This is a genomic window from Gordonia sp. YC-XJ4, assembly GCF_059511865.1.
Window position 1 is genome coordinate 3335995 of the sequence record NZ_CM183447.1, and the last position, 230686, is coordinate 3566680.

Below are 230686 nucleotides of genomic sequence, written 5' to 3' on the forward strand. Positions count from 1 at the left end.
AGGTCGGTGCCGACGTTACAACTGGTGACGAATTCCGTTCCCTCGGCGCGCATCTGGGCGATACGGCGGTCGATGTCGGACTTCTGCAGCTTGTATTCGGGGATGCCATAGCGCAGCAGTCCACCCAGCCGGTCGTCACGCTCGTAGACGGTGACGTCGTGGCCGGCGCGGGTCAGTTGCTGGGCGGCGGCGAGGCCGCCCGGTCCGGAACCGACCACGGCGACCGACTTGCCGGTCTTGAGGGCGGGCGGCTCGGGTCCGATGATGCCCTCGGCCCAGGACTCGTGGGCGATCGTCTTCTCGATCCGCTTGATGGTGACGCTGCCGCCGGTGGTGTTCTCCGAGATGGACAGGACACACGCCGCCTCGCACGGGGCCGGGCACACCATTCCGGTGAACTCGGGAAAGTTGTTGGTCGCGTGCAGGCGTTCGCTTGCCGCGTCCCATCGTCCGCGTCGGACGAGGTCGTTCCATTCCGGGATGAGGTTGCCCAGCGGGCAACCCGCGGTTCCGGAGTGGCAGAACGGGATACCGCAGTCCATGCATCGCCGGGCCTGATCGCTCACCTCGGAGAGCACTTTGATCGGGTTGTCGGCGTGCTCGTAGACATCGCCCCAGTCGCGGATGCGCTCGGCAACCGGCCGGTATCGGGCCTCTTTCTTCGGGACCTCCAGGAATCCGCGCGGATCAGCCACGTGCCGCCTCCATGATCGCTGAATCAACGTCGCGCCCTTCGGCTTCGGCCATCTGGGCCGCGTCGAGGACACGCTTGTAATCGGTGGGCATGACCTTGGTGAACGCGAGGCACCGTCGTGGCCAGTCGGCCAGCATCGACGCCCCGATCGCCGACCCGGTCAGCTCGGTGTGGATGGTGATGTGCTCATGGAGCCAGCGCAGGTCGTCGGGGTCGGGGCGCATCAGCTCGACCATCGCCATGTTGACCTTGGCGGGATCGAGGTCGTAGACGAAGGCCATCCCGCCGGACATGCCGGCCGCCATGTTGCGTCCGGTCGGCCCGAGGATCACCACCCGACCACCGGTCATGTATTCGCAGGCGTGGTCGCCGACGCCCTCGACCACGGCGGTGGCACCGGAGTTGCGCACGGAGAACCGCTCGCCGACGCGGCCGCGGAGATACACCTGCCCGGATGTCGCGCCGTAGAGAATGGTGTTGCCTGCGATGACCTGATCCTCGGCGATGAACCAGGCGTCGGGGTCCGGTGCCACCACGATCTTGCCGCCGCACAAGCCTTTTCCGACGTAGTCGTTGGTGTCGCCGCTGAGTTTGATCGTCACACCCGGCGGCAGGAATGCGCCCAGGGATTGACCGGCCGAGCCGGTCAGCTCGACGGTGATCGTGTCCTCGGCGAGTCCGGCGGCACCGTAGCGGCGGGTGACCTCGGCGCCGAGCAGCGTGCCCACCGTGCGATTCACGTTGCGCACCGGCAGTTCCAGGGTGACGGGGTGTGCGTCCTCGAGCGCTCCCTCGGCGAGCTGGATCAGCGTCTGGTCGAGCGCCTTGTCGAGTCCGTGGTCCTGGCCGCGCACCCGACGCGTTGGACCCTTGTCCTCGATCCGACGGAAGATCGGGCTGAGATCGAGGCCCTTGCTCTTCCAGTGCGCGACGGCGGCATCGGTGTGCAACCGCTGCGACTGGCCGACCGCCTCGTCGAGCGTCCGATAACCCAACTGTGCCAAATACTTCCGCACATCCTCGGCGATGAACCGGAAGAAGTTGACGATGTGCTCGGCCTGCCCGCTGAACCGCGCACGCAACTGCGGATTCTGGGTGGCCACACCCACCGGACAGGTGTCGAGGTGACACACACGCATCATGATGCAGCCGGTCACGATGAGCGGCGCGGTGGAGAATCCGTATTCTTCGGCACCGAGCAACGCCGCCATGATCACATCCCGACCATTACGCAGCGCGCCGTCACACTGGACGGTGATGCGATCGCGTAAACCGTTGAGCATCAACGTTTGTTGCGCGTCGGCCAGACCGATCTCCCACGGCGTGCCGGCGTGTTTGAGTGAGGTCAGCGGCGAGGCCCCGGTGCCGCCGTCGTGACCGGAGATGAGCACGACGTCGGCATGCGCCTTGGACACACCGGTGGCGACCGTGCCGACGCCGACTGCGCTGACCAGCTTCACGTGGATTCGGGCCTGCGAATTGGCGTTCTTGAGGTCGTGGATCAGCTGGGCGAGATCCTCGATCGAGTAGATGTCGTGATGCGGCGGCGGCGAGATGAGTGCCACGCCCGGGGTCGAGTGTCGGGTCTTGGCGATCCACGGGTACACCTTGTACGCCGGAAGCTGGCCGCCCTCACCGGGTTTGGCTCCCTGCGCCATCTTGATCTGGATGTCGGTGGCGTTGATCAGATAATCGCTGGTGACACCGAACCGGCCCGACGCCACCTGTTTGACCGCACTGCGCCGCTCCGGATCGTAGAGCCGGTCGACGTCCTCGCCGCCCTCCCCGGAGTTCGACCGGGCACCGATGCGGTTCATCGCGATCGCAATGGTCTCGTGCGCTTCGGCCGAGATCGAGCCGTAACTCATGGCGCCGGTGTTGAAACGCTTCATGATCTCCTCGGCCGGCTCGACCTCCTCGAGCGGGATCGGGTCGCGCGCACCGAGATCGAGTTCGAACAGACCGCGCAGCGTGCCGCCCTCGCGTTGGAGGCGGTCGACCTCGTCGGAGTACTTCTGGAACACGTCGTCGCGCCCGGTCTTGGTGGCGTGCTGCAGCAGGAAGATCGTCTCCGGGGTGAACACATGCAGTTCACCCTCGCGGCGGTACTGGTACTCGCCACCCACCTCGAGTCGGCGATAGACCTGCTCGGTCGGGTTCTCCGGGAACGCGCGATGGTGGCGCATCCGGACCTCCTCGGCGAGTTCGTCGAGGCCGACACCCTCGATGCGGGAGACGGTCCGGGTGAAGTACTCACTGACCACCTCCGAGGACAGGCCGACGGCCTCGAACGCCTGCGAGGCGGTGTAGGAGCTGATGGTGGAGATACCCATCTTGCTCATCACCTTCAGCACACCCTTGCCGAGTGCCTCGACGTAATTGCGGATGGCCTTGCTGGCGGCCACCCCGATCAGCTCGCCCTGCGCGATCAGATCTTCGATCGATTCCAGTGCGAGATACGGATTCACCGCGGCCGCACCGAATCCGATGAGCAGGGCGATGTGGTGGACCTCGCGGGCATCACCGGACTCGACGACCAGCGCGACCTTGGTGCGTTCTTTGGTGCGGACCAGGTGGTGATGCACCGCGGAGGTGGCCAGCAGCGACGGGATCGGTGCGTGTTCGCGGTCGGTGTGGCGGTCGGAGATCACCAGGGTGCGATGCCCCTCGGCAATTGCCTGGCTGGCGCGCAACCGCAGATCCTCCAGTGCCGCAGCCAATCCCGGCCCGCCGTCGGCGACCTCGTACAGCCCGTGGAGCACCTTGGCCGACAACCCGGGGTTGTCGCCGTCGTCGTCGATGTGGACGAGCTTGGCGAGATCGTGGTTGTCGATGACCGGCCAGTGCAACAAGATCTGTCGGCACGATGCCGCGGTGGGGCGCAACAGGTTCTGCTCGGGTCCCATGACCCGGGCCATCGAGGTGACGATCTCCTCACGGATGGCGTCCAGCGGCGGGTTGGTGACCTGTGCGAAGAGTTCGACGAAGTAGTCGTAGAGAAGGCGAGAACGCTTGGACAACACCGCAACCGGGGTGTCGGTGCCCATCGAGCCGAGCGGCTCGTAGCCGGAGGCCGCCATCGGGGTGAGCAGGACACGCAGATCCTCCTCGGTGTATCCGAACGAGACCTGTCGGCGTACGACGGTGTCGTGATTCGGCGTGTAGACCGGTCGCGGCGGCAACGTCGCGATGTCGAGAAGACCCGCGTGCAGCCATTCGTCGTAGGGCTCGGCGTTGATCAGGTCACCCTTGACCTCCTCGTCGGGGATGATCCGACCGGCGGCGGTGTCGACGAGGAACATCTTGCCCGGCTCGAGCCGACCCTTGGAGACGACGTCGTCGACCGGCACGTCGAGCACTCCGGCCTCGGAGGCGAGGATCACCCGCCCGTCGCGGGTCTGCCACCAGCGTCCCGGGCGCAGGCCATTGCGGTCGAGGACCGCACCGACGACGGTGCCATCGGTGAAGGTGACACATGCCGGCCCGTCCCACGCCTCCATGAGCGAGCCGTTGAACTGCAGGAACGCCCGCCGTTTGGGATCCATCGTGGGCACGTTCTCCCACGCCTCCGGCACCATCAACATCACCGCGTGGGCGACGCTGCGTCCACCGAGATGCAGCAGCTCGAGCACCTCGTCGAGCGACGCGGAGTCGGAGGCCTCCGGCGTGCAGATCGGGAACGCGCGCTTGAGGTCACCGGGAATCAGGTCGGTCTCCAGCAGGGCCTCCCGCGCGCGCATCCGGTTGCGGTTGCCGCGGACGGTGTTGATCTCGCCGTTGTGGGCGACGAATCGGAAGGGATGTGCGAGCGGCCAGGACGGGAAGGTGTTGGTCGAGAAACGCGAGTGGACGATGGCGATCGCGCTCGTGCACCGTTCGTCGCGCAGATCCGGGTAGTACAGCGGCAGTTGCATCGTGGTGAGCATGCCCTTGTAGACGATCGTGCGGCTCGACAGCGACGGGAAATAGAGTCCGGTGCCCTCGGCGTCGATCTCCGGGGTCACCCGCTCGGCCTGCTTGCGGAAGGGATAGATCGCCCGGTCGAGGTCGATGCCACCGATGCGTGTGACTCCTGGCCCGGGGTCGACGGTGACGAACAGCTGCACCATGTGCGGCATGCAATCGAGTGCGGTCTCGCCGATATCGGCGCCCTCGGCGTCGACCGGGAGCTCGCGCCAGCCGAGGATCGTGATGCCCTCGGCGGCCGCGAGGTCGGTCACCCGAGCGATCGCCGTCGAGCGCAGGTCGGGGTCCCTCGGCAGGAAGCAGGTGCCCGCCGCGTAGGTGTTGACTCCCGATGCGGTCGGCGCGGGAAGTTCGAAATCAACACTGGCGCGCAGCAATTCGTCGGGCAACTGGATCAGGATGCCTGCACCGTCACCGCTGTTGGCCTCGGCGCCGGCCGCGCCACGATGTTCCAGATTCTCCAGCGCCAGCAACCCGTCGGAGACGATCGAGTGTGAGCGTCGGCCGTGGATGTCGGTGACCATCGCCACACCACAGGAATCGACCTCGGCCTCGGGGTCGTACAGGCCCTGCTTGGCAGGGAGCGCCGAAAACAACATCAATACCTCCACCGGATTCGTGACGAATCGCATGCATGATGTCCTCTGGGACAGCGCTGGCCCGTGGAGCACGTCGGTCGCGGGTATGGGCTGCCGCAAACCGTGAAATCCCACTGTAACCGACCCACCAGCGGGGTGCCCGTGATGGCGAGGTGATCCGAGCCGGCTCGAACGCCGAATCCCGTCAGCTGGTGTGTGGGGTGTCTTTGGCGGAGTCGGGAGCGGGGTCGGCGTCGACGGGAGCGCTGTCGGCGGTGTCGGGAGCGCCGTCGGCGCCAGGCTGGGCGCTGTCGGCATCAGGCTGGGCGCCGTCGGAGGTGTCGGGAGCGCTGTCGGCATCAGGCTCGACGCTGTCGGCGTCGGGCTCGCCGTCGGCATCCGCGGGAGCGCTATCGGCGTCAGCCGGAGCGCTGTCAGCGTCAGCCTGAGCGCTGTCAGAGTCGGGCTGGGCGCTGTCGGCATCAGGCTGGGCGCTGTCGGAGGTGTCGGGAGCGCTGTCGGCATCAGGCTCGACGCTGTCGGCGTCGGGCTCGCCGTCGGCATCCGCGGGAGCGCTATCGGCGTCAGCCGGAGCGCTGTCAGCGTCAGCCTGAGCGCTGTCGGAGTCGGGCTGGGCGCTGTCGGCATCAGGCTGGGCGCTGTCGGAGGTGTCGGGAGCGCTGTCGGTGTCAGGCTCGGCGCTGTCGACGTCGGCGACAGGATCAGGGGACGTCCACGGGGATGGGGCTGGGGTGGCCGGTGCGACGGCGTCCTCGTCAAGTTCCGGGTCGACGGCGGCTTCCTCGTCGTGTTCGGCGATGCCCTTGTCGATGACCTCGGTCGCGGTGGTGTCGTCGCCTGCATCGGTCATCTCGCCGTCGGAGTCGAACGGCTCGTCCTCGTCGGGCTCCGACACGGGCTCGTCGTCGAGTTCGTCGTCCGGGTATCGGTCGTCGACGTAGCCGACGACGCCGAGGGCTTCGAGTTCCTCGGCACGGTCGGGGTAGTACATCTCCAGACCGCGCTCGCGGCCCTTGGTGGCGACGACGAAGTAGATCGCCGCGCACACGAACAGCAGGGCGGAGGTGAAGACGTTGATACGGATGCCGGCGATGAAGGTGTACGCGGTATCCGAGCGCAGGAGTTCGACGACGAATCGGCCGACGCAGTATCCGGCCACATACAGCGCGAAGAGTCGACCGTGGCCGATGCGGAATCGTCGGTCGAGCACCACGAGTGCGAGAACCACAAGCACGTTCCACACCAACTCGTACAAGAAGGTGGGGTGGACGATCTCGTACACCTGGCCGGTCGAGGTTCCGTTGATCAGATTGGGTCCGGTCTGGATGCCGTTGGTGCGCTCGTAGATCTCCAACCCCCACGGCACCGTTGTCGGCCGGCCGTAGAGTTCCTGGTTGAAATAGTTGCCGAGCCGCCCGATCGCTTGGGCGAGCAGGATCGCGGGCGCGATGGCATCGCCGAACGCGGGCAGCCGGATGCCGTGGCGGCGCGCACCGATCCAGGCGCCGAGGGCACCGAGGATCACCGCGCCCCAGATTCCGAGACCACCGTCCCAGATCTTGAAGACGTCGATCGGGGACTTGCCACCGCCGCCGAAGTAGATCGACCAGTCGGTGAGGACGTGGTAGATCCGGCCACCGATCAGACCGAAGGGCACTGCCCAGATGGCGATGTCGAGGACCTCGCCGGGCTGGCCGCCGCGTGCGATCCAGCGGCGATCCCCCCACCAGACCGCGACGATGATGCCGACGATGATGCACAGCGCGTACGCCCGCAGCGGGACCGGCCCGAGATGCCAGACCCCCTGCGGCGGACTGGGAATATAGGCGAGCAACGTCGTCGTCGGCGCGATCACGGTCACACCCTAACCGACCGTCGGAGGCACACGATCGCACCACCCGGTCGGTTCGTCCGATCGGACCTCACGCGCGCGGGTCACCTCGGCGGGTTCGGATGGGCGACGCCGTCGGCGAGTTCGCGAACCAGATCACGCAGCTGACCCTGACCGGCCTGCGCGGCGGTCACCAGGGCCGAACCCACGATGACACCGTCGGCATAGGAGGCGATCTCGGCGGCCTGCTCACCGCTGCGGACGCCGAGACCGACGCCGATCGGGATGTCGGAGTACTCGCGGATCCGGGCACAGAGCTCGGGAGCGGCGTTCGACACCGCTGTGCGAGCACCGGTCACTCCCATCGTGGAGGCCGCATAGACGAAACCGCGACACGCATCGATGGTGTAGGCCAGACGTTCCGGGGTCGACGACGGTGCGACCAGATAGATGCGGTCCAACCCGTGGGCGTCGGAGGCCTCGTGCCACGCATGCCCCTCCTCCGGGATGAGGTTGGGGGTGATCAGTCCGGCTCCCCCGGCCTCGGCGAGATCGGTGGAGAAACGCTCGACACCGTAGGCGAGGATGGGATTCCAGTAACTCATCACGACGGCCTGCCCACCGGCGTCGGTGATCGCGCGGACCGCAGTGAACACGTCGCGCACCCGCACCCCGTTGGTCAGTGCGAGATCGGCGGCTTCCTGGATCGTCGGCCCGTCCATCACCGGATCCGAATAGGGCACCCCGACCTCGATGATGTCGCACCCGGCCTCGACCATGGTGGTGAACGACTCCACCGAGCCGGCCACCGTCGGATAGCCCACGGGCAGATAGCCGATCAGCGCGGCGCGGCCCTGCTCGCGGCAGCGGGTGAAGACCGGTGAGAGCTTGGAGGCTCCGGCGTGTCGGACGGTCGGCGCAGTCATCGGCTCTCCCCCGGATCTGATTGGGCCGCTCCGGATTCGGACTGTGTCTCGGATTCCGATGGTGGCGGATCGAACAGATGGAACCATTCCGCGGCGGTGTCGACGTCCTTGTCACCGCGACCGGACAGGCTGACGACGATGATCGGTGCGCCCTGGGTACCGGCCTGCGCCCCGCGCGGTGAGGTGCGGGCGAGCTCGTGGCCGAGCTGCAACGCCCCGGCCACCGCATGCGCCGACTCGATCGCCGGGATGATCCCTTCCCGCCGGCTCAGCAACGCCAGTGCATTCATCGCCTCGGTGTCGGTGATCGGTCGGTACTCGGCCCGGCCGATGTCCTTGAGATAGGCATGCTCGGGACCGACCCCGGGGTAATCCAAACCCGCCGAGATGGAATGGGATTCGATGGTCTGGCCGTCCTCGTCCTGCAGGAGGTAGGAGAACGCACCCTGGAAGGCGCCCGGTGTACCACCGGTGAAGGTCGCCGCGTGCCGGCCGGTCTCGACGCCGTCACCGGCGGCCTCGTATCCGACGAGCCGTACGTCGGCGTCGTCGATGAACGGGTGGAACACACCGATCGCGTTCGAGCCGCCGCCGACGCAGGCCACCACCGCATCGGGCAGCCGCCCGGCGTGCGAGAGGATCTGCGCCCGGGCCTCGAGGCCGACGATGCGCTGCAGATCGCGTACCAGCATCGGGAACGGATGCGGCCCCGCTGCGGTACCGAAACAGTAATAGGTGTTGTGCGCGTTGGTGACCCAGTCGCGGAGCGCCTCGTTGATGGCGTCCTTGAGGGTCGCCGAGCCGGTCTCCACCGCGATCACCGTCGCACCGAGCAGACGCATCCGCGCCACGTTCAACGCCTGGCGTTCGGTGTCGACGCGACCCATGTAGACAATGCACTCCATCCCGAACAGGGCACAGCCGGTGGCGGTGGCGACCCCGTGCTGACCGGCACCGGTCTCGGCGATGATGCGCGACTTGCCCATCCGGCGGGCCAGCAACAACTGACCGAGCACGTTGTTGATCTTGTGGGAACCGGTGTGGTTCAGGTCTTCCCGCTTGAGGAAGACCCGCGCGCCGCCGGCATCGTCGGACAACCGCGTCGCCTCGTACAGCGGCGAGGGCCGACCGACGTAGTCACGTTGCAGCCGGTCGAGTTCGGCGAGGTAGTCGTCGTCGGTGCGCATCTTCTCGTAGGCGGTGGTCACCTCGTCGATGACCGCCATCAACGCCTCGGGAACGTGCCGCCCACCGTAGACACCGAAGTGTCCCCCGGCGTCGGGCTCGAGGGAGGTGCGGGTCGCCACTCCCTGACTGGCCGTGGGCAGGACGGTCGGGGCGGCGTCGGTGCCGCTGCTCTGATCGGTCGTCACAGGACACCTCACTGCATCACATACGCGTCCACGGCCTCGGCCGGAGCCGAAGACCGTGGTCAGCGAACGGGTTTCGGACAGGACGGGTGGGTGCCGGCGGTCACCAGCTCCGCCACCGCGGTACGGGGGTCGCCACTGGTGACCAGCCCCTCACCCACCAGGACCGCATCGGCGCCGGCGCCGGCGAACGCCAGCAGGTCGGCGGTGCCGCGCACACCCGACTCGGCGACCCGAATCACCTTGGTGGGCAGGCCCGGAGCGATCCGGGAGAAGTTGTCGCGATCGACCTCGAGGGTCTTGAGATTGCGGTTGTTGACGCCGACCACCGAGGCTCCCGCCTCCAACGCGCGATTGGCCTCTTCCTCGGTGTGCACCTCGACGAGAGCGGTCATGCCCAGACTCTCGGTGCGGTCGAGCAACGAGGCCAGCACGTTCTGTTCCAGGGCCGCGACGATCAGCAAGATCATGTCGGCACCATGTGCGCGCGCCTCATGGATCTGGTACGGCCCGACGATGAAATCCTTGCGCAGCACCGGGATGTTCACGGCCGCGCGGACGGCGTCGAGATCGGCGAGCGACCCGCGGAAGCGCCGCTCCTCGGTGAGCACACTGATGATCCGTGCACCACCGTCCTCGTAGGCACGCGCGAGTTCGGCGGGGTCGGCGATGGTGGCGAGCTCACCCTTCGACGGGCTGGCACGCTTGCACTCGGCGATCACCCCGATGCCGGGCTGCTGGAACGCAGCCATCACGTCCTTGGGGTCGGGCGCCTGGACCGAGGCCGCCTTGACGGCCGCGTAATCGACGACCGCTTCGCGCGCGGCGACGTCGGCCTTGACTCCCTCGATGATCGAATCGAGGACGTTCGGCGTGCTCACGACAGCTGGTTCCCTTTCGACGCTCCTTGCCCTCACCAGGGTAGACCGGGGTTCCCAACGGCCCGTGCGCGGGTCCGTCGAGACCCACGTCACGCCGAGCACCGCAGAGATCAGCGCTGTTCGGTCGGGTCGATCCCGGTGTCGAGGGCATCCCACATCATGCGTTCGTTCACGTGTGGCGGTTCCGTGCGCGCGGCGTCGCCGCCCGCGTCCGGGCCCTGCTGGCCGATGGGAGCCCCGGCCGGATCGGTCCCCGCATCGCCGGCCGCCTTGCGGCGCTCGTGCTCGGCGAAGATCTCACGTTCGAGTTCGTCACGGCGCGCGGCAGGCGTCCGATACTTGCTCGACATTCCCGCACCCGACGCCGACCGCAGCAACAGAACACCGGCCGCGACACAACACACCGTCCCCGCGAACACGATCACCGACACCCAGCCGTGGGTGGTCGTCAGCCGCACGATGTACCGATCGGACAGGTCGATCGCCCGTGCCGCGTACAGCGAATCGGAGCTGCTGGTCAGCAGAGACAGCGCGGGGAACGCGGCGAGTAATCCACCCGCTGCGACGAGGACCGCCACGATCCGCAATCCCCACCCGCGCAGCGAGAACGCCGCCAGGATCGCCGCGAGCAGCACCAACGCCAGCGGCGTCAGCCACGGACTCCAGTCGGCGCCCTTGACCTGCATGTATCGGTCCGGCGACATGCCGTCACCGGCGTAGACGGTCGCCCACGTCACGCGCGAGGCCGACCAGAATGCCAATGCACCCAACGCCATCAGGATCGCGGCGATCACCTTGATCCGCCGGGACCTGCGGGCCGGGTCGGCGGCGTCGGGTGTCGTCGGATCGGGGGCCTGCTCACTCACTTGTCGGCCCACCTTCGGCAGCGCCGCCGGAGACCCGACGCATCGTCGAGGCGGCGGCAACCGCGTTGAGCACCGCGGTCGCCTTGTTGCGGGCCTCGTTGTACTCGTAGTCGGGATCGCTGTCGGCCACGACCCCGCCGCCGGCCTGCACATAGGCGGTGCCGTCCTTGATCAACGCGGTGCGAATGGCGATCGCGGTGTCGGCGTTGCCGGCGAAGTCGAGATAGCCGACGATGCCGCCGTACAGGCCGCGCCGCGTCCGCTCGTGGGTGTCGATGAGCTCCATCGCCCGCACCTTGGGCGCGCCGGTGAGCGTCCCCGCCGGGAAGCACGCCGTCACCGCGTCCAGGGCGTGCTTGTCCGCACGCAACTCCCCCGACACCGTCGACACCAGGTGCATGACGTGGCTGTAGCGCTCGATGTGTCGGTAATCGCTCACCTTCACGGTGCCGGGACGGCACACCCGACCGAGATCATTACGTCCGAGATCGACGAGCATCAGATGTTCGGCGTTCTCCTTCTCGTCGGCGATGAGATCCTTCCCGAGCAGTTGATCCTCCTCCTCGGTCGCCCCACGCCACCGGGTACCGGCGATCGGATGGGTCGTCGCCCAGCCGTCCTGCACGGTCACCAGCGCCTCGGGGCTCGACCCGACGATCGTGAACGGATCGGACTCGATTCCCGGGATACGCAGCAGGTACATGTACGGGCTCGGATTGGACGCCCGCAGCACGCGATACACGTCGAGCGGGTCGGCGGCGGTGTCCATCTCGAACCGCATCGACGGCACCACCTGGAAGGCCTCGCCCGCCTCGATCTCGCCGACGAGGTCGCGCACGATCTCGTGGTACTCCTCGCGGCTGCGCTGCACCCGAAAGTCGGGAGCGGGCCGGTCGAAATGCGACACCGTCGACGGCGCCGGCGCGGCGAGGGCCTGGGTCATCCGGTCCAGCCGGGCCACGGCATCGGCGTAGGCCTGCTCGGCACGCTCATCGGAATCATCCCAATTGACGGCGTTGGCGATCAGGGTGATGGTGCCCTCGTGATGATCGACCGCGGCCAGATCGGTCGCCAGCAACATCATCAGATCCGGCAGGTGCAGGTCATCGGTGGTCGTCTCGGGGAGCCGTTCGAGCCGACGCACCATGTCATACGCCATGAATCCGACGAAGCCGCCGGTCAGCGGCGGCATGTCCGGCAACGGATCGGTGGCCAGCAGCCGTAGCGACTCGGCCAGCACCGTCAGCGGGTCACCGTCGACCGGCGCGCCGGACGGCACCGCCCCCCACCAACTGGCCTTGCCGTCGACAACGGTCAGCGCCGACGGTGCACCCGCGCCGATGAACGACCACCGCGACCAGCTCCGCCCGTTCTCGGCGGACTCGAGCAAGAAGGTGCCCGCGCGGTCGCCGGCGAGCTTGCGGTACGCCGACAGCGGTGTCTCCGAATCGGCGAGGACCTTGCGGGTCACCGGCACGACACGATGGTCGGCAGCCAGATCCAGGAACTCGGCCAGACTCGTCGTGGCCGAACCCGCCGCATGATCGTGGGTGGAGGTGCTCATCGCGGGTGTACTCATCCCAGGGGCTCGCCGCCCACGCCCCACTGGGTGCGCGGGATCTCGTTGATGGTGACCCATACCGAATCCGGGCTCTTGCCGGTGGCCCGCGCGTATGCCTCGGTCACCGCCGCGATGGTCTCGCGTTTCACCCGGTCGGAGAGCCCGGGAGTCTGCGAGATCTGGATCAATGGCATGACTGGTCGCCACCTTTCGTCAAATGAGTGTCCGCCCCGATTCTCCCAGGCACTACCCCGCGCCGGTCGCGTCGGGTTGGGCGAACGGCAACGACGGGGTGTCGAAGCAACTGTGATTGCCGGTGTGGCAGGCCGCCCCCACCTGATCGACGATCAACAGCACCGTGTCGCCATCGCAGTCGAGCCGGACGTCGTGCACGTACTGGGTGTGACCGCTGGTCTCACCCTTCACCCAATACTCCTGACGGGATCGCGAGAAGTAGGTCGCGCGCCGTGTGGCCAGGGTGCGTTCGAGCGCGGTGTCGTCCATCCACGCCACCATCAGCACCGTGCCCGTCTCGCGCTCCTGGGCGACCGCGCTGAACAGCCCGTCGGCATTGTGGGTGAGCCGACTCGCCAACTCGGGATCGAGAGCCATCGCCTCACACCTCCATCGGGGTGTCGGGTGCGTTCCGCACGGGAGTGTCGCGTGCGTTCCGCACCGGAGTGTCGCGTGCGTTCCGCACGGTGATCCCGGCGGCCGCCATCGACGCCTTGACCTCACCGATGGTGAGCTGGCCGAAGTGGAACACCGAGGCCGCGAGCACCGCATCGGCGCCCGCCGCGACCGCCGGCGCGAAATGCTCGACGGCCCCCGCGCCACCGCTGGCGATGACCGGTACCTCGACGGCCGCACGGACCGCGGTCAGCATGCGCAGATCGAAGCCCTGCTTGGTGCCGTCGGCGTCCATCGAGTTCAACAGGATCTCCCCGACGCCGAGTTCTTGTCCGCGCCTTGCCCATTCGACAGCGTCGATGCCGGTACCCCGGCGTCCGCCGTGCGTGGTGACCTCCCAACCGGACGGGGTGGGCTGCTCACCGTCGGGCACGGTACGCGCATCGACCGACAGCACGATGCACTGCGAACCGAAACGCCTGCTCATCTCCTCGAGCACCTCGGGCCGGGCGATCGCCGCGGTGTTGACGCTGACCTTGTCGGCGCCGGCCCGCAGCATCGTGTCGACGTCGGCGACGGTGCGGATGCCGCCACCGACGGTCAGTGGGATGAAGATCTGCTCGGCGGTGCGCCCGACGACCTCGATCATCGTGGCGCGCCCCGAACTCGACGCGGTGACGTCGAGAAACGTCAGCTCGTCGGCACCCTCCGCGTCGTAGCGGGCCGCGAGTTCCACCGGATCACCGGCATCACGCAGATTCGCGAAATTGACGCCCTTGACGACGCGTCCGTTGTCGACGTCGAGGCACGGGATCACACGCACGGCCAAAGTCATCGGTCGGTCTCCTCGGGTCGGGAGGCATCGGCGGACCACTCGTCACCGATCACCTCGTGCACAACGTCCATCAGCGCCGAATGAATCCCCGGTGACCCGGCGACCAACGACGGCGAGTCGACGGTCCACCGCTGTCCGGACAGATCGGTGGCCACGCCACCGGCAGCACGAACCAGGGCTGCGCCGGCGGCGTTGTCCCACGGGTGACGACCGAAGGCGATCGAGCCGCCGAACGTCCCCGACGCCGCATAGGCCATGTCGACACCGGTGCTACCGGTCATCCGCAGCCGGGCCACCCGCCCGGACAGCGCCCGAATCAGGTCGGCGCGGCGCGCACCGGGATACCGGCCGCCGTGCCCGACGTTGAACGGCCCGAAACCGATCGCGCACTGCGCCAACGACGTTGCGCCGGAAGGGGTCACCGGCTCACCGTTGCAGAGCAGTGGCGAGTCGAGGTGCCCGGCGAAACGTTGCCGCGACAACGGCAGCCACGTCAGACCCAACACGCTCTCGCCGTCGACGAGCAGCGCGAGCAGGATGCCCGTCAACGGCACACCGGCCGAATAGTTGTAGGTGCCGTCGACCGGATCGAGGACCCACACCACGCCCTTGTCGACGGGCGGACCGCCGAATTCCTCGCCATGCACCCCGATGCCGGTCAGCTCGGTCAGCTCGCCGACGATCCGGCGTTCGAGATCGAGATCGACCTGGGTGGCGAAGTCGGTGGCGCCCTTGCGCACCGCGCTCGGCGCTCCCAGACCGGCGATGAACTCGTCGCTGACCCCGTCGAGGACTCCCCCGGCCACCTCGAGCAGTCGGGACAGATCCAGGTCGGCGTCCGCGGTCACCGTCCGCCGACCGCCGTCAACGCCTCGGGCAGGGTGAACCGCCCGGCGTAGAGCGCCTTTCCGACGATCGCACCCTCCACGCCCTGCTCCACCAGACCGGCGATCGCGACGAGGTCATCGAGCGCCGACACCCCGCCGGAGGCGACGATCGGCGCGTCGGTGGCCGCGGCGACCTCGGCGAGCAGGTCGAGATTCGGTCCGCCCAGCGTGCCGTCCTTGGAGACGTCGGTGACGACGTAGCGGGCGCATCCGTCGCCGTTGAGGCGTTCGAGCACCTCCCACAGATCGCCGCCGTCGGTCACCCATCCGCGCCCGCGCAAACGGTACGACGAGCCTTCCCGGATGACGTCGAGTCCGACGGCGATCCGGTCGCCGAATCGCTCGATCGCCGTGGCGCACCACTGCGGATTCTCCAGCGCGGCGGTGCCCAGATTCACCCGCGTACAACCGGTGGCCAGTGCGGCATCGAGCGACTCGTCGTCGCGGATGCCGCCGGACAATTCGACCTTCACGTCGAGTTCGCCGACGACCTCGGCGAGCAGGTCACGATTGTTGCCGCGTCCGAAGGCCGCGTCGAGGTCGACGAGGTGAATCCACTCCGCGCCGTCCTTCTGCCAGGCGAGCGCGGCCTCCCGCGGTGAACCGTAGGAGGTTTCCGTACCGGCGGCGCCCTGGACCAGGCGCACCGCCTGACCATCGGCGACGTCGACGGCCGGAAGCAGTTCGAGGGTTGTTCCCATGGGGTTGCGCGGGTCCTTTCAGGAGGTCGGGGGGTTGCTGCGGTGCTGGGCGCGCAGCGCGCGTTCGGCTTTGCCGATCAAGCGTTTGGAGGTGATGCCGATCGCCGTGATCATCAGCACGATGCTGACCAGCGACGCGACCAGCCCGGCGATCGCATTCCATTTGGCCAACGCCAGCACCACCGGGATGCAGATCACCAGCACGATGACACCCGCGCCGAGGACGAACAGGACGAATCGACCGTAGGAGAAGCGGTACTGCGGATCGCCACCGGCACCCGAGTCGGTCATGAGAGGGCCCCGATCCAGTTGGCGAGCAGGTGCGCCCCGGCGTCACCGGATTTCTCCGGATGGAACTGGGTGGCGCTCAGTGGACCGTTCTCGACGGCGGCGAGGAATTTCCCACCGTAGTCGGCCCAGGTCAACCGGGGTGCGCGGAGCGCGGTGCCGTCGTTGTCCATCTCCCAGGACTGCGCGGCATAGGAGTGCACGAAGTAGAAGCGGGTGTCGGCGTCGAGCCCGGCGAACAGCACCGAATCTTCGGGGGCATCGACGGTGTTCCATCCCATGTGTGGCAGCACCGGCGCGGGCAGCCGGGTGATCGAACCGGGCCATTCACCACACCCGTCGGCTTCCTCCCCGAACTCGACACCGTGATCGAACAGGATCTGCATGCCCACGCAGATCCCGAGGACCGGACGGCCGCCGGCGAGGCGACGCCCGATGATCCGGTCACCCTTCACCGCACGCAGTCCCTCCATACAAGCCGCGAAGGCCCCGACGCCCGGCACGACCAAACCGGTCGCGTTCAGGGCGGTGTCGAAATCGGCCGAGACGGTGACCGCAGCGCCGGCCCGCTCCAGTGCCCGCTGCGCCGACCGCAGATTCCCCGACCCGTAATCGAGGACGACGACGTCGGGCCCGCTCATAGAGCACCCTTCGTCGAGGGCACCCCGGTCACCCGCGGATCGGCCTCGGTGGCCTCGCGCAACGCCCGGGCAACGGCTTTGAACTCCGCCTCGGTGATGTGGTGCTGATCGCGTCCGTAGAGCACCCGAACATGCAGTGCGATACGGGCATTCAGCGCGATCGACTCGAAGATGTGCCGATTGATGATCGTCGAGTACGGGACGCCCGGGTACCCGCCGATGACCGCGGCCAGCAGATGCTCCGGCTCGCCGGTGTGGACGCAGTACGGCCGGCCCGACACGTCGACGACGGCGTGTGCGAGGGTCTCGTCCATCGGGATGTAGCAGTCACCGAAGCGACGGATGCCCTTCTTGTCCCCGAGCGCCTGACCGAGCGCCTGACCGAGGACGATCGCGGTGTCCTCGATGGTGTGGTGGCCCTCGACCTCGACATCACCGGTCGCCTTGACCGTCAGATCGAAGCTGCCGTGCGCACCGAACGCGGTGAGCATGTGATCGAAGAACGCGATGCCGGTGGAGATGTCGGTGCGACCGGTGCCGTCGAGGTCGATCTCGACGGCGATCGACGACTCCTTGGTGGTGCGCTCGACCCTGCCGATGCGGGCCCCGGTTGTGCTCGACTCCTGTGTGGTGCTCACTCAGCCATTCTCCAGATCGGTTGCGGCCAGGCGTCTACTGACCTCGAGGAAGACGTCGTTCTCGGTACGCAGACCGACCGTCACCCGCAGGTATGCGGGAATCCCGACGTCACGGATGAGGACCCCGTCATCGAGGTAGCGCTGCCACGACGCCGGGGCGTCGGCGAACCGTCCGAACAGAATGAAGTTGGCGTCGGAGTCGATCACCTCGAAACCTGACGCGGCGAGCTCGGCGACGACGCGCTTGCGTTCGGCGATGATCGTGGCGACCCCCGCCAGGGTCTCCTCGCCGTGGCGCAGCGCCGCTCGCGCGGACGCCTGGGTCAGCACCGACAGGTGATAGGGCAACCGCACGAGTTGCAGGGCTTCGACGATCGCCGGCGACGCGGCCAGATACCCGAGCCGTCCGCCGGCGAAGGCGAACGCCTTGCTCATCGTGCGGCTCACGACGACCTTCGCCGGGAACTCGTCGATCAATTCGGCCGCACTGGGTTGCTCGGAGAACTCACCGTACGCCTCGTCGACGATGACGATGCCCGGCGCGGCATCGACGATGGCGCGCAACCCGGCATTCGGGATCGACGCACCCGTCGGGTTGTTGGGCGAGGTGAGGAACACGACGTCGGGGCGGCGCGCGGCGACCTCACCGATGGCGTAATCGACGTCGAGCGAGAAATCGGCGTTGCGTTTGGCCTCCAGCCACGTGGTGGTGGTGCCGTCGGAGATGATCGGATGCATCGAATAACTGGGCACGAACCCCAACGCGGTCCGCCCCGGCCCCCCGAAGGCCTGCAGCAGCTGCTGCAGGATCTCGTTGGAACCATTTGCCGCCCAAAGGTTCTCGACCGACAACCGCACGCCGGTGGCGCGGGTGAGATACTCCGCCAACTCGGTACGCAGCGCGACCGCATCCCGGTCGGGGTATCGATGCAACTCCGCCGCCGCAGCACGGACCGACTCGGCGACGTCGGCGATCAACGCCGCCGACGGCGGATGCGGGTTCTCATTGGTGTTGAGCACCACCGGAACCGTCAACTGCGGTGCACCGTAGGCACTCTTCCCACGAAGGTTGTCCCGCAACGGCAACTCGTCGACCGAGATCGACGCGCCGGGAACACTCGGCCCGCTCGCTGCACTCCCGGCGCCAGGCACACTCGGCCCGCTCGCTGCGCTCCCGGCGCCAGGCACACTCGGCCCGCTCGCTACGCCCTCCGCGGTCACCGCGCGTCCTCCATGAAGCGCCGGGTGATCGCATCCCCGTGTGCCGGAAGGTCTTCGGCCTGCGCCAGGGTGACGACCTTGTCTGCGACATCACGCAGTGCGGCCTCGTCGTAGTCGATGACGTGGACGCCCTTGAGGAAGGTCTGTACCGACAACCCCGACGCGAAGCGCGCCGAACCCGAGGTCGGCAGAACGTGATTGGAACCCGCACAGTAATCACCGAGGCTGACCGGCGCGTAGTTACCGACGAAGATCGCGCCGGCATTGTGCACGCGATCGGCCACCGCGGCCGCGTCGCGCGTCTGAATCTCGAGATGCTCGGCGGCGTAGGCGTCGACCACCGCCAGTCCCGCCTCGAGATCGTCGACGAGCACCACACCGGATTGCTTGCCCGCCAAGGCGGTTGCCACCCGTTCGCGGTGTTTGGTCTGTGCCACCTGGCCGTCGAGGGCCGCATCGACGGCATCGGCGAGGTCGACGCTGTCGGTGACGAGTACCGACGCGGCCAGGACATCGTGCTCGGCCTGGGAGATCAAGTCTGCGGCAACGAGTTCGGGCACCGCGGTGGCGTCCGCGAGAATCGCGATCTCGGTCGGCCCGGCCTCGGAGTCGATACCCACGACCCCGCGGCACAACCGCTTGGCCGCGGTCACGTAGATGTTGCCCGGCCCGGTGATGAGGTCCACCGGATCGAGGACGGCGCCGGGCGCATCGGCGGCATCGGCGTCGGTTCCGCCGTAGGTCAACAAGGCAATGCCCTGCGCTCCGCCGACCGCCCACACCTCGTCGACCCCGAGCAACGCGCACGCGGCCAGGATCGTCGGATGCGGCCATCCGCCGAAGTCCTTCTGCGGCGGCGAGGCCACCACCAGCGACCCCACGCCGGCCTCCTGCGCCGGAACGACGTTCATGATCACCGACGAGGGATACACGGCATTGCCGCCGGGCACGTACAGACCGACGCGTCGCACCGGAATCCACTTCTCACTGACCACACCACCGTCGACGACCTGCGTCCGCGAGGTCTGTCTGCGCTGATCGGCGTGCACCGCCCGCGCGCGGGTGATCGACTCGCGCAACGCGTCGGCGACCGCCGGATCCAACGCCGCAAGTGCGTCACCGATCACCGACGACGGCACCCGCACCGACGCGGGCCGTACACCGTCGAACCGTTCCCCGTAGTCCAGCGCCGCAGCCGTGCCGCGCTCGGCGACGGCATGAACCACCGGCCCCACCGTGTCGAGAACGGCGTTGACGTCGGTGCCCCCGCGGGGCAACGCACGACGCAGTTCAGCAAGCGTCGGGGTGCTACCGCGCAGGTCGGTTCGGGCGAGCATGGATCTCTCCTGGCATGACTGGAGGAAATGACCCATCCAGGATACGGGCACGAGGCGAGCGGATTTCACCTGCACCTCATGGGAGCGAGCAGCGCAAACCTTGCGGATGCAAGGACTCGGATTCATTACGCGCCTCTAACGAAATCGCACCATGGGTAACTCTGACCCCATCCGTCACGGATATGCTCACAGCGACCTCACAGATATGCGTCGGGAGCCACACGAACCGAACGGAGCACGTGGATGACAACTCGACGACCTGGTCTGAGACGACAAGCACCGAACGGCACCGAACCCCATGGCGCCGGACCCACCGCCTCCTCGTGGGCCCGCCGCATCGGGATGATCGCGGCGATGCTGCTGCTGGCCGCGACCGTCGGTGCGCAGGTGCCGGCTCGCGCGCAGGCGGCACACCTCGTCGCCGTCCACGACCTCTCCCCGACCGAGTCGGTGCTCGAGGTGTACTCGTCGGCGATGGGCAAGGTGATCACCAGTCAGGTCCTGCACCCGCCGGGTCGACCTGCGGGACCTGCCGTCTACATGCTGCCGGGACTCGGCGGCGGCGAGGACGGGATCTCCTGGATCAACAACGGTGGCGCCCGTGCCTTCTTCGCAGGCAAGACCGTGACGGCCGTCTTCCCGGTCGGAGGTCGCGCGTCGATGTTCACCGACTGGCAGCGCGACGATCCGATCCTGGGCCGCAACAAGTGGCGAACCTTCCTGACACGGGAACTCCCCCCGATCGTCAACCGCGCCTTCCACACCAACGGGGTCAACGCGATCACCGGGGTGTCGATGTCGGGAGGTCCGGCCCTGGCGATCGCCGAATCGGCTCCGGGCATGTATCGCGCGGTCGCGTCCTACAGCGGATGTCCCGGTACCACCGACCTGCTCGGTGTCGGCGCGGTAACCGCCGTGGTCACACGCGGCGGCGGCAACATGCTCAACATGTGGGGACCGCCGGGCGGACCGGACTGGGTGGCCAATGACCCGATCGTCAATGCGGGCAAGCTGCGTGGCACGGCGGTGTTCCTGTCGGCGGCCACCGGTATGCCCGGCCCGATCGACGGTGGCCCGGCCGAGACCCTCGGCGGACTCGCCGGCGGCGGTCAGATCGAGGCGTACACACGAGTGTGCACTGCAGCCATGTCGAATCGGTTGACCGCCTTGGGGATTGCGCACACATTCTCGGCACGCCCACTGGGATCGCACTCCTGGGGCGTGTTCGCCGCGGACCTGCGCGCCTCGTGGCCGGTGATCGGGCGCGCGATCGGGGCGTGAGCGCCGTGCTCGCCAGACCTCGTCGAAACATCTACCGATCCGCGGCATTCCTTGGGCGAGTGATTCCTGTGTTGTTCGGAATTCCGGAAGGAAATCACGACAATGCCATTCGGCAGCGGCGGGTGGGGTCGTCGATCTCGGCGATGCGGACCGAGAACCTCTTTACGAGATGTGATTACGTGGAGGGTCATGAACGTGACCCACATTTCGGGCCGACATTCATCTGACACATCTGCAGCGGTGGCCGCCGGCGCGCTGGCGGCACTGGTGTCCTTCGTCGGTTCCTGGATTCCGCAATTCTGGTACGACGAGATGGCCACGCTCGGCGCGGCGCGGCGCACGCCCGCACAATTGATGCGGCTCCTCGGCAATGTCGACGCTGTCCACGGCGCCTACTACTGGTTCATGGACGGGTGGTTGCGCCTCGTCCCGGACACCGAGTTGTGGACCCGTCTACCCGGGGTGGTGGCCATCGGACTCGCCGGCGCAGGCATCCATGTGCTCGCCCGGAGGCTGACGGGGCCGACCACGGCACTCGTCGCCGCGGTGTTCTTCGCATTCCTGCCGAGTACCGTTCAGACCGCGACGGAAGCCCGCCCGTATGCCTTCACCGTTGCCGCCGCGGTCTGGGCCACCCTCGCGTTGGTCACGCTGGTGCGCGCGATCCTCGACGGTCGGCGCTGGTGGCCCGCAGCACTGACCTATGGTGTGCTGCTGGTGACGAGCATGGCCTTCTCGATCCTGAGCGCCCCGCTGATGGCCGCTCACGCGCTCAGTGTGCTGATCTCGCGATCGACTCGTCGCGCGATCCCCATCGTGCTGGCGTGCATGGTTGCCGCGGTGATCGTCGTCTCCCCACTCGTGCTCGCGGTCGCCGACCAATCCGGCCAGGTCGCCTGGATCGGCGGTTACCACTACAACCCGGTGCTTCGCGTCAACGACATCGCTTTCCCCAACGCACCGCAATTGACGTTGTTGGCCCTCGTCGTGGGGGTGTGCACGCTCGTCGGTATCGTCCGTGCACGCGCGGACCGGGGTTCCGTTGCGACCCAGCCACCACCGCCCGGCCTGACGCTGCCGGTGATTGCGTGGCCGTGGCTGATCGTGCCACCGATTCTCTTGGGCCTGTATTCCCTGATCAGCCCGTCGTTCGTGACGCGGTACCTGTGGTTCGTCGCGCCCGCGGTGGCACTGCTACTCGCGGCGGGCGTGATTCGCCTCGCCGACAACCGAATCCGGGCCGGGGTGCCGATGGTGGCCGTCTGGACGGCAGCCTTCGTCGTTCTGGCCCTACCGACCGTCGTCTACCTGCACACACCGCTGACGAAGCCGTACGGCATCGACTATCGTTCGGCCACAAAGTATCTCGCCGAACACGTTGCGGCCGAGGACTGCCTCGTCGAGGGCGATGTCGCGCACGCCGACGGCACGTCCCGCTACATCGCCGAGGGCTATCCGCAGGGATTCGCGCGCGGGCGAGACATCATGCTCGACGACACTGCCGGGTCGTCCCTCGATCGCGGTGCACTCTGGGACCGGTCACTGCCCATGGACACGACCGGTCAGCGGGCGCGGGGTTGCCCGCGGGTGTGGGTGCTCACCGATCGGGAGAATGCGTCGGTTCCGTCGGATAGTCTGCGTGCGAACGGGTTTCGCGAGTCGGGCAGGTTCACCGGGAAGGACCTCCAGGTGATCGCATTCGTCCCGACCCGGTGACCCCGCGGTGTCAGGTGAATGCCTTCAGGTCGGGGTAATTGGAGATCTCCCAGCCGCCGTCGACGACGAGGCTGGTGCCGTTGATGTAGCTCGCCTGGTCGCCGGCCAGAAAGAGACAGGCGTCGGCGATCTCCTCGGGTGTGCCCGCCCGGTCCATCACGATCCGATTCAGATAGTCCGTGGCCACCGATTCGATACCGAGGAACGGTGCGGTCACCGGCGTATCGACGAGTCCCGGCAGGACGGCGTTGACGCGGATTCCGTCGGCTCCGAGTTCCAGCGCCGCGTTCTTGGTGAAACTCTCGACGCCCGCCTTGGCTGCCGCGTACGAGCTGCCTCCATATTGCGGTACATGGGCATTGAGCGACGACACATTGACGATGGCGCCGCCGCGGCCACCGTCGCGAATCGCTCGTGCAGCATGTCGAGTGACCAGATAGGTGCCCTTGAGCACGACATCGATCGTGGCGTCCCAGTCCGACGTCGGCCCGTCCACGATGGTGCCGATCCGCGCGATGCCGGCGACGTTGAATGCGACGTCGGGTTGGCCGAACCGCTCGACGGCGAGTGCGACAGCACCGGCGACGTCGTCCTCCTGTGCCACGTTGCCGGCCACCCCGACGACGGTGTCCCCGAGGCCCTTCGCCACCGACGCGACGCCGTCGGCGTTGAGATCCAGCAGAGCCACGGAGGCTCCCTCGTCGACAAGTTTTCGGCCGACCGCAGCGCCGATACCCGAAGCTCCGCCGGTGACCAGCGCGACCTTGTCCTCGAACCGCGACATGGTTGTCCTCCTCAGTCAGGTGTGTACACCACGGATGTGATGCTCCCCACACCGTAGGGAGCATCATGCGCGTTGGACATTCCCCGACAGGGGCAGCACAAATAGCACTTTCGTGGAATAGGAACACACTCGACGCATCAGAGCACCGTCGACGCAGTCACCACGGGTTCGGCCGGGGGCGCGCACACCGATCGGCGCGAGGGCTCCCGAGGCTCGTCGTTCGCCCCGATGGTCGAGGCGCTCGGCGCCCCAGTCGCCGGTTGGCTTCAGGTGATGATGTCGAGCCCGAGATCGAGCACGGTCACCGAGTGGGTGAGCGCTCCCACGGCGAGATAGTCGACGCCGGTGCGGGCGTATTCGGCAGCGACGTCGAGCGACAGGCCGCCGGAACTCTCCAGCTTGGTCTGCGGGGACCGAGAATTGCGGCGCTGCACCGCGATCTGGGTGGCCCAGGGCTCGAAGTTGTCCAGGAGTACCAGTTGCGGCGACAATTCGAGGACCTCGTCGAACTGTTCGAGCGAATCGACCTCGACCTCCACCGGCAGCTCCGGCGCGGCCGCGCGCACGGCCTCCAGCGCGGCGCGGACCGACCCGGCCGCGGCCACATGGTTGTCCTTGATCAGTGCGGCGTCACCCAGGCCCATCCGATGGTTGACACCGCCGCCGGCGCGGACGGCGTACTTCTGCAGAGACCGCATGCCGGGCAAGGTCTTCCGGGAATCCCTGATCTTGACGTCGGTACCGGCGACCGCGTCGACCCACGCCGCAGTCGCGGTAGCGATCCCCGACAGGTGACACAGCAGATTCAGACATGTGCGCTCGGCGGTGAGCAGAGACGCGGTCGGTGCATGTACCGCGAGGACCGTGTCGCCGGGTGCCACTCGCGTGCCGTCGGGCACAACCTCGGTCACCGTGTACGCCCCTACACCGACGACCTCGTCGAACACCGCCTGCGCCACCGGGATTCCGGCGACGACGCCGTGTTGGCGGGACACGATCGCGGCGTCGGTGCTCGCGTCCGGCGCCACGGTGGCCGCGGTGGTCACGTCGGGTCCGTAGCGCAGGTCCTCGTCGAGTGCGGTGCGGATGAGTGCGCGGATCTCGTCGGTGATCTCGAGTTCGTCTCGGCCCGTGGCCGTTTCCTGCCCGACGAACGTGGCACTCATCGCGTCACTCCCCCGAGCCCGGATTGCCGATCGCGATCATCCGCTCGACGCTGCGACGTGCACGCTCGGCGACGTCGTCGGCGACGAACACCTCGTCGCGGCCCTCCCGCAACGCACGCAGTAGCGCAGCCGGGGTGATCATCTTCATGTACGGGCACGAAGCGCGATCGTTGACGGCCTGGAAGTCGATGCCGGGGGCGGCCTTTCGCAGCTGGTGCAACATGCCGATCTCGGTGGCGACGAGGACCTGCTTGGCACCGGTGGCGCGGGCGGCGTCGATCATCCCGCCGGTGGAGAGGATCTTGACCCGGTCGTCGGGAACCGCACCCTCACCGGCGAGATACAACGCCGATGTGGCGCAACCACATTCGGGGTGGATGAACAGGTCGGCGTCGGGGTGGGCGTTGGCCTGCGCGGTCAGCTCGTCACCGTTGATCCCGGCGTGCACGTGGCATTCGCCGGCCCAGATGTGGATGTTGTCGCGGCCGGTCTCACGCTTGACGTGTGCCCCGAGGAACTGATCGGGCAGGAAGAGCACATCACGCTCGGGATCGATCGAGGCGACCACGTCGACGGCGTTCGACGAGGTGCAGCAGATGTCGGTGAGGCCTTTGACCTCGGCGGTGGTGTTCACGTAGGAGACCACGACGGCGTCGGGGAACTCTTCCTTCCAGGCGCGCAGGTCGTCGGCGGTGATCGAGTCGGCCAGCGAACAGCCGGCGCGGGCGTCGGGAATGAGCACACGCTTGTCGGGGCTCAGGATCTTCGCGGTCTCGGCCATGAAATGCACACCACAGAAGACGATCTCGTCGGAGTCGACCTCCGCGGCGATGCGCGACAGGGCCAGCGAGTCGCCGACGTGGTCGGCGACGTCCTGGATGGCCGGCAGCTCATAATTGTGGGCGAGCAGCGTGGCATTGCGGGCACGTGCGAGGCGTCGGATCTCCTCGGCCCACTCCGCGGTCGGTTCGACACCGGTGTATCCCCCGGGACCGTCCACCCACCGGGCGTCGACCAGTGCCGGCGTGGTGTCGCCGACGGCGATGCGGTCGCTGGTGATGCTCATCTGCCACTCCGTCCTTCATGCCGCTCGGGCATTGCTGCTCGCGGCACGGGCTGTGCTCCGAGACCGGTTTTCGACTACTGATCGAAAACCTGGTGATCATCGTAACACCGGCCCGTGCGCGGACATTCCGGCGCACACGAGTAGTTCCAAGCGCATTCCAAGTAGTCCACTACGCGTTTGCCGGAGACTCGTCGAACGTAGCGTCGGTACTGCGTCGCCGCACATCCCCTCACCTGCATGTTCACAGGAGGCCTGACCATCATGACCGCAAGCCTGACCCCCGCCGGAGAATCCCGGGCCCCGATCGTCCCCATCGCCGCACCGCGCCCGGTGATCCCGGTGCGGCGGGCATACTCCACACCCCTGCAGGCGGTTCGCCGCCGTCAGGAGGCCCTCGAACGTCTCGCCGCGCGTCGCATCGTCCCCCCGATGCCACAACCGGAGGCGCTGCGCCCTGTCCTCGTGCCCGAGCCGGCGGAAACACGCCAGTATCCCGCTGTCCCCCTGACGTGCCGCGAAGTCGAGGTGTTGCGTACCTGGCTGCTCGTGGACTCCAAGTCGGAGGCAGCGACGGATCTGAACATCTCGGTGGGCACCGTCAACACCCACCTGGCCAGGATTCGCAGCAAGTACGCCCAGGCCGGACGCACTGCACGCACCAAGGCATCGCTGGTGGCCCGCGCCATCCAGGACGGGCTGGTCGTGCTCGACGAGCTCTAAGGCGGCCGCCGGACGAGCACACAGCCGTCAGAGTTCACAGTCGTGAATTCACATGGGCGGCTTGAGGGTGGCGAACTCGTCGGTGACTCGAAGTTCGTTGTCCGCGAAGGCATACAACGCCGGTGGTCGTCCCCCGGACCGACCCGTCCGGCCCAACGTGCCGGTGGCGACGACGACACCCCGCCGACTGAGGATGCGCAGGAGATTGGTGGTGTCGACGCGGTAGCCGAGAGCGGCACCGTAGATCTCGGAGAGCTCCGACATCGGGAACCTGCTCGGCGCCAACGCGAAAGCGATGTTGGTGTAGGAGAGCTTCGCGGCCAACCGATGGCGGGCCTTGGTGATGACAGAGCCGTGGTCGAAGGCCAGTTCGGGCAACGCGTCGACACGGTGCCAGTCGGCGCGATCCGGTGAGGTGGTGCGCGCATCGCTGGGAACGAGTCCGAGGTAGGTCGACGCGATGGTGCGGATACCCGGCACACGATGCGGCGCGGAGAACACCGAAAGCTGCTCGAGGTGCGCGAGAGTGCCGATGTCGACCATGTCGGCGACGACCAGTCGCGCGCAGGTTTCCAGGGTGTCCTCGGCGCCGACCCGCCCGCCGGGGAGACACCAGGTCGATCCCTCGCCGCGGGTCAGGAGCACACAAAGTTCCGGCGCGGTGTCATCGATGTCGCGGACCTGGAACACCGCGGTCAGGACCTCGACACGCAAGGGCGAGACGGACGCCTCGTCGGACTCGGCGCGCGCGGGTGATGGCATGGGGTCGATTGTAGGGGTGAGTCGCAGTGACGACGGGCGCCGTCGACGTGGTGACGGGCGCCGTCGGCGTAGAGACGGGCGCTGTCGGCGTCGGGACGGGCGCCGTCGGCGACTACGCGGGCGGGGCGGGTTGCGCGGGAACCGGTTGCGGCTCCGGGGTTTCGGGCGCCACGTCGCCGACGCCGAGATCTCCGTGGCGATTCGCCAGGGCGAACACGAGGTAGACGACCGTGGCCGCGAGCGGCGCACAGATCGCCAATGCCCATGGACCACTGGGGGTTCCGCGGGTGGCGCCGTCGAGCCACAGTTGCGGGACGGCGCGGAAGAGGGCGCCCACCGCGACCGAGTCGGGGTCGGTGAAGCGACGCGCTGCGATCAGCGTCCCGGCCCATCCGGCGATGCCCGACCCGAGCACCGTGGTGAGGAAGACGGTCGCGTACCCGGGCAGCCCGCGCCAGCCCGGGGCCACCAGCCACCCGAGCACACCGCCCAGCGCGCCGTACCCGAGCATGACGAAGGCGAATGCCGAGACACCGGCGATGCTGTCAATCGGATACACCTGATGCGCGCCTTTCAGCGCGCTCATCGACGGGGTGATCACAGCCCACAGACCACCGGCGACCACCCCGAGCACTCCGATCACCACTGCACACGCCGCCAGCGTCGCCGGGGTGCGGTGCGCGAGGTGCCTGCGGGGTCCGGCGGACACCGGACCGGGCGCGGTCATCGGTGACCCAGGTCGGAGGAGTCGACGCGACCGTGCCGCGAGCACCGCGCATCCCATCCGTCCGGGCGGACCTGCACGATCATGCGCCGCCCGCACTGCCCGCAGAATCGGGGCGGCTCGAGGCCGAGCCGGGCCGCGGGCGGTATCGCGTCGGCCGACTCGATCTCCACCTCGATCCCGGTGTACACGCCGTACCGGCACGGCTGATCCAGCGGGCCCGGGATCGGCACCGCACCGGAGGTCAGGCTTGTTGTCATGGCACCACTCACGCTGGCGAGCCTAGTCACGTTCGTCCTCGGTGTGGATCAGATGCTGTCGTTGAGCGCCTTGATGGGCATCGACAGGTCCTGCAGGAGATCGAGGTCGTCCTCGGCAGGGCGACCCAACGTGGTCAGGTAGTTGCCGACGATGACGGCGTTGATGCCGCCGAGGATGCCCTGCTTGGCCCCGAGATCGCCGAGGGTGATCTCCCGGCCGCCGGCGAACCGCAGAATCGTGCGCGGCAGGGCCAACCGGAACGCGGCGACGGCCTTGAGCGCTTCGGCTGCGGGGAGCACGTCAAGATCGCCGAACGGGGTGCCCGGACGCGGATTCAGGAAGTTCAGCGGCACCTCGTCGGGCTCGAGCGAGGCGAGGTCGGCGGCGAACTCGGCGCGCTGCTCGAGGGACTCCCCCATGCCGAGGATGCCGCCGCAGCAGACCTCCATGCCCGCGTCGCGGACCATGCGCAGCGTGTCCCAACGCTCTTCCCAGGTGTGGGTGGTGACCACGTTCGGGAAGTGACTGCGGGCGGTCTCCAGGTTGTGGTTGTAGCGGTGGACGCCCATGTCCTTGAGCTGGTCGACCTGTTCCTGGGTGAGCATGCCCAGGCTGCAGGCGATCTGGATGTCGACCTCGTTGCGGATCGCCTCGATCCCGGCGGCCACCTGCGAGAGCAGGCGCTTGTCGGGGCCGCGGACCGCCGCGACGATGCAGAATTCGGTGGCACCGGTCTTGGCCGTCTGCTTGGCGGCCTCGACCAGCGACGGGATGTCGATCCAGGCGCTGCGCACCGGAGACGCGAAAAGGCCCGACTGCGAACAGAAGTGGCAGTCCTCGGGACACCCGCCGGTCTTGAGCGAGATGATGCCCTCGACCTCCACCTCGGGTCCGCACCACCGCATGCGGACGTCGTGGGCCAGTTGCAGCAGCTCGGTGAGCCGGTCGTCGCCGAGTCGGAGCACGGTGAGCACCTGATCGCGGGTCAGCGCTTCACCGCGTTCGAGGACCTGGGCGCGGGCGACGGCGAGGATGTCGTCGGTGTCGGTCCCGGCCGCGACGTCGGACTGTACGGGGGCCTGGGTCATGGGTGAACTCCTTGATGTGAGGGCACGGATGGTGGTGCGGGTACGGACTGAGGTGACGGCGCCGGCGTTGCAGGGGTGAGGCTCTCGATCCAGCCGGGGTCGAACCAGCCGGGTGCGGACTCGGTGAAGTCGGCCTGGCTACGGCCGCCGGCACCGGCGGGTAGCACCCCGACCACCGGCACCCGGGTCAGCCGGGGCAGATCCTCGCGATTGCAGCGCATCGCGAGATCGGGTGTGCGCGGCCACGATCCGAGAACGAGCCCGGCCGGCCGCAGCCCCGCTGACCTAATGGCCCGAACCGTCAGTTCGGTGTGATTGAGGGTGCCGAGTGCGGGGTCGACGACGACGAGCACGTCGGCGACGAGTGCGGCGGCCACGTCGAGGATCGTGTGTTCGGGAGCCAACCGGACCAGCACCCCGCCGGCCCCCTCGACCAGCGTCATCTGATGCGCCGCAACAAATCCGGCGATCTGACGGCCCATCGTGCCGGGGTCGGCCTGCGGCGCCCCGGCATGTCGGGCCGCGGTCTCGGGGGCGAGTGGGTCGGCGAACCGCACGCACTCGTGGGTCGGCAGCGCTCCGGCAAGGGCAGTGACGGTGGCGAGATCACCGGGCTCGTCGGGTTCGACGCCGGTCTGGGCGGGCTTGCACACCGCGACATCGACACCGCGGGCCGCCAGCGTCGCGGCGAGCGCTGCGGTGACGACGGTCTTACCCACGTCGGTCGAGGTGCCGGCAATCACCAGGCAACGATCCGCAAGGCCATGTGAACCCGTAAGACCCTGTGGGACAACCCGACCACCGGTCATCGAACACCCACTTCCCGGAGCGCGGCGAGGACGACGTCGGCGGCACGATCGACGTCGGCGGCGTCGAGGTCGGCGCGCATCGTCAGCCGCAGACGCGAGGTACCCGGTGGCACCGACGGCGGTCGGAAGCATCCGACGAACACCCCGCGGGCCCGGCAGGCGGCGGCGGCGGCGAGCGCGGGTTGCGGATCACCGACGATCACCGAGAGCACCGCGGAGGTCTGCGGGATTCCGTCCGGGTCGAGCGGCAGGGCCAGGCCGAGACGACCTGCGATGCGAAGGACGTTGTCGCGCAACCGTAGTGGCATGTCCGGGTCCGTCCGCAGCAATGCCAGGGCGGCCCGGGCGGCACCGACCGCCCCCGGATTGAGGCCGGTGTCGAAGATGAAGGTGCGGGCCCGGTCGATCAGGTGGCCGCGCAGCACCGTCGGTCCGAGCACCACTCCCCCTTGTGCGCCCAGCGATTTCGAGGCGACCGTGGTCACCACGAGATCCGGCGCACCGGAGAGGCCGGCCTCGGCGATGACGCCGCGCCCGCCCGGGCCGCGCACCCCGAGGCCGTGCGCCTCGTCGACCAGCAGCGCCGCGCCGTGCGCTCGTGCGGCGTCGTAGAGTTCGCGCACGGGAGCGGCGGCGCCGTCGACGCTGTAGATCGAGTCGGTGACGACGAGTGCGCGTTCCTCGTCCCGGGCTGCGAGCGCCGCGCGGACCGCGTCGTGATCGCCGCGATCGACGACCACCACACGCGCACGCGACAGCCGGCAGCCGTCGATCAGGGAGGCGTGGGTACCGGTGTCGCTGACGATCAGGTCGCCGCGCCCGACGAGCGCGGTGATCGCCCCGACGTTGGCGAGGTAGCCGGAGGAGAACACCAGAGCCGAAGGGAATCCCAGGAATTCGGCGATCTCGCCTTCGAGGTCGAGGTGCGCCCGGGTGGTGCCAGCGACCAGTCGCGAGGCGGTCGAGCCCGCACCCCACTCGTCGATCGCCGTGCGCGCCGCGGCAAGCACCACCGGATTCCGCGACATCCCCAGGTAGTCGTTCGAGGCGAGATCGAGCAGGCCCGCACCACCGTCGCGGACGACGGGGTCCCGATGCAGCCCGGCCTGCGCGGTGGCCCGCTGGGCCGCATGCAGCCAGTCAAGGGCGGGCCCGGTCGTGCCGATGATCGTGTCCGTGGTGGTCACGACGACACCACCTCTCGGGTTGCGGCGATACTGGCCCGCGCCGCCGATGCCATGCCGCGGGTGATCACGTCGACGTCGTCGTCGGAGCAGAGGAACGGCGGCATGGCATAGATCAGGGTGCGGAACGGTCGCAGCCATGCGCCGGCGTCGAGCGCGGCGGTGGTGGCGGCCGCCATGTCGACCGGTCGGTCGAGTTCGACGACACCGATCGCGCCGAGGACCCGGACGTCGCGCACACCGTCGAGGTGGCGCAGCGGGTCGAGTCCGCGGCGCAGCCCGTCCCGGATGCGGGTGACGTCGTCACGCCACGGGCGCGACGCCAGCAGCTCGGTCGAGGCGACGGCGACCGCGCACGCCAACGGATTGGCCATGAACGTCGGGCCGTGGGCGAGTCCGCCCGCCTCGCCGGAACTGATCACCTCGGCAACCTCCTCGGTGCACAGGGTCGCTGCGAGGGTCAGGTATCCCCCGGTCAACGCCTTGCCGACACACATGATGTCGGGGGCGACGCCGGCCTGATCGGCGGCGAACATCGATCCGGTACGACCGAAGCCGGTGGCGATCTCGTCGAAGATCAACAACACGCCCTGCTCGTCGCAGATGCGGCGCAGCGCGCGCAGATGCGCCGGGTCGTGGAACCGCATGCCCCCGGCACCCTGGACGATCGGTTCGACGATGATCGCCGCGAGTTCGTCACGATGGGCCGCGACGACGTCGGCGAGGTCGGCGTCATAGGAGTCGTCGGCGTCCTCCGGCGGCGCGGGCACGAAGATCTGGCGGGCCAGGACGTCGGTCCACATGCTGTGCATGCCGCCGTCGGGGTCGCACACGCTCATCGGGGTGAAGGTGTCGCCGTGGTAGCCGCCGCGCCAGGTGAGCAACCGGGTACGGCCCGGTTCGCCGCGACCGCGCCAGTACTGCAACGCCATCTTGACCGCGACCTCCACCGAGACCGAACCGGAATCGCAGAAGAACACCTTGCGCAGCGGCTCGGGGGTGAGGTCGACGAGCAGCTCGGCGAGTCGCGCCGCGGGCTCGTGGGTGAGTCCGCCGAACATGACGTGCGACATCGAGTCCAGCTGACGCCGCACTGCGGCGTCGAGGACCGGGTGACGATAACCGTGGATGGCCGCCCACCACGAGCTCATCCCGTCGACGACCGTGCGTCCGTCGGCCAGCTCCAGTCGCACGCCGGATGCGCCGGTGACGACGAGCGGCCGGGTCGACGGTGGGAACGCACCGTAGGGATGCCAGATGTGGTCCGCATCGATGCGGCTGATGCTCATCTGATCCACGGGGACGTTCCTTCCATGTGTCGATGCGGGCGACGTGTCGATCCGGGGCCGGCGGCCCACAGGTGCGGGAGGGGGCAGCCTCTCCGTAAGCCTCGCCTGGACACTGTACAGGGCCACCCTGGACGGTGTACAGGACCGCCTCGGCGGTGTCCGGCCTCGTGGCTCTACGCTGTCCGGGTGAGCAACAATCGCGCCGACATCCTCGCCGCCGCCCGCGACGTGCTCACCCGACACAGCCTCGCCGACCTGACCATGCGCCGGCTCGCAACCGAGGTCGGCGTCCGCCCCAACGCCCTGTACTGGCATTTCCCCAACAAGCAGACGCTGTTGGCGGCACTGGCCGACGACATCCTCACCGACATCGCCGAACCCGGTCCGGATCTGCGGTGGGACGAACGCCTCGAGGCGCTGGCGACCGGCATGCGCACGGCGCTGCTGGCCGTCCCCGACAGCGCCGAGGTCGTCTCGTCGAGCTGGGCCAGCGCATTATCCGGGCGGGCTGTCGCCGATGACGTGGCCGCTGCCGCCGCACTCGGTGGTCTCGACGAGCACGGGGCCCGCGCGGTCGCGACCGCGATCTGCCAGCTGGTGATCGGACTGACGATCGAGGAACAGACCCGAGCCCAGATGGAACGGCTCGGAGTCATCGAGCCGTCCGACCGGGACTTCGACGAGGAATTCACCGGCGCGCTCGCGGTGATCATCGACGGCGCCCGCAGTCGCGCCCACGTGGCCGGGCACCTGTAGAACCGTCGGCGCCGGTAGCGTCGAGGGTGCGCACACATGTCCTCCCCCGCACGAAAGTCCGACTCCCATCGTGGCCACCACCCAGGCAGTCCGCACCCGGCCCGGGTCGGCGACCCCTGCGGCGCAGTCCTACCGCACCGATCTCGACGGGTTACGGGGCATCGCGATCGCGCTGGTGGCGTGCTTTCACATCTGGTTCGGCCGGGTCTCCGGCGGGGTCGACGTCTTCCTGACACTCTCGGGCTTCTTCTTCATCGGTTCGCTCCTGCGGCACACCATCGCAAGTCAGTCCGGCGAGATCGGCCTTGCCGCGACGATCAACCCGTGGCCCCGTCTGCGCCGACTCCTCCGCCGCCTGCTGCCGGCTCTGCTGACCGTCCTGGGTGCGGTGCTGATCCTGACGGTGCTCCTGCTGCCGCCGACCCGATGGGCCAACATCGGTCGCGAGCTCACGGCAAGTGCCCTGTACTACCAGAACTGGTATCTGGCACTGAACTCGCAGGACTACCTCGCGGCGAGCTCGGCGAACAGTCCCCTGCAACACATCTGGTCGATGTCGGTGCAGGGGCAGTTCTTTCTCGCCACGCTCCTGGTCGCGCTGGGCTTCGCCGGGCTGGTCAAGCTCGCCGCGCGGGTGATCGCACCGATCGCCGCACCGCACAGCATCCGCGTGTGCGTGGGGGTGGCGTTGCTCGGCGCGTCGGCCATCTCGTTTTACTGGGCCGACATGCGCATGGGCGTGAACCAGCAGTGGAACTACTTCGACACCCTCTCCCGTCTGTGGGAGCCGCTGGCCGGAGGACTGCTCGCGGTCTGGTTGCCCCGATGGCGTATCCCGAGCGCGGTGCGCACCCTCGCCGGCGCGATCGCGCTCGGACTGATCATCACCTGTGGATGGTGGATCGACGGGGTGGACTCCTACCCCGGCCCGTGGGCGCTGGTTCCGGTCGGGTCCACCCTGATCCTCATCTGGGCGGGCGCGGCCACGCTCGAACAGCGCTCCGGTGCCCGACACGCACGTCCGGTGCATCCGCTGCCGATGATCAGCCGGCTGTTGGCCTCCTCAGTGCCGGTCTGGTTGGGGACCATCGCCTACGCGCTCTATCTGTGGCATTGGCCGCTGCTCATCTTCTTCCTCAACTGGCGCGGGAAAGAGCATGCGTCGTTCCTCGACGGCGCATGCCTGCTGGCGGTCTCGATCGGTCTGGCATGGCTGACCAAGCGTTACATCGAGGACCCGCTGCGCACAGGTACCGCACCCGGTGGCCGGGGCCGAGCAACACGGCGTCTGCCCTCCTACACCGCCGTGCTCACCTCGATCCTCCTCGTGCTCAGCATGTCGGGGGCGGTCGCGATCGGGATGTGGCAACGGCACGTCTCGACGCTGACCGTCGACACCGCCGACCTCGATCCGCGTGACTACCCCGGCGCCCGCGCATTGCTCGACGGTGCGCCGGTGCCGGCACTCGATCCGCAGCCGACGCCGCTCGCCGTCATCGAAGACTTTCCGGAGACCTCGACGGACGGCTACATGAGCAGCTTCGAGGACCCGTCGATCCACGTCGGGGTGTACGGCGACCCGAACGCGCAGCGGACCATCGCACTCGCGGGCGGTTCGCACGCCGAGATGTGGATCAGCGCGCTGCACCTGCTCGGCAAGAGACACCACTTCCGTGTCACCACCTACCTGAAGATGGGGTGCCCGCTCTCGACCGAGGAGCTGCCGTCGATGCAGAACGGCGTGCCGTACCCGCAGTGCCATGACTGGGTGCAGCGGGTGATCCCCCGGATTCTCGCCGATCGCCCCGATGCGGTGTTCACCACCTCGACCCGCCCGGATACCGCAGCTGCCGGCGACGTGTTGCCGGACACGTACGTGCCGGTGTTCGAACGATTCACCGATGCCGGCATCCCCGTTCTCGGTATGCGGGACACGCCGTGGCCACATGACGCGCGGGGCGCCATCGACACTCCCACCTGCCTCGCCGACGGCGGCAACGGTGAGTCCTGCGGAACCGATCGCGCCTCGGCTCTCGACGCCCGCGACCCGGCAGAGGCGCTCGCCGCCACCGACCCGCTGTTCCACGCCCTCGATCTGTCGGACGGGGTGTGCACTCCCGAACGTTGTCCCGCCATCGTGGGCAACATCATCGTGTACAAGGACTGGCACCACCTCAGCGCCACCTACGTGCGCAGTCTCACCGACGGGCTCGGCGTGCAGCTTCGACGAGCGCTGCCCTGGGCCGGCGGCGTGGGAGGGTGAGGCACCGGAGGTGAGTGAGTTGCTTCCGAGATGAATGCGCGCCGTATCGCGACTACTGTCGGTGCATGACCGACAGAAGGTGGGTATGACCGTACCGCCAACCGCCGATGACGCCCCCGGGACCGAGACCGCAGGTACCGAGACTGCTGCCACCGGGACCGGTACCGCCACCACCGCGGCCCCGCTGAGCAGCAGCACCCGACCGCACCCGACGGAGAGTCTCATCGCCGACGTCGCCCAGGCGGAGGCGATGGTCGAGCCGGAGCCCGCGCCGATTCCGGTGTGGCCCGGTCAGGCGTACCCGCTGGGCGCCACCTACGACGGAGTGGGAACCAACTTCTCCCTGTTCTCCGAGGTCGCCGAAGCAGTGGATCTGTGCCTGATCGATCGCGACGGCAGCGAACGCCGCATCCGCATCGAAGAGGTCGACGGATACTGCTGGCACTGCTACCTGCCCAATGTCGGTCCCGGCCAGTTCTACGGCTACCGCGTCCACGGACCGTACGATCCCGGACGCGGATTACGTTGCGACCCCAGCAAATTGCTTCTCGATCCCTACGGCAAGGCCTATCACGGTGAATTCGACGGTGATGCGTCGCTGTTCTCCTATCCGCTGCCCGACACCAACAACGCCGATGACGCCGGCACCGGGACCGACGAGAGCTCCGACGACGAGGACAGCCCTCTCGACGAAGCGGATACCGCCGAGTTCGAGGCTGCCGAGGTCACCGACACCGACACCGACACCGACACCGACACCACCGTCGATCCGACGACCGTCGACGAGTCCGACTCTGTGACAACGGGTGCCGTGGCAGTGACCAACGCAGCATCGACAAGTGCAGAATCGAGCGGCGCGGCAACCGAATCGACCGCCACCGACACGGGTGCACTCGGCTCCGCGGGGTCCGATGCAGCAGCGCCGGGTACCGAGCAGTCGGGTGGCGAAGGGCCTTCTGACACCGGTCCGCTGACCGCCGACGACACCACCGACGTCGTGCCGCAGGCACCGGAGCCGGTCACCGAAGCGCAACCGTCGCCGTCGATGCCGCAGCTGGATTCGTTGGGGCACACCATGTTGTCGGTGGTCATCAATCCGTACTTCGATTGGCAGAACGACCACTCGCCCCGGCTGCCGTACCACCAGACGGTGATCTACGAGGCCCACGTCAAGGGCATGACCGCGACGCATCCCGACGTCCCGGAGGCGTTGCGCGGCACGTACTCCGGACTGTGTCATCCGGTGATCATCGATCACCTGAAGTCCTTGGGTGTGACCGCCATCGAGCTGATGCCCGTCCATCAGTTCATGCAGGACTTCGTGCTGCTCGACAAGGGTTTGCGAAACTACTGGGGCTACAACACCTTCGGTTTTTTCGCGCCGCACGCCGACTATGCGTCGAATCACGACCAGCCCGGGAGCGCGGTCACCGAGTTCAAGGCCATGGTGCGCGCCTTCCACAAGGCGGGTATCGAGGTGATCCTCGATGTGGTCTACAACCACACCGCCGAGGGCAATCACCTCGGGCCGACCGTGGCTTTCCGCGGAATCGACAACGCCGCCTACTACCGTCTCGTGGACGACAATCCCGAGATGTACATGGATTACACCGGGACCGGCAACAGTCTCAACGGCCGCCATCCGCACACCCTGCAGCTGATCATGGATTCGCTGCGCTACTGGGTGCTCGAGATGCACGTCGACGGTTTCCGGTTCGATCTCGCCTCGACGCTGGCCCGCGAACTGCATGACGTGGACCGGCTCTCGGCGTTCTTCGATCTGGTCCAACAGGATCCGGTGGTCAGTCAGGTCAAGCTCATCGCCGAGCCGTGGGACGTCGGCGAAGGCGGGTATCAGGTCGGCAATTTCCCGCCGCTGTGGACCGAATGGAACGGAAAATACCGCGACACCGTGCGGGACTACTGGCGCGGCGAACCGTCCACCCTGGGCGAGTTCGCCTCCCGCCTCACCGGATCGTCGGATCTCTACGAGGCGACCGGCCGGCGCCCGCTCGCGAGCATCAACTTCGTCATCGCCCATGATGGTTTCACTCTGTGTGATCTCGTGTCCTACAACGAGAAACACAACATGGCCAACGGCGAGGACAACCGCGACGGCGAGAGCCACAACCGGTCCTGGAACTGCGGGGTCGAGGGTCCCACCGACGATCCGGAGATCAATGCGCTGCGTGCCCGGCAGCAACGCAACATCCTTGCCACACTGTTCCTCTCGCAGGGCACGCCGATGCTCGCGCACGGGGACGAGATCGGGCGCACACAGTCGGGCAACAACAACGTCTACTGCCAGGATTCCGAGTTGTCCTGGATGGACTGGTCGTTGGCGGAGAAGAACTCCGATCTCCTGGAATTCACCCGCAAGGCCATCGCGCTGCGCACCAAACACCCGGTGTTCCGCCGACGCCGATTCTTCGCGGGCAAGCCCATCCGATGGGGTCAGCAGTACCTCGACATCGCCTGGCTCACCCCCTCGGGCGAGGAGATGACCACCGCCGACTGGGACAGCGGGTTCGGCAAGAGTCTCGCGGTGTTCCTCAACGGCAACGGGATCGGCGAGAAGGACGAGCGCGGCGAGAAGATCGTCGACGACAGCTTCATCATCTGCTTCAACGCCCACTACGAGCCGATCGAGTTCACGCTGCCGGCCATCCTGGAGTCGGGATGGACCGGTGTCCTCGACACCGCCCAACCCACGGGTGACTCCGACATCGAGGACGCCAGAGGCGGCACCACATTCGCGGTTCAGGCCCGCTCACTACTCGTCCTGCGAAAGCAGCACTGACTCGATGGCCGGTACGCACCCGGGCTCGCACACCGGTGACGGTGCGCCGGTCGCCGCCGACGGCAAACGCCCGGAACCCATCGCCACCTACCGGGTTCAGTTGACCCCGGACTTCGGTTTCGTCGAGGTCATCAGCATCCTCGGGCATCTGGCGGACCTCGGTGTCAGCCACGTCTACCTCTCGCCGATCGGCACCGCGATGCCCGGCTCCACCCACGGCTACGACTGGGTACCCCCGCCACAGGTGTCGCCCGCCCTCGGTGGCCGCGAGGGTCTGGCCGCACTGCGCGCGGCGGCGCGCGCGGTCGGTCTGGGCATCCTCATCGACATCGTCCCCAACCACACCGGGGTGGCCGAGGTCCTGCGCAATCCCTGGTTCGCCGACCTCTTGCGGCACGGCCCCGGTTCACGGTACGCCGGGTACTTCGACGCCGATTTCTCCTCCGACAACGGCAGTGATGGGAAGCTGGCCCTGCCGGTCCTCGCCGCCGACGGTGACCTGGCTCCGCTGACCGTCGACCAGCACGGCATTCTCCGCTATTACGACCACGAATTCCCCACCGCACCGGGAAGTCTCGGCGGGACGGCAACCGATGTCCATGCGCGACAGCACTATCGACTCGTCCCGTGGAACTCCGGGGTCATCGGCTACCGCCGATTCTTCACGGTCAACGAACTCGCCGGACTGCGCCAGGAGGACGACGCCGTCTACGACGCCACCCACGCCTGGATTCGTGAGTTGCTCGACGCCGACCTGATCGACGGTGTCCGCGTCGATCACCCAGACGGGCTGTGGGACCCGATGTCCTATCTCGAGCGATTGCGCGGTGACATCGGTACCGATCGTCTGCTCTACATCGAGAAGATCCTCGCCGCCGACGAGGCCCTCGAGCCGACGTTGCCGGTGGAGGGAACCACCGGCTACGACCAGTTGCGGCTCATCGAGTCGGTGTTCACCGCCCCGTCGGGGATCGTCGAGCTCAGCGAGATCCACGAACACACCACCGGTGTGCCGGCCGACGCCCACTGGCTGCACGACACCGAACGGCAGCGCAAGCTGACCACGCTCGCGCAGATGTTCCCCGCCGAACACCGCAGGCTCGTGCGCGCACTGACCCATTCGGATCCGACCGCCGATTCGGCCGCCCTCACCGACGCGGTCGCCGAGATGATCGCCGATCTCGGTGTCTACCGGGCCGACTATCCGTCGCTGCGATCCCGTCTGCTCGGTGTGGCCGAGGAGATCGCACGCCGTCGACCGGATCTCGCCGACGCCGTCACGCTCATCGTGCGCGCCACCGCCACGCCCGGTGCCCCGACCTCCCGGCTGGCACAGACGTGCGGCGCGGTCACCGCCAAGAGCGTCGAGGACAGTTTGTTCTACCGCACGGCCCGTCTCGTGTCGGCGCAGGAGGTCGGCGGCGACCCGGCCAACCCGGCGCTGTCACTGCGTCATTTCCACGAACTGAACGTCGTCCGGGCGCAGGACTGGCCGCGCGCCATGACGGCCTCCTCGACCCACGACACCAAGCGCGGCGAGGATGTGCGGGCGCGCATCGCGCTGCTCGCGCAAGTCCCCGAGCGGTGGTCGCTGCTGGTCCGCCAGATCTGGGACACCGCTCCTCCACCTGATCATCTGACCGGATACTTCTTGCTGCAGAACGTGATCGGGGTGTGGCCGCTCGACGGGCAGGTCGACGACGAGTTGCGTGATCGCCTGCGCGCCTATGCGCGCAAAGCCGCCCGCGAAGCGGGTGTGCGGACCACGTGGACCGAGGTCGACGAGTCCTTCGAGGATGCGCTCGATGCCTGGATCGGCGCGCTCACCACCGAACCGGTGGCCGGGATGATCGATGACCTGGTCACTCGGATCGGTCCGGCATGGGAGCAGGAAGTGTTGGCACGCAAGGCCATCGCACTTCTCGGACCTGGTGTCGGCGACATCTACCAGGGCACTGAATGGTACGAGGACTCACTGGTCGATCCCGACAATCGTCGACCCGTGGACTTCCGCCGGTCGCTCGATCATCCCAAGACACGGCTGGTGGCCGCGGCCCTGCGGGTTCGCCGAGAACACCGCCCGGCGTTCGGCCCCGACGGCGACTATCGCCCGCTCCAGGTCGACGGACCGGCCGCCGACCACGCGATCGCCTTCGGCCGCGGTGTGCGCGGCGAGAGCGATCCGCGGGTGATCGTGGTGACCGCCCGCTTCACCCACAGCTTCGACGACGACCGCGCCGCGACAACGACGCTCGCCCTGCCGCCCGGCACCTGGATCGATTCCGGGTCACGGTCCGAGCACACCGGGTCGGTCGACCTCGCGGCCCTACGAGCCGCCGGTCCGGTGGCGATCCTGACCCGTTCGGGAATCTGACCGGACCCCGACGACCTCAGCCGCCGGGTGCCGGAGCGGGCGCAGGTGTGGGTACCGGGGTACTCGCCTGCCCCGCGGTCGGCGTGGACCCGCCACCGGCACCGGCCTCACCGGCATCGGACAGGCCGGCCTGCATGGCGTCGAGATCGGACACGAGCCACTTGCCGTCGACCTTGTCGAGCTTGAGCGAATACATGAACAGCGACGTACCACCTTGCGGCGCAAGAGTACTCGTACCGGTCACCTGTACCACGGCCATGGTTGAGGCGTGGTCGGTGCCGAAGTCGATCACCGACACCTTCTGGACATCGATCTTGGTGTTCTTGACGTTGATCGACTGGATCGCCTTGGTGGTGTCGCCGAGTTGGGATTCCAGGTGTTTGCGGTACTCGCCGGTGGTCAGTGGCCCGACGATGTCCTTCATGTTGGCCACCGTGTCGGCGTTCATGCTGCTGGTCAGCTTCTCGGCGAAGATCGCCGAGGCACTCTTGGCGTCGTCGAAGGCGTTGAGGCGCTGTTGATCGCGGTAGAAGAACCATCCGAGTACCGCCACCCCGACGATCGCGGCGACGACCACCAGGGCCACCAGCGATCGCCACAGGGCGCGGGCCGACAGCGTGATCGAGATCTGCTTCCCACCCCGTGCGGGTGTGGCCGCCGCGGATGAGTCCCGGGCGGATGTGCCTCGCGCGGAAGCACGTCCGCCGGCGGCGGCAGCCGATGCCGTGGGCTCGCCGGAACTCGCCGCATCCGCCCTGTCGGCATCCGCATCCTCCGGATCCGGGTGCCGCGACGATCCGGACCGCGCGCTCTTGGTACGCGGGACCGGCTTCTTGGTCAGCGACGCCTTCGTCGGCGCAGCATCGGAGGAGTCGGTTCCGTCGGTGACGGCTGAGTCCGGTTCGCCGGAATCCTCCACTGCGCCTGGCTCGTTCGTCGCCGCGCCCTCCCGATCGTCGTCGGCCGCCTCGTTGCGCACGTCGTCCTGCTCACCTGTCATCGCGTGTTTCCGTTCTCATTCGCCGCCCACTCGGTCCCCACCGATCCGACCCCACCCGACTCCCCTCGGCGAGGAGTCAGGTGTGGTGCGAGCCCCCGGAGGGCGGGCGTCACTTGTCCAGCGGAACCGTCCGCGCATTCGGGTCGTAGTTCGGCGGCGGTCCGGCGGTGTCGTCCCCCGGCGGACGGGGTGCGTTCGCCGAGCCACGGATCTGCTGGTTGGGATCCTCGGTGACACAGTACAGATTCGTCGGCACCGACAACTCGAGGATCTTGGTGGGGCGCACCGGGGTGACCGCGTAGTCGCAGTACGGACGCGGGTAGATCGAACCGAACGCCCACCAGGCGCCGTCGTGGAACATGGTGAGGGACTTGATCGACGCGTCCCTGATCGACGGCAGCAGATTGACCACCGCCGGTGCGCGCAGGGCACCCTGGCGGGTCACGTCAAGCAGCTGACCGAGCACATCGGTGATCGGATCCTGGATCTCGTTGATCGAGCCGGACAGGCTGGACAACTGCTGCGGGCCCTTGCCCAGCAACGTGCGCAGCTCACGGTCCGCGGCGACCGCCGCGTTGACCACCGAACTCAACGAGGACACCGTGCCCTGCAGATCGGGCTGGATCTGCGAGGTGGTCTGCAGGATGGTCCCCGTCTCGGAGATCAACTTGGTGGTCTGCGGCAACACGCGGTAGAGGTCGGCGAAGATCGTGCCGCCCGCGTCGAACAGCACGCGCAGATCGTTGGTGTCGCCCTTGGGATTGAGCGCGACGTCGAGGTTGTCGACGATCGACGCGAGCTTGGCCGGATCGATCTGGTCGATGACGCCGAGCGAGGTCTCGAGCAACTGCGGGAACGGCGTGGTCACCTTCGTCTGGTTCACGTTGATGGTGTCGCCGTCGCGCAGGTAGGGCCCCTCGGCGCTGGGCGGGGAGAAATCGACGTACTGTTCACCCGCGGCCGACAAGCCGAGTGCCGAGACCGTCGTGTTGCGGTTGATGTGCACGTCGTCGTCGACCGACACCACCACCTTCACCGACTGTGGTTGCACCTGAATGGATTTGACGTCGCCGATCGGGACGCCGCGCAGGGTCACCTGCGAGGTGTCCTGCAGGCCACCGGAGATCGGGAAATTGATCGTGAGCGTGTAGTGGCCCTGGAACGGTGCCCACCGCAGCGCGCCGAACGACAAGTAGGCCAGCCCGATGAGCATCACCCCGATCAGCGCCAGATTGCCCAGCACGATCGAGTGTTTGCGCAGCCACCCCATGAATCCACTCATCCGCAGCACCCCTGGGTCGCAGTCAGCCGGGCCAACAGTCGGGTCAGCGTCTGCTGCAACGACTCTCCCGCCGCACCGACATCGCCGAGCTCGGGAAGACGGCTGGCCGAATCGAACCCGGCGCCCGGGTTGAGGTAGTACACCTTCGCCGACAACGACGCCGCACTCGAACTGGTCGACTTGGCCCACTTGGGGGTCAACTCGGCGACATTGTCCGACAACGGTCCGAGGATCGTCGCGCCCTGCTTGAGTTCGTCGAGGAGGGTCGCGAGATGACCGGTGAGCTCGACGAAATTCTGTCCGTCGCTGCCGAGGAAATCGTTCGTGGCGGCGGTGACCTGATTGGTTTTGTCGAGCGTGGTCAGGATCGTCTGCATCTCGTCGTTGATGGTGTCGAAGGCGGGCGAGAGCTTGTTGATCGACGCCATGATCTGCGCGCGTCCCGCCGCGAGCTGCCCGGTCAGCACCTGTGTGTTGCGCATCGCGGCGTCGACCTCGGCGGAGTTCTGGTTGAGTTTGCGCAGGGCCGTGGTCAATCCGGCGATGGCACCGTTGAGTTGTTGCGGATTGTCCGGCGAGGTCGACACCGCGGCGCTGAGTTCGGTGATGATCTGCTGGGTGGAACCGAGTGAACCGCTGTCGACGAATCCACTCAGACTGACCAGGAGATCCTCGACGGTCGCCGCAGCCGACCGCGGGCCGGTCAGCGTCTGGCCGTTGGACATGTAGCCGGCGGCGGAATTCGACGGTGGGAGCAACGCGACGAACACGTCACCGAGCGGGGTCGCCTGCCGCAGTTCGGCGCCGGTGCCCTTGGGCACCTTGGCCGAGGTGCTGACATCCATGGTGACGATCGCCTTGTAGTTCTCGGCGCGGATACCGGTGACCTCGCCGACGTCCATGCCGTAGAGCTTCACCTTGGCCCGGGTCGGCAGATTCAGCGCATTGTCGAAACTCGCGTTCAACGTCATGGTGTCGCCGAGATTGCCCGGGGCGGGCAGCGGGATCTGCTCGACGGTCAGACCGGGTATCGCCGAACAACCGGTGACGGCCAACACGGTCGCGACGATCCCGGTCACCACCAGCTTGCGAGTCCAGGAATGAACCGGCGCCAGACGGCGTCTGGAGAATGATCGGCGAGAGACCGACGGACGAGAGAGGGATGCTGGGCTCATTTTGTCAGGGCCTCCAATGCCGAGAAGACCCCGAGATCGGGCCCGAAGCCCTGGAGCTGACCGGTCTCGCAACCGTTCTTGTGTAGATTGATCGCCTTGCAGAACTGGGACACCAGCTGGGTGTCGAGCAACGACTTGTCCAGCAGCACCTGGGCACGCCAGGCACCCTGTTCGGCGGAGATGGAATTGCTCAGGTTCTGGAAGAGCAGCGGCCCGAGGTCGATGGTCTCGACGACCTGACGTGAGTAGTCGCTCAGGTTCTCCGCGAGTGCGGCCAGTCGCCCGGTGGACGCGCCGATCGTGCCTGCGTTGTTGTGCAGGAACTCCGAGGTGTTGAGCAGTGTCTGATTCAGATCGCCCAGAGTCGCCACCAGACCCGGTGACTGACGTCCGAGCATCTCGCTGACCTGATTGATGGAGTTCGAGAAGTCCTTCATCTTCGGATAATTCGCGACAAGGGCGGCGGTGAGTTGCTGGACCGACTTGACGATGTCGACGATCGCGTCGCCGTTACCCGACACCACCTGCGAGGCGCTGCCGAGCTGATTGATCGCCTCCTGCAACCGTTGTCCGTTGTCGCTGGTGATGCCCGAGGTCACGTCCATCAGGTCGGCGACCGGCCCCTCCCCCGGCGCCTGGCCGGAGAGATTGCTGACGAGCTTGTCGACCGCGTCGAACAGGTCACCCACCGACACCGGACTCATGCCCTCGTTGCGCATCACCGCGCCGTCGGTCAGCTTGGGGCCCTTGGAGTATGCCGGGGTCAGCTCGATGTGCCGGGTGGTGACGATCGAGGTGTTGACGATGGCTGCGGTCGCGTCGACCGGAACGGGCACGTTCTTGTCGATGGTGAATTTCACCAGCACCCGGTTACCCTGCTCCTCGATCTTGGTGACCTGACCGACCGGCATACCCAGTACCGCAACGTCATTGGTGGTGTAGAGGCCCGCGGTGTTCGGGAAGAACGCGGTGACCTCGATGGCCTGACCGGTCGCGGTCTTCCAGCCGGCCGGGATCAGCGAACACCCCGAGAGCACACCGACGGCGAGCACGATCAGCCCCGCGAGGATCATCGACCGCCGCGTCACCTTCCGAGAAACCATGTGCGCGTTCAGCATCCGTCCACCACCCGTGCCGTGCAGAGCCAGTTGTCGGGGAAGATGCCCCACGGCAGGTAGCCGTTGGCGTACGGGCCGTCGCCGATGACGTTGTTGGTCAGGCGCGCGGTGACCGGCAGGACCTCGAGCATCTTGCGGAGGTTGTCGCGGTTCTTCTCCAGACCCTGGGTGATGGTGTTCAGGTTGGCCATGATCGGGGCGAACTGGTCGGCGTCCTCGGAGGCGACGAGTTGTGCCTGTTCGGTGATCTGTGCGACGCCGTCGAGCAACCGGGTCACCAGAGCCTCCCGGGCGACGATCTTGTTCGCCAGTTGTGCTCCCTGACCGACGATGATCGCCAGCTGCGCCGAATTGTCCTGCACGATGGCGGTCACCGACTTGGTGTCACTGATCAGCTGATTGATCTGATCGCGACGGTCGGTGATGATCTCCGACATCTGCGTCAGCGAATCGAGCGTCGGTTTGGTGACCGCGGGCGCCCCGGCGAGTTGCTGGTTCAACGTCCGGATGCTCTGGCCGAGGTCCTCGTCGTTGATGCCCTGCAGGATGGGCGTGCCCTTCTCGATGGTCTTCTGCAGATCGTAGGGAACCCGGGTCTCGGTGATCACGTTGTCGGCTGCCGGATCGGGTGAATTGCCCAGCGAGATATCGATGTAGCGCTGGCCGAGCAGGGTCGAGAGTTTGATCTCGGCCGAACCGTTGGCGGTGACGTCGACGTCCTTGTCCACCTTCATGGTGATGTGGATGTGGTTGCCCTGCAGTTCGGTCGAGCCGACCTCACCGACGTCGATGCCGGCCACCCGGACCTTGTCGCCCGGTCGCACGCCACCGGCCTGGGCGAAGTCCGCCGAATAGGTCTTCTTGCCGATGTCGGCCTTGCCGATTCCGGTGATAACCAGGACGAGCAGCACGATGACCACCGTGCCGGCCAACCCGTACCAGAGGAGTCGGTGGTCGTCGAAGCTCCGACGCATGCGGCTTCTCATCGGCACACCACCGAGTGGTTGGTGCCACCGATCTTGTTGATGATCCCCGGCGGGAACAACACATCACCGATCGCGATGTCGAGGTCGCAGGCATAGATGTTCAGGTAGGCCCCCTGGCCGAGCACGAGCGGGAAGTGTCCGAGGAAGATCGGCAGGTTCTTGGCCATCCCGTCGAGTTTGGAGCCGTTGCCGATCAGAATCCTGGTCGCCTGGTTGGCCGAGGTGGCCGCGTCGGCGAGATTGCCCCGGGATTTGGTGAGGACGTCGGCGAATCCCGCTGCGGTGTTGCCGATCTGGGTGACGGCGGTACCGAAGGCCGCCGAATTCGCGTTCAGGTTCTTGATGACGTCGGAAACACTGTCGACGAGAGTGCCGATCTGGTCGCCCTGCCGCGACAGGTCACGCAGCACCCCGCTGAGATTGTCGATGATCGCCCCGATCACCACGTCCCGGTTGGACATGTCGGAGGCGAACTTACCGACCTGGGCGACGGTGTTGGACAACGACACCGTGTCGCCCTGGAACGCCTGGACCAGACCGTTGGAGAGATTGTTGACCTGCTCGGGGGTCAAGGTGTCGAAGACCGGCTGGAATCCCGCGAGCAGTTTGGTCACGTCGAAGGAGTCCTCCGAGGGCTCCTTGAGCGTCGACCCGACCGAGAGTGGTTGCGGGGTCCCGTCGGCGAGGGACAGCGCGAGATACCGCTGGCCGATCAGGTTCTGGTACCGGATCGCGGCCTGCGTGGTGGTGTACATCGGCTGGTTGTCCTGCACCTCGAAGGTGACCTTGGCACGGCCGTCGACGAGATCGATCGAATCGACGCGACCCACCCGCACACCGGCCATCCGGACGTCGTCGCCCTTTGCCAGACCCGAGGCGTCGGTGAAGAACGTGCTGAAGTTGTTGGTACTGCCCGACACCGATCGTTCCAGCGTCGAATAGATGATGTAGGTCAGCAGCAACGCGACGACCGCGAACAGCGCGAACCCGATCAGCGGTTTGCGGATACTCGACTGCGCGGCGCTCATCGTCCCCCTCCCGAGGTGCCGGTTTGGGTCGAACCGGTTTGGGTCGAAGCAGTCTGGGTCGAGACCGACTGCACCAGCGGGCCGAGCATCAAGGTGTCGGCCGCATTGGGCGCACGATCGAGTGCGGCGGTCAGCGTCTGGTTGTCGGCGCCGGTGGTGACCATGCCCGCCGGCGACATCCGGCGCATCCCGTCGGACGGATAGATCATCAGCGGACCCGAACTCGTCGGTCCAATGCCGGTGCCCGGACCGACACACCCGGGACCGCGCAGCTGACCGTAGGGCCCGCCGTTGTACACGGGACAGTTCTGGCGGGTATAGCGCTGGAAGGCACTGAAACTCACGCCGATGTTGAGCTGCGCGTGCCCGTTGACACCGGTGAACACCGTGAGGACCTTGGCCGCGAGATTGTTCAGTGCACTCAGCGCCTGCGGCAACGCATTCGGCTCGTAGACCGCCGCACCGAGCAGGGTGTTGGTGTCGGCGACGATGCGCTTGCCGCCGTCACCGTTGGCTGCGAACAGTGCCTGCACCTCGTCGGTCAGGCCCTGCGCCGCCGAGAGCAACGCGGTCAGGTCGTCCCGCGACTGCGCAATGGTCATCGCCGGGATCACGCTGCGGCCCAACGTATCCAACAGCTGCGGCGCGGATCGCGACAGGCCCTGTACGGACTGGTTGAAGTTGTCGAATCCGGACGGCGCGCCCGGGGGGAACTGCGCGTTGATGGTGTCGAAATAGTTCTGCAGGACGCCGACGAACAGACCGAAAGTGGTCCCGCCGCCGCGCAGCGCGTCGGCGATGGTGCCGAGGACACCGGCGAGTTGCTCCGGTGGCACCGCCTGCAACAGCGTCCGCAGCTGGTTCTGCGCGTCCTGCAATTTGATCGTCTGTAGCGATCGGTCCGCGGGGATGGACGCTCCCGCCGAGAGATGGTCGGCAGACGGATGGTCCGGTTGCACCAGCTCGACCGCGTTCACACCGAAGAGGTTGGAGGGCACCGTGCGCGCGGTGACGTTGGCCGGGATGCCCTCGGACTGTGCCGGGGTGATGTCCATGTCGACCTGGCGCAGGTTCACCCCGGACTGGCCCGGCTCGTCGGTGAGAGCGACGTTCTTGACCGACCCGACGATGAGGCCGTTGTAGCGGACATCGGCACCCGAGGTCAGGCCGTCACCGACGTCGGTGAGTTTGGCGTTGACCGCGACGGTGGAGCTGAACACGCCCTCGTACCGCATGAACAGCAGCACGAACAGGATCACCAACACGATCAGGAATGCACTGCCGCGCAACACATATTGCACCAGCGAAGGGTTACGGCCGTCGGTGGCTATCAGCATGGCTGCCCCTCACCCCGAGATCTTGATGCCGGGCGATGTTCCCCAGAACACCAGCGTCATGACCAGATTCGCGAAGACGATGACGATGATCGCCAGCCGGATCGCGTGTCCGGCGGCCACCCCGACGCCTTCCGGGCCACCGGAGGCGAAATACCCGTAGTAGCACTGGATGAACGTGGTCAACAACACGAAGATGATGACCTTGATGAACGAGTACACCATGTCACTCGAGACCAGGAAGGCGTTGAAATAGGCGAGGTAGTTTCCCGGCCCCTGCCCACTCTGGACCTGGAACATGACTTGGCACGCAAGGTAATTCGCGGCCAACGAGACCGAGTACAGCGGTACGATCGCCAGCACCGCCGCCGACATCCGGGTGGTCACCAGATACGGCAGGGGCCGGATCGCGATGGATTCCAGCGCGTCGATCTCCTCACTGATCCGCATCGACCCGAGCTGTGCGGTGAAGCGGCAACCCGACTGCGCGGTGAACGCGGTCGCCGCCAGCAGCGGCGCGATCTCGCGGGTCGTCGCGAATGCCGACAGACCACCGGTCACCGGTGACATCCCGAGGAGGTTCAGTGCGGTGTAACCCTCGATACCGACCGTCGCGCCGCCCATGACGCCGAGGATCACCATAACGCCGACGGTGCCGCCGCCGACCACGATCGCGCCATTGCCCCACGCCACGTCGGCGAGCAGACGCCAGACCTCTTTGCGGTAGTGGGTGAACGCGATGGGCACCGAACCGATCGACCGCACCAGGAAGGTGATGAGGTGCCCCATGCGTGCCAGCGCGTCACGCGGCCCGCGGTAGACACCCTTGGCGGCCTCGACGGGCCGGAGTACGGGCGGGACGTACCGGGATGCGGCCATCTCACACCACCTTTGCCGGGACGACGATGGCGAACAACTGGGTGAGCACCACGTTGACGGTGAACAACAGCAGCACCGAATTGACCACGGCAGCGTTCACCGAGTTGGCGACGCCGGCGGACCCGCCCTTGGTGTTGAGTCCGCGGTCACAGGCCACGATCGCCACGATCGCGCCGAAGATGACCGATTTGATCAAGGCGAACAACAGGTCCGACACCGAGGCGAACGAGGCGAAGGTGCCCGTGTAGCTACCGGGGGTGCCGCCCTGGAAGTAGACGTTGAAGGCGTAACCGGTGATGAAGCCGACGAAACACACGAAACCGCAGAGCAGGAAGCTGACCACCATGGTCGCGAGCAGGCGCGGCGAGATCAGTCGCTGCACCGGATTCACACCCATCACGCGCATCGCATCGATCTCGTCGCGGATGGTCCGGGAGCCCAGGTCGGCGGCAATCGCCGAACCGACCGCACCGGCGAGCAACAGCGAGGTGACCAACGGGGCGCCCTGCCGGATGACGCCGAGTCCGGTGGCGGCACCGGAGAACGACGTCGCACCGATCTGCCCGGCGATGTTGGACACCTGGATCGAGACGATCACGCCGATCGGGATGGCAACCAGGAAGGTCGGGAACACCGAGGTGCTCGACATGAAGGCGCACTGGCGGATGAACTCACCGAACGGGAAGCGGCGCTTGAGGATGTCCTCGATGAGGACCTTGAACACCTCGACGAACATCGCGAGCTGACGACCGAAGGTCTCGAAACTCGCCACGATGTGTTCGCGAAACCACTTGCGCACTCCCCCGGGCTTGCGCGTCCCTGTTGCCTCGTCTTCCGAAGCCACTGCGTCAGTGCTGCTCAACACCCATCCCTGCGTCGTGCGTCATCCGTCGCGTGCCCCCCTGGCAGGCCTGGCCCGCAGTAATATACAGCACCGCCGAGCGGGCCGTATGCCGCGGGTCACACCCGGCGTGGCCTGCGGCCTCGCACCCCACGCAATACGGTGGGGTGTGTGGACGAGCCTCAGGATGGTCCCCCCGATGTGGAGGGCCACGCATGTGTGGGTGCCGACACAGTAACTTGGTCACGCGTCCAAGGTGAGGAGAAACACGGGAATCGTTCCAACAGAATCGACGCGACTCCCTTCCTACCGCCTCGCGGCCTGGCCGACCTCCAGGTTTGGGCGCCCGCGGCGACACGGATGCGCACCCGGGTCGTCACTCCGACCGGCACGCGTGATCTGCCGATGATCGGCACCGACGCACCCGGGTGGTACCGGGTCGATCCGGCCGTACTGACCACGGCGCTCGGCGAACTCGGACACACCGATCCCGAGCACCTGCGGTACGGACTCCTCATCGACGACGAGGAGCGCGCGCTGCCCGACCCGAGGTCGGTACGTCTGCCCGACGGTGTCCACGGCCTCTCCGCATTCCATGTGGTCGACCCGTCGATCTGGCACGACGCACGGTGGACCGGTCGCGACATCCGCGGTGCCGTGCTCTACGAGCTCCACATCGGCACCTTCACCCCCGAGGGGACCCTCGACTCGGCCATCGGGCACCTCGACGACCTGGTGGAGCTCGGCGTCGATGCGGTGGAGGTCATGCCGCTCAATGCCTTCAACGGTGAGTACAACTGGGGCTACGACGGCGTCGGCTGGTATGCGGTGCACGAACCGTACGGCGGCCCGGACGCCTTCGCCCGCTTCGTCGACGCCTGTCACGTCCGGGGGCTGGCCGTGGTCCTCGACGTGGTCTACAACCACCTCGGACCGTCGGGCAATTACCTCCCCGATTTCGGTCCGTACCTCGGTGCCGGTTCGACCGGCTGGGGTGCGTCGCTGAATCTCGACGGTCCGTCCTCCGACGAGGTGCGCACCTACATCCTGCAGAACGCGCTGCGCTGGTTCGCCGAGTTCCACGTCGACGCACTGCGGTTGGACGCGGTACACGCCCTCGTCGATCACCGCGCCTATCCGCTGCTCGAAGCCCTCGCGGTCGGTGCCGACGCACTGTCGGACTCGTTGGGCCGTCCCTGCTCTCTCATCGCCGAGTCCGACCTCAACGATCCGCGACTGATCCTGCCCAGAACGGTCAACGGCCATGGTCTGACCGCTCAATGGGACGACGACATCCATCACGCGATCCACACCGCCGTCTCCGGGGAACGACAGGGTTACTACGCGGATTTCGGCAGCCTCGAGGGTCTGTCAAAGGTGTTGCGCGCCGGCTTCTTCCACGACGGGACGTACTCCTCCTTCCGCGGCCGCCACCACGGCAGACCGATCCCGGAGACGGTCCCGACCACCGCGCTGGTGGCCTACACCTGCGACCACGATCAGATCGGTAACCGGGCGATCGGTGATCGGCCGAGCCACTACCTCGACCACGGCCGGCTCGCGATCAAGGCGGCGCTGGTGCTGTTGTCGCCGTTCACCCCGATGCTGTTCATGGGTGAGGAGTGGGCCGCCGGTACGCCGTTCGCGTTCTTCACCTCCCATCCCGAGCCCGAACTCGCCGAGGCCACCCGCAATGGCCGCAAGGCCGAATTCGCCGACCACGGTTGGGATACCGACGACATCCCCGACCCGCAGGATCCGGAGACGTTTCTGCGCTCCAAACTGGACTGGTCGGAACCCGACACGCCGGAACACTCCCGGGTTCGGGACTTCTACCGCGACCTGATCGCGCTGCGCAAGTCCACAGATGCCTTCTCCCGCAGCGATTTCGCATCCATCGACACCGACCACGACGACACCGACCACGACGACACCGGGGGATGGTTCGCGATGCACCGCGGCGATGACGCGTCCGATGCGCAGTGGTCGGTCGTCTGCGTGCTGGCCGACGAGCCGCTCACCGTGCCCATCGACCTCGAGCCGGTGTTGTGGTGGGAGCCGGTGGAATCGGTCGACGACGGGATATGCAGCCCCGGCCACAACGTGGTGATCGGCCGCCGCCGCTCATAACCGTCACCCGTGATCGGCCGAGATCTCGTAGCCGTCACGGTCAGGTCAGGTACTGATATGCACTGTCAGGTCAGATACTGATATGCCGGCGAATCCGGTTCGAGCCGTTCACAATTGAGTCGCGAGTGGTCCATCCGGTCCATCAGGCCGGCGAGTCCGTCGCGGTCCCCGAGCTCGATACCGACGAGTGCCGCGCCGGTCTCGCGATTGTTGCGCTTGACGTACTCGAACAGGGTGATGTCGTCGTCGGGTCCGAGGACCTCGTCGAGGAAACGCCGAAGCGCCCCCGGCTCCTGCGGGAAGTCGACGAGAAAGTAGTGCTTGAGCCCCTGGTGGACCAGCGAGCGTTCGATGATCTCGCCGTAGCGGGAGACATCGTTGTTGCCGCCGGAAACCAGGCACACCACGACGGCGTCGTCGGGCAGCTTCAGCTGCGAGAGGCCGGTCACCGCGAGTGCTCCGGCCGGTTCGGCGATGATGCCCTCGTTCTGATAGAGCTCGAGCATCGTCGTGCAGATCGCGCCCTCGTCGACGTGGGTGATGTGTGCCGATCCCGCGGGCAACGACACCGGCTCGTCGGGCAGTATCCGAACCGGAGTGTGCGCCGTGGTCTCTGCGCGGACCTCGTCGAGGACCGGGTGGGCGGTGACCGATGCGTCGAGATCGGCCATCGCGCGGTGCCCGAGCGCGCCGATGCGTTTGACGGCCGCACCGTCGACGAACGGGTCGATCCGATCGAGCGTCACCGGTCCGCCGGCGACCAGGGCGGCGGCCAGCGAGATGGCACCGGTCGGCTCGACCCCGACGATGACGGTCTCGCGCGAGACCGAACGGAAGTAGGTGGCCATCCCGGCCAGACAACCACCACCACCGACGGGTGCGACGACGACATCCGGTGCGCGGCCGAGTTGATCGACGACCTCCCGGGCGATCGTGCCCTGACCCGCGGCGGTCCGCGGATCGTCGAAGGCATGAATCCAGGCCGCACCGGTACGCAGGACGTCGGCCTGGGCGGCGGCCGCGGCCGCGTCGTAGGTGTCGCCGACCGCCAATAGCTCTACGTAATCGCCGCCGTGCCAACGAATCCGGTCGCGCTTCTGTTTCGGGGTGGTGGTCGGCACGTAGATACGGCCGGGCGTCTGCATGGTGCGGCAGGCGTAGGCCACCCCCTGGGCGTGGTTGCCCGCGCTCGCGGCAACCACCCCGCGCGACCGCTCCTGTGGGGACAGTTGCGCCATCACGTTGTAGGCACCGCGGATCTTGTAGGACCGGACGGTCTGTAGATCCTCGCGCTTGAGGTAGACCTGCGCGCCGACATCACGGCTGATCCGCGGGGCCGCCTCGAGCGGGGTGTGGGCGACCGCGGGCTCGATGCGTGCGGCGGCCGCGTCGATCGCCGCGGCCGACAAACCCGGCCCCGACTGCTGCAGCGACTCATTGACGTGCGGTGTGCTCACGGCACCCATGGTCTCACCGGCAGCGCTGTCCGGACCGCGCGGGGCGGACGCTCGACGGCCCGCCGGGCACCGGCTCGATGGCCCCGCCGGGCACCGGCCCCATGGCCCTGCCGGGCAATTGCCTGCGCCGGGCCGCAGCACGCGCCTAGACTCGGCGAGAACGCATCCACCACATGGTCGTCGGCGCGTATCGGCAGGACTCGAGACACCGGTTCCCGCCGCCCGATCACCGATCACCATGTCAGCGGAGGGAACTCCCGTGCCCCTGCTCGCCCGGACCCTGCTCACCCGCCCGCTCCGGCGCGGTTCTCGCCGACTACTCGCCGCAGCTTGTGGTGGCGTGCTGACCGCCGGAGTGCTCAGCGCCCTCGGTACCGCCCCGGCCCAGGCGGCGCCGGTGTGCGCCGGCGGCGGCGCGCCCGCCCGACTCGTCGGGGCCGTCCCCGGCGCGGCGCTGGAGGGCCTGACCGTCGATGCCGCCGGTCACGCGTATGCGACCGATCTGATCAGCGGACAGGTGTTCCGATTCGACCAGCCGGGCGCACCCGGCCGGGCGATCGCCCGCGTTCCCTCCGGTGGTGCCGGGGCGTTGGCCTGGGCGCCCGACGGCACGCTGCTCGTCGGTTACGGCGCCGATCCACGGGTGGTCCTCGGGGATACGGTCCGCCCGGGTGCGATCGCGCGCCTGGATACCCGGACGAACGTCCTGCGACCGTGGGTGGGCGGACTCTCCGCCGCCGACGGGATGGATGTGGCGGCCAACGGCACCGTCTATGCCACCAACGACTTCGGCAACCTCATCGGACGCGTCGCACCGAACGGTGCGGTCAATGCGCAGTGGGGTTCACTACCGAGTGCCAACGGCGCCGTCCTCGGTCGCGGCGACGGATGGCTGTACGTGTCGCGCACCTTCACCAATCCGGGCGTGAGCCGAATCTCGACGGCGAATCCGCGTGTCGTACAGAGTCTGCTCACCCTCGGTGGCGCGGACACCCTGGCAGCTCCCGACGGCCTGACCCTCGACTCGCGGGATCGTCCGGTGGTGCCGTTCAATGCCGGTGGGCAGATTGTCCGGATCACCGCACCCGGATCGTATTGTGTTCTGGCCCAAGGACTTCGACTGTCCAGCGTGCTGAGTTACGGCCGCGGGGACCGCGGCTTCTCGGCGGGCCGGCTCTACCGTGCCGGTTTCGACGGCCGGATCTATGAGATCCCCGGCGGGTTCGACGCCGGGGCGGTCGCCGCGTTCCCGGGTAGGTGACGGGCGACGAGCCACGTCGTCACCAGTGCGACACCGGAGAGCCAGGCGGTCAGTTCCGGGGTGAGAACCAGAAGCGAGATCAGTCCGACGACCCCGGCCACCGCGATCGCCTGAAGCTTGTGCACCGGCCACGCCACGCCCGCGACGTCGACGGTGCGCACCGCGCGAGCATGCTCACGAACGGGATTCATCTCGATCATCGCGGTCATCTGCGCACTCCTGCCGACGCGTCTTCGTACTGCCGTGATACCGAATATAGCACTACCATCACTCAAGGTTTCGGCGAGCCGAAACCAGGGTTTCGTGCGATGGTTCGGTACGCGGACGCACCGGTCTCAGCGGCTGCGCTGCAGCGTGTCGAGCAGTTCGTGATACGGACCGACCAGGTACGCGGTGTCCTCGGCGGCCAGCCGGTCGTCGCGTCGGGGATGCAGCACGGTCCCGGATCGCCGGATGATCGCGATGATGCGGGTCCGTGTGGGCAGGTCGGCGAGCAGCATGCCGTCGAGGACGCTGCCCCGCCGGACGAACAGGCCGCCGACCATGAATGAATACCGTCCGACCGAGAACGTGGAGATGACCTGCAGGCCGAGTGCCGCCCCGATGAACCAGGGCGCGGCGAGTTCGACGGTGGACCGCACGTTCTCGAACCCGAAGCGGTGCGCGACCGCCGCACCCAACGACTGGTCGTAGACGCGGAGCACCACCGGAACGCCGGCCCGTCCCCCCGACCGGGACCAGCGCCGTCCGAGCACCTCACGCAGGATGATGCCGGTCTCGATGTTCACCATGTCGTCGTGGGTGAGCACGGCCACCGCGTATGCGCGGTCGATACCGGCATCGGCGAGTGTGCGCCGCAGCGTCGCGTCCCCGATGATCACCGGGATGTCGAGTTCGGCCGCCACCTCGAGGAAGCGGTTGTCGTCGTTGCGTTCGACCACGACCACATCGTGTCCGAGCGCCCGCAGGTCGGTCGCCACCCGGATGCCGAAGGACCCCAACCCCACGACCAGGATGTGACCGGCCATGTCTCGGACGCGCCGACGTGCGGCGGACGCACCGATCCGGCGGGACAGCAACAGGTCGGCGACGAAGGCCATCAACACCGCGGTGGTGGTGACACCGGCGAACATCAGACCGATCGCGAACAATCGCAACCAGGTCGGCTGACCGACGAAGCTGAAATCGCCGTAACCGACCGTCGCGATGGTCTCGGTGGAGAAGTAGAGCGCATCGACCAGGCTCATCCCCGGCCGGTGATAGATGAAGCGCAGCAGGATGGTGGCAAAGGCCAACAGTGTCAACGACACACCCAGCGCGCGAAAGAGGTTCGGGTTGACGTCGTCGCGGAACGCACGGACGGCGACGAGCGCGCGCAGCGGGAGCGGACGGCGTGAGCGCGTGCGTCGCCGGTCCGGGGCGATCTCCACACCCTGCGCGGCGAGGTCGTCGACCGTGCCGATCATCGCGACCCAATCCCCCGGTTCGACCGGCAGATCGCGGCCCGGGCACGGCACGACCGACTCCGCACCCGATCCGGATCCGGCGCGCAGAACGGCCACCGGCGCGAGGTCGCCGTAGAGCTCGCGCAGCGTGCCGGCACTCGGGGCATGGGCCCCGGACACCACGAACTCGTTGCCCGCCACCGGGATCGAGTGCGTCGTACGTCCCAGACATGCCTCGACGACCGACGGGGCGGCGAGTTCGGCGACGTCGAGTACGGCGCCCGGCCCGTTGCCCGAGGCGACCGCGTCGCGCAGCACCGCATTGGACAGGTTGGCGACCACCCGCACGTGCGGATCGAGAGTGCGTGCCAGCAGGGCGATCTCGAGGTTCACCGCGTCATCCGACCCGGCGCACACCACTGCCGCGGCCTGCCCGACGTCGGCGTCGGCGAGGTCACCGGGTGCCGACAGCGTGATGATGCGCGCTCCGGCACTGGCGAGTTCCTCGGTGACCCGCAGCGTCAGCGCGTCGTCACCGTGCACGATGATGTGACCGGGCATTTCGCAGAGCGTACCCGTGGCACGCCCGGCACGCGTGCCGACACCGGGCGTCCCCGGGGCCGGCCCACGCAGCTCAGCCCAGGCAGCTCGGACCGAGCAACGCTTTGAGGTCACCCATGAGCGCCGAACTCGGGGTCACCCGCAACGATTCGGTCAGGCACAGCAGCGTCGAGCGGTCGTCGGAGACGAGGGTGACGTGAACGTCGGCGGTCCCGGGATGGCGGGTCAACACCTGCTTGAGTGCGGCGACCCGATCCGGCGTGCACAGTCGGCTCGGCAACGTCAGGGCGACCGGCTTGGTCGTGCCCGCCACGTCGAGGTCGGGGACGGCGAGGTCATTGGCGCTGATCATCATTTTGTCGTCGTCGCGCAGGGTCACGCGAGCCTTGATGAGCACGATGTTGTCCGGGGCGATGTCCATGCCGTACGCCAGGAACGAACGTGGGAAGAAGTAGACCTCCACGCCACCGACCATGTCCTCGAGGGTGATCGCGGCCCACGGTTCGCCCTTCTTGTTCACCCGGCGGGTGACCGTGGAGATGATGCCGCCGATCGTGATCTGCGCACCGTCGGACACATTGCCCTCGAGCAGTTGGGTGATCGAGGTGTCGGTCTGCGCGGCGATGGCGTGCTCGACGCCGGCCAACGGATGCCCGGATACGTAGAGCCCCAACATCTCTCGCTCCAGGGTGAGCTTGTGTTTGGTGTCCCACTCCTGGTCGGGGACGGGCACCGCGAACACCTCGGCGAGACTGTCGTCGGCCGACTCGTCGCCACCGCCGAACAGATCGAACTGCCCGATCGCCTCGGCCTTCTTGGTGCCGATCACCGATTCGACCGCCTCGGTGTGGATCAGGAACAGGCCCTTGCGCGGATGGCCGAGCGAGTCGAAGGCGCCGGCCTTGATCAGCGACTCGGTGACCTTCTTGTTGCAGGCGGTGACGTCGATCTTGTTGAGGTAGTCGGAGAAGTTCGCGAACTTCCCCTTCGACTCCCGGGCCTCGAGGATCGAGCCGACGACCCCGGACCCGACGTTGCGGATCGCGGCCAGACCGAAGCGGATGTCGGTGCCGACGGCGGCGAAGTTGCGCTGCGACTCGTTGACGTCGGGCGGCAACACGGTGATGCCGAGCTTGCGGCAATCGGCCAGGTAGATCGCGGCCTTGTCCTTGTCGTCACCGACCGAGGTGAGCAGACCGGCCATGTACTCGGCGGGATAGTTGGCCTTGAGGTAGGCGGTCCAGAAGGAGACCAGGCCGTAGCCCGCGGCGTGCGATTTGTTGAACGCATACCCGGCGAACGGCAACACCGTGTCCCAGAGGGCGGTGATCGCCGCCTGCGAGAACCCGTTGTTGCGCATGCCCTCGGCGAAGCCGTCGTAGGCCTCGTCGAGGATTTCCTTCTTCTTCTTGCCCATCGCGCGTCGCAGCAGGTCTGCTTGTCCGAGCGAGTAGCCGGCGACCTTCTGCGCGATCTGCATGATCTGCTCTTGGTAGACGATCAGGCCATAGGTCTCGGAGAGGATCTCCTTGAGCGGTTCCTCGAGTTCGGGGTGGATCGGCCGGATCTGCTGCAAACCGTTCTTGCGCTTGGCGTAGTCGGTGTGCGCGTTGACACCCATCGGGCCCGGGCGATACAGCGCGAGGACGGCGACGATGTCCTCGAAACCGGTGGGCTGCATCATCTTCAACAATTCGCGCATGGCCGCGCCGTCGAGCTGGAACACGCCGAGCGTGTCGCCACGGGCGAGGAGCTCGTAGGTCTTCGGGTCCTCGAGCGGCAGCGTGTCGAGGTCGAGGTCGATCCCGCGGTTGAGCTTGATGTTCTCCAGGGCGTCACCGATGACGGTGAGGTTGCGCAGTCCCAAGAAGTCCATCTTCAGCAGGCCGATCGCCTCGCACGAGGGATAGTCCCAGCCGGTGATGATCGCGCCGTCCTGGGCGCGCTTCCACACCGGGATGGCGTCGGTGAGCGGCTCCGAGGACATGATCACCGCGCAGGCGTGGACGCCGGCATTGCGGATCAGGCCCTCGAGGCCGAGGGCGGTGTCGTAGATCTTCTTGACGTCGGGGTCGGTCTCGATGAGCGTGCGCACCTCGGTGGCCTCGCCGAACCGCTCGTGCTCGGGGTTGGTGATCCCCCAGACCGGGATGTCCTTGGCCATGATGGGCGGCGGCAGGGCCTTGGTGATGCGGTCGGCGATCGCGAAGCCGGGCTGGCCGAACTGGACCCTGGCCGAGTCCTTGATCGCGGCCTTGGTTTTGATCGTGCCGAAGGTGATGACCTGGGCGACCTTGTCGCTGCCCCACCGTTCGGTGGCGTAGCGCACCATCTCACCGCGGCGGCGGTCGTCGAAGTCGATGTCGATATCGGGCATCGACACACGTTCGGGGTTGAGGAATCGCTCGAAGAGCAGTCCGTGCGGGATCGGGTCGATGTTGGTGATGCCCAGCGCCCACGCGACCAGCGAACCGGCCGCCGACCCGCGGCCCGGGCCGACGCGGATGCCGACCTCCTGCGCGTGCCGGATGAGATCGCCGACCACCAGGAAGTAGGCCGGGAATCCCATCTGGATGATGACGTCGAGTTCGTAGTTCGCACGCTCCTGGTACTCCGCGGGCACCTCGGAGTCGGGGAAGCGACGTTCCTTGAGGCCCTTGGCGACCTCCTTGCGCAGCCAGGTCTCCTGGGAATCACCCTCGGGCACCGGGAAGACCGGCATCCGGTCGCGGTGGGTGAAGACGTCGGCGTAGCTCTGCACCCGCTCGCCGATCTCCAGGGTGTTGTCGCAGGCACCGGGCACGACCGAATCCCACTGCGCCCGCATCTCCTCGGCCGACTTCAGGTAGTAGCCGTCACCGTCGAACTTGAAACGGGTGGGATCGGAGAGGGTCTTGCCGGTCTGCACGCACAGCAGCGCCTCGTGCGCGGCAGCGTGCTCCTTGGTGACGTAATGGCAGTCGTTGGTGACGATGGGTTTGATGCCGAGTTTGCGACCGATCTCGAGCAGTCCGTCGCGGACCCGGCGCTCGATCTCCAGGCCGTGTTCCATCAGCTCGAGGTAGAAGTTCTCCTTGCCGAAGATCTCCTGCCACTTCGCGGCCGCCTCGAGAGCTTCACGCTCGTGACCGAGCCGCAGCCGCGTCTGCACCTCGCCCGACGGGCAGCCGGTGGTGGCGATGATCCCCTCGGCGTGCGCGGCGATGATCTCGGCGTCCATCCGCGCCCACTTGCCCAGCTGTCCCTCGATCGACGCCAACGACGAGAGCTTGAACAGGTTGCGCAGACCCGTGGCGTTCTCGGCGACCATCGTCATGTGGGTATAGGCACCCGAGCCGGAGACGTCGTCGTCCTTCTGGTCGCGGGTACCCCACAGCACACGTTTGGTGTTGAAGCGCGACTCCGGGGCGATGTAGGCCTCGATGCCGATGATGGGCGTGATGTCGTTTTTCACAGCGGTGTTGTAGAACTCGCTGGCACCGAACATGTTGCCGTGGTCGGTCATACCGATCGCGGTCATCCCCAGGCGCTTGGCCTCGGCGAACAGCGGCGACACCTTGGCCGCGCCGTCGAGCATCGAGTACTCGGTGTGGTTGTGCAGGTGAACAAACGAGTCTGCCACGGACGCTTCTCACCTCTGGTGCGAGTCTTTGGGATAGGGCGTCACCAACTCTAGGCGCTGCGACCGACAGCCACGCCCGGGCGCGCCGCTGCGGGAAAGCTGTGGCAGGTGAGGCGCCGCACGCGGTGTGTCGTCGTCGGTGTGTCACGCCCGGCGTGTCGAATCGCCTCGCCGGTCCGGGCGACTCTCAGCCGTCGCGCAGCACGTCGAGCGCGTGCTGCAGATCCTTCGGATACGGGCTGGTGTATTCGACATGGCGACCGTCGGCGGGATGGGCGAACCCCAGCGACCGCGCGTGCAGCCACTGGCGGTCGAGACCCAGACGCGCGGCGAGCACCGGGTCGGCCCCATAGGTGAGATCACCACAACACGGATGGTGCAGGGCCGAGAAGTGCACCCGGATCTGATGGGTGCGGCCGGTCTCTAGATGGATGTCGAGCAGCGACGCCGCCGCGAACATCTCGAGGGTGTCGTAGTGGGTGATGCTCGGCTTGCCGCCCGCGGTGACCGCGAACTTCCAGTCGTTGCCGCGATGGCGGCCGATCGGGGCGTCGATGGTTCCCTCGGGCGGATCGAGGTGTCCCTGCACCAGCGCGTGATACCCCTTGTCGACCTCGCGGTCCCGGAAGGCGCGCTTGAGCAGCGAATACGCACGCTCGGACACCGCAACCACCATCAGTCCGGAGGTGCCGACGTCGAGCCGGGACACGATGCCCTGCCGCTCGGAGGCACCCGAGGTGGAGATCCGATAGCCCGCGGCGGCGAGCGCACCGACGACGGTCGGCCCGCTCCAACCGACCGAGGGATGTGCGGCGACCCCGACCGGTTTGTCGACGACGATGATGTCGGAGTCGTGATAGACGACCGAGAGGTCTTCCACCGGCGTGGGCTCGACCCGCAGCGGCTCGGTCGGCGCGGGCAGCAGCACATCGAGCCAACCGCCGGCGACCAGTTTGTGGGACTTGCCGACCGCGACGCCGTCGACGGTGACCTCGCCGTCGTCGGCGAGACGGCCCACGACCGTGCGCGACAGGCCCAGGAGCCGCGCCACCCCGGCATCGGCCCGCATCCCGTCGAGGCCGTCGGGAATGGGCATCGCCCGCGACTCACGCATCGGCGTTCCTCCCGGTCTCGGTGTCCGTGTTGGTCTCGGTGTTCTTGTTGGTCTCGGTGTTCTTGTTGGTCTCGGTGTTCTTGTTGGTCTCGGTGTCACTGCCGGCGCCGGTGTCCCGGTGATCGCCCTCCGCCGGCTGGTCGTCGGGGTCCGGGTCGTTGCGGGCCGCCCAGCCCGAGCGGGTGCCGTCGTGGTCGTATCCGAGCAGCGACAGGATCACCAGCAGCACCGCCCCGCACACGACCGCCGAGTCCGCGACGTTGAACACCGGCCACCAGCCCACCGACACGAAGTCGACGACATGCCCGCGCAGCGGGCCCGGCGCCCGGAAGATCCGGTCGATCAGATTGCCCAGTGCCCCACCGAGAACCAGGCCCAGTCCGAGAATCCACCAGCCCGATCGGAGGCGGCCGGCATAGCGGATGATGACCGCCACGACCGCCAGGGCGATCAACGTGAGAACCCAGGTGTAACCGGTCGCCATCGAGAACGCCGCGCCACTGTTGCGCACCAGACGCAGGGTCACCGTGTCGCCGATGATCCGCACCGGCTCGCCCGGTGTGATCAGGGCCACCACAAGGGTTTTGGTGATGACGTCGAGAGCGACGACGGTACCGGCGATGGCGGCCAGAACGGCGAGTACCTTCGCGCCGCGATGCGTGCGGGGGGCCGTCGTCGCGGTCGTCATCTGCTCGTCGGCACCCGAGGTGGTGCCGTTGGTCGCTGAGTCGTCCACCCGTCCATCATCCCTGACGCGTGCAATACGCTGACTGCCGTGTCCCCCACGCCCGCTTCGTCCAGGATCGCCGCACGCCCGATCCGGCGCAGGCGCCGCCTGTCACGCAGACCGGCCGCCGCGGTTTGGGTGACCATCCTCACCGGCGCGCTGGCGGTGAGCGCGTGTGGCTCCGGCACCGATACCGCAGCGTCGTCGCAACCACCGACCCCGTCCGGGCCGTGTGCCGCCGACCCCGGTACGGGCCTGACCCAGGCCACGCCGATCCCGATCCCGTCCGCGACCGTCACGCTCACCTCCCCCGGCGCGGCTCCCACCCGAGTCGCCACACCCGCACCCGACGTCGGTTCGGCACAGCAGGTGACGCTGTCGACCACCTCGAGCGAGGTCTCCACCACCGCGCAGACCACCCAGGAGGTCACCACCCCGCTGACCGCCCGGTTCGGCTGCACGGCGACCTCCGAACTGCACCTCGTCCTCGGAACACCGACCTCCACGCAGCCCGAACTGACCGACCAGCTCGCGAAGGCGAAGGGCAGCGTCGCCGGGATCGCCTTCGGGCCGGCGCTGAGCCCGATGTCGCTACGTCTGCGGCCGACCGACGCGTCGTCGGCGCCCGCACGTCGTGCGCTCGAACAGTCGCTGGTGCAGACCCTGCAGGATTCGATCGTGCTACCCACCGACCCGATCGGCGTCGGCGCGACGTGGCGTAGCGAACGCACCGTCGTCGGCGCCGCCACGGTGACGCAGACCATCGAGGCGCGGCTGAGCGCGTGGGACGGAGATCGCCTGACCATCTCCTTCACAGCCGAGGAGTCACCGATCAACTCGGTGTTCACCATCCCCGGCGGCAACACCACCCTGACGATCGCCCGGTATTCCTATTCCGGGTCCGGGGAGATCACCGTCGACCTGACCCGCGGATTGCCGGTCGGCGGGCATGCCGACTACAGCGGTGCGCGAGAACTGGTCGGCGCCGACCCCGACCAGCCGCTACTACAACGCATCGGGTTCAGCGTGAACTGGAGGTGACCTGTCGGGCCGCACACCTCCATCGCCCCGAGCCCCGAGCCCCGAGCTCATCGGAATCGCCGCCACCGCAGAAACGCCGCAGGGCCCCGACTCGAGGAGTCGGGGCCCTGCGCTCGTTGATCAAGTGCGCGATCAGCTCGACGGACGGGTACTCGACGACGTCGGGCACATCGGCGTGGTCACTCCATTGGTGGTGATCAGCGGGCAGACGAAGCTGCTGGCCAGCTTCCAGCGGCCACCGTCGTAGACGATCTGCGCGTCGATGTCCTGCGGCTGCTGGTCGGGCAGTTTGACCTGCACCCGAACACTCGCCCGGTTGGGTCCGTCGGTGGTCACCGGACCACGGATCTGGTAGGTGGCTCCAGGATTGTCGGTCTTGAGCTGTACCAGCTTGCCGAAGATCGCCGGGTCCTTCTGCGAGTTCTGCACCAGCTGCGTCTTCTGCGCATTCGGCACGTTCGGGTCGAGCGCGGTCTGCAGCATCTGGTTCAGGGTCGCCACCGACGGCGGATTGCTCGCATCGGTGACGTTCGTCCCGCCGCCGGCGGTCGAGGCGCTGCTGCTGGTGGTGGTCTGGGCGACGGTGGGGATGTCGTCGGCACTGTCGTCGCTGCTACACGCTGCAACGCTGACGGTCACCGCGGCCGTGATCATGACGGCACCCACGAACTTCGGAAACTTCAACGATCTCCCTCACTGTCTGTGCGACCCCGCCCTCACCGGCGCGGTCATCCTTACGACTTGTCGCGGTTGCTCCCACCCTGTCCGGATGGGTCAACGGTGACACCACTATGCCAAACCGTCGCACGGCACCGGCGTGCCGGACACCACGACCGCAACGGTTGACGCCGTCGACGGGTTCCCGCAACCTGTGATCCATGGCACCCACGCCGCACGCACGCATCGCCCTGATCACCACCGGCGGCACCGTCGCGGCCCGCACCGGAACCGACGGTGCGGTGCCGGTGCTCTCCGCGGGCGACCTGCTGGCCACCGCTGATGAGTCGGCCGCGCACGCGGCGCTCATCGGGGAAACGTTCGAACCACAGATCGTTCCCGTCGATCTGATGTCGGTGGACAGTTCGGCGATGACACCGACCGAACAGTTCCGCGTGGTCGCCGCGATCGCCGACGCTCTCGCCGACCCCGACATCGACGGGGTGGTGGTGACCCATGGCACCGACACGATGGAGGAGACCGCCTTCCTCGCCGACCTCGTCGCCGCCGATCCCCGTCCGGTGGTCTTCACCGGCGCCCAACGCCCGGCCGACGCACCGCACGCCGACGGCCCGGCCAACATCGCGTCGGCGTTGGCGCATGCCGCCGATCCGGACTCGCGCTCGCTCGGGGTGCAGATCGTCCTCGGCGGTCGGATCACCGCGGCGCGCGGGGCGTTCAAGGCCTCCACGGTCGATCTCGATGTCTTCGATTCCGTGCACGATTCGTTGCCACGACCATTGCTGACCGGTCCACTGCCGGGTGGCCGTCCGGTCCGCGTCGACGCCTACACCTTGTATCCGGGTGTCTCACCGGGACTCATCGCCGCATCGGTGTCGCAGAACGCCGCGGGCATCGTGCTCGCCGGGACCGGTTCGGGCAACACCCATCCCGACATCACCGCCGAGGTCAGCCTGGCGCGGCAGCGCGGGGTGGTCGTGGTCGTCACCACCCGGGTGCCCTACGGCCCGGTGGTTGCCACCTACGGCGGCGGGGGTGGCGCGGTGGATCTCGAGCGTGCCGGGGCGATCGTCTCGAGGTGGCTGCGCGCACCTCAGGCACGCGTGGCCCTGCAGGCACTGCTCACCACCGGCTGCGACGCCGACGAGGTCGCCGACTTCTTCTCCGCATCCGAGCCGCGGGACGACTGAGCGCCTGGGCGACTGGGCGATTGCGCGCCGGGAGCCCGTGCGCTCACCCGCTCGACCAGTCCAGACTGTCGATCGGGTCCGCACGGCGCAGATCGGGATCGTCGGCGGCGAAGGTACGCGCCGGACCGGGCCCGGTGGTCCTGGTTTCGAACCGCACGGTGACCACACCGTGCCCGGCACCCTGCACCCAACCGTGCCCGTGGTCGCGGTGGGTCACATCGTTGCCGGTCGCCCACTCGTTGCGCGGCGCTGCGTTCGCTGCACCGCCGCCCGCCCCCGTGCCGCCACCGTCCTCGATGCCGTCACCGCCGTCACTGTTCTCGATGCCGTCGGCACCGGGCGCGGACTCCGTGGTGCGCGTGGACATGCCGGGCACCTGCCCGGCCGGGGCCGCGACGTCGTCGAACAACGCATACTGCTCGGTGTCACTGAGACCGGAATAGCCCACTCCGACAAGGCGAATCGGTCCAATCGACTCGGGATCGAGGGCCAGGCGCCGGGCCACCGCGGTGAGTGAGTCGAGATCGCTGGTGGCCGCGGGCAGCGTGAAACTGCGGGTGAGTACCGACATGTCGGCACGTTTGAGTTTGAGCACGACGGTGCGGGCACCACGCCCGTCGGCGACGAGCCGACGGTGCGCGTCGGCGGCCGACCGATCGATCGCCGGCCGCAGTCCCGCCATCGACACGATGTCGGCGGCGAAGGTGGATTCGGCCGAGATCTGTTTGGCCGCAGCACGTTCGGTGACCGGCCGATCGTCGATGCCCTGAGCGAGCCGGTGCAGCGCCGGACCGATGGTGGAACCGAGCACCGAGGCGACCTCGACCTCCGACAGGGCCGCGAGGTCGCCGATCGTGTCGATACCCAACCGGGACAGACGATCCCCGGACACCGGTCCGATCCCCCACAGTTTTCGGACCGGTAGCGCATGCAGGAACGCCAGTTCACGGCTGGGCGAGATCACCATCACGCCATCGGGTTTGGCCATCCCGGAAGCGATCTTGGCGATCTGCTTGCCCGAGCCGAACCCCACCGACGCGGCCAGGCCGACCTCGTCGCGGATGCGCCGCCGGATATCGTCGGCGAACGCGTGTGCCTGCGCGGCGGTGCATCCGACGAGCACCTCGGGTTCGGCGAACGCCTCGTCGAAGGACAACATCTCGATCACACCCACCGTCTCGCGGACGAGCGCGAAGATCCGCTCACTGACAACCCGATAGACGGCGCCGCGCGGCGGGAGCACCACCGCGGACGCGCCGACGAGTCGGCGCGCCTGATGCATAGGCATCGCCGACGACGCACCGTAGGCCCGCGCCGCATAGCTCGCACCCGCGACCACCCCCCGCCCACCGATACCGCCGACCAGCACCGGCCTGCCCCGCAGGGTCGGGCGCGTGAGCTGTTCGACGGAGGCGAAGAAGGCGTCCATGTCGAGATGCATCACCCACCGCTCGCTGCGCTCGGTGCCATCCTGCTCGCTGCGCTCGGTGCCATCCTGCTCGCTGCGCTCGGTGCCATCCCGCCCGCTGCGCTCGGTGCCATCCCGCTCGCTGCGCTCGGTGGCGTCATCCCGACCGGCGATCCCCGGGACTCCTGCAGACTCCGACACCCTTGCAGACTAGGTCCTGCCCCGCCCACCGATCGTCACGGCGTCGGCACACCTGGCAGCGGGTGGCTAGGCGGCAGAGACGGCGAAGACCGGGATCTGTTCGGCATGCTCCGCGAGCTGCGTCTCGGTCGCGTCGACCCCGAGTCCCTCCGGCAGGAACCGCCCGACCTCCCACCCCCACTTGTCGAGGTAGCGACGGATGATCGCGGCCCGGTCGGCCGCGGGCACCTCGACGAGCACAACCCGGCGCGAGCGCCGGCCACGACGCAGTTCACCCGAACCCGCCACGCGCGCATTGCGGACCCATTGGGTGGCGCCACGCACCGCCACCAGGTACTCGACGCCGTCGAGGACAAGTGGATTGACCGGAATCCTCTGCGGCGCACCGGAGGTGCGACCGATCACGGTCAGGGTCTGGGCGCCGGCGAGTGAGAAGCCGTGGTCGGTCAGCCAGCGGACGAGGGCATTCATTCGGGAATCGGTCGTCGTGGGCGGGAGGTAATGGGTCATCGGGGACCACCTTTCGTCGAAGAGAGCACCGCTCTCGTTTCGAGTATGCGCGCACCCGATCCAAAAAACAAGAGCAATGCTCTCGCATTGTGCGATGATGGTCGCCATGCCCGGACCGACGACACGCGCCCCCCGCACCCGAGCCGAGAACCGGCAGACGATGGAGACCGAGATCCTGCGGCTCGGTCGAGAACATCTGAGCACCCACGGCGCCGCGGGACTGTCTCTGCGCGCGATCGCGCGGGAACTCGGCCTGGTCTCCTCGGCGGTCTACCGCTACGTCCCCAGTCGCGACGAACTGCTCACCCGGCTGCTCATCGAGGGGTACACCCATCTCGCCGAGTCGGTCGACGCCGCCACCGACCGTATCGACACCGAGGACCATCGCGGCCGGATCATGGCTGCTGCCAAGGCAATCCGGATCTGGGCCGTCGACGACCCGGCGCGCTGGGCACTCCTCTACGGCAGCCCCGTCCCCGGATATGCGGCGCCCGCCGACCGTACCGTCACCCCCGGCACCCGCGTGATCGCACGGCTCATCGCCGAACTCGCAGCCGCACACGACGCAGGCGTCCTCGCCACCCCGGACTGCGAGGTCTCCCCCGCGCTGTCGGCCGATCTCGACGCCATCCGCATCGAGTTCGGCAACGACCTACCCGATGCCGCCCTCGTCACCGGCACCCTGCTGTGGGCCGCGGTGATCGGGGCCACCTCGCTGGAGGTGTTCGGCCAATACGGCTCGGAGACGTTCTCCGTTCCCGAGCACCTGTTCACCGCCCAGATCGACGCGGTCCTGTCATCGGTGTTCCGCTGACGGAGGTGCCTCGACGGCAGTCGCGACGCGTACCCGCTCGGCGATCCATCCGTACGACGAGAGCGCCTTGACGTCGTCGTCGACGTCGTACCCGTGATCGGCGTCGGGGACCTCGAGGAGCCCGCGCAACGCCCCGGCGGCCTCGAGCCGCCGGGCGTATCTCCGTCCCTCCTCGGCCAGGATGTCGTTGTGCGCCACGATGACCAGAGCGGGTGCGATACCGGTGAGATCGGCCTCGTCGGCGCCGCCGGCGGGTGAGACCAGCCGGTCGGACCGCTGCGTGACGTCGGGGACGTAGGCGGCGTCGAACACCGTACCCATCCACGGTCGGAGCATCGGACGAGCCAGTGGTGAATGCTTGGCGCCCGCGGGGACCGTCAGATCCAGTGGCGGATAGTGCAGGACCTGCAACGAGATCGCTGGGCCACCGCGCTCGAGTGCGAGCCGCGCCCCGGCCGCCGCGAGCGCGCCGCCGGCGCTCTGACCGCCGACGACCAGCCGGGTGCCGTCCCAACCGTGCTCGTTGCCGTGCTCGGCGATCCAGACGAGAATCTCGTGAATCTGCTCGGGCGGTTGCGGAAACCGATGCTGCGGGGCGAGAGCGTAGTCGACATTGACGACCACGACGCCGCCTCCACCGCCAGCAGCCGACACACCGGGTCGTCCTGCTCCCTCACCCCCATGACATATCCACCACCGTGCAGGTTCACATACACCGGCGGTGTGCGGTCGGTGCGGGCCGGACGATAGATCGTTGCCGTGACCGGACCCGGAGTGCTCGGTATCCGCAGCGGCTCGGTGGTGGCTCGGTGCCCGGGGAATCGCGACCGCGCCCGAGTGGTCGTGCGCCGCGCCGCACGACCCATCCCCCACTGCATTCCCCGCGCGACGACCCGTGCCACGGTCGGGTTGGCAAGCACTGACATTCGATGCCTCCGGAGAAGTCGTGGGTTGGTCATACGGTCTCGGGTTCGCCGCTGACACGGCCCCGCGGATCGACCCCGGTGAACCCGATGCCGACGATGAGGGTGGCGAGCAGGGCCGCGCCGGCACACACCACGAAGGCCATCGAGTACGAATGATCGAGCGCATCGAAGGCAACCGACTGCAAAGGGTTGAGCGGCATGGACTTTCCGTCGACCATCACCGTCGCCGGAACCCCGTTGGCGCCCAGCGGGCCCGAGTGGACCGCGCCTACGGCTGCTTCGAGGGACTCGCGGGTGGCGCCGGACGCGTGGGCGGGCGCCGAATCGAAGGCCTGCAAGGCATTACGGAGATCTTCGGATGCGTTGAGCTTCGCCTGGATGGCGTTGGCGGCCTGGGTCAGTGCGATCGCCCCGATCACCGACGGCCCGAGGGTGAAGCCGAAGTCGCGCAGCAGACTCGTGGTGCCGCTGGCCATCCCGGCCAGGTGCGTGGGCACGGTGTTGACGGCCACGGCGGTGACCGCCTGCAGCGCGAGCGCGAAGCCGAGCCCGACGACCGCGATCGGCGGCAGGATCAGGCCGAGCGACATCGTTGCCGCCGGGGTCGACGCGGCCCAGAGGTCACCGATCGCGATCAGACCGAAACCACCCGCCATGAGCCATCGCGCGTTGTGGCGGACCAGCAGGCGGGCGACCAGCGGTGCGGTGAGCAGGGTCATGCCGTTGAGGATGACGAACGCGATCGACGTCACCAAGGGCGAAAACCCCTGGATGGCCGCCAATCTGATGCTGGTGATGTAGGCGGTGCCGAGCAACGCGAAACTGCCCAGCACGGTGGCGATCGCCGCGACGCTGAACGCCCGGTTGCCGAACAGGTCCAGACGTAACAGCGGCGCCGGTGCACGACGCTCGACGATGATGAACGCGACGGCCGACAGTGCGGCGACGACGAATGCGCCGATGATGTCCGGGGCACCGTAGCCGGTCGTCGACCCCTGGATCACCGCGTAGAGCAGGGCGAACAGCGAGATCGCGACGGTGATCTGACCCGGCCAGTCCAACGATCGCCCCGTGGGAGCCGAGGACGTGGTGGCCATCGTGAGCGTCACGATCAGGCACGGAACCGCGAGCACGGCCACCGCCAGGAAACCCCGTCGCCAACCCGCGGTGTCGGTGCCCGCGAAGGGATAGCGGGCGAGGAAACCGCCCAGCACCGGGGACACGAAGCTGCCGGTGGCCAGCGCCGCGGCCCACACCGAGATCGCGCGGGCGCGGTCGTGGGGCGTGTGCGTGCCCGCCGCGACCATCGCCAGGGTGGTGGGCATGATCGCGGCCGCGCCGACACCGGTGAGCACCTGGCCGACGAGCAGCACGGCCACCCGGATCGAGGTGTCGACGTCGGCGCCCGGGGTGAGGAAGCCGATCAGCTGACCGATACCCAGGACGATGGTGCCGATGATCAGTAATCGCTTGCGGCCGAACAGATCTCCCAGCACCCCGAAGGTGAGCTCGAACAGGGTGACCGGGACCAGGAACGCCGCGGAGATCCAGGTGAGCTGTGACGCGCTGGTGCCGAGATCGTCCTGGAAGAGCCCGTTGAGCACTGCGGGCATGGCCAACGCAGCCTGCGCCAGGGCGATCGCCGCCGCCGCGGCGATCAGCGTCCGTCTGTCGAGGACGTATCTGTCGGCAACCTGTCCGGTGACGAGCGTTCTCTGGGTCATGGGCGGGACCTTTCCGAGCCGAGGAGGCGGCGTGGATGACGCTGCCCAATTATCAGCAAAGCTGATAACAGCAATACTGACGGTTTGATCACGTCCGCGCAAGAGTGTGGCGCCCACCTCCTCTCCGACGGCGGGTACCTCGCCGGGGTTGCGGCGGGGTGACGCGGCGGTTCTGCATAATCAAGGTCGAGTTCGCCACCGCTTCACGTCCGCCGCCCGCCCTACACCCTCACCGCCCCGTATCGTCACCGTCGCGAGAGAGTCACCTATGCCCACCAGCAACGCCACCCTGCTCTACCTCGTCAAGCAGCTGGAGTTGGCGGTGCGCGCCCGGATGGACGAGGTGGTCGGCGGCGAGGGACTGACACCGGTGCAATACACCGCCCTGACCGTGCTGGCGCGCCGGCCGGGGCTGACGTCGGCCGAACTCGCCCGCAATTCGTTCGTGCGACCGCAGACGATGGCCCGGATCACCGCGGTGCTCGAGGAACGGCAATTCGTCCGACGCGAGACCGACCCGCACAGCCGCAGGCAGATGCGGCTGTACCTGACCGACCACGGCCACGAGACCGTCGAACGTCTGGAGCCGGCGATCACGGCCATCGAGACCCGGATGGTCGCCGATCTCGACGAGACCGAGGTCGAGGCACTGCGGTCGGCTCTGCAGTCGAGCAGGCGTGCGCTGGGTGGGTCGGCTGCCCACTGAGATATCCCCCAGAATCTCCCCTCGAGACGCCGATCGCCCGCACGCGTGACGCATGCGGGCGATCGGGAGTACCGCGCAGCGCGGCTCAGGTGGCGGCGCGGGTGATGTCGGCGGACACACCGTCGCCGAGTTCGATGCCGCCCGGCGTGTCGGACTGTACGACCTCGAAGGCGACCGCGAGGATCTCCCCGGCGATCAGGTCGGCGTGGGTGCGGGCCCAGTCCAGACGTTCGGCGGGCACCACCAGACGCACCTCGATCCGATCCGAGACGTCGAGACCCAGCGAGCGCCGGGCCTCCTGGAGCTCGCGGACCCGGTCCTTGGCCCATCCCTCGGCCTCGAGCTCCGGAGTGACCGCGGTATCGAGAACGACCAACCCTGCGCCCCCGGGCAATTCGGCGGTCGATTCGGGCTCCTGCGCGACGAGCCGGCGCGTGTACTCGCCGGGCTCGAGGTCGATACCGGCGGCACTGACCACCTCGGTGCCGTCGTCGGTGGTGCGCACCGCCCAGTCGCCGGCCTTGACCGCCTTGATGACCCGCTGCACGTCCTTGCCCAGCCGTGGGCCCGCAGCCCGCGCGTTCACCGCGAGTTCCTGTCGGCCGTAGGCATCGGCGTCGGTGGACAGTGTCACCGACTTCACGTTCATCTCGTCGGCGATCAGGTCGGTGAACGGCTCGAGTTGCCCGGCCGTCGGCGAGGCCACGGTCAGCCCCGGCAGGGGCAGGCGCACCCGCAACTTGTTGGCCTTGCGCACACTCGACGCCGTCGAGCACACCGCCTGCACCTCGTCCATCGCCGCCACCAGCGCCGTGTCGGCGGGCAACTCGTCGGCGGTGGGCCAGTCGGTCAGGTGCACCGACCGCTCGCCGGTGAGCCCACGCCAGATCGCCTCGGTGGCCATCGGCAACAGCGGCGCGGCAAGGCGAGAGGCCACCTCGAGCACCGTGTAGAGGGTGTCGAAGGCATCGGCGTCCGCGTCCTGACCGGCCCAGAACCGGGCCCGGGACCGGCGCACATACCAGTTCGTCAGTGATTCGACGAAGCGCCGCAACGAATCACACGCGCCGGCGATGTCGTAGGCATCGAGCGCGGTGGTCATCTCGTCCCGGGTCAGCGCGAGCTTGGCCAGGATGTAGCGGTCGAGCACGTTGGTCGAATCGGTCCGCCAGCTCGCCGGCTTCTCGGCGTAGAGCGCCAAGAAACTGTAGGCATTCCACAACGGCAGCAACGCCTGTCGCACACCCTCGCGGATGCCCTTCTCGGTGACGACGAGGTTACCGCCCCGCAGCACCGGCGAGGCCATCAGGAACCAGCGCATCGCATCGCTGCCGTCGCGGTCGAAGACCTCGTTGACGTCGGGGTAGTTGCGCTTGGACTTGCTCATCTTCTGCCCGTCGTCGCCGAGCACGATTCCGTGCGCGACAACACTTTTGAATGCGGGACGATCGAAGAGCGCGGTGGCCAGCACGTGCAGGTTGTAGAACCAGCCCCGGGTCTGACCGTTGTACTCGACGATGAAGTCGCCCGGATTGTGCGGCGCCAGGCCCGCGTCGGCGTCGCCGTCGAACCAGTCGGCGTTCTCGAACGGGTAGTGCACCTGCGCGAACGGCATCGAACCCGACTCGAACCAGCAGTCGAAGACCTCGGGCACACGACGCATCGTCGACGCGCCGGTGGGATCGTCGGGATTGGGCCGGGTCAGCTCGTCGATGTAGGGCCGGTGCAGATTGTCCGGACGCACCCCGAAGTCGCGCTCGAGATCGTCGAGCGATCCGTAGACATCGGTGCGTGGATGATCCGGGTCGTCGGAGACCCACACCGGGATCGGCGCACCCCAGAACCGATTTCGGCTGATGTTCCAGTCACGGGCACCTTCGAGCCACTTGCCGAACTGGCCGTCGCGGATGTGGTCGGGCGCCCAGGTGATCTGCTTGTTGAGTTCGAGCATGCGCTCCTTGATCGGGGTGACCGCGACGAACCACGACGGAACGGCCATGTAGATCAACGGCTTTCCCGACCGCCACGAATGCGGATAGGAGTGCTCGATGGTCTCGTGCCGAAGGATGCGCCCGCTCCGCCCGTCGGGCCCGGCCTGGACGTGACCGCCACCGGCCTTGAGGTCCTTGATGATTGCCGGGTTGGCGTCGAAGACCATCTGCCCCTCATACGTCGGCACCGCCGAGGTGAACCGGCCCCCCGGATCGAGCGGCTGTACGACCTCGATGCCGTTGGCGGTCGCCAGCTCCATGTCCTCTTCACCGAACGCGGGAGCCAGGTGCACGATGCCGGTGCCGCTGTCGGTGGTGACATAGTCGCCGAGCAATACCCGATGGGAATTCGGGTGTCCGACAAAGAAATCGAACGGTGGCAGGTAGCGCAGGTCGGCCAGATCCGCGCCCGGGTACCGGCCGAGCTCGGTGGTGTCGCCGAGCTCGCCCGCATACGCACCCAGCAACGCCTCGGCGAGCAGGTAGTCGTGCCCGTCGGCGGCGCGCACGTGGACGTAGGTGACCTTCGGATTCACCGCGATCGCGAGGTTGCTCGGCAACGTCCACGGGGTGGTCGTCCAGATCAACGCGTTCACGCCGTCGAGCGGACTACCGGGAGCCACGAGCGGCATGGTCACCGTCACCGCCGGATCCTGTCGCATCCGGTAGGCGTCGTCGAGCTTGGACTCCTGGTTGCTCAGCGGGGTCTGCTCGTACCAGCTGTACGGCAGCACCCGATAGCCCTGGTAGATCAAGCCCTTGTCCCACAGGCGTTTGAACGCCCACATCACCGACTCCATGTAGTCGATGTCGAGGGTCTTGTAGTCGTTGTCGAAGTCGACCCAACGGGCCTGGCGGGTCACATAGTCCCGCCACTCACCGGTGTAACGCAGCACCGAGTCGCGGCAGAAGTCGTTGAACCGCTCCATGCCCATCTTCTCGATCTCCGATTTGTCGGTGATCCCGAGCTGGCGTTCGGCCTCCAATTCGGCGGGCAGACCGTGTGTGTCCCAACCGAACCGGCGTTCGACCTTCTTGCCCCGCATGGTCTGATAGCGCGGGACGACGTCCTTGACGTAGCCGGTGAGCAGATGTCCGTAGTGCGGCAGACCGTTGGCGAACGGCGGGCCGTCGTAGAACACGAACTCTTCCGCCCGGGATCGTTTCTCGACAGACGCACGGAAGGTGTCGTCGGCGTCCCAGTACTGCAGCACGGTGCGCTCGACGTCGGGGAAGGACGGCGCACCACGCTCGCCGCCGGTCATGTCGACGCGCGGATAGATCCGGCTCCCGTCGTCGGTAGGCGACGACGCACCGGTCTCGGCGGACTGGGGGGTGTGCGGGGATTGACCCACGTCGGTCACGGCTGGTCTCCTCGTGCCATCTCGATGCTTCTCGGCACGGGGACGCAAACCGTTTCCGGTTGCGCGGTACCACCCCGCTTGCATCGACGACGGTCGATGCCTCTCGAGTCCCGCGCATGTGTGGTGCTGATGTCACAGGACGCGGGCTGTGACGGGCCCACCCGCCCGGTTCTACTGAGAACGACCCGACGGGGACGTTCGGTTCTTCCGGGTGCTCCCCGGTGATGGCCGGATCAACGCGCACACCAGTGTAGCCGTGCCGGACCGGGTCGGGCCAAATCGATTTCTGTCACCACGGCAGCCGGTCACCTGGGCGGACGGTCCCCTGCGTGGCAGCAACGCCGGGCGAGCCGGCCGTCACTGCTCGGGTGTCGCTACCGGGGTGTCACTGCTGGGTATCACTGCTGGGGCGGGCGCCAGTCCGGATGCAGCGGATCGATCTTCTCCGGCCGCTCTCCGGGCTCCGATTCCCCCGACTGCGTCGTGGACCCGGGATCGGAGTGCGTCCCCCGAGAGCCCTGCGGAGTCGGCGCCGGACCGGGCCGGAACCGGCCGGTCTGGGGCGGGCCGGGCGGCCGTTGTCGGCCGCGTGGATCGGAACCCGTATTCGGGCCAGCAGGGTTCGGACCAGTTGGGTTCGGGCCAGCGGGGTTCGACACAGCAGGGTTGGTTATCGAGGGGTTGGATACCGGAGGTCGCGGCCGCGCGTCGGCGGCCCCGACCGACCGCAGATAGTCGGCATATCCCCGCTCGGCGGTCGAGGGCGCGGTGGGCCGGTCGGCTGCAGGTGCGCCGGGGCGAGTGGGGGGCGGAGCAGCTTGGGTCGGCACGGACTCGGGCGGACGCTGGTCTCCCCCACGCGGCCCCCTCGCGGTCTCGGGCGCGTCGGGAGACGAGATCACGCCTTCCCAGAGCGCCCGACGGCGATCCTCGGTCGACTGCTGATCGGAGTCCTCGTGCGGCGCGGACTCCGACTGCGGACCACTGTCCTCGGGTCGCCCGTCCTCGGGGCGCCGAGGCGTGTGCCGAGAATCGTCGGCGTCGTCGCCATCTTCTTCGACGTGCTGCGCGGCGCCGAACCCGAAGCCACCACCGGCCTCTTCATCATCGGGCTTACCGCGCCGACCACTCCAGACGATGTCGGCGACGAGAAAGATCAGCCCGACGAGGCAGACGACGATGCAGGCGATCGCAAGCCACAGGGTGCCGGTGATGAGGCCGACGACAAGTAGGACGAATCCGACAAGCGTGGCAGCCAGCGCCAGGGTCAGCACGTCATCGACCTAGTGTCGTCCCGTTCAGCTCTGCGAGTAGCTGCTGAATCCACCGTTGCCGGGATCGGTGGAGAACGACTGATCGGCCGGGCGTCCGCTCTCGACCGGTGCCGCACTACCGCGCTGTTGGAGTTCCTCGAGCTGGGATTCCAGGTAGGTCTTGAGACGCGTACGGTACTCACGCTCATAGATCTTGAGCTGTTCGATCCGGCCCTCGAGCACACCACGCTGCTGGTTGATGGTGCCCATGATCTCGGCGTGCTTGCGCTCGGCATCACTCTGCAGGGCGTCGGCACGTTCCTGCGCCTGACGCAGCTGCGCCTCCGAGCGGGTCTGCGCGTCGGCCAGGATGGCCTCCGACCGCTGCCGTGCATCGGCGAGCATGGCCTCGGACTTGCTCTGCGCCTCGGCGACCATCGAGTCCGACCGCTGCCGCGCGTCGGCCAGCAACGAGTCGGCCTCCTGCCGCGACGTGCTGGTCAAACGGTCGGCGGTCTCCTGCGCAAGCGCGAGGACCTTGGCCGCACGGACGTGGGCGTCGCCGTCGGCCGGTGCCGCCGCCGGAGCGGGAGCAGGCGCGGCCTGGGGTTCGGGAGTGGACACCGCGAAGACCTGGGTGTGGTCCTCCGACGGCGCAGGTGCCGCAGCGGCACCCGATCGCGCTTCGGTGAGCTCGCCTTCGAGTTCTTCGACGCGTTGTTTCAGATCCGAGTTCTCGTCGATCAGACGCGCGAGTTCTGCTTCGACAAAGTCGAGGAACTGGTCCACCTCGTCTTCGTTGTAGCCGCGTTTACCGATAGGCGGTTTGCTGAACGCGACGTTGTGCACATCAGCTGGTGTCAGCCGCATGTCGGTTCCCCTCAATGTCGTTCGAGCTTGTCTTGGTCGAGCCTTGTGTCAGTAGTACTGCGTCAGTCGAGCAGTTCTGCGTCAGCCGAGCAGTTCCACGCTGTCACGTGTCCCATTACAGACTGTCACTGACCATTCATACCAGTCAAAATCTGTAACTGGCGTCTTATCCTGTCACATCTGAACCGTTCGTAGTAGGACATCGATGTCGTCCTGCAATCAAACAGTCGCTCAACCATGACATCAGCAATACGCTCTCCGGCCAAGTCCCCAGGCAGTTCGGCGACCGACTTTCTCGTTCGACCGAAGTCGGTGCCAGGTCAGATCACGAGTCACATTCCGAGCGCCGACGCCGCGGCCCCCATCCGGAACGACCCGACCACCTGCATCGCGATCACCACCAGGATCAGGACGATCATCAGCGACAGGTCGAGGCGGACCGGGCCGAGCGGAATCGGCGGGATGATCCGCCGGAACAGTTTGATCGGTGGGTCGGTCACCGTGAAGGTGATCTCGATGATCGCCACGACGATCCCCGTCGGTCGCCATTCCCGCGCGAAGGTGCGCACCAACTCCACGACGAGCCGGGCCAGCAACAGCAGCCAGTAGACGAACAGGATGTACCAGATGACTTCGAACACAATCGCCACTTCTCAAGAGTGCCTGACGTGAGGCGCCCGCGGCCGCACCGGGGTTCCGGCACGTCGCCGCGGGCGCGAGGACGGTAATTCGGGGGAATTGCCGGAAATATCGCATCGCGACGCGATATCGGGCAATTCGTACCGGTCAGGACTGGTTGTAGAACCCGGTCTCGGCGATCTTGCGCCGGTCCTCGGGCGAGACGTCGATGTCGGCGGGTGAGAGCAAGAACACCTTGGTGGCCACCTTGTCGAAGGAGCCACGCAATGCGAACGCCAGTCCGGCGGCGAAGTCGACGAGTCGCTTGGCGTCGTCGTTGGTCATGTTGACCAGGTCCATGATCACCGGATTGCCATCACGGAAGCGCTCACCGATGGTGCGTGCCTCACCGTAATCGGACGGACGCAGGGTGGTGATCTTGTGCAGCGGGCCGTCGGCGAAGACGCGCTCGAGGTCACCCCGCTCGGCCCCGCCCGGCCGCCCGGCGCCGGTCGCACGCAACGTCGCACCGCTCGAGCGCTGCAACGGCTCGAGCCGGGTGGCACGCACCCGCTCGGGCGACACTTCGGTGGCCGCTCGGACGCCACCGCCCGCATAGGCGTACTCCGCGCCGGCATAGCCGGGCTCGTATCCCTCGTAACCGCCCACCGCGTACCGCCGCTCCTCGGCGTAGACCTCACGATCGCGTCCGGCCAAGCCGGCCTCACGATCCCGGTAGCCGGCGTCACGGTAATCGCCGTAGGCGGAGTCGGCGAGTGCCTCCTCCCGGTAGGACGAGTCGCCGTAGTAGTCGTCGCGGTAGGCGCGCTCTCGCGCGGCGGCCCGGACCGGGCCGGGGCCGGGCTCGTCGAGGTAGTCGTCCTCGTACTCGCTCGGAGGCACCATGCCGAAATATGCCTTGAACTTCTGCATCGTGGTCATGTGCTGGGCCTCTCTGGTCATCCGACGCTCACGAGCGGGTGTTGCAGCTGTTGCCGGTGTGTGAGCTGTTCTCGATGGTTCTCGTGTGACTTGTGTGATTACTGAGAGAGTATCGGCCGGGATCCCATGATCGCGGTACCGACACGCACACATGTCGAGCCGTATTCGACGGCGATCGCCATGTCGCCACTCATGCCGGCCGACAGCGCTGTCGCATCCGGATGCTCCCGCAGGAATCCCTCGCGGATGCGCGCGGTCGTCGCCATCCACTCCCGCACCTCACCGTGCGTCGGCGCGATGACCATCAAGCCCGCCAGCCGCAGCGACGGCGCGGCGACCACGCGCTGTGCGAGTTCGGGCAGCTCCGCCTCGATGACGCCACCCCGCGTCGGATCACCGTCGAGACTGACCTGACAGAACACCCCGAGCGGTTCGGTGCGCAGCTGCTCGTGCAACGCCGCCTGCGCGGCCGTCGCCAACTGGTCGACGAGCTTGTCGCGATCGACCGAATGCACCGAACGCGCCCAGCGCGCAACGGTTTTCGCCTTCTTGGTCTGCACGCTGCCGATCATGTCGAAGACGGCTCCGCTGCTGTCGACGAGCTCACCGAGTTCGGCGATCTTGCGACTGGCCTCGGGTTCGCGGGACTCGCCGAACTCGCGCTCTCCCAGCTCGATCAGCCGCGCAACATCGGCGGCCGGAAAGAACTTGGTCACCACCAGCAGCTCGACGTCACCCGGCGCTCGACCGGCGCGGGCGACGGCCGCGTCGAGTTCCCCGCGCACGGTGGCCAGGCGCTGCGCGAGCTCCTCGGTGCGCGGATCGCTCACCGGTCGATCCAGATGACCGAGGCCAGCCGACCCGTCGGTGCGCCGCGACGGTGACTGAACAGATCGGTGTCGGAGATGGTGCACCGCGGGTCGACGGCCACCGAGTTCACCCCGACGGCCAGCAACTGCCGCCGGATACCGGCCCGCAGATCCAGACCAGCGGTGCCCTTCGCGGTCCGGCAGGCGCTGCCGGGCAGGTGCTCCTCGACGTCGCGCTGCATCGCGTCGGGCACCTCGTAGCGCTCACCGCCGGCTGCCGGGCCGAGAAAGGCCCCGATGCGCTCGGGACGCGCGCCGAGCCGGATCATCGCGCGCAGGGTGGCCGGCACGATGCCGATGCGGGCACCGACGCGACCGGCGTGGACACCGGCGATGACACCGGCCTCGTCGTCGCTGAGCAACACCGGCACGCAATCGGCCGAGAGCACCGCGAGCGCCACCCCGGGCAGGGCGGTGACCAGTGCGTCGGTGGCCGGCACGCGGATCGACGGGCCCACCTTCTCGACGTCGGGTGCGGTGAACGTCGACTCGTCGACCACGGTCACGTTGCGGCTGTGGATCTGCTCCATCCACACCACCCGGGATTCGTCCACCCCGATCTGGCGGGCCAGCCGCGAACGATTGGCGGCGACCGCTGCGGGGTCGTCACCGACGTGATCGCCGAGATTGAAACTGTCGTAGGGCGCCTGCGAGCTGCCGCCGGCGCGGGTGGTGACCACCCGACGCACCCGGGCTGCCGTCGCCGGTCCGCCGGTCCCACCCATGACTATCGCTTCATGAAGGAGGGCACATCGACGTCGTCGTCGTCGAGGGTCACGTTGTTGCGACGCGGCCGCTCCGGTGTCGACGACGAGGCGAAGGGATCGCCCTGCCCCGACGGCATCTCGCCGAACAGGGGGTCGTTCTTCGCCGGCCGGGACACGTCGCCGGCCTGCGCGGCCCCGACCTTGCCCGCTCCGGCGGCGGGGGCGTCGGCACGCTTGCGCGGTGAGCCACCGTCGAAACCGGCGGCGATCACGGTCACCCGCACCTCGTCGCCGAGGTTGTCGTCGATCACCGTGCCGAAGATGATGTTCGCGTCCTCGTGGGCGGCCTCCTGGACCTGGGTCGCGGCGTTGTGGATCTCGAACAGACCGAGGTCACTGCCACCGGCGATCGAGATGAGCACACCACGCGCACCTTCCATCGACGCCTCGAGCAACGGCGAGTTGATCGCCGACTCGGCGGCCTTCTTCGCACGGTCCTCGCCGCGCGAGGAGCCGATCCCCATCAGGGCGCTGCCGGCATCGCTCATGACGCCCTTGACGTCGGCGAAGTCGACGTTGATCAGGCCCGGGGTGGTGATCAGGTCGGTGATGCCCTGCACGCCGTTGAGGAGCACCTCGTCGGCGCTGCGGAAGGCGTCCATCAGGCTCACCTGGGCGTCGCCGAGCTGCAGCAGACGGTCGTTGGGGATGACGATCAACGTGTCGCACGACTCGCGCAGCGCGGTGATCCCGGCTTCAGCCTGGCCGCCGCGGCGCTTGCCCTCGAATGCGAACGGTCGGGTCACCACGCCGACGGTCAGCGCACCGAGCTTGCGGGCGATCTGGGCCACCACCGGTGCACCACCGGTGCCGGTGCCGCCGCCCTCTCCCGCGGTCACGAAGACCATGTCGGCGCCCTTGAGGAGCTCCTCGATCTCGTCGCGGGCGTCCTCGGCCGCACGCCGGCCGACCTCGGGATCGGCACCGGCGCCGAGCCCACGGGTCGAGTCGCGTCCCACGTCGAGTTTGACGTCGGCATCGCTCATCAACAGCGCCTGGGCATCGGTGTTGATGGCGATGAACTCCACCCCCTTGAGCCCCTGCTCGATCATGCGGTTCACGGCGTTGACGCCGCCGCCGCCGATGCCGACGACCTTGATCACGGCCAGGTAGTTGTGCGGTGGCGTCATGACGCTCGCCTTCCTCTTGTCGATCGCGAAACCCTAAACCTCAACCATAGATTCAGAGTTATGTCAAGTAGTGATGTTGGGATTGACGCTAGGCATCACCACCCCGGTGGGCCAGCAGGTGGCCCGGCGTGTCGCCAAACTCGTGTCCCCCGACACCGATTCGCACGGCGTCGACAGCGAATCCTCAGCGAAAGGCGGGGAAATTCGGCGCCGAGACGTTGTACTCGGTCGCCTTCTGGCTCAGGAGGTAGCCGAGAGTGCGCGCCTTCTCGTCGTTGCGGGTGTCGTCACCCCAGATGACCTTGCGGTTGCCGGTCAACGCGAATTCGATGTCCACCGGCGAATTCGCGATCACCCGCAGCACCAGCGCCGACAACTGCGGCGGCAGGTCTGCGGTCACCCCGAGCGCAGCGCGCGTCGTCGGATCGGCCGGGCCGGGGGTCGCGGTCTGCAACACCGGGAGTTTCTTGATCTCCGGCGGAATCGAGGAGTTCGGGTACGTCAGATAGCCCACTCCGGACCGGTCGAGCACGTGCACCTTGTCGCCGTCGGGGACAACCGCGACCGGCACCCGTTCGATGACGGTGATCTGCAGGGTCGAGGGATAACTGCGCTGCACCCGCGCCGAGGAGATCGACGGGATGGCCGCGATCCGCCGGGCCACCGCCTCGGTGTCGACCTGCAGCAGCGGCGTACCGGGGGCCACCGCGGCGGCATCGAGGATCTGCGCCCCCGGGACGGTCCGGTTGTCACTGATCTCGGTGTTGCGCACCGACATCAGCGGCGTCAGGTAGGCGATGAGCACCAGACCCACGACCACCACGACGGTCAGGACGACGCCGAGAACGATCCGCGGACGACGCCGTTGCGGCAGCACACGCATCAGCGCTCACCGCCGCCCGTTCCCCCGGCGTCGGCACCACGATCCCCACCGGACGCGCGATGCGCGAGTGCGGCAAGGATTTCCGGGCCCTGCATGGTGATATCGCCCGCACCGAGGGTCAGCACCACGTCCCCCGGCCGCACCAGCCCGGCCACCGTGGTTGCCAGTGCGGACAAATCGGGCTCGAAGTGTGCCGCTCGCGTCATCCGCTCGACGATCATCCGGCCACTGACACCGGGTACCGGCTGCTCGCGCGCCCCGTACACGTCGGCGACCACCACCGCATCGGCAAGGTCGAGCGCAGCAGCAAACTCGTCAGCGAATTCCTCTGTGCGCGAATACAAGTGGGGTTGGAATACCGCGACGACGCGGCGTCGGCGACCGGAGTCGTCGCCGTCGACCATGGCACGCGCGGCCGTCAGCACCGCGGTCACCTCGGTCGGATGATGGGCGTAATCATCGAAGACCTCGACCACTCCCCCAGCGGCCGAACCCTGCCCGGCGCTGTCGTCGTCGACACCACCGCCCTCGACACCACCGTCGTCGATGCTCACGCGACCCTTGAATTCGAACCGCCGCCGCACACCGGCGAACGCCTCGATCCCCGCGATCACCGCCGAGAGATCACCGCCCGCACGGGTGGCAGCGACGATCGCGGCAATCGCGTTGCGCGCCATGTGGATTCCCGGGATCGTCAACGCCACCGAGCGGTCCGCGGAACTGTCCACCGCCGCGCCGGGATCGACGACCGGCGCGCCGAAGCGCACACCGATCTCGCTGCCGGCCGCCGTCGGCGTCCACGACGTCATCGTCGCCACCACCCGCACGCCGTCGGGAACCTCCACCTCCGGCGCGCCATAACCCAGCACCGACACGCCACGCTGCGTCAGAGACGCCGCGTGGCGCCGCGCAAGTGCGCAAGCGCCCGGATCGTCGAGACACACCACCAACGATCCACCCGGCTTGATCCGCGCAACGAACTCGTCGAACACCGCAACATAGCGCTCCACGGTGCCGAAGAAGTCGAGATGATCGACCTCGATGTTGGTGACCACCACGATGTCCGGGACGTACTCGAGCAGCGAGCCGTCACTCTCATCGGCCTCGGCCACGAACACCGACCCGCTGCCGTGATGGGCGTTGGTGCCCGACTCGTTGAGCTCACCGCCGATCGCGAACGACGGATCGAGGCCACAGTGCTGCAGCGCCACCACGGTCATCGAGGTGGTCGAGGTCTTGCCGTGCGTGCCCGCGATCAGCACCGAGCGGTACCCGACCATCAACTCCGCCAGCACATGCGGACGCAACAGGATCGGGATCCGGCGCGACCGCGCGGCAACGAGTTCCGGATTGGTCTTGGGGATCGCCGCGTGCGTCGTCACCACCACCGACGGACCGCCGGGGATCTGGTCCAGCGCCGAGGGATCGTGCCCCACCTGAATCAGGGCGCCACGTGTGCGCAACGCCAGGATGCCGCGACTGCTCTTGGCGTCCGACCCCGACACCTGGGAGCCCCGCGCGAGCAGGATGCGCGCCAAACCCGACATGCCCGCGCCACCGATTCCGACCATGTGGACGCGGCGCAGGTGGTCGGGGAGCTCCCCGACCGCCGACCCCGACACGTCGCCGGTCATGGGTTCACCTCCATCGCCGGATCCCGCACGAGAACTCACGTCGGCACCAGGCGTGCCGACTCCCCAATTGTTCACTGCTCGGGGGCCGAAAGCGGCGAACGAAACGCGGCCGACAGCGGCTTACGATGCTCACCGGCGCGAAAACGCGCAGCCAGGTCCAGCGCCGCCCGCGCCACCTCGGTCGCCGCGTCGCGATGTCCGGTACCCGACGCGGCCGCCGACATCGCCGCCAGCCGTTCCGGATCCGACAACAGGGCTGGCACCTCCCGCGCCACCCAGTCGCTGGTGAGATCGTCGTTGTCGACGAGCAGCCCACCGCCCGCACGCACGACCGGCAACGCGTTGAGCCGCTGCTCACCATTGCCATGCGGCAACGGCACATAGATCGCCGGGAGCCCGGTCGCCGACACCTCGGCCACCGTCATCGCACCCGACCGGCACACGACCAGGTCGGCCGCGGCATATGCGAGATCCATCCGCTTGAGATATCCGACACCCCGATACGGTGGTGCCCCCTCGGGCGAGACCGGATCGATCGAGTTCTTCGGTCCGTACGCATGCAGGACACCGATACCCGCGCGACCCAACGCCTCGGCCGCACCGGCCACCGCCGCATTGAGCTGCGCGGCACCCTGCGAGCCGCCGAACACCAGTAGCGTCGGAGCGTCCTCGTCGAGCCCGAAGTAATGACGAGCCTTGGCGCGCAACGCCATCCGATCCAACTCGGCGATCTGCCCGCGCACCGGGATACCTACCACCCGGGCGTCGGCGAGCCCCGAACCGTCCACCGCCGCAAGCACCACGTCGGCGAACCGTGCACCCACCTTGTTGGCAATACCCGCACTGGCATTCGCCTCATGGATCACCACCGGCAACCGCCGCTTGCCCCGCAGATGCGCCTGCGCCGCGAGATAGGCGGGAATCGACACATAACCGCCGAAACCGACGACGACGTCGGCATCCACCGCCGCCAGCGCCTTGCGTGCGGCTGCCACCGACCGGGCCAATCGCAGCGGGGTCTTCGCCAACTCCACACCCGGCTTACGCGGCAACGGCACCGGCGGGATCAACGACAACTCGTATCCACGCTCGGGAACCAGCGACGTCTCCAGCCCACGACTCGTCCCCAACGCGGTGATCCTGGCCTGGGGATCCAGACGCCGCACCGCGTCGGCGACCGCCAACGCAGGCTCGATGTGCCCGGCGGTACCGCCACCGGCCACCACCACCGAGAGCGGGCGAGAATCCGATCCCTCGGCCCGGGCAGCACCGTGCTCCTGTGATTCCATCGCGGGTCGTCAACTCCATTCCGCCGCCAGTCGGCGGGTCACACCGTCACGTCCAAACACGCACGTCCGCCTCAGCGGCGACGCGCCGTACCACTGGGATATCCGCGCGGCTGCGACCGCGACTGCGTACCCGAATATCCCGACCGGGGCCGCCACGAATGACCGGCCGAGTACCGCCCGCTCGCTTCGCTCCCGGCGCCCCGAAAACCAGGCCCGCTCGCTTCGCTCCCGGCGCCCCAATAACGAGGCCCGCTCGCTTCGCTCCCGGCGCCTGCACGATACCTGCCGGCGCCCCGCGTCGCCCCCGCCGGGCGCACCGCCGTCTGACCGGCGGCGCCCGACCTGCGACCACCCGGCAGCACCCGGCGCCACATCGGTCGCTTGGCCTCCGGCGTCGGAGCCGGACCACGCCCCGGGCCCGGCCGTCCGCGACGCGCCGGCGCGGGCGTCGTGCCCGACCCCGAACGCCTGCCATCGAGTCGATCACGCAGTACCTCGGCGCGAGAAGGCTTGTAGGCCACCGGAGTCGGCAGGCGCAGGATCCGGCCCAGCCGTCCGGGCCTACTCGTGGACAACGCCACCACCGCTTCCGGTTCATGGCGGGCCGCGTTGGCCAACAACCCGAGCATCGCCAACACCGTCAGCGTCGACGTGCCGCCCGCCGACAACAACGGCAACTGGATGCCGGTCACCGGCAGCAGGCCGATCACGTATCCGATGTTGATCAGCGCCTGTGTGGTGATCAACACGGTGATCGTCGCCGTCATCAACCGCAGGAACGGATCGGTCGACCGGTGGGCGATGCGCAGACCGACGAAGGTGAAGATCACGAACAGCGCCACCACCAGCAGGCCCCCGATCAGCCCGAGTTCCTCACCGATGATCGCGAAGATGAAGTCGTTGTGCGCGTTGGGCAGATAGTTCCATTTGGCACGACTCTGCCCGAGCCCCACCCCGAACACACCGCCGTTGGCCAGGGCGTAGGTCGCCTGACGTGCCTGGTATCCGGCGCCCTGCGGATCGTCGATACCGCCGAGGAAGCTCATCACACGCTGCGAGCGATAGCCCTCGACCAGAGCCAGCACGATCGCGATGCCCGCACCCGTCAGCGCGAACGCGGAGAACACCTTGATCGGCAGCCCCGCGAACCACAGCAGGGTGCCGATGATGATCGCGATGGTGATCGTGGTCGACAGGTTCGGCTCGAGGATGATCAGAAGGCAGATCAGCAGACCGACCGGCAACAACGGGATCAGCAGTTCCTTCAGTGGTGCGTTGTCCCGACGCCGCGACGCCAGCAGATGCGCACCCCACACACAGAGCGCGACCTTCACCAGCTCCGACGGCTGCACCGACAGCCCCGAGATGACGAACCAGCGTCGGGCACCCTGGCTGAGTGTGCCCACCCCGGGGATCAGCACCAGTGCCAGCAGCACCGTCGTGATCACCATCAGGGGCGCGGCCATCCGGCGCAACAACCGCACCGGCAGTCGCAACGTCAGGTAGAAGACCACCACGCCCAGCAGCGCGAACACGACCTGCGTCGCGAACAGACCGTAGGCCGATCCATCCTGGGAATAGCCCTCCACCGACGACGCCGAGAGCACCATCACCAGCCCGAACGCCGTCAACAAGAACGCCAGCGTCAGGATCAGGTGATACGACGCGAGCGGGCGGCCGAGCAGGCTGCGCGTACCCTCCGCGATCGTCGACAACGCCGTACCGACCATCTCGACCGGACCGGCCTGCGTTCGCGTGTCGGACGCTCGCGCATCCGCTCGGGACCGGGAGCGTCGTGCCGAGGGCTTGGTCTCCCTCGTCTCGGCGGCGTCGTCCTCGGCACCGTCGGTCGCGGCCCGGTCGTTCGCAGTACCGTCGGCGTCGGTGTGCGAGTGCACATCCGGGTCGTCGGTGGGTGCGTCGACATCGTCGGACGACCCGTCCGTCGACGCGGCGCTCATCGCCGCTGCGCCTGCGCGTCGACCGCCCCGCCCTCGCCGGCGAGCGACCGTGCGGCGTCGGCGAAGGCATCCCCGCGGCGACCGTAGCCGGCGAACATGTCCAGTGACGCGGCCGCGGGCGCCAGCAGGATCGCGTCGGGACGATCCTCGCCCCGGTGGGCGGCGGCGAGGGACCATGCGACGTGGACGGCGCGATCCATCACCGCCACCGCGGCCTCGCCGGGTGCCGCTGCCGGTGCCGCTGCGGATGCCGATGCCGATGACACATCGGAGGTACCCGGGGCGCCGGAGGCACCCGGAGCTGCGGGCAAGTCGACGCCCGACGGGAAGGAGAGCTCTCGCTGTACGGTCACGCAGCCATCGTCCCCTGTGAACACTGTGACGGTTGGGACTTCTGGGGCGTGTCGCGCGATCGCTGCGACAACCAGCTCGCGATCGCGCCCGATCGCGACGACGCCGGCGAGGCGATCGGCGACGGCGTCGAGCATGCTCGCCAGCGACGCGCCCTTGAGCAGGCCACCGGCGATCAGGACCACCCGGCGATGGGCGGCGATCGCCGCCTGCGCGGCATGCGGATTGGTCGCCTTGGAGTCGTCGACGAAGGCGATCCCGTCCCGCTCTGCAACGACCTCACCACGGTGTGCGGCCGGTCGGAACGCGGCCAGGGCCGATCGGATCGGGTCGGGGGCGATACCGATCGACCGGGCCAACGCCGCTGCGGCCAGGGCGTCGGCCAGACCGGACGGACCAGGTGGCCGGATAACCGCGGCGTCGGCGAGTGCGGTGCCCGCTGCCATTCCGACCCCTGCCACCCCGCCTGCTTCGCCGAACGCGCGGTCGACCAGTTCCCCGTCGCGAACCCCGAGTTCACCGTCGGCGGGCGCCGACAGCGTGAACCCGACCCGCCGGCCCACGACCGGCAACGCTGCGGCGATGGGATCGTCGAGCCCGACGACCCCGACGACCCCGTGCAGGGCGATCTGCTTGGCCTGCGCATAGGCGTCGAAGGACCCGTGCCAGTCGAGGTGATCGTCGGCGACGTTCAGCACGACACCGGCACTCGGCGCGATCGACGGTGCCCAATACAGCTGGAATGACGAGAGTTCTGCGCAGAGCACGTCGACGCGGGGACTCTCGGCCATGGCGTCGAGCACCGGGAGCCCGATGTTGCCGCACGCTGCGCAGGCACGCCCGGACGCGGCGACGATGTCGGCGAGCATCGAGGTCGTCGTCGTCTTCCCGTTGGTGCCGGTGACGACCAGCCAGGTACGCGGGGGTCCGTAGATGCCGGCTGCGTCGAGTTGCCAGGCGAGTTCGACCTCACCCCAGATGGGGAGGCCTGCGGCGCGTGCGGCGGCGGGGAGCGGGTGGTCGGGAGCGAAGCCCGGCGACACGATGACCAGGTCGGTGCGTTCCGCCCAGGTCGGATCGGCGAGTAGGTCGGCGACGGCGATCAGCCGAGCCCCGCGGTCGACCATGGCCGAGGCCCCGGCGATGGCGCCCACCCCCGCGGTGGTGACGCGGTCGTCGGCGATGGTGACCTGCGCGCCCAGATCGAGCAGATGACGTGCCGCCGACATCCCGGCCGACCCGCCACCGGCGACGAGCACCGACCGGCCCGGCAGCGGTGCCCCGGAGTGGGGCGTCGCACTCATCGTCTCAGCCCTTGACGGCCAGGAATTCGCCGTAGAACAGCGAGAGCCCCAGCGCACAGGCGATGGCCGTCAACAGCCAGAACCGGATGATCACCGTCGTCTCCGCCCAACCACCGAGCTCGAAGTGGTGGTGGAACGGCGCCATCCGGAACACCCGTCGTCCGGTGGTCCGGAAGAACGCGATCTGGATGACCACCGACACGATCTCGGCGACGAACAGGGCACCGATCACGACGGCGAGCAACTCGGTGCGGGTGGTGATGGACAGTCCGGCGAGCATGCCACCGAGCGCCAGTGACCCGGTGTCGCCCATGAAGATCTTGGCCGGTGCGGCATTCCACCAGAGGAACCCCAGGCAGGCTCCGCCACCGGCGACCGCGATCAGCGCCAGATCCAGCGGATCGCGCACGTTGTAGCAACCCTGGGGGATGTCGTTGGCCGGTTTCGCCCCGCCCGAGCAGGCGTTGACGAACTGGAAGAAGGCCACCAGCACATAGGAGCCGAGCACCATCGCCATCGAGCCGGCGGCCAGGCCGTCGAGGCCGTCGGTGAAATTGACGGCGTTCGACCACGCGGCGACCACCAGCCAGACGAAGACGACGAAGGCCACCGACACCATCGAGATCGCGTCGATGTCGCGGACGTAGGACAGGTACGGTCCGGCCGGGGTGAGACCGGCGTTGTTACGGAACTGCAGCACCAGGATGCCGAACAGGATCGCGGCGATGAACTGCCCGATCGATTTGGCGGTCTTGTTGAGTCCCAGGTTGCGATGCTTACGGATCTTGATGAAGTCGTCGAGGAAGCCGACACCGCCCAATGCCGTTGCGAGCCCGAGCACGAGCAATCCCGATGCGCTCGGCCCGGCGTCGGAGTCCATGAACACCCCGGCCAGGTGGGCACCGAAATAACCGGCCCACAAGGCGATCAGGATCGCGACGCCGCCCATGGACGGGGTGCCTCGTTTGGTCTGGTGGCTCTGCGGGCCCTCGACCCGGATCTCCTGACCGAAGCCCTGCCGCGAGAACAACCGGATCAGCAACGGGGTGAGCATGATCGACACCGCCACCGCGATGGCCCCCGCGATGAGGATCTGGGTCACCTGAACGTCCTCGCCTTCATTCGTTCGCTCCTGCGTTCGGGGTGTCCGGCCGCTCTGCCCGCCCCGCCTGCTCTGTCTTCTCGGCTTGCGTTGTCGTCTCGGCCTGCAGCGTCCGCAGTGTCACCGGGTGATGACACGCGTCCTGGATGAATGCGGCGATCCCGCCGGCCGGGGCCCCCACCGCCCACAGGACGGTGTCGCCCGGCTGCGGTCGCCACTGCGGCTCGTCGACGAACAAGTCGACGAGCTCCTCGAAGCCCTGGACCTGACGCACCTCGTCACCCCAGGACCCCTCCATCACGGTGCCTTGATGCAGAGCGCGCACGGCCCTGCCAGACCCTACGCACAACACCTTGTCCACGGCGAGACGCACCGCGAGTCGGCCCACCCGGTCGTGTTCGACGGCCCGGTGGTTCTCGTCGTCGCGGTCGGGGCCGTCGACGAGGAGTTCGCCGATGATCGCCCACGTGCGCCGGCCTCGCCCGTCGCCCGTATCGCCCGCACCCGCTCGCCGAGCCCGATCGGCCGACTCGACGAGTGTCCGCAACCCCGATGTGACGTCATCGATCCGCGCGGGTATCGCGGTGGCGAGCACGGTCAGCTCAGCGCTCACCGGCGTGCCTCTCGGCCCGCCGGCTGCTCGGTGGCGCCACCGGCGATCTGGTCCAGGGCCTCGCCCAGCACCACGCGGTCGTCGAAGGGGTGCTTCACGCCGTCGATCTCCTGACCCGCCTCATGTCCCTTGCCGGCGACCAGGATCACGTCGCCGGGCTGCGCCCATTCGACGGCGGCGGTGATGGCCGCCCGCCGATCCCCGATCTCGCGGTGATCGGCACCGGCGGGCAGTTCTTCGGCGGGTACCTCCCCGATCCCGGCGAGCATCGCCGCCCGGATCGCCGCGGGGTCCTCGGTGCGCGGGTTGTCGTCGGTGATGATGACCAGCTCGGCCCCGCGGGCGGCCGCGGCGCCCATCATGGGGCGCTTACCGTGGTCCCGATCTCCGCCTGCGCCGACGACCACACCGATCCGGCCCGTGCTCTGTGCGCGCAACGTCGACAGCACGGCGTCGAGGGCGCCGGGCTTGTGCGCGTAGTCGACGATCGCCAGGAACGGCTGTCCGCGGTCGACCCGCTCGAGTCGACCGGGCACCGACACCTGCGCCATCGCGGTGGCGGCCTCGGTGGCGCTCACCCCGGAGGCAACGGCGATCGCGACGGCCAGGGTGGCGTTGGCCACGTTGAACCGGCCGGGCAGGGGCAGCACCATCTCGACGCCGCTGCGCCCGGGGCCGGCGAGCGTGACGTGCTGCGACCCGTCCGGCTCGACGGTCACCTGCTCGGCACGCCAGGTCGCCGCGACGTCCGTCGTCGACACTGTCACCGGAGCGAATGACGAACCGGCAGAAGCTATTTCGGCCATCCGACGTCCCCACTCGTCGTCGACGCAGATCACCGAGCGAACCGCGCGGGTCGACGATCCGGCAGCGAACAGGAGTGCCTTGGCCTCGAAGTAGGCGCGCATCGTCGGATGGAAATCGAGGTGATCCTGCGACAGATTCGTGAATGCGCCCACCGCGAAATGTGCACCGTCGACGCGTCCGAGCGCCAACGCGTGGCTCGAGACCTCCATGACCACGGCGTCGACGCCGCGTTCGACCATGGCGGCGAGCAACCCCTGCAGCGTCGGGGCCTCGGGGGTGGTGAGCGAACTCGGCACCGCGACGCCGTTGACCCGCGTCTGGACGGTGCCGATCAATCCCACCGAGTGCCCGGCGGCCAGCAGTGCCGCCTCGACCATGTAGGACGTCGTGGTCTTGCCGGAGGTACCGGTGATGCCGATGAGCTTGAGTCGCTGTGACGGATTGCCGTAGATGCGGGCACTGACCCCGCCGAGGACACGCCGGGGTTCGGGATGCACGAGGACCGCGCAGGTGGCGTCGGTGGGTAGGACACGCGCCAATTCGGCTCGTCCCGCGGCATCGGTGAGCACGGCGGTCGCGCCGCGTTCGACGGCGTCGGCGGCGAATCGGGCACCGTGGGTGCGGGCCCCCGGTAGCGCCGCGAACAGGTCACCCCGCCGGACGTCCTGAGCGCGCAGTGACACCCCGGTGACGGCGGTTGACGCACTCGCCTCGCCCACCAGATCGAGCCGCGCGCCGGTCGCCTGGGAGAGGACGCCGACCTCGGTGGGATCGAGATGGGTGGGGCGGCTCAGGTCGGTCGGCCGACGCCGCCGAGACGATCCGCTTCGTGCTGCTGCCATCGTGCCGATCCCCTCCTCTCACCCCGTCGAACACGTCTCGGGTCCGGACGAACCCCTGGTCATGTATCGGCTGTCGTGTGCCGACTCTCGTATGCCACTGCCGGCCGGTGTTGTCTGATACGCCCGTGAACGCACCCACGATACCGTCAGCCCGGCTGCCACCCGTGCAGGGTCGGCGCCGGGCGTCGGGGCTCACGAAGCCTGCAGCACCATGCGCGGTGTGGGCTGCGGCGATTGCGGGATGCGGTCGTGCTGCAGGATCCACGATGCGATGGACTTGAACAGCGGTGCGGCCGACTGCCCACCCGAACCGTCGGAACTGCGCTTGGGATTGTCGAGCATGATCCCGACGACGAACCGTGGGTCATCGGCCGGGGCGATCCCCGCGAAGGTGATGTTGTAGCTCGAGTTCGAGTAGCACCCACACGCGGGATCGACCTGCTGTGCCGTACCGGTCTTGCCGGACAGCTGATAGCCCGGTACCGCGCCCTTGGCGCCGGTACCCTCCTGCTCGCCCGTCGGATCGTCCTGGAAGATCCCGCGGAACATGTTGCGCACCGTCACCGCGGTCTGTGGGCTCACGACCTGCACGCCCTGTGGTCGTGGTTCGTCGGACGGCGATTGCCCCTGTCGTGTCTCGGACTCGAGAATGCGCGGCGGGATGCGCAGTCCGTCATTCGCGATGGCCTGGTACATGCCGGTCATTTGCAACAGCGTCATCGACAGGCCCTGTCCGATCGGCAGGTTCGCGAACGAACCACCGGACCACTGGCTCAGCGCGGGAACCTCGCCGCCGCTCTCGGCGGGCAGACCGACGCCGGTGATGCGGCCGAGCCCGAAGCGGTTCACCATGTCGGCGAACCGTTGCTCGCCGACCTGCTGGGCCAACATGAGGGTGCCGACGTTGGAGGACTTACTGAAGATCCCGGTGGTGGTGTACGGGGCGACACCGTGCACCCACGCGTCGTTGACGGTCACCCCGGCCATGTGGATGCTGCCGGGAACCTGATGGACCTGTTCGGGTGTCGTCAATCCGTACTGGATCGCCGCCGAGGCGGTGATCACCTTGTTCACCGAGCCCGGCTCGAACGGTGAGGTCACCGCGGGGTTGCCGAGGTTGGCGTCGGGCTGATCCGACAACGGCTTGGATGCGTTGAACGTGCCGTCGTTGGCCATCGCGAGCACCTCACCGGTCTTCGCGTCGAGCACCACCGCCGACGCCGACCGTGCCCCGGATGCGGCCTTGGCCTTCATCACCTCGCTCTGCACGTACCACTGAATGTCGGAGTCGATGGTCAGTTGCACGTTGGCGCCGTTGATCGCCGGGTGGACGTTGCGTGTCGATCCGGGGATGATCGCGCCGTCGGAACCGCGGTCGTAGGTCTTGGAGCCGTCGGTGCCGGCCAGCACCGAGTCGAGTGAGGCCTCGAGACCGATCAGTCCGTTGCCGTCGTAATTGACGTCCCCGACGATGTTGGCGGCCAGCGATCCACCGGGATAGATCCGCACGCTCTGCGGATCGGCCCCGACCTCGGGGTAGTCGGTGGTGATCCGCGACGCGACGTCCGGGCTGATCGAGCGCGCGAGATAGACGAACGTCTCGTCGCTGGTGAGCTTCTTGTAGAGGTCGTCGGCGCTGATCGATCCGCCGAGCGCGCCCGAGACACCGTCGGCGATCTGGTGCAATCGCGTCTCGACGTCAGGCAGGCTGGGATTGTCCTTGTGCGCCTTGGCGATCGAGTTGCGCACCGCTTTGGGCAGAAAGGTCAACGACCGTGCCTCGTCGGTGTAGGCCAACGGCCGTCCGTTGCGGTCGAGGATCGCCCCACGCTTGGCGGTCATGATCTGCGTGTATTCGCGCTGCGCAGCTGCCTGTTGCGCCAGCGACGGTGCCTCGATGGTGTGGACCACCACCATGCGGATGGCCACGGCGATGACCGCGAGCAGTACCACCACACCCGCGATCCGACTGCGAACCACAAAGGTGTGCGGCCGCTTCGGGGGTTGTCGGGGGGGCCGCGGTGATCGGCCTGCTCCGCCGGCGGGCGATCGGCCTGCTCCGCCGGCGGCCGAATGGCCGGAGGCGGCCGGTCTGGTCGCACGTGTCGTCATGATCGTCAATTGTCCACCGTACTAACGCGTCTCCGGCGAATTTCCGCTCGGCGGGTTGCTCGTCGCCGGCGCGGGCACGGCCTGCGGCAGCACATTGGGCGCAGGCGCGGTCGCCACCGGGGCCGGCGGTGCCGTGACGGCACCGGCAGGTGCCGGGGTCGTCGGGGCCGTTGCACCCGGCGTCGCGGTGCCGGCCGGAGCGCCGGAACTCGGTGTGGTGGAGTTCGGTGCAGTGGAGTTCGGTGCGGCGCTCTGGGCGCCACCGAGACCCACCGAATCGTCGACCTTCTTCGGATCGATCGTGGCAGCCGGATTGGGCTGATCATCGGGATTGATCGAGGGCATCCGCTTTCCGGTGGCCGGCTCCGGGTCGCCGACGATGTGTGGCTTGCCGTCCGCGCCGATCACCATGCGTGCCGGGTTCTGATCGACCACCAGCCCGAGTGCCCCTGCCGCATCGGATAATTCGGGTGCCGAGTTACCCGACTCGAAGCTGCGCTTGAGTGCATCGGTGCGATCGAGCAACTCCTGATTCTGTTGGCGGGCGATGCCGATCTGATAGGAGTCCTGCGCAGCCTTGGTGGAGAGCCACAGGCTCAAACCCAGGCCGAAGGCCAGCACCAGCAGCACCGGGATGACGAAGGGTATACGGGAGAGCCGTTCGGACAGGCTGATCCGCCGGGTACGAGACGCCACGACGACGGGTTTGGAGACCGAACCACGTTGCGATCCCCGCTCCTGCGCGGCGATCCGCTTGCTGTGCCGATCGATCGCCCGCTGGGCCGCCCGCGATCGGGTCGGCCGTCCGACTCCGCCGCGGGTGTGCCGGGTGGTGCGTTCGGTGGTGTCGGAATCCTTGTCGCGCAGTCGATCCTGGCGTTCGATGTCGTCGAGAAGGGTCATCTCACCTCCTCCTCTGCGATTCGTTCGATGACGCGGACCCGGACCGGTGCCGATCGCGGATTGGTGTCGAGTTCTTGTTGGTCAGGGCGCTCGGCCCCCCGGGTGACGAGTCGGAATCGTGGTGCCGTGCCGGGCAATTCGACCGGTAGACCGGGCGGCGAGGTCGAGGTCGTCCGTAATGCGAATTCCCGCTTGACGATTGTGTCCTCGAGCGACTGGTAACTCATCATCGCCACACGGCCACCCACCCGCAGCGACGCGAGGACCCCCGGCAGCGCTTGCCGGAGCGCCTCGAGCTCGCCGTTGACCTCCACCCGCAGCGCCTGAAAGGTCCGCTTGGCGGGGTGCCCACCGGTGCGCCGGGTGGCCGCCGGGATCGTCGCGTAGAGCAGTTCGACGAGCCGCGCACTGGTGGTGAAGGGCTCGCGCTCGCGTTCACGCACGATCGCCGACGCGATCTTGCCGGCGAAGCGTTCATCACCGTATTCGCGGAGTATGCGGGCGATGTCACCGTGCGAATAGGTGTTGAGCACATCGGCCGCAGTAGGACCGGCCTCGGGATTCATTCGCATGTCCAGTGGTGCGTCGACGGCGTAGGCGAATCCCCGATCCGCCTGGTCGAGCTGCATCGAGGACACGCCGAGATCGAAGAGGGCGGCATCGATGCGGTCGGCGCCGGCTTCGGCGAGAACCGCTGGGAGTTCGTCGAATCTGGCCTGGTGGAAGGTGATTCGATTGCCGAAGTCGGCCAGACGGGTAGCGGCGATGTCCAGTGCAGCCGCGTCCCGGTCGATCCCGATGACCCGGACCGACCCGAACTCCCGCAGGATCAACTCGGTGTGACCACCGGCGCCGAGCGTGGCATCGACGAACACCGGTTGTGCGACAGTGGGATTCGAGAGAGCCGGGCGCAACGATTCGATGATGCGTCGAGCCATGACGGGCACGTGCCCGTGTTCGCCGGAACGGCGTTCACCCGAGCGACGCGACGGCGGGGTCTGCGCACCCGCACTGTTGTCGTCGTCCTGCGGTGTCACCGGCCTGCCCCTCCGAGTGCGCCGACCCCCGAGCGGCCGCTCCCGTCGCGCGGGCCGGCCTCGATGAGGGGTGGCTGTCGTGTGTTGCTTGTGTCGGCTTGTGGTGGAGCGGGGTCCCGACCCGATCGCGCACCTGGCGTTGGGGAAGTACGCCAGGGTCGGACCGGGTCGGGGCCTCGTGCCACCCGAAGCCCTGTGCATCTGTCCTGCACCCACGTTGCGGAGTTAGAGCACCGCGCTCAACGCCGCGGAGTTCGCCGCCGAGAAGTTCTCCTCATGCTGGCTCTGGTAGTCACGCCATGCCTGTGCGTCCCAGATCTCCAGGTGATCGAAACTGCCGATCACCACACACTCCTTGGACAGTCCCGCGTACTGCCGATGCTCGGCCGACAGGGTGATCCGCCCCTGCCCGTCGGGCCGTTGTTCGTCGGTGCTGGCGAAGAAGTACCGCTGGAATGCGCGCGCTTCGGGATCGTTGCGCGACGCCTCCATCGTCTTCTCCGCGATCGCATCGAACTCCTCGGCCCGATACACCGACAGGCTGTGGTCCTGGCCGCGTGTGACCATCACCCCTCCTGCCAATGCGTCGCGAAACTTCGCGGGCAACGTGAGTCGCCCCTTGTCGTCCAACTTGGGCGTGTAGGTACCGACAAATCTCGTCGACATGTCGGCACCTCCCGCCCACCGGGTCCGGCGTTCCGGATCGCCTCACCCAGTGACGCCCACAGTACCCCACTTTCCACCACTTTCCACCCCAAACCCGCCTCGATTCCCCACCCGACCATAAACACGCAGGTCAAGAGCAGAAGTCAGGGTTCGACACGGCACGGATCGGTCGTGTCGTCGACAGGACAAGGCCTGACAGTTGTGGCCTGTGGTGAGGAATAGGGCTGGTGAGGTTGCGACTTCGGCCTCGTGGGGCGTGGTGGGGCATCGGGTGGGGCGCGGTGGGGAACGCGGTGGGGCGTGGTGGGGAACGCGGTGGGGCGTGGCAGGAGGGCTTGATGAATCCGGTGGCCGAGCCCCGGAAGCGGGCATACGACAGCAGCCGCACACCCGTAGGGGTGTGCGGCTGCTGTGGTGAGTCAGTCGCGGAACCTCAGTGGGTTCGTCGCGGGATCACTCCTGCTCGAACCGGCGGTTGAAGCGGTCTTCCATGCGTTCGGTGAACTTGCGTTTGGGCGTTGCGGCCTTCGAGCCGCGCCCGCCCGAGCCGCGGTCGGCCGATGGCGGCGCACCCTTGCCGGGTAGCCCGCCCCAGAGCGCAAGCAGCGCGGCGGCGAACATGACAAGGAAGCCGACGAGACTCAGGATGGGGAAACCACCCACGTCGAGTCCGATAATGGGTCCCACGATCAACAGCGCGAGACCGAGGACGAAAACGACGGCCGCCTGGATGCGGCGACGACCGGTCGACCGCCCGAGGCGGCGCCGGGTAACGCTGGACGCGAACTTCGGGTCCTCCGCGTACAGAGCGCTTTCGATCTCTTCGAGCATGCGCTGCTCGTGCTCCGAGAGTGGCACCGACCCTCCTTACCTGTTACCGACGAGCCATCGACGAGATGTTCGCCGCGATACTCGCCTGATGACTGTGTTCGCGGCCTACGACCATGATACGAGGTGATTCCGGCGGCGACCACCATAACCGCACTCGTTGGATCGTTTTTGTGTTCGGGGCTGTTACCGGCGCCTATGCGATGACGTGGTGAGGCATCGATGCGTGACCCCCAACGGGTTGTGGCGCATCACGCAGGATGTGCCAGCGATCCGGATTGCGCACCATGTCCGCCTTGTTCGTAGGCGATCACCACGCCCTCGACCGTGTCCAGGAATGTCAACACCAGGCGATGCAGCTCGGCGACGACGACGGGATCGACGTCTCGCTCCAATCCGGCCTCGATGTTCATTCGAAGAACAGACCATGCGGCGAAGCGTTCGGCCTGTTCGGCCAGATCCGGCATGATCACCGCCAGACGATTCCACGCGTTCGACGACAACCCGCGCGTCGAACGGCCGCTGGTCGGCTCACCGATGGCCAGTGCGGCGCCGGCGGCCCGCAGCGCGGTGAGGTACAGCTGCCGGAAGCGTTCGGCGTCGTCGGTGATCCCGTCGGCGTTCTCGAGAAGGAGATCGGCACGTTCGAGCAGGTCACGTGCGCGCCCGACCACGATCGGATCCACCTCGACCTGTGTGGTCGTTCGACGTGTCATCATGGGCCTCCCTCCGTTGTCGCGGTGCTCACGGGCGGCCAGTTGGGCTGTACCGGCCGTTCCCTCGGGTCAACGCGGTCCGAGGGCAGGCGCTTCCCTCGCCCACCGCCGGACCGCGTCGGTCGTCGGGTGGCGGCGAACAGCTTGCGGAGGCACATTCATCGAACACCCGTTCGACAGATTCAATATTAGTCAGATCTGGTCGCCGGAGCAAGGCGTGCGGGCAACCCGATGCGCAACACCATGCCCGACGCCACCGACACAATGCCGCACTCGGCCGGGGTGCAAGGAACGACGACAGGAAGGACCGCACGTGACGATTCGGATCGCCCGTCTCGACGGACGTGACTGTGCGGTCTGGCTCGGTCCCGCGCTCGAGATCTACGTCACAGCGATGAATTACCCACGCGGGACCGAGATGCATCGCGCCGGATTGTGGCGCGAGCACATCCGTCGACCCGGCTGGGAGGCCTACGGCGCGATCGCGACCGCGCCCCACGCCGAGGACGGCTCGCTGGACCTCGTCCGCCGACGGTTGGAGCCGCCCCTGTCCCCCGGCGGCGATGAGGTGCTCGTCGGCATCGCCTACGGCTATCGCGGAGCGCGCGACCAATGGTGGAATCAGCAACTCCGCGCCGGCTTGCGATCGACCGGTCGGGACCCGCGGGTCATCGATGAGATCACCGAGGACTACTTCGAGCTGACCGAACTCCACGTCCATCCGAGTGCCCAGGGGCATCGGATCGGTGAATGGTTGCTGCATCGCCTGCTCGCCGACCGACCCGAACACCACGTCCTGTTGTCCACCCCGGAAATCGCCGACGAGGGCAACCGCGCCTGGGCGTTGTACCGGCGCATGGGATTCGGTGACGTGCTGCGCGGATTCACCTTCACCGGCGACCCGCGCCCGTTCGCTTTCCTCGGGCGACGACTACCCCTGGCCGCACCCACGATCGTGCCGGGCGCCGCCGCCGGTCCCATCGTTCCCGGCGAATCCGACCGCACCCGATGACCGGGCACCCGGTGGGCGATGCGATCGTCGTCGGCGCCGGCCACAACGGGCTGGTCGCGGCCGCCTATCTGGCCCGGGCCGGGCGCTCGGTGAGCGTCGTCGAGCGCGACACCATCCCCGGTGGGGCGGTGTCGACCATCGAACGCTTTCCCGGCTATCGCGTCGACCGGGGCTCGTCGGCGCACCTGATGATCCGCCACTCCCCGGTCCTCGACGAACTAGCACTCGCCGACGCCGGCCTGACCTACCTCGACTGCGACCCGTGGGCGTTCTGTCCGGCGACCGACACCGCCGGTCCGATCGTCTTCCGCACCGACCTCGACGCCACGTGCGCCTCGATCGAACGTGCCTGTGGACGTACCGACGCCGACGCCTACCGCGCCTTCGTGGCGACCTGGGCACCGCGCGCCCGAGCTCTCATGCGCTCCTTCTACGAGCCGGCCACGCCGGGTCGGTTCGCGCGTGCCTTCGGCGGGCTCGGCCCCACCGCCACCACCGCGCGGACCGGCCTGTTCGGTGCGCGATCGGGTCGGATGATGTCGGTGACCCAGGATCTGATGTCGTCCGGGGATGCCCTGCTGGACCGCTGGTTCGGCTCCGAGCACCTCAAGGCCGCCCTGGCCTGGTTCGGCGCCCAGTCGGGCCCGCCCATGAGCGCCCCCGCGACCGCTCCGATGATCGGGTTCGCGGCACTGATGCACCAGATCCCACCCGGCCGCGCCGTCGGGGGCAGCGGAGCGTTGACCGATGCCCTGGTGCACCGTCTCACCGGTGACGGTGGCGAGGTGATCACCGGTGCGGCGGCCACCGCGATCACCCGATGTGGCGACCACTGGCGGGTAGAGACGGTCGACGGCCGGCGGCGATGTGCCGACACGGTGATCGGCGCCTGCCACATCCTGGCCACCCTCGACCTGCTCGCGGCGGGCGGATTCGACCCCGGATCGCTCGCGCGATGGCGGCATCAGATCATCGTCGGCTCGGGTATCGGGATGGCCGTACGGCTGGGAACCAGGGAGCTGCCCGAGTATCGGGATCTGCCCGCCGACCTCCCCGCGCACGGCGTGCATTCGGCGTTGGGCCTGCTCGTCACCGATCGGGACCACCTTCGTCGCGCGCAGACCGCGGCAGCGGTCGGCGAACTGCCCGATCGGCCGGCCTGTGTGGCGATGGGATTCTCCGGCATCGACCCGACCCTCAGTCCACCCGGACACCATCTCGTCAATCTGTGGGCGCAATGGCATCCGCGTCATCTCGCCGACGGGTCGGGGTGGGACGAGGTGGCCGCCACCGCCGCCGACGCGGTGGTCGCCGAGGTCGAGCGCCACGCGCCCGGTTTCGCTGACGGCATCGAGCACCGCCACGTCCAGACCCCGCAGGCGCTGGAATCCGAACTGGCACTGATCGGCGGCAACATCATGCACGTCGAGATGACCATCGACCAGATGTTCATGCTGCGTCCGCACCCGGACCTGTCCGGCCACGAGGTGCCCGGCGCCGACGGAATCCTGCTCGCCGGCGCCTCGACCCATCCCGGCGGCGGGGTCACCGGGGCCAGCGGGCGTATCGCCGGACGGGCGGCGATCGCCCGCAGCTCGGGCCGGCACCGCGGCGATACACGCGGTCGGCGCCTATGGCCGCTATCACCCCGGCATCTGGCACGATGATCAGCGTGCGTCCGCCGATCACTCGCCCGAGCCCACCCCGCGCGTCTGCCTTTCTGCTCACGGTCGTGCTGCTCATTGCGGCGCCGTTGATGTCGGGATGCCTGCAACGGTCCACGACGGTCGGTGATCGATTCGCGGGCAGCGTGGTCGTGGCCACCTCACCGGACAATCCGCGTGGCGCACCGAAATTCGACATCCCCGAGTCGATGACCGGCAATATCGCGGTCTCGGACTATCGCGCCAGCACCTCCACGGAGAGTTCGGGCGCCCCGGCATCGGCGCAGCCGGGTTCGCCGTCGGAGGACACCGACCAGCCGGGTTCGTCCCCGTCGGATTCCACGCCGTCGGATTCCACGCCGTCCGATTCCACACAGGCGGCCCCGACCCCGCAGGAACAGTCCGGCGACAGCAGCGACGACGCCACGCTGGTCGGCAGCCGGGCGACCTTCAGCAATCTGACCGCAGGTCAGCTCAGTCAGCTCGGCGATATCATCGCCGACGCCTTCGGCGACACCGCGATGACCATGGACCTGTCGGCCAAGCGCAGCGGCTCGGTGGTGCGATTCCGCGGGTCGACCGACCTCACCGGACTGATCCCGAATCGCGACTACGTCCGGTTCACGATCTCGTTCGCCGGCCCGATCACCGCCACCAACGGTGACCAGAACACCAACACCTCGGTCTCCTGGACACCCGAGCCCGGCAAATCCGCCGATTTCACCGCCGAATCGACCTACGCCGACCCGTCGACCGCCGCGTTCGGCGGCTGGACGTGGCTGATGGTGCTCATCTGCGCCGCCGTGGTGCTCGTCGTCATCCGGTTGGCCTACGTCTCCCGCGACCGCAGCCCGCGCCCGGGACGCCCGGCATCGGCAGCGGGCAAGAAGACATTCGGGAAAAAGACGTCGGGGACCACGACGTCAGGGACCACGACCTCGACGACCACGACCTCGGCGACGAAGACCGCCGGTGACATGACACCGGAGAAGGCCACCGTTCCCGCCGACGCTGCGCCCGATCAGGGAGCTGCACACGAGGACCCCGCGGTGCCGAACCCCGCAGTACCGAACTCCGCAGCGCCGGGCCCCGGAAACACCGGCAAGTCCTGACCCGACTCCCGCCGGATCACCCCGAGCCGACCGATCGGCCCCTCAGCGCGCCCCGACCGTCGGCAACGCGTCGGGCACGCCCACGCCGAGGCGGTCGAGCACCTCGCAGGTCGCCTTGGCGAAGTTCAGGCTGCAGAAGTGCAGGCCGGCAACGCCTTCGGCGATGAGTCGTTGCGCGGTCTCGGTGGCGAAGTCGATGCCGACGGCACGTACCGCGGCGCGATCCTCCTCCGGGCCGTCACCGGCGGCCTCGGCGAAGCGTTGCTCGACCGCGGGCGGGATCACCGACCCCGACAGCTGCGTCATACGACGGGCACTGGCCAGCGAGGTGATCGGCATGAGCCCGGGAATGAGCGGCTTGGCCGCCTGCTCGGGGTCGGCGCGTGCCACCCGGTCGCGCAACCGCAGGAAGTCCTCGACGTCGAAGAACATCTGGGTCACCGAATACTCGGCACCGGCACGCAGCTTGCCGACGAGTACGTCGGTGTCCTGGTCGAGATCGCGGGCCCGGTGGTGCCCCTCGGGAAACGAGGCGACGCCGACGTGGAAGTCACCGAGCCCGGAGATCAGCTCGACGAGTTCACGCGCGTACTGCACACCCTGCGGGTGTCGAATCCATTCGCCGAGTGGATCACCCGGCGGATCCCCGCGCAGCGCAAGGAGATTCGTGATGCCCTGGTCGGCGTAGGAACCGACGAGGGCACGCAGTTCGGCGATGCTGTGATTGACGGCGGTCAAATGCGCGACCGTCAGCAGGGTCGTCTGCGTCGCGAGCTCACCGGCGATGCGGACGGTACGATCCCTCGTCGATCCGCCTGCCCCGTAGGTCAGCGACACGAATGCCGGGTCGAGACGTTCGAACACCCGGACCGCCCGCCACAGCCGGGCCTCGCCCTCGATGTCACGGGGTGGCATGAACTCCACCGAGAAGTGCACGACGCCGTTGGCCGGTGGTGCGGCGAGGCGCTCGACGACGGAGAGCGCCGGTGGGGATGAGGTCACCGCGTCATTGTACGTAGGTCGTCACTGCACGTCGGTCGCCACTGCACGTCGGTCGTCCAGGGCGGGGCCGTTCGCGACAGGCACTCCGGGCGTGTCTGTTCGTGGGAGACATGCCCTAGCCTGAGGGAGTGAGCCCGACCGCACCGCCGCCCGCCGCAGAGCCGACGTCGTTGTCGGAGGTACCCGACGCCACGGGCGTGGTCCTCGAGCGCTTCTTCGACGCCACGTTGCCGGTCGCCGGCGCCATCTCGCCGGTCGTGGGGCGCGCCGCCGACATCGTCGCCGACTTCGTCCGGCTCGGCGGCAAACGGGTTCGGCCGATGTTCGCCTACGCGGGCTGGTTGGCCGGGATGAGCAGCCCCGAGAGGCGCCCGCCCCATCCCGAGCAGTCCGTCGCCGATGCGTTGCGGGTCTGTGCCGCACTGGAACTCGTGCAGGCATGTGCACTGATCCACGACGACATCATCGATCATTCCGACACCCGCCGCGGTCGGCCGACGGTGCATCGGCGCTTCGAGACCGCCCATCGCGACGCCGGGTGGTCCGGTGACGGGGCCCGCCACGGTGTCGCCGCGGCCATCCTCGCCGGTGATCTCGCGCTGGCCTGGGCCGACGACCTCGTCGGCGGTCACAGCCCGGCCGGCCCGGACACCGGTGCACCCGCACCGAATCCGCTTCCGGCCGAGGTGTCGGCGGTCTGGGCGGCGATGCGCACCGAGGTGCTCGGCGGGCAGTATCTCGACATCGTCAACGAGGTCAGCGGCGACGACACCGTCGAATCCGCCTATCGGGTGATGGAATTCAAGACCGCCGCCTACACCGTTGCCCGTCCTCTCGAGCTGGGGGCCCGCATGGCCGGCGCACCTGCCGCACTGCTCGACGACCTGCGCTCGGTGGGCCACGATCTGGGCATCGCCTTTCAGCTGCGCGACGATCTGCTCGGGGTGTTCGGCGACCCGGATCGGACCGGTAAGCCCTCCGGCGACGATCTCGCCGAGGGTAAGCGCACCGCGCTTCTGGCGTTGGGCCTCGAGCGCGCCGAGCTGCGCGACCCCCGGTCGGCGGCGGTGTTGCGCGACGCGGTCGGCCGCCGTCTCGACGACCACGAATTGAACCGCATCCGTGAGCTTCTCGTCGACGTGGGGGCCGTCGAGGAGATCGAACGCCGCGTCACCGCTCTGCTCGACGCCGCCGTTGCCCGGCTCGAACGCGCCGAGATCGGCACCGACATCCGGGCCGACCTGATCGCGATGGCCGGTCGGATCGCCCACCGCGAGGCCTGACTCATGTTCTCGCGCAGTCGAGTTGTGACGGCAATCGGCCGGCCCGCGCTCGCGCATCCGGCCCCGCCGCCGCGCCTGCCCACCGAGATCTGGCTCGGCGGGATCGGGGCGATCGCGGTGTGTCTGGGCGGCTTCTCGGTCGCCGACATCCCACGCAACCACCCGGGTCTGCAGGACGTGGGACTCGACGCGATCACCTACGGCCACGGAAAGACGTTGGGCGCGATCGTGTTCTGGCTCGGGGTCGCGTTGATGGTGTTCGCGTGGATGAGAGTGGGTCGCCGATTGTGCGCGCCGGTTGCCGGCGACCCCCTCCTGAGCCTGACCACACTGCGGTGGACCGTGATCGGGTGGGCCGCACCGCTGTGCGTGACCGTGCCACTGTTCAGTCGCGATGTCTACGCCTACCTCGGCCAGGGGGTGGTCTTCGCCGCCGGATTCGATCCCTACGCCGACGGACCGGCCCACCATCCCGGTCCCGTACTCGACAGCATGGCGCAGGTGTGGGCGTCGACGACGGCGCCGTACGGCCCGATGTTCATGGCGATCACCCGAGGTGTGGTGGCCGTGTCGGGTGAGCACGTGCTCACCGGTGTCTGGTTGATGCGTCTGGTGCTGTTGCCCGGACTCTTGTTGTCGCTGTGGGCCGTTCCACGTCTGGCGACCCATTTCGGCGCGTCGCCGGAGGTCGGGGTGTGGCTGGCGTTGCTCAATCCGATGGTGTTGATCCACCTCGTCGGCGGCCCGCACGTGGAACTGCTGATGATGGGTGTGCTGGCCGCCGGACTCGTACTGACCGTCGCCGGCCGGCACATCAGCGGTCTGGCGGTGCTCGGGCTGGCCGTGTCGATCAAGGTCACCGCGGGTGTGGCGATCCCGTTCGTGGTGTGGATCTGGCTCTCGCACATCCGATCCGAACGCAAGGTCACCGGCGGCGATGTCGCGCGGGTGTTCGCGGTGGTGATCGCCGTGCCGGTCGCGGTGTTCGCCGCCTGGACCGCCGCGCTCGGCCTGGGACTGGGCTGGCTCACCGGGCTGGGCTGGGCCGACCAGATCATCAACTGGTTCACGCTGCCCACTGCCGCAGCACATCTGGTGACGCTGGTCGCGGCACCGTTCACCTCACTGAATCTGTGGCCGGTCCTCACCGTCACGCGGGCGATGGGTGCGGTGTGTCTGGCGATCATTCTCGTGGCGTTGTGGTGGCGCCACCGCGCCGACGAACGCAGCGCGATCGCCGGACTGGCCTGGGCGATGCTGGCGGTGCTGCTGCTCGAACCCTCGACACTGCCCTGGTACTACACGTGGGTCCTCGTCGTCGCGGTCGCGTTCACGCTGCCCGGCTGGGTCCGCGCCGTCGTGGTCGGTGTGTCGACGTTCATGTTGATCGTCTTCCAGCCGGACGATTCGATCGTCTTCTACAAGCTGCCCGAGGTCGCGTTGGCCGCCGCGCTGTCGCTACTCGCCGCCATCTCGCTGCTGCGCCCCGACCCGCTGCGCCTGGGCGCCCTGGCCCGCCGGTTGTGGGGCGCCGAACCCGGCGGGTCCCGAAGGTAAGCCCTAGAACGCCTGTGCCTGCGCGCGTCGGATGACCTCGCGTGCCGAGTGCGTGTGCAGCGCCGCCGCCGGATGCATCTGCAGATCGTCGAGCTCGGTGAACAGCCAGCGCAGCGCCTCGTCGCGGGTGAATCCGCCGTCGAGCAGGACATCGACGAGGCCGGTGAAGTGCTTGGCGATACCGAGGTCGTCGAAGAACAGGCAGGGCACCGCAGGCTCGCCGTCTCGGGAGACGGCCAGCAGGCGGTGGTCGCGGATCAAGGTGCGCACGCGATTCGTCGACACGCCCAACCGTCGGGAGACCTCGTCGATCGAATACGTCTCGACCTCGGCCGGGATGACATCGTGCGAGAGGGGAAGTGAACTCACGGCCCAGAGATTACCGTCTCGCGGGCCGTGTCTTCACCTGGTTCGCCGCCACCACCGCCGGGCCCGGTGCGCAGCACCGCAGTGGTTACGGTGCGCAGCACCGCAGTGGTTACGGTGCGCAGCACCGCAGTGGTTACGGTGCGCAGCACCGCCGTGGTTACGGTGCGCAGCACACCGGTGGTTCCGGGGCGCAGCGCCGCCACCCGGGTAGATTCACTGTCGTGCAGGCAGGGGTCGACGAGCTGATCGGGGCGGTGCTGGAGGACCGCTACCGCATCGACGCGCCCATCGCCCGTGGGGGCATGTCGGCGGTGTACCTCGCTCTCGATCTTCGGCTGGGCCGCGACGTCGCGGTCAAGGTGATGGACACCCGCTATGCCGCGGACCCACAGTTCTTGCGCCGCTTCGAGTTCGAGGCGCGAGCGGTGGCCGGTCTGAAACATCCCGGGCTCGTCGCGGTCTACGACCAGGGCATCGACGACGGGGTCGCGTTCCTGGTGATGGAACTCGTCGAGGGCGGCAGTGTCCGAGAACTGTTGCGCGAGCGCGGTCCGATGCCCCCGCATGCGGTGGTCGCCGTTGCCGATCCGGCGCTGGGCGGACTGGGTACGGCACACGCGGCCGGCCTGGTACATCGCGACATCAAACCCGAGAACGTGCTGATCTCCGATGCCGGCGAGGTCAAGGTCGCCGATTTCGGGCTGGTCCGCGCGGTCGCCGAATCGGGGGTCACCTCGGCCAGCGTCATCCTCGGTACCGCCGCCTACCTCTCCCCCGAGCAGGTCGAGTCCGCGACCGCCGATGCCCGCAGCGACGTCTATTCGATGGGGGTCATGCTCTTCGAATTGCTCACCGGGCGTACGCCGTTCCGCGGCGATACGCCACTGGCACTGGCGTACCAGAGACTGACCTATGACGTGCCGGCACCCGGTGACGTGATCGCCGGGGTACCGGTCGAACTCGACGAGGTGGTGTTACGGGCGACCGAACGCCGCCCGGCCGATCGCTATGCGAACGCCTTCGAGATGCGGGAGGCACTGCTCGACGTGGCCGAGGATCTCGATCTGCCGCCGTTCACCGTGCCGGCCCCACGACGCTCCGCCGAGCGGGAGACGATGGCCCGCCGTCGTGCGGCGGTCAGCCCACACGGCACCCGGGTTGCCTCGCGGCCCGGGTCCCGATCGACGACCGACGCGCCACCGACGAAGGTGTCGGCGCTGATCGATCGCGATGCCGCACCCGGACCCGCTGCGCGCGACCGCGGCAGTGCGCAGGGCCTGCCCGAGCCGTTCGACGATCCCGCCGACGGGCGGCTGCACGCACTGATCTGGCTGGTGATCGTGCTCATCGCGGCGGCCGCGGCGGGTGGCGCCGGATGGTGGGTCGGCTCCCAGTTGCTGCTCTCCTGAGGGCGCACGTAGCCGAAGACCCCGGCAGCCGAAAGCCTCCGGCATCCGAAAACCTCAGCCGCGCAACATCTCCGCGACGAGGAACGCCAGCTCCAGCGATTGCTGGGTGTTCAGGCGCGGGTCGCATGCCGTCTCGTAGCGCCCGGCGAGGTCGAGGTCGGAGATGTCCTGTGCACCGCCGAGGCACTCGGTCACGTCCTCGCCGGTGAGCTCGATGTGGATGCCACCGGGGTGGGTTCCCAGTGCGTGGTGGACCTCGAAGAATCCCTGCACCTCGTCGACGACACGGTCGAAGTGGCGTGTCTTGTAGCCGGTGGGCGAGGAGTGGGTGTTGCCGTGCATCGGGTCGCTCTGCCAGATCACCTTGTGCCCGCTCGCCTCGACCGCGGTGACGATCGGTGGCAACACGTCGCGGACTTTGCCGTTGCCCATCCGGGCCACCAGGGTGAGCCGGCCGGGCTCGTTGTACGGGTCGAGACGTTCGACGTACTCGACGGCCTGCTCGGGGGTGGTGGTCGGGCCGATCTTGATGCCGATCGGGTTGCGGATCAGCTCGGCGAAGGCGATGTGGGCACCGTCGAGTTGGCGGGTGCGCTCACCGATCCACAGGAAGTGCGCCGACAGGTCGTAGAGCACCTTGCCGGCGGCGCCGACGCTCGGGTCCTCGGGCGCCTCGGCCAGGCGCAGCAGGGCCCGTTCGTAATCGAGAACCAGTGCCTCGTGCGAGGCGAAGATGTCGGCGGCGCCCAGCGAGGAGTCGGAGACCCCGCACGCATCCATGAAGCGCAGACCCCGGTCGATCTCCGAGGCCAGCGCCTCGTAGCGGGCGCCGGCCGGGGAGGTGCGGACGAATTCCCGGTTCCAGTCGTGCACCCGTCGCAGGTCGGCCTCCGAGTGGGTCAGCGCCCGAACCAGATTCATCGCCGCGGCGGCGTTGGCGTAGGCGCGCACCAGTCGCGAGGGGTCGTGGATGCGGGTGGCCTCCTCGGCCGGGAACCCGTTGACCATGTCGCCGCGATAGGACGGCAGGCCCAGGGCGTCGGTGTCGGCGGAGCGGGGTTTGGCGTACTGACCGGCGATGCGGGCGACCTTGACCACCGGCAGGCTCGCGCCGTAGGTGAGTACGACGGCCATCTGCAGCAGCGTGCGGATGTTGCCCTTGATGTGGGGCTCGGTGTTGTCGGCGAAGGTCTCGGCGCAGTCGCCGCCCTGCAGCAGGAACGCCCGGCCCTGTGCGACCTCGGCGAGTTGGTCGGCGAGTGTGCGGACCTCGGCGGGCATACAGATGGGCGGCACCGACTCGAGCACTGTCCGCATGCGCCGCGCGTCCTCGGCGGGCCAACTCGGTTGCTGCAGCGCGGGACGGGCCAGCGCGTCGGCGAAACGCGCCTGCAGGTCGCCGGGCAGCGGCGGGAGTTCGGGCAGTTCGTCGATCGGAACGTCTACGGTCCAGTTCACCACCGCTCCAGCGTAGCGATGCCGGCCTCGCAAACGTGCATCGGCCGAGATTGATCAGGCGCAACACAGCGAGGCCGGCCTCGCGGACGTGCATCGGCCGAGACTGGTCAGGCGTCGGGCTGCCGTGCCTGTTCGATCGCCTGCCACTTGCGCCAGTTGTGGCGAGCATCACTGAGTGCGTCGTGGGCGTCGGCGGGTGCCGACGGCAGGGGTGGGCGCCCCGCGTATTCCCAGTGCTGACGCAGTTCGCGGGTGAAGCGCGGGATCGTTCGCGGCAACGCGGTCATCGGACCCCACAGCTGGCACAGCACGACGTGGTCGTAAGCGCCCACCCAGGCCCACAATTCGACGTCGCCGGGCTCCGCGGTGAGGAAGTCCAGGAGGTCGTCACGGATGGCGCGCCGGGACCGCCACGCCCGTGACGCCGGCGACGGCAGCTTGGGCAGCACGTTCGCCCGAACCCAGTCTCCCGCCCGGCCCGGATCGAACTCGGTGGACACCGCGTAGAATTCTCGACCGTCCTCGGCGACGACACCGATCGAGATGAGATCGATCGTGGTGCCGTCCTCGATAAACTCCGAGTCGTAGAAGAACCGCATACTGGTAAGTATCACCCGCCACCCGGCGAGGGTCGCCGCCGGAGAGGAACGAAGAGCCCGTCATGACGACAATGCTGACTTCGGTGGATGAGCGGTTGCGCCGCTGGTCGCCGACCCGGCGCGCGCGCATCGTCATCGGCGTGATCTTCCTCGCCTCGGCGGGGATGCAGATGTTCGGGGTGCCGTTCACCTCCAGCTTCGGCACCCGGACCCGCATCGACCTCGACGTCTACCGGATCGGTGCGCAGATCTGGCAGCAGGGCCAGAGCCTGTATGCCGACGGGTCGATGCCGTTCACCAGCGACGGCATCTGGTTGCCGTTCACCTATCCGCCGTTTGCCGCCCTCGGCTTCGTCCCACTCGGTGCCATGCCCCTGGCGGTGGCCGGGGTGGTGATGTCTGTGCTCACCATCGCACTGCTGGTGCTCATCGTCCACATCGTGCTGTCGTTGTTGTCGCTGGGCGCCCGCACCAACCGTTGGTGGCTGGCGGCACTCGTTGCCGCGGGTGCACTGTGGCTCAATCCGGTGTGGATGACGATGGGTTTCGGTCAGGTCAACGTCATCCTGATGGCGATGATCCTGCTCGACGTCTTCGTCGTCGCGCGCGTGCGCAAGCCCTGGACGCGGGCGCAGGGCATCCTGGTGGGTCTGGCCTCGGCGATCAAGCTGACCCCGCTGGTGTTCATCGCCGTGTTCGCCGTCGCCCGCCGCTGGCGCGCGGCCGCCACCGCCGGACTCACCTTCGTGCTGGCGGGCGCGTTCGCGGCGGTGTGGCTACCGCGCGATTCGTTGGGTTACTGGACGCACACGCTGTTCCACACGACGCGGATCGGCGATCCGGCCGGACGCATCAACCAGAACCTCAACGCGGCATGGGTGCGCATCCTGCCGGGCGTCGACGGTCAGATCGCCTGGGTGCTCAGTTCGCTGGCGGTCACCGTGCTGGCGTTGTGCGCGGTGCACGTCTGCCGTCCCCGGGAGGCGTTCGCGGCGGGCGCCGGCCCCGCGGCGCGGATCAATGCGGTGCTGGCGACCTGCGCGATCGCGCTCTGGGGTCTGCTCGTCTCCCCCACCTCGTGGGCGCATCACTGGGTGTGGGCGATCCCGCTGATCCTGACCGCCATCACGGTCGCCGCGCGCACGTCGTCTCGCGGCACCCGGATCGCCCATCTCGGGTTGGCCGCGCTCGGGCTGATCCTGTTCTCCCTCGGGCCTTTTCAGTTCCTCCCACAGAGTTCGGCCTCGTGGTCGGTGCTCGCGCAGATCGTCGGGAGTTCGTATTCGATCTGGGGTATTGCCGCCCTCGTGGTGATCTGGCGGTTCCCGGCCGAAGGCTTGCGCGCGCCGAGTGCCGACGAGGCCACCGGCCGGGCCGAACTCGCCCAGACCCACACGAGCTGAGGCGCTCGCCCGCTCAGGCTGCGGGCTTGGACTCCACGGCGTCTGCGGGCGTGCGCTCCTTGAGGCTGGCCGCGTAGACGTCGACGTACTGCTGACCCGACAGACGCATCAGCTCGTACATGATCTCGTCGGTGACGGCACGTTCGATGAACCGGTTGCCCTGCATGCCCTCGTAGCGATCGAAGTTCAGCGGCTTACCCACCCGGACGGTCACCTTGGTCGGCCGAAACATCACCGTCCCAGGCGGATTGAACTTGTTGGTACCGATCATCGCGACCGGGATCACCGGCACCCCGGTCTCCAGAGCGATCCGCGCGAGCCCGGTCTTGCCCTTGTAGAGCCGACCGTCGGGTGATCGGGTGCCCTCGGGGTACATGCCCATCAGCTCACCCTTTTCGAGCTGCCGGCTCGCCGCGGTCAATGCACCGGCGGCCGCCTCCGCCCCGGACCGGTCGATGGGGATCTGCCCGACCGCGGTGTAGAACCACCGCTGGAATCCACCCTTGAGCCCGGTACCGGTGAAGTACTCGGCCTTCGCCAGGAAGTAGATGCGACGCGGGCACATCAGCGGGAGGAAGAAACTGTCCATCACCGCCAGGTGGTTGCTGGCCAGGATGGCCGGTCCGCGCGCCGGAATGTTCTCCAGCCCTTCGATCGTCGGCCGCCCCAACAACCGGAGCAGCGGGCCCAGCAGCACGTATTTGAACACCTGGTACCACATCGCGTGTGTCACTACCCTTCGTCGCACCGACGAGCGCTTTCCGGCCACTCGATCCGGTTGTGAACTCTACTCACCCCAGCCGGTGCCCGTGAGACATCGGCCACCCGACGGACAGGACTGTGGCATCCGCCGACGCCGCCATGGGGTTCCGGTCGCCATCACGCATGGGCATCGGGCGCCGTCGGACATCGAGGACATCGGACATCGGGACATCGGGACATCGGGACATCGGGACATCAGACATCGGCGACCTGCGGCACGCGCGCACTGATCCCCTGGCGGGCGACCTCGGCGGCACCGAGCACCCCCGCGTTCTCACCGAGTTGCGTACCGCGGATGCGCGCGAGCTGCCGATGGCCGGCCCCGGTGATCAGACGCGCATAGTGTTCGCGGGCCTCATCGAGGTACAGCCCCGACGCGGTCCCGACACCGCCGGCGATGACGATGAGATCGGGGTCGAAGACGTCGGCGATCATCGCCAGCCCCTGGCCGAGCGAGGCGGCGAACTCGGCGAAGGCGGCCACCGCCACCGCGTCGCCGTCGGCGGCGGCACCGGCCACCCGTCGGCCGGTCAACGACCCGGGGTCGGCGGCCACGTCGGTCGCGAGCTGGCTGCGACCCCAGTCGCCGTCGGCAAGCAACTCGACCACCGTGTCGACCAAAGCCGTTCCGCTGCAGTACCTTTCCCAACATCCGCGCTTACCGCAGGAGCATGGACGGCCGTCCGGGACGATGGTGAGGTGCCCGAGCTCCGGTGCGACACCGAAGCTGCCGCGATAGATCTCCCCGTCGATCAGCAGCCCCGCACCGATGCCGGTGCCGATCGCCAGCACCAGCACATTGTGTCCGCGGGCCGCCGCCCCGTAGTGACGTTCGGCCACCGCGGCCGAGTTCGCGTCGTGTTCGGTGAACACCGGGATACCGATGCGCGCGGTCATCTCCTCGGCGACCCGGGCCTCCCGCCATGGCAGATGGGGGGCGAATCGCACCACCTCGCGATCGGGGGTGAGGAAGCCCGCGATCGCCATCCCGACGGCCTTGGCCGCCCAGCGCGAGGTCAGCTCGCCGACCAGACGGTCGAGGCAGTGTTCGAGGGCCTGGGCCGTCGGCGGGGTCGCCGCGCGCAGGGTGTCGAGCATGACGCCCGAGTCGTCGACCACGGCGGCACGCACGCTGGTGCCGCCGATGTCGATGCCGATTGTCAACTCGCCCATCACTTCTCACTTTCCGATGTCGGGTCGACCACGCCGTGTTTGCGCGACGCACCGGTCGGCGGTGTCTGCGGGGCGGCCTCGAGTCGCACCGCGATCGGCTGGTAGCGCCGCGGTGGTGTCCCGGCGTCGGCGGGCGCGCTGCGCAAAGCCGCCGCGATCGCCTCCAGCAGGGTGATGAGTGCGGCGATCAGCCGCGCGAGCAGATCCCCGATCTCCTGCATCAGTGAGGTGATCTCACCGACGGCGGCCGCAGCCGATCCGTCGCCGAGGAAGGCACCGGCCGCGGTGGGACCGCCCGATCCGGACGCGGCCGGTCGTGCGGTGCCGGTGGGCCCCGTTCTGCCGGTGGGCCCCGATGCACCGGTGCCGAACCAACCCGCGACGACGTCGATCTGGGCGGCCAGCGCGAGCAGCAGGTCGCGTAGTGGGTCGCCCGTCGACTCGCCACCGCGCGCCGAACCCGACCCGGTGTCGGCGCCACGGCTGGTGTCGTCAGTGCTCATGCCCTCGCCTCATACGCTCGGCTCATCCGGTCGATACTCCATCTGGCGATTCGTGTGCACAAGCACGGTACCCTCTGCGGCACGCCCGCCTCCATTCCGGGGGCGCGCGCTTGCGCAGCCTCAGGCCTGACGGTCCCGTGGCCAGACGGCCGGATCCGGGGTGAAGCGCACCCTGATCCGTTGGCCGTCCCAGCTCGCCTCACCGACGTGGCAGCGCCGCAGCACCGACGGCAGCCGCACCGCGTGACGGAACCCGTCGACGGTGACGAGCAGGTCGTCGCCACTGCGGCCCAGGTCGAACCGGCTGGGGTCGGGCAGCCGCTGCTCCCACGACATCTCGAATACGGTGTCGAGCCCCGTACCGGACACCGTCCTCACCTCGGCGTCGCCGCTGCCGCGCGCGGCGCCGGTCGGTCGGGCAAGTGACACAGCGAGTTTGCGTAGCCGCGCCGGTCGATCCAGTGGGGCGGCGGCGAGCTCGACGGTGGAGACGGCCACGTGCGGGTCGTCGACGACCACCTCGACGGGCGCGCCGGCACCGACGCCCCGGTTCACCACGATCGATCGCATCGGAAATCCCATCAGGTCGGCGATCGCGAGATGTCGGGGGAGCGCACCGGCGCCGCGTGCGTCGGCCGCCACGACGAGATGCCCGGCGACGACGTGCGGATCGGTGAGCAACTCCGCGATGTCGTCGCAGTCGCCGGCGATGGCGTCGACGGCGGCGGTCAGCTGCGCGAGCATCGGTGTGTCGGCGGCCGCCGCGAGACGTCGGTGGCGCGGCCACAACCGTTCGATGGCCTGCAGCAGGATCGTCGGCGCCCGCAGCAGGGAGTACGGATCGGCCACCCCGGACAGATCGACGACGATGCGTTCCCAGGTGCCGCTGGTGGCCTCGTCGCGGATGCGCCGCAGCAGCAGGAATTCCTCGACGCCCGGCAGCGCGGCGAGTTCGGCGGCGTCGATGCCGGCCAGCGTGGCCAGCACCGGCAACCTCGTCTTGGCGCCCCGGATACCGGCGGTGAGCAACTCGGCGAACACCGCCCAGGTCTTCTCCAGCGACTCCAGCCGGTCCAGGGTCAACAGGTGTACGCCCGAGGAGACCGCGACGCTCGAGCCGGGCATTCGGAAGACCCCCAACAGATCCGGGGTCGGTGAGAGCCGGTCGACGGTGATCAGTAGGGTGTGGCGGTCCGGCCGGGCCAGCGGTGCGCGGGCGCGGTTACGACCGCGGTCACGACGCAGTGCTCCGGCGGCCGCGACCACGGAGATCCCGGAACCCCCCGGCCCCAGCACCACGTGGATGGGAGTGAGATCGATCAGCCTTCGACCCTCTTCTTCAGGTCGTTGAGGGCGGCATCGGTGATGGCCTTCTCGGCGCGCCTCTTGAGTTGCCCGATCATCGGCACCATCAGGTCCACCATCAGTGTGTAGGTGACCTTGCTCGAGCCGGGCACCTGTTGGACGACCTCGTAGCGGCCCCGCTGATCGCGTTGCAGGTCACTGGAGACCAGCTCCCACGACACCCCGGTGCCGTCGGCGTCCCACTCGTACCGCAATTCGTAGGTGTCGCGCAGCACCCCGGCGTCGAGCACAAACCGTACCCGGCGCGCGCGACCCGCCGAATCCCGTTCGGTGACTTGGACTTCGCGGGCCGCACTGACCCATTCGGGATAGTTGTCGAAGTCGGCGATCACCGCCATGATGTCGGCGGCGTCGGCGTTGACCACGATCGAACGTTCCGTGCGGTCGGCCATCACGCACCCGTCCGGCCGGACGCGGCCGCGGGCTCGCCGACGCCGCGACCGTCCTCGAGGACGTCCTTGCACTCGAAGGCCATCACCTTGCCGGCCACCCGGCGCTGCCGGTTGAGTTCGGCGAGCAGGTCCGCGCGCTCTCGGTCCGACCGCCCGCCGCCGACCACCGACGCGGCCGGTTCGGCATGCAGGAAGTAATGCAGGACGAAACCGTCGAGCACGGACTCGCACCAGATCTCCATCGTCCCGTCGATCGGCCCCGACACGCGCCAGCGCACCCCGGCGGCCGCCCGGTCCTCGACGACCTCGAGATGCAGATCGGGCCACCATCGGCGCCACCTGGTCCGGTCCCCCACCACGTCGGCCGCACTCACCGGGTCCGCGGCGACGAAGGTGTCGTCGGCAACCTGAATGCTCGTCACGACTCCAGCTTCACATATCGGCGCGGCCGATCGGTAGGCAACGTCTGCTCCGGCATCGTCTGCACCGCACGTACCTCGCGGCGAACCCGATCGGCGGCGCAACGACCTCACCCGGTCCCGGCCCACCCCACCGCCTCGTGCCAACGGTCGTCGTTACGATGGTCAGGTCATCGTTGACGGTCGAAAGGTGCAGGATATGAGCGAGTACAGCGTTCCCGCGAGGTTCACCATCGAGGCCGATGAGAACGCCACCTCGATCATCTTCGGCATCGCCGAACGCACGCCGGGCCAAACCGTCTTCCGCCGCAAGGAGGGAGCGACATGGGAGCCGGTGCGCGCCGATGACATCGCCGCGCGGATCACCGCTCTGGCCAAGGGCTTGATCGCCTCCGGCGTACAGCCCGGCGATCGGGTGGCGCTGCTGTCGGCGACCCGCCTGGAATGGGTGCTGCTGGACTTCGCGATCTGGTCGGCCGGGGCGATCACCGTGCCGATCTACGACTCGTCGTCGAGCTCGCAGATCGAGTGGATCATGACCGACTCCGCGGCGTCGACGATCATCGTCGAATCCGACGAGCACCGGAAGCTCTACGAGGGCGCGAGTCTCGACCAACCGGTGCGGGTCCTGCAGATCGATCCGGCCGACGGGCCGGGCGCGCTCGAACAATTGACGACCGCGGGCGCCGAGGTCGACGACGACGAGGTCACCAAGCGTCGTGCGACGGTCCACGCGGGCGACCCGGCGACGCTGATCTACACCTCGGGCACCACCGGCCGCCCCAAGGGGTGCGAGCTGACACACGCCAACATGCTCTCGGAGGTCCGTGGGGTGCTCGAGGGCAACATGTCGCAGTTGCTCGCCCCCGGCAAGCGGTTGCTGATGTTCCTGCCGCTGGCCCATGTGCTGGCGCGCGCGATCACCCTGGTCGCCATGGAGGCCGGTGTCGAGGTGGGCTTCACCAACGACATCCCGGGCCTCGTACCGGAATTCGCGGTGTTCAAGCCATCGCTGATCCTCTCGGTACCCCGCGTGTTCGAGAAGGTCTACAACACGGCCCGCCAGAAGGCCCACGACGAGGGCAAGGGTCGGATCTTCGACATGGCGGCGGCCACCGCCATCGACCACGCTGCCGCCGCCGAACGCGGCGACGTCGGAATCGTGTTGCGCGCCAAGCACACCCTGTTCGACAAGCTCGTCTACGGCAAGCTCCGCGCCGCGCTCGGCGGCGAGTGCGAGCTCGCGATTTCCGGGGGCGGGCCACTCGGGTCACGCCTGGGATTCTTCTTCTCCGGGATCGGTATCCCGGTCTACGAGGGCTACGGCCTGACCGAGACGACTGCGGCGGTGACCGTCAACACCCCGGGCGCGGTCAAGATCGGCACCGTCGGGAAACCGTTGGCGAGCAACGCCGTTCGGATCGCCGAGGATGGGGAGATCCTGCTGCGTGGCGGCGTGGTGTTCAAGGAGTACTGGCACAACGAGGAGGCCAGCGCCGCCGCCATCACCGACGGCTGGTTCCACACCGGCGATCTCGGATCACTCGACGACGAGGGGTTCCTGAAGATCACCGGGCGCAAGAAGGAACTCATCGTCACCGCGGGCGGCAAGAACGTCTCGCCCGCCGGCCTCGAGGATGTCATCCGTGCCGACGCCCTGGTCTCGCAGGCCGTCGTGGTCGGCGATCAGAAGCCGTTCATCGCCGCATTGATCACCGTCGACCCCGAGGCCTTCCCGGCGTGGAAGGAACGCAACGGCAAGCCCGCCGACGCATCGGTGGCCGACCTCGCCAACGACCCCGACCTACGCGCGGCGATCCAGTCGGCCGTCGACGAGGCCAACAAGACTGTCTCGCACGCCGAGTCGATCAAGAAGTTCCGGATTCTCGGTGACGATTTCAGCGAGGAGACCGGCGAGATGACCCCGACGCTGAAGGTCAAGCGCAACGTGGTCGTCGATAAGTACGCCGGCGACATCGACGCGCTCTACGCCAAGCGCTGAGTCGCCCGTCGGCGCCGCCTGGGTCGTCGACACCACCGGCCGGAGCCGATCACAGCAGCTGACGTAGCCGCGCGGCCATCTGCGACCACTGCCAGTGGTCCTCGACGAATCGGCGTCCCTGACGGCCCATCTCGGCGGCGGCGTCGCGATCGGAGAGGATCCCGATGAGCGCGAGCGCGACCCCGGCGACATCGGTGCCGTCGACGACGGTTCCGGTGACCCCCTCGCGGACGGTCTCCGGGGCGCCGCCGGAGAGGCCGGCGACCACCGGCACACCGCAGGACGACGCCTCCAGGTAGACGATGCCCAGGCCCTCGACGTCGAGGCCCTTGCCCCGGGTGCGCGCCGGCATGGCGAAGACGTCGGCGATGGTGTGGTAGGCGGCGAGTTCGGCGGCCGGGACCGGCCCGGTGAACAGGACGTGCTCACTGACGCCCTCCGCGTGGGCGATGTCGTGGAGCTTCTCGGCGTAGGGTCCGCCCCCGACGATCACGAGTGCGGCGTCGGCGATCTCCGATCGGATCAGCGGCAGTGCACGGATCAGGACGTCCTGCCCCTTGCGCGGCACCAGCCGTGACAGGCACAGGATGGTGGGTCGCTCACCGAGTCCCAGCTCGGCACGAAGTCGTCGGCGCGACGCAAGATCCGGAGCGAACCGGGTGACGTCGACGCCCGGCGGGAGATACTCCAATGCGGCACGCGGACCGAACGCCGACGCGAATCGGCCGCGGGTGTAGCGGCTGACGTAGGTGATGACGTCGGTGTGGTTGCCGATGTAGCGCAGGATGCCGCGCGCCCCCGGGATCATCGACCACCCGACCTCGTGCCCGTGTGTGCTGGCGATGATGCGGCGGGCCCCGGCCCGACGCAGATATCCCGACAGCACCGCCAACGGCGCGGCCGCCCCGAACCACACCGTCGAGATGTCTTCGTCCCGAATGATTTTCGCGGCGCGACGAGCGACGAATGGGGTGGGCAACATCAGCGTCGTCGGATGCCGATAGACCCGGTAGGGTACCGCGGCGTCGAACTCCTCGTGGCTGCGTCCGCGCCAGCGCGGGGCGTAGACCACCACATCGTCCGGATCCAGCAGATCCACGAGATTCTGCAGGTAGGACTGGATTCCGCCACGCCGCGGCGGAAAATCGTTGGTCACCAGGAGCGTTCGGTGCGTCACGCCACCATCCTTGCCGATCTCATCGCAGTTCGGCCGTCAGCCACGCCCGCCACCGGGCAACGAACTGGGCCCGCGTGATACCCAGGGTGGCCGACAACGCGGCATCGGCGCGCGTGGCGTCGCTCGATGCACCCGCCGCCACGTACAGCGCCCGCAGCCTGGGTTCGCCGAAAGTCGCCGCGACGAAGGTCGCCACCGACCAGGCCGACTGATAGGCCATCCGCGAGGACTCGGCGTCGACGGAGAACTGCTGATCGGTCGGCAGATCGGCCGGGGTGTCACCGGCCTGCACCGCGGCCGCGAGATCCGGGGCGGCATCGGCGGGACGTGTGTAGGTGCCCTTGCGCCCGACGTACTCGGCCACTCCCTCGGTGAGCCACATCGGCGCGGTGGTCGCGGTCTGCGCGCGGGTGGCGACGTGGGTGAGTTCGTGACGCAGGACCACGCCGAGTGCCGGTGCGGGCAGATCACGGGCCACCGGGGTGAGCAGGACACGCTGGCCCGTCACCGAGCCGGCGGACAGGTCGAGGTGGGCGTAGATGGTGGCGGCCGCGGCGGTGTCGGTGGCCGAGGCGGCCAAGGCGTGGAATTGGTCGTCGTCGGCAGTGCTCACCACCACCGAACGCTGGGGCCACCCGGTCCCCCAGAACGCCGATACCGCGGCGATCGCGCCGGGCAGCAGGGAACGGATCCGGGCAACCATCTCGGCGGTGGGGCCGGGCGCCGTCGAACCAGGGGCCACAGAGCCAGGAGCCACAGAGCCGGGAGCCACAGAGTTGGGGGCCGGTGCGCCGGAGGTGGCCGCGGAATCGTCGGCGCCGTCCGGATAGGACGCGATGACCGAGGTGCCACCCGCGGTGGGAACGTCGGCAACGGCCAGCGCCGGCAGGTCCCACATCTGCGTCGGCGGTGCGGGCTCACCGGCCAGGGTCGAGTCGCCGACCAGTTTCCAGGTGTCGTCGTAGCGGGCGGCGACGAGCTGGGTGTCGATCACCACCTCGTCCTCGTCGATGCCGGGGGTGCTCACACCGCCGAGCGCGACGTGCAGTTCGACCGGAGCCACCCAGGTGTCGGAGCTGCCCTGCTGATCCAGCCGTGCCTGGACGTCGGCGCCGACCAGGGTCTCGACTTCCTCGGTGGGAGCGAGCTGGTAACGGAACTCCTTGAGCTGCAGCCGTTTTCCGCGTCCCGGCGTGCCGGGGCGACGCACCGCCGACGACAGGTTGTCCTGTACGGTCTGCAACCGGGCGCGCAGCGCCGGATTGATCGACGGGTCGAGCAGCGCCGCGAGCTGATCGGGGGTGCCCGAGCGCAGCGCGGTCGACAGCGCGTCGAGGAGCTGTGTCACGCCCTGGGAGCGCTGGTCCAGATAGACGTTGCTCGTCGACACCGGTGCCGACGACGAACTCGTGCCGGAAACGACACCGTCACCGTCGCCTCCGCAGGCCGTGATCAGCAGCGACGTGACGACGAGCACCGCACCGGCGCTCGTGGTCACCCCGGTGCGCAGGGTCGCCCACTGCGGGCGGAGCCCGCTCATCCCCCACCGCGGGCGGAGCCCGCCCATCGCCCACCGCGGGCGGAGCACGCCCCTAGTACCGACGCGCGGAGTTGTACGGTCCCGCGTCGTCGATGGGGACGACCTTGACCGGCACACCGAAGGTGGAGGCGTGGATCACGTAGCCGTCGCCGACGTACATGCCGACATGCGTGGCGTCGGGGTAATAGATGATGAGATCGCCGGGCTGCAGATCCTGGCGCGAGACCGGCGTGCCGCCGGCGAGTTGCGCCTCACTGGATCGCGGCAGGAGCTTGCCCGCCTGCTTGAACGCCCACACCATCAGGCCCGAGCAGTCGAATGAGTCGGGGCCGGTGGCGCCCCACACATAGGGATCGCCGATGCGGGTCAGCGCGGCCTGCACGGCGACGAGTGCGGGGGCTGTCCCGCGGGGTACGGCTGCGGGGTCGAAGTCGAAGCGCGGCCCCGCGAGCGCGGCGAGCTGCTTACCCGTCAGGCTCTGGTAGATCACCCGGATCTGGGCGGCCTGTAGCTGCAGTTCGGCCTGCTTCTTCTGCAGATCGCCCCGTACGCGTTCGGCGTCGGAGACCGCGCGGGTGGCTGTCGAGGCTGCCGTATTCGCGGCGTCGCGGTCCGAGACGGTTTGGGCGCGCACCTTTTTCAGCGCCGACAGATCGGCGGCGGCGCGACGCGAGACCATCTCCAACCCGGACATCTGGTCGAGCAGGGTCTGGGGCGAGTTGCTGGTGAGGACGGCGTAGAGCCGGTTGGACCGGCCACCCATATAGCTGATGCGCACCAGCGAATCGAAGCGCGTCTGCAGCTCGTTCAGCGACACCTGGGAGCGGTCGAGTGAACTCTGTGCGGCAGCGGCGGCCTTCTTGGACTGCGCGACGATGCCACGCTGTTTGTCGTACTCGATCTGCGCGTTGTGCATCTGTTCGGCCGAGGTCTCGGCCTCACGGCTCAGCGAGGTGTAACGCGCCAGCAGCTGATCCGCCGATTGCGGCGGGTCGGCCACGGCATGCGGCGTCCCGAACACCGCACCGATCTGCGTCAACGCGACCGCGAGCACCGCGATCACGGTGGTCAACGCCAGGCGCGCCGATCGGTTGGGACCGATCGCCGATCCGGCTCCCACGATTGTCACCACATTCCCCTTGCCACTTCCCCACCGACCCGGGCTCGTCACCTCTGCCTCAACCGGGGCGTCGTAGTCCTCGACGCGTTCGGGCGAATCGCGCTGTGCGCGATCCGCCCGAATACATGCTCACACGTTCTCACCGAGAGCGGGATCAGTATCGGCGAACCCCGGTCAGCGACCATGCGTTGACCGACGCCTTCTGCACCGGGACACCCTCGGTGGAGGCGTGGATGAACTGGCCGTTGCCGATGTAGAGACCGGCGTGGCTGCCACCGTTGAAGATCAGGACGTCGCCCGGCTGCGCGTCGGCGTAGTTCACCGCGCGTCCACCGCCGAGCTGGCCGTAGCTGTCGCGCGGGATCGTCTTGCCGGCCTGCTGGTAGGACCAGTAGACGAGACCGGAGCAATCGAAGGCATTGGGGCCGGCGGCGCCGTAGACGTAGGGCGCGCCGATCTTGGTTTCCGCGGCACGAACGGCCTTCTCGGCAGCACTCTGCACCGGGGCGGTGATGCCGCCACCACCCGGGCGGAACTGGTTCGGAACCTGATTCTGATCGATGCCGGGCACCGTGAACTTGCCGAGATTCGGGATCTCGATGGTCGCACTGGGCGCCGGAGCCGGTGCGGCAAGGGCCGGACCTGCGGCTACGGCGAGCGAGCCGACGGTCAGCGAGCCCGCGATCATCGCCTTCTTGGCGATGCCTCCGCGATTCGGCTGTTCCAAACGATGTTTGGCCACGAAACGAGTTCTCCTTTGGTTCTCCCTTGACCGCCTACCGAGTTAGCTGTCGGGTTCGGGCCGAGAGAATGGCCCTACGCGATCCGGACACAACTGTGTCCAGGGCGCGACTCACCCCAATCCGGATTGCTCCGAAAACGTGTGGTTCCCCGGTTCGTCCGTCGGACGATTGAGCGGTGATCTCCCCAGACCGCTTCGGTTTGAAGCGGGACGCTCTGTGAAGGTCTCGGAAAGGTTACGAAATCGGATGCGTGTCTGTCCACTAGGGGACAAAGGGCCCGATTCGCGGTGACGGCTAACCGGCTCGCAGAATCCGCAGACCCGGGCGCGAACCGGGTCCGCATGCAGGGCCGATGGCAAGTTTTGCCGATCGTGCAGACGCCGTGCTCACCATCGAAGCAGCAGCGAACACATCAACCGCGGAGCAGATCTCGGCGTCGGAATCCCCCACCTCGCGGGCCACCCGTCGACCACCGAGATCGTCCCCATCACCGCTGGTCACAGGCTCTACGAAGAGGTTCATCATGCAGCCGTCACACGCGCGGTGACGGCCCGGGCAGCTGGCGCAGTCGATGTACATTTGTGATCTCCATCTCACTTGCTGTCTGTCGGACGTGTCGGCGGGCGATTCATCCCGGTCCGCCCGTCCCGGCCCGTTGCGCAACGGGCCGGGCGAGCTCCGGTGTCGACCACCGCAGCCGACAGTAGAAGTGGCCACCGACAGAATCGGCGCGCCGCCGACGACGGGCCCGAGAACACACCGATCACAGCAGCCACTCGCACCCCAGCCAATGCTGTCGGTGGGTCGAACTAGTGTTCGCGGCGTGGTGGTTGATACGGCTCAGCTCTCCTTCGCCGACCTCGGCGCAGGAGCAGACACCGACGACGCGGGCTTCGGCGAGCAGTCCCTGTTCGATACGACGATCGTGGTGGTCGACCTGGAGACGACGGGGGGCGATCCGGCCCGCGACGCCATCACCGAGATCGGCGCGGTGAAGGTGCGCGGCGGCGAGGTGCTCGGTGAGTTCGCGACCCTCGTCGACCCGCAGCGGTCGATCCCGCCGCAGATCGTCGCGCTGACCGGGATCACGAGCGCGATGGTCTACGACGCCCCACAGATCGGGGAGGTGTTGTCCTCCTTCGTCGAGTTCGCGCGCGGATGCCTGCTGGTGGCCCACAACGCGCGCTTCGACATGGGATTCCTGCGCCACAACGCCGCGCGGCTCGACCTGGCCTGGCCGTTCCACACCAGCTTGTGCACCGTCCGGCTCGCGCGCCGCGTGCTGACCCGTGACGAGGCCCCCACCGTCCGTCTCGGTGCCCTCGCCGACCTGTTCGACGTCTCGGTGCGTCCGACGCACCGGGCCCTCGACGACGCCCGCGCCACCGTGGAGGTCCTGCATCGGCTCCTCGAGCGCATCGGCAACCAGGGGGTGCGCACCTACGCCGACCTGACCGCCTATCTACCCCGCGGCAACCCCCGCCTGCGCGCCAAACGCCATCTCGCCGAAGGACTTCCGGCACGACCAGGGGTCTACCTGTTCCGTGGACCGTCCGCCGAGGTGCTCTACGTGGGTACCGCGACGGATCTGCGACGCCGGGTGATGTCGTACTTCAACGGGTCCGACCCACGACCCCGGATCGCCGAGATGGTCAACCTCGCCGTCCGCGTCGACCACGTCGAATGCGCCCACGCACTCGAGGCCGGGGTCCGCGAACTGCGGTTGATCGTCGCGCACACGCCCGCCTACAACCGGCGCTCCACCCGTCCCCACCGTGGCTGGTGGATCACGCTGACCGGCGAGCGATTTCCCCGACTGCAGATCACCCGAACCCCCGGCACCGACTCCGTCGGACCGGTCGCCAATCGCAACCGCGCCGCCGAGATCGCGGAGCTGATCTCACGAGCCGCCGGACTGCGCACCTGTCGGGCCCGGATGCCGGTCGCCGCGACACACCATTGGTGCCGGACCCCCGCCGACGGTGGCGACGTCCTCGGCGGGTGCGCCGCGGCCACCGACCGTCCACTGACGGTCACCGACTACGTCGGCCGGGTACAGGCCGCCCACGATCTGCTCTCCGGCCGCGACTCGGCTCTGTTGTCAAGGCTCATCGACGAACTCGATCGGCTCACCGACGCGCAGATGTTCGAGACCGCGGCACGTCACCGCGATCGCGTCGCCGCGACCATCGACACGCTGGCACGCTGTCAGCGACTCTCGGCGCTCTGCCGGATCGCGGAGATCGTCGTCGCCCGGACCGACGGCGCGGGTGGATGGGAGTTGGCCGTGATCCGATACGGTCGGCTGGCCTCGGCCGGGCACGCCCGACGGGGCGTGGCCCCCATGCCGGTCGTCGACGCGTTGGTCGCCTCCGCGGAGACGGTGCTACCCGGGGAAGGGCCGCTGCTGGGTGCGTCCCCGGAGGAATCGGCACTGCTGTACCGGTGGCTCGGCGAGCCGGGCGTGCGGATCGTCGCCGGCTCCGAGGGATTCGCGTCACCGGTCGGATCGGCCGCGTGCCGCGGCGAGTGGGCGGCCGCGGCGCGCTCGGCCGCCGAGACCGCCGTGCCCCGCCGCCGGACGCCGGCCCCGCACCCGAAGGCCGTGGCGCAGCGCGCAAAGGCGGTACGGGCCGGGGGGATCCACGCCCTAAGCTGATGCCATGATCACCGCCATCGTCCTCATCCACGCCGACGTTCACCGCATCCCGGAGACCGCGCAGGCGGTCGCCGACATCAGCGGCGTCGCCGAGGTGTATTCGTGTGCAGGCGACGTCGATCTCATCGCCAAGATCAAGGTGCGTGACCACGCGGAGATCGCCGACGTGGTGACCGGCCGGATCAACCGGCTACCGGGGGTGACCCACACCGCCACCCACATCGCCTTCCGCAGCTACTCCAGCTCGGAGGTCGAGGGCGGCTTCTCCATCGGCGAGGAGTAGCGCGAGTCGACGTGACTCGAGGTGTGACCTGTCTACGGCCGACCGGCCAGCTCCTGTGAGCGGGCGGCCCACCGATCGAGCAGCGCGGTTGCGGCCCCGGAGTCGATGACGGCCTCGGCGCGCGCTTTCGCCGCCACCATCGCCGTGGTGAGGCTGTCGACGCTGTAGGCCTCGGTCATCTCCGCCGACACGATGGCGCCCGCGGCGTTGAGGACCACCGCGTCGCGGACCGGTCCCCGCGCCCCGGCGAACAGGTCGCGGGCGATCGCGGCGTTGGCGGTGGCGTCGCCACCCTGCAGCGCGGACAGCTCCACGAGTTCGATCCCGAGTTCGCGCGGATCGAAGGCGAGTTCGACGACCCGGCCATCGACGACCTGCCACACCGTCGAGGTGCTGGTCGTCGTCAGCTCGTCGAGTCCGTCGTCGCCCCGGACCACGAGCACGGCCGCGTCCCGTTCGGCGAAGGCCTGGGCGAGCACCGGTGCGAGATCGGCGAAGGCACAGCCGATCAGCCCGCGGGAGGGACGCGCCGGGTTGGTCAGCGGTCCGAGCACGTTGAACACCGTCGGGATGCCGATCTCCCTACGCGGTGGCCCCGTGAAACGGAACGCCGGATGGAAGACGGGCGCGAAGCAGAATCCGATCCCCAGCTCGTCGACGCAGCGACCGACATCGGCGGCCCCCAGGCCGATCGACACGCCGAGCGCCTCGAGGACGTCGGCGCCACCACTCTTCGACGACGCCGCGCGATTGCCGTGTTTGACCACTGCGACGCCGGCTGCGGCGATGACGACGGCGGTCATGGTGGAGATGTTGACGGTGTGCGAGCGGTCGCCGCCGGTGCCGACCACGTCGATCGCGGGCCGGGACACGGTCACCGGTACCGCGTGCTCCAACATCGCCGCGGCCAGCCCACGCAGTTCGGCGGGCGCGGCGCCCTTCATCTTGACCCCGACCCCGAACGCCGCGATCTGTGCTCCGGTCGCCCCGTCGGTCATGATCTCGTTCATCGCCCAGGCCGCTTCATCGACGGTCAGGTCGATGCCGTCGGTGACCCGGCCGAGGATCTGCGGCCACGTGTACGTCTGCGCGCTGCTCACCCCAAGAACTGTAGGGCTGACCCGACAATCCCCGGGCTGTGGGGCCCACCCCACGGCCCGGCCTTTCACCCGCCCATTCACCGGCCGGAGTGGTCCGCCTTCTCGGCGCGCTGCAGCACCTGCCACCCCACTGCCCGACCGCCGTGTCGCGATCCGAGACTGGCCATCCTCGATCGTTCCTGCGACAGGTGCAGCGCGTCGACGAGTTGCACCCGTGCCAGCACCACCGTCTCGTGTCCGTCGGGCACCGGGCTGTCCTGCTCCGGATGCACCGGCCGGTACCCGTCGAGCGCGGCAACCGCGATCGCGTCGGACACCCGCGAGGTGGGCAGCGCCAGGACATGCCGGACCACCGCCTGATCCGCCGGGCGCCACGAAGACCCTTCCAGCACAGTCGAACTCGACGCGGCGTCGTCGACACACGACGCAACGACCTCGAGGTCGGTGTCGTCGACGTCGATCACCTGCGACTCGCGGTGGGAACCGATCCGTGCGGTGAGTCGTTGCCATCGGGAACGGGACACCGGACGGCCGTTCACGTCCCGCGGCGCAGGGTCCGGCTCGTGGCCCGATCGCGAAGTACCCATGCCCCGAGCAAACCACGACGGGCCCCACAGACACGCCGAGACACCCGCGCAACCGGCGCCGACCAGCGCGAAGAGAAAAAGTTCCCACCAATCTCGGACCCAAGTGGTCACCGCGTACTACGAACCGTCATACTTCAACTTGTGACTAGCGCTGTAGGTACTTCCGGAACGGCCATCACCGCGCGCGTGCACTCACTCAACCGGCCCAACATGGTGAGTGTCGGCACGATCGTCTGGCTGTCCAGTGAGCTGATGTTCTTCGCAGGCTTGTTCGCGATGTATTTCGTCGCGCGCGCCAACGCCAATCCGGTCGACGGATGGCCGCCGGAGCCCACCGAACTCAATCTGGCCCTGGCCATCCCGGTGACGACGGTCCTCATCCTCTCGTCGGTGACCTGCCAGATGGGCGTGTTCGCCGCCGAGCGCGGAGACGTCTTCGGACTGCGCCGCTGGTACCTGCTGACCTTCTTCATGGGCGCGTTCTTCGTCTGCGGTCAGGGCTATGAGTACTACCACCTGGTGCACGAGGGCACGACGCTGTCCTCGAGCGCCTACGGCTCGGTGTTCTACATGGCCACCGGATTCCACGGCCTGCACGTCATCGGTGGTCTGGTCGCCTTCATCTTCCTGCTGATCCGCACCAAGCTGTCGAAGTTCACCCCGGCCCAGGCGACCGCGGCGATCGTCGTGTCCTATTACTGGCACTTCGTCGACATCGTGTGGATCGGCCTGTTCGTGACGATCTACTTCATCCGATGAGAGCGCGGCACGCCGGGAGCACCCGGAGTCCCTGCGCAGTAACCGAGATTTGCGCGGGGTGAACCCGCATCACAGCCCAGAGTCCGTCCGCTAGTAGAGAGACTAGAGATGAGTTCATCTCCACCGCGATCGTCGGATAGCGACGCAACTGACGCGGTCGAATCGGTCGCGACGCCGTCGACGACCCCGGCGAGTTCCGCCCGCCGGTCGAAGGCACGACGCAAGCTTCGCCGACGTGTCAGCGGCACCATCCTGTTGCTCGCCGGTCTGTTCATGGCCGGCATGATCGCGTCGCTGCTGACGCCCAAGCCGCAGGTCGCCACCGCCGACGTCGACAACGCCGCGCTGATCAGTGCGGGCAAGCAGTTGTACGAGACCTCGTGCGTCACCTGTCACGGCGCCAACCTGCAGGGTGTGCCCGATCGCGGCCCGTCGCTGCTCGGTGTCGGTGACGCGGCCGTGTACTTCCAGGTGTCTACCGGCCGTATGCCCGCCGCTCGCGGTGAGGCACAGGCGCTGCGCAAGCCACCGAAGTTCACCACCGCCCAGATCGACCAGCTCGGTGCCTACATCCAGGGCATGGGTGGTGGTCCCAGTGTGATCTACGAGCACAACCCGGACGGTTCGATCAAGACCGAGAACGGCGTGCGCGTCGTCGCCCAGGATTCACTCCGCGGCGACAACCTCGCCCAGGGTGGCGAGCTGTTCCGACTCAATTGCGCGTCATGCCACAACTTCACCGGCCGTGGCGGTGCACTGTCCGGCGGTAAGTTCGCGCCGACGTTGTCCGACGTCAAGGAACAGCAGATCTACACGGCGATGCTCACCGGCCCGCAGAACATGCCGAAGTTCTCCAACCGCCAGCTGTCGGTGGACGAGAAGAAGAACATCATCGGCTTCATCAAGTACGTCACCGAATCCAAGCCGCAGGGCGGCCTCGGGATCGGCGGCTTCGGCCCCGTCAGCGAGGGCATGGTGATGTGGTTTGTCGGGGTTGTGGCGATCGTCGCCGCCGCGATGTGGATGGGATCTCGAGCATGACCGTCAGCGATAAGGACGTCCCGACCAAGGACGAACTCGACCAGATGAGCAACGACGAGCTGGTCAAACTCGGCACCAACCTCGACGGTGTGGAGATCATCCACCGCGGCGAGCGTTACCCCGAGCCGGGTACCGGTGTCGAGAAGCGTGCCGAGCGTCAGGTCGCCATCTGGCTGACGATCTCGGGCATCTCCGCGCTCGCCTGCTTCGTCGTCTTCTGTTTCAATCACTGGCACTTCGCCATGCCGGACGACCCGAACTACTGGTGGTACACGCTCAACACGCCGCTGTTGGGCATCACCTTCGGTTTGGCGATCCTGTCCATCGGCATCGCACTGGTGCTGATCACCAAGAAGTTCCTGCCGTCGGAGATCTCCGTACAGGATCGTCACGACGGGCCCGGTTCCAGCGACGTCGACAAGGCGACCATCGTCGCCGAGCTCAAGGACTCCGGCACCACCTCCACGCTCGGTCGTCGCAAGATGATCATCGGCTCGGGCATCTTCGCCTTCGGCGCACTCGCCTTCACCGGTGTGATCGCCGCGGTCGGCGGCATCATCAAGAACCCGTGGGCCGATCGTGACGACGCTCCCCTGTGGAACTCGGGCTGGTCACCGATCTACAACTCCAAGGAGAACCCCACCGAGACGGTGTTCCTGCGTCGCGACGTCGGTGACCCTTACCGGGTGGCGCTCGTCCGGCCCGAGGACCTCGACTCCGGGGCGATGGAGACCGTGTTCCCGTGGCGCGTGTCCGACGGACTCGGTGAGACCGAGGAGTCCCGCGAGAAGCTCGTCTGGGGTCTGCGTTACGTCAGCAACCCGGTGATGCTCATCCGTCTGCGTCCCGCCGACGCGGCCAACGTGATCAAGCGCAAGGGCCAGGAGAGCTTCAACTACGGCGACTACTTCGCCTACACCAAGGTCTGCAGCCATCTCGGCTGCCCGACCTCGCTCTACGAGCAGCGCACCAACCGCATCCTCTGCCCGTGCCACCAGTCGCAGTTCAACGCACTCGACTCGGCCAAACCGGTCTTCGGTCCGGCAGCACGCGCACTGGCGCAATTGCCGATAACGGTGAACGATCAGGGGTACCTGGTCGCCAACCGTGCCCACAACCAGGGCAACTACATCGAACCCGTCGGACCGGCTTTCTGGGAGCGTGACTCATGACCATCGCCGACCGCATGGCCACACAGGCCGAAGAGGTGGACTCGCGGTACCACCTCGCCGCCGGTATGCGCCGGCAGATCAACAAGGTCTTCCCGAGTCACTGGTCCTTCATGCTCGGCGAGGTCGCCCTCTACAGCTTCATCATCCTGCTGCTCTCGGGTGTGTATCTGACCTTCTTCTTCGATCCGTCGATGAGCGAGGTCATCTACCACGGCGATTACGAGCCGCTCAAGGGCGTCATGATGACCCGCGCCTACGAGACCACGCTCAACATCTCGTTCGAGGTGCGTGGCGGCCTGTTCGTCCGGCAGGTGCACCACTGGGCGGCCCTGCTGTTCGCGGCGTCGATCATCATCCACATGGCGCGCATCTTCTTCACCGGCGCGTTCCGGCGTCCGCGTGAGGCCAACTGGATCATCGGCTGCCTGCTACTGATCCTGGCGATGTTCGAGGGCTTCTTCGGTTACTCGCTGCCCGACGACCTGCTCTCCGGAACCGGTGTGCGTGCCGCGATGAGCGGTATCGTCCTCGGAATCCCGTTGGTGGGCACCTGGATTCACTGGGCGCTGTTCGGCGGTCAGTTCCCGGGCGACATCATCATCCCGCGCATGTACGTGATGCACATCCTGCTGTTCCCGGGCATCATCCTCGCGCTGATCGGTGCTCACCTGGCGCTGGTCTGGTACCAGAAGCACACGCAGTTCCCCGGCCCCGGCCGCACCGAGAAGAACGTCGTCGGCGTGCGCATCATGCCGGTCTTCGCCGCCAAGGGCGGTGCGATGTTCGCGGTGGTCACCGGTGTCCTCGCGATCATGGCCGGTGTCTTCCAGATCAACCCGGTGTGGGTCCTCGGCCCGTACAACCCGGCGCAGGTCTCGGCGGGCTCGCAGCCCGACATCTACATGATGTGGACAGACGGTCTGGTGCGTCTGATGCCCGACTGGGAGCTCTACTGGGGTCATTACACGATTCCGGCGGTGTTCTGGTGCGTCGTGATCATCACGTTGATGTTCGGCGTGATGTTCGCCTACCCGTGGATCGAGAAGCGCCTCACCGGCGACGACGCGCACCACAACCTGCTGCAGCGTCCGCGTGACACCCCGGTGCGTACCGGCCTCGGCGCGATGGCCTTCAGCTTCTACATCATCCTCACGCTGATGTGCATGAACGACATCATCGCGTTGAAGTTCCACGTCTCGCTCAACGCGACGACCTGGGCGGGCCGCATCGGTCTGATCGTCATTCCGCCGCTGCTGTACTTCGTCGCCTACCGCTGGGCGCTGGCATTGCAGCGCAGCGACCGCGAGGTCCTGGCCCACGGTATCGAGACCGGCATCATCAAGCGCCTGCCGCAGGGTGAGTACATCGAGCTGCATCAGCCGCTCGGCCCGGTCGACAGCCACGGTCATCCGATCCCGCTCCCCTACGAGGGCGCAGCCGTTCCGAAGCGGATGAACAAACTCGGTTCCTCCGGCGCCCCCGGCACGGGTTCGATCCTGCTCGCCGACCCGCCCGAGCAGCAGAACCGCAACATCGAGCACGAGCACGAGCAGGAACTCGCCGAGCGCAAGGCCCTGCGCGAGCTGCAGGAAAAGGGCGGCAACCCGCTCGAGTAGCCAACCTCGAGACCGGCGCAACCGCCGCAAGTGCAACGAACACAACGACATCGGCTGTCGTCACGGATCACGTGACGACAGCCGATTCGTTTGTGCCCGATTCGCCCGCTGTCGGGGCCCGGCCAGTACCGTGACAACCATGCCCCGCACCTTCGTCGACCGCCTCCGTGCCCGAGCGGTCGCGCGGCGAGCCGATCGCGTGACCCGCGGCCTCGGGTCCCTCGACGCCGCCGTCTACGACTCCATCGCCCGCTCCCCCAGCCCGCTGCTCGACGCCACGATGCCACCGCTGACACGTGCGGCCGACCACAGCAAGTTGTGGATCGCCATCGCCATCGGACTCGCCGCCAGCGGCCGGCCCGGTCTGCAGCGCGGTGCCGTGCGAGGGCTCGGCTCGCTGGCCGTCACCAGTCTGGTCACCAATCAGGTCGCCAAGCGCCTGCGACGACGGCCCCGCCCGACCGCCACCCTGGTGCCTGCGCCCCGCCGAAGCCGAACACTCCCGACCTCCAACTCGCTGCCGTCGGGGCACTCCGCGAGCGCTGCCGCCTTCGCCACCGGCGTGGCGATCGAAAGTCCCCTTGCGGGACTGGCGATGTCGGCACTGGCCGGTCTCGTCGGCTTCTCCCGGGTGGCGACCGGCGTGCACTATCCGGGAGATGTGGCGATCGGCCTGGGAATCGGCGCGGCCGTGGCGACCGCGGGCGGCCAGATCGCACCGCCGATCACCCGTCGCCGGATCTCGATCCCCCGACCCACCCGTGACGAGGCACCGGAGGTCACCGACGGCGCCAACGTGACCGTGTTGCTGAACCCGGCGTCCGGCGACGGCCGGGGTGCGCGGATCCGCGACCGGATCCGCGCCGAGTTGCCCGCCGCCCGAGTCGTGGAGCTCGACTCCGGCGACGACTTCGCCGCGATCGCCCGCGACGCCGCCGAGGACTGCGACGTGCTCGCCGTCTGCGGTGGCGACGGGACGGTCGCCACCGCGGCGGCCGCGGCGCTGGCGACCGACACCCCGCTCGCGGTCTTCCCCGGCGGCACATTCAATCACTTCGCCCGCGACATCGGGGCCACGACCGCCGACGACACGATCGCCGCACTGCGTGAGGGGCGGGTGACCCGCGTCGACGCGGCCTGGCTGGGGTCGGATCGGGTCGTGCTGAACACCGCCAGCATCGGCTCCTACCCGCATTTCGTGCGTGCACGCGAACGCCTCGAAGGCCGGACCGGAAAGGCACTGGCCAGCACCCTGGCGATCCTGCATGTCCTGCGCCATTCCCGACCGCAACGCATCCGGGTGGACGGCGAGGACCTCGACGTCACGTTGTTCCTGCTGGGCAACTCGATGTACGGCTCATCCGGGTTCGCCCCGGCCCGTCGCGAACGCCTCGACGACGGACTCCTCGACGTCCGCTTCCTCGTCGCCGGCGGACGGTGGGCGTTCGCGCGGCTGGTCTTCGGGTTGTTGAGCGGCCGCCTGCAGCGCTCCCGCTCCTACCGGGAGATGCAGGTCCCGGAGTTCTCGTTCAGCTCCGAGGAGCCGGTGGTCGTCGCGCACGACGGTGAGATCGGCGAGTCCTATCGGGAAGCCACCTTCACCGTCGCCTATCGTGCCCTCAAGGTGTACGGCTCCAGCGTCGTCGGAAAGCCCTGAGACCGCTTCCGCCCGGACACCGATCCGTCCCAGCCCTTTGCCGAGGCACGACAGGAGGCCCGACCATGCGGTGGATCGATCACGCCATCTGGTGGCATGTCTACCCTCTCGGATTCTGCGGCGCACCGATCCGGGACCACGACGCGGCCCCGGCTCCCCGACTGCGCCGTCTGCTGAACTGGCTGGACTACGCCGTCGAACTCGGCGCCTCCGGGCTGTTGCTGGGTCCGGTCTTCGCCTCGCAGGCTCACGGCTACGACGTCGTCGACCCGTTCCGGATCGATCCCCGCCTCGGCCGGCAGCAGGATTTCGACGATCTCGTCGCGCAGTGTCGGGCACGGGGACTGCGGGTGGTCCTCGACGGGGTCTTCAGCCACATCGGCGATCAGCACCCGGCGGTACTGCGTGCATTGCATGAGGGACCCGGGTCCGAGGCCGACATGTTCGACATCGACTGGGCGGCCGACGGCGGGCCCTGACCCCGCGTGTTCGAGGGGCATTCGTCGTTGGTGCGCCTCAACCATGCGTCCCCGCGCACCGCCGACCACGCGGTGGCCGTGATGAACCACTGGCTCGACCGCGGCATCGACGGCTGGCGGCTGGACGCCGCGTATTCGGTCCCCGTCGACTTCTGGGGTCGGGTGCTACCCGAGGTCCGCGGCAGGCACGGCGACGCCTGGTTCCTCGGCGAGGTCATCCACGGCGACTACAGCGCCTTCGTCACCTCCTCCGGCGTCGACTCGGTCACCCAGTACGAACTGTGGAAGGCGATCTGGTCGGCCATCGCCGACCGCAACCTGTTCGAACTGAACTGGGCCCTGGTGCGCCACAACGAATTCCTGGCGCGGTTCGTGCCGAACACCTTCGTCGGCAATCACGACGTCACCCGCATCGCAAGCCTCGTCGGACCCGATCATGCCGTTCTCGCCGCGGCGATCCTGCTCACCGTCGGCGGTGTCCCGTCGGTGTACTCCGGCGACGAGCAGGGATTCACCGGGATCAAGGAGGAGCGGGTGGGCGGCGACGACGCGGTCCGACCGGCCTTTCCCGACACCCCGGCAGAGCTCGCAGACTGGGGCCGCGACATCATGCGGGCGCACCAGGATCTGATCGGTTTACGACGCAGGCACCCGTGGCTCGTCACGGCGAGAACCGAGTCGTTGACGCTGACCAACACGCGATACAGCTACCGCAGCAGTGCCGCGCACGGCGGCGAATGGATCGACGTCCACATCGATCTCGACGACCACCCGCAGGTCCGCATCGACGATGCAGCCGGCGCCACGCTCTGGTCCTCGCTCCGTTGAACGCGATCGGCGCGGGGCACGCGAGAAGCGTGCACCGCGCCGATCAAAACGTGAAGAGTTCGCTCTCAGTGCTTTTCGGGGCCGACGTGGTATTCGAACACCATTCCGGCGGCGGCAGAGATGATGCACGCCGCGGCGAAGATGCAGAACCAGATGTTGCCGGTGGCGAATCCGATCGCGAACATCGCGGCCGAGGCCGCGAGCAGGATCGGCCACCACGAGTGCGGGCTGAAGAAGCCGAGTTCACCGGCGCCGTCCTCGATGTCGGCGTCCTCGTAATCCTCCGGACGGATCTCGACGCGTCGCGCGACGAACCGGAAGTAGGTTCCGGCGATGAGGGTCAGACCGGCACTGAAGTACATGCCGACCACGCCGACCCATTCCACGCCGTGCGAGGTGAACGCCGTGCACAGCGTGTAGATCACGCCGGCGAGGAAGAAGAAGGCCGTCAGGAGCTCGAAGAGCCGGGCTTCGATCTTCACTGGAAGTCACTCTCCTTGATCGTGCAGCCTGCCAGCCGCGTGTTGTTCGGGTCGCCGGTCGCGGCGGCGGTGCCATTGCTCTTGCGGCGGGTGTCGAACGGAACCGTCACCACCGACTCGGGCTGCTGGCAGATCGCTTCCAGCGCTTGGGCATTGGTCGCCTGCGGATGAGTGTCCCGATAGGTGATGTAGCGATCGAAGTCCTGCGGGGAGACCGCCCGAACCTCGAAGTTCATCATCGAGTGGTAGGTGCCGCACATTTCCGCGCAGCGCCCGACGAACGCACCGGTCCGCTCGATCTTCTCGATCTGGAAGACGTTGTCGGTGTGGTTCTGCTCGGGGAACGGCAGCACGTCACGCTTGAACAGGAACTCCGGCACCCAGAAGGAGTGCACGACGTCGGCGGCCGCCAGCTCGAACTGGATGCGCTGATCGGTCGGCAGGACCAGGATCGGGATCTCGGTGGAGGTGCCGATGGTCTCGATCTTGTCGAACCGCAGGTAGTTGCGGATGTCGTCGTCGCGGCCGTTGGCCGGTCCGGGCAGCGGTTCACCGTCGTGGGTGTTCTGCTGCACCTGCAGGTCGAACGGGTTGCCCAGCGTGCTCGGGAACTGCTTCTCCTGGCCGTTGACCTCGGCCTGGCGATAGCCGAACTTCCAGTTCCACTGGAAGGCGGTGACGTCGACGACGACCTTCGGGTCGTTGGTCTTCTTCTCCACGTCGGTCTGCACGATGACGGTGAAGTAGAACAGCACCGCGATGATGACGAACGGGATGGCCGTGTAGGTCAGCTCCAGCGGGACGTTGTAGGCGGTCTGCCGCGGGAACTCGTCCTGACCTTCCTTGTGACGGTGGAAGGTGATGGTCCAGAAGATCAGACCCCACACCAGGATGCCCATCAGCAACGCCGCGATGACCGACCAGGTCCACAGGTGGCGCATCGACTCGGCCTGCGGGGTAACGCCGACCGGCCAGCCGAACCGCACGATCTCGTCGCCACTGCAGCCCGTCATCACCACAGCCCCGACGGCGAGGATCGCGACGATGCCGAACCGCTTGATCATCCGCGATGCAGACGAAACACGCCGGGCCCGGGGCCGTTCACCGTGTGCCAATTTCACGCCTTCCTGCTCGCTCGCCGCGACGTTCCCGCCGTGCGAGTCGCATGCCACATGACCTGCCTCGACGCGTTGTCTCCGAGGGGACCCGACCAACCGGCCGAAACGCCCGCGGGCACCGCGGTCACACCGCGGCCGCGCCTATGTACTACGCAGCGTAGACCAACTCACGGGAACTTTTTCGGTTGGGGTGGATCAGCGCGTCGGATTCCTGTGACCGACCCCGACATCGCCTGTTCGGGAGCGGTTTCGGCCCTCCCCACGGCGGTGCCGGACGGCCCTGCGAACCACGATGCGGCATACTCGGACCCGTCGGCGAACCCCGGCGTTGCGGACGCAATCTGTCATTCAAACCACTCGATGTCGAAAGAGGCCTGAATCCCTGTGTGTGGCTTGCTCGGTCTGCTGACCCCCGACGGCTCGGCGGCGACCGCCGTCGACCTCATCGCCGAAGCCTGCCACTGCATGCGACACCGCGGGCCCGACGAGCCGGGCACCTGGCACGACGAGCACCTCGTCTTCGGGTTCAACCGGCTCTCGATCATCGACATCGAGCATTCGCATCAGCCGCTGCGGTGGGGTCCCCCGGACAGCCCGGAACGTTACGCACTCGTCTTCAACGGTGAGATCTACAACTACCTCGAGATCCGCGCCGAGCTCGCCGCCGACGAGCAGGCGGTCTTCCGTACCGAAGGCGACGGCGAGGCGATCGTCGCGGCCTTCCACTACTGGGGCCCCGACGCGGTGCGTCGGCTGCGCGGTATGTTCGCCTTCGCCATCTGGGACACCGACACCGGATCGCTGTTCCTGGCCCGTGATCCGTTCGGTATCAAGCCCCTGTTCCTCGCCACCGGTCCCGGCGGAACGGCGTTCGGCAGTGAGAAGAAGAGCCTGCTGGAACTGCTCGACCGGCTCGAGCTGTCCACCGATCTCGATCCGCGCGCCGTCGAGCACTACACCGAACTGCAGTACGTCCCGGAACCGGAAACCCTGCATGCCGCCGTCCGGCGTCTGGAATCCGGGTGCCACGCGACGGTGCGGCCCGGCCACTCCCCCTCGGTGACCCGTTACTTCACCCCGCAATTCGGGGTGCGTCCGGTCACCGACGCCACACGTCAGAAGCGCTACGACGAGATCGCCGACGTGCTCGCCGATTCCGTCGCCAAGCACATGCGCGCCGACGTGACCGTCGGCTCGTTCCTCTCCGGCGGGATCGACTCCACCGCCATCGCCGCGCTGGCGATCCGCCACAACCCCGATCTCATCACCTTCACCACCGGCTTCGAGCGCGACGGCTACTCCGAGATCGACGTCGCCGCCGAATCCGCCGAGGCGATCGGCGCGCGCCACATCGTCAAGGTCGTCAACGAGACCGAGTTCATCGACGCGATCGGAAAAATCGTCTGGTACCTCGACGACCCGGTCGCCGATCCGGCGCTCGTCCCGCTGTATTTCGTGGCCGCCGAGGCTCGCAAGCACGTGAAGGTGGTGCTCTCCGGTGAGGGCGCCGACGAATTGTTCGGCGGCTACACCATCTACAAGGAGCCGCTGTCACTCTCTGCGTTCGACAAGCTGCCGCGCATGCTGCGGCGAGCGGCGGGCAAGGTTTCCGATCGCATCCCCGAGGGCACCCGTGGCAAGAGTCTGCTCCATCGCGGATCACTGACGCTGGAGGAGCGGTATTACGGCAACGCCCGCAGTTTCGACGACGCGCGACTGCGTGCGGTCCTCGTCGACTACCGACCGGAGTGGACGCACACCGACGTCACCGCACCGATCTACGCACGCAGCGAGGGCTGGGACCCGGTGGCCCGGATGCAGCACATCGACCTGTTCACCTGGCTGCGCGGCGACATCCTCGTCAAGGCCGACAAGATGACGATGGCCAATTCCCTGGAGTTGCGGGTTCCGTTCCTCGATCCCGAGGTGTTCGCCGTCGCCGAGACGCTTCCGTTCGACGAGAAGATCGCGCACGGCACCACCAAGTACGCGCTGCGCAAGGCGCTCGAGCAGATCGTGCCGCCACATGTGTTGCACCGCAAGAAGCTCGGCTTCCCGGTGCCGATCCGGCATTGGCTGGCCGGTGGCGAGATGTACGACTGGGCGCACGAGACGATCAGTCATTCGCAGACCGAGCACCTGCTGAACAAGCCGGCCGTCCTCGCGATGCTCGCCGAACACCGCGAGGGGGCCGTCGACAACAGCAGGCGCCTGTGGACGGTGTTGATCTTCATGGTGTGGCACGCGATCTTCGTGGAGAAGTCACTGGTGCCCGAGATCACCGACCACACCTATCCGGTGCGACTGTAGGTCGGGGCGCGCTTTTCAGAACACCTTGCTGATCTCGGCGGCGGCGTCGTCGCCATAGGCGCCCTCGATGCGTTCGATCGCCGAGTCGTGGTCCCAGGTCCAGTCCTGGGTCGAGACCGTCTCGAGGACGAGCACCGCGACCATCGACCCCAGTTGGGCAGCACGTTCGAAGCCGAGGCCCTTGCTCACCGCGGTCAAGAAGCCCGCACGGAAGCCGTCACCGACGCCGGTCGGATCGACCTTGGCCGTCTCCGGGACCACCGGTACGTGGATCCGCGCGCCGTCGGCGCCGATGATCTCGACGCCGCCGGCACCGAGGGTGGTGATGCGGGTGCCGACCATCTCACGCACACGGTCCTCGGTGAGCCCGGTCTTCTCGCGGAGCAGACCCCACTCGTACTCGTTGGTGAACAGATAGGTGGCACCGTCGATCAGGGTGCGGGCCGACTCCCCGTCGAGACGGGCGAGCTGCTGGGAGGGGTCGGCGGCGAACGGGATGCCCAGTTCCCGGCATTCGTTGGTGTGCGCGACCATCGCCTCCGGATCGTCGGCGCCGATGAGGACCAGCTCGGCGTCATTCGCGGAGACCTCGGCGAGCGTGATCTCGCGGGCCTCGCTCATCGCTCCCGGATAGAAGAACGCCAACTGCGCCATCACCTCGTCGGTGGTGCAGGTGAATCGGGCGGTCTGATGTTTGTCCGACACCCGCACGCCGCGGCAGTCGACGCCGTGATCCTCCAGCCAGCGACGGTAGTCGTCGAAGTCCGAGCCGACCGCGCCGACGAGGACCGGCGCTCCACCGAGTTCGCCCATCGCGTAGCAGATGTTGCCGCCGACCCCACCGCGCCGGACGACGAGGTCCTCGGCGAGGAAGCTCAGCGAGATGTGGTCGAGATGGTCGCCGAGCAATTGCTCGGAGAATTTGCCGGGGAACTTCATCAGATGGTCGGTAGCGATCGAGCCACATACATAAATGGTCACGGGGGTCTTCAGCCCTATCTGCTCGGCGGTACTGCTGGGCAACGACCTTTCACGCTACCGACCGGTGCCACAACGCATCCGACCGCATCCCGGTGTCCGGGAATGCGGTCGGAAGGAGATGGATCTCGGGCGGACTCAGTTGAAGGAGTCGCCGCAGGCGCAACTGCCGGTCGCGTTCGGGTTATCGATGGTGAAACCCTGCTTCTCGATGGTGTCGACGAAGTCGATGGTCGCGCCCTGGACGTAGGGAGCACTCATCCGATCGACGGCCAGGGTGACCCCGGCGAAGTCGGCGGTGAGGTCACCGTCGAGGCTGCGGTCGTCGAAGAACAGCTGGTAACGCAGGCCCGCACAGCCACCCGGCTGGACGGCGATGCGCAACGACAGGTCGTCGCGACCTTCCTGGTCCAGAAGGGCCTTGGCCTTCGACGCGGCGGCGTCGGTCAGGATGACTCCGGTGCTGGTCGCGGCGCCGGATTCGTTCTGCACAGTCATCGATGCTCCTCAGTGCTGGTCGAGGCCGGCTCGGTGGGGCCGGTTGCGGTCAGTCCCCGCGCAGACGCGCGGAAACGCACATTCGTACGGTCGGCTTCAACGGTACCCCGTCATGACATATTCCCGCCGCCGGTCGACTCCCACGCCGCCGCGATACCGCGAGCCATCCGCTCGAGCTGGTGGTCGGCGTCGTCCATCGCCAGCCGCACCGATCCGGCGTGGTCGACGAGCGAATGCGCCGCGGCGATACCGGCGTCGGCGATCTCGTCGGCGCTCAGTGCGATCTGTCCGGCGACGACCACTGTCGGTACCGACGCCGCACGCGCGGTGGCGGTGAGAGCGGAGACGACCTTGCCGCGCAGGGTCTGGCTGTCGAACTTGCCCTCCCCGGTGATCACCAGGTCGGCGCCGGCGATCTGTGCGTCACGATCGGTGACCTCGGCGACCACCGTCGCACCGGAGACGCGCCGAGCACCGAGTGCCAGCAGCGCCGCACCCAGACCTCCGGCGGCACCGGCGCCCGCGTCGGCGCCGACATCGCGCCCGGCCATGCGGGCGAGCACCCGCGACCACTGGGTCATGCGCTCTTCGAGTCGTCCGACGGTGTCGGCATCGGCCCCCTTCTGCGGGCCGAACACCGCGGCCGCGCCCGAGGCACCGAGTAACGGGTTCTCGACGTCGGATGCGGCGACCACCTCGACCGCGGCACAGCGCGCGACCGCGCGGTCCGGGCCGCCGAGGGCCTCGACGAGTCCGCGACCGCCGTCGGTGGTGGCGCTGCCACCGAGTCCGACGACCACCGAACCGACCCCGGCGCGCAGCGCGGCGTCGACGAGCTGGCCCACACCGAAGGTGTCGGCAGCCATCGCCGTCCGTGTGGTGGGGCGCCCGCCGAGTTGATGCAGACCGCATGCCTGCGCGCATTCGACGTAGGCGACGGGGTGGTCGGGATCGCGGTCGTCGAGCAGCCACTGCGCGTCGACCGCGGCGCCGAGCGGCCCGTAGACCGTCTCGGTGTGCAGCGTCCCGCGATGCGCGGCGAGGACCGCGACAAATCCCGGCCCCCCGTCGGACTGGGGTGCGCGGATCACCTCGTCGGCGGGTCGGGCCGAGAGCCATCCGCGGGCGACGGCGTCGGCCGCCGACACCGCGGTCAACGTGTCACCGAAGGAGTCGGGTGCGATCAGGACGCGCATCGGACCTCGCCGATGGGCGTCGGAAAAGCCAGGGAAAACACCGGGGCCGCCATGCGGGGCAAGTATAGGGAGGTCGGCGCATCACGGCAGCGCGGATCACCTAGGCTCGTCGGTGTGAAACTGCCATGGAAGAAGGACGACTCCGCACCCGCGGACGAGTCCGTCGAGACCCTTGACGATTCCGACTCGACGGATTCGGTTGATCTCTCGAAATCGCAGCGTGGCAGTGCCTACACGCCCGCCAAGGGCCGCCCGACACCCTCGCGCCGGGAGGCGGAGGGCCGTCGTCGCGGCCCGGTCGCGCCGCCGCCGACGACCCGCGCCGAGGCCCGCGCGCGCAAGAAGGAGCTGCGCAGCTCGATGTCGCGGGAGGACAAGAAAAAGGCGTCGGCCGACCGCCGGGCCCAGCGCCTCGAGCAGCGCGAGCGGATGATGGCCGGCGACGAGCGCTACCTGATGCCGCGTGATCGCGGTGACGCCCGTCGCTACACGCGCAACCTCGTCGATTCCCGACGCAACTTCGCCGGACTGTTCATGCCGTTCGCGATCGTGTTGATCGTGGTGATGTTCGTGCCGTCGATCGCGGTGTACTCGACCTTCCTGCTGCTGGCCTTCGTCATCCTGATGGCGATCGACGGGGTCATCCTGGGCCGCATGGTCAACAAGCGGGTGGCGCAGCGCTATCCCGACGCCGGCGAGGGCGGTCTGAAGCTCGGCTGGTACGCCTTTACCCGCGCGATGCAGCTACGTCAGATGCGCGCGCCCAAACCGCAGGTCTCCCCCGGCGACGAAGTCTGAGCCGATGACCGCACGAGGGGTCCGGACGCTGGTCCTGGGTGGGGTTCGGTCGGGCAAGTCCGCACACGGCGAACAGTTGCTGCGCGCGGCCGCATCGGTGCGTTATGTGGCCACCGGGCCGACGCTGACGACCGATGCCGAGTGGACCGCGCGCGTCGAGAGACATCGGCAACGGCGCGATCCGAGGTACACGACGGTCGAGACGAGCGATCTGGCGTCGGAACTGCGGGCCGACCCGCACGCCAGCACACTGGTCGATGATCTGGGCAACTGGCTGGCCGCGCGACTCGACGCCACCGGAGCGTGGTCGGCGACGGCCACCGTCGACCGCTCCGCCGAGAACGATGAATTGTGTTCGGCGATAGCCGAATTCACCGGCGATCTGGTGTTGATCAGCCCCGAGGTCGGGTTGGCGCCGGTGGCCCCGACCCCGGCCGGACGACTCTTCCAGGACGAACTCGGCGCGCTCAACGAGGCCGTGGCCGCGGTGTGTGATCGCGTGATCCTCGTCGTGGCCGGCCGCATCATCGACCTGACCGAAGCACCCCGGGCCGAGGACCCGGCACCGCCCGATGCCGAGACCACCCCTGCACCGACCCCGCCCGCCGCTCCGGCAAGCGCCCCCGCAGCCGCGATCCCGATGACCGGACCCGTGCCCGACGCGACCGACGCCGAGATCTTCGACGCCATCGACCTACCCGACGAACAGGTCGCCGAGGCGGCCCGGGCACGCCAGCTCGAACTCACCAAACCACCCGGCTCGCTGGGCCGGCTCGAGGAGATCGGGGTGTGGATCTCGGCGTGCCAAGGGGTCTGTCCCCCACGGCCGATCGAGACGCCCACCGTCGTGGTCTTCGCCGGCGATCACGGGGTGGCCCAGGGTGGCGTGTCGGCCTTCCCGTCGGAGGTCACCGCGCAGATGGTCGCCAACATCGCCGCAGGAGGTGCAGCCGTCAACGTGCTCGCCCGTCGGTGCGGTGCGACGGTCCGGGTCGCCGACATCGCCGTCGACGCCGACACCGGCCCAGAGGTCTCTGCTTACAAGGTGCGGCGCTCCAGCAACGATCTGCGGGTCACCGACGCATTGACCATCGACGAGGCCCGCCGAGCCCTCGCCGCCGGGCGGGCCATCGTCGACGATCTCGTCGACTCCGGGGCCGATCTGTTGATCGCCGGTGACATGGGGATCGGCAACACCACGCCTGCCGCGATCATCATCGGCACCCTCGCACGTCGCGAACCCGTCGAGGTGGTCGGACGCGGCACCGGCATCGACGACGTCGGATGGATGCGCAAGACCGCCGCGATCCGCGACGGGATGCGCCGCGGGCGTCGTCATCGCAGCGACCCACTCTCGCTGATCGCGGCAGTCGGGGGCGCCGACCTGGCCGCGATGGCCGGCTTCCTCGCGCAGGCCGCGGTGCGGCGCACACCGGTGATCCTCGACGGCGTGGTGGTCACGGCGGCCGCACTCATCGCCGTGGAGATGGCCCCGGGCGCGACGCGGTGGTGGCTGGCCGGTCACCGCTCGGTCGAACCGGCGCATGCCATCGCCCTGGAGTATCTGGATCTCGAACCGCTGCACACCTATTCGATGCGCCTCGGTGAGGGCACCGGCGCATTGTCCGCGCTACCGACGGTCCTCTCGGCCGTCGACATCATGACGTCGATGTCGACCTTCGCCGACGCCGGCGTCAGCGATGCCGACGCGTTGCCGTCGGATTCCGTCGACAGCGCGGATTCCGATGTGGCACAAGCACCTTCGCCCACCTGATCTCACCGATGAGCCCGGTACGCGCGATCGCCGTCTCGCTGTCCTGGCTGACCGTGCTCCCTGTACCCCGGCGTGTCACCGACGCAACCCCCGATCGCCGGCTCGGCGGCGCGGTCATCGCAGCGGTACCAGTGGTCGGCGTACTCCTCGCGGCGGTGGCGACCCTGATCGCGTGGGGGCTCTCGTACACCGCCGCGCCGGAGGCGCTGATCGGCGTACTCGTTGTCGGCGTACTCGCCGTCGGCACCCGGGGTATGCACCTCGACGGTCTCGCCGACACCGCTGACGGTCTCGGGTGCTACGGACCGCCGGAGAGGGTCACCGAGGTGATGCGTTCGGGTTCGGTGGGCCCGTTCGGCGTGGCGACCCTGATCCTGGTGCTGGCTCTGCAAGCTGTCGGTCTCACGACGCTGATCGCCCAGAATCGTTGGTGGGAGCTCGGTCTGGCGATCGGTGTCGCACGCGTCTCCGCGGTGCTCGCGTGCCGGCGGGCGCTGCCGCCTGCCCATCCCGATGGCTTCGGTGCTCTGGTCGCCGGTACGCAACGCATCGCCGCGGTCGTGTGGTCGGTGGTGGCGGTCGCCCTCGGCGTCGTGATCGGCGCCCTCGATGGCTCGGTCACCGCCCATTCGATCACCGCCCATTCGATCACCGCCGGGCTGCGGGCGGGGGCCACGATCGTGGTGATGCTCGCGTTCACCTGGCTGTTCAGTCGGCACTGTGCACGACGGATGGGCGGCATCGTCGGCGACGTCCTCGGCGCCGTCATCGAACTCGGCACCGCACTCGTCCTCGTCGGACTGATCCTCTGAGTCGGTCTGCACACTGCACAGCCGCGGCGCATCCTGGGCGTATGCCGGTGCCGGACTGCAATTTTGACGGATTCGCACTGTATGCGGCGCTCGACGCCCGGCGCCGGGAGCAATCGTTGTCCTGGAACGCACTCGCCCGCCAGGTGTGGGACCTCTCGGCAGCACTCAACGCGGCACGCCCCGATGATCACTCGTTCAGCACATCGGCGATCGCCAGCCTGCGCACACGCGGCAACACCAGCTGCCAGCACGCAGTACTGCTGCTGTGGTGGCTGAACGCGACCACGGAGGACTTCGTCACCCCGGAGGACTTCGTCACAGACCCGGCAACCGGGACCGCCGGCGTCGAACTCCCACGATGCGACGACGCACACCGCCTTCGGTGGAATCTCGGTCGGCTCTACGCCACGCTCGACGCCGCAAGAACCCGGCGCGGGGCGACGTGGGCACGGACGGCGGCTCGGCTGGGCTGCTCGCCGGGCCAGCTGACCGGCCTGCGGACCGCCCGCTACTCCACCAACATGCGCCTGGCCATGACGATCACGCAGGCCCTGCGGCGTCCCGCCGCCGAGTTCGTCTACGCCGCCGACTGGTGAGAGCGACTCAGCGCCGGTAGAGCTCGGTCATCCAGCCGTGGGTGTCGGCGAACTTGCCGCGCTGGATACCGGTGAGGGTGTCGCGCAGCGCGAGGGTCACCTCACCGGGTGTGCCGTCCCCGATCGAGTAGTCGTCGGTCTCGCTCTTGACGTGGCCGACCGGGGTGATGACGGCTGCGGTCCCACACGCGAAGACCTCGGTGATGTCGCCGGAGGTCACACCCTTGCGGAGTTCCTCGGTGGTGATCTTGCGTTCCTCGACGGCGAACCCGGCGTCGGTGGCCAGGGTCAGCAACGATTCCCGGGTGATGCCCGGTAGCAGCGAGCCGGTGAGTTCCGGGGTGACCAGTCGCGCGTCGGCGCCCGAGCCGAAGACGAAGAACAGGTTCATCCCGCCCATCTCCTCGATGAACCGGCGCTCCACGGCGTCGAGCCAGACCACCTGGTCACAGCCCTTCGCGGTGGCCTGCTGCTGGGCCAGGAAGCTCGCGGCGTAGTTGCCGCCGCACTTGGCGAAGCCCGTGCCGCCCGGGGCTGCGCGGACGTATTCGGTCGACAGCCACACGCTGACCGGCTTGATACCACCGGCGAAGTAGGCGCCGGCGGGCGAGGCGATCACGCAATAGCGGTACTGCGTCGACGGGGCGTTGACGCCCAGCCCGGCCTGCGAGGCGAACATGAACGGCCGCAGATACAGCGATTCCTCGCCGCCGGCGGCGGGGACCCACTCGTTGTCGGCGTCGAGCAGCGCGCGCAACGAGGAGATGAAGTCGTCCACCGGCAGCGGCGGCATCGCCAGACGCTCCCCCGACCGCTGCAGGCGCAGGCCGTTGGCCTCCGGGCGGAAGGCGGCGATCGACCCATCGGGCTGACGGTAGGCCTTGAGCCCCTCGAAGACCTCTTGGCCGTAATGCAGCACCATCGCCGACGGATCGAGCGCAATGGGGCCGTACGGGGTCACCTTGGCGTCATACCAACCACGGTCCACGTCGTAGTCCACCATCACCATGTTGTCGGTGAAATACTTGCCGAAACCGGGAGCTGCGAGGATGTCCGCGCGCTGCGACTCCGACACCGGGTGCGGGTGCTCGGTACGGGTGAACTGCAAGGTCATTGGCCCATCGTAGCGCCGCGGCGCAAGGCGATCGGTGCCAGGTTCCCGTCTGCGCCGGGCCGGGTTTGCAGTCGTGCGAGGGGTGGCAGACGTGTGGGCACCTCAGACGTGCGACTCGACGAACGGCGGGATCACGACTTCGCACGGCAACGCCCGACCGCGCACATCGATGACCACCTCGGCTCCCTTGCCGATGCCCGCGGCGGTGTCGATGAGCGCCAGCGCGATCCCCTGTTTGAGGGTCGGCGAGAAGGTGCCCGAGGTGCACAGGCCGATCCGTTCGCCGCCCGCCGCGGTGAGCACATCGCAGTCGGCGCGCGGCACCCCACGACCGGTGGCCCGCAGTCCGTAGAGCCGACGGGCGGGACCGTTCTCCTTCTCCGCGAGCAGCGCCTCGCGCCCGAAGAACGCGGGCTTGTTCCAGCCGACCGCCCACCCGGTGCGGGCCTGGACGGGGGTGATCTCCGGTGAGAGTTCGTGGCCGTGCAGCGCATATCCCATCTCGGTGCGCAGGGTGTCGCGCGCGCCGAGTCCGGCGGGCAGCCCACCGAACGCGGTGACCTGAGCCATCAGCGCGTCGAACACCGGTCCGGCGTGCGCCCACCCGGGCAGGATCTCGTAGCCGCGTTCGCCGGTGTAGCCGGTCCGGCACACGCGCACCGGCGCGCTACCCCCGTCGATCGACAGTTCGGCGTCGGCGAACGCCATGTACTCCATGTCGGTGGGCAGCCCCACCGCGGCGAGTACCTCCGGGCTTTTCGGTCCCTGCACCGCGAACACCGCGTACTCGCGGTGCAGATCGGTGATCGCGACACCGTCGGGCGCGACCGCCGCCAACGCTGCGACGACCGCTGCGGTGTTGGCGGCGTTGGGCACGAGGAACACCTCGTCGTCGGCGACGAGGTAGGCGATCAGATCGTCGATGACGCCGCCGGAATCGTTGCAGCACAACGTGTATTGGGCTTTGCCCGGCGCGATCTTGGCGAGGTCGTTGGACAGGGTGGCGTTGACGAACTCCGCGGCGCCGGGGCCGGCGACCAACGCCTTGCCGAGGTGGCTCACGTCGAAGATGCCGACGGCCTCGCGTACCGCGGTGTGCTCGGCGACGGTGCCCGAGTACGCGACGGGCATGTCCCACCCGCCGAATTCGGCGAAACTCGCCCCGAGTGCTGCGTGTCGATCGGCAATGGGTCCGGCGAGGAGTTCGGTCATGGCGCTCAACCTACCGCGAGCGCGGCGCACAGGACGATCACCACGGGAGCTCAGCTCCCGGCGGGAACCCCGAACCCCTGCAGTCCGGGATCGGCGGCGAGGTCGGCGGTGTGCAGGGTGACCCCATCCGGTGGCTGGTTGCCGCCGACGGTTGTCACCTCATCGCCGTTGACGGCAACCACGATGTTGGTGTGTTGGCCCCACGGGCTGGGTTTGTCGTAGATCACGATGTCGCCGGGCTGCGGGCGATGACCCGGCCCCCGCCAGCGTCCCGAGCTGTGCAGGTAGTCGGTGAGCGTCGCCACCCCCGGGATGCGCCACGATCCGGAGTTCGGATTGTCCAGCGGCACACCGGATTCGTGCATCACGGTGCTGACGAAGTCGGCGCACCATGGTTCGTCGACGCCGCCGGAATAGGTGGTGCCCGACGCATTGCGCGCGTATTCGGCGCGTACCGACTCGATGATGCGGGCTCGAGAAGTGGTCATTGTGGTGGTGTCGACGACCGGAAACGGCGGCCTCGCCCGGCCGGTCATCCCGTTCACCGCGCGGGACACCGCGTCGTCGTCATGGCGGTATGCACGGACGCCGATCACCGTCGCCGTGCATGCGGCGATCACCACGAGTGCGATCACCCATGCCGCCCTGGTTCGCCTCATCTGCTCGCCCACCCCGTCTCTCGTCGTCACACCGCCATCGCAACGCCGCGTCGTTGTGGCGGGTTCCCGCTGCGATGGCACGTCGGTCGGTCGGATGACGGGCAGCCGACGAGGCGCCTGTGGCAAGGTTGGTCGGGTGAGCAAGAACGAGAGCGTCGACCGCACTCGCGGTCCCCAGATCACCCTGACCACCTCCATCGGCAAAGACGACGAGGCCCTCGTACTCGGCCTCGTCGCCACCTCCTCCGACGACACCACTGCCGACAACACCACCGACCCCGCTGCACCGACCCTGCTCGGCGCCGACGTCCTCGACGATGCGTCGGCGGCGGCAGTCACCGCCGCGCTGTCGGCGGTGGGCGCCACCGGTTCCCACGGTGAGGTCACCCGGCTGGCGGCGCCGGAATCACTCGGCGTACGCGTTGTGGTGGCCGTCGGCGTCGGCGACGAGAAATCGCTCGACGACCCGGAGAAACTCCGCCAGGCCGCCGGTGTCGCGATCCGTTCCCTCGAGGGCTTCGACGTCGTCGCCACCACCCTGGGCTCCACCGACATCGGTGCCGCGGTTGAGGGACTGTTCCTCGGCGCCTACCGCTTCGAGGAGTTCCGCTCGTCGCGCTCGGCGTCGACCAAGCAACTGCCCGGCACCGTGCACGTCGTGGTCGAGTCCGCCGACAAGGCGGCGAAAGCCGAACTGGCACATGCCATCGCGGTCGCCGATGCGGTGGCCATCGCCCGTGACTTCGTCAACACCCCGCCGAGCCACCTCTACCCGGAGGAGTTCGCCGAACGTGCGCGCGAGTTGGGCGCGAAGGCCGGACTCAAGGTGGAGATCCTCGACTTCGACTCCCTCGAGAAGGACGGCTATGGCGGGATCGTCGGCGTCGGCAAGGGTTCGTCCCGGTTGCCGCGGCTGGTGCGATTGACCCACGCGGGCAAGAAGTCGGCCAAGAAGGTGGCGCTTGTCGGCAAGGGCATCACCTTCGACACCGGTGGAATCTCGATCAAGCCGGCCGCCAACATGGATCAGATGACCTCCGACATGGGCGGCGCGGCCGCGGTGATCGCGGCGACCATCGCCGCCGCGCGTCTCGACCTGCCGGTGTCGGTGACCGCCACCGTGCCGATGGCCGAGAACATGCCGTCGGGGACCGCGCAGCGTCCCGGCGACGTCCTGACCCAGTACGGCGGGACGACCGTCGAGGTCCTCAACACCGACGCCGAGGGACGCCTCGTCCTCGCCGACGCCATCGTGCGCGCCTGCGAGGACGATCCGGACTACCTCATCGACACCGCCACCCTGACCGGCGCGCAGATGGTTGCCCTGGGCACCCGCACCCCCGGGGTCATGGGGACCGACGACTTCCGCGACCGGGTGTCGGCACTGTCGACCGAGATCGGCGAGAACGCCTGGCCCATGCCGCTGCCGTCGGAACTGCGTGCCGATCTCAAGTCGCGGGTCGCCGATCTGGCGAACGTCACCCCGCACCGGTGGGGCGGGATGCTCGCCGCGGGTCTGTTCCTCAAGGAGTTCGTGCCCGACGGGGTGCAATGGGCCCACATCGACATCGCCGGTCCCGCCTTCAACACCTCCGGCCCCTGGGGTTACACCCCCAAGGGTGGTACGGGCGTACCGGTCCGCACGATCACGAAGGTTCTCGAGGACATCGCGGCCAACGGCTGATCGGCCACTTTTGCGCCACACACCACGTCCGTGGCGCGTACGGCGGGTAGGGTCTAGCGATGGGCGCCGGGCCACCCGCCACACGCCTGGGAGACGCGGCGCACACACCGCGACACCCCGCATCACGCACAGACCCACCACGTCGAGTTCAGGAGTCAACAGCAATGGCCTTCTCCGTCCAGATGCCCGCCCTCGGTGAGAGTGTCACCGAGGGGACCGTCACCCGGTGGTTGAAGGAAGAGGGCGACACCGTCGAGGCCGACGAGCCCCTGCTGGAGGTGTCGACCGACAAGGTCGACACCGAGATCCCCGCCCCCACCTCCGGCGTCCTCACCAAGATCATCGCCCAGGAAGACGACGTCGTGGAGATCGGCGGCGAACTCGCCCTGATCGGTGATGCCGGGGAGAGCGCCGACGATTCCGGGGACTCCGGATCCGACGACTCGGCCGATTCCGACGACTCGGCGGGCGGCGACGAACCGACCGAAGCCGGTGCGGCCGAACAGGACACCGAGGCGCCCTCGACCGAGGCAGAGGCTCCGGCCGAGAAGCCCGCCGCCGCCACCGGTGACAGCGGGGCCTCCGGGACCGACGTGCTGATGCCTGAACTCGGCGAGTCGGTCACCGAGGGCACGGTGACCAACTGGCTCAAGGCCGTCGGCGACGAGGTCGCCGCGGACGAACCACTGCTCGAGGTCTCCACGGACAAGGTCGACACCGAGATCCCGTCCCCCGTCGCCGGAACCCTGCTCGAGATCCTCGCGCAGGAGGACGACGTCATCGAGGTCGGCGGCAAGCTCGCGGTGATCGGCGATGCCTCGGCCGCCGGCTCCAAGCCCGCGCCCGAACCGGAGCCGGAGCCGGAGCCCGAGCCCGCCAAGTCCGAGCCAGAACCCGCGAAATCCGAGGAGGCGCCCGCCACGAGTGAGCCGGAACCCGAACCGGTCAAGGTCGCCTCCGCCGCAGCCCCCGCCGACGATTCCACCGATCTGCAGTCCACCCCGTACGTGACCCCGTTGGTCCGAAAGTTGGCTGCGGAGAACGACATCGACCTATCGAGCCTCAAGGGCACCGGGGTCGGCGGCCGCATCCGCAAGCAGGACGTGCTCGCCGCCGCCGAGGCGAAGAAGGCCCCCGAGCCGGCCTCGAGCCCGGCCCCGGCCGCCGCACCGGCGCCCGCAGCCGCACCGGCCGCGTCGTCGCCGGAGGTCAAGCCCGAACTCGCGGCACTGCGTGGCACCACGCAGAAGATCAACCGCATCCGTCAGATCACCGCGAAGAAGACCCGCGAGTCGCTGCAGACCAGTGCTCAGCTGACGCAGGTCTTCGAGGTCGACATGAGCAAGATCGTGTCACTGCGCAAGGCTGCCAAGGAGTCGTTCAAGGCTTCCGAGGGAGTGAACCTGACCTTCTTGCCGTTCATCGCCAAGGCCGTCGTGGAGGCACTCAAGGCGCATCCGAACGTCAACGCCTCCATCGACGAGGACAAGAAGGAGATCACCTACTACGACAAGGTGCATCTCGGTATCGCCGTCGACACCGAGCAGGGCCTGCTCTCGCCGGTGATCCACAACGCCGACGACCTCTCGATCGCCGGACTGGCCCGGGCCATCGCCGACATCGCCGCCCGCGCCCGCACCAACGGCCTCAAGCCCGACGAGTTGGCCGGTGGCACCTTCACCATCACCAACATCGGGAGCCAGGGCGCCCTGTTCGACACCCCGATCCTGGTGCCGCCGCAGGCGGCCATGCTCGGTACCGGCGCAATCGTCAAGCGCCCGGTGGTCATCACCGGCGACGACGGTTCGGAGTCGATCGCGGTGCGGTCGATGTCGTACCTGCCGCTGACCTACGATCACCGCCTGATCGACGGCGCCGACGCCGGTCGCTTCCTGACGACGATCAAGAAGCGACTCGAGGCCGGCTCGTTCGCCGCCGAACTGGGCCTCTAGGCACCGATGCGGGTAGCCGTCGCCGGCTCATCGGGGCTGATCGGTTCGGCCCTGATCACCGCGCTGGAATCGGCGGGCCATTCGGTGCGCCGGCTGGTCCGGCGCGAGGCGACCGAGCCCGGTGAATTCAGTTGGGACCCCGAGACATTCGGTGTTCCTGACGAGGCCCTCGACGGCGTCGACGCGGTGGTGAGCCTCGGCGGCGTCGGGGTCGGCAACGGCCGGTGGAGCGGACGGTTCAAACAAGAACTCCGCGACTCCCGGATCCCGCCGACCGAGGTCATCGCCGAGGCCGTCCGCCGGACCGGTGTCCCCACCCTGGTGAGCGCGAGCGCCACCGGGTACTACGGGGACACCGGCGCGCGGACGGCCACCGAGGTCGACGGCCCCGGCTCGGGATTCCTGGCCGAGCTGACCGTCGACTGGGAGGCCGCGGCGACCGCCAACTCGGGCGACCGGACCCGTGTCGTCCTGTTGCGGACCGCACCGGTGCTCGCACCGCACGGTGGCCTGCTGGCCAAACTCCGACCGCTGTTCAAGCTCGGCCTCGGCGGCACCATCGGCAATGGGCAGCAGTACTTTTCGTGGATCTCACTGGTCGACGAGATCCGAGCGATCGAGTTCGTGCTGGATTCGGCGATCAGCGGTCCGGTGAACCTGTGCGCACCCGGAGCGGTTCCGTTCGCGACGTTCGTCGACGCCTTCGGTCGGTCGGTGCACCGGCCCACCCTGATGGGCGTTCCCGCGTTCGTCGCCCGCAAGGCGGGCGGCGAGATGATCGAGGAAATGGTTCTGTACTCCCAACGCGTTGCACCCGGTGTGCTCACCGACCACGACTTCGTCTTCACCCATCCCACCATCGATTCGGGGCTGGAGTACGCCAATGGACGCTGACACACCGACAGCCATCGGTACCCGACGGGCATCGCTGCGCGCAGCCGACACGCCCGTCGAGATCCGGCGGCTCGGTGTCCTCGACTACCGCGAGGCCTACGACCTTCAGCATCGACTCGCCGGCGAACGTGCCGACGGCACACTCGATCACGATCTGTTGCTGCTGCTCGAGCATCCGTCGATCTACACCGCGGGCAAGAGAACCGAGGACGCCGATCGTCCGACCAACGGCGCCGAGGTGATCGACGTCGACCGTGGCGGACGGATCACCTGGCACGGGCCCGGACAGCTCGTCGGCTATCCGATCATCAAGCTCGCCGAGCCCCTCGACGTCGTCGAGTACGTCCGCCGGCTCGAGGCGGCGCTCATCGGTGTCTGTGCGGCGCACGGCGTGGCCACCACCCGCGTCGCCGGCCGGTCGGGCGTCTGGGTCGTCGACGACTCGCCCGACCTGGGACAGTCCGGGGAACGCAAACTCGGCCAGATCGGCATCCGGGTGGCGCGCGGGGTCGCGCTGCACGGGTTCGCCCTCAACGTCGACCCCGACATGAGCGCCTTCGACGCGATCGTTCCGTGCGGCATCGCCGACGCCGGGGTCACGTCCCTGAGCCGCGAGGCCGGGCGGGAACTCTCGGTCGGCGACCTCGCCGATGAGGTCGCCGACGCCGTCCTCGCGGCTCTGGACCACAGTGAGATCGCCCTCACCCCGCAGGTCGGGCATGCCGACGGCGCGCGCGTAGCATCGGTGCGGTGACCGTGTCAGAGACCCGCACCGCACCCACGGCGCCGGCGTCGACCCCACAAGGGTCGCCCCCCGCCTCGTCCGCCCCCGCCTCGTCCGCCCCTGCCTCGCCCGCCGCGCCGACCGACCCGTCCCCCAACGGACGCAAGTTGTTACGCCTGGAGATCCGCAACGCGCAGACCCCGATCGAACGCAAGCCCTCCTGGATCAAGACGCGCGCGACGATGGGGCCCGAGTACACCGAACTCAAAGGTTTGGTGAAACGCGAAGGGCTGCATACGGTCTGCGAGGAAGCCGGATGCCCCAACATCTACGAGTGCTGGGAAGACCGCGAGGCCACCTTCCTCATCGGCGGCGAGCAGTGCACCCGCCGGTGCGACTTCTGCCAGATCGATACCGGCAAGCCCGCCGAACTCGATCGCGACGAGCCCCGCCGCGTCGCCGAGAGCGTGCAGGCGATGGGCCTGCGCTACTCCACCATCACCGGCGTCGCCCGCGACGACCTCCCCGACGAGGGTGTCTGGCTCTACGCCGAGACGGTGCGTGCGATCCACCGGCTCAACCCTGGTACCGGTGTGGAGAATCTGATCCCCGACTTCCACGCCAAGCCCGATCTGCTCGCCGAGGTCTTCGAGTCCCGGCCGGAAGTGCTCGCACACAACCTGGAAACGGTGCCGCGGATCTTCAAGCGGATTCGTCCGGCGTTCCGCTACGAGCGGTCCCTCGATGTACTCACCCAGGCCCGTGACTTCGGTCTGGTCACCAAGTCCAACCTCATCCTCGGGATGGGTGAAACCCCGACCGAGGTGCAGTCGGCGATCGTCGACCTGCACGAGGCCGGTTGCGACATCCTGACGATCACCCAATACCTGCGCCCCTCGGCGCGCCACCATCCGGTGGAGCGTTGGGTCAAGCCCGAGGAGTTCGTCGATCATTCCGAGTTCGCCCGCGAGGTCGGATTCGCCGGGGTGATGGCCGGGCCGCTCGTGCGTTCGTCCTACCGCGCCGGCCGGCTCTACGCGCAGGCGATGGCGCATCACGGGCGGGAGTTGCCGCCGTCGTTGGCGCACCTCGCCGACGAGGGTTCGGCCAGCCAGGAGGCCTCCTCGTTGATGGCGCGACTGGCCCGCTGAACCGGACACCTGCGCCGGCGACCGCATTGTCGATCAGCGCGCCCGCAGACGTATCCTGGTGAGCATGGCAAAGGCGCAAGCGGCGAGCAAAGCGGACAAGAAGGCCGCACGACAGGCCCGACGGAAGGCCTCCAAGGAGCGGTTCACGCAGCTCTGGCAGGCGTTCCAGATGCAGCGCAAGGAAGACAAACGGCTGATCCCGTACATGGTCGGCCTGTTCGTGCTGATCGTGGCGATCTTCGTGGTGATCGGTCTGTTCGTCGGCTCTCCGTGGCTGCTCGTTCCCATCGGTGTGGTGCTCGGTATTCTCGCCGCCTTCCTCCTCTTCGGACGACGCGTGCAGAAGACCGTCTACACCAAGGCCGAAGGGCAACCCGGAGCAGCCGGATGGGCGCTGTCGAACATGCGCGGCCAGTGGCGGGTGCAGCAGGCGGTCACCGGCACCTCCCATCTCGACGCCGTGCACCGGGTGATCGGCAAGCCCGGGGTCATCCTCGTCGGCGAGGGCTCCCCGAGTCGCGTCACAACGCTTCTGGGACAAGAGAAGAAGAAAGTCGCGCGCGTTGTCGGCGACACCCCGATCTACCAGATCATGGTCGGCAACGACGACGGCCAGGTGCCGTTGTCGAAGCTCGAACGGCACCTCAACAAGCTGCCGGGCAACATCGACCGCAAGCGCATGGAGACCCTCGAGGGCCGATTGTCGGCGCTCGGCGGCAAGCAGCCCGGACCGGGCATGCCCAAGGGCCCGCTGCCCGGCAATGCCAAGATGCGCAGCATGCAGCGCACCGCGCGGCGTCGCGGCGCCTGATCACGCGGCGCGTGATCACCACGCGGTCAGACGCCGACCGCGTCGGTCACGCGGCGTAACCAACGATCGACGACCGAGTTCCGGCGTCGACTCCGTCGTCGACGAGTAGCAGGTGGCCGGCCACGACCTGCCAGTGTGCCGCGGTGTTCGGTGCCGGCAGGTGCCACCGTTGGGCTCCGGTGCGAATGTCATACGCGCCGAGTGCAGGGCTGCTCGGTCGCTGGTCTGCATCGGCCTCTCCGCCCAGGATCATGCGAACGCCGTCGAAGCCGACGAATCCCTGTCCGAAACCGGCGGTGAAACCACTGATCCGGGAACCGGACCGGGCGTCGAGCACCGTCCACCTGCGCGTGCTGCTCAGGTCTTCGCTGAATTCGTCGACGACGGTGACGACATACCGATCGCCGAGCATCTGCAGTGAGGAACCCTGCGACGGCCGCGTCCACCTCAGGTCGGCGCCGGCTCCCGACGCCAGTCCGATCGTGGTGTTCGACTCCACAGAAATGAAGTCGACATTGATGGCCTGCACCGAGCCGGCAGCACTGTCCCCGGACGAGATACGCCATCCTGAGATCTCACCGGTCCGCACCCCGTCGGCATCGAAGAAGTCGATCGTGTCCCGGCCCGCCCCGGGGAGACCGCTCGTCACGAACCCGGATCGGTGGATGACCACCGCCTCCCGACCGTCCGCCGAGTGCAGTAGTCGGCCGGAGTCGAGGCGAAGAACGGTGACTCCACCGCGAAAACCGCTCAGCGCAACCAGATTCGCGGCTTCGGAGACCACCGGTTGCCCCTGATCGAGCGGCGGGCGCACCGTCCACAACGCCTGCCCGCGGGAATCGAACCTGGTGATGACCGTCTGTAGCGGTGGCACATCGGCGTCGGTACCAAAGCCCGCAACGGGCACCAACGTGGAGTCCACGGGGATCTCCTCGGGGACCGTGATGTTCTCCATCTCGACGGTCAGCACCAGGAAGCCGTCGCCGGCGCGCATGATCCTCGAGGACCCCGAGATCGGGATCGTCGCGGTGCCGAGGTCGTCTCCGGTATCCGGATCGACGAACGACACCCTGGTCACGATCGCGGAACCATCTCTGGCCGTACGGGTGCACGCGAGCCGCTTGTCGCGACTGATGGCGCAGGAGTTCTCCCACCCGATTCTCGGCGCCCTCCATAGTGACCTGCCCGTGTCGGGGTCGATGGCGATCACCGCGGACGGCCGGCCGAGCCTGTTCCGCGACGCCCGCACCAGGAGATGGTCGTCGGCCGCTTCGACGGACACGCTCGCATCGTCGAAGTCTTTGCCGAACAGCGAAGCCGCATCGACTCTCCAACGGGCATCCGGGCGGGCGGACATCGATTCGAGGGTGCGGCTCTGCGGTGGCTGGGTCTCACCACGCTCCAGCACACCGAACGCGGAGAGCACCAGTGCGCCGATGCTCAGGACGGCAGCCAGCGTCAGCGCCTCGCGCCGACCTCGATCCGCACCGATACGCCCGCGCACCAGACGCCCGCCCTCAGCGGCTCCGAACCATCGCGGTGCCGGTCGCGCGATCGTGCAGTGCGCGGCCGTTGTAGTCGTTCATCAGTGCGGGCACCAGGAACACGATCAGCACCTGCCGCATCAATGCACGGATCACGCCGACCGCGGCGACGGGAGCCTTGCCGGCGATCTCGTCGGCCAGGCGCTCGGGTCCGTGGTCGACGCGCGCCACCCGCATGCCCACGGCGAACTGCCCGGGCGTGAAGCCGAACATCGTCACGGTGAACACGCCGATGACGAACCACACGGCGAGCACGGCGAGGCCGAGGTTCGGTGATCCGAAGCCGACGAAGAACAGCGACAGCCCGCCGCCGATGATCCAGTCGACGAGCAGCGCGAGCGTGCGCGGCCACCCGGGGACCAGCGCTCCGGGTCCGCTCTCGGGCAGTCCGAGGTCGGCGCCGCGATATTCGAGGTCGGCCGGTGCGCCCGACTGCGGGCCCGACAACCAGGAGCCGGTGGCCCTGCTCATGCGCGATCACCCCCGGCACCCACATGCCCGGTGCTCGCGTGCTCGGTTCTGCCGGTGATCCGCGGGTCGTTCATGTTTTCCATGGTAGAGGCAGTGACTTCCCTGACGAGATCACCGTTCGCTTTCGTCCGGGGCGTGCATACGGAATAGTTGCCGTGGGCACGACAACGCATCGCCACGGCCGTGTAACACAGGGGAAACACTTCCTTGACGTGCGGGCAACGTCGCGTCCATACGGTTCTGGCTGAGATCCGCCGCGGTTTCTTGCGCGGTGGTCCAGGCGCGTCAGGTCCGCGTGTACACGCCGGCCTGACCCCGACAAGTTAAGGAGTCACCGCACGGTGTACAGCAGCAACGAAGAACTACTCGAGGGCATCAAGAAGGAAGGTGTCGAGTACGTCGACATCCGCTTCTGTGACCTGCCCGGTGTGATGCAGCACTTCTCGATTCCGGCTTCGGCCTTCGACGAGTCGGTGTTCGAGGACGGCCTGGCATTCGACGGCTCGTCGGTGCGCGGCTTCCAGTCGATCGACGAGTCCGACATGATGCTGCTCCCCGATCCGGCCACCGCGCGGATCGACCCCTTCCGTCGCGCCAAGACGATGAACGTCAGCTTCTTTGTCCACGATCCGTTCACCCGTGAGGCCTACAGCCGCGACCCGCGCAACGTCGCCCGCAAGGCCGAGGACTACCTGGCCTCCACCGGCATCGCCGACACCTGCTTCTTCGGCGCCGAGGCCGAGTTCTACATCTTCGATTCGGTCGCCTTCGACTCGCAGATGAACGGCACCTTCTACGAGGTCGAGTCCGAGTCCGGCTGGTGGAACACCGGTTCGCCCACCGACCCCGACGGTTCACCGAACCTCGGCTACAAGGTCCGCCCCAAGGGCGGCTACTTCCCGGTGGCGCCCTACGACCACTACGTCGACCTGCGCGACGAGATGTCGACCAACCTGACCAACGCGGGCTTCGAGCTCGAGCGCGGTCACCACGAGGTCGGTACCGGCGGCCAGGCCGAGATCAATTACAAGTTCAACACGCTGCTGCACGCCGCCGACGACGTCCTGCTGTTCAAGTACATCATCAAGAACACCGCGTACGCGAACGGCAAGACCGTCACCTTCATGCCGAAGCCGCTGTTCGGCGACAACGGCTCGGGCATGCACGCCCACCAGTCGCTGTGGAAGGACGGCAAGCCGCTGTTCCACGACGAGGCCGGATACGCGGGCCTGTCGGATCTGGCGCGCTACTACATCGGCGGCATCCTGCATCACGCACCGTCGTTGCTGGCCTTCACCAACCCCACGGTGAACTCCTACAAGCGTCTGGTGCCGGGCTACGAGGCCCCGATCAACCTGGTGTACAGCCAGCGCAACCGGTCGGCGTGCGTGCGCATCCCGATCACCGGCAACAATCCGAAGGCCAAGCGCCTGGAGTTCCGTTGCCCCGACAGCTCGGGCAACCCGTACCTGGCCTTTGCGGCGATGATGATGGCCGGCCTCGACGGCATCAAGAACAAGATCGAGCCGCACGAGCCCGTCGACAAGGATCTCTACGAGCTGCCGCCCGAGGAGGCCAAGAACATCCCGCAGGCCCCGACCTCGCTGTCGGCGGTCATCGACAAACTCGAAGAGGATCACGAATACCTCACCGCCGGTGGCGTGTTCACCGAGGACCTCATCGAGACCTGGATCGCGCTCAAGCGTGAGAACGAGATCGAGCCGGTCCAGATCCGTCCGCATCCGTACGAGTTCGCGCTCTACTACGACTGCTGATCTCTGACACAAAGCACCGCGGGCCCACCGACAACAGAGCGGTGGGCCCGCGGTGTGCGTGAGACCGGACGGTCGCCGGGGCACCTCATGACGCAGGTCACAGGACAAAATGTGAATGATGCCACGGAGGACCTTTTGCTCTCACGCGATCACATCTCAGCCCGTAATCTTCTTCTCATGTCCCGTATGCTTTTTGTTGAAGATCTCGTCCCCGGCGATCGCATCGCCCTGGACGGCATCCGTGCCGTCGTCCGCAAACAGGTTCCGCATGGCACCGACCAACGCCTCGTCGAACTCGCCCACAGCTCCGACGATCGCAGCGAACTCATCTTGAAGTCCGGCTCCAAGGTCGAGGTCTACTGATCCCCACCCCGTTCTGCTCGCAGATGTGAGCGAACACGATCGGTAACTCCCTCGGAGACCGTGGGCAAGCGGTCGACCGACGGCGTGCGCGCCGCCCACACGATCAGCACCGCGGTCACCACCAGGATTCCGGCTCCCACCCACGCCACCACCGCCATCCCGTCGACGAATGCACCGCGCGCAGCGTCGAGGATCTGTGCGGCCATCTCGGCGGGTTCGCGATGCGCCACCGCGCTCGCCCCGGCCAGACTGCGGCCTGCCTCCACTGGCCCCACGCCCGCCGGATAGCTCACGCGGTAGACCGCGTTGAGCACACTTCCCAGCAGCGCGATGCCCAGCGCACCGCCGAGTTCACTCGATGTCTCCAGCAGCCCCGAGGTCGCTCCGGCACGATCGGCAGGTGCGATCCCGACGACGTGGTCGGCGATCACCGAGGTGGTCGCCACGATTCCGCCGGCGAGCAACGTCGACGCGACGAGCACCACGAGCAGTGAGTCCTGACCGATGAGGGCCGCGAGCAGCGCGAAGCCACAGGCCGCCACCACCAGTCCCCCGACCATCACCGCGGGACGGCCGAACCGTCCGGCCGCCACGGCCGCAGTCGGCGCCGCCACCGCGACGAACAGCGATGGCACCACACTCCACAGGGCGGCCCGCAGCGGGCTGAAACCGAGTACCGACTGCAGGTATTGCGTCACCATGATCGAGTTGCCGAGCAGCGCGAACATGCAGATGAGATTGGTCCAGATCGACGCCGCGAACCGGCGCTCACCGAGAAGCGCCAGGTCGAGCATCGGATCCCCCAGGCGCCATTGACGTCTCACAAAGGCCACCCCGAGCACCACCCCCACGACACCGATCGCCAGCCGGCCCGGCGACCACCCGTCGGCGGCGATCTCCTTGATCGCATAGATCACGGGCAGGATCGTCCCGAACGCCATGAGCGCACTGAGAACGTCGATGCGTCGTCCCGGTACCGCGGTGTGTCCGGGTAGCAGCAGGGGCGCCGCGATCAGCAGGGCGACCATGACCGGAATGTTGATCAGAAACACCGAGCCCCACCAGAAATGCTCGAGCAGCACACCGGAGATGATCGGACCGAGCGCCACTCCCCCGGCCAGCACGGCGTTCCAGGTGGCCACCGCTTTCGCCCGCGCGGCATCGTCGTCGAAGACGTGGCGGATGAGTGCCAGCGTCGAGGGCATCAGCGTCGCACCGGCGACCGCGAGCACCGCGCGAGCGATGATCAGCATCTCCGGCGTGCTCGAGAAAGCCGCGAGCAACGACGCACCGCTGAAGCCGACCGCGCCCCACATGAGAACGCGGCGGTGACCGAATCGGTCGGCGAGCGACCCCATGGTCAGCAACAGCCCGGCCAGCACGAAGCCGTACACATCGAAGATCCAGAGTTGTTGTGCAGGTGAGGGATTGAGATCCGCTGCGATGAACGGAACCGCAAAGAACAACACCGACACGTCCATCGAGACGATGAGCATCGGCAGACACAGCGCAGTCAACGCCACCCAGGGCGAGCGCGCGATTCGTACGTGAGGCATGACACCAAACCTTCCGTCTATGGCATATACTGTTTATTGCCTACGCAGATAGTAGGACTGAACTGTATACGGCGCAAGCAATTAGTAGGATGTCGACATGGATGCTCCGGACGACCCTGACGCCGTCGAGCGCGGACCAGCCGCACCCGCACCGATGCCCGTGCGGTTACCGACGTCGGTCGCACTGCTGTGGGGCCGAGTCCCCGACACCCCCCGCCGAGGCCCCAAACCGACCCTGACCATCCGCGACATCGCCCACGCCGCGGTCGCCATCGCCGACGACCGCGGCTGGGAGGCCGTGTCGATGAAAGCCATCGCCCAGAGCGTCGGCCTCACGGCGATGTCGCTGTATCGCTACGTCGACAGCAAGGACGACGTCATCGATCTCCTCGTCGACGAGGCCTACGGGACCGCCGACCCACGCCTGGCGACCACTGGATCGTGGCGCAAGCGGATCACCGATTGGGCGCACGCGGCGGCATCGACCCTGCGCACACGCCCGTGGCTGACCGAGATCCCGATGTCACGGCCACCGGTCGGACCCAACGTGTTGTCCTGGACCGAGTCGGGCGTCCGCGCCTTCGATCCCACCGCACTGACCGGGCCCCAGAAGATGAATGCCTTGCTGCTGGTGGACGGATTCGTCCGCCAGCACATCCGGCAGTCGGCGCAGATGGGCCTACTGCCGGGCGGCGGGGCACGAGCGGGGGCACGAGAAGGGGCACAGCCACCAACGCCGGGATACGAGGCCGTGGTGGCATCGCTGATCGACCCGGAACGATTCCCCGCCCTGACAGCGGCGGTGCAGTCGATGGCCGACGGTGACGACGATTTCGACGTCGAACAGTTCGAGTTCGGCCTCGGCGTGATCCTCGACGGCCTCGCCGGCATGATCGACGCGCTCGATTGACGGGCGCACCGCCGGCGACGGGTAACCGACCCGCGGCAGGGTCAGCCGCGAGTGCGGTCGAGGTCGGCGAACAGTGCCTGGTTGTGTTCGAAGGCGTGGACCGCCTCGGCCACCAGACGATCCACCCCGGCGTCGTCGAGGGGTAAGGCGTCGAGGCGGTCGCGGTAGGCGTCCTTGTAGCGCTTGAGTTTGTCGATGTCGAAGGCGTAGAACGACAACGCGGAATCCTCGACACCGTAGTGCTGGCGCATCCGATGGGCCACGACCTGACCACCGCTGAGGTCACCGAGGTAGCGGGTGTAGTGGTGTGCGACGTGGCGCGCGGCATCCGAGCGGGTCGCCTCGATCGCCTCGACGTAGGCCGCCACCGCTGGCAACGGGGATACGGCGTCGACGTCGGATCCGAGGGCGGCGAGGTCGGCGCGCAGTCGCGGGACCCGTCGCAGCCGCTCGTCGTGCACCACGCCACCGACCGGATCCTCGGCCAGGGCATCGCCGACCGACTCCAGCGCGCGATAGACGAAGAACAGTTGCTCGGCGAGCCGCCGATACGCGGCGACGTCGAGTCGCCCCGACATCAGATCATCGATGAACGGCGAGTTCTCCGCCTGCTGATGAGCCACTGCGGTCGCCTCGCGCAGACGCGTCGAGACGGCGACCGGCTGGGTGGCGGGGGAATCGGTGAGAGATGTCCTGTTGCCACCAGTGATACCACCCCACACCGGCATCCGTAACCCGAGGACGCCGATCACGGCCGGCGCCACTGCTCCGGTGATACCGACCTCGCCGTGCTCGCCGCCGCTCACCCGGCCACCAGCGACACCACCACTCCGCGGTGATCCGACCCCGCGATGGAGAACGTGTGCACGGCGGTGGCGACGAAGCCGCGGACCACGACCCGATCGATCGCGGCCAGCGGTCGGCCTCCGAGACGATCGGTCGGGAACGTCGGCTGCAGTCGGGCGCCCGCCTGCGAGGTGGCGTCGGCAAAGCCATGGGACAGCAGCGCCCGGTACTGCGCGTGGTCCCAGGTGGCGTTGAAGTCACCGGCGACGATGACCGGACCGTCGGGCAGGTCATGCAATTGGTCGCGCAGCAGCCCCAGGTCGTGATCCCACTCCCCCGCATGCCCCGACAGTGGTGCAGGCGCATGGATCGCGAGCACCCGCGTGCGCGGCCCACCCGGCACCACCGTCTGTGCGCTCAGGTTGTTGAGCAACATGTTCGGTAGCCGACGCTCGTCGTCGAGTGGGCGCAGACTCAACAGCATCCCCCCGGCGGCCGCCGGCCCGGGGAGCGCGTACTCGTACCGAAACCGTTGCGCCAGTGCGCTGTTGCGGATGCGCTCGAGGGCCTGTGGGGTGACCTCCTGCAGCGACACCAGTTGTGCGTCACGCGCCGCCGCGGCGACGTCGTCGACGGACCCCTCACCGAAACGCAGGTTGGCGCTGACGACGGTGAACCGATCGCCCGCGGGTGGGGTCTGCGATACCCACAGCGGCCCTTGCGTGAAGCACACCCCGACGACGGCCAGGACCGCCACGAACAGCGCAATCCACCGTCGCAGGACCGCGAACAGCAGGACCGCCACCGCTCCGGTCACCACCGCGACGGGCACCGCTGCGGTCGCATACACCGCCACCGTCCCGCGGGAGGCGATGTAGTGCAGCCAGATCGCCAGGCCGGTCGCGATGACCAGTAGCCACGCCAGCGACAGGGTGAGGAACCTCAGCAGGGCGCGCAACTCATGCCCCGAAGACCTTGCGCACCACATTCTTCGCGCGTCGGGTGACGCGCAGATAATTCTCCAGGAACTCCGCGGCCTGGTCCTCGGGCCAGCCGGCGGCGAAAGCGATCTGGCGCAACTGCTTTCCCGGCGCCGGGAGTTGATCGACCGGCTTACCCCGGACGAGGACCAGCGCGTTGCGCGCCTTGGTCGCCGTCAACCACGCCTCCTTGAGGATCGCCACATCCGTTTCGGCGAGCAGTTCGGCCGAGCCGATCGCGTCGAGCGTCTGCAACGTCGAGGTGTTGTGCAACGAGGTGTAACGGTGTGCGTAGCGCAGCTGCATCAGCTGCACGGTCCACTCGACGTCGGCGAGGCCACCGCGACCGAGTTTGGTGTGGGTCGCCGGATCCGCACCACGGGGCAGGCGTTCGGAATCGACGCGTGCCTTGATACGACGGATCTCGCGCACCGCCGCCGACGAGACCCCGCCGGCCGGGTAGCGGACCTTGTCGGCCATCAACAAGAACTCGATGCCGAGTTCGTCGTCGCCGGCGACCTGATGGGCACGCAGCAGCGCTTGGACCTCCCACGGCTGGGCCCACTGCTCGTAGTAGGCCGCGTACGCGGCGAGGGTGCGCACGACCGGACCGTTGCGTCCCTCGGGTCGCAGGCCGGTGTCGACGACCAGCGGCGGATCCTCGCTGGGTGAGCCGAGCATCGAGCGGACCTTCTCGGCGATGGTCTGCGACCAGCGCACAGCGGCGGCCTCCTCGGCACCGGGTACCGGTTCACACACGAACAACACGTCCGCGTCGGACCCGTAGCCCAGTTCCAGACCACCGAGACGACCCATGCCGATGACCGCGATGCGCGCGGGTGCCGGCGACTTCCGTTCGGCCTCCGACGCCTTGATCGCCACGGCCAGAGCGGCATTGAGGACCGCGGCCCACACACTCGACAGCGCATGGCAGACCTGTGGGACGTCCATCATCCCGAGGATGTCGGCCGAGGCGATCCGGGCGAGTTCGGCCCGGCGGTGTGAGCGCGCGATCGCCACGGCGCGACGCAGATCGGTCTGTCGGACCGTGGAGGCGATCAGCCCCTTGGCGACATCCTCCGGGCGGGTCTCGCACAGCTTGGGACCGCTCGCACCGTCGGAGTAGAGGTGGATGACCTCCGGCGAGCGCATGAGCAGGTTCGCGATGAACTCCGAGGTGCCCAGCACACGCATCAGTCGTTCGGCGACCACCCCGTCGTCGCGGAGCAGTCGGAGGAACCAGTCGTTGTCCATCTCCTCGCACAGGCGGCGGTAATTGAGCAGGCCGGCATCGGGATCCGGTGTGTCCCCGATGTGTTCGAGCAGCTGCGGCAGGATCAGTAATTGGACCTGTCCACGCCGTCCGGGCGCCGAGGCGAGAGCTCGGATGTGACTCAGCGCCCGCTGCGGCTGTGCGTAGCCGAGAGCGGCCAGGCGCCGTTCGGCCGAGGTGTCGGAGAGCGTGAGCTCCTCGGTGTTGAACCGGGTCGCCGCCTCCAGCAGCGGCCGGTAGAAGAGCTTCTGATGCAGCTTGCGCACCCGCAAAGCCTGGTGCTTGATCTGCCGGCGCAGTACCGCGGTCGCGTCGAGTTCTCCCTCGCGCCGGATGTGCGCCGCGCGGGCCAGCCAGCGCATGCCCTCGTCGTCGTCGAACGCGGGCAGCAGATGCGTCCGCGACATGCGCTGCAACTGCAGGCGGTGCTCGAGCAGCCGCAGGAACTGGTACGAGGCGATGAGGTTGGCGCCGTCGTCCCGGCCGACGTAACCACCCGCGGTGAGCGCCTCGAGCGCGTCGACGGTGGCGCGCACCCGCAGTTCCTCGTCGACCCGACCGTGGACCATCTGCAGCAACTGCACCGCGAACTCGACGTCGCGCAGACTTCCGCTGCCGAGTTTGAGGTTGCGTTCACGCTGATCCTCGGGCACCAGGTCCTCGACGCGGCGGCGCATCGCCTGCACCTCGTGCACGAAGTCCTCACGCTCGGCCGCACGCCACACCATGGGGTTGATGGCCTCGTGATACGCCGCGGCCAGTTCCATGTCGCCGGTCATCGGACGCGCCTTGAGCTGTGCCTGGAACTCCCACGTCTTGGCCCACCGGTTGTAATAGGCCACGTGAGATTCCAGGGTGCGGGTCAGCGCACCCGCCTTGCCCTCGGGCCGCAGAGCCGCGTCGACCTCGAAGAACGCCAGCGAGCCGACGCGCATCATCTCCCCGGCGACACGCGCGGCCACCCCGTCGGCGGGTTCGCTGACGAACACCACGTCCACATCGCTGACGTAATTGAGCTCGCGCGCACCGCATTTGCCCATCGCGATGACACCGAGACGCACCGGGATCGGCTTGTCGCCGCACACTTCCCGGAAGGCGACCGCCAGGGCGGCGGTCAGCGCGGCGTCGGCGAGATCGGCGAGATAGGCCCCCACCTCGGGGAACCACATGACCTTCTCGTCCTCGACCGTCGACGCCACGTCGTGGGCGGCGAGTTGCATCACCAGACTGCGGTAGGTCGCGCGCAGGGCGACGACCGCCCGCGGTCCACTGAACCCGGCGCGAAAGATCTTGTTGCCCTTCTCCTGCTCACCCGGCTCGGCGACGGCGTCGACGGCGGCGAGCATCGTCGCGTTGATCTCGGCGACGTCGGGCAGCGTGTCGGTCTCGAGCAGGTGCCACGACGACGGCTCGGCGGCAAGGTGATCACCGAGGGCATCCGACGAACCGAGGACGCCGAAGAGCCGACCACGAAATCCCTTGTCGGTGCGCAGGAGTGCGTCGATCGCCGACCACTCGTCGGCGGCCGCCGATCGCAGGCGCATCAACGCGCGCAGTGCGAGATCGGCATCGGGGGCACGGGACAGCGACCACAGCAGATCCACCGACTCCTCGGTGTTCCAGCCCAGTTCGGCGAGATCCGCCGACGCCGTGGCGTCGAGCAACCCCAGGCGTCCGGGACTGGGTATGCCACCACGGCCGTGAAGCGTTGTCACCCCACGAAAATAACGTCTGACGCCGACACGTCGGAGCCCGGGCGGCGGATCCGGCCGCGTGTCGCGGTGCGGCTCGACCTACAGCGGTAGGTAGCTCTTGAGTTCGAAGGGGGTGACCAGGCTGCGATAGTTGGTCCACTCGGTCCACTTGTTCCGCAGGAAGTAGTCGAAGACGTGCTCGCCGAGCGCCTCGGCGACCAGCTCGGACTCCTCCATCGCGTGCAGGGCCTCGGCCAGGCTTCCGGGGAGTTCCTTGTAGCCCATCGCGCGCCGTTCGGCGGGCGTCAGCGCCCACACGTCATCCTCGGCCTCGTCGGGCAGTTCGTAGTCCTCGGTGATGCCCTTGAGCCCGGCGGCCAACAGCACCGCGAAGGTCAGGTACGGGTTGCAGGCCGAGTCTGGGCTGCGGATCTCGACGCGGCGCGACGACGCCTTGTTCGGGGTGTAGAGCGGCAGGCGGATCAACGCGGAACGGTTGGCGCCGCCCCAGGTGGCGGCCGTCGGCGCCTCGCCGCCGTGGATGAGACGCTTGTAGCTGTTGACCCACTGATTGGTGACGGCGCTGAGTTCGTTGGCGTGGTACAGGATTCCGGCGATGAACTTCTTGCCGGTCTCCGACAGCTGCATCGGGTCGTCGGGGTTGTGGAAGGCGTTGGCCTCCCCCTCGAACAGGCTCATGTGGGTGTGCATCGCCGATCCCGGGTGCTCACTGAAGGGCTTGGGCATGAACGTCGCCCAGGTGCCCTCGGAGATCGCGACCTCCTTGACGACGTAGCGGAAGGTCATCACGTTGTCGGCCATCGACAGCGCGTCGGCGTAACGCAGATCGATCTCCTGCTGCCCGGGCGCGCCCTCGTGGTGGGAGAACTCCACCGAGATTCCCATCGACTCCAGCGCCTCGATGGCGTGTCGGCGGAAGTTCGGGGCAGCGTCGTGCACCGCCTGGTCGAAGTACCCGCCCGAGTCGGCCGGAACCGGCACACTGCCGTCCAGGGGCGCGTCCTTGAGGAGGAAGAACTCGATCTCGGGATGGACGTAGCAGCTGAAGCCGAGGTCGGCGGCCTTGTTCAATTGCCGGCGCAACACGTGGCGGGAGTCGGCCCAACTCGGGGTTCCGTCGGGCATCGCGATGTCGCAGAACATCCGCGCCGAGTGGTGACGACCCTGCGAGGTGGTCCACGGCAGGATCTGGAAGGTCGACGGATCGGGCTTGGCGACGGTGTCGGCCTCCGAGACGCGGGAGAAGCCCTCGATCGCCGAGCCGTCGAAGCCGATACCCTCGGAAAAGGCGCCTTCGAGTTCGGCGGGGGCGATCGCCACGGACTTGAGGTATCCGAGAACATCGGTGAACCACAGCCGAACGAACCGGATGTCCCGCTCTTCGAGAGTCCGCAGAACGAATTCCTTTTGGCGATCCATGAACGCCGACATTAGGGATGCCCTGTTAAATCCGTGTTACGTTCACAAGTCGAACTCTTCACCCTGGGACTTTGCGATAGTGATCCCACATCGTGAAACACCCTGACCGCGGAATGGAATGCCTTCCTGCGATGTGATCAAAGGCACAGCTCAGGCCGGTGTTCGACGATCACCTCCGGTGCGAAAATGGATTGTCCCACCCGCCCGGGTACCTGCCAGCCAGGACTCGAGGAAGAAAAGAGACAACGATGTCCCCAGAGTCTGTGGTGTCCACCGCATCTGAAATCCCCGCGGCCGAAACCCCCGCGGCCGAAACCTCCGTCTACGGCGGCACGCCCGCCGGCTCCGGCGAGTCCGCCCCCCGCCGACGCATCACCCGTGTCCATCACCTCGCCCAGATGAAGGCCGAGGGCGAGAAGTGGTCGATGCTCACCGCGTATGACTACTCGACCGCCCGCATCTTCGACGAGGCCGAGATCCCGGTATTGCTCGTCGGCGATTCCGCCGCGAACGTCGTCCTCGGATACGACACCACGATCCCGGTCAGCAGTGACGAGCTGATCCCGCTCGCCCGCGCCGTCGTCCGCGGCGCCCCGCACGCGCTCGTCGTCGCCGACCTCCCGTTCGGCAGCTACGAGGCCGGCCCGCAGCAGGCACTCGCGACCGCGGTCCGCTTCTTCAAGGAGGCCGGTGCGCACGCGGTCAAGCTCGAGGGCGGTGAACGCGTCGCCGACCAGATCGCCACGCTCACCGGCGCCGGTATCCCGGTGATGGCCCACATCGGTTTCACCCCGCAGAGCGTCAACGGCCTCGGCGGATTCCGCGTCCAGGGCCGCGGTGACGCCGCCGACCAGTTGATCGCCGACGCCATCGCCGTTCAGGAGGCGGGCGCGTTCGCCGTCGTCATGGAGATGGTCCCGGCCGACCTCGCCGGGCAGATCACCCGCAAGCTCACGATCCCCACCGTCGGGATCGGAGCCGGCCACGAAACCGATGCACAGGTACTCGTCTGGCAGGACATGGCCGGCTTCACCCACGGCAAGACCGCCCGATTCGTCAAGCGATTCGCCGACGTCGGCGGCGAACTCCGTGGTGCTGCAGCCCAATACGCCGACGAGGTGCGTCGGGGCGTCTTCCCCGGCCCCGAGCACAGCTACTGATCCGAGCGCCGCAACGTGCGATCCGTCGACGCCAGGGCAAGGTCGGGCGTCAGCGCACGTTGCGGCGCAGGAGCAGCACGACGAGAGCGATCAGTAACACGACGACGAGAGCGACCACCACTGTGGTCAGCCCGACGTGGCCGCCGTAGCCTCCCAGATGGGCGAACTGGCCGAAGCGACCCACGGAGTTACGTCGGGCCAACAACTCGACGTGCTCGGCGTGTTGGATCATCGCTCTCGTGTCCTTCTCGATTCGGCGCTCCTGGGGAGCTCACCTGCGCTGGGTTGTCACGCTAGCCCCCCAGCCACCCCCGACGCACGGATCGCGACGCCGACGTCATCTACTCGTATGACCAACCGCGCCACCACGATTGCGCCATCACCGGCGTATCGGACATCGCGGCAACGCCGCCGCACTGCGCCCGGGTGTCTAGGCTCGTGAACCATGCGCGACTTCTACCCCGAGATCGAGCCCTACGCCTCCGGACACCTGCCCACCACCGACGGACAACAGATCTACTGGGAGACCTCCGGTAACCCCGACGGCAAACCCGCGGTCTTCGTCCACGGCGGCCCGGGCGGTGGGACCGCTCCCGATCAGCGTCGCTTCTTCGATCCGCACCGCTATCGGATCGTCCTGTTCGATCAGCGCGGCTGCGGTCGCTCCCGCCCGCACATCGCCGACGGCGCCGACCTCTCGGTCAACACCACCGGCGCACTGATCGCCGACATGGAGGCGCTGCGCGAGCACCTCGACATCGACACCTGGCAGGTGTTCGGGGGTTCCTGGGGTTCCACGCTCGGGTTGGCCTATGCGCAATCCCATCCGGACCGGGTGTCGGAGCTGGTCCTGCGCGGCATCTTCCTGCTGCGACGCAGCGAGATCGACTGGTACTACAACGGCGGTGCCGCGCACATCTACCCCGACATCTGGGAGTCCTATCTCGCGCCCATCCCCGCCGCCGAGCGCGACGGTGACCTCGTGGCCGCCTATCACCGGCTGCTGACATCGGCCGAGCCGGAGGTCGCCGCGGCCGCCGCCCGTGCCTGGACCGGTTGGGAGCAGGCCACCAGCTATCTCATCCCGAAACCCGAGGAGGCCGCGGCGGCCAAGGAGGACTCCGGGCCACGCTTCGACATCGCCTTCGCCTCGATCGAGAACCATTACTTCGTGAATCACGGCTTCCTCGACGACGGCCAACTGCTGCGCGACATCGACCGCATCGCCGACATCCCCGGCGTCATCGTGCAGGGCCGCTACGACGTCGTCTGCCCCATGCGCAGCGCGTGGGATCTGCACCGGGCGTGGCCGTCGGCGCAGCTGCACATCGTCGACGACGCCGGACACGCATCCTTCGAACCGGGCATCCGGAGCAGACTCATCGAGGCGACCGACGCCTTCGCCGACGACGTCCGGTGATCACCCGCATATACACTTCACGCGTATCCGACATCCGACAGGAGGACCAGTGGCAACCGAACAGGTCGAGGTAGAGCTGAAGTTCGACGTCGAAGCCGGAACCGCCACCCCCGATCTGCGGGTGTTGCCCGGCGTCGTCGGCGCACGCGAGCCCGAGACGTTCACCCTCGACGCCACGTACTTCGACACCGACAACCTGGATCTGGCGGGCAACCGGATCACCCTGCGACGTCGCACCGGTGGCCACGACAGCGGCTGGCATCTCAAGCGCCCCAGTGGCATTCCCGGCGCCCGTCGAGAACTGCAGATCGGGTTCGACGAGGCTCCCGCCGACGGCGATCTCCCCGACGCCCTGTTGATCCCGGTGCTCGCGCTGACCCGGCACCGCAGCCTGATCCCGGTGGCGGTGATCTCCACCTCCCGCACCATCACCACCCTCTTCGGGGTCGACGAGGAGCCTCTCGCCGAATTCGCCGAGGACCTCGTGACCGCGCGGTCGCTGCTGCCCGGTGGTGAGGTCGCGCAGTGGGCCGAGTGGGAGTTCGAGTTGCTCTCCGGTGGCACTCCCCGATTGCTGAAAGCCGCCCAGAAACTGCTGCGCTCGGCCGGCGGATCGGACCCGTCGAGTGCCTCGAAGCTCGCGCGTGCCATCGGTTCGACGCCGACGACGACCGTCGAACCACGGTTGCCCAAACGCCCGTCGGCGTTGGAGCTGGTGGTCACCGACCTGACCCTGCATCGCAATGCCCTGCTCACCTACGATCCCGAGGTCCGGGTCGACGCGCCCGACGCCGTGCATCAGATGCGGGTGGCCACCCGCCGCTTCCGCAGCGTGCTCTCGGGTTTCCCGACGGTCCTCGACCCGCACCGGACCGCCCACATCAACGACGAGCTGCGCCTGCTCGCCCGAATCCTCGGTGACGCACGGGATTCGGAGGTCCAGCTCGAGATCGACACCGCGTTGTTGCGTGGGGAGTCGCCGTCGGAGGCCTTGGTCTCGGCGCTGACGGGGACCGAGTCGGACTCGCATGACCGCGCGATCCGCGCCGCCCATGCTGCGATGAACTCCGAGCGTTACTTCCGGCTGCTCGACGACATCGACGTCCTGATCACCGATCCGCCGGCCGGACCCGACGCCGACATGCCGGCCGCCGCGGCGGTCGACGCGGCGATCGCCAAGAGCCGCAAGAAGATTCGAAAGGCTCAGGCAGAACTCGCGACCTTCCCCGAGGGTTCGCACGAGTGGCAGGAGCAGGTGCACGTCATCCGCAAGCGGGCCAAGAAGTTGCGCTACGCCACCGATGCGGGAGAACCGTTGGGCATCAAGCGTTATCAGAAGATCGCTGCGGTGGCCAAGAAGATCCAGTCGGCGCTCGGCGATTTCAACGACACCCGGATCAACCGGGCGCGCCTGGCCGAGCTCGCCGAACGCACCGATCTCCCCGGTCGTGACATGTTCCTGCTCGGACGGCTCGACGCCCTGCAGGAGGCCGCCGGAACACGCGCCCTCGATGCCTACCGCAAGGCCGCCAAGGACCTCTGAGCTTTCGTGCTCAGCCGACCGCCGCGAACCCCACGGTGCGCCGTACCGGGTCGGCAGCGGTCAGCTGCACCCGAATCCTGGTCGCCGACGCCGGATTTCCGCTACAGCCGGCAATGACGGCCGGATCGTCGATGAAGATCCGGGCGGGCTTCTTCGCGTCGGCCTCGGCGAGGACCACCGCGTCGAAGACCTCCCCTACGCGGCCGGCGAGAACCGTCGCCTCGGCCAGGTCGATCGAGAGCCGGTCCGCCGAGGCCCCCAGGGAGTCGGCCGACCGCAGGATCTTCGGCAGGGTGGGAAATGCGCGCGTCACCCAGTCGGGTACCGGCTCACCGGCGGTGATCGCCAGACATGCCTCGGTCGCGAAACGATCACCCAGCCGCCGTAGCGGCGCGGTGACGTGGGCGTAGATCCCGCCGATCGCTGCGTGCACCATCGCCGACGGCGCCGGCGTCTCGCCGCCCCCGAGGGCGAGATAGCCGGCGCCACGCATCAGTGAGCCGGCGTGCGACATCAACGCCAGGGTCGACGGCGCATCCGCCGGCAGAGCGGCGAGGAACTCGCCTGGCGCCTGCTCGTCCGGCCAGTCCACACCCACCGCGCGTGCCGTGTCACGCAATGCCCGCACGGCACCGGGCTCGGCAGGCGGCAGGGTCCGCAGCAGTCCGACGCCCGCGTCGGCCATCAGGGTTCCGGCGCACATCCCGGCGAGCAACGACACCTGCGCGTTCCACATGTCCGCCGGTGTGTGCGGCGCGATCTGCAGGCTCCAGCCGTCGGCGTCGTGCACCACCTCCTGGTCGGGGAGGTCGAGTTCGATTGCGCCGCGCGACAAGGCGATCCGCTGCCGCAGTGCACCGAAGGCCGGTAGCGCCGTGATGGACGGGTGCGCCCGGCCCGCCGCGGCGTCGGCGGTGACGCCCGAGTAGTCGAGGCGGGCCACCGAACGCACCAGGGCGCGACGCACCGCCACGTCGCCGATCTGTCCGTCGGCGCCGACGTGGATGGTCCAGAGGACGGCCGGGCGCGCCACACCGGGCAGCAGCGAACCGCTGCCCTCCGACAGGACCCGCGGATGCAACGGGACCGAGCCATCGGGAAAGTAGACGGTGGTGCCGCGTCGACGACTCTCGGCGTCGAGGGCGCCCTCCGGTTCGATGAGGGCGGCGACGTCGGCGATCGCGTAATCGACCACGAAACCGTCGCCATCGGTGGCGATGTGCACGGCCTGATCGAGGTCCATCGATCCGGGCGGGTCGATCGTCACCAGGGGTAGATCGCGGTGGTCCTCGCGCTGCTCGGCATATCGGTCGCGTGCGTTGGCGGCTTCCTCCAGTGCGGCGTCGCCGTAGTCCTCGCTCACCCCGAGTTCTCCACGGATGGCGTCGAAATCGATCTGGGGCGCCGACAGTCTGCGTTGCACTCCCCGACCATAACGCCGCACTCGGCGTGCAGACGGTGACATGCATGCGTGATCAGCGTCGACGATGACGTCGGGTGCCGGAGGGGGCGAACGAGTCGGCGTGTAAGCCGGATCCTGTCCCGACCGTGAGGTCGGTGGCGACCATCCATCTGGGCACACCGTCGCCGGGTACCTCGAGCGGCCCACCCGCGGACTGGGGCGAGCAGCCCTCATCACGTCCGCGCACACGCACCGCAAGCGGTCCGTGCTTCGGCCTTGCTCCGGGTGGGGTTTACCGAGCCGACGCGGTCACCCGCATCGCTGGTGCGCTCTTACCGCACCGTTTCACCCTTACCGGCCGTGCGGCCGGCGGTCTGTTCTCTGTGGCACTGTCCCGCGGGTCGCCCCGGGTTGCCGTTGACAACCACCCTGCTCTGTGGAGTCCGGACTTTCCTCGGCGCGTGGCGTTTCCAGTGACTGGCCGTCCCACGCGCCGCGGCCGCCCGGCCGACTCGTTCGCCCGTACAGGATAGCGTCCGGGGTGTCACCGGCGATGCGAGGTGTCGCCTCACCGAAGGTGCGCCGTGTCACTTCTCCGCAGGTGCGAGGTGTCATTGACGCAGCGGACGACCGCACCGCCGTCGGGAAAGAACTCGGCCACCGACACCGACGCCAGGTCGAGGTGCAACCGGAACAACAACTGCGGTCCGACGTCGAGGGCGTGGCGCAGGAGGGACTTGATCGGGGTGACGTGACTGACGACGACGACGGTCTGGCCCGGATAACGTTGCAGCAGAAGGTCGTTGGCGGCGATCACCCGTGCAGCGGTCTGGGTGAAGCTCTCCCCACCGGGTGCGGGCACCGACTCGTCACCGAGCCACCGTGCGTGGACCTCGGGGTCGCGAGCCTTGGCCTCGGCGAAGGTCAGTCCCTCCCACGCACCGAAGTCGTTCTCGATGAGGTCGTCCTCGGCCACCACCTCTCCGCCGACGAGGTCGGTGATCGCCTGGGCGGTCTGCCTGGCCCGGTCGAGGGGTGAGCTGACGACCGCGGCGATCGGCTGCTCGGACGCCGCACGCTGTGCCGCGCGCAGCGCCTGCGTCACTCCCAGGTCGGTCAGCGGCGGGTTGCCGCGGCCCGAGTACCGCCGGTCCACCGACAGCGCCGTCTGACCGTGACGGACCAACACGATGCGGGTCGGGGCGGCCATCTGGCCCTGCCACGACGGCGTTGCGGGGGTGTTCCCGGAGGGGGTGCTCACAGTCCCGACTCGTGGGTGCGGATCAGGATCGCACCGCACTCCTCGCAGCGGATCACCTCATCGTCGGACGCCGCGGCGATGCCGGCGAGTGTCCCGCGATCGAGTTCCATCCGGCAGGCGCCGCACCGGCGGGCGCGGAGCAGCCCGGCACCCACCTTGCCCGCGCTGCGCTGGCGTTCGTAGATCGGGAGCAGTTCGTCGGGCACCTCGGCGACGATCTGGGTACGCCGCGCCGCCAGCGCCTCCTTGTCGGCGTCCACCGCGGTGACGGCCTCTTCCCGACGACCGCGCAGCGCGGCGAGTTGCTCCTCGAGGTGGGCGATGGTCGCCGATGCCCGATCGCGTTCGGACCCGAGTGCTTCTTGACGCTCCATCAATTCCAGCATGTCGTCTTCGAGGACCTGCCGACGCCGACCCAATCCGGTCAGCTCATGTTGCAACTCCGACAACGCTTTCGGCGCAAGGCCTCCGGCGGTCAGCTGGGCCGAGTCCTTCTGTTCGCGATCACGCATGCCGGTGATCTCGCCATCCATGCGGCGATACTCCCGGTCGAGATCCTCCGCGGCGATCTCCGCGCGCACGAGGTCGTCGCGGGCGGCCTCGATGGCGGTGATCGTCTCCGCGATCTCGGCGTCCTCGGGCAGGTGACCGACTCGATGGTCGAGTCGGGCCAGGCCGGCGTCGACGTCGGCGAGTTCGAGCAGGAGTCGTTGCCGTCCGGCATCGACCTTCATCGGGTGTCTCCTCGTGCACTGGGGGATCGGTGGTGGGGTGCGCCGGGTGAGCCACGGCGCGCCGTTGCACCGGGCGGTGAACGTTCACGGTACGCGCCGTGTCAGGCGGACGTGTGCACGGTGAACGGATCGGTGGGTGCGTCGTGGCACTCCGCCACGCAACCGGTGGCGGCGGTGATCTGTTCGGCGGCCTGCCTGCACCATGGGAACTCGGTGGCCCAGTGCCCGGCGTCGAGGAGCACCGGGCCGCCGGACCGCAGCGCCTCGTCGACCGGGTGATGCCGGAGGTCGCCGGTCAGATAGGCGTCGACGCCGAGCTGCGCGACGGTGGCGAGCAGTGAGTCACCGGCCCCGCCGCACACCGCGACGGTCGTGATCTGCCGATCGGCCGGGCCGGTGGCACGCACGCCCCACGGCGTACGCAGCGCGTGTGCCGCGCGTTGCGCGAACTGCGCCACGGTCATCGGTTCCGCCAGCACACCGACGCGGCCGAGACCGAGCGCCGACGGGATCGCGGCGAGTTCGAGGACGTCGAAGGCAGGTTCCTCGTACGGGTGGGAGTCGCGCAACGCGGCGAGGACCGCAGCCCGCAGCCCTCGGGCGGCGACCATCTCCACGCGTGCTTCGTCCACGCGCTCCCGCTGCCCGATCTCACCGATGGTCGGATTGGCGCCCGGGGTCGGCTCGAACTGTCCGACGCCGACCACCGACCACGCGCAGTCGCGATAGTCACCGATCGCTCCGGCCCCCGCGGCGAACATGGCCTCGCTGACCTGTTCGGCGTTGCCCTCGGGCACCATCACCACCCATTTGTCGACGGGTGGCAGCGGTTCGGGATCGATCGGCGCGACCTCTCGCAGTCCTAGTGCGGAGGCGAGCGCGTCGGACACACCGGGATCGGCCTTGTCGGCGTTGGTGTGGGCGGTGAACAGGGCGATGCCGGCCCTGATGAGCCGGTGGACTATGCGGCCCTTGGGTGTGTCGGCGGCGACCGACTCCACACCCCGAAGCAGCAACGGGTGATGCGCCACGATCATCCGGTAACCCTGCGCACATGCGACGGCGACCACGTCGTCGGTGACATCGACGCACACCAGGATCGGCCCGGCCGGTTCGCTCGGGTCCCCGCATACCAGCCCGACGGCGTCCCAGCTCTCCGCCAGGCGCGGCGGATACGCGGCCTCCAGCACCGCCACCACATCGGCGACACTCACCTCGCTCGGACCGTGACCCGTGTGCTCATGCGCTGCCAACGGTGATCTCCTCTCGCGCCCGGTCGAGCGCCGTGACCAGCCGATCGACCTGTGCCGCCGGGCGCACCGCCAACCGCAGATGGTCGTCGGACAGTCCGACGAAGTTCGCGCAACTGCGCACCGCGATCCCCTGGCCCCGCAGGCTTTCTCGCACCGCCAGTGCACCGGGCATCTCGACGAGCACGAACGGCGCCGCGGGCGGCGCGCACGGGATCACGCCGACCTCGGCGAGTCGCGCGAGCAGATGGTCGCGTTCGATGGCGACGAGCTCGGCCTGCTCGGAGCAGAAGCGTTGCCCGTCGGGTCCGCAACAGGCGGCCAGCGCGGCGAGCGCAGGCGTGGACAGTGGCCAGGCGCGGCGCCCGGCCGCCGCCCGTTCGATCACCTCGGGCGCCGCGAGCAGGTAACCGGCGCGCAGTCCGGCCAGGCCGAAAGTCTTGGTGACACTGCGCATCACGATGACGTCGTCGACTCGCCGGTCGGCCAGCGACTGCGGTTCGCGCGCCCCGGTCACCGGGTCGAGGGTCAGATCGGCGAACGCCTCGTCGACGACCACGAGGCGTCCGGGACGACGCAGCGCGTCGATCGACTCCGCGGGGTGCAGCACCGACGTCGGATTCGTGGGATTGCCGACGACCACGAGGTCGGCGTCGTCGGGGATGTCGGCGGCAAGGTCGGCCAGCGGCGTGTCGGGCCGGCCGATGACCTGCGTGATCGGAATCCCCGCGGCCCGCAACACGAGTTCCGGTTCGGTGAACGACGGCTGCACCAGGGCCGCATGTGCCACACCCAGTTTCGGCAGCAGCTCGAAACCGTCGGAGGCGCCGGCGAGGAGCATCACCTCGTCAGTGGGACGGCCGTGCAGGTCGGCGATGATCCCGGTGGTGTGATCGGTCTGGTCGGTCGTCGGGTATCGGGCCAGGTCGTCAAGGGTGGAGGCGATGGCCGCCTGCACGAACGGCGGTGCGGCCCCACGAACATTGACGGCGAAATCGAGCATGCCCGCGGTGCTGTCCCGGTCGCCGTGCCGGTCGAGCGCATGCAGCCCGGATGTCATACCGACTGAGCCTACGTGCACCATGGGTTGGTGATGTCCCGACCAGACCCCACTGATCCCGACACCGTTCTGCTCGTCGATCTCGACGGGACGATCACCGACAGTTTCACCGGGATCGCCAACAGTTTTCGGCACGCCCTGACCGCTGTCGGCGCGCCACCGGCACCCGAGGCGGTGGTCGCCGGGATCGCCGGACCGCCGATGATCGACACCTTGCGCGAGCTCGGGCTCGACGAAGCCACCGCGAACGAGGCGATGCGCGCGTATCGCGCCCGTTACGTCGACGTCGGCTGGCTGGAGAACTCGGTGTTCGACGGCATGGACACACTCCTCGGCGATCTCGGCGCGTCGGGTCGGACGCTGGCCGTGGCGACGTCGAAGAACCAGACGACCGCGCGCGCCATCCTCGACCACTTCGGACTCGCCGGCCACTTCCGCGTCATCGCCGGCGCCAGCGACGACGGAACCCGCCGCCACAAACCCGACGTGATCGCCCATGCACTGGCACAATTGGACATATCGCTCGACCCGCACACACACCGACCCGCTCGTCCGGCGGTGATGATCGGCGACCGATCCCACGATGTCGAGGGCGCAGCCCGATTCGGCATCCCGACGATCCTCGTCGGATGGGGTTACGCTCTGGCCGGGGAGCGCGACGCTGCGGCATGGAGCGTCGATTCGATGTCAGATCTGCGCGAGGTACTCGGTGTCTGATCAACTACACATCTGTTTCGTCTGCACCGGCAACATCTGCCGGTCGCCGATGGCGCAGAACATCTTTGCCAAGGCGCTGTGTGACGCGGGGCTCGCCGACCGCGTCGAGGTGAGCAGCTGCGGTACCAGCGGCTGGCATGTCGGCGAGGCGGCCGACAACCGCGCGCGCACGGAGCTGCTGGCACACGGCTACTCCGACGCGCACGTGGCCGATCAGCTCGGGCCCGATCACATCGGTGCCGACCTGTTCGTCGCCGCCGACGCCGGACACGTCAAGGAACTCGAACGCAAACGACTGGGCGAGCGCACCCGACTGTTGCGCAGCTTCGATCCCGACGCGGGCGACGATCTCGATCTGTCCGACCCGTACTACGGCAACGCCGACGATTTCGCCGTCACCCGCGAGCAGATCGAGGCCGCGGTACCGGGCCTGCTCCAGTGGGCCCGCGAACACCTCGACGGCGCCACCGGCTGAGCCGTCGCCGGTGCTGCCGTGATCGGGTACTGCGGCGCACGTCACGGCCGAATCCGGCATACCGTCACCAGACGCAGCCGGGGCTGCTGTGACGGTTGCCCACTGGGTACCGTTGTCCTATGCGCGCGCTGCGAAACATACGACCGGGGTGGATCGCCCTGATCATCGTTGTCGTCGCATTCGCGGCGGCATGTTTCATGGTGCTCGCCCCATGGCAGCTCGGTAAGAACTCCGCGACGTCGGAGCGCAACCATCTGATCAAGAGTGCCGTCGGCACTGCCCCGGTACCGATCAACGAGGTGGCCCCCGCCGGAAAGGGATTCGTTCCCTCGACCGAGTGGCGCGAGGTGACGATGACCGGAACCTACCTCGTCGATGACCAGGCCCTCGTCCGCCTGCGTTCGGTCGACGAGCGGCCGGCCATCGAGGTCCTCACCCCGTTCCGCATCGCGGGCACAGATCGCGTCCTGGCGATCGATCGCGGCTACGTTCGCCCGGACCAGAGCAACACGCCCGCGATCCCTGCGCCCCCGACGGGTGAGACGACCATCAACGCCCGCATCCGGGCTTCGGAGGGTACATCGGAAGGCCGCGGCGCGCGGACCGAGGGCAACGCGCTGACCATGTACACGGTCGACCCGACCCAGCTGGCCAAGGCGACCGGCACCCCGATGGACCCGTTCTACCTGCAGCTGTCGCCGGACCAACCCGGCTCACTCGGCGAGATCCCACTGCCCCAACTGGATTCGGGCCCCTATCTCTCCTACGGCCTGCAGTGGCTGGCCTTCGGTGTGATGGCACCGCTAGGGGCCGGATACTTCATCTACTCCGAGATTCGTCAACGTCGACGAGCTTCCGCCGCCAAGAAAGCCCACACAGCCGAGGCCGCCGCCGGTCCCGACCCGACGACCCCCGACGACACCTCCGGACTCAACGGTGCCGCACAACCCGAGACGGCCCCACATCTGCTGACGCGATCCGAACGCCGCAAACGCATGCGCGAGGAACTGCGCGCAGCAGCCGGAACAACTACCGCGCCCGCCCCGGTCGACCCCGACGACATCGACGAGCAATCGCCCGCCGGCATCGGCGTAGGACCCGACACCGAGCACTTGTCGTCCACGGTGCGCGACAAACTCACCGAACGCTACGGCGGCTGAGGCCACCTGGTGGTCGAGGCGCCCCCCCCATCGGCGGTAGCAGCGCCCGACCCGTGACGCACCAAACCTCCCCCCTCGGTGGTCGAGGTGTGAGGCGCCCCAGGCGCCGAGCCTCGAGACCGAGCCGAACCGACGCTGGAACCCCACCACCGACCCCACCCGAAAAAACTTTCGGCAACCTCTTGCCAACCCGACAAACCCGGCATACACTCGAACACAACAACACACAAACACGTGTTCGCTATCGCCAGGGGGGTGACAATCATGGTCGACACCGCGTTACCCGACGTGTCCGGTTTGTCGACCGCCCAGAAACTCGCCCTCGCCCACCGCTTGGTTGATTCGCTGGCCACCGATGATTTGACCGGCCTGTCCAACGACGACCTGGTCACCGTCGCTCAATCCACCGAACAGTTGATCACCCGCATCACCGTCCAAGGCGATCGGCAGATCGTCGAATTCTCCGACCGCCACCTCGCCCGCGAATACGGATTCGGGTCGATCACCGACGCCATGATCGGCTTACTGCGTGTGTCGGAACCGTGGCGGCGGTGGAAACAACTCAAAGCGACCGCCACCTTCCACACCTTCACCGGTGAGGTCGCCGCCCCCAAATATCCAGCACTCGCCGAAGCGATGGCGTCCGGGGCGGCCGGCTCCTCGCACGCGGCAGTGGTGATCGACGTCCTCGACCGCATCCCCGCGGCAGTGCCGTTCGACGAGAAAATGTCGGCCGACGCCACGATGGCCCGCTACGCCCGCACCCACACCCCCTCCGACCTCCGGATCCTGGGGGCACGGGTGTTGGCGCACCTCGACCCCGACGGCCAACTGACCGACGACACCGATCGGCAACGCCGCCGCCAGATCCGCATCGGCCGCCAAGACGCCCAAAAAATGAGTGGATTGTCCGGGCAGATGACCCCCACCCTCACCGCACACCTCGAAGCAGTACTCGCCGCGTGGGCAGCCCCCGGAATGAACAACCCCGCCGACCCCGATTCCCCCACCGGCAGTCGCGAAGACGCCGACCCCGACGCGTTGGCGGCCGCGGCAGCCCGCGATCACCGTGATCAGGTGCAACGCAACCACGACGCGTTGGAAGCAGTCCTGCGCGCCGGGCTGGATGCCGGTCTCGGCCCGCAGTCGCATCGCGGGCTACCACCACACCTGATCATCAAAGCCACCCTGTCGGAGTTGATTGCGCAGACCGGGATGGGGGTGACGGCGACCGGCACCCTGCTGCCGATCACCGATGTGATCGCGTTGGCGGCCCAGTGCCAGCCGTGGTTGGCGGTGTTCGACGACCACACCAGTCTTCCCCTGTATTTGGGGCGGGCGCGGTTGGCGAGTCAAGGCCAGCAGATCGCGTTGTTCGCCAAAGACGGCGGCGAGTACTGCTCCTTTCCTGGATGTACTCAACCCGCCGCGCACGTCGAAATCCATCACGCCACCAAAGATCACGCGAAAGGTGGGCTCACCAACATCGGTGACCTCGCCCCCGCCTGCGGCAAACACAACCGGATGGTCGGCGACAAACCCGGACAATTCACGACCGGCATCTATCGGGACGGGCCGTGGGCCGGACGGTGCTGGTGGCGTAAGAACACCCCCGTCGGGGCGGCCGAACCGAACCCGAAACGCACCAACGCACTCCCCGACGTCGGGGCCACCCTCCGCGCCACCCTCGACAAAGTACGCGCCGACCTGCACCCACCACCCGACCCACCACCAAGTGGGGCCGCTGCCAGTGCCGATACCGATCTCGCCGAACGCGACGACCGGGGATCGATGCTGCCCACCAACCGAATCCGCCGCACCCGAGTCCCCATCGGACACGGGTACTACGACCTCGTCGAAATCCTCACCCCCGACCCTGGCTCGCCGGTCGAGAACCGACTCGCCCAACTACTCGGCGACCACGGACTCTAGACCGTCACGTACTCGGTCCGGGTCGGAAACCAGCAGCGGCGCAACAGGTCTCGAGGCTCGTCGCTAACGCTCCTCGGCACCTCGACCACCGGGACGAAAGATCCTCCGGGCTGATCGACCACCGTTCAAGGAGCGCCCCGCCCGGCGAGGAAGCCCCCTCCCGATGGTCGAGGTGCTGAGGAGCGCCAGCGACGAGGCCTCGAGACCCCCGACAGCCGAACATCAGATCACAAGCGTCGAGCGCGCCACCAGGCTATGGCGATGGCGGTGGCGAGCGCGCCGACTTGCACCTGTCGGGACAAAGCCAGGGCGGCACGGAGATCCGTTGAGGTCGGATCCCGCCCGTCGCCGAGGGTGGGTCGGTTCTCGGTGCGGTGCGGGTAGACCGTGATACCGCCGAGACGGATGCCGAGAGCTCCGGCGAAACTCGCCTCCACGACCCCCGCGTTGGGGCTCGGATGTGCCGATGCATCGCGCTTCCACGCGCGCACTGCACCCCGCCGATCGGGACCGGCGGCCACGACGAGCACCCCCGCGATCCGGGCCGGCAGGATGTTGAGCGCATCATCGAATCGTGCTGCAGCCCAACCGAAACGGTTGTAGCGGGCATTTCGATGACCGATCATCGCATCCAGTGTGTTCGCGGTCCGGTAGACGAGGAGACCGGGAACACCGGCCAGGGCGCCCCAGACCAGCGCTCCCACGGTGGCATCGGAGGTGTTCTCGGCCACCGATTCCAGTGCAGCGCGACAGATCCCGGGTTCGTCGAGTGCATCTGGGTCGCGGCCGCACAAGCTCGGTATGAGTTCCCGCGCGCCCGGAACGTCGTCGGACTCGAGACAGTCGGCCACGTCGTCACCGACGCGGATCAGGGTGGTCCCACCCAATACGGCCCATGTCACCGCGGCGGTGAGCAGTGTTCGCGCCGGACCGTTCTCGGCGAGTGGGCGGGCCGCGAGTGCCCCGGCCACACCGACAGAACCCACACACAGCGCACAGTGCGCGCTGCCGGCGATCCGGCTGTCGGCGTATGTATGTCGTTGCAGCGCGGTGGCGAGGGAACCGAGACCGGCAACCGGGTGCCCACGTCTCGGGTCGCCGACCGCACGGTCCAACAGGTATCCGACCAGTAACCCTGCCGGTGAAGGCCGGACGGCAGCGACCCACCACCTCCATGCGCGCATCAGAGCGACCCCCGCATCAGTAGTCCGATGCCACAACGGTCTGCTGCTCGCCACGCACCAAGAGCGCCTGGTGGTCGGCGAGCGGGGTCACGCGGTGGCGCGACTCGTACTTGCGGCGCACCGACTCGATCACGTCGGCGGGATACACCGGGAACTGGCCGTCGGCATGCGGGAGCACCACCGTGTCGATGAGTTCCAGACCGCGCGGATCGACCGGACCCGGTGCCTCGGCCGGATCGTCGAGGCCTTCCACCGGCGCGATGGTCGGACCCACCACGACCGCGCCGGCGCTGCATCCGATGTAGGGCAACGACGCTCGTACCCGCTCGGCGAGCAGATCCCCCGCGCCCGCCCGACGCAGCGCCCACAGCAAGGCGAAGGTGTTCCCTCCGGCCACGTACACCGCGTCGACCCGGTCGAGCGTGGTGGCGAACTCCTCGAGATTCTGCCGCACTGCCGAGAGGTCCACGACCGCATACCCTGCGGCCGTCAGGCGGTCACGTTCGGCGCGCACACCCGGCTGGCCGGCATAGGGGATCCGCGCGTCGTCGAGATACCCGATCTGCAACTCCGACAGCACTTTTCCCGTGGCCTCCGACAGGAAACCGGGCACCGCCCCGAAACCCAGCGACAGAAGCAACAGATTCACGGTGGTCACGCTACCCGCAGCTGATCGGCCCGCCGAAGCCCACCGTCCGCGTGGTGTCGGTCAGGGACTCAACCGCATGGCAAGATCACGAACGCCCGCCCCACGATCGAGCATTCCGGCACGACACATCATGCGTGATGCCAGGGCGATTCGGTAGGCCGAGCCTCTGCGGTCACGTTGGTATCGCCGGAAGCCTTTCTCCATGTCCGACAGTTCGTCCGGACCGACAGCGGTCAGTGCGCGAGCCAACGCCTCGGCGTCGAGGATCGTCTCACAGGCCCCTCGCCCGAGATTGGGAGCCATCGCATGAACGGCATCCCCGAGAAGCACCACGTTGCCGCGGTACCATCGTCCGATCCTCGGCATCGTGCGCACGTGATACCGGGTCACCGTCTCCGGAATCGTCGACGCGATGGCGTCGGTCACCTCGCCGCACCACGATTCATACAGGGCTGCAACGAATCCCAGCGGATCGTCGACCTCTTGCTTGGCCTGAGCCGCCCCGGGCCGCGGTGACCGATAGGCGGCATGCCAGTCTCGCCGATCGCGGCTCAACGGCGTGATCCCGAAGGACCGACCGGGACCCCAGTATTCGGTGAACATGTCGGTCGCGCCCGCGAACTCTCCCAGGATCACCGACACGTCGAGATCCCGCGATTCGATATGCTCCCCTGTAACGGCCTCGCGGACAACACTGTTGATACCGTCTGCGCCCACAATGACGTCATGATCGAGCGCGCCGACATCGGTCACCCGCGTCCCGAAATGAATGCGGACGCGATCGGTCAGCAGAGCATTCAGCAAAGCCACCCGAGAGATCATCACGGTTTCTCCGCGAGCCGCGATTCGCGACAGCAGCGCACCTCCCGGATCACGCACCTCCGCCGACTGCTGCGGATGACCTGCGCGTCGAATGTCGTCGGCGAGACCGAGGGAGTCGAATACACGCATGGCATCCGGCCACATCCCGAGCGCGCTCCCCTTCTCGGGCAAAGCTCGTGCACCCTCGTAGACCTCGACCGGCCAGCCGGTCGAGCTCAGCAGGTTCGCCAGAACCAAGCCTCCGATACCTCCGCCAACGACGGCAACCGATCTCATGCCAGCAGGCTACTACGATCGTAGTAACCTGTCGAGATGAGTTACCGTGACCCCATGGCCAGGCGCGACGACGTTCTCACCGCCGTGGTGAGCGCGCTGGGAGAGCACGGACTCTATGGATTGACCCATCGGAAGGTCGATCGGGCGGGCGCACTACCCGAGGGCACGACCTCGAACTACTTCCGAACCCGGGCCCAACTGCTCTCGGGCGCGGTCGAGCATCTCGTGGCGGGAGATCTGCAGGCATGGGAGACGATGGGTGCTGACGAGATCACCACCACAGACGATCTCGTCGACATCGCCGCCGCGTTCGTCGCGTGGGCCGTGGGCGACGGACGACCCCGGTCGTCGGCTCAGATCGCGCTGTTGGAAGCGGCGATCACCAATCCCGAGGTGTCTGAAGTACTCACCCGCGCACGGAAAGTCATCGAGCACCGCGCGAACCAGTTGTGTTCCCCACTCGGACTCGACCGCACCCAGGTGGCCATCCTGCTCGACGCCACCGACGCGATCATCTTTCGCCAACTCGCGATGCCGGAGTCCACCATCGGATTCGACCCACGCCGGTACTTCTCGGCGTTGCTGAATACACTCACGCGGTGATGGCACGCCCCCGCCCCGTTCCCGTCGCGGGCACCTATCCGATCGACACCGGCATGGCCGAGCTGGCCCCGGACCCCATCTCGGGCGGATGGCTCCTGCAGATCAACGGCACACACAGCTCGCACATCGACGACGATCCGCGTGTGCTGGACTTCGAGTACCTACGACAGATGGCGGCCGTCATCGAGGACCGCCACCCCACGCAGGCGAAGCTCTCCGTCCTCCATCTCGGCGGCGCCGCATGCGCGCTCCCCCGCTATCTGGCTGCGACCTTTCCGCAGTCGCGACACGTCGCGGTCGAGATCGACGCCGAGCTGGCGCGTCTCGTCCGCGAGTGGTTCGACCTGCCCCGCGCTCCGCGTCTGCGCATCCGCGTCGGTGACGCACGCGCGGTGCTGGAGTCACTCCAGCCCGACACTCGAGAAGTGGTCGTTCGGGACGCATTCGAATCCGACCGCACCCCAACACATCTGACGACGGTGGAGTTCACCCATGCCGTCAAGCGGGTCCTCACACCGGATGGCCTGTATCTGGCCAACTGCGGCGACACCCGCGATCTCGGTCGCGTGCGCGCCGACGCCGCCGCGCTGGCCGAGGTCTTCGACCACATCGCGCTGATCGCCGACCCGGCGATGTTCAAGGGACGGCGCACCGGCAACGTGGTCATCGCGGGCAGCGACGGCCCCCTCGATCCCTCGCCGACACTCGTCCGGCGACTGCTCAGCGATCCGCTTCCGGCGCGGATGATCGCCGGCGACGAGGCCAGGGCATTCGGGTCCGGGCAGGTACGCCACGATCCACCGAGCGTCTCCGACGAGACCGCCGACGATCAGATCATGTAGTTGAGGGAACCCAGGATCGCTTGCCCCAGCTCCTGATCGCCGCGAACCTTCACCGACGACGGATCGGCGCTGCGCCGGCCACCGGCGAGCCGGACCAGATCGACGGCATCGAGTTCGAGCACCACGTCGGCGGCCTCGTCGCCACCGTCGAAGGCCTCGACGAGGCCTGCCCGGTCGGCGACGGCGATGCGCACGGTACGCGGTGCCGCACCGGTGATCTCGAACGCGACGGCGCTTCCGGCGGGCGCCTTGGCGCGCTTACCGACCACGAACGGCAACGACGCCGCGATCTCATCGAGCACCCAACCGACCGGTGCCGCAGACGGAGTCCCACCGATCGTGCCGTCGCGGAGGTCGACCTCGTGAATCCAGCAGTCGAACAACCGGATTCGCATGAACCGACCGTAGGTGTCCGGGCCCGCCGGAGTGGCCGCCGCGGCGTCGAAATCCGACTGCGACATCGCCGACAGGGCCGCGCTGCGGACCGCGATGATCTCGTCGTAGGCAGCGAGTACCTCGTCGGCGGGTCGCCCCCGGAAGTGTTCGACCCATTTCTCGTTGAATTCGCCGATCGGATTGCGCACGTGGTCGAGATCGGTGAGACCTGCGGGTGCCTCGACGTCACGTCCATCGAGCATGCTCTCGGTCCCGATGATGTGCGCGATGATGTCGGCGTTGGTCCAGCCCGGGAGGATCGACGGCTGCGTCCACTGCTCACCGATGTCGTCGGCCAACGCCCGCAAGGCGGCCCACTCACCGATCAGGTCCGGGGTCAACGTGGTGTGGTCGATGGACGTCGTGGGCATGAAGGTCTCCGATTCGAGGGCTGGTCGACTGCGCCCGAGGAGGGGACAGGGGCGTCCAACGCGCCTGACCATCACGGGCGGCTTCGACGCTACCCCGGTGGCGCTGCCGCGACCGCCGGGTTCACACATGGCGACAAAATGTCGCGAGTGCTTCTCGGACACCGGCATCCGGGCGGGAAGCGTGCCGGAGATGTCCTATCCTTGCACGGGTGCGGGTAGCGAGCAGGTGGTCAGGGTCGATCGTCACGATGCTGATGGTGAGCGTTTTCGCCGCCACCGCCGCTCTGCTCACCGGGGCCGGAGCGCCCGCACATGCCGCCCCCTCCCCGGTCGCGGCGTGCGCACCACGGGCTGCCGCCCCGGCGAACACCGTCCACACGACCACTGTCGAAGGTGTGACACGGACGTACCGGGTGCATCTGCCCGCGGGATACACCGGGCGCACCCCGATGCCACTGATCCTCGCGTTCCCCGGTCACACCGAATCGCCGACGACGTTCGAGCGCTACACCGGTCTGTCCGCCCTACCGGCCGTTGTGGTCTACCCCGACGGCTTGCGCGGCACCGACGGCACATTGTCCTGGCAGGGCGCGCCGTACTCCTCGCCGCAAGCCGACGACATCGCGTTCACCGCGGCAATCCTGCGGGAGGTGCGGGCGACGAGCTGCGTCGACCGCACCCGCACCTATGCGGTCGGCCGATCCAACGGCGGTGGGTTGGTGTCGATGCTTGCGTGCCGGATGCCGGGTCAATTCGCCGCGTACGCCATCGTCAACGGAGCCTTCTACGACCAGAGCCTGCGCGGCTGCTCGGCGTCCAAGGCGCCCGCGTCGATCATCGACTTCCATGGCACCGCCGACGCCACGATCCACTACGGTGGCGGCACCCGGCTCGGCGGTCACTACGCACCGATCTTCGACGTCGTACGGTCGTGGGCCGCGCGCAACGGGTGTATACCGACACCCCTGGAGGTCCCCGTCAATTCTGCTGTCACACAGTTCCTCTGGCCGCTGTGTCGGTCGGTCGGCAGCGAGATCTCGCACTATCGCATCGCCGGGGGCGCCCACGTGTGGCCCGGATCGTCAGTACACCGGGGTCGGACCGGCGTCAGCGACAGCATCTCGGCCACGACCCTGATCTGGCAGTTCTTCAACCGGCACCCACTCACGGTGGGCGGACGATCGAGATGAGCGCCGTCGACGACCGGACCGGGACCACGCTCGGACCCTATGCCATCGCCGAGCTGCTGGGCCGGGGCGGGATGGGTCAGGTCTATCGCGCCACCGACACCCGCAAGGGACGAACGGTCGCGCTCAAGTTACTCAATCCCGAGTTCGCCGACGATCAGGTGTTCCGTGACCGATTCCTACGGGAGTCACGGGTCGCGGCGCGGATCAACGACCCACACGTCGTCCCGATCCATGACTGGGGCGAGATCGACGGGCTGTTGTTCATCGACATGCGGCTGGTGACCGGACGCGATCTGCGCGCGATCCTGGTCGAGCAGGGAAGCCTGTCGCCCGAGAGGGCGGTGGCCATCCTCGGGCAGGTCGCCGACGCCCTCGACGCAGCCCACCTCGACGGTTTGGTGCACCGCGACGTCAAACCCGACAACGTTCTCGTCGACGCCCGCGACTTCACCTATCTGGCCGATTTCGGGCTGGCCCAGGGCACGGCCGACACACGCCTGACCACCGCGGGCACCGCCATCGGGTCGTTCGGCTACATGGCACCTGAACGATTCGGCGCCGACGAGGTCGGCGCGGCCGGCGACATCTACGCCCTGGCCTGCGTGCTCTACGAATGCATCGCCGGGACACAACCTTTCGCATCCGCCACCAACCTCGAGCGACTCATCGCCGCTCACCTCAACGCCGAACCACCACGGACCGGTACGGCGCTCGATCCGGTCATCGTCCGCGGGATGGCCAAGAACCCACGCGACCGGTACCCGAGTGCCGGTGCACTGATCGACGCTGCCCGCACCGCCCTCGCCTCCCCTGGCGAAGCGTCCCCCGGTGCGCCATTCCCTGGCACGTCGGCGGCGCCCGCGACGCTTGCACCGCCCACCGGTCACACCACCGAGCGGCCGGCTGCGATGAACCCGGCTGTCGTGAATCCGGCGTCGTACTCTCCGACAGAGATCGCTGCAGGCTCCGGCGCCCGCCACTTCGAGCCGTATCCGTATGCACCGCAGCACCATCCGCAGACACCGACACGCCGGTCACCCGTACTAGCGATCCTCGTCGCCATCGCGGTGCTGCTCGCGGGCGGCATCGGAGTCGGCGCATGGGTGCTGCTGCGCGACTCCGACGACGGGGCCCGCACCGTCGCCGACGCCAGCCTGACCACCACACCGACCGCCGCGGCGCCTCCCAACACCGCGAGCCAGGCCACCCCGACCCCTACCACGCCATCGGTCACCACGCCATCCCCCGCCGGTTCGGCCAGGGCTGCCTTCGACCTCGGCCTGGCCACACCCATCAGCACGCCGGCATGTGACGGCACCGGGATCGTCGTGGTCGGCAATGCCGTCGATCCGTCGAACTACGCCGGCGAGGTGCAGGGCTATCTCACCGCATTCCCCGGGTCGAGTTACCTGCGCACCGACCAGACGTGCTCATCGTTGCGGGCACGCGACGACAACGGCAATCCGATCTACGCGGTGTACCAGGTGGCCGGACGGACCACCGCCGACATCTGCCGCCTCCGCAACCAGATCGGCGGCACCGCCTACGGCAAGTGGCTCGACAACACCACCGATCCGACGACGTTCATCACGCCGAGCGAATGCGGGGCGTGAGAAAGCCGCCCCTCCGCCTATCGAGGACACCATCGGTCCGCAATGTCCGGCAAGATGAGCGCATGCTGGAAACATCGGCTCGACTCCTGCACCTGCTCTCGCTGCTCCAGACGAGACGTGAGTGGTCCGGCCAGGAGCTCGCCGACCGGCTCGAGATCACCACGCGCACCGTGCGACGCGACGTCGACAAGCTGCGTGAGCTCGGCTATCCGGTCGACGCGACCGTCGGCGTCGGCGGGGGGTATCGGCTCGGCGCGGGTGCGGAGATGCCGCCGCTGCTCCTCGACGACCAGGAGGTGCTGGCCGTGGCCCTTGGGCTCGACGCGGTCACGACCGGGCCGGTGGCCGACATGGCCGAGGCCTCGGCCGGTGCGCTGACCAAGTTGCGCCAGGTCATGCCCTCGCGTCTGCGCCACCGGCTGGATTCGTTGTCATTGGAAGCCGTGCCCCGCACGCGAGGCCAGGTGACGGTGTCGGCAGATGTGCTCACCGACATCGCCGCGACCTGCCATCGCCACGAACGGCTCCGCTTCGACTACCGGCGTGGTGACGGCACCGAGTCGCGGCGCGAGGTCGAACCTCGCCGGTTGGTGCGCAACGGAATGCGTTGGTATCTCATCGCTTTCGACCTCGGCCGCGACGATTGGCGCTCGTTCCGGGTGGACCGTATGGTGCCCAAGATCCCGACCGGCCCCCGGTTCACCCCGCGTGAGCTCCCCGAAGGAGCGGCGTCGAGGTTCCTCGAACGCAGCCTGGGCGCGGTGTATCGCAAATCCTCGGCGCGCGTGCGTATCCACGCCCCGGTGGAGACGATCGGTCCGATGGTCTCCGATGCGTGGGGCACCCTGGAGTCCGGCGATGAGCAGACCTGCGAACTGACCCTGTACTCCACGTCGCTCACCTCGATTGCCCGGTGGCTGCAAGCCTTCGACGCCGACTTCACGGTGCTCTCCCCGGACGCATTGCGAGACGAACTGGCCGGCGTCGCCGAGCACCACGAACGGGTGGCCGCCCGCTATCGGCGAGCGTGCGACGCAGCGCCGTGATCGTTTCGTGACCGTGCGGGCGAGGGCTGTCTCGACTCCGCCACGACCCCGCCGCGTCCCTGGGCGGCAGCGGATCCGGTACCTACCGTGGTGCTCATGAGGCTTTTCGTGACTGGTGCCAGCGGATATGTCGGCTCGCGGTTGGTGTGCTCGCTGCTCGCCGCCGGACATGAGGTCGTTGTGTCCTCCCGGAATGTGGACCGCTTGACCGACTTCAGCTGGTTCGACGCGGTGACCGCAGTGTCGATGGATGTCGACGACCCCGAATCGGTCAAGCAGGCCCTTGCCGCCGCCGGGCCACTGGATGCGCTCTACTACCTGGTTCACGGGATCGGTCAGTCGGGGTTCGCCGACGCCGACCGCAACGCTGCCGCGAACCTCGCGTCGGGCGCGCGTGACGCCGATGTCACACGCATCATCTATCTGGGTGGCTTCGTCCCCGATGACGAGGACCTGTCGGATCATCTGCGCAGCCGAGCCGACGCCGGCGAGGCCCTACGACTGCCCGACGGGCCGGAGCTGGTGTGGCTGCGCGCAGCGGTGATCCTCGGCGCCGGGTCGACGTCGTTCGAGATCATCCGCTACGTCGGCGACCGCCTCGCGGTCATCCCGGAGCCGTCGTGGACGCGAAACCCCATGGACCCCATCTCGATTCGCGACGTATTGCACTACCTCACCGCCGCCTGCGAGCCCGAGCTACCCGCCGGCGACTACGACATCGCCGGACCCGACGTCTGTCGGTACCGCTCGGTCCTCGAGGCCTATCTCGACGCGATCCGCATGCCGAAGGTGCGGGTGTGGGTGCCATTCGTCGGGACGCGCCTTGCCGGCAAGGTCGCCGGGCTCCTCGTCCCCATCCCGTCTGCGCTCACCGAAGAGCTCATCACCTCCCTCGATCATCCGATGCGCGCCGACGAACACCGCATCCGGGAGCTGGTACCGCCACCTGCCGGCGGGTTGACGCCGATGCGCGACGCGGTCGCCGCAGCAGTGGCCTCACCGGCGCCCCGGTCGGTCTGTGCGCTCGACGACCCGCACCATCTGGCCTCGACCGATCCGGCCTGGGCCGGAGGCGATTGGCCTCGCGTACGACGCCGGATCAGCGGCACCGTCCGCGGTGCGTTCGGGACGGCGGGTCGACTCGGCCGGGCATTGCTGCCAGTCTGACGACGTGGACTCACCAACCCAGAGCCCTGTCCGACACCGCGGCGCGATCGCCGAGCTGATCGACGAACTGCGCACCGACCGCAACGGGCACCTGCCCACGCGGCAGGCGCGCCGGCGATGGATCGTCGGCGTGACGCTGGTGGTCGGCGCGGTCCTTCTCGGCTTCTCGTTGTCGGCGACCCCGGGTGACAGCAGGTTCTATCCGCTGACCGTCGCGCTCGGCGTCGTCTGGGTCGTCGGTGGTTTACTCGCCGGCCCGATCCCGGCCGGGGCGTTCCCCGCGATCGGTCGACACTCGCCGGAGGGCGCACCCACCCACCCGCGGCGCAACGCGGTACTGCTCGGCGTGTCGGTCGGCCTATTGGTCGGCGCCTGCTTTGTCGTCGGCGCTTTCGGCACCCGCCTGATCCCCCCACTCAACGACCTGATCGGTCGTGTGCTGGCCTACGCCGATTCCGGCAGCCTCGTCGCGATCGCGGCGATCACCCTCGGCAACGGCGTCGCCGAAGAACTGTTCTTCCGCGGGGCGGTGTACACCGCCGCCCGCCCGTGGCACCCACTGGTGGTGTCGACGGCCATCTACGTCGTCGTCACGATGGCCAGCGGCAATGTGATGCTCGGCTTCGCCGGGGTGATCCTCGGCGCGGTGTGCGCGGTGCTGCGACGCGCGACCGGTGGCGTGCTCGCACCGCTGTGCACCCATGTGGTGTGGTCGGTGATCGTGCTGTTCGCACTGCCGCCCATCGTCGGGGTGTGAGCCAGGTTTCGGCGAACCCGAACCGGTTTGGGCGAAGGCCACCTCAGCCGCTACATTCGTGAGTTGGTACGGCCACCTCGGCCGTGGCCACGCGCGTATAGCTCAGCGGTAGAGCTCTGGTCTTACACACCAGCGGTCAGGGGTTCGAATCCCTTTGCGCGCACCGGTGCTGACCAGCGCTGATATGCCCCGCAGGGGCTGCTGTGGGCCAGACGTGGGCTATCCGGTCACCCCCTGACCCAAATGGACGTCGATTGACACACCCATCTTGGGCTGTCCTCCTGCGACGTACTGACCCGAGTTGACGCCCCTGGTCCGGGTAAAGTGATCCTCAACGCCACGGGCGGGACACGAACTCACAGGACATAAACCCGGCGAAGTATGACGACCGCGCACCCGGCACGGTCAGCAACTCCGAAACCGGAGGCCCCTCTATGTCCGCACCTGCCCGCACCGACATCTTCGGCCCCGACACTCCCCGATGGGTGTCGTACGACGACGCGGCATACATGCTCTGCGTCGACCCCCGCACGATCCGCCGTGCTGTCGAGCGCGGTGATGTCGCGGCTCGCAGATTCTCGACAGCAATCCGCATCGACGCCGACAGCCTCGCCCGCTACTTCGCGCCGGTGAACGCGTGACCGACACGCTGAAGCTCTGCACCAAGTGCCAGCGCACGCAGCACGTCGACAGCTTTCATCGCAACGCATCCAGGGCCGACGGTCGGCAGGCGCAATGCAAGTCCTGCAAGGCGCGGAGTGACCAACGTTGGCGTGCAGAGAACATTGACCACGACCGAGAGCGCAAGCGGACTTGGTACCAGGACAACAGGGAACATTGCACCGCGTACAACCAAGATTGGCACGCTCTCAATCGCAAGCATCGCAGCGACTACGACCGAGAGCGACGCCGAGAACGGCCCGAGCACGGCTGGCAGAAGGATTACCGACACCGATGCGGCATCTATGGCATCGCGCCGGTCATCCATCCATTCACTAAGGCCGAGTTGACAACCGTGTGGGGCAATCGGTGCGTCGAATGCGATGCGCCCGATTGGCAACTCGACCACATTATTCCCGTTGCCGCTGGTGGCGAGCATTCGATCACGAACTGCCGACCTTTGTGTGGCGAATGCAACAGGACGAAGTTGATAACGACTGATCGCCGAGCAATAGCCGACTATCGAGCGTCGCGGTAATGCCTTGCAACAAAGAAATAACCCTGGATAATCATAAGTAGGAAATAAGAACCTGTTACCTATCCCAGGGGAAACAATGCCCGACCAACTCACTCCCGAGAATGTTCGGGATTATCTCAGCGTCTCGGATATCGCCCGAATCACCGGCATGTCATGGCAAGGCGTGAAGAACATCATCGTCAGCCATGAAATACCGTATTTGACTCTTCGCAGTCGTCGGCGGTATTCCCTGTCTGCATTTCTCGAGGTTCTGGCCCGGTGATCACCCGCGACGAATGGACGTGGACGGCATTCTGTCGGGCATTCGGGGTGCGCGAAGATGACCTGATCAAAGCGATCGGATCGGGAGTATTGAAAGCACGTCGATGCGGGGCGATTATGGTCCTGGCCGATGTTAGGCAGGCTAGTGAATGGCTAAATGAATATAGAGAGAAGGAGTGACACATGGAAACGCAGAAGACCGACAAGCAGGTTCTCAGTGAAGCGCGTGCAGCAATGGGCAAAGACACGTGCCCGAATTGCGGCAAAGAGGTTGCGCGCCTGACCAATTTCGGCCTGGCACACCATAAGTGCGTGCGCTATAACATGCCTTACGAAATGGACATGTTCAATCGCGCGCTACGAAATGCGGGGCTGGCGTGGGGATATGCGCGTGATCCACACGACCCCTCGGCGTTGCGGTGGATGCGGTATGCCACCGATGCGGAGATCGAAGAACTGAACAACAAGTAAACAGAAACCCTCTCGGACCGGCGAATCCGAGAGGGTTGAGGGAAACTCACTATGCAACTCAGTATAACAGAATCGATTGCGAAACCCGAGGCTGATACCGACCTCGAGCATCCCGCGCGTCTACCGTTCGACATGGTCGACAGGCTGTTGCTCAAGAGACTTAGCAAAGGTGCGTCACTGCCGTCGTGGCAGAAGTTGGCTCTCTACTGTTGGGCGAACTGCGATCGACGCGGACACTGCCCAGTACCGACCGGCGAGCTGGGGAAGGTGATCGCCAAAGGATCGCAACCCGTTGCTGCACATGAGGTCCGGCGCGCGGTCAAGCGGGCGATCAGTGAGGGATGGATCGACCCGGTATCGTCCGATCGCTGCTTGGTCGTTCCGCACGGAATCACATATGGGGCAGGGAAATACAAATCCCGAAGCGTTTGCGAGCATCACTGATCAACCAAAGTTCACGCCAACATTTCTTTTTACCATGTCTAGCGCAGCCCGACCCGCTGGGACTGAAAGAGAAAGACCAAAAGATTGGTCGCTTCGCTCCCCCGCTCGCAAGCTCGCTGACTGTTTTACAAGAAAATGATCTTTTAAACACATGGGCATTCTTCTCCGACGGGAGCTTGCGACCAGAGGAGAAGAATGGTCGAGGGGGTCCGGGGGGGGGATCATCCCCCGCCGGGAACCACAGCGAAACGCAGGACGGCAAACCGATCCTACTATCATCGCCCCTGGTCAATGCCATGTTGTGCCAGGTCAAGACCTCTCAATGTGCACATCCGTATGGAGATATTGAGAGGAAAAATGCAAACATGCAGGTCAGAGCTAAATCGGGTGGCAAAATTTGCCCCAAACGGTGGCAAATTTTGCCCCCTGAACCGAATCGGCGAAGAACAACCAATGATCCAGATTTATTCCCCCAGAACCTCAAAACGCTCACGCGAGGCTTGCGTGGAGCCTACGCAAGGCCTGCGTAACGATTTGAACGATAGCCGAAATCGCCCTGACCAGCAGGAATGCGAAAAGGTCCGCGCGGACGGTGGCGACACAGTCACGAACCGTACGGCGATACCCCATCGAATTACCAAAGGAAACCAAATGACCCACAAACCCTCGCCCGCCGACCTTGCGCCGAAAGCGCAACCTGTCGATCCAAGTCGCGCAATCGCGGATGCGCTGGCGACAGAAATACGCCGACGAGATGATCGCATACGTGACCTCGAAATCGAGAATCGTACCCTGCGCTCCGTGCTCGGCCTCGCCTTCCGTGGAATCGTATCGAGCCGACTCGTGGGTGAGTTCCATGAGTAGTGAGGAGTTTGACCCCGACGTGGCGAATGCCAAACAGCACGCCCGCACGGTTCAGCTATTCGACCACTACGCCCTCGCTCTCGAGGAAATCACTAAAGCCCACAATGCCCTCGCGATTTACGTGCAGCAGCTCGAATCGCGAGTCACGGAACTGGAGAAGAAATGACCACGTTCGACTTCACAGGGCTCGGCGACTTTATGCCGGGTGACCGTCGATCAGTTGTCCAGCATAAGCATTATGGCGAATATGAACACCATTACCTGTCAACCGCCGACAACGATGCCCGTCACCACATCCGGGACCGGGCAGCGACCGCCCTCGAAATCTCACTACTGCGCCACCATGGCCATGACGCGCCCGAGTCGACGCGGTGTCGGATTCGATGGTCCGGCCCGATCCGGCGGATGAGCTTTTATACGACCGATGGAAGAACATGGAGCAACGATGCCTGACACCCCACAAGCGCCCACAGACGCGACAAACGACGACACCCCTACTCCGGACACCCCGGACGCTCCTGAGAGCGCCAGCGACGACATTCCTACTCGCAAACTGAGGCAGCGAGCACAAGCCGCCGAGGCCGATCGGGACGCCGCAAACGAACGCGTAAACGCACTATTGCGCGCCGAGGTCGGTCGACTTGCCGCCGACGCGCTGTCGAACCCGGGCGACATATTCGAATATGGCGGGGTCGACCCGGCCGACCTCACTGGCGATGATGGATTCATCGATCCCGGCAAAGTCGCAGATGCCGTCGATGCGCTAATCACTGCGCGTCCAGGTCTCGCAAAAGCGGAGTTGAGAAACGATAGCCCGGGACTGTTTGCACGTGCCGGACAATTCACTAAGCCACGCACACCCGAGCGGAAGAAATCGTGGTCGAACGTGCTCGATCCGCAGCGCATTCGCAACACATAAATGATAAAATGAATCAAGGGCAGTATTGCCCACCACAAACTTCGCAGCCGTTTGGTTGACTAAATCCGCTTCCGCCGAGTTTTCGGCGACGCGATCACCTATTAGTCAATGAAAGATAAATCTCATGACAGTTAACCGCAATACCGCACCTGGTGCTATCTCCGAAGCTGAGGTCAGCTCGATCCTGATCGAGCCTCTTCTGCAAGAATCGAAGTTCACGCAGATTTCGACGGTGATTTCCGGTGTCGCCGGGTCCGCTCTCCGCGTGCCGAAGGTTGTCGATGACGATGACCATGTGTTGTTTGTAGCCGAGGGCGATTCGCTCGATGTCGCATCGCCTGCAATTGTTGAATTCGTACTTCCGTGGTATAAAGTCGGCTCAGTCACACCGATCACTCGAGAGCTACTGGAAGATGCCGCGCAGGGAGAAAATGGTCTGCTCGAAACGATCGGGCGCAGCTTGTCGCGGTCGCTTGCGAATCGGATTGATAAGGTTTCGTTTGGTGGCGCGGCACCGGCCGACGGTTGGGCCGGGATTCAGCAGAGCCACGCCGACTTCCACGATGCCGGGACGACCGACCTGCAAGACGTGGACGCAATTCTCGACGGTATCGCACTCGTCCGGGAATCAGGCGGGGAACCGGCCTCGGTCGTTACCTCGCCCCACGTAGCCGCCGAGCTCGCGAAGTCGAAGCGCGGTACCGGGAGCAACGAACCACTCCTCGGCGCGAGTGCTGCTGATGCGCTGTCGAATACTGTTGCGGGGCTGCCGATCATCACGAGCAAACACGTCGCGCCCGGTGCTATCTACGTCCTCGCACCGACATTCGCGGTCTTCGGTGTTCACCGTGACGCGCAGGTCGAAACCGATTCCTCGGTCTACTTCGACAAAGATTCATATGCCTGTCGGATCACTCTCCGAGCTTCGGCGAAAGTTATTCAGCCAGAGCATGCTGCAGTGATTTCGACTGATCTCGGCTCGGTCTGACGGTGGCCGCGTACGTCGTCCCCGAGGATGTTCAGTCGCGCTATCTCGGCGGCGAGATCCCCGAGGACTGGTTGGATATTCGCGTACCCGAGGCCGAGGCACTACTCTTGACGCTAGTGCCTCGCCTCGGTGGCAACGTGACCGATCTCGATCGCACAAACATCGTCCGCGTCGTGTCCGATGCCGTGATTCGCCTCTTCGATAACCCGCGTGGCATTAATCGCGAGCAGATCGAAGAGCAGTCGTGGCAATTGGCGTCGGGTCAATCCGCCGATACTGCGGGCCGGATACATTTCACCGCCGACGATTTGCGCGTGTTCCGCAAGCCGATAAAGCGATTCGGATACCTTCACGCGGGGACAATTACCCGATGACAATTATCGAGATTCATCGCCGCGTGTCGACCGACCGGGTAAAGCATGGGCAGTCGACCGATGACTACGAACTCTCACATATACTTACCGCTGTCGTTTCGTACCGTGATTCAGATGCTGTGGACAATCCCGATCGCGTCCGAAATGGGCGTGTTGTGCATGCAAGTGCTTGGGTCGCGAATGGGTCAGATGTGACATACTCCGATCTCGTGCGACTGCCCGACAATCTGTATTACCGTATTCAGGGCAAACCCTTGATTCGGCAATCAGGATTGACCGGGACAGCGGCTAGAACTCGGGTCGATCTAATTCGATTCGAGGGTTAAGACTTCACCCGACACGGGTGATGAATTGGCGAGATTCAGCCTTCGCCGACTCCGGCAGCGGGGCACCATATAGGGTTTTTTGGGCCGTCAGACAGCCCCGATTTCCTTTCCTTATTGGTGCCCCGTTGTTGTATTCAGAAACGAACTAGGAGACAAGCAATGATTGTTACCCGTTCCGAGACCAAGACTTGGTCGAAGTCAGCCCGTGAATGGTGGGCGGTTACTACAGACACTTACGAATTGACCCCCAGTGAAATGCTGATCGCGCGTGAGGTTTGCCGAGGACTGACGCGACTCGATGCGATTAATTCGCAGCTACAAGGCGCACCGCTGACCGTTCAGAACCGGTTCGGGGAGACTGTGACCGCACCGCTTGTGACCGAGCAACGGATGTTAAGCCAGAGCGTCACCAAGCTAATTGGGACGTTACGGCTGCCGGAGGTTGCCGGGGACACTGAGAAGGTGGCCGAGCGGACCGGGACGACGCAAAGGCGCTCGCAGGTGCGGGGCAGCTACTCCTGGCGACCCGAGGTGATCTGATGGCCTCGGTGAAGGTTAGGCCGCGAACAGAGGTCGATGATGGGCCGGTGCCTGGTGAACTGCGCGGGCCGGTGCGAGTGGTGGACTGGGCACCGGAAATCTGGGCGCAACACGGTGGAGTAGAGCCGCCGGAGGACAATCGGGACTGGTGGGTCGGTTTGATGCTGGCGCGGCGGCGGCACCGTGAGGCGTACAACCGCTGGGCTGACGATCAGGGTCTATCGGGGGATGAACGTCGGCATCATTGGCAGGGTCGACGGCCGACGTGGTGAGCTATCCGCGCGCGTTCAAGTCGCAGACAATCGCAGAGTAGTGGCCGACGTCCTCGCGAGCGAACCTTAGCTCACGTTCGGCGTCGCGCATCGCCTGCGTCGCGCGGCCAAAGGACTTCAATACTGGACCCTCGTCCGGTGCCCCGTGTGCGAGCCACAACGCGTGCATCACGTGCGCCTCTTCGTAAGCCGCATCGTAGGCGGCCTCGGCATCTCGCAGCACGCGACTGGTGTCCCGCATCCGTTGTTTGCCAACATGTTTCGCCAACTGTAGGTCGGCTTCTCGATGACGCTGGGCGATGCTCGCGTCCGGTGTGGTGGATGCGCGCCATGCCACCCCGTTCGGCTGACGTTGTTCCGGTGTCGGGTTGATGCACGCGATGACGAATAGGGCGATGATGAAAACGATTGCGAAGGTCAGCATTTCAGGTTTCTCCTAGAGTTTAGGCGGGATGTCGTCATCGGCGAACAGGGCCGCGAGAACGTCGGGGATGGGTACCTCGCGCACATCCTCTGGGCCCGGTCCGTAGTAGACGCAGAGGAATCGCACATCGTCGAATGGGCAGGTGAACGTCGAGAGTTCGACGTGGTGGCCAGCTGAGTCGGTCGAGTCGATCATGGTTGCTCCTTTGTCTGCGACGGTTGGTGCGGGCCATCGTGCCACGATGTGCCGCGACCCGCAACCTTGAGAGTTGTTCCAGGACAACGTATCTGGCTATCTGTCTACTCGATAGACTAGACACCGAGGATCGCCCCGAACGCGGCCCGGTGACGGTGGACGTGCGCGGACAGCTCGACCAGGGTCAGCAGATCATCGAGGCTTTGAACCAAGTCGCCAAGTGTCGCAAGCATGTCAGGCCTCCCGGACTGCCTCGGTGGCCAGCAACAGCACACGCGCGAGTCGATTCGCAAGGGCAGCCGCGTGTTCGGGGTCAGCGGGGAAGTCGAGGCTGTCTTCTACTGCCCAGACGGCCCGCATCAAGTCGCTGCGAACCTTCCAAGGTGCGGTGTCGAGGATGCGGTACAGACCGTCGATGGACTCATCCGCGACCCGGACAAGGGCGACGGGGTCGACGGGCGATGCAGACAAGACGTCAGTGATGCGGGCGAGGGTCGACATGGTGACTCCGATCAGGTGAGGGGATGTGGCCGGGAAGTCCGACCGCGCACACCATTTCACCAAATCGACAGGGCCGCAACGTGTTAGGGCATCGTAGCAGGTCAGGGCGTTTTCAGGCCGTCTGAGACCGTCTCGGAGTCGATCCCGCGTCGTGTCGATGCTCGCCAACCCCCCTGCCCCCCAACGCATCTCACCGCGTAGCTCGTGTTCTCGCGGTGGCTGACCTCTGAACTTCTCCCATGGGCCGACCCCGATCACGGCCTGACCTGCAGATACACCCAAGGGGGTATTTAGATTTTGGTTCTGTGCGGTTCTGGGCGGTCAAGAATGTGTCGCCTCCACGCTAAACTGTCCGTTCTAATTGCATAATTGGGTGCCCGGTCCTGTAGGTTTAGACCTTGTGAACACTACTTTGCGGATCGGCCATTCTGGAGTATGGGTTAGGCGTCTTGCGCTTGCCGCGAGCATTTCTGTCGTCGTTGCGTTTGTCACAGCAATCCTGATTTGGTGCTGGTTTCGTTGGCCTAACTGGGATAGGCGCCTCAGCTGGGGAAATATACCGACTTGGGTGGGTACGATATTGACGGTAGGCGCCCTTTCTCTGACCCTGTTTTCGGTAGCGCACACATACCGAGCGCGTCGGTACGATGACCGTCGTCGGTCGGCAGACGAAGAGCGAGATAGGAGACGACAAGCGAGGCTTGTTCTCGCAGGTCCGTCGGCCGACCTAAGACATCTACAAGTCACTAACTACAGCGACGGCGTGATCGTAGCCTTCAAGTGACAGATCTTCGTGTTGAGTGGGATCCTACCTACAATCTGATGAATCCGAGTTTTGGAGTTTTTGTTACGACCCATCGGTCTCGGCTACTTATGCCCGGAAAGAGCGTGTCTGTGCCTTGCCCTGAGGGGTTCCTTCGTAAAGAGTCTCCGATAGTTGAGCGGCTGGACTCGTTCCTGACGGAGGATGTCCTCGGCAGGACCAGGCAGCCGTTCGTTACTCTGCGGTTCATTGATGCAGACGGCAACAAGTGGCAGAAGGTATGCAGTGTGCAGGGCAGTGTGGTTGATACTATTCAATCCGCCACTTGAACTACGCCGACTCCACCACGCTCAGCTTCGGTGGCGATGCGACCATGGCGCTGATTGCGTCAGCGAGTGCCCTGTCGCGAGCCTGTGTTGCGTGCTGGTAGCGCATTGCAGCGTTCGGCGTGGTGTGACCAAGCCGAGCTTGCAGTTCTGCGATGGATGCACCCGCGCGTCCCGCCATGGTGGCTCCGGTATGACGCAGGTCATGGAACTTGACTGTTGGTTGCCCGACCGCCTTTCGGGCGGGGTTCCATTTGCGATAGAACGTCGAGGCTGCGATCGGCACGCCGGGATCGGTGGCCGAGGCGAACAGCAGGGCATCGGGTCCGTCGGGAATCCGGGCAAGGTGTTGTCGCACCTCGTCGGCGATGTGTGGGGGAATCGCGACCGTGCGCACGCCCGCCCGTGTTTTTGTTGCCGATGCTTTGACGCGTTCGCCGGTCACGCGGATGGCGCCACGCTCGACCGAAATCGTCAGGTTCTTGACGTCGATGTCTCGGCGTTTGAGTGCTGCTATCTCTCCGAACCGTAGTGCGCACCATGCGCCGAGGATCACGGCGAATCGGAATCGGTCACCGACCTCGTTCGCGAGCTGTGTCACCTCGTCGGGCGTGAGGATCACGGGTGTGTGTTTCGGCGTCTTCGTACCCGCCCCGTCTAACTGGCACGGGGTGACCGAAATGTGTTCGCACCGAATTGCGTACTTCATGATCGTTTTCATGAGGCTGTACGCCGACGCGGTATCTGCGGGCCGCTTCAACTCGAGCCGACGGCGATACCACGCGGTCACGTCCTCTGGGGTAATGGTGTCCAGGGACCGACGACCGAAGGTTGGGTAGAGCGCTCGCCTGAGGAGTAGACGGTAATCGGCTGCCGTTGTCTGGCGCATCGGTCGGCTGCCCACTTCCCCATTGAGTCGCTTGGTCACCCACTCCTCGGCGAAGCCTTTGAACGTTGGCACAGCACGCGGTCGGTCGGGTCGAGCGGGCTCGGACTTGTGCGGAGGTACCCAAGTGTCGGTGTCGATGGCGTATCGGACCGATGCCAGATACCCGCGTGCCAGGTCCTCGCTGGCGAACGGTTCGGGCGCGGTCCATCGCTTCCCGGCGTGCCGATACCGGGCTCGCCACTGCCCCGATTTCAGCTGCTCGGTAGTGCCGAAGGTGCCCGCCGTGCGTGCCATGTGTGGACCCTCTCCCCGGTGTGCTGTGCGTCAGGGGAAGAGTCCCCTTTGCGCGTCGGTTCGCGGGCTATCCGTGGGCTAAACGGCGACAATTCGTGTCAATCCGCGACACCCACGGTCGGCACCCGCTTTCACCATCCTAGCAGCTCAGAGCGTCAATTCCGCAGGTCACGCGGTGTTGAAGATCGAGTCAGATTCTAATTTTCGAATCCCTTTGCGCGCACCCGTAGGATCAGGGCAGGTCGTGACTGGCGCTGGGGTGGAGTACCACCGGGGAGCGGCCTCCGGAGTGTGTGTCGTGCGCCTGGGCATTGACGAGGCTCAGGAGTGTTCATGTCGAAGGCACAGCTGTTGTCAGGTGTCGATCTGGCAGCAACCATCAATGCCGATACCGCGTCACGGGCGGCTCGCGTGACGGACGTGTCCGGACTGCCGCCCACGCTGGCTACTGTGCTGGTCGGCGACGATCCCGCGTCAGTGACGTATGTGTCGATGAAGCAGCGACGATGTCAGCAATTCGGGCTGGGCGCAGTGCACGTGGGATTGCCGGCCTCGATTGGCACCGCAGAAATCGTCGAGCGCGTCGAGGAACTGTCGAACAACACTGGTGTCGACGGCATCCTGGTGCAGCATCCCATGGGCGAGTATGTCGATGAGCGCGCGGTGTTCGATGCGATTACCGCGACCAAGGACGTCGACGGGGTGAGCTCGACATCGTTTGCGGCGATGGCGTTGGGCCAACCTGGTTTTCAGTCGTGCACTCCAGGTGGGGTGGTGCGCCTGCTCGAGCATCACGGGGTGGTGGTCGCCGGTGCCGACGTGGTCGTCGTCGGGCGCAGCGCCATCCTCGGAAAACCGTTGGCTGCGTTGTTGTCCGGGCGCGATGCCACGGTGACGTTGTGTCACTCCCGCACCCGCAACCTGGCCGCTCACCTGTCCCGGGCCGACATCGTGATCGCTGCTGTGGGCCGGCCCCGGTTCATCAACGGCACACATCTCAAGGACGGAGCGGTCGTGGTCGACGCGGGCTATCACCCCGGCGGGGTTGGTGATGTCGACTTCGCGTCCGCCGCGCGGGTAGCGGCAGCGATCACTCCGGTCCCCGGTGGGGTCGGCCCGATGACCATCGCGATGCTGCTCTCACAGACTGATGACGCCGCCGAAACCAGGGTGCAGCAGGCCGGCCCTGCGACAGGCTAGTCCACCACCTTGAGAATCCGGCTCGACCACGCGCGGCCGAGGTCAGCGGACCCGCCAGCCAGCGGTCGACCTCGGATTGGGATCGCAGTCGGACGATAGGTGTGGTGCCGGTGTCGAAAGCTCCTGGCGAGAGCAGGAGTGCCCGGTACTTATGTCTCGTCGATACCGACCAACGAATGACGTTCTCGCGGTGAGTGAACAGAGTGCGCAATGGTGGCTCAACGTTTCCGTTCCACAGAACCTCACGCCGTAGACGTCGACACAAAGTCCTGCGGACCACACGTGGGAACGTGGTGCACCAGAATGGCAGGTCCAGCCATACCAGCAGGTCAGCGCGCTCAGCAATCAGCGCTCGGGCGTCGTTGTACTGCCACTCGATGGTCCAGGTGTCCGTTGCGACAAGTGCTCTGACATCTTCGATGAATGACGGTCTCGGCTCCCATTCCGGCCCGTGATACAAAGCGTCGATCTCGATGTGTTCCGCGCCGATGAGATGCGCAATCTGTTGGGCTAGTGTGGTTTTCCCGGACCCTGACACCCCTGCAACTGCCACCCTCCGCGGATCAACCGGTAGCCGATCGTCAGCACACAGCACGGTGAACAAGATTACCCGCCCCAACACCCCGGTTCGACCGTTGTCGCGCGGATCGTCTCTCAGGTCGCTTTAATCGTTTTCATGCCTTCTGCAAATGTTCGTACCCGTCGGTCACGCGCCGGCCGGGTCGCGATCGCCGTCCTGACCGTCATCATCGGCCTCACGACCGCCTGTTCGGTCAGCGGCACACCCGTCGCGGCAGGCCCCGCGATCGACGGCTTCGTCACCGGCGTGACCGCGATCAACGACTCGGGCGGGTCGTCGTCGACGGTGTCGGGGACGCTCGGCGCAGGACGGTCGGCAGGACCGACGCTGCGGTTGCCCGACAACGTCACAGCGATCAACGGCGGTAGCGTCCTCCAGAACACCACTTCGTCGACGCCCATTACCTCCATGCGAATAGCGTTGGAGGCCAAGCACAATGGCAAGGCGACCGGCAAACCCGCGCCCGGATACACCGAACTGAAGCTGGGATCGGCGACGGCAACCGCCTCGGTGGTGATGACGTTGGCGCAACAACTTCCGTCGGAGGATTTCGCCTTCTACTTCGCAGGTGTCGACGCATCGGGCGTGCAGGGTCCGATGGTGCGTCAGGAGGTCAAGGCGCTCAAGGTCGGAACCGGCGCGGTACAGGTCAGTACGTCGTGGACCGTCGACAGCGACCTCGATCTGATCCTGGTCGAGCCGTCGGGCGACAAGATCTATTTCAACAACAAGACGTCCTCGTCGGGCGGCACGCTGGATCTCGACTCCAACGCCGACTGCGACATCGACGGCAAAAACAACGAGAACATCACCTACCCGCAGGCACCCTCCGGCACCTACACCGTGTACGTGAATCTGTATTCGTCGTGTGGAACGCCGGCAACCGATTACGTCGTGACGGTGAGTGTGGGCGGTCAACAACCACGCACCTTCACCGGGACTTTCACCGGTCCCGGGTTGCGTACCGCCGACACCTCCGAGATCCGTGAGGTGACCACCTTCCAGGTGGGCTGAAGTTCACGCGGGACCACCTGCCCGAGATCACCAAACCGTCCGCTGAGATGGGCCGTCGGCGCCCGTCATCGACAATCGTCGACGCCGTTCCTCTCCCGCCTGAACGACTACGGCACCGGTCGCGACGAGGTGTTGGGTATCGTCATCCCGGAATCGCTGGTGGCGTATCAGTGGCTGGCCGAGGGGGAAGTGTGTGAACGCGGGCAATTCGGGGATGGTCGCCGGGTATCACCTGATCGGTCCCATCCGTACCGATGCACTCGGGCAGGTTTTCATCGCAGACCGTCCCGGCCCCACCGGACGCGTGTTGATGCGGCTGTTGGCCGTCGACCCGAATGCCCCCGGCTTCCGGTCCCGCTTCGCCGCGCAGGCGCAGGCGGTGCAGGGACTGGTCCATCCCGGCCTCGGTGGACTCCTGCAGTACGGCGAGGAGTCCGGCCGCACCTGGTTCACCAGCCGCTTCGTCGACGGCCACCTGCTGACCACCGACCGGCGCGCCGACGCCGAGGCCCTGGGTATCGCCGGGCAGGTCGCCGATGTCCTCGATCACGCCCATCGCCGCGGGATCGTGCACGGCGACCTCGGGCCGGGCGAGATCCTGCTCCCCGGTGCCGCCGGGCCGGGTACGACAGGTGGGTCGGTCGTCGTCCTCGACGTCGGCACGCTGGCACTTGCCGGCCGCCCGATCCTGAACCCCCTGTCGGGGTCACCGGAGTACACCGCGCCCGAGGTCATCGCGGGTCAGCCCGCCGGTCCCGCGTCAGACCAATACTCGCTGGCCTGCCTGCTGTACCAGATACTCACCGGCACAACACCTTTCGCCGCTTCGTCGCCAACCGAGGTCGTGAGCGGCCACCTGCACCGCCAAGCACCGCCGATCAGCGCGACGCGTCCCGACCTCACCGCACTCGACGTGGCGTTCGGCCACGCGCTCGACAAGGACCCCGCCCGGCGCTACCCGGACTGCCGGGCCTTCGTCGGAACGGTCGCCACCCTCGCGTCGCGGGCCGCCGCGCAGCACCAGCCCTCCGCACCCGAAACACCGCCGACGTCGTTCCGCGAGCGCGCCCACTCCCCTGCACCGGCACCGTCTGCACCGGTGGTCACAGCGGCACCGGCTGCACCCCCGTGTCCGCGCCGGAGCAGCCGACACAAGCGCCCGTCCAACAACTCCCCGTCCCCGAACGTGCTGCACGCCACGCAACCGTTCACCCCCCGTCCGTTCCGCCCACACCCGACGTCGCTGCACCCGACGTCGCTGCGCCTGACGTCGCTGCGGCTGACGTCGACCCCACCTCCGGCCCGGTGACCCCGGCGCCTGCACCGCCGACGGTCGTGCCCCTCGATACCGGTTCTACGCCCGGCGGCTCATCGACGCCGCCGGCGTTACCCGCCACCGGGCCATCCCAGGGCGACCTCTCCCCGGGCATTCCCATGCCGAATCCCTCTGTCGGCCAAACCATTCCATCCGGCATGGGAGTGGCAGCAGACCCACCGCCACCGCATTCCCCCGACGACCGGCTCGCACCGCCGCCGACCGGATCGGCGACTCCCGGTTCGCCGGACACGCTGCCACCGATGGACCTTCCGGCGGACCCGTCTGCTTCGGGTCGCGGCACGCGCGTCCGTCGCCGCGTGCTCGCCTCCGCGCTGGCGCTCGCCGCCGCAGCCGTGATCGCGGTCGTCGCCGTGGCGGCCACGTGGTTCGTCGTCGGCCGTGGACCGACGCTAACCCAGGTCACTGCCACGCCTCTGTCCAACGCCCACAACACCTCGTGCGCAATCCGCAACGGCCAGGCCTACTGTTGGGGCTCCAACTCCGACGGCGCTCTCGGCAATGGCACCGCGGTCGACTCCACCACTCCGGTACAGGTCGGCACCTTGTCCAAGGTGACGAGCATCTCGGTCGGGTGGACCTCGGCGTGCGCGATCGCCGACGGAACCCTGTATTGCTGGGGGAACAATGCCGCCGGTCAACTCGGCGACGGCACCACCGACAATCGCCTGACCCCCACCAAGGTGGCCGCACTACATCACGTGACGTCGGTCTCGGTCGGGTCGGACGTGACACTGTCGGGCGACAACGTCTCCTCGGACTCCACCACCTGCGCGGTCGCCGACGGCGGTGCGTACTGCTGGGGCGCCAACACCTACGGCCAGCTCGGCGACGGCACCACCGACAACCGCACCACCCCGACCCGGGTCCAGGGTGTCGACGGGGCCATTTCGCTGACCACGGACTCCGGCCAGACGTGTGCACTGACCGACGGCGGGGCCGTGTACTGCTGGGGATCGAACAGTCGTGGCCAACTCGGCGACGGCACCACCAATGATCGCCACACCCCGACCCGGATAGGCGGACTGTCCGACATCACCGACGTCGCGACGTCGGTCGGGACGACCTGCGCCGTCGGCGACGGAAACCTGTACTGCTGGGGTAACGACACCTTCGGCCAGACCGGCGGTGGCGACCGCCTGACGTCGCGGACCCCGACACAGGTCCCGGGCCTCACCGACGTCACGTCCGTCTCGCTGGGAACCCAGACGACGTGTGCGGTCGCCGGCGGAGCCGCCTATTGCTGGGGAAACAACAGCTCGAACGGGGCCGGATACGATCCCCGCGGGTACTTCAGCACCCCGATGAAGATCTCCGGACTGAACGGCACGGTCACCGCCGTCACCACCGACTCCGTCGCGTCGTGCGCCCAGGTGAGCGACAAGGTCTATTGCTGGGGCGACAACAGTCGCGGCGATCTGGGAATCGGCTCCACCGATCCGGTCAGTGCGCCCGTCGAGGTCGCGTTTTGAGCGCGCGTCGGGTTCTGATCACACAGACCGGTCGCACAGAGAGGAGCACCCAGTAGTGGCACAGCTCGAAGAAGGCAGCAGTTTCGCCGGCTATCAGGTTCTCGCCAAGTTGGGCGCCGGCGGGATGGGCCAGGTCTATCTGGTCGAGCATCCCCACCTGTTGCGTCGCGAGGCGCTCAAGGTGATCTCGGTCAACGCCGCCGACAACGCCGAGTTCCAGCAACGCTTCACCAACGAGGCTCGGACCGTCGCGTCACTGAATCACCCGGGGATCGTTGCGATCCACCACTACGGCGTCGAAGGTGATTCGCCGTGGTTCACCATGACCTACCTCGACGGCAGGGACCTGACCGCAGGTGGACTCTCGGATGCTGAGATCGGCCTCGTCGCCCTCCGTGCAGGTGAGGCGCTGGACTACGCGCATCGCCATCAGGTGATCCACCGCGACATCAAACCGGCCAACATCATCGTCACGCGCGAGCCGGACGGATCGATCGAGCAGGTCGTCTTGCTGGACTTCGGTATCGCCAAACTCGCGGATTCGACGTCGATGACCGCCACCCACGCATTCATCGGGACGCTGGCCTACGCCGCACCAGAAGTCATCGACGGTGTCCCCGCGGGCCCGTTCAGTGACCAGTACGCGCTGGCGTGCAGCATGTACGAACTACTCAGCGGCGCTGCACCTTTCGAGGCCCCGACGCCCTCAGCGATGATGGCCGCACTGTTGTCCAAACCAGCACCGCCACTGAGTGCACGCCGACCCGACCTGGCGGCGCTGGATCCGGTGTTCGCCCGTGCGCTCGCCAAGGACCCCGCGCAGCGCTACCCCGACTGCCAGTCGTTCGCACGCGACCTGGCTGCGGTGCTGATGACCTCTACGGGCGGCCCGGCATCGGCGATCAGTCCTTTGGCGACGACGGACCCCCGCGGCGGGGGCCACCTGCCGCCCGACGCCGATGCACCGACCGTCGAATCGCGTCAACGCACCACCCGCCGTCGTCGCAACCTGCTGCTGGCCCTCGCAGCGGCGTTCGCCGTCGCGGTGATCGCGGTGGCGAGCACCGCATGGGCGGTCGGACGCTCCGACCCGGTACCGCCGGCCGCCGCGCCACTCGCCTTGCGCGCGGTGAGCATGAACTCGTCGGACACCTGCGCCGTCCACAACAGGCTGGCCTATTGCTGGGGCGAGAACGACAACGGTCAGATCGGCGACGGCACCACCACCGACCGCAGTTCACCGACGAGGGTCAGCGGTCTGACCGATGTCTCGGCCATTACGGTCGGCGGCGCCGCCACCTGCGCGGTGGCCTCGGGTAAGGCCTACTGCTGGGGCTCGATCAGCAAGGTTCTCCTGCCCAAGGAGGTCCCGGGGCTGACCAAGGTCACCGACATCGTCAGCAGCGCATTCACCACCTGCGCCATCGCCGACAGCTTCTTGTACTGCTGGGGTCTCAACGACAAAGGGCAGGTCGGGGACGGTACGACGACCACCCGCACCGCGCCGACCAAGGTGGAATCGTTGTCCTCGGTCACATCGGTGTCGGTTTCGGCGGGCTCCACGTGCGCCATTGCCGACTCCGTCGGCTACTGCTGGGGCCACAACGCCAGTGGAGAACTCGGCGACGGGACCACCCAGGACCGATTGACCCCGACCCAGATCAAGAATTTCCGCTTCGCCTCCACGCTGACCGTCGGCGACAACTGGGACGACGGCACCACCTGCGCGCGCCGGGCCGACAAGGTCGGGTACTGCTGGGGCAACAACAGCTCCGGCCAGATCGGTGACCGCACCACGGCGAATCGCCCTCTGCCGACGAAGGTGCTCTCCGACGTCGACTCGATCACCTCCAACGGGGGCGCCACCTGCGCGGTCACCAGCTCGCGCACCCTCATGTGCTGGGGGGATCAACGCAACAACTACTCCAATCAGCTGACACCGGCGCTCGTTCACGGGATCGCCGGTGTGACCTCGGTGGCCGTGTGGGACAACAACACGTGCGCGATCTCCGATGACCAGCTGTTTTGTTGGGGATTCAACAGTGAGGGACAACTCGGTGACGGCACCACCCAGTCTCGACCGACACCGACCTTGGTGAAGTTCCCCACCTGACCGGTCGCCGGCGTTGCCCGGCCGTGATCGAATTGCGCCACGACTCGAATTGCTACAGAAGTGGCTGATGTAGTTCAGTGTGACTATTGTGATTCGACTTTCTCGTGGTACTCGGACCCGCCGCACCGCCACCGCCGTCCTGGGTGCGACGGCTGCACTCACACTGATCGGTGCCGCGGCGGGCACCGCCGCGGCCGATCCCCTCGACGACGTCGCCGGCGCACTGAGTCAGCAAATGGCGACCGGCTCCGCAGAGCTCGGCCTGCCACAGCTGCTGCCGATGATCCCCGGACTCGGCGATCTGCTGCGCTCGGGTGGCGCACCGGGCACCACACGCTGCGCTTCGGTCGTCCAGATCGGTGATTCGACCTCGGTCGGTGTGGACTCCCCGACCAAGGTTCCCAGCCCGGCAGACACCCTGTCCGCGCAGTACAAGCGAGTCGGCGTCGGCACCGTCGATCTCGACGCCGATGGCGGCCGATCCATCGTCGGCGCGGTCGACGGCCGGCCGAGTGCGGCCGAGGCTGTCGCCACACATCTGGCCAGGGGCGAGAGGGGTTGCTGGGTGATCGCGATGGGCCTCGAGGACGCGGCCGACATCGCCAAGGGCTCGACCGTGGCCGCCGACGAGCGCATCGATCGGATCATGAACCAGTTGCGGGGCCAGCCGGTGCTGTGGCCGACGGTCACCACCTCGGATGCGACAGTGCGCGGATACACCGCCGCGGCGATGGCCGGATTCAACAACGCGCTGCGACGCGCCGTGGTGCGCTACCCGAATCTCGCCGTCTACGACTGGGCCGCGGTGGCCGCCGGGCAACCCGACTGGTTCGTCGATGGAATCCACTACACCGCCGCCGGAACCGCGGCACGCAACACGCGTTTCGCCGACGCACTGGCCACGGCCTTCCCTCCCGGCACCGGTGTCACACCGGCAACGAAGTGGGTGTCGAACTGACCTGGAAGTAGTTGCAATCGCAACGAATTCTTTTGGGCCACAATCCATATTCGCGAATCGGTCATCGTTCCCCCAACCGGAGGACACTGCGGTCGGTCGTGCGCAGAAACGTCTCGCCACCCCGCTACACTGAGCGGCTGATGCTCCCCTGCGAGCACCTCGACATCGCTGTCATGCCACCACCGCACCCGAACGAAACGCTCACCTGCCTGTATGCCACGCCCCATCCACATAGGGTCAGCCCACCTGCCCGCCCTCGACGACGTGCGCGCACATGGCGTCGGTCTTGTCGTCACCGATCCCTGGTCTCGTAGCCACATCGACCGAGCCACGACGAGGGTGATATCGATCGTCACGGAGGTAGACACGTCACCGACGACAGCATCGAGAGAAGGGAGGGCGAACGCATGAAGGCACGTCTGCGCACATGGCGCGCGCGTCGGCACATCCCATCGATGACCCATCACCACGGCTCGGGGCACACGACGTCGACCCTGCTCGGTGCGCCGCCCCCCACGAGCCTGGCGATCGCCGGCCCGATGGCGAGCCTGAGCCCGATCGGAGTCCTCCACGAGCCCGGAACAGAGCCGGTGTACGCGCTTCCGGCGCCACCACGAGGACCCGAGCCGTACATCGAAGGCTCCGATGCGGAGACCGTGGAACTCAGGGCGATCAGCGACGCCGACACCGTCGAGCTCCGACGCCTGTCCGACGAGGTCACCGCCGAACTCCCGATCGCCCTCGGCACCGAGACGACCTCGGACGACACCGACACAGACACCGATACAGATACAGCCGAGGAGGAGGCGGCCAACACCCCGTCGGATGACGAGGAAGCGGCCGAGACCGACGGTCCCGAGGCGGACGACACCGACTCTGACAGCACCGACTCTGACAGCACCGACTCGGCCGCCACCGACTCGGTCGGTGTCGAGGAAGAAGAACTCGTCGACGGAAAACGCGCCGACACCGATAACCCCGACACCGATGAGGTCGGCGAGAAGACCGAGACCGACGCCGACGTCGAGGCCGGCGAGACATCGGTGGTCGAGGATGCTCCCGACGCCGAAGCGTCACACGAGGACGAGGACGCGGAGGCCACCGCCGACGAGGCAGCGGAGGACTCCGACTACGCCGACGACGCTGACGAGCCCGCCGACGACGACACTTCCGCGCAGGAAAGCGCCGAGACCCCGTCCGACGACACGGTCGAGACACCGGTCGATGCGGCCCAGGCCGCGACGGTCACGGCGATCCCGAACATGCGGGACCGGCGCACCGCCCAGAAGAGCGCCGAGCCAGACGCTGGCACAGACACAGACGAGAAGTCGTCGGCGCCCACCGTCCGTATCCCCAAACCGGTCTGGACGCTGTCCACGAAGCTCCTCTCACCGACCACTCCCACGACCTCGGAGCCGGCAGCTGATCCGGAATCGGCTGTCTCACCGGCCGGCGCAGCCACTCTGGCGCCGGGTCGCATCCGGCGCAGCCGTGCGCTCGACGGCGTTCGCGGTATCGCAGTGCTCGCCGTCGTGCTCTATCACTTCTTCGGCGACGCGGTTCGCGGCGGCTACCTCGGCGTCGACGTCTTCTTCGTCCTGTCGGGCTTCCTGATCACCTCGCTACTCGTTCGCGAATACGGAGCCAGCAAGCGAATTTCGTTGTCGCAGTTCTGGACCCGACGCGCCCGTCGCATTCTTCCGGCCGCGCTGACGGTCCTGGTCGTGGCCACCGCCGTCGCCGGACTCATCCGCGGCGACGTCGGAGTGCAGCTCAAGAGCCAATTCCTCGGGTCGGCGTTCTTCGTCAACAACTGGGTGCAGATCGCGCAGTCGCACAGTTACTTCGCCGAGACGACACCCCAGATCTTCATGCACTACTGGTCGTTGGCGATCGAGGAACAGTTCTATGTGGTGTGGCCACTGCTGTTCCTCGGTGTGCTGTGGTTGGCACGCCGAACCTCGACGCGTACGCAACTGCGGATCACTGCCGCGGTGACGATCGCACTCGGCGCGGCGTCGGTGGCCGCGATGATCGCGATCTACAACCCGGACACCGACCCGAGCCGGGTCTACTTCGGCAGCGACACCCATTCCTTCGGCCTGCTGATCGGCGCCGCACTGGCACTGCTGTGCACCGCCCCGGCCGCCGATGCCGCCGATTCGTGGCCACGTCGGGTCTCGCCGCGCACCGCCGAGATCCTGGGCAAGACCGTCGCACCGGTCGTCTTCGTCGGGCTTCTGGCCCTCATGTTCACGTTGCCCGATACCTCACCACTCACCTACCAGGGCGGGCTCCTGCTGGCTTCGGTACTGACCGCGGGCGTGATCCACACCGCGGTCGGCGAGACCGGGCCGGTCCCGGTGATCCTGCGCGTAAAGGCCCTGCGATACCTCGGCGAGCGATCGTTCAGCCTGTACCTGTGGCATTGGCCGGTCGTGGTCTTCCTGCGCGCCTGGTTCCAGGAGGGCAAGGGCACGGCGTCATTCACCCTTCCCGGCTGGCTGATCGGCATTCTCGCCGCGGTGATCACCCTCGGCCTGTCCGAACTGTCCTACCGCTACATCGAGACACCGTTCCGCCGTAAGGGTTTCCGCGGCGTGCTGCGCGACCTCGGGAATTCGGCACGTCTACCGATCCCGGCCGCGGTGTTCGCCGCCGGCCTGGTCGTGATCCTGTTCGCCGGTTCCGCGCTGGGTACCAGCCCGTCGAAGTCGCAGTTGGAACTGCAGCTCGACCACCTCGCCGAGCTGCAGCGCCAGGCCAATGCGAGCCCGCCTCCGGCTCCCCCACGTCCGGCCGCGCCGAGTGCACCACGGCTACCGACCGGCCAGGAGATCACCGGCATCGGCGACTCGGTCATGCTCGCCTCGTCGCAGGCGCTGCGTGCGCGGTTCCCTGGCATCTACATCGATGCGCAGGTCTCGCGCCACTACAGCGGCGGCGAAGGCGTCATCGAGGATCTCCGCGCATCCGGCGCACTCCGCAAGTACGTGGTGCTGGGATTCGGCACCAACGGGCAGGCGTTCCCCGGACAGCTCGATCGCATCCTCTCCGAGATCGGCCCGGGTCACCTGATCGTCTTGCTGGTCCCGTTTGGTCCGGTCGACGGCATCCCGTTGGCAGCACAACAGGTTCTGCAGTACGCACCACGACACCGCAACGTCTTCTTGGCGCCGTGGTGTCAGGCCGCGGCCGCCCATCCGGAGAACCTCGGTCCCGACGACGTCCACCCGATGGGACCGGGCACCTGGATGTATGCCGATGCGGTGACCGTGGGCCTGCAGCAAGCCGTCACCGGTAAGCGTGATCCCAACATCACCTGCCCGATCTGAGGACCGTCAGCCGGCAACCCACCGCGTCAGCCGGCAACCCACCGCGTCGAGGGCGCGGCGCCGACGCTGCCCGACGGATACGCCGCGGCCAGCGCATCGGCGAATCGCTTGTTGCGATCGGCGGTGCCCGCGGCGGTGTAGTGGATGCCGTCGGTGAACTCGGCCGGCGCAGCGGCGCCGGCCCAGTCCACCACGGCCAGATTGGCGTAGCGAGCGGTCGCGTTGCGCAGTGCGGTGTTGAACGTGGCCATGGCGGCCGAATCGAACGCCTTGTTACTCGGGTTCGACGAGGTGACCGTCGGCCAGAGGACCGGCTGCCCGGACAGCTGGCGCATGATCCGATCGATGCGGGCGTCGGCGTTGATCGAACTTCCCGTCGAGATGTCCCCGACGTCGTTGACACCCATGGCGATCACCCAGCAGCCGCGTGCGCCGGACGCGAGCCGGGACGCGACGGCGTGTTCGGCATCCGGTGAGGGTCCGCCGACGATCGCCCGGCCGCTGACCGCATCGAGGGTGAAGCTGTTGACCCCGACGCGGCGGTATTGGGCACTGGCGGTGTCTCCGGCCGCCGGAACGTACGCCGGATCGTCGGCGCGCACCGACGTCGAATCCCCGACCTGGATCACCGAGGTGCATCGTGACATACCGGTCTGGTCACCCGTCCCGGGGATCAGGCTCTGCAGGCTGGGCAGCAGATCGCCCAACCCCATGTCCGACGACGAGTTCGGGATGCCGGCGACGATGCCCGGCAGGTCGTTGAGGTCCGGCAGTGCGTCCGACGGCGCGGCGGCGCAGTGTCCGGCTCCCGCGAAGGCCAGCGCACCCCCGGCGAGCATGCCGACGCCGACGCGGCGCAAGCGGCCACGGGTGCAGATCCTGGTGAGCTGAGACAGCGACAGTTTGTTCACAATAGTCACACTGAACTACACCAGTCACTTCTGTCGCAACCCGAGGCGTGCAACGACTTGGTCAAGACTTGGCGCCCCGCTCGTGGCGAGCGGTGCGGTGACAGTTGAGTCAGACGGCGGCGAGCGCCTTGTCCCAGAGGGCCTCCGAGCGCGCCTCACCCGGGCCGACGACGTCGGCGAAGGCGATGCTGCCGTCGGTGTCGACCAGGAAGGTTCCGCGATCGGCGTATCCGCGGCCCTCGCTGAACACGCCATAGGAGCGGGCGACGTCGCCGTGCGGCCAGAAATCCGACAGGATCGGGAACAGGAACCCCTGCGCCGCCGACCACACCTTGTGCGTCGGCGGCGGCCCGACCGACACCGCGACCGTGGTCACCTCGTCGTTGGCGAAGCGCGGCAGATTGTCACGGATGTACCCGAGTTCGCCCTGGCAGGTGCCGGTGAAAGCGAGCGGGAAGAACACGATGAGGACCTTGCGACCCTCGGAACGCAACCGCGACAACGAGACCCGCTGGTTGTTCTGGTCGCGTAGCTCGAAGTCCGGTGCGGTGGCGCCGATCCCCAGCGGGACCGACATCTCCGGAGCGCTCATGGGCGTTTGCCGGAACGCGACTTCGGTTGCACCAGACGCGAACCCGACCAGTCGCCGAGACTGACCACCGAGGTCTGGGTCAACCCGGCAGTGGGCGCCGCCTCGGCGATCTCACTCGGGTCGACGTAACCGGGATTGCCCGTCTTCGGCGAGAAGACCCAGACGTATCCGTCGTCGGCGAGCGGGCCGATCGCGTCCATCAGACGGTCGACGAGGTCACCGTCGTCGTCGCGCCACCAGAGCACCACCGCGTCGATGACGTCGTCGGCGTCCTCGTCGAGCATCTCCGCGTCGATCGTGTCCTCGATGTCGGCACGCAGGTCGTCGTCGGTGTCCTCGTCCCAGCCGAGTTCCTGGACCACCATGCCGGGGGCGAACCCCAGTTTCTGTGCACTGCTGCCGTCGGAGCCATTGCTCCCTGAGGCGGCTACCACCGCGCGAGACCTCCCAAGTCAACATGTTTCGCCGTGTCGGCAATTCGATCGCAGCCGACCCGATCAGCCGACTATTGGGACAGCGTAATGCACTCGACGATCGTGCACCGACACGAATTCATGAACTCGCGCGCCGCGGGGCTATCCGGGTGGGCGTGCACCGGTCGTGGTCGGGGCCAGTCCGGGCGGGGTCGGCAGGTAGGTCGCGCAGACGGCCAGCACGGACTGCTTGTCGCGGGTCCAGGTGTCGGCGATCGGATTCAGGCCGACGAGCTCACGTCGTCCGATGGCGTCACCGAGCCGCCCCGAGCTGGTGAGAAAGGCGTTCACCGGGCCGGTCACGTCGGCGCCGACCGCATCGGTGACCTTCGCCCGGATCTGGTCCACACCGGCGATCAGGCTCGCCCGGGCGCGGTCGTCGAGGTCACCGACACGGTCGTAGGACTGGACCGCGTTCAGACGATCGACGAAGGTGTTGTACCCGCGGACCATCACGACCATCGACGACATGGCCTGCCGACACAGCGTCACCGCGAGCTCCCGGCGCGCCGCCGAGGTCGAGGCCGACTGTTCGGACCGGTACATCGACACCTGTGCGGAGTCGACGGTCGGCGCGCCGGGCACCGACGTCGCACATCCGGCGAAGATCAGCACCGCGGCCGTCAGGACCACGGCCGTCAGGACCACGGTCACACCCACCCGTGTCGCACCCCCGGCGGTTCTCCGGACGCGCAACACCCCGGAGCGCCCCTGGTCGGCGTCCGTCTGATGGCATTCTTCTGTCCCGCTGTGGCACCCCCCGACGTTGCGCAGCTCCGCCCGGTATGCCCGGCGGGCCGATGCACGCCTCACTGCACGCTCCTTACTCCGTGGTAATCACAAACCGAACGCTACCGCAGGTCAGGTACTACGCGCCCAATCCGAACACCCCCGATGCCAAGCGAGGCGACATGGGGCACGATGTGGGGTGGGTCCGTGAGCGAGCACACCATCGTCGTCGACGGACTCTCGTGTCATCGCATGCCGGGCAGCACCCCCGCCCGGCCCGATCGAGGAGTAGGCATCACCGTGACCGAACAGGCAGAGAAGGACGTCAGCGCGACCTCCGGCGGCACCCCCGACAGGTCGGGTCCGCGCGTGCGCGTCATCCGTGAGGGTGTCGCGTCCTACCTGCCCGACATCGACCCCGACGAGACCGGCGAGTGGCTGGAGAGCTTCGACAACCTCGTCGCACATGCCGGACCGGCCCGAGCCCGCTATCTGATGCTCCGGCTGCTCGAGCGCGCAGGCGAGAAGCACGTCGCCATCCCCTCGCTGACGTCCACCGATTACGTCAACACCATTCCCACCGAACTCGAACCCTGGTTCCCCGGCGACGAGGGCGTCGAGCGCACCTTCCGTCAGTTCATCCGCTGGAACGCCGCCATCATGGTGCACCGCGCCCAGCGTCCCGGGGTCGGGGTCGGCGGTCACATCTCGACCTACGCGTCGTCGGCGTCGCTGTACGAGGTCGGCTTCAACCACTTCTTCCGCGGGCACGAACACCCAGGCGGCGGCGACCAGATCTTCATCCAGGGTCACGCGTCGCCGGGTATCTACGCCCGTGCCTTCCTCGAGGGCCGGATCACCGCCGAGCGGATGGACGGGTTCCGGCAGGAGCACAGTCACGCCGGTGAGGGCGGCGGTCTGCCCTCCTACCCGCACCCGCGACTCATGCCCGAGTTCTGGCAGTTCCCGACGGTGTCGATGGGTCTCGGTCCCATGAACGCGATCTATCAGGCGCGCTTCAACCACTATCTGCACGATCGCGGTATCAAGGACACCTCCGACCAGCACGTGTGGGCCTTCCTCGGCGACGGCGAGATGGACGAGACGGAGTCTCGCGGGTTCGCCAGTCTCGCCGCGACCGAGGGCCTGGACAACCTCACCTTCGTCATCAACTGCAATCTGCAGCGGCTCGACGGACCGGTCCGCGGCAACGGCAAGATCATCCAGGAACTCGAGTCGTTCTTCCGCGGCGCGGGCTGGAACGTCATCAAGGTGGTGTGGGGCCGTGAGTGGGATGCACTGCTGCACGCCGACCGCGACGGTGCCCTGGTGAATCTGATGAACACCACGCCCGACGGCGACTTCCAGACCTACAAGGCCAACGACGGCGCCTTCGTGCGGGAACACTTCTTCAACCGCGATCCGCGCACCAAGGAACTCGTCAAGAACATGTCCGACGCCGAGATCTGGAATCTCAAGCGCGGCGGCCACGACTACCGCAAGATCTATGCCGCCTACGCGTCGGCGATGGCGCACAAGGGTCAGCCGACGGTCATCCTGGCGCACACGATCAAGGGCTACACCCTGGGCAAGCACTTCGAGGGCCGCAACGCGACCCACCAGATGAAGAAGCTGACCCTCGACGATCTCAAGGACTTCCGCGACGAGACGCGAATCCCGATCAGCGACTCCCAACTCGAGGAGAATCCGTACCTGCCGCCGTACTACCACCCCGGGATGGACGCCCCGGAGATCCAGTACATGCTCGACCGCCGCAAGAACCTCGGCGGCTTCCTGCCCGCGCGCCGTACCAAGGCCAAGGCGTTGTCCCCCGATGTGAGCAAGGCGCTCGCGACCACCGCAAAGGGCTCGGGCAAACAGCAGGTGGCAACCACCATGGCACTGGTGCGCGTGTTCAAGGATCTGTTGCGCGACAAGGAGATCGGCCATCGGATCGTGCCGATCATCCCGGACGAGGCGCGGACCTTCGGGATGGACTCGTGGTTCCCGACGCTCAAGATCTACAACCGCAACGGACAGCTCTACACCTCGGTCGACGCCGAGTTGATGCTCGCCTACAAGGAGAGCAGCGAGGGCCAGATCCTGCACGAGGGCATCAACGAGGCCGGCTCGGCCGCCTCGTTCACCGCCGTCGGCACCTCGTACGCGACGCACGACGAGCCGATGATCCCGCTCTACATCTTCTATTCGATGTTCGGCTTCCAACGCACCGGCGACAGCTTCTGGGCGGCCGCCGACCAGATGGCGCGCGGCTTCGTCATCGGCGCCACCGCGGGACGCACCACGCTGACCGGCGAGGGCCTGCAACACGCCGACGGCCAGTCACCGCTGCTCGCGGCGACCAACCCGGCGGTGGTGGCCTACGACCCGGCCTTCGCCTACGAACTCGGACACATCGTCGCCGACGGTCTGCGTCGGATGTACGGCGAGAACCCGGAGAACATCTTCTACTACCTCACCGTCTACAACGAGCCGATCAGTCAGCCGGCCAAGCCCGACGACCTCGACGTCGAAGGTGTGCTCAAGGGCATCTACCGGTTCAGCCCGGCCCCGCAGGACAAGCAGTACCCGGCCAACATCCTCGTCTCCGGGGTGACCATGCCCGACGCGCTGCGCGCCCAGGAGCTCCTGGCCGCGGACTGGAACGTCGGAGCCGCGGTGTACTCGGTGACGTCGTGGAGTGAACTCGCCCGCGACGGCATCGCGATCGACCGTGCCGCGGTGCGGACCCCGTCGCAGGATGCGGGTCAGCCCTACGTCACCAAGGTCCTCTCGGACACCGCCGGGCCGTTCGTGGCGGTCAGCGACTACATGCGTGGTGTCCAGGAGCAGATCCGCGCCTACGTGCCGGGCACGTATCTGACGCTCGGTGCCGACGGCTTCGGGTTCTCCGACACCCGTCCGGCCGCTCGTAGGGTCTTCAACGTCGACGCCGAGTCCATCGTCGTCGGGGTGCTGGTGGCCCTGGCCCGCGACGGGCACATCGATGCCGGCGTCGCGGCGCAAGCCGCCGACAAGTACCAGATCACCGACGTCAACGCCGCCGAGGTGTCCTACGCCGACACCGGCAGCGCCTAGAGTTCGACCGGTCCGTCGACTGCGGCGGTCGCCCCTTCGCGGGCGACCGCCGCAGTCGTTGACGGCGCATTCGTCGGCCCGGCGGCCGCGGACGCCTACTGTGAACACATGTCGGAGCATCGGGTGAATCAGACGCCGCCGCCCAGCGACGTCTTCGGGGAACGTGGTGCGCACGTGCCCGCCCCGGCCACCGTGCACGACGCACTGCCCGACACGCTGCTGCGTCGCGTCAAGCAGTACAGCGGTCGACTGGCCACCGAGGCCGTCCACTCGATGCAGGACCAGCTCCCCTACTTCGCCGATCTCGACGCCGCGCAGCGTGCCAGCGTGCAGCTGGTCGTGCAGACCGCGGTGGTGAACTTCGTCGAATGGATTCAGGACCCCGAGGGCAACGTCAAGTTCACCGTTCAGGCCTTTCAGGTCGTCCCGCAGGATCTCGCGCGCCGCATCACGCTGCTGCAGACCGTGGAGATGGTGCGCGTGGCGATGGAGTTCTTCGAGAAGTGGTTGCCGCTGCTCGCCCGCAACGACGCCCAACTCCGCGCGTTGACCGAGTCGGTGCTGCGTTACGGTCGCGAGATCGGGTTCGCCGCCGCGGCCATCTACGCGTCGGCGGCCGAATCGCGCGGCGCGTGGGACTCGCGTCTGGAGGCCCTGGTGGTCGACGCCGTCGTCCGCGGCGACACCGGCCCACAATTGTTGTCGCGGGCGGCCGCGCTGAACTGGGATTCCGACGCCCCGGCCACCGTCATCGTCGGCGCGCCACCTCCCGAACAGAACGTCTCGGTCCCGCTGGCGATCCACAACACCGCGAAACGCCATGACCGGGCCGCACTTTCGGTGGTGCAGGGCACGTTGCTGGTGACCATCGTCAGCGGGCCGATCAAGATGACCGATCCGTTCAGCAATGCGTTGCTCGACCACTTCGCCGACGGCCCGGTGGTCATCGGGCCGACCATGCCCAATCTGGGCGCGGCGCACACCAGCGCCACCGAGGCGATGGCCGGGATCTCCGCAGTCGTCGGCTGGCCCGGCGCACCGCGGCCGGTGCACAGCCTCGAACTGTTGCCCGAGCGGGCACTCAACGGTGACGCATCGGCGACGGCGACACTCATCGAGACGCTGGTGCGTCCGCTGTCGACCGGCGGTTCGACCCTCAACAGCACCCTCGAGTCCTATCTGGACTGTGGCGGCTCGGTGGAGGCATGTGCCCGCGAACTGTATATCCATCCAAATACTGTCCGGTACAGACTGAAGAAAATTGCAGAAGTGACAGGACGTGATCCAACTAACCCTCGCGACGGCTACGTCTTACGTATCGCGGCAACCGTCGGACGATTGACACATCTGAGGAACGAATCGCCACACTCAGCCACATGAGGAACATCAGTAACACCGCTGTTTCCACATTTCCGCTGGCAGATGCCTTTCGGACACATTTCTGTAACGAATCTCGAAGTGATGACGATGCGGAACCAGCCAGAGACACCTTTGTGGGAACCCCACAAATCCTTCCGATGAGGTCTAGCGACCTCCACACCCACATAGGACGCCGAAACGGTGTTCTCTGGTCACGTGCTTTCGATGCTTGCGCCCGGTCAGGGCTCTCAGACACCCGGCATGTTGATTCCGTGGCTGGAACTCCCCGGCGTCCGCGATCAGCTGGCGACGTGGTCGAAGCTGATCCAACTCGATCTCGAACGGCTCGGCACCACCGCCACCGCCGAGGAGATCACCGACACGGCGGTCACCCAGCCGCTCGTCGTCGCCGCGGCCCTGCTGGCCTTCGATGAGTACCTCAAGCGCGGTGAGCTGCCCGACGACGCCGTGATCGCCGGTCACTCGGTCGGCGAACTCGCCGCCGCGGCCATCACCGGAGTCATCAGCTCCGACGAGGCCGTCAAACTGGCCGCGATCCGCGGATCCGAGATGGCCAAGGCCTGCGCCCGCCAGGCCACCACCATGGCCGCGGTGCTCGGCGGTGACGAGGGCCAGGTCCTCGCCCGTCTCGACGAGCTCGCGCTTGTGCCCGCCAACCGCAACGCCGCAGGCCAGATCGTCGCCGCCGGACCGGTCGAGGCCATCGACGAGCTGATCGCGAGTCCGCCGGAGAAGGCCCGCATCCGTAAACTCGCCGTCGCCGGCGCCTTCCACACCGACTACATGGCCCCGGCACGCGACGCCGTCGCCGCTGCCGCGTCGAAGATCACCCCCGCTGACCCGGCCCGGGTCCTGCTGTCGAACTCCGACGGCCGGCCGGTCGCCGATGGCGCCGAGGCGCTGAGCAAGCTCGTCACGCAGGTCACCAGCCCGGTCCGCTGGGACCTGTGCTCGGCCTACATGCGCGAGGTCGGCGTCACCTCTCTGGTCGAACTCCCGCCCGCCGGCGCTCTCACCGGCATCGCCAAGCGCGAGATGAAGGGGACCCCCACCGTGGCGTGGAAGACCCCCGACGACATCGAGAAGGTCATCGAACTTGGATAGTGGTCGCGTCCCACGCGACCCCACCGGAAATCCGGTTGTCACCGGATATCCAAGCACCCGAGGTGCTTTCGTGCCTCGGGTAGCTCCGGACAATCACCACCCACAGCTAAATCACGAGAAGGGAACCACCCACGTGGCTGCCACCCAGGAACAACTCATTGCCGGCATCGCCGAGATCATCGAGGAAGTCACCGGCATCGAGCCGTCCGAGGTGACGATGGAGAAGTCGTTCGTCGATGACCTCGACATCGACTCGCTGTCGATGGTCGAGATCGCGGTGCAGACCGAGGACAAGTACGGCGTGAAGATCCCCGACGAGGACCTCGCCGGCCTGCGCACCGTCGGTGACGCCGTCAACTACATCCAGAAGCTCGAGGCCGAGAACCCCGAAGCCGCTGCCGCCATCCAGGCCCAGATCGAGGCAGAACAGAACTCGTGAGCTCGCCGTCCCTCCGCGAATACTCAACGCTGGGCGGGAACTTCCCGAGTGTGGTGGTCACCTCGATGGTGGCCACCACCTCCCTCGGTGTCGACCTCGAATCGACCTGGCAGGGGCTGCTCGACGGCAAGACCGGCATCCGTGAGCTGACCGACGACTTCGTGACCAAATTCGGCGAACTGCCCTGCCGCGTCGGCGGGCGACTGCTCTCCGATCCGGCCGACGAGGTCACCCGCGTCGAGGCTCGCCGCATGGCCTACGTCGAGCGGATCGCCCACGTCATGAGCAAGCGCCTGTGGGCGCAGGCCGGCGAACCCGAAGTCGACCCCGAACGCCTCGCCGTGGTGCTCGGCACCGGCCAAGGCGGCGGCGACGCCATGGTCGACGCCGTCAAGGCGATCGAGAGTTCCGGCAACTACCGCAAGGTCTCCCCGCTCGCGGTGTCGATGGCCATGCCCAACGGCCCGGCCGCCGTCGTCGGCCTCAACATCGGCGCACGCGCCGGTGTGATCACCCCGGTCTCGGCGTGCTCGTCGGGTGCCGAGGCGATCGCGCACGCCTGGCGGCACATCGTCATGGGCGACGCCGACATGGTCGTCACCGGCGGCGTCGAAGGACACATCGATGCGATCCCGATCGCCGCGTTCTCAATGATGCGCGCGATGAGCACCCGTAACGACGATCCGGCCGCGGCGTCACGACCGTTCGACAAGGATCGCGACGGATTCGTCTTCGGCGAGGCCGCGGCGATGCTGATCCTCGAACGTGAGGAACACGCCAAAGCCCGTGGGGCACATATCCACGCGCGCGTGCTCGGCGCCGGTATCACCTCCGACGGTTTCCACCTCGTCGCCCCGGACCCCAGCGGTCAGGGCAACGCACGAGCGATGACACGGGCCCTCCAGACGGCCGGGCTGACCAAGAAGGACATCACCCACGTCAATGCGCACGCCACCTCGACCCCCATCGGCGACACCGCCGAAGCGGTCGGGATCAAGGCGGCCATCGGCGACCACGCCGCGGTGTATGCCCCCAAGTCGGCCCTGGGTCACTCCATCGGCGCGGTCGGAGCCCTCGAATCGGTGCTCACGATCAAGAGTGTCGAGGAAAGCGTCATCCCGCCGACGCTGAACCTGGAGAACCAGGACCCCGAGTGCGACATCGAAGTGGTGCACGGGCAGGCCCGTCATGGTCAGATTGATTACGCGCTGAACAACTCGTTCGGCTTCGGTGGGCACAACGTGGCGCTCGCCTTCGGTCGCCACTGACCATTCGCGACACCCCCGAGGAGACAGCGATGACCACATTGGCCCCCATCACCGGCCATGAGGACTCAGTCGATCCGCGAGATCCACTGCTGCGGTTGACCAACTTCTTCGACGAAGGCTCCCTGTCGCTGCTGCACCCCCGAGACAAATCGGGAGTGCAGGCAGCGATCGGAGAGGTCAACGGCGTTCGCACCGTCTCCTACTGCACCGATGGCACCGTGATGGGCGGTGCCATGGGTGTCGTGGGGTGCGCCCACATCGTCAACGCCATCGACACCGCGATCACCGAACAGGTCCCGGTCGTGGGCATCTGGCACTCCGGTGGTGCCCGTCTGGCCGAAGGCGTCGAAGCCCTGCACGCCGTCGGCGGAGTCTTCGAGGCGATGGTGCGGGCCTCCGGCTACATCCCGCAGATCTCGGTGGTCGTCGGATTCGCCGCCGGCGGCGCCGCCTACGGACCCGCACTCACCGACGTGGTGATCATGGCCCCCGCCGGTCGCGTCTTCGTCACCGGACCCGACGTCGTCAAGAGCGTTACCGGCGAAGAAGTCGACATGGAATCGCTCGGCGGCCCGCTCACCCACGGAAAGAAATCCGGGGTCAGCCACATCACCGCAGACTCCGAGGCCGACGCCTATTGGCGCGCCCGTCGACTCGTCTCCACCTTCGCCCGCCCCGGCCGGTTCGACACCGAGCACGCCGAAGCCGGCGACACCGACCTCAAGGCCCTGCTGCCCGAATCCAACCGCCGGGCCTACGACGTGCACCCCGTCGTCACCGCCCTCCTCGACACCCAACTCGCCGCCGACGGCGACACCGAGATCTCGAGTTTCGAAGAGCTGCAAGCGAAATGGGCTCCGAACATCGTCACCGGGTTCGGACGCCTCGCCGGACACAGCGTCGGCGTCATCGCCAACAACCCACTACGCATGGGCGGTTGCCTCAACTCCGAGAGCGCCGAAAAAGCCTCCCGCTTCGTCCGACTCTGCGACGCCTTCGGCATCCCGCTCGTCGTCATCACCGACGTCCCCGGCTACCTCCCCGGCGTCGGCCAAGAATGGAACGGCGTCGTACGACGCGGCGCAAAACTGTTGCACGCCTTCGCCGAATGCACCGTACCCCGCGTCACCCTGGTCACCCGCAAGATCTACGGCGGGGCCTACATCGCCATGAACTCCCGCGCCCTGGGCGCCACCGCCGTCTACGCCTGGCCCGGCTCCGAGGTCGCCGTCATGGGAGCCAAAGCCGCCGTGGGAATCCTGCACAAGAAAGCCCTCGCCGCCGCCCCCGACGACGAACGCGAAGCCCTCCACGACCGCCTGGCCGCCGAACACGAAGCCATCGCCGGCGGCGTCGGACGCGCCCAATCCATCGGCGTCGTCGACGAAGTCATCGACCCGGCCAAAACCCGCAGCATCATCACCGCCGCACTCGCCGCAGCACCGGCACGCCGCGGGCGGCACAAGAACATACCTCTGTAGTTGGCGCCGGCTCCGCCGTCGCGTGCCGTCCGCGCTATAACCCGCGCCTTCCCTCCTCATCGCATTGTCGCTGCGCTCCTCGCTCTTCGTCAGTCCAGACGCGGGCGCGCGGCGGCGTGGTGAGCGGGTTCGCGACGTAATCGCATTGTCAGGGCGCTCCTCGCTCTTCGTCAGTCCAGACGCGGGCGCGCGGCGGCGTGGTGAGTGGGTCCACGGCGTTGTCGCATTGTCAGGGCGCGCCTCGCTCTTCGTCAGTCCAGACGCGGGCGCGCGGCGGCGTGGTGAGCGGGTCCACGGCGTTGTCGCATTGTCGCTGCGCGCCTCGCTCCTCGTCAGTCCAGACGCGGGCGCGCGGCGGCGTGGTGAGCGGGTTCGCGCCGACAGCGCTCTCCCCTACGCCGACAGCGCCCTTGGGGACGACGACGGCGCTTTCGCTCTTGATGGTGACAGTCTCGTGAGTTATCCGACGCGCTGCTGCAGCCAGGTGACCTCGGCGCCGTAACCGCCCATGCGATAAGCCTCGAGTGCGTGGTCCCACGCCGTGCCGAGCACCGATTCGATCTCGCCGGCCAAACCCGCACTGTCGGGCTGCGACTCGATCATCGCGCGCAGCTGGGTCTCCCCTACGATCACGTCGCCGTTGGCACTCATCGAACCGCGCCACAGACCCAATCCCGGGACGTAGCAGAAACGTTCGCCGTCGACGCCCTCACTGGCGTTCTCGGTCACCTCGAAGCGCAACGCCGACCACTCGCGCAGCGCGGTCACCAAACGGGCGCCTGTGCCCACCGGCCCTGCCCAATCGACCGTCGCACGCTGCATCCCCGGCTCGGCATCCTGTGCCGACCATTTCAGGTTCGCGCGCGCATTCAGGGTCGACGACAGAGCCCACTCCACATGCGGGCACAGCGCCACCGGCGCCGAGTGGATGTACACCACTCCTGTTGTCACGTCCGCAAACTGATTCAGGTTGCGCACCTTGGTCACCTCCGGTTGTCGACGAGGAACGTCTTCCCCAACACACCTCGCAACACCGGATAGCACACTCGTGACCTCGATTGTGCCCTATGAGGTACGTGTTGCGCCAGTTTCTGATGCGCTCTATTGAATCGGATGTGACGGAGGTTGTTCAGCCGTTGCGGAGGTCGGCGACCACCGCGTCGTTGAACTCGCTCCACAGCGGCTTCGCCCACGGCCCGAAGTCGCGATCGGTGAGGACCACGCAGGCCGCCCCCAGCACCGGATCCACCCAGAGAAAAGTCCCCGACTGGCCGAAGTGCCCGAAAGTCTCCGGCGAGTTCTGGGTACCCGTCCAGTGCGGGGACTTGTGTGCGCGGATCTCGAATCCGAGACCCCAGTCGTTGGGCCGGTGTTTGCCGTAACCGGGCACGAATCCGTCGAGACCCGGAAAGCACACGGTTCGGGCGCGTGTCGAGGTGGACGACGAGATCAGCGTCGGCGACATCAGGTCTTGGGCGAATCTCACGAGGTCGTCGACGCTTGAACGGGCGCCGTGCCCGGCCGGTCCGGCGAGCATCGTCGAGCCCAACTCCAGTGGCACACACAGCGCCTCGTGCAGATAGTCGGCGAACTCGATGCCGGTGGCCTGCTCGACGACCTCGGCGAGCACCTCGAAACCAGCACTGGAGTAAATCCGTCGGGTGCCCGGGGCGGCTTCGACATCTCGGGTGCCGAAGGCCAGGCCCGACGCGTGCGAAAGCAGATGCGCGACGGTCGCTCCCGGCGGCCCGGCCGCGTCGTCGAGGCCGATCGCCTCCTCCTCCACCGCAACCAGAACCGCCTCGGCGACCAGGAGTTTGGTCACCGAGGCGAGTTCATAGACACGGGAGCGGTCACCGAAACCGGCGACGAGCCCGTCGGTGGTCAGCAGCGCGGCCGAGACGTTGTCGACGGGCCAGTCGGCGAGTGCATCGAGTACGGACACGCCTCGCAGACTACGCGGACACCGATCCGGCCTCCTCCCCCACGCGAGATCGCCGGGTCAGTGGTCCTCGTCGGTGTAGCGGATGACGCCGCGGATGTTCTTGCCGTCCAGCATGTCCTGGTAGCCCTGGTTGATCTGGTCGAGACGGTACTGCCGGGTGATCATGTCCTCGATGTTCAGTTTGCCCATCCGATACATCGACAGCAGTTGCGGGATGTCGAGTTTGGGATTGGCACCGCCGAAGATGGTGCCCTGCAGGTTCTTCTGCAGCAGGGTGAGCATCGCCAGGTTCAGCGTCACGTCGGATTCGAGCATGTTGCCCATGCCCGTCAACACGCACGTACCGCCCTTGGCGGTGATCCCCATCCAGCTGTCGACGTCCTTGCCGTGAACCTCGCCGACGGTGACGATCACCTTGTGGCACATGTGACCGTAGGTGATCTCCGCGATGGCCGGTGCCGCCTCCTCGATCGAGGCGAAGGTCTTGGTGGCCCCGAATTTCATGGCCTGCTCGCGCTTCCACTCGACCGGGTCGATCGCGAAGACATTGCGCGCACCGGAGATCACTGCGCCCTGCAGGGCCGCGGTGCCCACGCCGCCGACGCCGACGATCGCGACGTCCTCACCCGGGCGGACGTCGCCACTGCGGGTCGAGGAGCCGTAGCCGGTGGGAATCCCGCAGCCGACGAGCGCCGCCACCTCGAACGGAATCGACTTGTCGATCTTCACCGCCGACGCCTCGTGCACCACCATGTACGGCGCGAACGTACCGAGCAGCGTCATCGGGTAGACATTCTCACCTTCGGCGGTATGGATACGGAACGTGTTGTCCGACACCGCCTCCCCCTGCAGGAGCATGGCACCCATGTCGCACAGGTTGGCCATGCCCGACTTGCACGACGGACACTTTCCGCACGACGGGATGAAGGAGAGCACCACGTGATCGCCGACCTCGAAATCGGTGACCCCCTCGCCGATCTCCTCGACCACGCCGGACCCCTCATGACCGCCGAGAATCGGGAATCCGGCCATCGGGATGCCACCGGTCATCAGATGATGATCGGAGTGGCACATCCCGGCCGCTTCCATCCGGATCTTGATCTCGTGCGCCTTGGGATCCCCGATCTCGATCTCCTCGATCTGCCACGGCTTGTTCAGTTCCCGCAGCAGTGCACCTTTGGTCTTCACCCTCGAACCTCCACTCGTGCCGGCACGGCGTGGCGCATGCCACTCCTTGGGCAGAATTGTAACGTGTTCCAGTTTTGGATTGTAACGTGTTTCAGTTTTCGAATCTGCGAATCTTGACCTGGCCGTGGACCACCGACCGGTCGACGACCACGAAGAAGACCCCGGTCGACGACGTGATGCGCGTGGCACATCACCTCACGACCGGGGTCCACCCCGCGTTCATGGA

General features: G+C 67.6%; 203 protein-coding genes, 1 tRNA gene, 1 other RNA gene, 2 pseudogenes and 2 riboswitches (1 of these 209 cut by a window edge). Of the genes and pseudogenes, 82 read left to right on the forward strand and 125 right to left on the reverse strand.

Annotation, left to right across the window (positions count from 1 at the left end):
- The 18 genes from AC5ZH6_RS14755 to hisD all read right to left on the reverse strand — a co-directional run.
- On the reverse strand, positions 1–695 hold the 5' end (the start) of the coding sequence (locus AC5ZH6_RS14755; protein ID WP_496167397.1) for a glutamate synthase subunit beta. 811 nt of this gene lie to the left of the window's left edge; only the first 695 of its 1506 coding nucleotides appear in the window; the start codon lies at positions 693–695; the stop codon falls past the left edge of the window.
- A complete protein-coding gene (gltB, locus tag AC5ZH6_RS14760; RefSeq protein ID WP_035727730.1) occupies positions 688–5259 on the reverse strand; it encodes a glutamate synthase large subunit in 4572 nt (1523 codons plus the stop codon). The genes AC5ZH6_RS14755 and gltB overlap by 8 nt, the downstream gene beginning before the upstream one ends.
- Positions 5260–5443: 184 nt before the next feature.
- The gene (gene lgt, locus AC5ZH6_RS14765) at positions 5444–7120 is read right to left on the reverse strand and encodes a prolipoprotein diacylglyceryl transferase (RefSeq protein ID WP_496167399.1); all 1677 of its coding nucleotides are present in this window, start codon (positions 7118–7120) and stop codon (positions 5444–5446) included.
- A gap of 74 nt (positions 7121–7194) precedes the next feature.
- Entirely contained in the window at positions 7195–8016 is an 822-nt protein-coding gene (trpA, locus tag AC5ZH6_RS14770; protein WP_014360298.1) for a tryptophan synthase subunit alpha, read from the reverse strand.
- Positions 8013–9389: a tryptophan synthase subunit beta gene (trpB, locus tag AC5ZH6_RS14775; protein WP_496167401.1), complete on the reverse strand. Its 1377-nt coding sequence runs from the start codon at positions 9387–9389 to the stop codon at positions 8013–8015. The genes trpA and trpB overlap by 4 nt, the downstream gene beginning before the upstream one ends.
- A 59-nt stretch (positions 9390–9448) precedes the next feature.
- Positions 9449–10267 (reverse strand): indole-3-glycerol phosphate synthase TrpC, encoded by an 819-nt coding sequence (trpC, locus tag AC5ZH6_RS14780; protein WP_006371430.1) that lies wholly within the window; start codon positions 10265–10267, stop codon positions 9449–9451.
- 110 nt (positions 10268–10377) lie between these two features.
- On the reverse strand, positions 10378–11133 hold the full coding sequence (locus AC5ZH6_RS14785; RefSeq protein ID WP_014360300.1) for a TIGR02234 family membrane protein: 756 nt from the start codon (positions 11131–11133) through the stop codon (positions 10378–10380).
- Positions 11126–12712, reverse strand: a complete 1587-nt coding sequence (locus AC5ZH6_RS14790; RefSeq protein ID WP_020170964.1) for an anthranilate synthase component I — start codon at positions 12710–12712, stop codon at positions 11126–11128. Before AC5ZH6_RS14790 ends, AC5ZH6_RS14785 begins: the two co-directional genes overlap by 8 nt.
- Complete coding sequence (locus AC5ZH6_RS14795) at positions 12709–12888, reverse strand: tautomerase family protein (RefSeq protein ID WP_006371433.1); 180 nt, start codon at positions 12886–12888, stop codon at positions 12709–12711. The genes AC5ZH6_RS14790 and AC5ZH6_RS14795 overlap by 4 nt, the downstream gene beginning before the upstream one ends.
- Positions 12889–12940: 52 nt before the next feature.
- Entirely contained in the window at positions 12941–13306 is a 366-nt protein-coding gene (hisI, locus tag AC5ZH6_RS14800) for a phosphoribosyl-AMP cyclohydrolase (RefSeq protein WP_014360302.1), read from the reverse strand.
- A gap of 4 nt (positions 13307–13310) precedes the next feature.
- Positions 13311–14159 carry an imidazole glycerol phosphate synthase subunit HisF gene (gene hisF, locus AC5ZH6_RS14805; protein WP_020170963.1) on the reverse strand — a complete coding sequence of 283 codons (849 nt, stop codon included), beginning with the start codon at positions 14157–14159 and terminating at the stop codon, positions 13311–13313.
- The gene (locus AC5ZH6_RS14810) at positions 14156–15007 is read right to left on the reverse strand and encodes an inositol monophosphatase family protein (RefSeq protein ID WP_014360304.1); all 852 of its coding nucleotides are present in this window, start codon (positions 15005–15007) and stop codon (positions 14156–14158) included. Before AC5ZH6_RS14810 ends, hisF begins: the two co-directional genes overlap by 4 nt.
- Positions 15004–15747: a bifunctional 1-(5-phosphoribosyl)-5-((5-phosphoribosylamino)methylideneamino)imidazole-4-carboxamide isomerase/phosphoribosylanthranilate isomerase PriA gene (gene priA / locus AC5ZH6_RS14815; protein WP_014360305.1), complete on the reverse strand. Its 744-nt coding sequence runs from the start codon at positions 15745–15747 to the stop codon at positions 15004–15006. The genes AC5ZH6_RS14810 and priA overlap by 4 nt, the downstream gene beginning before the upstream one ends.
- 18 nt (positions 15748–15765) lie before the next feature.
- Positions 15766–16038 (reverse strand): hypothetical protein, encoded by a 273-nt coding sequence (locus AC5ZH6_RS14820; RefSeq protein WP_020170962.1) that lies wholly within the window; start codon positions 16036–16038, stop codon positions 15766–15768.
- Positions 16035–16676 (reverse strand): imidazole glycerol phosphate synthase subunit HisH, encoded by a 642-nt coding sequence (hisH, locus tag AC5ZH6_RS14825; protein ID WP_020170961.1) that lies wholly within the window; start codon positions 16674–16676, stop codon positions 16035–16037. Before hisH ends, AC5ZH6_RS14820 begins: the two co-directional genes overlap by 4 nt.
- A complete protein-coding gene (gene hisB, locus AC5ZH6_RS14830; protein ID WP_020170960.1) occupies positions 16673–17314 on the reverse strand; it encodes an imidazoleglycerol-phosphate dehydratase HisB in 642 nt (213 codons plus the stop codon). Before hisB ends, hisH begins: the two co-directional genes overlap by 4 nt.
- Positions 17315–18466: a histidinol-phosphate transaminase gene (locus AC5ZH6_RS14835; RefSeq protein ID WP_020170959.1), complete on the reverse strand. Its 1152-nt coding sequence runs from the start codon at positions 18464–18466 to the stop codon at positions 17315–17317.
- A 65-nt stretch (positions 18467–18531) separates the two neighbouring features.
- Entirely contained in the window at positions 18532–19872 is a 1341-nt protein-coding gene (gene hisD / locus AC5ZH6_RS14840) for a histidinol dehydrogenase (RefSeq protein ID WP_288337296.1), read from the reverse strand.
- 243 nt (positions 19873–20115) lie between these two features.
- On the opposite strand from hisD, the gene AC5ZH6_RS14845 reads away from it, so the two are divergent.
- Positions 20116–21153, forward strand: a complete 1038-nt coding sequence (locus AC5ZH6_RS14845; RefSeq protein ID WP_020170957.1) for an alpha/beta hydrolase — start codon at positions 20116–20118, stop codon at positions 21151–21153.
- A 189-nt stretch (positions 21154–21342) separates the two neighbouring features.
- Complete coding sequence (locus AC5ZH6_RS14850) at positions 21343–22869, forward strand: glycosyltransferase family 39 protein (RefSeq protein WP_231386654.1); 1527 nt, start codon at positions 21343–21345, stop codon at positions 22867–22869.
- A 10-nt stretch (positions 22870–22879) separates the two neighbouring features.
- On the opposite strand, the gene AC5ZH6_RS14855 is transcribed toward AC5ZH6_RS14850, so the two are convergent.
- The 3 genes from AC5ZH6_RS14855 to nadA all read right to left on the reverse strand — a co-directional run bounded on the left by AC5ZH6_RS14855 (position 22880) and on the right by nadA (position 25885).
- Entirely contained in the window at positions 22880–23653 is a 774-nt protein-coding gene (locus AC5ZH6_RS14855) for an SDR family NAD(P)-dependent oxidoreductase (RefSeq protein ID WP_020170955.1), read from the reverse strand.
- A 266-nt stretch (positions 23654–23919) separates the two neighbouring features.
- Positions 23920–24819: a carboxylating nicotinate-nucleotide diphosphorylase gene (gene nadC, locus AC5ZH6_RS14860; protein WP_020170954.1), complete on the reverse strand. Its 900-nt coding sequence runs from the start codon at positions 24817–24819 to the stop codon at positions 23920–23922.
- A 4-nt stretch (positions 24820–24823) separates the two neighbouring features.
- Positions 24824–25885 (reverse strand): quinolinate synthase NadA, encoded by a 1062-nt coding sequence (gene nadA, locus AC5ZH6_RS14865; RefSeq protein ID WP_276112944.1) that lies wholly within the window; start codon positions 25883–25885, stop codon positions 24824–24826.
- 261 nt (positions 25886–26146) lie between these two features.
- On the opposite strand from nadA, the gene AC5ZH6_RS14870 reads away from it, so the two are divergent.
- Entirely contained in the window at positions 26147–26605 is a 459-nt protein-coding gene (locus tag AC5ZH6_RS14870) for a LuxR C-terminal-related transcriptional regulator (RefSeq protein ID WP_006371451.1), read from the forward strand.
- Between the two features lie 48 nt (positions 26606–26653).
- Here AC5ZH6_RS14870 and AC5ZH6_RS14875 read toward each other — a convergent pair whose 3' ends face one another.
- The 7 genes from AC5ZH6_RS14875 to AC5ZH6_RS14905 form a co-directional block, all read right to left on the reverse strand.
- Positions 26654–27367 carry an NUDIX hydrolase gene (locus AC5ZH6_RS14875; protein WP_094600686.1) on the reverse strand — a complete coding sequence of 238 codons (714 nt, stop codon included), beginning with the start codon at positions 27365–27367 and terminating at the stop codon, positions 26654–26656.
- Positions 27368–27479: 112 nt separating this feature from the next.
- Complete coding sequence (locus AC5ZH6_RS14880; RefSeq protein ID WP_006371453.1) at positions 27480–28094, reverse strand: DUF2567 domain-containing protein; 615 nt, start codon at positions 28092–28094, stop codon at positions 27480–27482.
- Entirely contained in the window at positions 28091–28351 is a 261-nt protein-coding gene (gene bsaP, locus AC5ZH6_RS14885) for a biotin synthase auxiliary protein BsaP (protein WP_035728452.1), read from the reverse strand. Before bsaP ends, AC5ZH6_RS14880 begins: the two co-directional genes overlap by 4 nt.
- Positions 28352–28399: 48 nt before the next feature.
- A complete protein-coding gene (gene bioB, locus AC5ZH6_RS14890; RefSeq protein WP_006371455.1) occupies positions 28400–29440 on the reverse strand; it encodes a biotin synthase BioB in 1041 nt (346 codons plus the stop codon).
- Complete coding sequence (bioD, locus tag AC5ZH6_RS14895; protein ID WP_006371456.1) at positions 29437–30183, reverse strand: dethiobiotin synthase; 747 nt, start codon at positions 30181–30183, stop codon at positions 29437–29439. The genes bioB and bioD overlap by 4 nt, the downstream gene beginning before the upstream one ends.
- A 62-nt stretch (positions 30184–30245) precedes the next feature.
- Positions 30246–31436, reverse strand: coding sequence for an 8-amino-7-oxononanoate synthase (locus AC5ZH6_RS14900; RefSeq protein ID WP_006371457.1), 1191 nt, complete (start codon positions 31434–31436; stop codon positions 30246–30248).
- The gene (locus AC5ZH6_RS14905) at positions 31433–32731 is read right to left on the reverse strand and encodes an adenosylmethionine--8-amino-7-oxononanoate transaminase (protein ID WP_006371458.1); all 1299 of its coding nucleotides are present in this window, start codon (positions 32729–32731) and stop codon (positions 31433–31435) included. Before AC5ZH6_RS14905 ends, AC5ZH6_RS14900 begins: the two co-directional genes overlap by 4 nt.
- Positions 32732–32908: 177 nt before the next feature.
- Between AC5ZH6_RS14905 and AC5ZH6_RS14910 the strand changes: the two genes are divergently transcribed.
- From AC5ZH6_RS14910 to treY, 4 genes are all read left to right on the forward strand, one after another.
- Positions 32909–33478: a TetR/AcrR family transcriptional regulator gene (locus AC5ZH6_RS14910; RefSeq protein WP_006371459.1), complete on the forward strand. Its 570-nt coding sequence runs from the start codon at positions 32909–32911 to the stop codon at positions 33476–33478.
- A 70-nt stretch (positions 33479–33548) separates the two neighbouring features.
- Positions 33549–35741: an acyltransferase family protein gene (locus AC5ZH6_RS14915; RefSeq protein WP_168436284.1), complete on the forward strand. Its 2193-nt coding sequence runs from the start codon at positions 33549–33551 to the stop codon at positions 35739–35741.
- Positions 35742–35826: 85 nt separating this feature from the next.
- Positions 35827–38541, forward strand: a complete 2715-nt coding sequence (glgX, locus tag AC5ZH6_RS14920; protein ID WP_265076567.1) for a glycogen debranching protein GlgX — start codon at positions 35827–35829, stop codon at positions 38539–38541.
- Positions 38542–38545: 4 nt separating this feature from the next.
- Positions 38546–40915 (forward strand): malto-oligosyltrehalose synthase, encoded by a 2370-nt coding sequence (gene treY / locus AC5ZH6_RS14925; protein ID WP_265076568.1) that lies wholly within the window; start codon positions 38546–38548, stop codon positions 40913–40915.
- Between the two features lie 16 nt (positions 40916–40931).
- On the opposite strand, the gene AC5ZH6_RS14930 is transcribed toward treY, so the two are convergent.
- The 9 genes from AC5ZH6_RS14930 to AC5ZH6_RS14970 form a co-directional block, all read right to left on the reverse strand.
- Positions 40932–41915: a hypothetical protein gene (locus tag AC5ZH6_RS14930; RefSeq protein WP_265076569.1), complete on the reverse strand. Its 984-nt coding sequence runs from the start codon at positions 41913–41915 to the stop codon at positions 40932–40934.
- Positions 41916–42024: 109 nt separating this feature from the next.
- The gene (locus AC5ZH6_RS14935) at positions 42025–43197 is read right to left on the reverse strand and encodes an MCE family protein (protein ID WP_014360325.1); all 1173 of its coding nucleotides are present in this window, start codon (positions 43195–43197) and stop codon (positions 42025–42027) included.
- The gene (locus tag AC5ZH6_RS14940; RefSeq protein ID WP_020170943.1) at positions 43194–44279 is read right to left on the reverse strand and encodes an MlaD family protein; all 1086 of its coding nucleotides are present in this window, start codon (positions 44277–44279) and stop codon (positions 43194–43196) included. Before AC5ZH6_RS14940 ends, AC5ZH6_RS14935 begins: the two co-directional genes overlap by 4 nt.
- Before the next feature lie 89 nt (positions 44280–44368).
- The gene (locus AC5ZH6_RS14945; RefSeq protein ID WP_265076570.1) at positions 44369–45490 is read right to left on the reverse strand and encodes an MCE family protein; all 1122 of its coding nucleotides are present in this window, start codon (positions 45488–45490) and stop codon (positions 44369–44371) included.
- Positions 45484–46464, reverse strand: coding sequence for an MCE family protein (locus tag AC5ZH6_RS14950; RefSeq protein WP_496169221.1), 981 nt, complete (start codon positions 46462–46464; stop codon positions 45484–45486). The genes AC5ZH6_RS14945 and AC5ZH6_RS14950 overlap by 7 nt, the downstream gene beginning before the upstream one ends.
- 8 nt (positions 46465–46472) lie before the next feature.
- Positions 46473–47504 (reverse strand): MCE family protein, encoded by a 1032-nt coding sequence (locus tag AC5ZH6_RS14955; protein ID WP_496167410.1) that lies wholly within the window; start codon positions 47502–47504, stop codon positions 46473–46475.
- The gene (locus AC5ZH6_RS14960) at positions 47501–48841 is read right to left on the reverse strand and encodes an MlaD family protein (RefSeq protein WP_496167411.1); all 1341 of its coding nucleotides are present in this window, start codon (positions 48839–48841) and stop codon (positions 47501–47503) included. The genes AC5ZH6_RS14955 and AC5ZH6_RS14960 overlap by 4 nt, the downstream gene beginning before the upstream one ends.
- A 9-nt stretch (positions 48842–48850) precedes the next feature.
- Positions 48851–49717 (reverse strand): MlaE family ABC transporter permease, encoded by an 867-nt coding sequence (locus AC5ZH6_RS14965; protein ID WP_094600697.1) that lies wholly within the window; start codon positions 49715–49717, stop codon positions 48851–48853.
- A gap of 1 nt (position 49718) precedes the next feature.
- Positions 49719–50516 carry an MlaE family ABC transporter permease gene (locus AC5ZH6_RS14970; protein ID WP_496169223.1) on the reverse strand — a complete coding sequence of 266 codons (798 nt, stop codon included), beginning with the start codon at positions 50514–50516 and terminating at the stop codon, positions 49719–49721.
- Between the two features lie 363 nt (positions 50517–50879).
- Between AC5ZH6_RS14970 and treZ the strand changes: the two genes are divergently transcribed.
- Positions 50880–52688: a malto-oligosyltrehalose trehalohydrolase gene (gene treZ, locus AC5ZH6_RS14975; protein ID WP_496169225.1), complete on the forward strand. Its 1809-nt coding sequence runs from the start codon at positions 50880–50882 to the stop codon at positions 52686–52688.
- Between the two features lie 65 nt (positions 52689–52753).
- Here the strand turns inward: treZ and ilvA are convergent, their stop codons facing one another.
- Positions 52754–54154, reverse strand: coding sequence for a threonine ammonia-lyase IlvA (gene ilvA / locus AC5ZH6_RS14980; RefSeq protein WP_006370477.1), 1401 nt, complete (start codon positions 54152–54154; stop codon positions 52754–52756).
- A 250-nt stretch (positions 54155–54404) separates the two neighbouring features.
- Between ilvA and AC5ZH6_RS14985 the strand changes: the two genes are divergently transcribed.
- Positions 54405–55406 (forward strand): SMP-30/gluconolactonase/LRE family protein, encoded by a 1002-nt coding sequence (locus AC5ZH6_RS14985; protein ID WP_014360334.1) that lies wholly within the window; start codon positions 54405–54407, stop codon positions 55404–55406.
- Here the strand turns inward: AC5ZH6_RS14985 and AC5ZH6_RS14990 are convergent.
- The 5 genes from AC5ZH6_RS14990 to lspA all read right to left on the reverse strand — a co-directional run bounded on the left by AC5ZH6_RS14990 (position 55349) and on the right by lspA (position 62884).
- A complete protein-coding gene (locus tag AC5ZH6_RS14990) occupies positions 55349–55615 on the reverse strand; it encodes a hypothetical protein (RefSeq protein WP_006370479.1) in 267 nt (88 codons plus the stop codon). The two genes, AC5ZH6_RS14985 and AC5ZH6_RS14990, sit on opposite strands and share 58 nt — an antisense overlap.
- 126 nt (positions 55616–55741) lie before the next feature.
- Positions 55742–57412 (reverse strand): NAD-binding protein, encoded by a 1671-nt coding sequence (locus AC5ZH6_RS14995; protein ID WP_211544647.1) that lies wholly within the window; start codon positions 57410–57412, stop codon positions 55742–55744.
- A gap of 73 nt (positions 57413–57485) precedes the next feature.
- Positions 57486–61034 (reverse strand): DNA polymerase III subunit alpha, encoded by a 3549-nt coding sequence (gene dnaE / locus AC5ZH6_RS15000; RefSeq protein ID WP_014360335.1) that lies wholly within the window; start codon positions 61032–61034, stop codon positions 57486–57488.
- Positions 61035–61221: 187 nt separating this feature from the next.
- Entirely contained in the window at positions 61222–62148 is a 927-nt protein-coding gene (locus AC5ZH6_RS15005; protein ID WP_014360336.1) for an RluA family pseudouridine synthase, read from the reverse strand.
- Complete coding sequence (lspA, locus tag AC5ZH6_RS15010; RefSeq protein WP_014360337.1) at positions 62141–62884, reverse strand: signal peptidase II; 744 nt, start codon at positions 62882–62884, stop codon at positions 62141–62143. Before lspA ends, AC5ZH6_RS15005 begins: the two co-directional genes overlap by 8 nt.
- 129 nt (positions 62885–63013) lie before the next feature.
- On the opposite strand from lspA, the gene AC5ZH6_RS15015 reads away from it, so the two are divergent.
- Complete coding sequence (locus AC5ZH6_RS15015; protein ID WP_288337697.1) at positions 63014–63916, forward strand: hypothetical protein; 903 nt, start codon at positions 63014–63016, stop codon at positions 63914–63916.
- Between the two features lie 132 nt (positions 63917–64048).
- Here the strand turns inward: AC5ZH6_RS15015 and AC5ZH6_RS15020 are convergent, their stop codons facing one another.
- Positions 64049–64600 (reverse strand): WKL family lipoprotein, encoded by a 552-nt coding sequence (locus AC5ZH6_RS15020; protein ID WP_288337696.1) that lies wholly within the window; start codon positions 64598–64600, stop codon positions 64049–64051.
- Between the two features lie 194 nt (positions 64601–64794).
- On the opposite strand from AC5ZH6_RS15020, the gene AC5ZH6_RS15025 reads away from it, so the two are divergent.
- Entirely contained in the window at positions 64795–65784 is a 990-nt protein-coding gene (locus AC5ZH6_RS15025; protein ID WP_288337695.1) for an asparaginase, read from the forward strand.
- A 43-nt stretch (positions 65785–65827) separates the two neighbouring features.
- Here AC5ZH6_RS15025 and AC5ZH6_RS15030 read toward each other — a convergent pair whose 3' ends face one another.
- Positions 65828–67393, reverse strand: coding sequence for a DNA polymerase IV (locus AC5ZH6_RS15030; protein WP_288437503.1), 1566 nt, complete (start codon positions 67391–67393; stop codon positions 65828–65830).
- Positions 67394–67459: 66 nt separating this feature from the next.
- Positions 67460–67903, reverse strand: a complete 444-nt coding sequence (locus AC5ZH6_RS15035) for a hypothetical protein (protein ID WP_014360341.1) — start codon at positions 67901–67903, stop codon at positions 67460–67462.
- 76 nt (positions 67904–67979) lie between these two features.
- Here AC5ZH6_RS15035 and AC5ZH6_RS15040 point away from each other — a divergent pair, with 76 nt between their 5' ends.
- Positions 67980–68717, forward strand: a complete 738-nt coding sequence (locus tag AC5ZH6_RS15040) for a TetR/AcrR family transcriptional regulator (protein WP_211544639.1) — start codon at positions 67980–67982, stop codon at positions 68715–68717.
- Here the strand turns inward: AC5ZH6_RS15040 and AC5ZH6_RS15045 are convergent.
- Positions 68700–69643, reverse strand: a pseudogene (locus AC5ZH6_RS15045) (alpha/beta hydrolase fold domain-containing protein). The gene AC5ZH6_RS15040 and the pseudogene AC5ZH6_RS15045 overlap by 18 nt on opposite strands.
- 29 nt (positions 69644–69672) lie before the next feature.
- A complete protein-coding gene (locus AC5ZH6_RS15050; RefSeq protein WP_288337016.1) occupies positions 69673–71367 on the reverse strand; it encodes an MFS transporter in 1695 nt (564 codons plus the stop codon).
- A gap of 268 nt (positions 71368–71635) precedes the next feature.
- Here AC5ZH6_RS15050 and AC5ZH6_RS15055 point away from each other — a divergent pair, with 268 nt between their 5' ends.
- Positions 71636–72073 (forward strand): MarR family winged helix-turn-helix transcriptional regulator, encoded by a 438-nt coding sequence (locus tag AC5ZH6_RS15055; protein ID WP_006370492.1) that lies wholly within the window; start codon positions 71636–71638, stop codon positions 72071–72073.
- Positions 72074–72158: 85 nt separating this feature from the next.
- Here AC5ZH6_RS15055 and ileS read toward each other — a convergent pair whose 3' ends face one another.
- Positions 72159–75428 (reverse strand): isoleucine--tRNA ligase, encoded by a 3270-nt coding sequence (ileS, locus tag AC5ZH6_RS15060; protein WP_014360344.1) that lies wholly within the window; start codon positions 75426–75428, stop codon positions 72159–72161.
- Between the two features lie 956 nt (positions 75429–76384).
- On the opposite strand from ileS, the gene AC5ZH6_RS15065 reads away from it, so the two are divergent.
- Complete coding sequence (locus AC5ZH6_RS15065; RefSeq protein WP_081484752.1) at positions 76385–76660, forward strand: hypothetical protein; 276 nt, start codon at positions 76385–76387, stop codon at positions 76658–76660.
- A gap of 66 nt (positions 76661–76726) precedes the next feature.
- Here the strand turns inward: AC5ZH6_RS15065 and wag31 are convergent, their stop codons facing one another.
- From wag31 to AC5ZH6_RS15165, 20 genes are all read right to left on the reverse strand, one after another.
- The gene (gene wag31 / locus AC5ZH6_RS15070) at positions 76727–77551 is read right to left on the reverse strand and encodes a DivIVA-like cell division protein Wag31 (protein ID WP_014360346.1); all 825 of its coding nucleotides are present in this window, start codon (positions 77549–77551) and stop codon (positions 76727–76729) included.
- Positions 77552–77883: 332 nt separating this feature from the next.
- Complete coding sequence (locus tag AC5ZH6_RS15075) at positions 77884–78201, reverse strand: YggT family protein (RefSeq protein WP_014360347.1); 318 nt, start codon at positions 78199–78201, stop codon at positions 77884–77886.
- 136 nt (positions 78202–78337) lie between these two features.
- Positions 78338–79111, reverse strand: a complete 774-nt coding sequence (locus AC5ZH6_RS15080) for a cell division protein SepF (RefSeq protein WP_006370497.1) — start codon at positions 79109–79111, stop codon at positions 78338–78340.
- A 98-nt stretch (positions 79112–79209) separates the two neighbouring features.
- Positions 79210–79941, reverse strand: coding sequence for a YggS family pyridoxal phosphate-dependent enzyme (locus AC5ZH6_RS15085; RefSeq protein WP_006370498.1), 732 nt, complete (start codon positions 79939–79941; stop codon positions 79210–79212).
- Positions 79938–80705 (reverse strand): peptidoglycan editing factor PgeF, encoded by a 768-nt coding sequence (gene pgeF / locus AC5ZH6_RS15090; protein WP_014360349.1) that lies wholly within the window; start codon positions 80703–80705, stop codon positions 79938–79940. Before pgeF ends, AC5ZH6_RS15085 begins: the two co-directional genes overlap by 4 nt.
- A 2-nt stretch (positions 80706–80707) precedes the next feature.
- A complete protein-coding gene (gene ftsZ, locus AC5ZH6_RS15095) occupies positions 80708–81877 on the reverse strand; it encodes a cell division protein FtsZ (protein ID WP_006370500.1) in 1170 nt (389 codons plus the stop codon).
- 184 nt (positions 81878–82061) lie between these two features.
- On the reverse strand, positions 82062–82760 hold the full coding sequence (locus tag AC5ZH6_RS15100; protein WP_006370501.1) for a cell division protein FtsQ/DivIB: 699 nt from the start codon (positions 82758–82760) through the stop codon (positions 82062–82064).
- Positions 82760–84394 carry a UDP-N-acetylmuramate--L-alanine ligase gene (murC, locus tag AC5ZH6_RS15105; RefSeq protein WP_265076577.1) on the reverse strand — a complete coding sequence of 545 codons (1635 nt, stop codon included), beginning with the start codon at positions 84392–84394 and terminating at the stop codon, positions 82760–82762. The genes AC5ZH6_RS15100 and murC overlap by 1 nt, the downstream gene beginning before the upstream one ends.
- A 71-nt stretch (positions 84395–84465) precedes the next feature.
- Positions 84466–85683, reverse strand: coding sequence for an undecaprenyldiphospho-muramoylpentapeptide beta-N-acetylglucosaminyltransferase (murG, locus tag AC5ZH6_RS15110; protein WP_006370503.1), 1218 nt, complete (start codon positions 85681–85683; stop codon positions 84466–84468).
- A gap of 71 nt (positions 85684–85754) precedes the next feature.
- Positions 85755–87644 (reverse strand): putative lipid II flippase FtsW, encoded by a 1890-nt coding sequence (gene ftsW / locus AC5ZH6_RS15115; RefSeq protein WP_094600703.1) that lies wholly within the window; start codon positions 87642–87644, stop codon positions 85755–85757.
- On the reverse strand, positions 87641–89299 hold the full coding sequence (gene murD / locus AC5ZH6_RS15120) for a UDP-N-acetylmuramoyl-L-alanine--D-glutamate ligase (RefSeq protein WP_265076578.1): 1659 nt from the start codon (positions 89297–89299) through the stop codon (positions 87641–87643). The genes ftsW and murD overlap by 4 nt, the downstream gene beginning before the upstream one ends.
- A gap of 4 nt (positions 89300–89303) precedes the next feature.
- The gene (mraY, locus tag AC5ZH6_RS15125; RefSeq protein WP_006370506.1) at positions 89304–90401 is read right to left on the reverse strand and encodes a phospho-N-acetylmuramoyl-pentapeptide-transferase; all 1098 of its coding nucleotides are present in this window, start codon (positions 90399–90401) and stop codon (positions 89304–89306) included.
- A 16-nt stretch (positions 90402–90417) separates the two neighbouring features.
- Complete coding sequence (locus tag AC5ZH6_RS15130; RefSeq protein WP_014360354.1) at positions 90418–91014, reverse strand: hypothetical protein; 597 nt, start codon at positions 91012–91014, stop codon at positions 90418–90420.
- Complete coding sequence (locus AC5ZH6_RS15135) at positions 91011–92663, reverse strand: UDP-N-acetylmuramoyl-L-alanyl-D-glutamate--2,6-diaminopimelate ligase (protein ID WP_094600705.1); 1653 nt, start codon at positions 92661–92663, stop codon at positions 91011–91013. Before AC5ZH6_RS15135 ends, AC5ZH6_RS15130 begins: the two co-directional genes overlap by 4 nt.
- 192 nt (positions 92664–92855) lie before the next feature.
- Positions 92856–94775 (reverse strand): peptidoglycan D,D-transpeptidase FtsI family protein, encoded by a 1920-nt coding sequence (locus AC5ZH6_RS15140; RefSeq protein WP_158512637.1) that lies wholly within the window; start codon positions 94773–94775, stop codon positions 92856–92858.
- 21 nt (positions 94776–94796) lie between these two features.
- Complete coding sequence (ftsL, locus tag AC5ZH6_RS15145) at positions 94797–95678, reverse strand: cell division protein FtsL (protein ID WP_094600706.1); 882 nt, start codon at positions 95676–95678, stop codon at positions 94797–94799.
- A complete protein-coding gene (gene rsmH, locus AC5ZH6_RS15150; RefSeq protein ID WP_170320209.1) occupies positions 95675–96616 on the reverse strand; it encodes a 16S rRNA (cytosine(1402)-N(4))-methyltransferase RsmH in 942 nt (313 codons plus the stop codon). The genes ftsL and rsmH overlap by 4 nt, the downstream gene beginning before the upstream one ends.
- A gap of 324 nt (positions 96617–96940) precedes the next feature.
- Positions 96941–97381 carry a division/cell wall cluster transcriptional repressor MraZ gene (mraZ, locus tag AC5ZH6_RS15155; RefSeq protein ID WP_006370512.1) on the reverse strand — a complete coding sequence of 147 codons (441 nt, stop codon included), beginning with the start codon at positions 97379–97381 and terminating at the stop codon, positions 96941–96943.
- A 453-nt stretch (positions 97382–97834) separates the two neighbouring features.
- On the reverse strand, positions 97835–98239 hold the full coding sequence (locus tag AC5ZH6_RS15160; RefSeq protein WP_006370513.1) for an SCO2097 family morphological protein: 405 nt from the start codon (positions 98237–98239) through the stop codon (positions 97835–97837).
- 221 nt (positions 98240–98460) lie between these two features.
- Complete coding sequence (locus AC5ZH6_RS15165; RefSeq protein WP_006370514.1) at positions 98461–98928, reverse strand: SAV_6107 family HEPN domain-containing protein; 468 nt, start codon at positions 98926–98928, stop codon at positions 98461–98463.
- A gap of 310 nt (positions 98929–99238) precedes the next feature.
- Between AC5ZH6_RS15165 and AC5ZH6_RS15170 the strand changes: the two genes are divergently transcribed.
- Genes AC5ZH6_RS15170 through AC5ZH6_RS15180 form a run of 3 tightly spaced genes read left to right on the forward strand, consistent with a single transcriptional unit; the run spans position 99239 to position 102713 of the window.
- Positions 99239–99937 (forward strand): GNAT family N-acetyltransferase, encoded by a 699-nt coding sequence (locus tag AC5ZH6_RS15170; RefSeq protein WP_006370515.1) that lies wholly within the window; start codon positions 99239–99241, stop codon positions 99935–99937.
- Complete coding sequence (locus AC5ZH6_RS15175) at positions 99934–101604, forward strand: phytoene desaturase family protein (RefSeq protein ID WP_094600707.1); 1671 nt, start codon at positions 99934–99936, stop codon at positions 101602–101604. Before AC5ZH6_RS15170 ends, AC5ZH6_RS15175 begins: the two co-directional genes overlap by 4 nt.
- On the forward strand, positions 101601–102713 hold the full coding sequence (locus AC5ZH6_RS15180) for an LppM family (lipo)protein (protein ID WP_265078048.1): 1113 nt from the start codon (positions 101601–101603) through the stop codon (positions 102711–102713). Before AC5ZH6_RS15175 ends, AC5ZH6_RS15180 begins: the two co-directional genes overlap by 4 nt.
- Positions 102714–102755: 42 nt before the next feature.
- Here the strand turns inward: AC5ZH6_RS15180 and AC5ZH6_RS15185 are convergent, their stop codons facing one another.
- Positions 102756–103715 carry a methylenetetrahydrofolate reductase gene (locus tag AC5ZH6_RS15185; protein WP_014360362.1) on the reverse strand — a complete coding sequence of 320 codons (960 nt, stop codon included), beginning with the start codon at positions 103713–103715 and terminating at the stop codon, positions 102756–102758.
- A gap of 128 nt (positions 103716–103843) precedes the next feature.
- Between AC5ZH6_RS15185 and AC5ZH6_RS15190 the strand changes: the two genes are divergently transcribed.
- Both AC5ZH6_RS15190 and mptB read left to right on the forward strand, forming a co-directional pair.
- The gene (locus AC5ZH6_RS15190) at positions 103844–104998 is read left to right on the forward strand and encodes a polyprenyl synthetase family protein (RefSeq protein ID WP_014360363.1); all 1155 of its coding nucleotides are present in this window, start codon (positions 103844–103846) and stop codon (positions 104996–104998) included.
- 3 nt (positions 104999–105001) lie between these two features.
- Complete coding sequence (gene mptB, locus AC5ZH6_RS15195; protein ID WP_265076579.1) at positions 105002–106555, forward strand: polyprenol phosphomannose-dependent alpha 1,6 mannosyltransferase MptB; 1554 nt, start codon at positions 105002–105004, stop codon at positions 106553–106555.
- 3 nt (positions 106556–106558) lie between these two features.
- Here the strand turns inward: mptB and AC5ZH6_RS15200 are convergent, their stop codons facing one another.
- Both AC5ZH6_RS15200 and AC5ZH6_RS15205 read right to left on the reverse strand, forming a co-directional pair.
- On the reverse strand, positions 106559–106924 hold the full coding sequence (locus AC5ZH6_RS15200; protein WP_006370522.1) for an Rv2175c family DNA-binding protein: 366 nt from the start codon (positions 106922–106924) through the stop codon (positions 106559–106561).
- The gene (locus AC5ZH6_RS15205; protein ID WP_265076580.1) at positions 106921–107127 is read right to left on the reverse strand and encodes a hypothetical protein; all 207 of its coding nucleotides are present in this window, start codon (positions 107125–107127) and stop codon (positions 106921–106923) included. Before AC5ZH6_RS15205 ends, AC5ZH6_RS15200 begins: the two co-directional genes overlap by 4 nt.
- A gap of 18 nt (positions 107128–107145) precedes the next feature.
- On the opposite strand from AC5ZH6_RS15205, the gene AC5ZH6_RS15210 reads away from it, so the two are divergent.
- A complete protein-coding gene (locus AC5ZH6_RS15210) occupies positions 107146–108333 on the forward strand; it encodes a protein kinase domain-containing protein (RefSeq protein ID WP_094600708.1) in 1188 nt (395 codons plus the stop codon).
- A gap of 54 nt (positions 108334–108387) precedes the next feature.
- Here AC5ZH6_RS15210 and AC5ZH6_RS15215 read toward each other — a convergent pair whose 3' ends face one another.
- Together AC5ZH6_RS15215 and AC5ZH6_RS15220 are read right to left on the reverse strand one after the other, a co-directional pair.
- Complete coding sequence (locus tag AC5ZH6_RS15215; RefSeq protein ID WP_094600709.1) at positions 108388–109794, reverse strand: class II 3-deoxy-7-phosphoheptulonate synthase; 1407 nt, start codon at positions 109792–109794, stop codon at positions 108388–108390.
- Between the two features lie 104 nt (positions 109795–109898).
- Entirely contained in the window at positions 109899–110390 is a 492-nt protein-coding gene (locus tag AC5ZH6_RS15220) for a polyadenylate-specific 3'-exoribonuclease AS (RefSeq protein WP_020170910.1), read from the reverse strand.
- Positions 110391–110461: 71 nt separating this feature from the next.
- Here AC5ZH6_RS15220 and AC5ZH6_RS15225 point away from each other — a divergent pair, with 71 nt between their 5' ends.
- Entirely contained in the window at positions 110462–111793 is a 1332-nt protein-coding gene (locus AC5ZH6_RS15225; protein WP_094600710.1) for a glycosyltransferase 87 family protein, read from the forward strand.
- Positions 111794–111806: 13 nt separating this feature from the next.
- On the opposite strand, the gene AC5ZH6_RS15230 is transcribed toward AC5ZH6_RS15225, so the two are convergent.
- The 6 genes from AC5ZH6_RS15230 to AC5ZH6_RS15255 all read right to left on the reverse strand — a co-directional run bounded on the left by AC5ZH6_RS15230 (position 111807) and on the right by AC5ZH6_RS15255 (position 116410).
- On the reverse strand, positions 111807–112514 hold the full coding sequence (locus AC5ZH6_RS15230) for a lysophospholipid acyltransferase family protein (protein ID WP_014360369.1): 708 nt from the start codon (positions 112512–112514) through the stop codon (positions 111807–111809).
- A gap of 236 nt (positions 112515–112750) precedes the next feature.
- Positions 112751–113728 carry an ROK family protein gene (locus AC5ZH6_RS15235; RefSeq protein WP_014360370.1) on the reverse strand — a complete coding sequence of 326 codons (978 nt, stop codon included), beginning with the start codon at positions 113726–113728 and terminating at the stop codon, positions 112751–112753.
- A complete protein-coding gene (locus AC5ZH6_RS15240; protein ID WP_094600712.1) occupies positions 113728–114231 on the reverse strand; it encodes a hypothetical protein in 504 nt (167 codons plus the stop codon). Before AC5ZH6_RS15240 ends, AC5ZH6_RS15235 begins: the two co-directional genes overlap by 1 nt.
- 120 nt (positions 114232–114351) lie before the next feature.
- On the reverse strand, positions 114352–115530 hold the full coding sequence (locus AC5ZH6_RS15245; protein WP_094600713.1) for an ArsA family ATPase: 1179 nt from the start codon (positions 115528–115530) through the stop codon (positions 114352–114354).
- Between the two features lie 20 nt (positions 115531–115550).
- Entirely contained in the window at positions 115551–115988 is a 438-nt protein-coding gene (locus AC5ZH6_RS15250) for an SRPBCC family protein (protein WP_006370531.1), read from the reverse strand.
- A complete protein-coding gene (locus AC5ZH6_RS15255) occupies positions 115988–116410 on the reverse strand; it encodes a hypothetical protein (RefSeq protein ID WP_094600714.1) in 423 nt (140 codons plus the stop codon). Before AC5ZH6_RS15255 ends, AC5ZH6_RS15250 begins: the two co-directional genes overlap by 1 nt.
- A 196-nt stretch (positions 116411–116606) precedes the next feature.
- Here AC5ZH6_RS15255 and AC5ZH6_RS15260 point away from each other — a divergent pair, with 196 nt between their 5' ends.
- Positions 116607–118409 (forward strand): AMP-dependent synthetase/ligase, encoded by a 1803-nt coding sequence (locus AC5ZH6_RS15260; protein ID WP_265076581.1) that lies wholly within the window; start codon positions 116607–116609, stop codon positions 118407–118409.
- A 49-nt stretch (positions 118410–118458) separates the two neighbouring features.
- On the opposite strand, the gene AC5ZH6_RS15265 is transcribed toward AC5ZH6_RS15260, so the two are convergent.
- From AC5ZH6_RS15265 to AC5ZH6_RS15280, 4 genes are all read right to left on the reverse strand, one after another.
- Entirely contained in the window at positions 118459–119586 is a 1128-nt protein-coding gene (locus tag AC5ZH6_RS15265) for a glycosyltransferase family 4 protein (protein ID WP_006370534.1), read from the reverse strand.
- Positions 119587–119605: 19 nt separating this feature from the next.
- Positions 119606–121126: a hypothetical protein gene (locus AC5ZH6_RS15270; protein ID WP_020170905.1), complete on the reverse strand. Its 1521-nt coding sequence runs from the start codon at positions 121124–121126 to the stop codon at positions 119606–119608.
- A 52-nt stretch (positions 121127–121178) separates the two neighbouring features.
- A complete protein-coding gene (locus AC5ZH6_RS15275) occupies positions 121179–122246 on the reverse strand; it encodes an NlpC/P60 family protein (RefSeq protein ID WP_370530218.1) in 1068 nt (355 codons plus the stop codon).
- Between the two features lie 154 nt (positions 122247–122400).
- Positions 122401–122988, reverse strand: a complete 588-nt coding sequence (locus AC5ZH6_RS15280; RefSeq protein WP_006370537.1) for a C40 family peptidase — start codon at positions 122986–122988, stop codon at positions 122401–122403.
- A gap of 16 nt (positions 122989–123004) precedes the next feature.
- Positions 123005–123174, reverse strand: a riboswitch (cyclic di-AMP (ydaO/yuaA leader).
- 605 nt (positions 123175–123779) lie between these two features.
- Here AC5ZH6_RS15280 and AC5ZH6_RS15285 point away from each other — a divergent pair.
- Together AC5ZH6_RS15285 and AC5ZH6_RS15290 are read left to right on the forward strand one after the other, a co-directional pair.
- A complete protein-coding gene (locus AC5ZH6_RS15285) occupies positions 123780–125648 on the forward strand; it encodes a DEDD exonuclease domain-containing protein (protein ID WP_014360376.1) in 1869 nt (622 codons plus the stop codon).
- A gap of 4 nt (positions 125649–125652) precedes the next feature.
- Positions 125653–125931 (forward strand): Lrp/AsnC family transcriptional regulator, encoded by a 279-nt coding sequence (locus AC5ZH6_RS15290; protein WP_006370539.1) that lies wholly within the window; start codon positions 125653–125655, stop codon positions 125929–125931.
- 32 nt (positions 125932–125963) lie between these two features.
- On the opposite strand, the gene trpD is transcribed toward AC5ZH6_RS15290, so the two are convergent.
- Positions 125964–127031 (reverse strand): anthranilate phosphoribosyltransferase, encoded by a 1068-nt coding sequence (trpD, locus tag AC5ZH6_RS15295; RefSeq protein ID WP_014360377.1) that lies wholly within the window; start codon positions 127029–127031, stop codon positions 125964–125966.
- A 77-nt stretch (positions 127032–127108) separates the two neighbouring features.
- Positions 127109–127618, reverse strand: a complete 510-nt coding sequence (locus tag AC5ZH6_RS15300) for a hypothetical protein (RefSeq protein WP_238534708.1) — start codon at positions 127616–127618, stop codon at positions 127109–127111.
- 141 nt (positions 127619–127759) lie between these two features.
- Between AC5ZH6_RS15300 and ctaE the strand changes: the two genes are divergently transcribed.
- The 6 genes and pseudogenes from ctaE to AC5ZH6_RS15330 all read left to right on the forward strand — a co-directional run bounded on the left by ctaE (position 127760) and on the right by AC5ZH6_RS15330 (position 135170).
- Positions 127760–128377 (forward strand): aa3-type cytochrome oxidase subunit III, encoded by a 618-nt coding sequence (gene ctaE / locus AC5ZH6_RS15305; RefSeq protein WP_170320210.1) that lies wholly within the window; start codon positions 127760–127762, stop codon positions 128375–128377.
- A 108-nt stretch (positions 128378–128485) separates the two neighbouring features.
- On the forward strand, positions 128486–129418 hold the full coding sequence (gene qcrC / locus AC5ZH6_RS15310) for a cytochrome bc1 complex diheme cytochrome c subunit (RefSeq protein WP_006370543.1): 933 nt from the start codon (positions 128486–128488) through the stop codon (positions 129416–129418).
- A complete protein-coding gene (qcrA, locus tag AC5ZH6_RS15315) occupies positions 129415–130590 on the forward strand; it encodes a cytochrome bc1 complex Rieske iron-sulfur subunit (RefSeq protein ID WP_006370544.1) in 1176 nt (391 codons plus the stop codon). Before qcrC ends, qcrA begins: the two co-directional genes overlap by 4 nt.
- On the forward strand, positions 130587–132206 hold the full coding sequence (gene qcrB / locus AC5ZH6_RS15320) for a cytochrome bc1 complex cytochrome b subunit (RefSeq protein WP_006370545.1): 1620 nt from the start codon (positions 130587–130589) through the stop codon (positions 132204–132206). The genes qcrA and qcrB overlap by 4 nt, the downstream gene beginning before the upstream one ends.
- Positions 132207–132345: 139 nt before the next feature.
- Entirely contained in the window at positions 132346–133863 is a 1518-nt protein-coding gene (locus AC5ZH6_RS15325; RefSeq protein WP_094600716.1) for a bifunctional phosphatase PAP2/diacylglycerol kinase family protein, read from the forward strand.
- Between the two features lie 65 nt (positions 133864–133928).
- Positions 133929–135170: pseudogene (locus AC5ZH6_RS15330) on the forward strand (alpha-amylase family protein).
- Positions 135171–135235: 65 nt separating this feature from the next.
- Here the strand turns inward: AC5ZH6_RS15330 and AC5ZH6_RS15335 are convergent.
- The gene (locus AC5ZH6_RS15335; RefSeq protein ID WP_006370548.1) at positions 135236–135652 is read right to left on the reverse strand and encodes a cytochrome c oxidase subunit 4; all 417 of its coding nucleotides are present in this window, start codon (positions 135650–135652) and stop codon (positions 135236–135238) included.
- Positions 135649–136716, reverse strand: coding sequence for an aa3-type cytochrome oxidase subunit II (gene ctaC / locus AC5ZH6_RS15340; RefSeq protein ID WP_006370549.1), 1068 nt, complete (start codon positions 136714–136716; stop codon positions 135649–135651). The genes AC5ZH6_RS15335 and ctaC overlap by 4 nt, the downstream gene beginning before the upstream one ends.
- Positions 136717–137154: 438 nt before the next feature.
- On the opposite strand from ctaC, the gene asnB reads away from it, so the two are divergent.
- Complete coding sequence (asnB, locus tag AC5ZH6_RS15345) at positions 137155–139080, forward strand: asparagine synthase (glutamine-hydrolyzing) (protein WP_006370550.1); 1926 nt, start codon at positions 137155–137157, stop codon at positions 139078–139080.
- A gap of 15 nt (positions 139081–139095) precedes the next feature.
- Here the strand turns inward: asnB and AC5ZH6_RS15350 are convergent, their stop codons facing one another.
- The 3 genes from AC5ZH6_RS15350 to AC5ZH6_RS15360 form a co-directional block, all read right to left on the reverse strand.
- Positions 139096–140061, reverse strand: coding sequence for a carbohydrate kinase family protein (locus AC5ZH6_RS15350; protein WP_205741413.1), 966 nt, complete (start codon positions 140059–140061; stop codon positions 139096–139098).
- A gap of 135 nt (positions 140062–140196) precedes the next feature.
- Positions 140197–140556: a HesB/IscA family protein gene (locus AC5ZH6_RS15355; RefSeq protein WP_006370552.1), complete on the reverse strand. Its 360-nt coding sequence runs from the start codon at positions 140554–140556 to the stop codon at positions 140197–140199.
- Between the two features lie 110 nt (positions 140557–140666).
- Positions 140667–141752, reverse strand: a complete 1086-nt coding sequence (locus AC5ZH6_RS15360; protein WP_006370553.1) for a glycerate kinase family protein — start codon at positions 141750–141752, stop codon at positions 140667–140669.
- 114 nt (positions 141753–141866) lie between these two features.
- Here AC5ZH6_RS15360 and AC5ZH6_RS15365 point away from each other — a divergent pair, with 114 nt between their 5' ends.
- The 4 genes from AC5ZH6_RS15365 to AC5ZH6_RS15380 are packed head-to-tail and all read left to right on the forward strand — an operon-like array spanning position 141867 to position 145732.
- Entirely contained in the window at positions 141867–142550 is a 684-nt protein-coding gene (locus tag AC5ZH6_RS15365) for a DUF3043 domain-containing protein (RefSeq protein ID WP_035728125.1), read from the forward strand.
- A 4-nt stretch (positions 142551–142554) separates the two neighbouring features.
- Positions 142555–144324: a nicotinate-nucleotide--dimethylbenzimidazole phosphoribosyltransferase gene (cobT, locus tag AC5ZH6_RS15370; RefSeq protein WP_265076584.1), complete on the forward strand. Its 1770-nt coding sequence runs from the start codon at positions 142555–142557 to the stop codon at positions 144322–144324.
- Positions 144325–144332: 8 nt separating this feature from the next.
- Positions 144333–145136, forward strand: coding sequence for an adenosylcobinamide-GDP ribazoletransferase (locus AC5ZH6_RS15375; protein WP_265076585.1), 804 nt, complete (start codon positions 144333–144335; stop codon positions 145134–145136).
- Positions 145137–145177: 41 nt separating this feature from the next.
- Positions 145178–145732 carry a hypothetical protein gene (locus AC5ZH6_RS15380; protein ID WP_265076586.1) on the forward strand — a complete coding sequence of 185 codons (555 nt, stop codon included), beginning with the start codon at positions 145178–145180 and terminating at the stop codon, positions 145730–145732.
- Between the two features lie 7 nt (positions 145733–145739).
- Here AC5ZH6_RS15380 and AC5ZH6_RS15385 read toward each other — a convergent pair whose 3' ends face one another.
- From AC5ZH6_RS15385 to AC5ZH6_RS15395, 3 genes are all read right to left on the reverse strand, one after another.
- The gene (locus tag AC5ZH6_RS15385) at positions 145740–146846 is read right to left on the reverse strand and encodes a branched-chain amino acid aminotransferase (protein WP_006370558.1); all 1107 of its coding nucleotides are present in this window, start codon (positions 146844–146846) and stop codon (positions 145740–145742) included.
- Positions 146847–146948: 102 nt separating this feature from the next.
- On the reverse strand, positions 146949–148058 hold the full coding sequence (gcvT, locus tag AC5ZH6_RS15390; protein WP_288337021.1) for a glycine cleavage system aminomethyltransferase GcvT: 1110 nt from the start codon (positions 148056–148058) through the stop codon (positions 146949–146951).
- Positions 148059–148108: 50 nt separating this feature from the next.
- Positions 148109–148717, reverse strand: coding sequence for a CHAP domain-containing protein (locus AC5ZH6_RS15395; protein WP_496167426.1), 609 nt, complete (start codon positions 148715–148717; stop codon positions 148109–148111).
- Between the two features lie 136 nt (positions 148718–148853).
- Here AC5ZH6_RS15395 and AC5ZH6_RS15400 point away from each other — a divergent pair, with 136 nt between their 5' ends.
- The 6 genes from AC5ZH6_RS15400 to AC5ZH6_RS15425 all read left to right on the forward strand — a co-directional run bounded on the left by AC5ZH6_RS15400 (position 148854) and on the right by AC5ZH6_RS15425 (position 155933).
- Positions 148854–150401 (forward strand): leucyl aminopeptidase, encoded by a 1548-nt coding sequence (locus AC5ZH6_RS15400; RefSeq protein WP_271353545.1) that lies wholly within the window; start codon positions 148854–148856, stop codon positions 150399–150401.
- Between the two features lie 164 nt (positions 150402–150565).
- Positions 150566–152353, forward strand: a complete 1788-nt coding sequence (gene sucB / locus AC5ZH6_RS15405) for a 2-oxoglutarate dehydrogenase, E2 component, dihydrolipoamide succinyltransferase (protein WP_271353546.1) — start codon at positions 150566–150568, stop codon at positions 152351–152353.
- Between the two features lie 6 nt (positions 152354–152359).
- Positions 152360–153247, forward strand: coding sequence for a TIGR01777 family oxidoreductase (locus tag AC5ZH6_RS15410; protein ID WP_014360393.1), 888 nt, complete (start codon positions 152360–152362; stop codon positions 153245–153247).
- A complete protein-coding gene (gene lipB / locus AC5ZH6_RS15415; protein ID WP_006370564.1) occupies positions 153237–154001 on the forward strand; it encodes a lipoyl(octanoyl) transferase LipB in 765 nt (254 codons plus the stop codon). Before AC5ZH6_RS15410 ends, lipB begins: the two co-directional genes overlap by 11 nt.
- Entirely contained in the window at positions 153998–155122 is a 1125-nt protein-coding gene (lipA, locus tag AC5ZH6_RS15420) for a lipoyl synthase (protein ID WP_043456533.1), read from the forward strand. Before lipB ends, lipA begins: the two co-directional genes overlap by 4 nt.
- A 64-nt stretch (positions 155123–155186) precedes the next feature.
- Positions 155187–155933: a DUF4191 domain-containing protein gene (locus AC5ZH6_RS15425; protein ID WP_020170886.1), complete on the forward strand. Its 747-nt coding sequence runs from the start codon at positions 155187–155189 to the stop codon at positions 155931–155933.
- Positions 155934–155979: 46 nt separating this feature from the next.
- On the opposite strand, the gene AC5ZH6_RS15430 is transcribed toward AC5ZH6_RS15425, so the two are convergent.
- Positions 155980–157437 carry a 9-bladed beta-propeller domain-containing protein gene (locus tag AC5ZH6_RS15430; protein ID WP_496167428.1) on the reverse strand — a complete coding sequence of 486 codons (1458 nt, stop codon included), beginning with the start codon at positions 157435–157437 and terminating at the stop codon, positions 155980–155982.
- Between the two features lie 13 nt (positions 157438–157450).
- On the reverse strand, positions 157451–157948 hold the full coding sequence (locus AC5ZH6_RS15435; RefSeq protein WP_006370568.1) for an RDD family protein: 498 nt from the start codon (positions 157946–157948) through the stop codon (positions 157451–157453).
- Between the two features lie 341 nt (positions 157949–158289).
- Between AC5ZH6_RS15435 and glnA (AC5ZH6_RS15440) the strand changes: the two genes are divergently transcribed.
- Complete coding sequence (glnA, locus tag AC5ZH6_RS15440; RefSeq protein WP_006370569.1) at positions 158290–159723, forward strand: type I glutamate--ammonia ligase; 1434 nt, start codon at positions 158290–158292, stop codon at positions 159721–159723.
- Between the two features lie 177 nt (positions 159724–159900).
- Complete coding sequence (locus AC5ZH6_RS15445) at positions 159901–160086, forward strand: hypothetical protein (RefSeq protein ID WP_026920045.1); 186 nt, start codon at positions 159901–159903, stop codon at positions 160084–160086.
- Here AC5ZH6_RS15445 and AC5ZH6_RS15450 read toward each other — a convergent pair.
- On the reverse strand, positions 160080–161642 hold the full coding sequence (locus AC5ZH6_RS15450; RefSeq protein ID WP_496167429.1) for an MFS transporter: 1563 nt from the start codon (positions 161640–161642) through the stop codon (positions 160080–160082). The genes AC5ZH6_RS15445 and AC5ZH6_RS15450 overlap by 7 nt on opposite strands.
- A gap of 97 nt (positions 161643–161739) precedes the next feature.
- On the opposite strand from AC5ZH6_RS15450, the gene AC5ZH6_RS15455 reads away from it, so the two are divergent.
- Positions 161740–162552, forward strand: coding sequence for a TetR/AcrR family transcriptional regulator (locus AC5ZH6_RS15455; protein ID WP_014360399.1), 813 nt, complete (start codon positions 161740–161742; stop codon positions 162550–162552).
- 41 nt (positions 162553–162593) lie between these two features.
- Here the strand turns inward: AC5ZH6_RS15455 and AC5ZH6_RS15460 are convergent, their stop codons facing one another.
- From AC5ZH6_RS15460 to glnA (AC5ZH6_RS15475), 4 genes are all read right to left on the reverse strand, one after another.
- A complete protein-coding gene (locus AC5ZH6_RS15460) occupies positions 162594–163358 on the reverse strand; it encodes a biliverdin-producing heme oxygenase (protein WP_014360400.1) in 765 nt (254 codons plus the stop codon).
- Positions 163355–164296 (reverse strand): endonuclease/exonuclease/phosphatase family protein, encoded by a 942-nt coding sequence (locus tag AC5ZH6_RS15465; protein WP_014360401.1) that lies wholly within the window; start codon positions 164294–164296, stop codon positions 163355–163357. The genes AC5ZH6_RS15460 and AC5ZH6_RS15465 overlap by 4 nt, the downstream gene beginning before the upstream one ends.
- A gap of 1 nt (position 164297) precedes the next feature.
- Complete coding sequence (locus AC5ZH6_RS15470) at positions 164298–167306, reverse strand: bifunctional [glutamine synthetase] adenylyltransferase/[glutamine synthetase]-adenylyl-L-tyrosine phosphorylase (RefSeq protein ID WP_081482507.1); 3009 nt, start codon at positions 167304–167306, stop codon at positions 164298–164300.
- 78 nt (positions 167307–167384) lie between these two features.
- Positions 167385–168725: a type I glutamate--ammonia ligase gene (glnA, locus tag AC5ZH6_RS15475; RefSeq protein ID WP_026920042.1), complete on the reverse strand. Its 1341-nt coding sequence runs from the start codon at positions 168723–168725 to the stop codon at positions 167385–167387.
- Positions 168726–168973: 248 nt separating this feature from the next.
- Here glnA (AC5ZH6_RS15475) and panB point away from each other — a divergent pair, with 248 nt between their 5' ends.
- On the forward strand, positions 168974–169885 hold the full coding sequence (gene panB / locus AC5ZH6_RS15480) for a 3-methyl-2-oxobutanoate hydroxymethyltransferase (RefSeq protein ID WP_043456537.1): 912 nt from the start codon (positions 168974–168976) through the stop codon (positions 169883–169885).
- Positions 169886–169934: 49 nt separating this feature from the next.
- Here panB and AC5ZH6_RS15485 read toward each other — a convergent pair whose 3' ends face one another.
- Positions 169935–170117, reverse strand: a complete 183-nt coding sequence (locus tag AC5ZH6_RS15485; protein ID WP_014360403.1) for a hypothetical protein — start codon at positions 170115–170117, stop codon at positions 169935–169937.
- 213 nt (positions 170118–170330) lie between these two features.
- Here AC5ZH6_RS15485 and pip point away from each other — a divergent pair, with 213 nt between their 5' ends.
- Positions 170331–171305 carry a prolyl aminopeptidase gene (gene pip / locus AC5ZH6_RS15490; protein ID WP_006370579.1) on the forward strand — a complete coding sequence of 325 codons (975 nt, stop codon included), beginning with the start codon at positions 170331–170333 and terminating at the stop codon, positions 171303–171305.
- A 49-nt stretch (positions 171306–171354) separates the two neighbouring features.
- Complete coding sequence (locus AC5ZH6_RS15495; RefSeq protein WP_014360404.1) at positions 171355–172848, forward strand: CYTH and CHAD domain-containing protein; 1494 nt, start codon at positions 171355–171357, stop codon at positions 172846–172848.
- A 10-nt stretch (positions 172849–172858) separates the two neighbouring features.
- Here the strand turns inward: AC5ZH6_RS15495 and AC5ZH6_RS15500 are convergent, their stop codons facing one another.
- The 6 genes from AC5ZH6_RS15500 to cobC all read right to left on the reverse strand — a co-directional run bounded on the left by AC5ZH6_RS15500 (position 172859) and on the right by cobC (position 178555).
- Complete coding sequence (locus AC5ZH6_RS15500; RefSeq protein ID WP_014360405.1) at positions 172859–174271, reverse strand: RNB domain-containing ribonuclease; 1413 nt, start codon at positions 174269–174271, stop codon at positions 172859–172861.
- An 87-nt stretch (positions 174272–174358) separates the two neighbouring features.
- An RNA gene (gene rnpB / locus AC5ZH6_RS15505) (RNase P RNA component class A) lies at positions 174359–174765 on the reverse strand.
- 53 nt (positions 174766–174818) lie between these two features.
- Positions 174819–175460 carry a histidine phosphatase family protein gene (locus tag AC5ZH6_RS15510; RefSeq protein WP_035728130.1) on the reverse strand — a complete coding sequence of 214 codons (642 nt, stop codon included), beginning with the start codon at positions 175458–175460 and terminating at the stop codon, positions 174819–174821.
- 47 nt (positions 175461–175507) lie between these two features.
- Positions 175508–176245, reverse strand: a complete 738-nt coding sequence (locus AC5ZH6_RS15515; protein ID WP_265076588.1) for a zinc ribbon domain-containing protein — start codon at positions 176243–176245, stop codon at positions 175508–175510.
- 101 nt (positions 176246–176346) lie between these two features.
- Positions 176347–177459: a Nif3-like dinuclear metal center hexameric protein gene (locus tag AC5ZH6_RS15520; protein ID WP_265076589.1), complete on the reverse strand. Its 1113-nt coding sequence runs from the start codon at positions 177457–177459 to the stop codon at positions 176347–176349.
- 25 nt (positions 177460–177484) lie between these two features.
- Positions 177485–178555, reverse strand: a complete 1071-nt coding sequence (gene cobC / locus AC5ZH6_RS15525) for an Rv2231c family histidinol phosphate aminotransferase CobC (protein WP_079930159.1) — start codon at positions 178553–178555, stop codon at positions 177485–177487.
- A gap of 33 nt (positions 178556–178588) precedes the next feature.
- Between cobC and AC5ZH6_RS15530 the strand changes: the two genes are divergently transcribed.
- From AC5ZH6_RS15530 to AC5ZH6_RS15545, 4 genes are all read left to right on the forward strand, one after another.
- Positions 178589–179272: an HAD hydrolase-like protein gene (locus tag AC5ZH6_RS15530; protein ID WP_006370461.1), complete on the forward strand. Its 684-nt coding sequence runs from the start codon at positions 178589–178591 to the stop codon at positions 179270–179272.
- Positions 179265–179747 (forward strand): low molecular weight protein-tyrosine-phosphatase, encoded by a 483-nt coding sequence (locus AC5ZH6_RS15535; RefSeq protein WP_006370460.1) that lies wholly within the window; start codon positions 179265–179267, stop codon positions 179745–179747. Before AC5ZH6_RS15530 ends, AC5ZH6_RS15535 begins: the two co-directional genes overlap by 8 nt.
- Positions 179748–179866: 119 nt before the next feature.
- Complete coding sequence (locus tag AC5ZH6_RS15540) at positions 179867–180907, forward strand: SURF1 family cytochrome oxidase biogenesis protein (protein WP_265076590.1); 1041 nt, start codon at positions 179867–179869, stop codon at positions 180905–180907.
- Positions 180908–181171: 264 nt separating this feature from the next.
- The gene (locus AC5ZH6_RS15545; protein WP_496167434.1) at positions 181172–182839 is read left to right on the forward strand and encodes an HNH endonuclease signature motif containing protein; all 1668 of its coding nucleotides are present in this window, start codon (positions 181172–181174) and stop codon (positions 182837–182839) included.
- 227 nt (positions 182840–183066) lie between these two features.
- Here the strand turns inward: AC5ZH6_RS15545 and AC5ZH6_RS15550 are convergent, their stop codons facing one another.
- Genes AC5ZH6_RS15550 through AC5ZH6_RS15560 form a run of 3 tightly spaced genes read right to left on the reverse strand, consistent with a single transcriptional unit; the run spans position 183067 to position 185770 of the window.
- Positions 183067–184023 carry a cobalamin biosynthesis protein gene (locus tag AC5ZH6_RS15550; RefSeq protein ID WP_020170872.1) on the reverse strand — a complete coding sequence of 319 codons (957 nt, stop codon included), beginning with the start codon at positions 184021–184023 and terminating at the stop codon, positions 183067–183069.
- 16 nt (positions 184024–184039) lie between these two features.
- Positions 184040–184672, reverse strand: coding sequence for a Type 1 glutamine amidotransferase-like domain-containing protein (locus tag AC5ZH6_RS15555; RefSeq protein ID WP_496167436.1), 633 nt, complete (start codon positions 184670–184672; stop codon positions 184040–184042).
- A 60-nt stretch (positions 184673–184732) separates the two neighbouring features.
- On the reverse strand, positions 184733–185770 hold the full coding sequence (locus tag AC5ZH6_RS15560; protein ID WP_082207409.1) for an FAD-dependent oxidoreductase: 1038 nt from the start codon (positions 185768–185770) through the stop codon (positions 184733–184735).
- Positions 185771–185824: 54 nt separating this feature from the next.
- Between AC5ZH6_RS15560 and AC5ZH6_RS15565 the strand changes: the two genes are divergently transcribed.
- The gene (locus AC5ZH6_RS15565; RefSeq protein ID WP_006371521.1) at positions 185825–186373 is read left to right on the forward strand and encodes a TetR/AcrR family transcriptional regulator; all 549 of its coding nucleotides are present in this window, start codon (positions 185825–185827) and stop codon (positions 186371–186373) included.
- A complete protein-coding gene (locus tag AC5ZH6_RS15570) occupies positions 186373–187215 on the forward strand; it encodes a spermidine synthase (RefSeq protein ID WP_496167437.1) in 843 nt (280 codons plus the stop codon). The genes AC5ZH6_RS15565 and AC5ZH6_RS15570 overlap by 1 nt, the downstream gene beginning before the upstream one ends.
- Here the strand turns inward: AC5ZH6_RS15570 and AC5ZH6_RS15575 are convergent.
- Positions 187203–188021 (reverse strand): maleylpyruvate isomerase family mycothiol-dependent enzyme, encoded by an 819-nt coding sequence (locus AC5ZH6_RS15575; RefSeq protein ID WP_014360415.1) that lies wholly within the window; start codon positions 188019–188021, stop codon positions 187203–187205. The two genes, AC5ZH6_RS15570 and AC5ZH6_RS15575, sit on opposite strands and share 13 nt — an antisense overlap.
- Positions 188022–188269: 248 nt before the next feature.
- Here AC5ZH6_RS15575 and AC5ZH6_RS15580 point away from each other — a divergent pair, with 248 nt between their 5' ends.
- The 7 genes from AC5ZH6_RS15580 (at position 188270) to AC5ZH6_RS15610 (ending at position 194435) form a co-directional block, all read left to right on the forward strand.
- Positions 188270–189211: a CE1 family esterase gene (locus AC5ZH6_RS15580; protein WP_496169228.1), complete on the forward strand. Its 942-nt coding sequence runs from the start codon at positions 188270–188272 to the stop codon at positions 189209–189211.
- Positions 189208–190824 carry a serine/threonine-protein kinase gene (locus AC5ZH6_RS15585; protein ID WP_496167439.1) on the forward strand — a complete coding sequence of 539 codons (1617 nt, stop codon included), beginning with the start codon at positions 189208–189210 and terminating at the stop codon, positions 190822–190824. Before AC5ZH6_RS15580 ends, AC5ZH6_RS15585 begins: the two co-directional genes overlap by 4 nt.
- A 62-nt stretch (positions 190825–190886) precedes the next feature.
- Positions 190887–191870, forward strand: a complete 984-nt coding sequence (locus AC5ZH6_RS15590) for a helix-turn-helix transcriptional regulator (protein ID WP_496167441.1) — start codon at positions 190887–190889, stop codon at positions 191868–191870.
- 96 nt (positions 191871–191966) lie between these two features.
- The gene (locus AC5ZH6_RS15595) at positions 191967–193037 is read left to right on the forward strand and encodes an NAD(P)H-binding protein (RefSeq protein ID WP_026920038.1); all 1071 of its coding nucleotides are present in this window, start codon (positions 191967–191969) and stop codon (positions 193035–193037) included.
- A gap of 4 nt (positions 193038–193041) precedes the next feature.
- Entirely contained in the window at positions 193042–193794 is a 753-nt protein-coding gene (locus tag AC5ZH6_RS15600; RefSeq protein ID WP_496167442.1) for a CPBP family intramembrane glutamic endopeptidase, read from the forward strand.
- 91 nt (positions 193795–193885) lie between these two features.
- Positions 193886–193957: transfer RNA gene (locus AC5ZH6_RS15605), tRNA-Val, on the forward strand.
- A 271-nt stretch (positions 193958–194228) separates the two neighbouring features.
- A complete protein-coding gene (locus AC5ZH6_RS15610; RefSeq protein WP_496167444.1) occupies positions 194229–194435 on the forward strand; it encodes a helix-turn-helix domain-containing protein in 207 nt (68 codons plus the stop codon).
- On the opposite strand, the gene AC5ZH6_RS15615 is transcribed toward AC5ZH6_RS15610, so the two are convergent.
- Positions 194411–194893, reverse strand: coding sequence for a hypothetical protein (locus AC5ZH6_RS15615; protein WP_496169292.1), 483 nt, complete (start codon positions 194891–194893; stop codon positions 194411–194413). The two genes, AC5ZH6_RS15610 and AC5ZH6_RS15615, sit on opposite strands and share 25 nt — an antisense overlap.
- Between AC5ZH6_RS15615 and AC5ZH6_RS15620 the strand changes: the two genes are divergently transcribed.
- The 3 genes from AC5ZH6_RS15620 to AC5ZH6_RS15630 all read left to right on the forward strand — a co-directional run bounded on the left by AC5ZH6_RS15620 (position 194810) and on the right by AC5ZH6_RS15630 (position 195724).
- A complete protein-coding gene (locus tag AC5ZH6_RS15620; RefSeq protein ID WP_496169230.1) occupies positions 194810–194992 on the forward strand; it encodes an HNH endonuclease in 183 nt (60 codons plus the stop codon). The genes AC5ZH6_RS15615 and AC5ZH6_RS15620 overlap by 84 nt on opposite strands.
- A gap of 76 nt (positions 194993–195068) precedes the next feature.
- Entirely contained in the window at positions 195069–195254 is a 186-nt protein-coding gene (locus tag AC5ZH6_RS15625) for a helix-turn-helix domain-containing protein (RefSeq protein ID WP_496167445.1), read from the forward strand.
- A gap of 182 nt (positions 195255–195436) precedes the next feature.
- On the forward strand, positions 195437–195724 hold the full coding sequence (locus AC5ZH6_RS15630; protein ID WP_496167447.1) for a hypothetical protein: 288 nt from the start codon (positions 195437–195439) through the stop codon (positions 195722–195724).
- A 933-nt stretch (positions 195725–196657) separates the two neighbouring features.
- Here the strand turns inward: AC5ZH6_RS15630 and AC5ZH6_RS15635 are convergent.
- Complete coding sequence (locus AC5ZH6_RS15635) at positions 196658–197026, reverse strand: hypothetical protein (protein WP_496167448.1); 369 nt, start codon at positions 197024–197026, stop codon at positions 196658–196660.
- Between AC5ZH6_RS15635 and AC5ZH6_RS15640 the strand changes: the two genes are divergently transcribed.
- From AC5ZH6_RS15640 to AC5ZH6_RS15665, 6 genes are all read left to right on the forward strand, one after another.
- The gene (locus tag AC5ZH6_RS15640; RefSeq protein WP_496167449.1) at positions 197025–197198 is read left to right on the forward strand and encodes a hypothetical protein; all 174 of its coding nucleotides are present in this window, start codon (positions 197025–197027) and stop codon (positions 197196–197198) included. The two genes, AC5ZH6_RS15635 and AC5ZH6_RS15640, sit on opposite strands and share 2 nt — an antisense overlap.
- Positions 197195–197485, forward strand: coding sequence for a hypothetical protein (locus AC5ZH6_RS15645; RefSeq protein WP_496167451.1), 291 nt, complete (start codon positions 197195–197197; stop codon positions 197483–197485). Before AC5ZH6_RS15640 ends, AC5ZH6_RS15645 begins: the two co-directional genes overlap by 4 nt.
- Positions 197478–197951, forward strand: a complete 474-nt coding sequence (locus AC5ZH6_RS15650) for a hypothetical protein (protein WP_496167452.1) — start codon at positions 197478–197480, stop codon at positions 197949–197951. Before AC5ZH6_RS15645 ends, AC5ZH6_RS15650 begins: the two co-directional genes overlap by 8 nt.
- Positions 197952–198075: 124 nt before the next feature.
- Positions 198076–198939, forward strand: a complete 864-nt coding sequence (locus tag AC5ZH6_RS15655; RefSeq protein WP_496167454.1) for a phage major capsid protein — start codon at positions 198076–198078, stop codon at positions 198937–198939.
- 2 nt (positions 198940–198941) lie between these two features.
- Entirely contained in the window at positions 198942–199313 is a 372-nt protein-coding gene (locus AC5ZH6_RS15660; protein ID WP_496167456.1) for a hypothetical protein, read from the forward strand.
- Between the two features lie 566 nt (positions 199314–199879).
- Positions 199880–200179 carry a hypothetical protein gene (locus AC5ZH6_RS15665; protein ID WP_496167458.1) on the forward strand — a complete coding sequence of 100 codons (300 nt, stop codon included), beginning with the start codon at positions 199880–199882 and terminating at the stop codon, positions 200177–200179.
- A 273-nt stretch (positions 200180–200452) separates the two neighbouring features.
- On the opposite strand, the gene AC5ZH6_RS15670 is transcribed toward AC5ZH6_RS15665, so the two are convergent.
- From AC5ZH6_RS15670 to AC5ZH6_RS15685, 4 genes are all read right to left on the reverse strand, one after another.
- Positions 200453–200875, reverse strand: a complete 423-nt coding sequence (locus tag AC5ZH6_RS15670; protein WP_496167460.1) for a hypothetical protein — start codon at positions 200873–200875, stop codon at positions 200453–200455.
- Positions 200876–200887: 12 nt separating this feature from the next.
- Positions 200888–201070, reverse strand: a complete 183-nt coding sequence (locus tag AC5ZH6_RS15675) for a hypothetical protein (protein WP_496167462.1) — start codon at positions 201068–201070, stop codon at positions 200888–200890.
- Between the two features lie 234 nt (positions 201071–201304).
- Positions 201305–201571: a hypothetical protein gene (locus tag AC5ZH6_RS15680; protein ID WP_496167463.1), complete on the reverse strand. Its 267-nt coding sequence runs from the start codon at positions 201569–201571 to the stop codon at positions 201305–201307.
- 1093 nt (positions 201572–202664) lie between these two features.
- A complete protein-coding gene (locus AC5ZH6_RS15685; RefSeq protein WP_496167465.1) occupies positions 202665–203843 on the reverse strand; it encodes a tyrosine-type recombinase/integrase in 1179 nt (392 codons plus the stop codon).
- A 234-nt stretch (positions 203844–204077) separates the two neighbouring features.
- Positions 204078–204160: riboswitch (ZMP/ZTP riboswitch) on the forward strand.
- Positions 204161–204170: 10 nt separating this feature from the next.
- On the opposite strand from AC5ZH6_RS15685, the gene AC5ZH6_RS15690 reads away from it, so the two are divergent.
- The 7 genes from AC5ZH6_RS15690 to AC5ZH6_RS15720 all read left to right on the forward strand — a co-directional run bounded on the left by AC5ZH6_RS15690 (position 204171) and on the right by AC5ZH6_RS15720 (position 215851).
- Complete coding sequence (locus AC5ZH6_RS15690; protein WP_370530136.1) at positions 204171–205043, forward strand: bifunctional 5,10-methylenetetrahydrofolate dehydrogenase/5,10-methenyltetrahydrofolate cyclohydrolase; 873 nt, start codon at positions 204171–204173, stop codon at positions 205041–205043.
- Between the two features lie 676 nt (positions 205044–205719).
- Positions 205720–206637: a YfaP family protein gene (locus AC5ZH6_RS15695; RefSeq protein WP_211544533.1), complete on the forward strand. Its 918-nt coding sequence runs from the start codon at positions 205720–205722 to the stop codon at positions 206635–206637.
- Between the two features lie 193 nt (positions 206638–206830).
- Positions 206831–207946, forward strand: coding sequence for a serine/threonine-protein kinase (locus tag AC5ZH6_RS15700; protein WP_265076596.1), 1116 nt, complete (start codon positions 206831–206833; stop codon positions 207944–207946).
- A 164-nt stretch (positions 207947–208110) separates the two neighbouring features.
- On the forward strand, positions 208111–209445 hold the full coding sequence (locus AC5ZH6_RS15705; RefSeq protein WP_265076597.1) for an RCC1 domain-containing protein: 1335 nt from the start codon (positions 208111–208113) through the stop codon (positions 209443–209445).
- Between the two features lie 55 nt (positions 209446–209500).
- Positions 209501–211558, forward strand: coding sequence for a protein kinase domain-containing protein (locus AC5ZH6_RS15710; RefSeq protein ID WP_496167467.1), 2058 nt, complete (start codon positions 209501–209503; stop codon positions 211556–211558).
- Positions 211559–211646: 88 nt separating this feature from the next.
- Positions 211647–212516, forward strand: a complete 870-nt coding sequence (locus AC5ZH6_RS15715) for an SGNH/GDSL hydrolase family protein (protein ID WP_496169232.1) — start codon at positions 211647–211649, stop codon at positions 212514–212516.
- Positions 212517–212923: 407 nt separating this feature from the next.
- On the forward strand, positions 212924–215851 hold the full coding sequence (locus AC5ZH6_RS15720) for an acyltransferase family protein (protein WP_496167469.1): 2928 nt from the start codon (positions 212924–212926) through the stop codon (positions 215849–215851).
- Positions 215852–215877: 26 nt separating this feature from the next.
- Here AC5ZH6_RS15720 and AC5ZH6_RS15725 read toward each other — a convergent pair whose 3' ends face one another.
- The 4 genes from AC5ZH6_RS15725 to AC5ZH6_RS15740 form a co-directional block, all read right to left on the reverse strand.
- The gene (locus AC5ZH6_RS15725; RefSeq protein ID WP_014360426.1) at positions 215878–216762 is read right to left on the reverse strand and encodes an SGNH/GDSL hydrolase family protein; all 885 of its coding nucleotides are present in this window, start codon (positions 216760–216762) and stop codon (positions 215878–215880) included.
- A gap of 109 nt (positions 216763–216871) precedes the next feature.
- Positions 216872–217354, reverse strand: coding sequence for a peroxiredoxin (locus AC5ZH6_RS15730; protein ID WP_006371505.1), 483 nt, complete (start codon positions 217352–217354; stop codon positions 216872–216874).
- Complete coding sequence (locus AC5ZH6_RS15735) at positions 217351–217788, reverse strand: DUF3052 domain-containing protein (protein WP_006371504.1); 438 nt, start codon at positions 217786–217788, stop codon at positions 217351–217353. Before AC5ZH6_RS15735 ends, AC5ZH6_RS15730 begins: the two co-directional genes overlap by 4 nt.
- 141 nt (positions 217789–217929) lie before the next feature.
- Positions 217930–218487, reverse strand: coding sequence for an Rv2240c family protein (locus AC5ZH6_RS15740; protein ID WP_496167471.1), 558 nt, complete (start codon positions 218485–218487; stop codon positions 217930–217932).
- 321 nt (positions 218488–218808) lie between these two features.
- On the opposite strand from AC5ZH6_RS15740, the gene aceE reads away from it, so the two are divergent.
- The 6 genes from aceE to AC5ZH6_RS15770 all read left to right on the forward strand — a co-directional run bounded on the left by aceE (position 218809) and on the right by AC5ZH6_RS15770 (position 227327).
- The gene (gene aceE / locus AC5ZH6_RS15745) at positions 218809–221655 is read left to right on the forward strand and encodes a pyruvate dehydrogenase (acetyl-transferring), homodimeric type (RefSeq protein ID WP_496169234.1); all 2847 of its coding nucleotides are present in this window, start codon (positions 218809–218811) and stop codon (positions 221653–221655) included.
- Positions 221656–221763: 108 nt separating this feature from the next.
- On the forward strand, positions 221764–223035 hold the full coding sequence (locus AC5ZH6_RS15750; protein ID WP_496167473.1) for a PucR family transcriptional regulator: 1272 nt from the start codon (positions 221764–221766) through the stop codon (positions 223033–223035).
- Between the two features lie 195 nt (positions 223036–223230).
- Complete coding sequence (locus AC5ZH6_RS15755) at positions 223231–224139, forward strand: ACP S-malonyltransferase (protein WP_211544525.1); 909 nt, start codon at positions 223231–223233, stop codon at positions 224137–224139.
- A 133-nt stretch (positions 224140–224272) separates the two neighbouring features.
- Positions 224273–224578 (forward strand): meromycolate extension acyl carrier protein AcpM, encoded by a 306-nt coding sequence (acpM, locus tag AC5ZH6_RS15760; protein ID WP_006371499.1) that lies wholly within the window; start codon positions 224273–224275, stop codon positions 224576–224578.
- Entirely contained in the window at positions 224575–225846 is a 1272-nt protein-coding gene (locus tag AC5ZH6_RS15765) for a KasA/KasB family beta-ketoacyl-ACP synthase (RefSeq protein WP_265076601.1), read from the forward strand. The genes acpM and AC5ZH6_RS15765 overlap by 4 nt, the downstream gene beginning before the upstream one ends.
- Before the next feature lie 29 nt (positions 225847–225875).
- Positions 225876–227327, forward strand: a complete 1452-nt coding sequence (locus AC5ZH6_RS15770; protein ID WP_265076602.1) for an acyl-CoA carboxylase subunit beta — start codon at positions 225876–225878, stop codon at positions 227325–227327.
- A 459-nt stretch (positions 227328–227786) separates the two neighbouring features.
- On the opposite strand, the gene AC5ZH6_RS15775 is transcribed toward AC5ZH6_RS15770, so the two are convergent.
- From AC5ZH6_RS15775 to AC5ZH6_RS15785, 3 genes are all read right to left on the reverse strand, one after another.
- On the reverse strand, positions 227787–228305 hold the full coding sequence (locus AC5ZH6_RS15775; protein ID WP_006371495.1) for a DUF3145 domain-containing protein: 519 nt from the start codon (positions 228303–228305) through the stop codon (positions 227787–227789).
- Between the two features lie 151 nt (positions 228306–228456).
- Positions 228457–229272, reverse strand: coding sequence for a serine hydrolase domain-containing protein (locus AC5ZH6_RS15780; protein WP_094600734.1), 816 nt, complete (start codon positions 229270–229272; stop codon positions 228457–228459).
- 57 nt (positions 229273–229329) lie between these two features.
- Positions 229330–230460: an NDMA-dependent alcohol dehydrogenase gene (locus AC5ZH6_RS15785; RefSeq protein ID WP_020170853.1), complete on the reverse strand. Its 1131-nt coding sequence runs from the start codon at positions 230458–230460 to the stop codon at positions 229330–229332.
- Positions 230461–230686 lie beyond the last annotated feature (226 nt).

Coding starts and splice junctions, on each gene's coding strand:
- AC5ZH6_RS15640 (WP_496167449.1), top strand. CDS start 197,025: ATGAGTAGTGAGGAGTTTGACCCCGACGTGGCGAATGCCAAACAGCAC.
- AC5ZH6_RS15450 (WP_496167429.1), bottom strand. CDS start 161,642: ATGCCTCACGTACGAATCGCGCGCTCGCCCTGGGTGGCGTTGACTGCG.
- panB (WP_043456537.1), top strand. CDS start 168,974: ATGTCCCCAGAGTCTGTGGTGTCCACCGCATCTGAAATCCCCGCGGCC.
- AC5ZH6_RS14965 (WP_094600697.1), bottom strand. CDS start 49,717: ATGGCCGCATCCCGGTACGTCCCGCCCGTACTCCGGCCCGTCGAGGCC.
- AC5ZH6_RS15655 (WP_496167454.1), top strand. CDS start 198,076: ATGACAGTTAACCGCAATACCGCACCTGGTGCTATCTCCGAAGCTGAG.
- AC5ZH6_RS15290 (WP_006370539.1), top strand. CDS start 125,653: ATGATCACCGCCATCGTCCTCATCCACGCCGACGTTCACCGCATCCCG.
- nadC (WP_020170954.1), bottom strand. CDS start 24,819: ATGAGTGCCACGTTCGTCGGGCAGGAAACGGCCACGGGCCGAGACGAA.
- AC5ZH6_RS15580 (WP_496169228.1), top strand. CDS start 188,270: ATGCTGATGGTGAGCGTTTTCGCCGCCACCGCCGCTCTGCTCACCGGG.
- AC5ZH6_RS15540 (WP_265076590.1), top strand. CDS start 179,867: ATGCGCGCGCTGCGAAACATACGACCGGGGTGGATCGCCCTGATCATC.
- AC5ZH6_RS15570 (WP_496167437.1), top strand. CDS start 186,373: ATGGCACGCCCCCGCCCCGTTCCCGTCGCGGGCACCTATCCGATCGAC.
- AC5ZH6_RS15375 (WP_265076585.1), top strand. CDS start 144,333: ATGAGCCCGGTACGCGCGATCGCCGTCTCGCTGTCCTGGCTGACCGTG.
- AC5ZH6_RS15380 (WP_265076586.1), top strand. CDS start 145,178: ATGCCGGTGCCGGACTGCAATTTTGACGGATTCGCACTGTATGCGGCG.
- AC5ZH6_RS14880 (WP_006371453.1), bottom strand. CDS start 28,094: ATGACCGCGCCCGGTCCGGTGTCCGCCGGACCCCGCAGGCACCTCGCG.
- AC5ZH6_RS15510 (WP_035728130.1), bottom strand. CDS start 175,460: ATGGCCGCCCCGACCCGCATCGTGTTGGTCCGTCACGGTCAGACGGCG.
- trpA (WP_014360298.1), bottom strand. CDS start 8,016: ATGACTGCGCCGACCGTCCGACACGCCGGAGCCTCCAAGCTCTCACCG.
- AC5ZH6_RS15635 (WP_496167448.1), bottom strand. CDS start 197,026: ATGGAACTCACCCACGAGTCGGCTCGATACGATTCCACGGAAGGCGAG.
- AC5ZH6_RS15230 (WP_014360369.1), bottom strand. CDS start 112,514: ATGTGGTACCAGGTGTTCAAATACGTGCTGCTGGGCCCGCTGCTCCGG.
- AC5ZH6_RS15025 (WP_288337695.1), top strand. CDS start 64,795: ATGGCACCCACGCCGCACGCACGCATCGCCCTGATCACCACCGGCGGC.
- AC5ZH6_RS15625 (WP_496167445.1), top strand. CDS start 195,069: ATGCCCGACCAACTCACTCCCGAGAATGTTCGGGATTATCTCAGCGTC.
- AC5ZH6_RS15550 (WP_020170872.1), bottom strand. CDS start 184,023: ATGCGCGCATGGAGGTGGTGGGTCGCTGCCGTCCGGCCTTCACCGGCA.
- AC5ZH6_RS15140 (WP_158512637.1), bottom strand. CDS start 94,775: ATGACGACACGTGCGACCAGACCGGCCGCCTCCGGCCATTCGGCCGCC.
- cobT (WP_265076584.1), top strand. CDS start 142,555: ATGACCGCACGAGGGGTCCGGACGCTGGTCCTGGGTGGGGTTCGGTCG.
- AC5ZH6_RS15590 (WP_496167441.1), top strand. CDS start 190,887: ATGCTGGAAACATCGGCTCGACTCCTGCACCTGCTCTCGCTGCTCCAG.
- ftsW (WP_094600703.1), bottom strand. CDS start 87,644: ATGAGCGCCGCGTCGACGGACGGGTCGTCCGACGATGTCGACGCACCC.
- murD (WP_265076578.1), bottom strand. CDS start 89,299: ATGAGTGCGACGCCCCACTCCGGGGCACCGCTGCCGGGCCGGTCGGTG.
- aceE (WP_496169234.1), top strand. CDS start 218,809: ATGCCGGGCAGCACCCCCGCCCGGCCCGATCGAGGAGTAGGCATCACC.
- AC5ZH6_RS15250 (WP_006370531.1), bottom strand. CDS start 115,988: ATGGCCGACCGCACGGAACGTTCGATCGTGGTCAACGCCGACGCCGCC.
- AC5ZH6_RS15515 (WP_265076588.1), bottom strand. CDS start 176,245: ATGAAGGTCGATGCCGGACGGCAACGACTCCTGCTCGAACTCGCCGAC.
- glgX (WP_265076567.1), top strand. CDS start 35,827: ATGACCGTACCGCCAACCGCCGATGACGCCCCCGGGACCGAGACCGCA.
- rsmH (WP_170320209.1), bottom strand. CDS start 96,616: ATGGCTCGACGCATCATCGAATCGTTGCGCCCGGCTCTCTCGAATCCC.
- AC5ZH6_RS15260 (WP_265076581.1), top strand. CDS start 116,607: ATGAGCGAGTACAGCGTTCCCGCGAGGTTCACCATCGAGGCCGATGAG.
- wag31 (WP_014360346.1), bottom strand. CDS start 77,551: ATGCGGCTGACACCAGCTGATGTGCACAACGTCGCGTTCAGCAAACCG.
- AC5ZH6_RS14950 (WP_496169221.1), bottom strand. CDS start 46,464: ATGCGTCGGAGCTTCGACGACCACCGACTCCTCTGGTACGGGTTGGCC.
- AC5ZH6_RS15705 (WP_265076597.1), top strand. CDS start 208,111: ATGGGAGTGGCAGCAGACCCACCGCCACCGCATTCCCCCGACGACCGG.
- ctaC (WP_006370549.1), bottom strand. CDS start 136,716: ATGATCAAGCGGTTCGGCATCGTCGCGATCCTCGCCGTCGGGGCTGTG.
- AC5ZH6_RS15695 (WP_211544533.1), top strand. CDS start 205,720: ATGCCTTCTGCAAATGTTCGTACCCGTCGGTCACGCGCCGGCCGGGTC.
- AC5ZH6_RS15675 (WP_496167462.1), bottom strand. CDS start 201,070: ATGATCGACTCGACCGACTCAGCTGGCCACCACGTCGAACTCTCGACG.
- nadA (WP_276112944.1), bottom strand. CDS start 25,885: ATGAGCATCACCAGCGACCGCATCGCCGTCGGCGACACCACGCCGGCA.
- AC5ZH6_RS15055 (WP_006370492.1), top strand. CDS start 71,636: ATGCCCACCAGCAACGCCACCCTGCTCTACCTCGTCAAGCAGCTGGAG.
- AC5ZH6_RS15135 (WP_094600705.1), bottom strand. CDS start 92,663: ATGGCAGCAGCACGAAGCGGATCGTCTCGGCGGCGTCGGCCGACCGAC.
- AC5ZH6_RS15385 (WP_006370558.1), bottom strand. CDS start 146,846: ATGACCTTGCAGTTCACCCGTACCGAGCACCCGCACCCGGTGTCGGAG.
- hisF (WP_020170963.1), bottom strand. CDS start 14,159: ATGACTTTGGCCGTGCGTGTGATCCCGTGCCTCGACGTCGACAACGGA.
- priA (WP_014360305.1), bottom strand. CDS start 15,747: ATGGGAACAACCCTCGAACTGCTTCCGGCCGTCGACGTCGCCGATGGT.
- AC5ZH6_RS15410 (WP_014360393.1), top strand. CDS start 152,360: ATGCGGGTAGCCGTCGCCGGCTCATCGGGGCTGATCGGTTCGGCCCTG.
- AC5ZH6_RS15360 (WP_006370553.1), bottom strand. CDS start 141,752: ATGCGCGTCCTGATCGCACCCGACTCCTTCGGTGACACGTTGACCGCG.
- AC5ZH6_RS14795 (WP_006371433.1), bottom strand. CDS start 12,888: ATGCCATTGATCCAGATCTCGCAGACTCCCGGGCTCTCCGACCGGGTG.
- hisI (WP_014360302.1), bottom strand. CDS start 13,306: ATGGCTCTCGATCCCGAGTTGGCGAGTCGGCTCACCCACAATGCCGAC.
- AC5ZH6_RS14990 (WP_006370479.1), bottom strand. CDS start 55,615: ATGACCGCGATGATCGAGATGAATCCCGTTCGTGAGCATGCTCGCGCG.
- hisH (WP_020170961.1), bottom strand. CDS start 16,676: ATGAGCGGGCCCGACGTCGTCGTCCTCGATTACGGGTCGGGGAATCTG.
- AC5ZH6_RS15565 (WP_006371521.1), top strand. CDS start 185,825: ATGGCCAGGCGCGACGACGTTCTCACCGCCGTGGTGAGCGCGCTGGGA.
- AC5ZH6_RS15180 (WP_265078048.1), top strand. CDS start 101,601: ATGATCAGCGTGCGTCCGCCGATCACTCGCCCGAGCCCACCCCGCGCG.
- AC5ZH6_RS15680 (WP_496167463.1), bottom strand. CDS start 201,571: ATGTCGACCCTCGCCCGCATCACTGACGTCTTGTCTGCATCGCCCGTC.
- AC5ZH6_RS15750 (WP_496167473.1), top strand. CDS start 221,764: ATGTCGGAGCATCGGGTGAATCAGACGCCGCCGCCCAGCGACGTCTTC.
- AC5ZH6_RS15050 (WP_288337016.1), bottom strand. CDS start 71,367: ATGACCCAGAGAACGCTCGTCACCGGACAGGTTGCCGACAGATACGTC.
- AC5ZH6_RS15325 (WP_094600716.1), top strand. CDS start 132,346: ATGCCCCGCACCTTCGTCGACCGCCTCCGTGCCCGAGCGGTCGCGCGG.
- bsaP (WP_035728452.1), bottom strand. CDS start 28,351: ATGACAACAAGCCTGACCTCCGGTGCGGTGCCGATCCCGGGCCCGCTG.
- AC5ZH6_RS14935 (WP_014360325.1), bottom strand. CDS start 43,197: ATGAGTGGATTCATGGGGTGGCTGCGCAAACACTCGATCGTGCTGGGC.
- AC5ZH6_RS15645 (WP_496167451.1), top strand. CDS start 197,195: ATGACCACGTTCGACTTCACAGGGCTCGGCGACTTTATGCCGGGTGAC.
- murC (WP_265076577.1), bottom strand. CDS start 84,394: ATGACCGGCGACGTGTCGGGGTCGGCGGTCGGGGAGCTCCCCGACCAC.
- AC5ZH6_RS15615 (WP_496169292.1), bottom strand. CDS start 194,893: ATGCTCGCCACCAGCGGCAACGGGAATAATGTGGTCGAGTTGCCAATC.
- qcrC (WP_006370543.1), top strand. CDS start 128,486: ATGAGTTCATCTCCACCGCGATCGTCGGATAGCGACGCAACTGACGCG.
- AC5ZH6_RS15355 (WP_006370552.1), bottom strand. CDS start 140,556: ATGACTGTGCAGAACGAATCCGGCGCCGCGACCAGCACCGGAGTCATC.
- AC5ZH6_RS15610 (WP_496167444.1), top strand. CDS start 194,229: ATGTCCGCACCTGCCCGCACCGACATCTTCGGCCCCGACACTCCCCGA.
- AC5ZH6_RS14790 (WP_020170964.1), bottom strand. CDS start 12,712: ATGAGTACACCCGCGATGAGCACCTCCACCCACGATCATGCGGCGGGT.
- AC5ZH6_RS14995 (WP_211544647.1), bottom strand. CDS start 57,412: ATGCCCGGTCACATCATCGTGCACGGTGACGACGCGCTGACGCTGCGG.
- AC5ZH6_RS15080 (WP_006370497.1), bottom strand. CDS start 79,111: ATGACCACGATGCAGAAGTTCAAGGCATATTTCGGCATGGTGCCTCCG.
- ftsZ (WP_006370500.1), bottom strand. CDS start 81,877: ATGACGCCACCGCACAACTACCTGGCCGTGATCAAGGTCGTCGGCATC.
- AC5ZH6_RS15285 (WP_014360376.1), top strand. CDS start 123,780: ATGCTGTCGGTGGGTCGAACTAGTGTTCGCGGCGTGGTGGTTGATACG.
- AC5ZH6_RS14820 (WP_020170962.1), bottom strand. CDS start 16,038: ATGACCGACTCGGGTGCCGGTGGCGATCCGCAGTACCGCTTCTCCTAC.
- AC5ZH6_RS15585 (WP_496167439.1), top strand. CDS start 189,208: ATGAGCGCCGTCGACGACCGGACCGGGACCACGCTCGGACCCTATGCC.
- bioB (WP_006371455.1), bottom strand. CDS start 29,440: ATGACCCAGGCCCCCGTACAGTCCGACGTCGCGGCCGGGACCGACACC.
- AC5ZH6_RS15560 (WP_082207409.1), bottom strand. CDS start 185,770: ATGAGATCGGTTGCCGTCGTTGGCGGAGGTATCGGAGGCTTGGTTCTG.
- AC5ZH6_RS15650 (WP_496167452.1), top strand. CDS start 197,478: ATGCCTGACACCCCACAAGCGCCCACAGACGCGACAAACGACGACACC.
- AC5ZH6_RS15235 (WP_014360370.1), bottom strand. CDS start 113,728: ATGGGCGAGTTGACAATCGGCATCGACATCGGCGGCACCAGCGTGCGT.
- AC5ZH6_RS14945 (WP_265076570.1), bottom strand. CDS start 45,490: ATGCTGAACGCGCACATGGTTTCTCGGAAGGTGACGCGGCGGTCGATG.
- AC5ZH6_RS14960 (WP_496167411.1), bottom strand. CDS start 48,841: ATGCTGATAGCCACCGACGGCCGTAACCCTTCGCTGGTGCAATATGTG.
- AC5ZH6_RS15435 (WP_006370568.1), bottom strand. CDS start 157,948: ATGAGCAGGGCCACCGGCTCCTGGTTGTCGGGCCCGCAGTCGGGCGCA.
- AC5ZH6_RS15395 (WP_496167426.1), bottom strand. CDS start 148,717: ATGAGGCGAACCAGGGCGGCATGGGTGATCGCACTCGTGGTGATCGCC.
- AC5ZH6_RS15425 (WP_020170886.1), top strand. CDS start 155,187: ATGGCAAAGGCGCAAGCGGCGAGCAAAGCGGACAAGAAGGCCGCACGA.
- ftsL (WP_094600706.1), bottom strand. CDS start 95,678: ATGACCCTTCTCGACGACATCGAACGCCAGGATCGACTGCGCGACAAG.
- AC5ZH6_RS14850 (WP_231386654.1), top strand. CDS start 21,343: ATGAACGTGACCCACATTTCGGGCCGACATTCATCTGACACATCTGCA.
- AC5ZH6_RS15630 (WP_496167447.1), top strand. CDS start 195,437: ATGGAAACGCAGAAGACCGACAAGCAGGTTCTCAGTGAAGCGCGTGCA.
- glnA (WP_026920042.1), bottom strand. CDS start 168,725: ATGGATCGCCAAAAGGAATTCGTTCTGCGGACTCTCGAAGAGCGGGAC.
- mptB (WP_265076579.1), top strand. CDS start 105,002: ATGTTCTCGCGCAGTCGAGTTGTGACGGCAATCGGCCGGCCCGCGCTC.
- AC5ZH6_RS14845 (WP_020170957.1), top strand. CDS start 20,116: ATGACAACTCGACGACCTGGTCTGAGACGACAAGCACCGAACGGCACC.
- AC5ZH6_RS15035 (WP_014360341.1), bottom strand. CDS start 67,903: ATGACCCATTACCTCCCGCCCACGACGACCGATTCCCGAATGAATGCC.
- AC5ZH6_RS15685 (WP_496167465.1), bottom strand. CDS start 203,843: ATGGCACGCACGGCGGGCACCTTCGGCACTACCGAGCAGCTGAAATCG.
- mraZ (WP_006370512.1), bottom strand. CDS start 97,381: ATGTCGACGAGATTTGTCGGTACCTACACGCCCAAGTTGGACGACAAG.
- pgeF (WP_014360349.1), bottom strand. CDS start 80,705: ATGGGTGGGACCGGCGGACCGGCGACGGCAGCCCGGGTGCGTCGGGTG.
- AC5ZH6_RS15730 (WP_006371505.1), bottom strand. CDS start 217,354: ATGAGCGCTCCGGAGATGTCGGTCCCGCTGGGGATCGGCGCCACCGCA.
- AC5ZH6_RS15040 (WP_211544639.1), top strand. CDS start 67,980: ATGCTCTCGCATTGTGCGATGATGGTCGCCATGCCCGGACCGACGACA.
- AC5ZH6_RS15220 (WP_020170910.1), bottom strand. CDS start 110,390: ATGCGGTTCTTCTACGACTCGGAGTTTATCGAGGACGGCACCACGATC.
- pip (WP_006370579.1), top strand. CDS start 170,331: ATGCGCGACTTCTACCCCGAGATCGAGCCCTACGCCTCCGGACACCTG.
- murG (WP_006370503.1), bottom strand. CDS start 85,683: ATGGAATCACAGGAGCACGGTGCTGCCCGGGCCGAGGGATCGGATTCT.
- AC5ZH6_RS15165 (WP_006370514.1), bottom strand. CDS start 98,928: ATGATGACACGTCGAACGACCACACAGGTCGAGGTGGATCCGATCGTG.
- AC5ZH6_RS15595 (WP_026920038.1), top strand. CDS start 191,967: ATGAGGCTTTTCGTGACTGGTGCCAGCGGATATGTCGGCTCGCGGTTG.
- AC5ZH6_RS14870 (WP_006371451.1), top strand. CDS start 26,147: ATGACCGCAAGCCTGACCCCCGCCGGAGAATCCCGGGCCCCGATCGTC.
- gcvT (WP_288337021.1), bottom strand. CDS start 148,058: ATGACCGAACTCCTCGCCGGACCCATTGCCGATCGACACGCAGCACTC.
- qcrB (WP_006370545.1), top strand. CDS start 130,587: ATGACCATCGCCGACCGCATGGCCACACAGGCCGAAGAGGTGGACTCG.
- sucB (WP_271353546.1), top strand. CDS start 150,566: ATGGCCTTCTCCGTCCAGATGCCCGCCCTCGGTGAGAGTGTCACCGAG.
- AC5ZH6_RS15175 (WP_094600707.1), top strand. CDS start 99,934: ATGACCGGGCACCCGGTGGGCGATGCGATCGTCGTCGGCGCCGGCCAC.
- treY (WP_265076568.1), top strand. CDS start 38,546: ATGGCCGGTACGCACCCGGGCTCGCACACCGGTGACGGTGCGCCGGTC.
- AC5ZH6_RS14930 (WP_265076569.1), bottom strand. CDS start 41,915: ATGACAGGTGAGCAGGACGACGTGCGCAACGAGGCGGCCGACGACGAT.
- AC5ZH6_RS15530 (WP_006370461.1), top strand. CDS start 178,589: ATGTCCCGACCAGACCCCACTGATCCCGACACCGTTCTGCTCGTCGAT.
- AC5ZH6_RS15575 (WP_014360415.1), bottom strand. CDS start 188,021: ATGCCCACGACGTCCATCGACCACACCACGTTGACCCCGGACCTGATC.
- ilvA (WP_006370477.1), bottom strand. CDS start 54,154: ATGGGTGCCGTGAGCACACCGCACGTCAATGAGTCGCTGCAGCAGTCG.
- AC5ZH6_RS15670 (WP_496167460.1), bottom strand. CDS start 200,875: ATGCTGACCTTCGCAATCGTTTTCATCATCGCCCTATTCGTCATCGCG.
- gltB (WP_035727730.1), bottom strand. CDS start 5,259: ATGTTGTTTTCGGCGCTCCCTGCCAAGCAGGGCCTGTACGACCCCGAG.
- AC5ZH6_RS15225 (WP_094600710.1), top strand. CDS start 110,462: ATGCTGACTTCGGTGGATGAGCGGTTGCGCCGCTGGTCGCCGACCCGG.
- AC5ZH6_RS14855 (WP_020170955.1), bottom strand. CDS start 23,653: ATGTCGCGGTTCGAGGACAAGGTCGCGCTGGTCACCGGCGGAGCTTCG.
- AC5ZH6_RS15100 (WP_006370501.1), bottom strand. CDS start 82,760: ATGCGTGTGCTGCCGCAACGGCGTCGTCCGCGGATCGTTCTCGGCGTC.
- AC5ZH6_RS15545 (WP_496167434.1), top strand. CDS start 181,172: ATGGTCGACACCGCGTTACCCGACGTGTCCGGTTTGTCGACCGCCCAG.
- AC5ZH6_RS14955 (WP_496167410.1), bottom strand. CDS start 47,504: ATGAGCGCCGCGCAGTCGAGTATCCGCAAACCGCTGATCGGGTTCGCG.
- AC5ZH6_RS15005 (WP_014360336.1), bottom strand. CDS start 62,148: ATGCGTGAGTCGCGGGCGATGCCCATTCCCGACGGCCTCGACGGGATG.
- AC5ZH6_RS15770 (WP_265076602.1), top strand. CDS start 225,876: ATGACCACATTGGCCCCCATCACCGGCCATGAGGACTCAGTCGATCCG.
- AC5ZH6_RS15485 (WP_014360403.1), bottom strand. CDS start 170,117: ATGATCCAACACGCCGAGCACGTCGAGTTGTTGGCCCGACGTAACTCC.
- qcrA (WP_006370544.1), top strand. CDS start 129,415: ATGACCGTCAGCGATAAGGACGTCCCGACCAAGGACGAACTCGACCAG.
- hisD (WP_288337296.1), bottom strand. CDS start 19,872: ATGCTCGCCCGAACCGACCTGCGCGGTAGCACCCCGACGCTTGCTGAA.
- AC5ZH6_RS15240 (WP_094600712.1), bottom strand. CDS start 114,231: ATGAGCACTGACGACACCAGCCGTGGCGCCGACACCGGGTCGGGTTCG.
- AC5ZH6_RS15720 (WP_496167469.1), top strand. CDS start 212,924: ATGAAGGCACGTCTGCGCACATGGCGCGCGCGTCGGCACATCCCATCG.
- AC5ZH6_RS14875 (WP_094600686.1), bottom strand. CDS start 27,367: ATGCCATCACCCGCGCGCGCCGAGTCCGACGAGGCGTCCGTCTCGCCC.
- AC5ZH6_RS15455 (WP_014360399.1), top strand. CDS start 161,740: ATGGATGCTCCGGACGACCCTGACGCCGTCGAGCGCGGACCAGCCGCA.
- lipB (WP_006370564.1), top strand. CDS start 153,237: ATGGACGCTGACACACCGACAGCCATCGGTACCCGACGGGCATCGCTG.
- AC5ZH6_RS15270 (WP_020170905.1), bottom strand. CDS start 121,126: ATGAGCGGGCTCCGCCCGCAGTGGGCGACCCTGCGCACCGGGGTGACC.
- cobC (WP_079930159.1), bottom strand. CDS start 178,555: ATGACATCCGGGCTGCATGCGCTCGACCGGCACGGCGACCGGGACAGC.
- AC5ZH6_RS15300 (WP_238534708.1), bottom strand. CDS start 127,618: ATGGGTACTTCGCGATCGGGCCACGAGCCGGACCCTGCGCCGCGGGAC.
- AC5ZH6_RS15445 (WP_026920045.1), top strand. CDS start 159,901: ATGTCCCGTATGCTTTTTGTTGAAGATCTCGTCCCCGGCGATCGCATC.